We start from the raw sequence: 230,686 nt of genomic DNA, 5'->3' as shown, positions 1-230,686 counted from the left end.
CGACAATCAACTCACGCGCATAGATAGAGATTGAGGGCATTCCCATCCCAGTTCCCATGACAGAAACACGGTGACCCTTGTAGGTACCAGTGTAACCAAACATGTTCCGAACTTCGTTGAAACAAACAGCATCCTCAAGGAAATTCTCCGCGATAAATTTCGCACGAAGAGGATCTCCAGGAAGAAGAATTTTATCAGCAATTTCACCTTGATTAGCAGCAATATGGATAGACATAATATAAGATACCAAACCCGTCAAAAAGCGAAGGGAAAATAGGAGTTGGGCGCAGTGAGCGATGCTCCCTAGACCAACTATCTTTTTCCCACTGCTTTTAGGGTGGGTTCAATTCCTTTCTTTCTTATTTTTGATGATTTAGAGGAGAGTAACCAGTTTTCAGTTCATCGAATACGGTTAACCCATCCTCTCATTTTTATTTAATTTGTTAATGAGTCCAAAAATGCATAGAGTTTGGCATTCATTTCTCGATAATCGTAATCACGAATGGCTTGAGGGTTTTGAACAAAGGTCAATTTTGAACTTTGTTCATCTAAAACTTCTTCACCGTCAGCAGCAATCAAGAGATCAACTGCTTCTGGATCAAATTCCAAGTGGGCTTGGAAGGCATAGTGTTTAGAACTGAAGCGAATAATCTGACGTGGGCACCCTTGACTGGTCGCAAGAACAACAGCATCCTCTGACAAACCTGGCATATCGCCATGCCAGTGACCAGTAATTAGAGCTGGTCCAAGAACTTTGACATATTCATCTTTTAAACCAGCTTCAGTTAGCGTTATTGGAAACACACCGATCTCACGCTCAGGGCTGTGTTCATACTCCGCGCCATAGGCAACAGATAGGAGCTGCGCACCAAGACAGACCCCAACAATATAACGATCTGCCTTGATGGCTTTTTGAATCAACTGGATCTCTGCCTGAGGATCGTAGTATGGAAAAGCTTCCCTATCTTCATCTGGTGATTGAGGTCCTCCCATGACGATCAAAAAGTCGATCTCATCCACTGTCTCAGGTAGAGCTTCTTGCTCGTAGACCTTTGTCGTTGTCACCTGATGGCCACGCTCCTGCGCCCATTTTAGATAAGCGCCCGGTACTTCAAATGTTTCATGCAGTACAAAATGTACCTTCATTGTTTCTCCTCCCATCTCTTTCGAATCACGTAAGACAGACTAGCTGCAAGTACAAGCGGGATAGTCAATTTCCAATTTTGGCCTGTAAATCCAAGGCTCAGGGCAATGGCTGTCAGAGGAGCTTTTAAGGTCGTCCCTAAAAAGACGGTCGCTCCTAGTAACATCCCTAGAGCAGGATCCAGATGAATCCCAACTACAGTCAAAAGCAAGGTCACTAGATAGCCAGATCCAATCCCTAAGGCAAATGATGGTGTCAAAGTTCCCCCATAAGCACCATTGCGCAAGAGGAGATAAACCAGAACCCCCTTCACTGCAAGAGTCAGTGGAAGATAAGGAATCGACTGGCTAGACAAGAGGGCTTGCGCTAGTACCTGGCCATTTCCCATAAAGATGGGGAAAAAGGCTACTAGGCTCCCCAGCACTAGAAAGGCTAGAGGAAGAGCCCAAAGAATCGATCCATCCTTCCGCCGTTTGTGACTAGCTCGCTTGGCGAGGAAAGCAAAGACCAGAGCCAAGGGAGTGACTAAGAAAACAATCACAATAGCCTGTAAAAAACTGCTAGCCGACCATGAGACTGCGGACAGGTGATAAACAGCCTCCTGACCAACGATGGGCTGAGCGACCCAGGTGGCCAGATAAGTACTGGTCAAAACCAGTAGAAGATTCTGCCAACTGTAGGCGAGTCCTAAGGTCTCAAAGACGAACAAGCTACTGGCAAAGGGGACCTGATAGACCGCAGCCAAACCAGCTCCAGCCCCACAGGCGATCAAGACTTTTCGCTCTTTGAGAGCTAGTGAGAACCACTTCGCCAAACGACCAGCTAGAAGAGCCCCGACCTCACGTGGGGCTCCTTCTTTTCCGACCGATGTACCTGCTCCGACAATCGCAACCTGCATCCCTGCATGAAGGAGGTGGGCTAAGGGCGCTGGTTCCCTGTCTCCAGCTAAGTCAATTTGCTGGCGAATTGACAGGATCTTATAATGTCTTTGCAGAACATACCAGAAGCCAGCTGCCAAGCACCCAGTCACACACAAAACCAGAAATCTACGGAGACCTCCAGCTTCTTGAAATTGCTGGAGCAAATCCGAACTAGCTTGGCCAAAGGCCAGCTCTTGCACCCCTTCTAGTAGATAATGACAGGCAATTCCGACCAGACCCGTCCCTATTCCCAAGGATAAAGTAGCTAGAAGTAACCTCAGTCCGTAGGGTAGCCTTTGGAGTCGTACTTTCATTGGATTAGAGTTCAGCAAGAATCGCTTTTAACAATCCTTTGAAGTCGCCTTTGACACGCTCTGTCACTTCTACTACTTCTTCGTGGTTGAGCTCTTCTTGGAAACCAGCCGCAAAGTTGGTAATACATGAAATACCAAGAACTTTCAAACCAGAGTGAGCTGCAACGATAACCTCAGGAACTGTAGACATCCCAACAGCATCTGCGCCAAGTGTCTTATATGCACGGATTTCAGCTGGAGTTTCATAGGTAGGACCTGTCACACCGATATAAACCCCATCATCCAACTTGATACCCAATTTGTCCGCTACTTGATGAGCAGTCTCACGGTATTCTGGTGTGTATGCTTTCGACATATCAGGAAAACGTGGACCAAAGTCATCCAAGTTTTCACCGATTAGAGGATTTTGTCCTGTCATATTGATGTGGTCACTGATAGCCATCAAGGTACCAGGACCAAAGCCGATACCGCCAGCAGCATTGGTAACAATCACACCTTCACAGCCCAAAACTTTCATGACACGAACTGGGAAAGTCACCACTTCTAATGGATTTCCTTCGTAGAAATGGAAACGACCTTGAAGGGCTAAAACTTTACGTCCTGCAAGCTCACCGTAAACCAATTTACCAGCATGACCTACAACCGTTGAACGTCCCCAGTTAGGAATTTCAGCGTAGTCTACAACGACTGGATTTTGGATTTCTTCAGCTAGTTCTCCAAGACCTGATCCAAGGATTAAGCCAAACTCAGGAGCTTCAATTCCTTTACCTTTCAAAAAAGCAGCTGTTTCATTGATTTTTGCTAATAATGTCATTGCATGTCTCCTTATTTATGTTTGAAAAATTGACCGATTTTGTCAAAGGTATTCGAGTTACGAATAGTAATTTTGCGATAAAAAGGCAACTTCAGTAGTTGTTTATGGTAAGCTGTTTTAGTGTAGGTTTCTTCTGACAATTTGCCCCAGAAGATTCCACGCTTTCCGAAATGAAGAACTTCATCTAGAAGTTGTAGAGTTTTCACTTTCTCTACAACTGTTTCTACATGTAATCCTTCTGTATAAAAGAGCACATCCTTTCGAGCCATTTCTTGGAACCACCAATCAGGGAGAGTTCTAAGCTCCTCTTCATAGTCTTCTTGAGATACCAAGGAAAAACTTTTGATAAATGGATAATGCACTTCAAAGAAGCCCTGCAGACTCTCAACTAAGAGAGTTCTAGCCTTACTGCTATCAAAGAAAATGTTGCCACTATTAATGTAAGTTACAACATTTTCTAATCCCAACTCTGCCAATTCCTGACGTAGTTGAGCCATCACTACCTTATTCTTTCCACCAACATTGATTCCTCTTACGAGAAGAGCGTAGCGAGTCATCTTAAACTAATTGATCTAGGAAGCTCTTACCAATCATGGCAGTTTCAACGCCAAAGTTATCAGCAATAGTTGCTGAGATATCAGCGAAGTTTCCGACTGGAATTAGACCACTTCCTTTAAAGGATGGGCTGTATGCCAAGAGTGGGATATATTCACGAGTATGGTCAGTACCAGCATAGGTTGGATCGTTCCCATGGTCAGCAGTTATCAAAAGTAGATCATCTTCTCTCATGGCTGCCATAATTTCTGGCAATCGTTTATCAAACTCGTGCAAGCAATCACGGTAACCATGAGGATCGCGACGGTGACCATAAAGGGCATCGAAATCTACCAAGTTTGTGAATGAGAAGCCTTCTTTGAAATCTTCAGATTTCATTGCTTTAATTAAATTATCAATACCATGGCTGTTTGATTTATTATGGCCCATGTCATTGTTGATACCAGCACCGTTAAAGATATCGTTAATCTTACCAACCGCATAAGTATCAATACCGGCTTCATTCAATTTATCCAAAACAGTTGGTGCAAATGGTGAAACAGCCAAGTCACGACGATTGGCAGTACGTGTGAAGTTTCCTGGCTCCCCAACATATGGACGAGCAATGATACGACCTAGAAGGGCAGGACGCTCTAAAGTAATCGAACGAGCGTATTCGCAAATACGGTACAATTCATCCAAAGGAATAATGTCTTCGTGGGCTGCAATTTGAAGAACTGGGTCAGCTGACGTATAGATAATCAACTCACCAGTCTCCATTTGGTGTGGTCCGAAATCATCGATAACAGCTGTACCAGAATAAGGTTTGTTAGCTTCACGAATAACCTTACGGCCTGAAAATTCTTCAATCTTTGTGATAATTTCTTCAGGGAATCCATTCCAGAAAGTATCAAAAGGTTCAGTGATATTAAGTCCCATGATTTCCCAGTGACCGGTCATGGTATCTTTCCCGAGAGAAACTTCTTCTAACTTAGTCGCATAACCAGTAGGGTTGCTTTCAGCTGGAACAGTCTTCAATGGTGTTTCGCGAGGAATATTTCCAAGACCAAGTTTTGCCATGTTTGGTACATCTAAACCTACAGCTTTTGAAATGTGCCCAAGTGTGTCTGCAGCTCCGTCTGGCACTCCTGCATTGACAAAGTTATTAGCATCTGGTGCTGCACCGATTCCTACAGAATCCAGTACCACCAAGTGAATACGATTAAATTTTGGCATAGTGTGTCTCCTTATTGTTTTAATTATTTTGCTTTTGTTGAAGTTAAAATCTGAACACCATTTTGTCCAGCAACGATGACCTTATCCACCATTTGGTTAAACAAGCCGTGCTCAACAACACCAACGATATGATCTAACTCTTTCCCCAAAGCGGTTGGATCTTCAATCACTTTCAAGTCTAAATCAATGATAAAGTTCTGCATATCCGTCACAAAACGTTGACCGTTTTTTTCGCGGAAACTCGGTTTATAGCCAGCTCGTTCAAATCGACGAAAGACTTGTTCGGCACCGTACTGAACAACCTCTACTGGCAATTTAAAAGCACCCAGTTTCTCGACCAGTTTGCTCTCATCGACCACCCAAATGTATTCTTTTGATGGAGTTGCGACAACCTTTTCCATGAGAAGGGCACCACCACCACCTTTGATGCCATTAAACTGACTGTCTACTTCATCCGCACCATCCACAGTTAAGTCTACAAAATCCACTTGGTCAATCGACTTAAGAGGAATCTGGAGGCCTTCTGCCTGTTTGCTGGTTACACTAGAAGTCGTTACAGCTGTAATCTGCAAACCTTCTTCTTTGATACGACGACCTATTTCTTCTACGAAATAGTAGGCAGTTGATCCCGTTCCAAGTCCGACAACCATACCATCTTTGACGAACTCGGCAGCCTTGATACCCGCCATTTTTTTCAGATTTTCCACTTATATACCTCCAAATAGAGCTACTTCTATTATATCATGAATACGCTTCAAATTCATCCAAATATCAGAAAAACCCGAACATTTTATTTCGGGTTTTTGATGCTTATTTAACCATATCAGGGTCATAGTCGTAAAATCCAGTATCCAAGAAACGATTTTTAGGGTGAAGTTTGCGGACTTCTTCATCAAGTAAGAAGGCCTGGTCATGTGTAAAGTTACCTTCTTGAATCAAATTGCGCGCTTGGATAAAGAGTTTTGCAATTTCTACAAAATTTTGGCCTGGAGTGTAGAGACCTTCAAGCTTCCAATGAGTGAAACCATGTTCTACCAATTCAGTTAACTTGGTCATCAAATCAAGGTCATTATTGGCAAAGATATGAGTCCCATGATTGTCTTCAAAAATAGAATAATGGCTCTCTGGGTCACTCGGTTCTGCAAGGAACAAATCACGTTGACGAGATTTTTCATCATCAATCTGTGTGAAATTATAGTAGTTTTGCAAGAGTGGACGCTTCGAATGGTGGATGACACTAGCACCGTATACCAAGACCTCAGCAGGAATTTCTAAAATTTCAGGCATTTTAAAAAGTTCTGCAGATGGGATTTCACGCGCCAAAACTGCTTCTGACGCTCCTGCTTTTTGTCCCCAGAAGTTAATCTGACGACTGCTTGTGACCATGGTTGAGGCATCGTAAATCGTTTTGAAAGAATACTTATCACGGTTAACCACATAAAAGACACCTGCGTCCCCAACTGTGATATAGTCCGTCTTGATTTCTTCTAAAAAGTCCAAGAAGGGCTTGATACGGTCCATCATGTCTTGGTGCATGAGAGCATTGACCGCAACGATTAATTCCTTACCGGCATCATGAATAATTTTTGCGATTTCACGCAATTCTTCATGACTAAAGGTAGTTGGCAAACGAAGACCAAAATCTTTCTCACCGACATAAATGCGGTCGACACCAGCTTCAAGTAGCTGTTTTACTTGTTCAATACTTTCAGCAGTTGCTGTAATGATAATCTTTTCCATAGAGAAAATTATACCACATTTCCAAAAAATCAGCTATATAGAAAAGTGGGTCTTGTTAGTCCAAATTTAAAAAAAGTGAACCGTATCAATAACAGTTCACTTTTTAGATTTATGCTTGTGCCTTTTCAACAAGTCGTCCGTCATTCATCACATAAATACGGTCAACCTTATCTAGTAAGCGAGTATCATGTGTAATCATGACAACACCCCTACCTTGCTCATGGGCAATTGAAGCCAGCATATCCGTAACCTGATAAGCACGTTGTGTATCCAAGCTAGCTGTCGGCTCATCTGCAAGCACGATACTAGGATTATTATAAAGGGCTCTAGCAATTGCAGCTCGTTGGCGTTCGCCACCAGAGAGAGCTTTGGGATAGTGATTTTGAACCTTTTCCAAATACAACAAACTGAACAACTCTTGTCGGTTACTTTTTATAGATTTCTTTTTATCTAAACGGTCAATTAAATCTAATTGCTCCTTTACTGTTAAAAATGGAATCAGATTTGAAGCCTGAAGGATAAAACCAAATTCACTAAAGCGCAAATCCGTTTTTTCTTTTTCAGATAAATGCCCAGTTTCTTTTCCCTTTACTAGAATCTTTCCACTTGAAGCTTCCTGAAGTTGGCCTAAAGTCGTTAAAAAGGTTGTTTTACCTGATCCAGAAGGCCCCACAATCGCTACAAACTCCCCAGCGTTTAGCTGAAAATTGGTCTCATGGAGAGCTGTAACTTTCATATTGCCTTCGCCATAAGTTTTTGTCACTTGAATCATCTCAATTAATGTCGTCATATCATTCTCCTAATCATTTTGCAATCGCTGTAATTGGATCTACTTTAAGTAGACGCGGAAGCGAAATGACGCCACCTAGTAGTGCCATCAAGCAAATGACCAGGCTTAACACAAAGTATGCCAACCAATTAAGGTAGAAAAAGAAAGTCGCAGGTAAGACTAAAATGACAGCCCAAATGGCTAACAAAGCCAATCCTATACCCAAACCAGATAAAAGAAAGATTTGACAGAAAAGGGACCATACGATGGATTTTATCTGAATCCCTTGTGCTCGCATAATTCCATAAAGGCCTAATTTTTGAATGGTAATGATGTAAATAAAAATTCCTACAATCAGACCTGTAATGACAATCATAGCTAGAATCATTCCTGAGAATACATTGACCTGAGGGGTATAGCCAGGAATTTTAGAAATCATTTTTTGAATAGAAATCTGCTTCAAGCCATCGCCAGTCACTTCTACATCATTTTGCAATACTAATGCAGAAATAGATTGATTAGCTTTTGTTGTTCCTTGTAAATTCCAATACGTTGTTAAGCTCGTAAAGACAACAGGTTCTGTGAAAAATTTATTTCCTTTGGTCAAACCGACAATCTTAAAACTTGTTTCACTCCCGTTGAGTTGAATTGCGTCTCCAAGTTTGATGCCATAATTTTCAAAAGACTGATCCACTACCACTTCTTGGTCATTTTCTGGGTAACGCCCTTCAATCAAGGTTGGAGAGATAAAACTGTCCCACTCTTGACCGAAAATAGAGACATTCATCTTGTCACTACTATTGACAAGGTTTGTTACAGCAAACATATAGCTTAGGGGAACAGCATCCTCAGAAATCTTATCCTTGTAGTCTTTTTCTGGTATAAAGGATGCAGTCAAATTGTCATTTGCATAATCGGATAGAACAACTCCTGTTGCATGCCAATTATCGATAGCAGCCCTATTATTTCGAACAAGTCCTAAAGCCAAACTAGTCGTAAAAAAGACCATAAAAGCAATGAGAAAAATGGTAGTTAGAATTAAACTGTATCGCAGTTTATTCTGTAAAATTTCTTTGATAGCAAGATACATGCCAATCTCCTTTAAGTATTCTGTTGTCGAGAAAATACATCTTCCCTCTACACATAGCACTAAAGATAGAAAACTATCTCGTCATGAACAACTAGAATCAATTTAAAAGAATCCTGTCCTTACTTCGAAATTGAATTTATTTGCATCTGTGTATGATTTTTATTCGTTTTAAACATCAAATTTCCCCTCATTAAAATAAGAGGAAAATAATAAAGTTTAAACGGTTTACTCATCCTATCATTTTCCCATCAGCATGTCAAGAAAACTGAAATTGCCCCTGATAACAAATTTTATGCAATTTGTAACAATCCTGTAATAATTCTCTCTTTAAAAAATGATAAAATAGTAATGTACTGTTAAGGAGAGAAATATGCCCGCAAGAAAACTACACCCGTATGAGTTAGAACAAGAAAGTATAAAAACTGCTCAGTTTCAAGATTATGTTCCAGAAAGTACTTCTGTTGCTAGTGTAAAGGAAGTCCTATTTTTTGTAAACATTGCTTGCTTCTGTGTCTTTTTAGCTATCTTTAGTTTTATGTTCTTATCGCTTAAATTGAACACTGTTTTATCATTTGCTTTGGCTATCGGCCTCAGTCTTGTAGCTTTACAATTTCAGCGTACTTTTATCAAGAAAAAATTCAAATAAAAACCTTCGATGAATCGAAGGTTTTTTTATTTATTCTTTCGTTTTGATGGTGTTGAGATAGCAATCTTGACTTCAAAAATTGTTCCGTTAGGTTTGTTATCTTTCACACTGATGCTTCCCTTAAGAGCATCTACGATTTGCTTAGCTAAAGACAAACCTAATCCGAAACCACCCTTTTGACGTGTACGTGCCTTATCAACGCGATAAAAACGATCAAAGATTTTCTTTTTATCAGCTGCAGAGATACCAATTCCATTATCTGCTACCGTTAAATATAGACTGCGTTCTGTCGTTGAAATCTCAAAATAAATATCTCCTTCTTCTTCCGTGTACTTGACAGCATTGTCAAACAGAATGGTCATCAATTGCTTGAGGAGGAGTTTATCTGTGATGATAGTGCGATGAACACGGTTTTCAAAACGAAAGACGCGATTATTTTCAGATGCAATCATTTCATAGTTGGTAAAGATCGTATTAAAGAAGTCAGGTTCCACTTCTCCAAGTTCTGGCTTAATTCCGTCATCTCTACGCGCTAAATTGAGCAAATTCGTCGTTAGGAATCTCATGTTTCTAACTTCTTCCAAACTCGAAGCAATGCTCTCACTTGACTCCATAATAGTCGCTTCTGGTTTTCTAAAAAGTGTTTCCAAACGATTTTGGAGAACAGCTAAAGGAGTCCGTAGTTCATGACTGGCATTCTCCACAAAACTCTGCTGTTTTTGCATACTTTCAAGCAAGGGTTTAACACTGACACGAGCAAGATAGAGACTGGCTAAGATAGATAGAATCCAGAAGCTTGCCATGACCACCACAATTAACTGCTCGTGATTTTGACTAATCTGCTCTAGTTGGCTAGTGTTTACCAAGATTGCAGCATACTTGATATTAGTCGAAACCGAATCAATATTCATTTCCGTCAGGACAACACGGTAAACCTCGTCCTGACCATAGCTATTGACAATATGAAGTTGGCGAATATGGTTTAAATCTTTTTTATTGAAGGTTATCCTATCTAATCCTAAAAAGCGATTTCCAGTCACTAATTGATTCAGATTTGAATCCAGCAAAATAACTTCTGTATTGGAGCTGATTGTAACTCTTTTGTCCGGATTTGAGGTAACATTTCCACCGTTTATATCCTTAACATCTTCTGTTGCACGATTGACCGCCAATTGAATAATATCCTGAGGATTATTGCTCAGTGCTAGAAGTTTCTCATCTACAGACGTGTAAAGACTGGAGTGCATAACCTGCAGGATAATCAAGGTCATAGCAGAGAAAATCAGCGTAAAAACTCCAAAGTTACGGATAAAGTAGCTGAAATCTTCTGCGTACCAATTCTTTTTAAATTTATTAAACATGTTTTAAAATATACCCAACACTGCGTAAGGTTTGGAGATTCTCAGCAAAGGCTGTTCCCTTTAATTTCTTACGAACTTTTGATACATAAACTTCTACAACGGAAATAGTTGTATCACTATCAAATCCCCATAAACGGTCAAAAATCTGTGTCTTTGGTAAGATAACATTTTGGTTTTGAAGGAAATAGACCAAGAGTTCAAATTCTTTACCGAGCAACTCAACAGAAGTATCGTGAACCTTAACCTCATTTGTAGAGAGGTTAACCGTCAAATCTCCATAAGAAAGAGTATTTTCGTTGAATTTCCCAGAACGTTTGAGAAGGGCTTGGATACGCATTTTGAGCTCTTCCAAATAGAAAGGTTTTGTTAGATAATCGTCTGCCCCAAGTTCAAATCCATGTCCTTTGTCATCGAGACTTTCCTTGGCTGTCATGATCAGAACAGGAGTCGAAATACCTTTTTCACGCAATTCTTTTAAAACTTGGAATCCATTTTTCTCAGGCAACATCAAGTCCAATAGTATCAAGTCATAAACGCCACTTTCAGCCTCATAAAGACCTTCTTCTCCATCAAAAACTTGCATGACATCAGCAAAATCATCCAAAAAATCAAAGACTGAATTTGACAGGCCTAGGTCATCTTCCACTAATAGAATTTTGATCATCAAAAATTCCTCCTTATTAGTTTATTATAACAAAAATATCTTAAAAAAAACTCAACTTTCCCTGTTTTTCTAGGAAAAATTGAGTTTTTATCAGCTATTTAGACTTGAATGGATTAAGCCTTGCTGTATGCTGCAACGGCTGCTTCAACTGCTGCTTTTTCACGCTTAATCAATTCAACGCGAGCTGCGATATCCTTGATACCCATGCGGATATTACGGCTAAGGGCTAAGTCAGATACTTGAGGCTCGAAGAAAGCTTTGTATTCTGCTAAGCGTTCTTCAGTTTTAAAGATATTAGAAGGGTAGATGACAAATCGATCAAAGCTCATATCTCCACCAAGAGCTCCCTTAACCCAATCCCAGTTTTCACGCGCCCATGTCCAAGCAGTTTCTTGAGTAGCCTTGTGTCCAAGGAAGTGGAGGTACCACAATGCCAGGTCTTGTGGTTTGACGATAAATTTATCCTTCCAAGTTGCAAGAAGCGTTTGGATATTTTCAGCGTCTGTGCTGTATGATAGGGCTGCAGCTAACTGACGTTTAAAGACTGCATCTGTAGCATGAGTATATAAGTCGAGGTAAAGAGCTACCAAGTCTTTAGTCTCATGGTGTTTCATTTCATTGATGAGAACTTGTGAACGAATAGCTGCTGGAAGACCTGCAAGATTGTCCTTATGAGCTGCAAAGATTTGACTAGCAACTTGGCTCGCTTCCTCATCGTTTGAGCGAATCATCATTGAGATTGTCAATTGACGAACCAATTCGTCCTCATCTGCTTCTCCATCTTTTGCTTCAAATCCAAGACGTTCATAGTTGTAACGAGCAAGTTTCGCTACAAGTGCTTTAAAGGCTTTCTCAGTTTCAGTTCCTTCATTGATAAAGCGTTCGAGAGCTGAAATAACTTGAGAAACTGCAGCAACAACTAGGTAAGATTCTTCTTGTGCCAATTGATCCACAACTGGAAGCAAGTCCGCAAATGAAATGTGACCAGCTTCAGCAAGCAAACGACGTTCTTGAACGATTTGAAGTTTACTTGTATTATCAAGTTCTACTAATTCTGAAAGGATAGCATCCAGCAACTCACCTTGATAGTCTGTAATGTAGTGGGCTGTATTTTCTGTGTTTAGTCGAAGGGCTGTTTTGTTCTCAGCAAGCAAAGCAGCATATCCAGGAATCTCAATGCTTTCAGTTTCAAGAGTATCAGGTAAACCTTTCCAGTTACTGTTAAGCGGTACTACCCATAGACGATTCTTGTCTTCGTGCTCACCGATGAAGAATTGTTTTTGTGAAATCTTCAATACATCATTTTCAACTTTAACAGTTAAGACTGGATAACCAGGCTGCTCCAACCAAGAATCCATAAAGGCTGCCACATCACGACCTGATGCTTGACCAAGAGCGTTCCATAAGTCACGACCAATAGTATTTCCATATTGGTGTTTTTCAAAGTAGGCACCTAAACCTTTAGCAAAATCAGCATCTCCTAGCCAACGACGAAGCATGTGCATGAGACGGCTACCCTTAGCATAAACGATTGCAGGGTCAAAAAGAGTATTGATTTCATCTGGATGGCTTACTTCTACGTGAACTGACTGAACACCATCTGTCGCATCACGTTTTAGAGCTGAAGGAACACCACTTGTTTGGAAGTCCTCAAAGATATTCCAACTTGGCTCGATGGCATCTACACAGACATATTCCATCATGTTAGCGAAACTTTCATTGAGCCAAAGGTCATCCCACCACTTCATAGTTACGAGATTACCGAACCATTGGTGAGCAAGTTCATGGGCAATGACAAGGGCAACTTGTTGACGGCTAGCAAAAGTAGAGTTCTCATCCACTACCAAGTAAACTTCACGATAAGTGACAAGACCCCAGTTTTCCATGGCGCCTGCTGAGAAGTCAGGAAGAGCGATATGAAGAGATTGAGGAATTGGATATTTGACACCATAGTAGTCTTCGTAAAACTCGATAGAGCGAACAGCGATGTCTAGGGAGAAATCAAGGTTTGAAAGTGGATGTGCCTTGGTTGAGTATACACCTACCAAAGTACCATTTTTAGTTGTAGCAGTAACTCCTTGCAAATCACCAGCCACAAAAGCGAGCAAGTAAGAAGACATACGTGGAGTTGTCTCAAATTTCCAGATACCAGTTTCCTTACGGTTTTCAACGTCAATCTCAGGCATGTTTGACAAGGCTAATTCGCCTTCTGATTGGTCAAAACGAAGAGAGAGGTCAAAGGTTGCTTTAGCTTCTGGCTCATCCACACATGGAAAGGCTTCGCGGGCAAAGTGGCTCTCAAACTGAGTTGACAAGACTTCCTTCTTAACCCCATCAACTGTGTAGTAAGATGGGTAAATTCCTGTCATGTTGTCTGTGATTTTACCTGAAAACGAAAGAACCAATTCAACCTGACCCGCTTGCGCAAGTTCGATATGAAGAGCTTCGTTTTCATTGTCAACTGTAAATGGACGAGCCTGACCTGCTACTTCTAAAGAAGCAATCTCCAAGTCTTTTTGGTGAAGGGAAATACGGTCGCTTTTAGCTTGACCTGTGATAGTTACTTTCCCTGAAAAAGTCTTGGTCTCGCGACTCAAGTCCAAAAATAAATCATAATGTTCAGGAACAAATTTTTCAATGTAATGTTCTACTGCTTGCATCATATTCTCCTATTCTAAATTTCTGAGCGAATGCTCTAGTTCAAACAAACCTATTTTATCATAATTTAGGACAGAAAAAAGGTTTTAAACTACTTTTGGAAAAATTTTGTCTTTTTGAACTTGATATATAAGAAAAAAGTTTCCGAAACACTTTCATCTTCTAGATTTTAAACCGTTTTTTAGAAACTGTCAAAAATAGTAAAAAAATACCTAAATTTATATGAAATTTACATCAAATTTATTGACTATTTCACATGTTAATGCTAGAATTTGATTGGTATCATTAATACCATGTTATAACATTCATTTTGTCTTACTTTTTCATTACTATTTTACAGTTAATTTATTAGTTTTTTTCTGTAATGAATCATATTTATTCAGAAATTCAGAGTTCTCTTCTAAATAATGTTAACATGTATTCTCCTTCATGAAGAAAACTAATAGAAAATCCATTCTACGTTTTACTATCAAACAAATTGTAGACTAGTTGATAATATACGGAGATTGAAAAACTAGTGTAATTTTATCTACCTTGGAGCAGTAGCAAAATTACACTAGTTGTCGTAGTTAAACTGTAAATCTTGTTAATGATAAAAGTAAACATTTGGAGCGTTAAAACTAAATAAAAAGATTTTATAGAAGAAAGGATTTGGGGAAATTGAAATCTCTATATAAAAAACTATTTGCGTTTGTAGCAATGTTCAGTGTAGTTGCTCTTGGTTTGTCAATCATTAACCCAGTTTCTGCAGCGACTGTTACACCAACCATTACAAACCTCAAAGCAGATACAACTGGTCAAAAAGTTACATTTTCTTTTGATTGGGACTTGACAGGTATATCTGTTAAAGAAGGAGATACTTTTACCATCGACGCTCCCGAAGGTTTGAATATCACAGAACTCGCAACGCAATCTCTTCAAGCCAACGGTGCTGAAGTAGCTACCTTGTCAATGACAAACAAGAAGATTACTTTTACTTTTAAAAAAGCAATCGAATCCATGAACCAAAACGTTAAGGGTGGATTCCAATACCGAGCAGTGTGGGATAGCACTCCAGGAAATCCTGGAAACAAGACTGCAACTTCTAAAGTCGGTTCAGAATCTGTCATCATTACACGTCCTGATGGTCCTGGTGTATTTGAATCTGTATTGAATAAGTACAACCTAGATGGTTCCTATGTAACTAAGCAATTCAAATTAGATGCATCTGAAAACTATGCATGGATGAATGTTGGAGATGACTACTATCTAACAAAATGGTTCATCCGTATCAACGGAGATGGCAAAAAACAAGCCATCACAAACCCAGTTGTTTCAGATAAAATCCAAGCTCCAGCGGTAGACTACTCAAAAATCACTTTTGCTCCTGCTGCAAACCATGCTGCAAGTGAATTCTTCGTGGGTACTTACTTGAAACCATCATTCACTTTGAGAAAAGGTGGACAAGTGGTTGCTTCAGGTTGGGACTTCTGGAAACATGTGAAATTCGATGCAGACGGTAATGGATTTACTGTGAATTTATCAGATGTCAGTGATGTATTCAAAACAGCTACAGACGATGAGTTAATCGTTGAATACTGGACATTAATTCCTAAGACAACCATCCGTATCGATAACAACGCTACCTTGACTTCAGATGAAATCACAACACCTCAAACAGATCCAGCTTTCTGGAACAACAATGAGTTGAAATTCTGGGTTTCTGGTGACACAACTGTGACCGTTCAGAAAGAATGGGTTGGTGACGAAGAGGCTGACCGTAAAGATATTACTGTTCAATTGTATGCTGACGGCCAAGCCTTAGAAGGGTTGACACAAACTCTTACAAAAGCTTCTGGTTGGAAAGCAGAATTTACTAAATTACCAGGTATCAAAGACGGTAAGAAGATTGAGTACTCAGTAGTGGAAACAAACACACCTGAAGGTTACACTTCAAAAGTTGAAAAAATTGATGATAACAACGTGATTAAAGTAGTCAATACATCAAACAAACCAACTACAACAACCACTACAACTACTACTACAGAGTCTACGTCTACATCTACTACAACTACAGAGTCTACGTCTACGACTACATCTACTACAACTACAACTGAAGAGCCTAAGACTTCATCTTCAACTACTACAACTACGACTGAAGAGCCTAAGGCTTCAACTTCAACTACTACAACTACGACTGAAGAGCCTAAGACTTCATCTTCAACTACTACAACTACGACTGAAGAGCCTAAGGCTTCAACTTCAACTACTACAACTACGACTGAAGAGCCTAAGACTTCATCTTCAACTACTACAACTACGACTGAAGAGCCTAAGGCTTCAACTTCAACTACTACAACTACGACTGAAGAGCCTAAGACTTCATCTTCAACTACTACAACTACGACTGAAGAGCCTAAGGCTTCAACTTCAACTACTACAACTACGACTGAAGAGCCTAAGACTTCATCTTCAACTACTACAACTACGACTGAAGAGCCTAAGGCTTCAACTTCAACTACTACAACTACGACTGAAGAGCCTAAGGCTTCAACTTCAACTACTACAACTACGACTGAAGAGCCTAAGGCTTCAACTTCAACTACTACAACTACGACTGAAGAGCCTAAGGCTTCAACTTCAACTACTACAACTACGACTGAAGAGCCTAAGGCTTCAACTTCAACTACTACAACTACGACTGAAGAGCCTAAGGCTTCAACTTCAACTACTACAACTACGACTGAAGAGCCTAAGGCTTCAACTTCAACTACTACAACTACGACTGAAGAGCCTAAGGCTTCAACTTCAACTACTACAACTACGACTGAAGAGCCTAAGGCTTCAACTTCAACTACTACAACTACGACTGAAGAGCCTAAGGCTTCAACTTCAACTACAACTACGACTCCAGAAGAGCCAACTAGTCAAAACAGTAGTGAAGAAGAATCAAGCTCTACAACAACCACAACTCCTGAGTCTACAACGTCATCTACAACGACTACGACTCCAGAAGAGCCAACTAATCAAAACAGTAGTGAAGAAAAGTCAAGTTCTACAACAACAACTCCAGAATCTAATGATTCAACAACTCCAGGTTCAAATGGTTCAACATCATCAACTACTCCTGGAGAAGCTACAACCGATTCAACAACTGGAGACGAACCAGGGCTTCCAAATACTGGTGAGCGTAATAGCCTAATCGTTTCTATTGCTGGTGTTGCAATGCTTATCGTTGCTGTAGGAACAGTTTTACATTATCGTAAAAAATAATCAACCAATGTAGAAGTGATATGAATAGGGATTCCAAAGACAAACATCTTTGAAAACTTTATCCAATAACTTTACTTGTTAGATTCAAAAAGCGGACATGATTGTCCGCTTTTTGTTTACTCGTTTTATCATTTAAAGTCAGAAAAAAGCTTTGGACAACTACTTCCAAAACTTTCTTTTTCAATCTACAGTGGGTAGACCTTGCGAAATTCTTCCAAAACCACCTTGCTGTCAGGTGTAAAAGTCAGTCCTGCTTCTCCTAACCAGTCTTTGAAAAAGTCTTCATGAACCTGACGCCAATAGGCTAAAGATTTGTCACCTTCGCCTTCCTTGTGTGCATGGTCAGCAGACACTTGATGGAAGGGCTGAACGGAAACCTTGGTAATTTCGACAATGCAGACAGCCTGGTTTTGACTGTCTAAAATAACATCTAAGGTCCCTTCTTGTGGAAGGGGTTCATCCTCTACTGCGTAGAGATCGTAAGCTGAGGCAGTTGCTGTTTTTTCGCCTTTAAAGACCAGATCCGCTAAAAGGTCCGGGTCCACTCCAAATGCCCAAGCGTCTATCTCATCTCCGATAGAAGGGTTGATTTGCTTGTAGGCATTCCACATTTCTTGAGGTGTCATAGGTTGCTCCTTTGTATTTTTTTACTTTCTTCTTTTACACGTTTGAGATGATATGGATGGTCAATCTCTAAATTAAAAATCTCTGGAATAGAACTATAATGGATAATGCACTTGATATCCATCTGATTCATTTTTTGTATGAAAGAAGCATTCAGATAGCCTGCTACAGCAAAGTCAATCTTTTTCATACTTGCTTTATCCTGCATATCTCTCAGCATATCTAACATTATTGGACTTTCCATATCATGCCATTGACTGTTTCTCGCAGTCGCAAAAACAAAAGAAGTCAAATCATTCATTCCAACTATAATTTTTGAAATACCCGTTTCCAGTATCCTGTCCAAGTCAAAATAAGCTGACGGTAATTCAATCATTGTGCCGACTTTTCCAGTAAAACCATGCTGGTGCAATACTATAGTAGCTTGTTTTAATTGGTCGGCATCATTGACAAAAGGAAAAATAACAGACAGATTGGGATTTGTTTGATAAACTTCTGTAACGACATTTGCCTCAGCCTGAAATTCATTCGGACACGCCAATAAACGCCTAGTTCCTCTATATCCAAATAGGGGATGATTTTCATCAAAATGCTCTTTAGTCCCCTCTAAACAATTAGCTTCTGTATTTGTTAACTCTGAAAAACGATACCAAACCTCTTCATCTGAGTACAAGGAGCAAATGGTATCTAGATAATCTTTTACAAATTGCTGACAACTTGGTAACAGGATGTTTTGATTGATCTCTCTAAGTAAGTATTCTCCACGAATCATACCGACGTGGTGCAATAACTGAGGATAAACTTTTTCAACAATTTGTTCTCCACTAAGGACAAGTTGGTTTCTCATCATTCACCTTCCAATTCATGTAGGAAGTCTTATCCAGCTCTGGAAATCCTAATAATTCAGACTTAACCTTCAAGACTAATGGCGATGCATTTTCTTGGGTCATCTGCTCAATAGGGACCCAAATTGCATTTGCTGAATCATTGCTTCCGTCAAGAACCTCCAGAGAAAGGGGTTTTTGAGGGCCTCCGAAATCGAGTACGATATCATAAAAGGCCATGATATGATGTACTGCGAAGTCTTGCCCTTTTTCATGAACCAGTACATCATAAATCCTAGGATTTGAATACTGGCTAAGCATATAACCCGTCTCTTCCAGAACTTCTCTCTTGAGGGTTTCAGTCAGCCCCTCACCTAGTTCTTGACTACCACCAGGTAGATCAAAACGATGTTGATAGGGGCCTCTTGTTTTTTCAATACAGAGCAATTTCCCATTCTCAAAGCAAATGCCATAGACACCAAAGTGTTTTTTGATTTCCATCAGATTCTCCTACTTCAAGCTCCATCCACCGTCAATCGTCAGGATTTGTCCTTGCATGGCTCTTGCTTTTCCACTAGCCAAAAAGATGCTGACTTCTGCTACTTCCTCTGGCTCAATCCAGCGTTTGATAGGTGTTTCACTGGTTACCCAGTCTGCTAGTCCGCCTGGTTCAAAGTCTGCTGCGGTCATAGCTGTCTTGACCGCTCCTGGAGCGATACCGAATACCTGGATACCAGCTTCAGCATAGTCTAGTGCCAACTGTTTGGTAAATCCCGCCAAGGCGTGTTTAGATGAAGTATAGGCGTGTCCACCTCCGCCAGCTAGGTTTGAAGCAATTGAACACATATTGATGATGGTTCCTCGCTTGTATTCCAACATTTGAGTCAAATAATAGCGAGTCAACTCTACTGGAGTCAAATAGTTGATTTCAAAAATCTCTTGAATTTCTTGGGCAGATTGTTCCAGTAAAGGTTTGTAGTCATCCAAAATTCCGGCAGTATTACACAGAATATCAACTTGAGGACACCAGTCAAAAATAGGTTCCAAGTCAAGTGTTAAATCACGTTGTAAAAAGTGAAAGTTACCTTGCAAGTCAGGTTTTTCACCCTGATCAACCCCATAAACCTGATAACCATTTTCTAAAAAGAGACGTGCTTGTGCAAGACCAATCCCTGAGCTAACACCTGTAACTAAGACGCGTTTAGTCATGAACTTCCACCCAGTCTGTGGCTAGGACGTCACAAGGAGTCGGACTCCACATAGAAAAACCTTCCCCTTCACCAGACACGTTGATGAGGAAATAAGGTGTCACTTCAAGAGCGACCCCATTTTGTTCAATGGTATCAAAGAGCTGGACATAGTTTTCAGCTCCTCCCCAACCAGTACGCACATATTTCTTTTTTGCCTTTAAGCCTGGTAAAATTTCTTCAAATGTCATATTTTTCTCCTTAATAGTTCTCTTGTTTTATTATAACAAAAAACCGTTTTTCAACGGTTTTTTGACAATTATTTTTCATGATTTCTTAAGTCTTAGTAAATTACCACTGCAAACCAGCTTCTCTGATTTCCTTTTTAGAGGCATATTTCCCATTTGGTCGGTGCCATCTTCCTTTTCTATCTCTAAAGTAACCACCTGTATTACTATTTTGTGATTCTTCTTCTGGTGCTTCAGTTTCCTGCTGTTTCTGTTCTTCTTTAGCCTTCTCTTCTGCTTCTTTTTTAGCTTTTTCTTGTGCTTCTTTTTCTTCAGCCTCTTTCTTAGCCTTTTCCTCGGCTGCTTTAAGTTCAGCAGCGCGTTCTTCAGCTGACTTAACTGTATTTTTTGCAGTACCATCCTCATAATTTATTTCAGCATTTTCTGAAACATTATCCAAGGCAACATGGGTTACGGAATACTTATCAATTTTTTCCTTACTACTACCTAATTTAATCTCAAGTAACTTACCATCCTGATCAATTCCTACGTACTGTAAGATAATTTGTCTCGGAATCAATTCATTATCCTTATAGACAGCTGTTACCTTATAGTCAAGGTAATAGTTTGGATGATTTGCAAGCCATGAATCAAGTCCATTTTCATAATAGAGCATGCTACTTTGATTTTTGTCATCCGTTCCAGTAAAGGCACCTGTATTTAACCAGGCTGTCATAGGGACTAAATTGCGACCTTCATCATTAAGTCCACTAAATTGATAACCAACTAAATGACCACGATTCATCAGCCAAGCTTCTTTTGTACCATCACCATAGTAAAATTTATAGTTATGCCATCCAACTGGATCAAAGGTTAATTTAGCTTCTCTCTTTTCTTTAGGCTCATCACTATCTTTCAGCTGAATATGAGCATAAGTTGCACGAGATTTAGAATCAAGTTCCCCGAGTTCTAGCTGCTTTTCGTTTCTAAAAGTCAGTAGACCAGCTTCTTTATATAGCTTTTTATTATCCTGCGTAGTCTGTTCAATCGTAACAGGCTCAGTCGCTTTCACCTCTTCTTTATGCTTCGAGCAACCAACAGATGTCAGCAACGAGAGAAAAACAACAGAAGTCAAAACTATTCTTTTCATTCTATATTCTCCTAAATTATTAAAATATTTATTATATTGTTATTTTATGCCATTTTATCATTTATAGTTTGTATTTTCAAACAATTATATAAATTTTTTTAAACAAAAAGAGCGAAATAGAATCTCGCTCTTGAATGGATTACGTTTTAATTTCTATGGCAAATCATTTCCTGCTGCTAGGTAAATCTCATACCATTCTTTTCGTGTTAGAGTCAAGTTGCTTGCTTGGCTGGCTTCTATCAAATGTTTAGGATTGGTTGTACCTACTACTGCTTGCATCTTGGCTGGGTAGCGTAACACCCAGGCAATAGCAATGGCTGATGGGCTCACACCGTATTTTAAAGCTAGTCGATTTAGAACCTCATTTAGATCTTGAAATTGCTCTTTGCCAACAAAATTACCCTTAAAATAGCCAAACTGCAAGACTGACCAAGCCTGAATGACCATGTCATTTAGTTTGCAGTATTCAAAGACGCTACCATCACGCACAGCTGCCTCGTCACCTTCCATATTGACATGGAAACCAGCGCCAAAACCAGGCGTGAAAGTTGCACTTAGTTGTAACTGATTGATCGCTAATGGCTGTTTGACTTCTCTCTTCAGCAACTCTATCATCATGGGATTTTGATTGGACACACCAAAGTCTCGAACCTTACCTGATTTGTGCAGGATTTCAAAGGCCTCTGCCACTTGATCAGCTTCCATCAAAGCATCTGGACGATGGAGAAGCAAGCTATCTAGGTAATCAACCTGCAATCTCTGTAGAATCCCATCTACTGACTCTAAAATATAGTCTTTTGAAAAATCAAAATAGGTAAATTCTTCTATGCGAATGCCACACTTGGATTGTATCCACATCTTTTCTCGCAGTTCAGGACGATTGTTTAACACGTGACCTAGTAATTCTTCGCAACGACCTCCACCGTAGATATCTGCCAGGTCAAAGGCATTGATTCCGACAGATAGGGCTGTTTCAACCAGTTCCTCCACTTCTTTAACCGATTTGTCACTGATTCGCATCATGCCGAGGACAATTTCTGATAGTTCTCTTTTCTCTTGTCCAAATGAAATGTATTTCATGGCTTCTTCCTCCGTTTTCTTCATTATAATGCAGAATGCCTCTTTTATCAACTATCGTCATACAAAAGAAAAGAACCAGCACAAGCTGGTCCTTTTAAATCTTATCCAATCACACTTCCATTTGGTACAGCTGGATCAACTGTGAGAAGGGTTAATTTCCCTTCATGTTCAGCTGAGAGGATCATCCCTTGGCTGACATATTTTTTCATCATCTTACGTGGTTTGAGGTTGGCAACGATTTGTACTTTCTTACCGACCAATTCTTGTTCGTTTGGATAGAATTTCGCAATACCAGAAAGGATTTGACGGTCTTCACCATCACCAGCATCTAGGCGGAATTGAAGCAATTTGTCAGAACCTTCCACTTTAGAAACTTCTTTGACTTCAGCAACACGAATTTCAACCTTGTCAAAGTCTTCAAACTTGATTTCATCCTTGTTGAGTTTGAGTTCAACTTCATCTGGATTCCATTCTTTTTCGACTGCTGGCTTGTTCCCTTCCATTTGTTCCTTGATATAGGCGATTTCTTCTTCCATATCGAGTCGTGGGAAGATTGGTGTTCCTTTGGCAACTACAGTCACACCTGCAGGGAAATCAGCCAAGCTCAAGTTTTCAAGGCTAGAAACTTCTGCTAGACCAAGTTGAGTCAATACTGCACGACTAGTCTCCATCATAAACGGCTCAATCAAGTGAGCAACGACACGAAGGCTAGCTGCCAAGTGGCTCATAACACTTGCCAGTTGGTCACGATGAGCTTCATCCTTAGCCAAGACCCATGGTGCTGTCTCATCGATGTATTTATTGGTACGTGAAATCAGAGTCCAAACCGCTTCAAGCGCACGTGGGTAGTCAACCGCATCCATGTAGGTGTGGTAATCAGCGATTGATTGCTCTGCTACGTCAGCAAGAGCATTATCAAACTCTGTTACACCCTCTACATAAGTAGGGATTTGTCCATCAAAGTACTTGTTAATCATAGAAACCGTACGGTTGAGGAGGTTTCCAAGGTCATTGGCAAGTTCATAGTTGATACGGCCTACATAGTCTTCTGGAGTGAAGGTTCCGTCTGAACCAACTGGAAGGCTACGCATGAGGTAGTAACGAAGTGGATCAAGTCCATAACGCTCTACCAACATTTCAGGATAAACGACATTCCCTTTAGACTTAGACATCTTGCCATCTTTCATGACAAACCAACCGTGAGCAATCAAACGGTCAGGCAATTTGATATCCAACATCATGAGAAGGATTGGCCAGTAGATTGAGTGGAAACGAAGGATGTCTTTTCCAACCATGTGGAAGACTGTTCCGTTCCAGAATTTATCAAAGTTACCATGCTCATCTTGACCATAACCAAGAGCTGTCGCATAATTGAGAAGGGCATCAATCCACACATAGACAACGTGTTTTGGATTTGATGGGACAGGCACCCCCCATGTAAAGGTTGTACGAGAAACAGCCAAGTCTTCCAAACCTGGCTCGATAAAGTTTTTCAACATTTCATTGAGACGGCCATCAGGAGTGATGAAGTCAGGATGTGATTTGAAAAATTCTACCAAACGATCTTGGTATTTACTGAGGCGAAGGAAATAAGACTCTTCAGATACCCATTCCACTTCGTGACCTGATGGAGCGATACCTCCCGTTACATTTCCAGCTTCATCACGAAAAACTTCCGCAAGCTGACTTTCTGTAAAGAATTCCTCATCTGAAACTGAATACCAACCAGAGTATTCACCCAAGTAAATATCATCTTGAGCAAGCAAGCGTTCAAAGACTTGAGCTACTACTTTTTCATGGTAGTCATCTGTGGTACGGATGAATTTATCGTATGAGATATCCAATAATTTCCAGAGTTCTTTGACGCCAACTGCCATACCGTCAACATAGGCTTGTGGTGTGATACCAGCTTCTTCCGCTTTTTGCTGAATCTTTTGGCCATGCTCATCAAGACCTGTCAGATAAAAGACATCGTAGCCCATAAGGCGTTTGTAACGAGCTAGGACATCACATGCGATAGTTGTGTAGGCAGAACCGATATGAAGTTTACCAGATGGATAGTAAATCGGTGTTGTAATATAAAAATTCTTTTCAGACATAATATTTCCTTTCCAGGCTAATGAAACCTGTTTTTCTAACACTTCATTATATCACATTTTTAGTGATTTTCGATAGAGAAATCCTTACAAAAACAAGACAGACAAATGTCTATCTCGTTTTTTATCTTTTAAATTATTCATAGCGAAGAGCTTCGATTGGATCCAGCTTAGAGGCTTTATTGGCTGGTAGAACACCGAATATCATACCGATACTAGCTGAGACCGCTAGACTAAAGAGAGCGATTGGGATGGATACACCAACTTCGATTCCTGCAATCATGTTTTGAAGAAGAACACCTGCAAGCATAGTCACCCCTGCAGCAAGCAGTAGACCAATGAATCCACCTAATAAGGTTAAAATCATGGATTCAATCAAAAATTGAACCAGAATATTAGCCCGTGTTGCTCCTAGTGCTTTCCGTAAACCAATCTCACGGGTACGCTCTGTCACCGAAACAAGCATAATGTTCATAACACCAGTACCACCAACAAAGAGGGAAATCCCTGCAATAGCACTAATAATCGTTGTTATGAAGCCAAAGAGTTGTTGAACTTCTTGGAAGGCAGCAGATGCATCTGCAACTTGATATTCCCCTTGTTGAAGACCTGCAATCTCTGTCATTCTTCTTGCTAACTCTGGTCCTAAAGTCTGGGTTAAGCTAGTATCATTGACACGGAAGACAATATTTGAAATCTCATCTGTGTTAAAATTAGCTGCTAAGGAAATATTGGTCGTAATTGGTAGTCCTCCGACTCCAAATGTTTTCGCAGCCTTAGCTTCTTTACTTGCATAAACACCAATAACACGGTAACTGATTTCATTTACTTCAACAATTTGGTTGAGGGCTTCTTTTGCAGAACCAAAAAGGCTATTGGCAAGCTCTTCATCTAAAATGATCACACTTGCAAAATCTTTATAATCTTGTTGTCTAAGTCCACGACCTGCAATAATTTCATTTTCGACCGCATCCATATAAGTGACATTCCCACCCGTCATGTTAGCGTGTTCGACTTTTTTATCCTTATAGGTCAAGGTAACATTCATTGAGTTGGTCACATAATAGCTATCCACTCCCTTGAGCTTAGCAGCTTCCTTGACCCAAGCTTCTTGAGGTTTTGGTGGTTCAACAAAATCTTCTTCTTGACCACCAGACAAGGTCAATGCAGATTGTCTTTGTGTAAAGGAACCGTCCTTACTCTTTGTAGGTGAGAAAAAGACATGGATATCTTTCTGGGACTTGGTCATATTTTTATTGACCTGACGAGACATGGAATCACCTAAGGCCATAATCACGACAACCGAGGATACACCGATAATAATCCCAATCATGGTCAAGAAGGACCGCATCTTGTGGGCCATAATGGATGAAAAGGCAAATTTCAGATTCTGCATCTTAGTTTTCCTCCTTTTCTACGAGACCACTATCAGACGAAATGACACCATCTCGGATGACGATTTGACGTTTCGCATAGGCAGCAATTTCAGGCTCATGTGTAACCATGATAATGGTTTTTCCTTCTTTGTTTAATTCAACCAAGAGTTGCATGATTTGATTTCCTGTTTTGGTATCAAGAGCTCCAGTCGGTTCGTCTGCTAGAATGATAGAAGGATTATTGACCAGAGCACGCGCAATGGCAACCCTTTGCTTCTGACCACCTGACAACTCTGAAGGTAAGTGATGGCTACGCTCGGTCAGTTCAACCTTTTCCAGATACTCTTCTGCTAGTTTACGGCGTTTAGAAGCCGCAACTCCTGCATAAATCAATGGAAGTTCTACATTCTGGAGAGCATTCATCTTGGACAAGAGAAAGAATTGTTGAAAGACGAATCCGATTTCTTGATTTCGAACTTTGGCTAATTGTTTTTCACCTAAACCAGCTACTTCTTTTCCATCTAGAAAATACTGACCACTTGTAGGGGTATCTAACATACCGATGGTATTCATGAGGGTGGACTTACCAGAACCTGATGGTCCCATGATAGCTACGAATTCTCCCTCATGAACTTCTAGATTAATGTTTTTAAGGACTTGAAGTTCTTGGTCACCATTACGATAGCTACGGCAAATATTTTTGAGGCTAATTAGTTGCTTCATCAGTCTTCACCTCTTTTCCTTCTTGCAAGGAAGCTGTCGGATTACTGATGACTTTTGCTCCATCTGTCAGACCAGATGTGATTTCTTGGTTTTCTGCATCTGCATTGCCCAATCCAACTTCAACTTTTTTGGCCTTTTGATTTTCATCAAGGATCCAAACATAGTTTTTATCTTCTTCCATGACGATACTGGTAATCGGAACAAGTAATGCCTTACTAGTACTTTTCACTTCGACACTAACTGTAAAGCCTTGTTTCAAGTCACCGAGTTCACTTGTTACATCGACGGTATATGGATATTTAGAACCTGAGTTTGATCCCGCAACACTTGCGCTTGCTTCACTGTTATTTTTTGGATAATTTGAAATATAGCTAATCTTACCATTCCAAGTTTTATCTGGATAGACCTTAGAAGTAAAGGTGACTTCTTGGCCAACAGAAAGGTTTGCAAGATTGTACTCAGAAAGCTCTCCCTTGACCTGCAAGTTATCGTTACTTACGATATGAACCAAAACTTGACTATTTCCTGTTGGAGATTTTGAAACATTACGATTCACTTCAACAACTGTTCCCTCTACAGTACTCAATACAGTAGCAGAATTCAATTGGGCTTGAGCTTTTTCGAGTTGCGCTTCTGCATCTGCACGCACATCACGTGCATCGCTGATTTGAGAATCAATAGCAGCTGTGGCAGAACCGGATGACTGAGCTGGTGCTTGTCCAGTTGCTCCTTCTAGACCTGCTTGAGGAAGACTTGGTGTTGCTGCGGCGGTATTACGTGCATCGTTTAATTCATTGATATGACGGTCAGCTTTAGCTACAGCACGACTGGCAGCATCATAGGCAGCCTGGGCTTCTGTACTACTATACTTGACTAGTGCTTGCCCCTCACTAACCTTATCTCCTACAGAAACCAAAACCTCATCCAAGTCACCTTTACTAGCATCATAATAAACATATTGTTCGTTTTGAGCTGTTACGGTACCAGATAAGAGAACCGATGAAGCCACTGACCCCTCTTTGGCAAGAACGATTTTTGCAGTTTCGTCTTGTGTTGCAACTTGATTTGGTTGTCTCAATAGAAGGACAGCAGCTGCTCCTACTACAAGAACTGACGTAACTCCTATAGCTGTAAATAGGGGCCATTTTTTAGCTTTTGACTTCTTTTTCATATCATACCTCTTTTATAAACATATATTAAGATTATAGCACAAGTCATAAAAATGGACAATTGCTTTCTGACCATCCAAAAATAATTGCCAAATCTTTTATTGTTGTGTTAGTTATATAATACAACTTCTTTTTTATTTTTGCAAGCATTTTCTTAAGAAATTTAAGCGTAGCAGATTTTTGCATTGACTTCCAAAAAAAGATAGAATATGACTAGAAAACAAATAAAGGAGCTTTCTTATGAGAGAATATGATATTATCGCCATCGGAGGAGGTAGCGGAGGAATTGCTACCATGAATCGTGCTGGCGAACATGGTGCTAAAGCGGCAGTTATTGAGGAAAAGAAATTAGGTGGAACTTGTGTCAACCAGGGCTGTGTCCCTAAAAAAATCATGTGGTACGGTGCTCAAATCGCAGAGAGTATCCACAAATATGGACCTGACTATGGTTTTACAAGTACTGGGAATCAATTTGATTACGCAACGCTTCGTAAGAATCGTGAAGCCTATATTGACCGTGCTCGTTCATCTTATGATGGAAGCTTCAAGCGCAACGGAGTTGATTTGATTGAAGGACGTGCCGAGTTCGTTGATGCTCATACTGTCAGCGTTAATGGCGAATTGATCCATGCTAAGCATATTGTGATTGCGACTGGGGCACATCCTCATATTCCTGCCATTCCTGGTGCTGAACTAGGCGGTAGCTCTGATGATGTCTTTGCCTGGGAAGAGTTACCTGAATCAGTAGCTATTCTGGGTGCTGGTTACATTGCAGTCGAATTGGCTGGCTTACTCCATACCCTTGGCGTACAGACTGATTTATTTGTCCGTCGTGAACGTCCACTTCGTGGATTTGATAGCTATATTATTGAGAGTCTAGTTCAAGAAATGGCTAATACTGGACTAAACCTACACACCCATAAGGTTCCTGCTAAACTTGAAAAAACTGAAGAAGGCATTACCATTCATTTTGAAGATGGTAGCACGCATACTGCTAGTCAAGTTATTTGGGCTACAGGTCGTCGTCCAAACGTTGAAGGACTCAATCTAGAAAAAGCAGGCGTTACCCTCAATGAACGTGATTTTATCAAAGTTGATGAATACCAAAACACCGTCGTTGACGGTATCTATGCTCTTGGAGATGTTACAGGCGAAAAAGAACTAACACCTGTCGCTATCAAAGCTGGTCGTACTCTCTCAGAAAGACTATTCAATGGCAAAACCAATGCCAAAATGGACTATGCAACTATTCCAACCGTTGTCTTTTCACACCCAGCTATCGGAACTGTCGGTATGACTGAGGAAGAAGCTATCAAAGAGTATGGACAAGAAAACATCAAAGTCTATACTTCAAAATTTGCTTCTATGTATTCAGCAGTGACTAGCCACCGTCAAGAAGCTCGCTTCAAGCTAGTTACAGCTGGTGCAGACGAAAAGGTCGTTGGTCTTCACGGTATCGGCTATGGCGTCGATGAGATGATTCAAGGTTTTGCAGTTGCTATCAAAATGGGAGCTACAAAAGCTGACTTTGATGCAACCGTCGCTATCCATCCAACTGGTTCAGAAGAGTTTGTGACTATGCGTTAATCCCCGAAAGAGACCTCTTGGTCTCTTTTTTGTTTAAATCGGCCGTTACAAGTTTGTAACCTTTGTTTTTAAAATAGGTTGACATTTATATCTCTTCCAGTATAATAGTTACTATAAATTAAAAAAGAGGTTAACTATTATGAAAAAAGCACACATTTATGCTATTCCTGCTATTGGAGCAGCTCTGATTGCAGTATTAGCCCAAATTAGCATTCCAATTGGACCTGTTCCATTTACTCTGCAAAACTTTGCTATTGGTCTCATTGCTACTGTTTTTAGACCAAGGGAAGCTGTTCTCTCTGTAGGACTTTATCTTTTGCTTGGTGCTATTGGACTTCCCGTTTTTGCTAGCGGTGGAGCTGGTTTCCATGTTTTAGTTGGACCAAGCGCTGGTTATCTTTGGTTTGACCTAGTCTATGCAGGACTTGCATCTTATCTAACACACACAAATAGTGGTGTTGTACGTATCTTCCTAGCCAATCTCTTGGGTGATTCACTTGTTTTTGTCGGTGGTATCCTCAGCCTCCACTTCCTTGCTGGTATGCCTATTGACAAGGCTCTCGCTGTCGGCGTCATTCCCTTCATCATTCCTGATCTTGCAAAAATTATTGCCATCAGTTTTATCGGACGACCACTCCTTCAACGACTTAGCAGTCAACCCTATTTTTCAAACAAATAAAAAGAGGTCGGGATTTTTTCCCTTCCTCTTTTCATTTATGTTTGCATAAACGCTTATTGATTCTTGAAGGCATCTACCATCACTTGGAACTCCTCGTTTGAGAGCGTGATTCCTTTCCCCATCTTTGTGTGATCAGGACTCCAGCTACGAATGTCAAACTTTGCTGGAGCTCCATTAAAGCTGACACGATTGATTTCCTTGGTCCATCCTTTATCGTTTTCAGATAAAGTGAGTAAGTGTTCTTCAATTTTAAAAGTAAATTCTGCCATGTCCTTCTCCTTTTTGTTCTCAATTGATAATTCGAAAAATCTTGTAGATTTCATAAAATTTTTATATAATGAATAAAAGAAGGGAGGCCGGAATGAAAGATTTCTTGAAACAAGCTTTACAAAAAGTCCATGATTTTGTGAATGGTCATGAAGATTCCATTCCTGAGAAAAGCGATCCCCTCATTGCTAGACTTGAAGAAGCACTAGCCAAAAAAACGGCTGTCCATATCATCTTTGCTGAAACGAGTTTTACAGGCGATATTATCAAGTATGATACTGACCGCCAACAAATTATCGTTAAAAATTTCGCCAAAAATGTAAGCCGTATTATTCGAGTGTCGGATATTCGAAGAGTGACTTTCGTTCCCTCTACTATCCAAACTGCTCAAAAAAGAAGATTTAAGAAAGAGTGAGATGATGAACTCATCTCACTCTTTTTCTATTAACGAATTTGTTCAAAATGTAGGTGAACCGCGATGTGGTCGCCATACCCACTTCTTTCCAAATCACGTTGCAAACGATAAGAGATATAGTGTTCTGCGATGGTAATGTATCCTGCTCCAAGCAAGCGGTGTTCAACCATTGATTGGATCATGCTGATGGTTGCACGCTCTACTTTTGCTTCTTCCAAATCCAAAACAACTTTTTTAGTCACTTGAGCTAGGTTTTGGCGCAAATCGTCCGTCAATACATAGACTGTTTGAGCTGCTTTAAGAATAGCTTGGTAGATTTTATCTGGATCAAAATCAGCGACTTGTCCATCACGTTTAATTACTTGCATAGGTTTCTCCTTTTAATTGTTATTTTCTTTTATTTCTGCTAACATTTTCTCTTCTTCTGCTGTCAACTGATAATGTTCCAGCAAATCAGGTCTGCGTTGGTAGGTTTTCTTCAGACTCTCATAGAGACGCCATTGACGGATATTTTCATGGTGGCCACTCATAAGCACATCCGGAACTAACATACCACGAAAATCGTAAGGTCTTGTGTACTGAGGATATTCCAAGAGACCTGATGAAAAGCTATCATCCTGGTGACTTGCTTCCTTCCCGATAACTTCTGGAATCAAGCGAACCGTCGCATCAATCATGGTCATTGCAGCTAGTTCTCCACCAGTCAAGACATAATCTCCAAGAGATATCTCATCGGTTACCAAGGTCTTAATCCTCTCGTCATAACCCTCGTAGTGACCACAGATGAAAATCAGCTCTTCTTCTTGCGATAAATCTTCCGCATAAGTCTGGTCAAACTGCTTACCAGCTGGATCCAATAGAATCACGCGCGGATTCTTTTTTTCAATGGCATCAAAGGCATCAAAGATGGGTTGCGCTCTTAGCAACATCCCTTGACCACCACCGTAGGGTTCATCGTCAACATGACGGGCCTTTTCAGCGTAGTCACGAAAATTATGATAGTGGATATCTAAGAGTCCTTTTTCACGAGCCTTTCCAACGATGGAATGTTCTAAGGGTGTGAACATTTCTGGAAAGAGAGTTAAAATATCAATCTTCATCGTCTAACCCTTCTAAGAGTTCAACATCCACACGGTTATTAGGAATATCTACATTAAGGACAACAGGCGGAATATAGGGCAAGAGCAGGTCACGTTTGCCTTTACGTTTGACCACCCAGACATCATTGGCACCTGGTTGAAGGATTTCCTTGATGGTCCCAATCAAGTTATCTCCCTCATAGACTTCTAGACCGATAATTTCGTGGTAGTAAAACTCACCGTCATCTAGGTCATTGAGATTCTCCTCTGCAACCTTTAGACTATAACCCTTGTATTTTTCGATATCATTGATATGGTACATATCTTTAAACTTGATAATATCGAAATTCTTATGCTTCCGGTGGCTCGCGATGACCACTGTCTGAACAAATTGATCTTTATCATCAAATAAGGCAAGTTCTGCCCCTTTTTTAAAGCGTTCTTCAGTAAAATCTGTCACTGACAAGACTCGCATCTCACCTTGCAAACCCTGAGTGTTGACAATTTTCCCAACGTTAAAGTAGTTCATCTGACCTCCTGTATCTATTTCTCCCTTTATTTTATCATGTTACAGGGATTTTCACAAGTTGGAGAAAGGGATAACGATTCTTCAATTGTACAGATCATTCTTGATTTTGCTTACAAAAAAAGCGAGATATCATCCCGCTTTTCTTATTTTTCGTCAATAACGATTCTTACTTTTTTGTCTTCAGTTGGGACAGAGTAGACAATCGTTCTTATCGCAGAAATAGTGCGACCCTTACGACCGATTACACGACCCACATCGATTTGGTCAAGATCCAAATGATATTCCAAAAATTCTGGTGTATCTTCAATCTTGATAGTTAGGGCATCTGGTTGTGAAATCAAAGGTTTCACAATTGCAATAATGAGATTTTCAATCGTATCCATCTGTCAACCTACTTTAAACTTATTTTGAGAATTTAGAATCGTGGAATTTCTTCAATACGCCTTCTTTTGAAAGGATGTTACGAACTGTATCTGAAGGTTGAGCTCCATCAGCCAACCATGCAAGAATACGGTCTTCTTTCAAAGTCACTTGGTTTTCTTCAACAAGTGGGTTGTAAGTTCCAACTGTTTCGATGAAACGTCCGTCACGTGGTGAACGTGAATCTGCTACGTTAATACGGTAGAAAGGTTTTTTCTTAGAACCCATACGAGTCAAACGGATTTTTACTGCCATTTTTAATATCTCTTTTCTTTTATTTTTTAGTTCGGTGAAATAGCTAAGCTATTTAGCACATGTTCTATTATATCAGATTTCTGAGAGGTGTCAAGAAAAAAACTTGACAGAGTTTAAATATTTTTATTTTTTTTTTGAAATTTGTTAGACTTGTAAGGAAAAAAGAAAGAATAATTTTATGAACACTATTTTGAGTACCATCTATAAAGACTATCCAGTCAAACCCTACATATCTCCAAATCGTGATATGGAAGCTTGGCTCCTAAATCCTAAACCTGTACCAAAACGCAATATGGAACTCCTTGAGAATAATTTATTAACAGGTGATATCATCCTTCTCTGGATAATCAACTTTGGAACTTTCACCACTGAAACTTGGTTTCCAAAATATTTTGAGTATACTTATGGAATTGATGCACCAAAACATTTAGAAATGCTCGTTGAAAAAGGCTATGCTATTATTGAAACAGCCTTTGACTCGCTTGATCATCTAAATGCTACCATGAAAAAGAATATCCTTAAAAAGAAGGGTGTCACCGGAGTCTCTAAGATGAAGGCATCTGACTTGAATCAAGCACTTCATGATCATTTTTCAGAAGAAGAATTGACCAACTGCTTCTCTATCCGTGGCTATAAACTAACTCCCAAAGGAAAACAGGCACTCAAGGATCATCAAGCAATCATTGAACGCCATCCGAAAAAGAATCTTTAATCAACCAAGACTGGTTGATTTTTTTATAAACCATTTAAAACACTTATAAATCATTACATTTATTGACAACGACTTACAAAAGAGGTATATTAGTATTAAAAGGAGGAATTCCTATGTACCAAGAACAACGATTAGAAGAAATCATAAAACTTTTAGAGGATAGAGGAAGTCTGTCAGCAAAAGAAATGGTTGAACATTTCCATGTTTCCAAAGATACCATCCGTAGAGATTTTGCAATTCTCGCAAAGGAGAAACGAGCAAAAAGAACTCATGGAGGTTTATTGCCAATTCAAAAGCAAAGGATTCTTGGTTTCCAAGGTCGAGCAGAACAATCTTCTAAAGAAAAAGCGAAAATTGCTCATTTAGCTACCCAACTCATTTCTGATTCACAATTAATTTTCTATGATGTTTCAACAACTGTACTTGAGTTAGCAAAAATAACAGATAAAAAAGTTACTATTTTCAGCCATTCATTGGATAATGCACTGGTCTTAGGAGAAAATGAAAATGTTGATTTTCACATTATCGGTGGACGATTTCATAAAAAGAATCGTTTCTATTACTCATTAGAAGAATCCGAATCTTTGAATAGAATTAAATTTGACATAGCATTTTTTGGTGCAGCTAGTCTTTCAGACGGACAAGTTAGCTTTGAGGATCAAGAAGATGTTCTCATGAAAAAAAGAGCATTTAAAACTAGTAAAATTCGCGTCTTGTTAGCTGAAACTAGCAAAATAAACAAACACTCTCATTATATTCTTTCCGAACTTACTGATTTTGATTATTGGATTACAGACAAAGAACCCGACTTAGACATTCAACAATCTTTAGATGGCAAAACAACTATTCTATTTTAATAAAAAGGAGAAAAATATGTCAGTAATAAAGTTAATCATGAGTGATATTGACGGTACTATTTTGGATAAAAATCACCAATTAGATTCTCATTTGATAGAACTGATGCCACTTTTAAAACAATGTGATATTCCTTTTGTTTTAGCTTCTGCTAGATCTCCTCTCGGTATAGCGCCAATTTCCAAAGAGCTTGGCATCACCGAATGTCCCATTGCCTGCTATAATGGAGCACTCATCAGTTTAGGAGATAAAATCCTAAGACAGCATACTATTAATAAAAAGGAATTACTCTTACTACATGATTTTTTAAAAAAAGAATTCCCGACAGTTTCTATCAATGTTTACTCCGGAAAAGATTGGCTTGTGAATACAATTGATGAGTGGGTAGAAATCGAAGCAACTATTACTGGAGAAAGTCCAAAAGTTACATCTTTAGCAGATTTTATAAAAGACGAGAAAACTCTTGTTCATAAACTTTTGCTGATAGATAATACGGATACCATACAGAAACTTCAAAAAAACTTATCCTCAATAGATTTCCCTCAAACCAACTTCTATCTCTCTAAAGATAACTATCTAGAAGTTACACATAATCAAGTATCCAAAAAACAAGCTTTATTAGAATTAGCCAAGTATTATCAACTTTCACTTTCTGAAATTATGACTATTGGAGATAATTATAATGATATTCCAATGATTGAGACTTCTGGACTTGGTGTTGCAATGGGAAACGCACCTACAGATGTCAAAACTTGCGCAAATACAGTAACAGATTCTAATGATCAAAATGGTGTAAGTAAGGCCATAAAATTGTATGTACTATCGGAATCATCACAATTGAATATTTGAAATCCACTTCTTTTTAGGGTACAATGGAAAAAATGATTTTTGAGAGGATTAACATGAAAAAATTAGCTACACTACTACTCATTTCAACTTTTGCTCTTGGTGGATGTACAAGCATCCAACGTGCACTTCGTGGTGATGATTACGTAGATTCTAAGATTGCTACTGAAGAAAGTTCTAAAGCCGCTACTCAAGCAGAAAAAGATTTGAAAGACGCCTTAACAAATGAAAATGCTAACTTCCCCCAACTTTCTAAGGAAGTAGCTGAAGACGAAGCTGAAGCTATCATTCACACAAGTCTGGGTGATATTCGTATCAAACTTTTTCCAAAGCTAGCCCCTCTTGCAGTTGAAAACTTCCTTACTCATGCTAAAGAAGGTTACTACAATGGTGTGACTTTCCACCGCGTAATCGATGGATTTATGGTACAAACTGGGGATCCTAAGGGAGATGGAACAGGTGGTGAATCTATCTGGCATGATAAGGATAAAACCAAGGACAAGGGAACAGGTTTCAAAAACGAAATTTCTCCATATCTCTATAATATTCGTGGTTCTCTATCTATGGCCAATACTGGTCAACCAAACTCAAATGGTAGCCAGTTCTTCATCAACCAAAGTACAACAGACTATTCTGCTAAACTTCCTACAAGTAGCTATCCTAAGAAAATTATCCAAGCTTACAAAGAAGGTGGAAATCCTACTCTCGATGGGAAACACCCAGTCTTTGGTCAAGTGATTGATGGGATGGATGTAGTAGATAAAATTGCCAAGGCTGAAAAAGACGAAAAAGATAAACCAACTACTGCTATTACCATCGACAGTATCGAAATTGTTAAAGACTACGATTTCAGTAAACAATAAACTCATTAACTTTAAGGAGATGTTAAAATGCTTTTACTTTGGGGTTCAAAAGGCTATCAAAAAGTGCTCGGACATACTCAAACTACTATTGAGTGTGGGCACTGTAACAATGTAGGCACTTGGGAAATTACAGAATACGGACGCAAGTTTACTCTTTACTGGATTCCACTCTTTCCTTACGGTAAAACATATTTTGTTTCTTGCCCTATTTGTCATTACGGTAAAGAAATTCAAAAGTCTGAGATCGAACAATATCTCAACTATTAAAAAGATAGGTCATTCGGCCTATCTTTTTTATTTTCACTTTTATGTAAGCGTTCTCTTTTACTTCAAATATGATATAATTTAGTTAATAGTAACGAGGAGGTTTTCCTATGAAACCATATAAAATAAGCTTAATACGACTTTGCTTGGTCTTATTAGGATATTTAATCTATAATCTAGTTTATTTTGCCCTCTTCTATTCAGCAGGTTATGCTTTTTTCATTCTATGGCCTATATTCTTTTTAGCAATAGGTTTGATTCTTTTAGGTAATTTTTTTGCCTTTAGAGATCCTCTGAAATTAAAATCAAGCTTTAAAGATAATCAGTTAGTCCAAAAGACTAGTACCATACAAGTAATTTTAGCGACTATAGGAGTCTGCTTACAACTATCAAATATGGTGTATCTACGTTGGGGGCCAATCAATTATATTAATAATTTTCCAACATTGTTTAGCGTTAGTCTCCTATACTCTATTATCTTCCTTATTGGAAACTTTCAAAAAGTGAAGCTTAATCTAGACAAAAAACTTTCTAGCATTTCAAGTTTTGTATTTGGTACTATAGTCGTTTTGTTGTGTAATTCATTGTTAATCATGAATAGCAACGTTTCAGTATGGGGTTCGACGGATCAATATGTACAAGACTTTAAAGACTTTGGCCTAAAAGGAAAAGTCGAAGTATATGAGAAAAAACATTTAATTGAACCCTATAACGGAACACTTACTACTTTATTCTATAATGAGACTTTATCGAATGGAAAAAGTTTTATCGATTTTATTAATGTTTCTGATGTGCAAAATGGAACACACGTGACAACATTGGATGAAAAGGACAAGGAAGAAATTCGTTCCTATCTTGAAAACGATACGGAAAAAGAGTTATTTGATAAAGTTACACTTGAACAATTTGAATTCGTCTTAAAAGTCTATGAAGAAAGAATATATAATCTAAAATTAGAAGATGATATAGCGACTAAAATAAATGAGGCAGTTGGTGGCAAATTACTAGAGAATTATAATGTCGAGATTAAACCAGCTGACAAAATAAAATTTTATAGTGATCTTATTAAAGAGGCTGTAAAAAACAGAGAAAATGGAGATACAGATGTTGCAGGATTTTACAATATCGATATTAACAAACATATCAACGATAAAACTTTAATAGTTTCTATCGAGCACTTCAATTTTATTGAAATCGAGGATAAACAAAATCATAAAATTGATAATCGTGTAGACTACTTAAAAGATAAATTAACATCACTTCCAGTTGGAACTCTATCAGATGGTATCTATAAATTCACTGTTAGCACATTATCTGACGGCAACGTCAAAATCACTATGGTGGTTGAAAATGGTAAGAGTTACTTTGAAAAAGATACTGATTAGCAACTAAATTAGTCAAATAGACTCGGCTTTATCATTTTACGCTTCCGTGTAAACGCTCTATTTTCTTATTCAATTATGAAATAATGCAGTTAACAGTAACAAAGGAGGTTCCCCTATGAAACCCTATAAAATAAACCTATTCCGGCTTGGTTTACTCTTGCCAACATATTTAGTCTTTAATGTTGTTTATTCGATTACTTATGATTCTGGAGGTTTTGCTTTTATAATCTTGTGGCCGGCATTTTTCGCATCATATGCTGGAATAGCGCTAGGAAATATTTTTATTTTTAGAGATATTTCAAAATTAAAAGCCTCCTTTGAAGATAATGAGTTGATTCAAAAGACATGTACTATACAGTTGGTTCTAGCTACAATTGGATTTTTCATGCAAATAATAGGTTTTCCACTTAATTACATTGATAATTATCCAGTATTAATTTGTGCCAGTATTGTGTACTCTATCATCCTCCTTGTCGGAATTTATCAGACGATCAAGTTAGGGCAAGAGAAAGATATTTTGGCTATACTTGGCTTTGTCTTTGCATTTATGGTAATTTTATACACTTGCCTAGGACTAATCACAGCCACTTCCTCCTCAATTAAAAATACTACTCCTTCTTTCGCTAAAGAATTTCAATCACTGGGACTTAAGGGAAAGGTTGAGTTAGTTGATAAACACCGAGAGATTGAAGCATTTTACGGAACAGCCTACAAGCTAACATATACAGAAAAATTATCAGATGGAACTATTTTAAAAGAAACTACTACTGCAAAAATTCAAGGAACGAGTGGAGAACATTTATCAAATTTCTTTCTTCTTTCAGGAACAGATCTTGAAACACTTCTTAACGACAAAGAAAAGGCACTATTTCACACTGTCAAACAAGATGAATTCAGTTTCTTACTAGATGTATACAAAGAAAGGCCTAATTTCCAACAAGAAGAAGACAGTATCAAAAATGCTACTGCTGAAAAAATAGATAAACTCTTTGCGACACCAATAACTTCTAGTTTTAAATTTGGAAAATATCCAATAGAAAACTACTATGTGGCAATTATGGCGCAGGCTGTCAGCAATCGAGAAAAAGGAGATTCTGACGCAGCTGGCTTTTATAATATTACAACAAAAGATCTCATGAAAAACAAGGGACTTACTCTCGATTTTGATTGTGACCTTACGAAAATCAAGGCAGAAAATGGTAGTCCTTTAGATGCCTTTAAGGAAAAAATCTTATCTTTACCAAAAAATTCATTTTCCGATGGAATCTATAACATCACTTGTTCTTATGATGAAAATGGGATAAAAAAGAAAGTCACTTGCCCATTTGTTGTTGAAGATGGCGTGGGACACTTTGAAGAGGATGAAATCGTGGGAAATCAAACCAATTAGTTATTTTTGATACAGAAACAGGGCGGAAGCAATAGGACTTCTACTTGTTACGTACCTCGTAAAAAAGCCAAGTCACATAGACTTGGCTTTTTTATGGCTATTTATGTTAGTTCATTGAAATCCCAGATTTGATCCATCCAGCCTTCATAGAAGTCAGGTTCGTGGCAAACCATAAGGATAGAACCCTTATATTCTTTCAAAGCACGTTTGAGTTCGTCCTTGGCATCCACATCCAAGTGGTTGGTAGGCTCGTCAAGAACAAGAACATTGTTCTCACGGTTCATCAAGAGACAGAAACGCACCTTGGCTTGCTCCCCACCTGACAAGACCTGAATCTGACTTTCAATGTGTTTAGTCGTCAAACCACAGCGGGCAAGGGCAGCACGGACTTCTGCTTGATTGAGCGCCGGAAAGGCATTCCAAACTGCTTCCAGTGGTGTCTGACGATTGCCTCCTTCCACTTCTTGCTCAAAGTAGCCGAGTTCTAGATAGTCACCACGTTCAACCTCCCCAGCAATTGGAGGAATGATGCCCAAGAGACTCTTCAAGAGGGTTGTTTTCCCGATACCGTTAGCACCAATGATGGCAACCTTTTGATTGCGTTCAAAGGTCAGATTTAATGGTTTGGTAAGGGGACGGTCATACCCAATCTGCAAATCCTTGGCTTGGAAGATAAAGCGTCCAGGTGTACGAGCCGTTTTGAATTCAAAGGACGGCTTTGGTTTCTCACTTTGAAGCTCGATGATATCCATCTTGTCCAATTTTTTCTGACGAGACATAGCCATGTTACGCGTTGCGACACGTGCTTTGTTTCGAGCCACAAAGTCCTTGAGATCCGCAATTTCTTTCTGTTGACGTTCATAGGCTGCTTCCAGTTGTGATTTCTTCATAGCATAGACTTCCTGGAACTGGTAGTAATCGCCTGAATAGCGTGTCAACTGTTGATTTTCAACGTGATAGACAATATTAATCACATCGTTGAGGAAAGGAATATCGTGCGAAATGAGTACAAAAGCATTTTCATAGTTCTGAAGATAGCGTTTAAGCCAGTCGATATGCTCAGCATCCAGATAGTTGGTTGGCTCGTCCAAAAGCAAGATATCTGGCTTTTCAAGAAGGAGTTTGGCTAAAAGCACCTTGGTTCTTTGCCCACCAGACAAAGCTGTCACATCCGTGTCCATCCCAAAGTTCATGACACCAAGGGCACGCGCTACTTCATCGATTTTAGCATCCAAGGTATAGAAATCACGGCTTTCCAAACGGTCTTGGAGTTCTCCAACTTCCTCCATCAGGGCCTCAATATCAGCACCCTCTTCTGCCATTTCCATGTAAAGATCATTGATACGTGCTTCTGCTTTGAATAATTCATCAAAGGCTGTACGAAGAACATCACGCACAGTTTGACCCTCTTTGAGCACGGCGTGCTGGTCCAGGTAGCCGGCAGTCACATATTTAGACCACTCCACCTTACCTTCATCAGGTAGCATTTTACCAGTCACGATGCTCATAAAGGTTGATTTTCCTTCACCATTGGCACCGACCAGACCGATATGTTCACCTTTGAGGAGGCGAAAAGATACGTCTTCAAAAATTGCACGGTCACCAAAACCGTGACTTAAATTTTTTACTTCTAAGATACTCATTCTAATTCCTTATCTTGTTTTTATCTAATAGTTTATAGAGAAGCCAAGCCAGGTAACCACCCAAGGTATTGGTCCATAAATCATCAATCTCAAAGACCCGGTTAAAGTCGAAGAAAAAGTCTAAAACTAGTTGCGTGCATTCGATTCCTAGACTTAGTAAAAAACTGAACAAAATCACTTTCTTCGTTTTTCTTAGACCAGGCATGAGATAGAGAAGTTGGAAAATCAGTGGGAAGAGCAAGAGAATATTTAAGGCATTTTGCAAAAAAATCCAAAACAGTTGTAAAAAGCTGGTTACTTCTCCCAGATTCCAAAGGGAGTTAAAAGGGGTCAAAAGAAAAACCAGGCGTCCAAAAGTTTGAATACCTGGAGTTTCCACTCCTGTAGGAAGTTGAGGCTGGGGAGTAAAGCAAAAACAGACGATACAAAGACTGTATAGCACGACTCCCAAGCTTAGTAATTTTTTTCGTTTCATCTTATGGATTTACTTCAGCTACTGCTTTTTGGCGATCACGTTTCATGGTATTTGAACGCAATTGTCCACATGCTGCATCGATATCAGTACCATGTTCCTGACGAACAACACAGTTGATGCCTTTCTTCTTGAGCGTATCATAGAAGGCCATCACGCGCTCTTTAGGACTACGGCTGTACTGGTCATGTTCACTAACTGGGTTGTAAGGAATCAAGTTGACATATGACAATTTCTTGATATTTTTCAGCAATTCTGCCAACTCAAGCGCTTGTTCGACTCCATCATTAACTTCATTGAGCATGATGTACTCAAAAGTCACACGGCGGTTGGTTGTTTCGATGTAATACTCAATCGCTGCAAAGAGTTTTTCAATTGGAAAGGCACGGTTAATCTTCATAATACTTGAACGGAGTTCATTGTTTGGTGCATGAAGAGAAACAGCAAGGTTAACCTGTACACCTTCATTAGCAAATTCACGAATCTTGTGGGCCAAGCCAGAAGTTGAAACAGTGATATGGCGAGCTCCGATTGCCATTCCCTTATCGTCGTTGATGGTACGGATAAAGTTCAAGACGTTATTGTAGTTATCAAAAGGTTCTCCAATACCCATAACAACGATATGACTAACACGTTCATCTTGTCCACGTTCGTCAAAATATTTTTGAACTAACATAATCTGCGCAACGATTTCCCCGTTATTGAGGTCACGTTGCTTCTTGATCAAACCTGATGCACAGAAGGTACAACCGATATTGCATCCTACTTGAGTTGTTACACAGACTGACAAACCATAGTGTTGACGCATCAGAACTGTCTCAATCAGCATCCCATCTGGCAATTCAAAGAGATATTTAACTGTCCCGTCAGCTGACTCTTGAACGATGCGTTGTTTCAAGGGATTGACTACAAATTGGTCATTGAGTTTGGCAATCAAATCCTTAGACAAGTTGGTCATTTCTTCAAATGTCTGAACACGTTTACGGTAAAGCCACTCCCAGATTTGGTCGGCACGGAATTTCTTTTCGCCCTGTTCCAAGACCCATTCTTGCATGCCTTGGCGTGTTAAACTATAAATCGACGGTTTCATGTTTTCTCCTTATTCTCTAATCTTTCTGACGGATGACGAAATGACGTTGCCCTTTTTCTTCGTTCTGAGTTTTCTGTTCCTTACGACGTCGTCTATTTCTCTTGTCCGTGTTATTTCTTTTTTTATTTTGAGATGTTTTCTTCCCTTTTCGGGTATCCTTTTCTTCCTCTTTTTTGCGCATTTTTTGGTCAAATGGTGCTCGTTTAGGAGTTTCATTTTCTAGGACAAAATAGGCACAACCATAACTGCAATACTCAAGTAGGTAATCTTGTAAACGGCTGATTTTCTCGAGAGACTCTTCAGCTCGCTCATTCTTGTAGAAACCACGTAAGCGTAGCTGCTCATTGCTCCAGTCTCCTACAATATAATCATACTTGTTTAAAACTTCTGAAAAGCGTTGAGTAAATGCTGTTGTATCAAAAGCGTCCTTGCTATTTTCAACCAAGGTAAAGGTAAACCCTTCAGCTTCGACTTTATCTCCAGATAGATGAAATTCAGGACCAGGGAATTTATTGTAATTATATAATTCGGGTGCAATCTCTTTACGCATAATATTCCTTTTTAACGTTTACTTAATACTCTATTTTACCATATTTTTGCCATATTTTCACCTATAGTTTTAAAATGAAAAAAGTCTGACGATTTAAGCATTTAGGAGTTGAAGAACATTTCTAGTTTTGAAAAAGAAAAAAACTGGGAATTCCCAGTTTTTTAAAGATTACATGTAAAGTAATTTGAAGAGTGCTACTGCTGCAATACCAGCTGCAATCGGTGCAACTACTGGTACCCAAGCATACCACCATTTTGAATCACCCTTGTGTTCACCAAGGATTGATTTTGGAAGTACTGCGTGAAGAAGACGTGGTCCAAAGTCACGAGCTGGGTTCAAACCTGGTCCTGTAGGTCCACCTAGTGAAGTAACCAAGGCCATTACGAGGAAACCAAGAGCCAAGTGTCCAACAGCAAGTCCTGGTGACAAGAATGGAGCTACTTGAGTTTTTGCTTGTTCAAGAGCTGCAGTAACTTGTTCTTGAGGAATTGTTTGACCTTGGGCAGTCGCTTGTGCAACTTGATCGTTAATCAATCCTTGAGCTTTAGAAAGCAATTCGGCACCAAAGAAGTTCTTTGTCATACCGAGTGCTGCAAAGAAAAGTACAAATGAACCAACGAACTCGTTGATAAAACCGTTAACTGAAGCTGCAAAGCGTGATTCTTTTGTTCCATGGTCAATACTTGAAATTGTTGAGAAAGTACCCAAGATGTTGTTTGGGTTTTCTGTCTTCAAGTAGTATGGACGGTGAGTTGCAACAACCAAGGCTTGTCCAAAGATTGCTCCCAAAACTTGTGCGATGATGTATTGCGCTACTTGTGACCAAGGGAAAAGTCCGCTAACTGCAAGTCCAAGTGTGAAAGCTGGGTTGATGTGGTTACCAGAAACATTACCAAACATCAAGGCAGGGATCATAACCCCCATACCGTAACCAACAGCGATAACGAGCCAGCCACTTTGGTGACCTTTCGTACCTTTAAGTTCAACGTTGGCAACTGCACCATTACCCAAGATAATCAAGATGGCTGTTCCCAAAAATTCAGTGGCATATTTGACTGCCCATGTGAAATCCATTGATAGATTCTCCTTAATATTTTTTAGACAGTCCCTATTCTATCAATTTTTAGGGCTTTTAGCAACAGATTTTCTAAAAGAATCCTGTGAGAAAACGCTTTTATTTCAATTCTACAAAAAAGACCTAACAAACATCGTTTGTTAAGTCCAAATTTTAATTATTCTTGACGCTGACCAAAGTCCTTAATCATTTGTTCCATTTCTTCACGACTTGGTGTCGTTAGCATATAGAGATAGTCTCCTTGCAATTCAGCAAAGGCTGCTGGCATAATTTTCTTGACCTTGAACTGGTTTCCATATTTAGCCAGCAAATCTTCTTCTGAATAAACATAGTTGGCATTAGCACGGCGTGATGTCGCCAAACAGTATAGGGGCTCGAATTGAGAAGCTGGGAATGGTTCACCTGCAACGATCGCTGCATATCCCTTATACAAGTCAAAAGAATGGGCATAGTTATAGACATCAATGGTAAAGCCACCCGCTGGACGATTATTGTACTCAATGGCAATATAATCATCACCCTCACGGAAGAACTCAATATGGAAGAAACGTTCCTTCATGCCAAATTCTTTGACAATTGCCTCACCATATTTACGCAATTTTGGATCCATCTCCTTGAGAACATAATAAGAATTGTCCATCTTGTAGATCATGAGATCTAGGGGGGTGTGTGCGTAGTCAAAGGTCGTAGAAAAGACGATATTTCCATCTCTATCTACCAAACCATCGAAGGTACAGATTTCACTTGAGGTTACAAATTTTTCAAAGAAATAGACGGTTGAGTGGTCCCATTCATCCTTAAAGTGATTGACATCATCTACTGTTTCAAGTTTGAAGGTTGCGGCAGCTCCCACTCCATTGTCAGGTTTGGCAATCATTGGAAGTCCGATTTCTTTCACAGCTTTATCAACATCTGCTTCTGTTTCAATAACAGCACCAGGCACAACTGGAACTCCTGCTTTCTTGAAGAGTTTCTTCATTTCGGACTTGAACTTAGTCTTCTTAAGGTCTTCTGGTTTGGCACCAAAGACATTAAATTGTTCACGAAGGGCAGCGTCCAACTCTAGCCAGTATTCATTGTGTGATTCAATGCGGTCAATTGGTCCATGTTTATAAAAAAGAAAGGCAACTGCACGTTTAACCTCATCGATATTTTCAAGATTATCAACTCGGAAATACTCAGTCAAGCTATTGCGCAATGGTTCATCTAGTTGTTCATAGGGTTCTTGCCCAATCCCTAGAACTGTGATTCCTTTATTGGCTAGTTCAATACTAAATTGTTGGAAATTTTGTGGGTAATAGGGTGAAATTACAAGATAATTCATAAGCGACTCCTTTTATAGACTCATGTGACCAAGGAAATAAGGCATTTGTTTGCGCCACCATTCCCAGTCATGGGCGACATCATGTCCCCATTCTGCAAACCAGGCAGGAATTTGTTTTTGATCAAAGGCTTCTTTGAGTTTGTAGTAAGAAGGTAGGCCATCATGTTCCCAGGCTCCTAGTCCAGTACAGATCACAATTTCAGCTTGACGGTAACGATCGATGAACCAGCCATCATTTTGATTCCAGATATAGTCTATTGGTGAATTTTGATAGATGGCATCATCATTGTAGTAATCACCCACAAAGAAACGTGCATCATAAACACCACTAAGAGCAATCACTTTCGTGAAGACATCCGGATGTTGTAGGAAAAAGTTGAGAGCATGGTAAGCTCCCATGGAGCATCCTGTCGCCATCATACCATCGAACCAACCTGTTTTATGCTTGATAAAAGGAATGGCTTCTTCAATGACATATCGTTCATAGGCACGGTGCATTTCAGCTTGGTCATGCCCGTTTTTCCAAGTAGCAAGCCAGCTCTCACTATCAACACTTGAAAGTGTAAAGAACTGAACACGGCCTTCCTCGATAAAGGATGCACAAGCATCAATCATGCCAAAATCATAGTATTCATTGTGGCTACCACCTGAAGAAGGAAAAACTACAATAGGGATACCCGCATGTCCATATCGGTTTACGTACATTTCACGATTTAGATGTCCACTCCAGTGGCTAAGATGTTCAATATTCATATCCTGTCTCCTTTTTACTATTTACCAATTTTCTGCAAAAAAACGTAGGCAAGCTGGTAGATTTTCTGACCAGGGAACTTCATGGTGAATGGCTCCAGCCTGAACCTTGAGAGAGAGATTTTCTAACCGTACCCCTCCTGCTATCAAATCATGATAATAACGAAGAGAAGAATCAATATAGGCCTGCTTGATATTGCCAGCCATTAGGGTCTTATCTGTGTCATCTGCTTCTTCCGTTCCAACATAGATAAAGATTCGTTGGTCAGGCAAAAGCTTTTTACGTTCAATATAGCGATCAAAGGCTTCTTGGTGCAGCCAGTTAGCTGATGAGAAAACTCCCAAGCAACCAATCTGATCTTGATACTCCAAACCGATAAACTGGGTAATATTCCCACCCAGAGAAGATCCTATCATAGCAGTGTGTTTTCTGTCTGATTTTGTCCGATAGTTTTCATCGATAAAAGGCTTAACCACTTCCATAACAAACTCTGCATACTCAACACCTTTACCACCAAATTGTTGACCAGGAATGTTAGACTCTTGGAATTTCCATGCCGCATACTCATTCATCCGTCCAAGTCCATCGTTGTCAATGGCCACGATAATCATGCGACTGATATCCGGATTTCGCTTGATAGCTGGGATAATCTTCCAGGAATGGCCGACGTAGGATTCCTTACTATAAAAGACGTTTTGTCCATCATGGAAATACACAACTGGATAACTTCTATCCGTATCTTTCTCATAGTTTTTAGGGAGGAGAACACGTACGCGACGCTCCTTACCTGTGTAGGGAACCACCAATTTATGCTCTCGCATTTTTAAATAAAAATAAGATTGATTCATTGTCAGAAAACTCTCTATATTCAAAATTTTACCTAATTATATCATAAAAATAGAAAAAAAGTCAGTTCCCGTCCAAATTTTGGACAATAAACTAACTTTTTTTACTTATTTTATCTTTTCCTCTGGTTTTTCTGATTAAAGGAGATCATCGATCAACTCATCGACTGCATCCTTCTCAGCCTGAGGCGTAATTTCAGTAATCATGATTCCCGCTACTGCTCTCTCAACCAAGCCTTCGACATCCATACGTGCTTCATACTGCTCCGCATTCTTAATCTTTGGATTTGTTTTGGGACGATCAGGTGCAAAAATCGTGCAACAATCTTCAAATGGTTGGATAGAAATTTCAAAGGTATCAATTTCTTGTGCAATATCAATGATTTCCAACTTATCCATGGTCACGACTGGACGGATAATTGGTGTATTGGTCACGGCATTGATGGCCTGCATGCTTTCAAGGGTTTGGCTAGCCACCTGACCAAGACTTTCACCATTGATGATAACCAAACCATTTCGGACCTCACGGATACGATCTGTTATACGCATCATAAAGCGACGAGTCAGTGTCATCAGATAGGCTTCTGGAGCTTTAGCTTTGATTTCTTCTTGAATCTCCGTGAAGGGAACCTCGATAAATTGGATATTTCCTCCGAACTTAGTCAATTTACGGGTTAAATCCTGGGCTTTCTTGAGGGCACCTGGACTGGTGTAGGGAGGGCTCGCAAAGTGAACAGCCTCGATATCTACCCCACGTTTCAGAGCTAGATAACCAGCAACAGGTGAGTCAATCCCTCCTGACAACATGAGCATCCCTTTTCCAGAAGTTCCAACTGGCAAACCACCTGCTCCTCGAATGGTCTCATAAGAAAGATAAGCTGCTTCCTCACGAATTTCCACTTGAAGGTTAATGTCAGGATTTTTCATTTGAGCTTGCACATTTGGAATAGCATCAAATACTGCTCCACCAAGAGTTTGGTTGAGTTCTCGACTGTCTAACTCGAAGTTATGGTCACTTCGCTTACTTGAAATTTTAAAGGTCATCCCTTCCTTATAGATGTCTTTCATAATCTCTTGAACAGCAGACTTAAGAACTTCTACGGATTTTTCAACCTTATACACTGGAGAAAAGTTTTGAATCCCAAAAACTTGCTTGAGAGATTCTGCCACTGGTTCATAATCTGCTCCATTCAGATAAGCATGGGCACGATCGCGATCAGCAGTGACTTTGACTTGAGGATAGATGGATAAAACGTCTGAGATATTATTACGTAGTTTATTGATGAAACGCATACGGTTTTTGCCTTTGGTTGAAAGCTCACCATAGCGAATCATAATTTCTGAATACTGCATGAATACTCCTATCTTACTTTTTTAGTTTGATTGTAGATTAACTTCAACTTGGTCAAGAACTGCTCCACTTGACTCATGTCATTTTCTAAATCCAGACTGAGACGAACTGCTGACTGGGCTTTATCCTTTTCGATGCCCATAGCAATCAAGGTTCCAGCAGGTTTTCCAGCCTTAGACGAACAAGCTGATGTTGTAGAAATGAAAATATCATAGTCTTCAAAGGCGTGAACAATGACTTCCCCACGAACTCCCTTAATCCCAAAGGTCAGAATATGAGGGGCAAAGCCTTCCTCACCTGAAAAGACAAAAATATCTGGATATTCAAGAAGGGCCTGACAGATGACTTCCTTCATCTGACTCGTTTTGCTGGCAAACAATTCCAGTCTTTCCATAGCTAGACGTAAAGCCTTAGCTGTCGCTGCAATTCCTGCTACATTTTCGGTTGTTGAACGATAATCACGCTCCTGACCACCACCGGTTAATAGGGGAGTGATTTTCTTTCCAGACTTGATGTAGACAAAGCCAACACCACGAACTCCATGAAACTTATGACTGGAGAAGGTTGCAAAATCAACTCGGTCTGTCAAATACTTTTCTGTTGGTATTTTTGCCAAGGCCTGAACAGCATCTACATGGAAAGAAATGGTTGGTTTATCTGTTAAAAGCTCTGAAATAGCTTGGATGGGCTGGATAGAGCCAATTTCATTGTTAACTGCCATGACGGAGACCAAGGTCGTATCAGGACGAAGTAGTTTTTCTAAAGCAGCTACATCTACAAATCCCTTTTTATCTACAGGTGCAAAATCCACTTCAAAACCTTGAGTCTTAAGCCAGAGAGCTGACTCTTTGACTGCTGGGTGCTCAATGTCTGACACGATGATGTGTTTACCAAATTGCGCTTTTTCAAATGCAACTCCTTTGATAACCCAGTTATCCCCTTCAGTACCACCAGATGTAAAGTAGATTTCGTCGCTTTTCTTACCAATTAAATCCGCAATCTGCTGTCGAGAAGCTTCTAAAATTCTGGTAGACTGGTCCCCCAATCGATGGAGACTAGAAGGATTTCCAATAATTTTTGCAGCAACTTGCATATAGGTCTCTAATGCTTCTGGGTACGGCTGGGTCGTTGCCGAATTATCAAAGTAAATCATGGTTTCTCACGCTTTCTATAATCACTTCTTCTATTGTAACATGAAAGGAAGGCTGGAACAAGAAAGAAAAAGCCCTAAATTCTAGTAGAACTTAGGGCAAGTTTCAACAGTCATAAAACTCATGTAGCAAATCAAAAAGTTCTTGTTGTTGAGCCAGCAGCATTTGTCCAATGCTAGTTGATTTAATCAAAGTGCGTTGCTCAACATTTTCAATAACTCTCTTCAAAGATGTTTGAGCAAAAGGATCTTCAACAACCTTTTGCGAGCCTTCAAAAGGCTGATGGGTTACCAATTGAAAACCGTAAGAATTATTCAGTAAGGAATATCCTGCTGTTCCTGTCTTCTTTTGATAAGCTTTACATAGACCTCCGTCAATGACAAAGAGCAAACCACCCCCACGAATAGGAGATTCTCCCTTCACAGTCTTAACTGGAGTATGTCCGTTGACCATTCTAGACTCTTTAGAGGAAAGTCCAAATTCTTCCAAAATCAGCTGGCAGACTTTCTCTGAAGTCCGATAAGAAAAATATGAATTTTCCACTTCTTTGTGAGTATCCTTATCTTCAATAAAATAGCGCTCTAGAGTTGTCATCTTATCTTTACCAAATAGAGGTGAGACTGCCCCTCGCCAACAATACCAGATTAAATCTGTTGAAAAATCATCTCCGATTTCCTTATTCTTAGCAGCTTGTCGAATATGATATTCAAAAAAATCCAATAATTCTCTTCCAGCATAACAAGACTGGTTAATAATTAGAGGTTTCAATTCTCCAGAAGCTTCAAGTGGTATACAACCATGAAAGAGTAGATGCTGATTGTAAATTTTATACATGGAGCCTTTTTTCATTAACAATTCTATATGCTCTGCGAGTTTAGGAGATCCTTGGAAAGAGGCTAGGAGACTATCAACTGCTTGAGACTCTTCTAAACTTAATTCTGCTGGATTAGCCGGATCAATCGTTTGAAAGCAGGTATTCGTAAGATTATATTTTTTTCCATCAATTGTCACACACTCTTTCAAATAATCAATATTATCCAGTTTAACCTGATCCTCCATTTGAAATTCTGGCCTTCTTTTTATCAGTTGAGTTTCCAGTTTAAACTGGATAATGGAAAGAGCCTGGTGAACTTTTTCCAACTGTAAAATTTCTTCGCTAGTGAAATCATCTTCTCTATTTCCAAGGATAGGCCTAAACTGAGGGTTGGCCTTATAGGTCCTATCAGAAAATAACGTTAAGGGCCGAAGATTTAAGCCGTAAGCTTTCTCAATATCCCATAGATATCCATAGCGGGCAGCAATACGTAGTGCATTTAACATACAGGCTTTTGAACCGAAAAAGCCCCCCATCCAGATAATGTCGTGATTCCCCCACTGAATATCCAAAGAATGAAATTGCAAAAGTTCATCCATAACTTGCGGACTACCAGCTCCTCTGTCATAAATATCACCAACCACATGCAAATGGTCAATCAATAAGCGACGGATACTGCTAGAAACACCAAGAATAAAGGGAATAGCTTCTCCTAACTCGATAACATAGGAGAGGATGTTATCAAAATATGACTTTTTATCTGCTAAAGCTATATCACTGTATACTAATTCTTCGATGATATAAGCATACTGGGGTGGCAATGCCTTCCTAAGCTTTGACCGGGTGTACTTGGCAGCCGCAAAAGTCAGTAGAGATAAAAGTTGAGGAATAGTTTCCTTGTACCAGTCTCTGCTTTTACCGCCTTGCTCCAAGACAAGTTCAGGATATGAAACCAATGCTGACAATCTGTTTTTATCATCTTGCGACAAGGAATCTCCAAAGCAATCCTTAATCTTCTCATTAAGGATACCTGCACAACTTCTTAAAATATAGTCAAAGGCCGCAAATTCACCATGAATATCACTGATATATAGCTCTGTTCCTTTTGGAAGGTTTAAAATTGCTTCAAGGTTGGTCAGTTCTGTGATCACCTTTTGTCGAGAATCAAATTCTTTCAGTAAAATACGCTTGTATTGCTCCATTTTTGACCTCCAGCACACTATCCTTTTACGACAAATAATGCACTATTTATTTTCTTAGTTCATTTTCTTTAAATACTCTTCGATTAAGAAGGCTGTTTCTTCAATTGATTTATCTGACATATTAATGACTCGAGCTCCATATTTTCTGAAGACCTTCTTAGAATAGTCCAATTCCTGATAAATCTTTTCCAGATCTGTGTAGCTGGTTTCCTGGGTCAAACCCAAAGAATCCAAACGATTACTGCGAATCTTAACCAATTTTTCTGGCTCACATACTAAACCAATTAGGCGGCGAGAATCAATTTTTTCCAAGACTTGAGGCAAGGGAACTTCTGGAATTAGAGGAAGGTTCGAAACCTTATATCCTTTATTTGCTAGATAAATACTGAGCGGTGTTTTAGACGTACGGGAAACCCCTAGCAGGACTATGTCAGATTCTAAAAATCCCTGCGGTGCTTTACCATCATCATATTTGACTGCAAACTCAATCGCTGAAATTTTATTAAAGTATTCGTTATCTAAACGGTGAAGGGTGCCAGGTACTTCTATCGGATCCCTTCCTGTCTTTTCTTTGATAATTTCAAAAAACGGATGCATCAAATCCAAATAGGATAGCCCATGCATCAAGCTAAACTCCCTTGCTACCGAAGCTAGCTTGCCATCGACCAAGGTACTGATAACTAGGGCATCATCCTTGATAGCATCACGTAAAATGTCCAACAATTCATCTTCCTTGTTGATAAAAGGGAAACGATAGCTTTTATTAAAAATGATGTCTGGATATTGAGCTGTAACAGCGGATAGCAATTTTTGGGAAGTCCCACCCAAAGAATCTGAAATACTATAAACAATCATTTCTTTTTTCATATTTATTCCTCTTCTCTATTTACCTCGGTGCTTCGAGCTTGCTGAATAATATAGTCCAACAAGGCTGACTTGGTCACACTACCTAAAATCTGACGTTCATTCTTTTCGTCGACAATCGGTAAGGAATCAATGGCGTAATCTTGAAGGAGTACAGCGGCTTCCAAAATATTCATATTTTGGTGACATGTTTTAATATGTGGCATCCTAGTCATGCAAACCGCAACAGGAGTACTTGCAATATTCGAATTGAGAGAAGCCCTTAGCAAATCTTTACGTGACATGATTCCAAGAAGAAGTTTTTCTTCATCAATGACATAAATAACGTCTGCATCATACATAAATAGAGTAATAATAGCATCCTGAATATAGGAATCACTGGTGACCAGGACTGGCGAAGTCATAATATCAGCCACTTTTTTCCTAAAAGTATCAAAAAAGAAGACCGATTCTAGATCAGAGCCTGAATAGGTATACCCGACTTTAGGAGTGGCCTTTAGGATTCCAACCAAGGTCAAAAAGGAAAGATCTGGCCGTAGCGTTGCCCTGGAAATATCAAGTAATTCAGATATTTTTTCACCACTCAGAGGCTGCTTAGCTTTAACGATTTCTACAATCTTTTTTTGTCGTTCACTTAATTTCAATTCACAGAAAACCTTTCTAGATTCTATATAGGGTCCAAATAACTATTGCAAGAAGCTAGCTAGTTATTTATACCTATACCAAAACAATTATCGAATAAGCATCATGTATATTAAATATTATAGCAATTATTTGTAATATGTCAATTAATACCCGAAGATTTTTCATTTGACAAATATATATGATGTATATTACAATGGTTTTGTCTTTTATTATGACGCATATTTAATATTTTGGAGGCGACTATGACAAAATGGACTTATTTCTTCGAGGAAGGAAGCGCAAACGACAAGGCTCTCCTAGGTGGAAAAGGAGCCAATTTAGCAGAGATGAGCAATTTGGGATTGCCTGTTCCTCCAGGTTTTACCATTACAACCGAGAGCTGTATTAAGTTTCTAGAAAATCCGGATTTCTTTGACTCTTATTTAAAAGATGATATTTTGAAAGCGGTTACCGACTTAGAAAGAAAAACCGATAAATCGTTCAGCGGAGAAAGCCCTAATCTTCTCTTAGTTTCGGTCCGTAGCGGAGCAAAATTTTCTATGCCAGGAATGATGGATACTATTTTAAATCTTGGTCTAAATGACCATCGGACAAGAATACTCGCCGAGCAGACGAATCCTGATTTTGCCTATAATTGCTATCGACGTTTACTTCAGATGTTTGCAGATGTTGTATATGGAATTTCTAAAGAACTTTTTGATGAACTATTAGAAGACTTTGAAAAATGTCATGGTAAAACTACAAAAGACATGACTCTAGCTGAGCATCAAGACTTGATTGATCAATATAAAGAAATCTATCTTAAAGAGGACCAATGTTTCCCTGAAAATCCTACAGACCAACTTTTTTCTGCTATCAAAGCTGTCTTTAATTCTTGGAATAATAATCGAGCCAGAGTTTACCGAGATTTAAATAAGATTTCTCACGATTTAGGAACTGCCGTTAACGTCCAGGCAATGGTCTTTGGAAATAGTGACCAAAACAGCGGAACAGGAGTCTGTTTCACTAGAAATCCTGCTAGCGGGGAAAATCAATTATTTGGTGAATTCTTACTTAATGCCCAAGGAGAAGACGTTGTAGCTGGCATTCGAACTCCAGAACCGATTGCCGCTTTAGAGAAAGCTCAGCCTTTAGTTTTTAAAGATTTTAAAGAGTATGCTCGAATTCTTGAAAATCACTACAAAGACATGCAAGATATCGAATTTACTATTGAGAAAGGAAAACTGTATATCTTACAGACTAGGGATGGCAAACGGACAGCAAAGGCTTCCTTAAAAATTGCTTTGGATCTAGTCGACCAGGGCATTATTAGTAAGAAAGAGGCCCTGATGAGAATATCCCCTTCTTCCATTAGTCAGCTTATACACCCAGTTTTTGAAGAGGATGGATTGGAAAAAGCTACTCTCATTGCACAAGGTTTACCGGCCAGTCCTGGAGCTGCCACTGGGAAAATAGTTTTTACAGCAGAGCAAGCTAAAGAATTCCACAATTTAGGAAGAAAGGTTATTTTAGTAAGACAAGAAACATCACCCGAAGATATTGAAGGCATGGTCGTTAGCCAAGCTATTGTTACCAGCCAAGGTGGTATGACTTCTCATGCAGCAGTTGTTGCTAGAGGAATGGGTACCTGTTGTGTAGCTGGATGTGGGGAACTAAAGATCAGCGAGGAAGAGAAGACACTTTCTTGTGGTAATCTTGTTTTAACAGAGGGAGATATCATTTCTGTTGATGGTAGTTCCGGTTGTGTTTATATCGGAGAAATTCCTACAGTCTTGATTGAGAATAATGAAAACCTTCAGCGCCTTCTTTCTTGGGCAGATAAAGTCGCCCGACTTAAAGTTCGTGCTAATGCTGAGACTGTCAAAGATTTACAGACAGCTATAAATTTTGGTGCCCAAGGGGTAGGACTAGCCCGTACTGAACATATGTTCTTTGGTCAGGATCGAATTTTGGAAATGCGTCGCCTCATTCTAGCCGATAAGGAAACAGAAATGAAAGCCGCACTCAAGAATCTTTTAGAATTCCAAGAAGAAGACTTCTATCAAATGTACAAAACGGTTGAGGATAAACCTCTGATTGTCCGACTTTTAGATCCGCCTATGCATGAATTTTTACCTAAAGATTCACAGGAAATCAAGCTTCTTGCTGAAAAACTAAATAAGTCACCTGAAAAACTGGCCCATCAAATTGAGAGCTTACAAGAAAGCAACCCTATGTTGGGCCATAGAGGTTGTCGCTTGGGTATTACACAGCCAGACATTTACAAGATGCAGACGGAAGCTATTTTTAGAAGTGCCATCAAATTGCATCAAGAGGGTATAAAAATCAAACCTGAAATCATGATTCCTTTGATTGCAGATAAAAAGGAATTGGAATTTGTTAAATCCTATCTGACTCAACACATCCAGTTTCTTTTTAGAGAGCATGAACAGGAGCCCTTCCCATATGAAATTGGTACCATGATTGAATTACCACGCGCCTGTCTGACTGCAGATAAACTAGCACGGGAAGCTGATTTCTTCAGCTTTGGTACTAATGACTTAACTCAAATGACCTATGGTTTTTCTCGAGATGATATTGGAAAATTTATAGGTCATTACAAAAAGACGAGCATTCTTTCATTTGATCCATTCCAACATATTGATCAGGAGGGAGTCGGTGAGTTAATGCGCATTGCAATCAGCAAAGCTCGCCGGGTAAAACCAAGCCTATCCATTGGTATTTGTGGGGAGGTCGGCGGTGATCCTGCTTCTATCTCCTTCTTCCAGGAAATAGGTGTCACCTATGTTTCCTGTTCACCTTACAGGGTCCCTGCAGCTAGACTCGCCGTTGCTCAAGCCGTTCTCCAAGAGAAAAAAGACTAGTTGCCTTTATGATATCATCATTTTTGAAACCTAAAGTCACTAATCATGATTCATCACCACACTTCTTGCTTTACACTTTAAAGAGAAAAACCTACTGGTTGCGTTTTCAAAACTAAAAGTTTTATTTTTTTAAGACAATTTAAAGTAAAAAACGTATAATGAAAATATGAAATGAATTCAAATTCATATTTAGTTTTGCAAAGGAGTCTGAAAAACCATTATGTCTAACTATTCTCGCCAAAATAAAGAAACAAACAAAGACAGTCAAGAAACTGGCAAGGCTAGCCATCACATCAAGAAAGGTTTATCTGCTTTTCAGAAAACCTTAACCTTAATCGGTAGTATGTTGGGAATTATCACTGCGACAATTACCATTAGCAATGCAATGAAGTCCAATGAACAAAAGAAAGCAGATACTAGTCCTGTTACGCAAACAACCATAATCAAAGAGATCCAAAAGGAAACTCCTGCTGAATCTAATAGTCCTTCTCAACATCAAGAAAATAACCAAGATACTAATGCTGCAACTAGTGGAGTTGATCATAAAAATGACAACAAGGTTCAACCTGAAGAAAATACTCAAGCTCCTAACAATGTTCAACAAAATCAGACTGAAGGAGCTGCTCAATCTGATACAGCTGCCACAGATAATAAAGCAAATCCATAACAAAATAGCTTCTCTCCGATTTCGGAAAGAAGCTATTTTTTATTGTTGTAAGACTTTTCGAGGTTTTGTTCCTTCAGCAGGTCCAATAACACCTGCCATCTCTAATTCTTCCATCAATCGAGTTGCTCGGTTAAAACCGACTGAAAGACGGCGTTGAATCATGGATGCACTTGCTTTTTGTGTTTCGATGACAAGAGCTTTCGCTTCTTCAAAGAGCGGATCTCCGACATCATCGCTAGAGCTAAAATCCCCTTCTGTCTCAGACACTTCTCCTGGGTCAAAGCTTTCATCGTAATCAGCATCTGCTTGCGCCTTGATGAAGTTCACAATACGCTCAACATCGTCATCTGATATAAAGGAACCTTGGAGACGAACAGGATGATTTTCATCGATTGGCTTAAAGAGCATATCTCCTCGTCCAAGCAATTTCTCAGCACCGTTTTCATCCAAGATCGTACGTGAGTCCGTACCCGAAGAAACTGCAAAAGCCACACGAGACGGCACATTTGCCTTAATCAAACCAGAGATAACATCAACCGATGGACGTTGGGTTGCAAGTATCATGTGAATACCAGCTGCACGCGCCTTTTGTCCGAGACGGATAATGGCATCTTCCACTTCCTTGCTGGCAACCATCATGAGGTCAGCAAGCTCATCCACAATCACGACGATGAAAGGTAGAGGTACTTGTTTATACTCAGATTGTGCATTAAACTCCTCAACCTTAGCATTGAACCCAGCGATATTTCGAACTCCGACTTTGGCAAAGAGTTCATAGCGGTTTTCCATCTCATCAACAACTTTTTGCAAAGCCTTACTGGCCTTACGAGGGTTGGTCACAACTGGAATCAAGAGATGAGGAATATCATTATAGACTGAAAGCTCAACCATCTTTGGATCGACCATCATAAACTTAACCTGATCTGGACGAGCCTTCATGAGGATACTTGCGATGATTCCGTTAACTGCAACAGATTTACCAGAACCTGTAGAACCAGCCACTAACAAGTGAGGCATTTTAGCCAAATCAAAACTACGAGCTGTACCATTGACGGCTTTTCCAAGAGGAATTTCTAATAGATTTTCAGGTTTTGTTTGTGATTGTTCCCAAAGTTCACGGAAGGATACCGTTGCAATTTCAGAGTTTGGCACTTCGATACCAACCAAGGATTTTCCAGGAATCGGAGCCTCAATACGGACATCCTTGGCAGCCAAAGCCAGAGCTAAGTCATCTGCTAGGTTGGAAATACGGTTGACACGGACACCAACTGCAGGTTTAACTTCATACTTGGTAACAGATGGACCAATCTCTGCTCTTTCAACCGTTACCTTAATACCAAAACTTGCGAAAGTTTCTTCCAAAATCTTGATATTCTCCCGAACGATTTTCTTTTCTTTAGACTGATCTTTAGGTTTATCGGGTGCAAAAAGTTGCAAGCTTGGGAGTTTATACTCTAAGGCTTTTTTAGTAGAAAAATCGACTTCTACTTCTTCATCATCCTCTTCAGGTAAAACTTCTTCCTCAGGAAGGTAGGCTTCTTCAGGATATTCATACTCGGCTTGAGGGAGAATAATCTCAGGCTCTACGCATTCTTCCTCTGGAAGTGGAGGAAAATCGTGCAGTGGCCCTTCTGATAATATTTCTCCAGTTTCCAAATCTACAGGAGGCATATCAATCAAAGCCTGCTCTTCTTTTTCTTTCTCAAGTCTTGCTTGTTCTTCTGCTTCTCTTCGTGCCTTTTCTTCTTCACGCTTGATAAAGCGTTCTTGTTTTTTCTGCTCATGGCGCTCCATCCAGATAGCAAATCGAGCTGAGAGAAAATCAGCGATATCGTAGATAGACCATGGACTGATCAAAAGTGCACCGATTAAGACTAAGATTGCTCCGATGAAATAGGTCCCAATATTGGAGAACAAAAAAGCTACTGGAATATAGAGTACAACCCCTAGCAAACCTCCACCAGCAAAACTAGTCACTTGAAAGCTAGTTAAATCTTTAAAAATTTGTCCGGCTGTCCCTTGGAAAACAGCATTTGCCATGCTAAATTTCCAGACTAGATAAGCTTGAAAGATGAGCAACAAGCCTGCAAAAATAAAGAAGAAACCTGCTAACAAGCCTTCTTGTTTATGAATCCACTTAAATATAAATAGATAGATTAACAGAGAAAAAATAGCTAGATAAGCCAAACTCCCCACGAGTAAGCGGATCAGGTTATAAACAGTGATTCCGACTGCTCCCCATTTGAGAGCTGCAAAAATTAAACAGATAGCCAAAGCTAAGGAAATCAACATTCGTTGAATCGCTTGTTTTCTTTCTAATTCTGCTTTAGATGGTCTGCGTCTTGTTTTACTTGTATTCTTGTTTGCCATTCTTCTATTATACCATATTTCATGAACTTTTCGAGGGGTTAAAAAAATGACTGCACACTTTTGTGTACAGTCATTTAAATGTGTTTGTAATTATTTTTCTAATGGTTTACGAAGGTAACCATAAACCACACCACTAACAAGTGCTCCTATCAAGACAAAGACAAGGTAAAGAAGGGCATTTGTTGTAAGGGCGATAACGAAGATTCCTCCGTGTGGTGCCATGAGTTTGATATTTGCAAGACCAACAAGTCCACCTGCTACTGCTGAACCAAGGATAAAGCTTGGAATCGCACGAGCTGGGTCAGCTGCACCAAATGGAATCGCACCTTCAGTAATGAATGACAATCCCATGACGATGTTCGTCAAACCTGAGTTACGTTCTTCTTTTGTGAATTTATTTTTAAAGAGAAGAGTTGCGACAAAGATTGCAAGTGGTGGAACCATTCCTCCAGCCATTACTGCAGCCATAGCTACTGAACCACCTGTTGACACTGTTGCTGCAAGAGTACCAGTACCAAAGACATATGCTGCTTTATTGACAGGTCCACCCATATCGACAGCCATCATTCCTCCAAGAACGATACCAAGGAGGACAGCTGATCCACCTCCAAGACCGCCAAGGAAGTCATTCATAGCAGTATTAATAGCAGCCATTGGAATGTTAACAGCTAACATGACAAATCCTGTCAAGACTGTTCCAAGAAGTGGTAAGAGAAGGATTGATTTTGCACCTTCAAGGGAGCGAGGAACCTTCACATATTGCTTAACCAAGAGTACCAAGGCACCTGCGATAAATCCACCAACAAGAGCTCCTAGGAAACCTGATGATACGCCTGCAAGAGCTGAAGTTGCTTCACCACCTTGAGCGTAAGGGATTTTACCAAAGGCAAAACCTTCTTTGGCGATAGCACCAGCTACGAAACCTGCTACCAAACCTGGTTTTTCAGCGATTGAGTAAGCAACATATCCTGCAAATACTGGAAGCATCAAACCAAAAGCTGCACCACCGATTTTCATGAACATAGAAGCAAGTTCATGGTAAGATCCAAGATTTCCGAGGCTATCATTTGGCACACCCATAGCACCATCAATCAAGAAGGCAAGGGAAATCATGATACCACCACCGATAACGAATGGCAACATTTGAGATACACCACTCATCAAGTGTTTGTAGAAGGCACCACCAATACTTTGTTTTTCATTAGATGCTGTTGTAGCTTTTGCTCCATTAGCAGCACGGTAAACTTCAGCATTTCCAGAAAGAGCCAAGTTGATCAACTCTTCTGTCTTACGAATACCGTCTGCAACTGGACGATTTACCAATGGTTTCCCATCGAAACGATCCATATCAACTGCTTTATCTGCAGCGATAATTACAGCTTTAGCCTTGCGGATATCTTCTGCTGTCAATTTGTTGCCAACACCACTAGCACCGTTGGTTTCAACCTTGATACCAACACCCATTTCCGCAGCTACTTTTTGAAGAGCTTCTTGGGCCATGTATGTGTGGGCAATTCCTGTTGTACAAGCTGTAACTGCTACGATAAAGTCACCAGATTCACTCGCAGGAGCTTGAACTGGTTCCTCAGCTTTTTCTGATGCTTGATCAAAGAGTTCGATAACTTGATCAGCTGATGTTACTTGACGAAGCTGATCAGCAAAGCCGTCTTTCATCAAATATTGTGACAATTCTGCTAAGGCAGCCAAGTGAGTATCATTGGCACCTTCTGGAGCAGCAATCATAAAGAAAAGGTCAGTTGGTTGTCCATCTAAACTTTCGTAGTCAACTCCCTTGTTTGACTTAGCAAAGAGAACTGTTGCTTCTTTAACTGCAGCGTTCTTGCTGTGAGGCATTGCGATACCATCACCCAAACCTGTAGAAGTCAAAGCTTCACGCTCCAAGATTCCTTCTTTGAAGGTTTCGAAATCTGTCACGTAGCCGTGCTCTACCAAGCTATGAATCATTTCTTCGATAGCTGCTGTTTTTTCAGTTGCTTGTAAATCAAGCAACATCACATCTTTTCTCAGTAAATCCTGAATTTTCATCTTTTTTCTACCTCAACTTTTTCATAAGTTTCTTTAATAAATGCTGCAGTCGCCAAGTCATCAGAGAAGGTAGTTGCTGTTCCACAAGCCACACCCCATTTGAAGGCTTCTACTGCGTCTTTTGATTTTACAAACTCACCCGTAAATCCAGCAACCATTGAGTCACCAGCTCCCACTGAGTTTTTCACTGTTCCCTTGATTGGTTTAGCAAAGTAGGCTCCCTCTGATGTTACCAGAAGGGCACCATCACCAGCCATGGAGATGATAACATTTTGAGCACCTTTAGCCAGCAGTTCTCGAGCGTATTTCTCTATTTCATCAAGGCTTTCAAGCTTGACTCCAAAGATAGCTCCCAGTTCATGATTATTTGGTTTGACCAAAAGTGGTTGATAATCCAAACTATCAATCAAGGTCTGACCTTCAAAATCACACACAACTTGTGCGCCTGTCCGACGGGTCAAGGCAATCAAATCCTTATAAATAACATTGCCTAAGTTTTTAGCACTCGATCCCGCAAATACAACTGTATCCTCTGCTGTTAGACTTGAAAGGATAGCTTTCAACTCCTCCAGTTGATCTGCTTCAACAGTAGGACCAGTCCCATTGATTTCGGTTTCTTGGTCTGCTTTGATTTTAACGTTGATACGCGTATCTTCTGCAACTTGCACAAATCGCGTTTCAATTTGCTCCTCAGCTAAAGTATCTGTGATAAATTTACCTGTAAAGCCTCCGATAAATCCAGTCGCTGTATTTGGAATATCTAGACGTTTCAAGACGCGACTGACATTGATTCCCTTACCACCAGCAAACTTATCATCACTATCCATACGATTAACACTACCAACTTCTACTTTATCCAAACGGACAATGTAGTCAATAGATGGATTGAGTGTGACTGTATAAATCATACTTCTATTACCTCCGTTTTTTCTTTGATAGCTGGCAAGAGCTCATGACCCTTGCTAGTAATGACGATAGCTCGTTTTAGAGGGGCAACCTTAGCAAAACTAGACTGGCCAATCTTAGATGAATCCGCCAAGACATAGGTTTGTTTGGCATTTTCTAAGATAGCACGCTTAACCGCTCCTTCCTCCATGTCTGGAGTTGTATAATAACCTTCGTCTACACCGTTTATTCCGATAAAGGCACGATCAAAGTGTAATTGGTTAATTTGGTTAAGAGCCACCCCTCCGATACTGGCATCCGTTGTCATCTTTACGCCACCACCAATAATGACTGTTGGGATTTGCTTATCCACTAATTGTACCGCATGGTGAATGGAGTTGGTTACTACAGTAATGTCTTTTCGCTCCAATTCCATAATGAGAAAGGCTGTCGTACTTCCTGCATCCACAAAGATAACATCTTTTTCTTTGATGAGGGAAGCTGCTTTTTGCGCAATCAACTTTTTCTCTTGAAGGTTTTTGACAGATTTTTCTTGAATAGTTTCTTCTTCTTGCAAGGAGTGAGGCAACTCAGCTCCCCCATGCACTCGGCGAAGTTTATTTTCAGACTCTAACTCATCTAAATCACGTCTAACTGTGGATTCCGAAGTATCTAGCAAGCCTACTAATTTCTCTAGAGAAACGATTTTGTGCTTTCTTAGTTCTTCTAAAATTAACTTTTTCCTCTCGGTTTTTAGCACCTACTCACCTCCTGTTAACGATTACATTAATCATTCTATCACAAAAAAAAACAAAGTCAAGCATTTTTTATCATTTTCTTTCACTTTCTGTCAAAACTCCTTCAATTTTTAAATAAATTTGCAAGAAAGTAGGCTTTATGGTAGACTAGGTTAGTAACTATTGGAAGATTACTCAAGAGGCTTAAGAGGCCGTGTTGGAAACGCGGTAGGCGTGTAACAGCGTGCGTGGGTTCGAATCCCATGTCTTCCGTTTATTTTCTAAAAAAAGATACCCAAGAAATCTTGGGTATCTTTTTTATATGATAGTTCTAAAACTAGGGTGAATTTCTTAGAAGATATCAAACAGCAATTTTACATTGAGGATGGTCAAGATGATGGAAACAATATAACCTAAGATAGTATTCCATTTTGCATTGGTAAATTCTCCCATCAGTGATTTTTTTGAGGTTAGATAAATCAAAGGGAAAATTGAAAATGGAAGAGCGATAGAAAGAAAGACCTGTGAATAAACCAACAACTGATCCAAGGTTTTTTCCTGATGACCAAACAAAACCGCTACTATCATAACAGGTAGCAAGGCAAAGAGGCGTGTCGCCAAACGAATAAACCATTGTGGCAATCTCATATGTAAGAAACCTTCCATAACGATTTGTCCTGTCAAAGTACCTGTGATCGTCGAATTTTGACCACTGGCTAATAGGGCCAAGGCAAATAAAGTTGACAAGGTTGAGCTAGCTATAGCTCCCGCAATGGTTGAATCCTGCAAGGCATTATACATTTGAGAAAAAGCGGAAATTTCAGATGCATGTCCGAAGAAGAGGGCCGCCCCTAAGATCAAAAGAAGGGAGTTAACCACAAAGGCCAATGATAACTGGAGATTTGAATCCCAAGTCATAAAGCGCACGGCTTTTCGAACATCATTTTCGTCCTTGTGATTGATTTTTCGTGTCTGTGACAAGGATGAATGCAAATAAAGATTATGGGGCATAACAGTTGCTCCCACGATTCCTAGTGCCAAGGTTAATTGACTTTCATGTCCTGGCAAAGGACTTTCAAATAAAGTTGCATTCGGTAGATAACCCTCAACGATTCCTTGGAAGCTTGGATGTGACAAAGCTACCAGATAAGTAAAGATTGCTAAGATTGTTAAAATGAGTGTTGTAACAATAGCTTCAATCTTCTTAAAGCCAAATTTCATCAAAAGCAATAAGAGAAAGACATCTAGAACCGTCAAAAGGATGGCTATCATAATCGGAATCTTAAAGAGAAGGTTGAGAGCAATGGCAGAACCGAGAACTTCTGCCAGGTCTGTCGCCATCAAGGCTAATTCTAAAATCACCCATAAGCTATAACGAAGCCATTTAGGTGAATGATGAGCCGTTGCTTGAGCCAGGTCCATCTGGGTTACAATCCCAAGCTTTCCTGCCATCTGCTGAAGTTGCATGGCAATAAGAGATGAAATAAAGATGACAAACAAGAGACTATACTTATAGGAAGCACCACCGACTACGCTGGTAATCCAGTTTCCTGGATCCATATAACCAACTGCTACAAGAGCACCGGGACCTAAAAAAGCCTTTAAATTTTGCCAGAAATGATTATTATTTGGAGTCTCGATAGACTGATTAATCTCAGAAAGTGAAACTTTTTTATGAGATGACATTTCTCTTTACCTCTTTCTAAATCTACCCTTTCACTGCTTATCATTACTGAAAGATAACCTAAACTCATAAGATACTGAAAATGGCTGCGAAAAACTACTGATAATTTTCATAAATTTTCTTAAGGCACCTTAATTATAACACAAAATCTTAGAAAAGATTAATAAATTTAGAACTTGATTAGCCTTTTTAGAGATACAACGTAATGTTGTATCCTTTGTTGAATCCTTTTTTAAAAAAGGATTACCAAGAAATATAAAAGAATAAAATAAAAAACGTTGTATTAACAACGCTTTAAAAATATTTACAAAATAAGTAAATTATTAATGGAGCCGGTGGGAGTCGAACCCACGTCCAAACACCTGCCAACATATTTGTCTACAACCATAGGTTATGTATTGTTTTAACAGTCCCTCGACACATAACTCAAGCCTAGGAACTGCGAGTCTATAAATCTCTTATCAAACTGCTAGACAAAGTTTGATCGTATCTCGCTAATAATAAGACCTGTCATCAGACACGAGCAATCCGAATCGGGTCACGCCTGCTGGTTTTTAGGCAGCTAGAGCGTAAGATGTGTTATTTTTTGCAGTTATATTTAACTGAGCGTTTACGTCGCCACACGAGTTGCAAAATATGCCTCATAATGCCTGTCGAATCCGTAACGACCCCAAAGACAATAAAAATATTATACCTTATCTAAGCTAAAAAAGCAAAAAAGCAAGTAGATGCCTAGAAAATGTAATCTTTCAAGGCTTCCGATAGAATATGATAACCCGAGACACTGAGGTGAAGGCCATCTGTTGTGTACCCCTCCTTGAGCTGTCCTTCCTGATCAAGTAATTTCTCAAAAACAGACACATATTCTACCTGCATATAGGCTGAAGCTAGCTCTTGATAGGCTTGGTTCCACGCCTTGATTTTCTCATTAGTACGAATGTAAACAATCTGTTTGAAGTTCTCACTCTCATTGACCGGTAAGATAGAAACTAGCTTTATTTGTGACAGCGGATAGTCACGAGAAATACTTTGAATCACGCTTTCAAGATTGTTTAGTGTTTCCGTCATTGGAACATCTTTTCCAATGTCATTTGTCCCAATCAAAAGCACAATCTGATCCACCGCATCACCATAGAGATGAGCATCCAGGTTATCTAGCAAAAGTCCAGTCTGATAGCCTCGAATCCCTCGATTCACAATGGTCTTGGTTGTCCCTAGCAATTCCTGCAAGGGATAATACTCAACAATAGAATCACCGATAAAAATGATATTGGGTTCAATTACAGAAATCTGATTGAGTTCACGATACTTGATTTGGATTTTCTCTTGCTCTTTTAAGAGCCAGTTTTCTAATAGTTGTACTGCCAAGTTATTCTCCTCTTTCTAGCCAGTTTTCTAAAACTTGGTAAACACCCGCCTGACTGTTGGCTGGGGCTATTTTTGTAGCTACTTCTTTAACAGCATCTTCTGCATTTTCCATGGCATATGAAATACCTGCCAACTCTAACATTTCAATGTCATTTTCACTATCACCAAAGGCCATGATTTGTTCAGGTTTTAAATTCCAACGTTTGAGCAATTCTTCTAGGCCCCACGCCTTATGAATCCCATCTTGTAAGATATCAATACAACCATAACCGCTGGAAACAGCTCGCACATGCCCATCAAATAAGTCATTAATTTCCTGTAAAACCGAATCGGATCGTTCTTCACCAACTACCATACTCATCTTTAGAACACCACCGAAGAGATTAGAGTCAAATTCATTAACAAAATTCATTCGTTGATAGAGCTTCTCAATCATCTCCGGAGTCATAAATTTATCTAGTTCTGTAAAAACAGTACCTTCCTTTACAAAGCCACCATTCATACCAGTTACGACAAACTGATTCTGACATTCTCTACCTTTAAAATGGTCCAAAGCCCTATCAACCATGGCATCATCCCAAGTTTGTGCTTGTAGCAATTCATCATTTTCGAATATACGAGCACCATTAGCAACTACGAGAACGACTCTTTCTACAAGATACTTCAGTAATTGTCGCATGCGATGAACTTCATTTCCCGTTGCAATAACAAAACGAATACCACATTGATCCAGCTGATCCAAAATTTTCTCTAGACGAGGTAGGTCCAGTTGTCCTTGAGGATCTAACAAGGTTCCATCCATATCTGTTGCTATTATCTTAATATCCATCTTGCTCCTCTTTTTTAGTCACTACCATTTCAAACCTACATGCTCATTCATTTCTTTATAGGCTGTATCAATCCGTTCCTTGGTCGCCTCGTCTAACTGACTACGGTATTTCCCACCCTCTATAAAATCTTCCAAGATATAGGTTTGGTATAGATAGAGTGGGTATCCTTCTGGAGAATAACCTCCCTTAGGAGTCCGACTCACCCAACTTGGATGTGCTTGAGCCGTCTCGATCGTTGTTTTACCAGATTTTTTCTTAATGATCACATCCATGAGGACTCCACGTTCCGTCCACTTAGCATTTTCAACATCCTGCATGGTTTCAATTCGTTGATTTGAGATAAAATTCCCCATAGAGTAGATGATAAGCTTTTTATCACCGTTTTTTTCAACCGTTTCAGCTGGTTCAACAACGTGAGGGTGACCACCAAAGATAATATCTGCTCCCCAATCAATCATTTTATGGTAAAGTTTCTTTTGCTCCTCAGTCGGCTCAATTTGATACTCAACTCCCATCTGAGGCATGATAATTGTAATATCCGCCTCCTTCTCTGCTCGTTCAATTTCAGCCTTCATTTTATCTTCATCTAAGTCTGAAAGATAACGATTATAATCCTCTTGAGAAATGCTTTGTTCAATTCCGTTAAAACCATAGGAATAAGCTAAAAGGGCAACTTTAATACCATTGACTTCCTTGATGACAATAGGTGCTTTATCTCGTGGTTCATGAGTGTAGACTCCGATTGGTGCCATTCCAGCTTTTTCAATCGCATCTGCGGTTGAAACTACTCCCTCAATTTGAGAATCCAAGATATGATTATGAGCCAAGTCTAGCACTTGATAGCCAGCATCCTTTATAGCATCCATGACTTCACCAGGTGCATTAAATAAGGGGTAACCTGCAAGATAGTGATCTTTATTTACAGTTCCTTCAAAATCACCAAGAACTAAGTCAGCTTGCTTAAGCCAAGGCTTTACGTATTCAAAATTTTCATGGAAATCATAGGTACCATCTGATTTTTTGGCTGAAATATAGATAATGTCATGATAGAGCAAATCACCATTGGCCATGATCCGAGCACTTGTTTCTTGCTCTGTTGCCGTAGTTTTCTCCTTAGAATCAGCTGTCTGACTTACGACAGTTATACTACTACTGGTCAATGGAAATCCCTTTAGCCCCTCGGCTAATAAAGTCAAAGCCATTGAGATTGCAACGGCAATCAACAAAACAGCGATAAAGGTTTTATTACTCCATTGGTGATAGTTCCTAAAAAATCGAATCAATTTCCCGACAAGCCGAAAGATAGGACCATTTTGATTTCTACTACTGCGTTTTTCCATCTTTTTTCTCCTTGCTTTTTGATGCAAGTCTCCTTATCTTATTATACCACAGACAAATAGGTATTTCCTTTTATTCTATTATTTTTTAACGGCTTCTGTCACTTTCTTTCTCATCTGTTTTGTGTTATCATGTAATTGTAATGGAAGGAAGGAGAGAACATGTCTGCTATAGAACGTATTACAAAAGCTTCTCATTTAATCGATATGAAAGATATTATTCGCGAGGGCAATCCAACCCTACGTGCTGTTGCTGAGGAGGTCACTTTCCCATTGAGTGATCAAGATATTATCCTCGGTGAGAAAATGATGCAATTTTTGAAACATTCACAAGACCCAGTTATGGCTGAAAAGTTAGGTCTTCGTGGAGGTGTTGGACTTGCAGCACCACAATTGGACATCTCAAAACGCATCATCGCTGTTTTGGTTCCAAATATCACTGAGGATGATGAGACACCTCAGGAAGCCTATGATTTACAAGCTGTTATGTACAATCCTAAGATTGTTTCACACTCAGTTCAAGATGCTGCTCTAGGCGAGGGAGAAGGTTGTCTATCAGTCGATCGAGCTGTACCTGGTTATGTTATCCGTCATGCTCGAGTGACTGTTGACTACTTTGACAAGGATGGCGAAAAACATCGTATCAAGCTAAAAGGCTACAACTCAATCGTTGTCCAACATGAAATTGACCACTTAAATGGTATTATGTTTTACGATCGAATTAACGAAAAAGATCCCTTTGAAATCAAAGAAGGCCTACTCATTCTCGAATAAAGAAAATCCCGTTGCAAGACGGGGTTTTATGTTATAATAGAGCCATGAAAACAAATGATATTGTCTATGGCGTTCACGCCGTTACGGAAGCACTTTTAGCAAACACAGGAAATAAACTCTATCTCCAAGATGATCTACGAGGAAAAAATGTAGAAAAGGTTAAGGAACTAGCTACAGAAAAGAAAGTAACTATCTCTTGGACTTCAAAAAAATCACTTTCTGAAATGACTGAGGGTGCTGTTCACCAAGGTTTTGTTTTGCGTGTTTCTGAATTTGCCTATACAGAACTTGAGCAGATTCTTACAAAAACACACCAAGAAGAAAACCCACTACTGCTAATTCTTGATGGTTTAACAGACCCACATAATCTCGGTTCTATCTTGAGAACAGCGGATGCAACCAATGTTTCAGGTGTTATTATTCCCAAACACCGAGCTGTCGGCGTCACTCCTGTCGTAGCAAAAACAGCAACAGGTGCGATTGAACATGTTCCTATTGCCCGAGTCACTAATCTTAGTCAAACCTTGGACAAACTAAAAGAAGAAGGCTTTTGGACCTTTGGAACTGATATGAATGGAACTCCTTGCCACAAATGGAACACCAGTGGAAAGGTCGCCCTCATTATCGGCAATGAAGGAAAAGGTATCTCAAGTAACATCAAAAAGCAAGTGGACGAGATGATCACTATTCCAATGAATGGACATGTACAGAGTCTCAATGCAAGCGTTGCTGCTGCTATTCTTATGTACGAAGTCTTCCGCAATCGATTATAAAAAAGTTTCCAATCAATTGATTGGAAACTTTTTTTAACTGTGTTCAGTAATATATTTATAGGCTTCTTGACCTGCAATCGCACCATCTCCAACTGCTGTTGTAACTTGGCGAAGGTCTTTCTGACGAACATCTCCAACTGCAAAGACACCTGCAACACTTGTCCTCATGTGGTCATCTGTCACAATCCAACCTGACTCATCTTGGATTTGTAAATCTTTTGTAAAATCGCTAACTGGATCTAAACCAACATAGATGAAGACACCTCCAAAGGCATGTTCAGTCACTTGATTTGTTTTAACATTTTCAATGACAATTGACTCCACACGGTTTTCACCCTTGATTTCTTTGACAACAGAATCCCAAATGAAGTTGATTTTATCATTGGCAAAGGCGCGGTCTTGCAAGACTTTTTGGGCACGAAGTTCATCACGACGGTGAACGATGGTTACAGATTTGGCGAACTGTGTTAAGAAGATTGCTTCCTCAACCGCTGAGTCACCACCACCTACAACCAACAAATCTTGGTCACGGAAAAAGGCTCCATCACAAACCGCACAGTAGGAAACTCCACGACTATTCAATTCTTCTTCTCCTTGAACTCCTAAGAGGCGATGTTTTGAACCAGTCGCTACGATAACTGTGCGCGTTTCAAATTCTTGATCGTCTGTGATTACTTTCTTAACATCACCATGGTTCTCAATATTTTTTACAAAGCCATAGAGATGTTCAACACCTAGATTTTCAAGAGGTTCAAACATCTTTTCTGCTAACTCAGGTCCACTAATGTTAGCATAACCTGGATAGTTTTCAATGTCAGAAGTATTGTTCATCTGACCGCCAGGAAGACCACCTTCAATCAAAGCTACTTTGAGATTGCTGCGAGCTGCATACAAGGCTGCAGTCATCCCAGCAGGACCTGCACCGATAATAATCGTATCGTACATTCTATTTCCTTCTTTCTTGTTGTAACTATTCTTATTCTAACGGATAAAATCCTATTTGACAACTATTAAGCCTTGAGAACTAACAAGATGCTCATGGTTGCAAAAGACAATACTGGAATTGTTAGAACTCCAATCATAATCATATCATAGAGGTGAGCCTGACGCTCCTTAGCAGTTTTATCCACACCTGATAGAGCTCTTAAACCAATCCAAATCCCTAAGACAACCAAGACTAGTAAAATCGTCAAAACCAAACTCTCTAAATATAAAGCAAATAGCTGAACTAGCATGCTCTCTCTCATTTCTATTATTTTTAAAGAGTAAACCCAGTTAGCTTAGCCAACTGAGTCTTTCTTATCTTCTATTATATCAAATATAGGTTCGTTTGTAACTAGCAAAGAATTCTTTTGTTCGTTCTTCTTTAGGATGGTTGATAATCTCATCCGGTGTTCCAGATTCAATAATCTTTCCTTTATCCAAGAATAAAACCTTATCAGCTACTTGAGCAACAAATGACATATCATGACTAACCAAAACCATGGTTTGACCTGATTTTGCAGCATTGGCAATCGATCTTTCTACCTCACCAACCAATTCTGGATCAAGTGCTGAAGTCGGTTCATCCAAGAGTAAGACGTCTGGTTTCATGGCTAGAGCACGCGCTATAGCTACCCGTTGTTTTTGCCCCCCTGACAAGTGACGCGGATAATGCTGTTCACGATCAGAAAGTCCAACCTTAGCTAGCTCTTCCTTAGCAATTTCAGTCGCTTCTTCGTCTGATAATTTTTTAACTACCACCAAGCCTTCTTTAACATTGTCTAACGCTGTTCTACGCTCAAACAGATTGAACTGTTGGAACACCATAGATAGTTTGCGACGAAGAGTCAAGATTTCTTCTTGCGTAATTTGAGAAAAATCCACTTTGAAATCATCAATCTGAATACTTCCACTATCAGGAGTTTCCAGGTAATTTAGGCTACGAAGAAAGGTTGATTTTCCTGCTCCTGATGAACCAATAAGAGCAACGACCTCTCCTTTTTGAATATCTAAGTTCAGATGGTCCAAAACGGTCTGACCTGAAAAGGATTTGCTTAAATTTGAAATTTTAATCATTAGCGAAGCTCTCCTTTCACATCTGTCTCAACATTATCTGGTGCTGAAATCGCCATTTTTCTTTCAATGAAACGACCAAGATTTTCAATAGCAATATTTACAACCCAATAAACTAGAGCTACTGAGATAAAACGTTCGAAATAACGATAATCTGCACCACCTAAGATTTGAGCTTGGGCAAAGACTTCTACGACACCCGCGCTGAAGGCTAGGGAAGTTCCCTTGGTCAATCCAATGAGGGAGTTAATCAAGGTTGGTGTCGCAACTACTGCTGCATTTGGAATAATCACACGGCGATAAACTTGTGCACGTGTCATACCAAGACTGCGAGCAGCTTCAATCTCACCAGGATTTACAGAAAGAATGGCTGCACGGATGGTTTCACTAGCATAGGCTGCCTCGTTAAAGGCAAAGGCTACAATTGCAAACGCTGCAGCTGGAATCGCATTGATATTAAATGCAGTTCCCCATTGTTGATTCAAGGCTTTAAGTGCCAAAGGAATTCCGTAATAGGTCAACATGAGTTGTACTAAAATAGGAGTTCCTTTTAAGAAACTAACAAAAAAGGCTTGTAATGGATAAAGAATTCTAACGCGATTGATTTTTACAATGGCAAAAAGAAGGGCTAGCATAATTCCAAAAAAAGCACCAAATACTGTCAACATCAAAGTTGTCGGTAATTGCTGTAGAATTCTTGGAATCCCATCAAAAACAGAACGCCAACTAAACAGTTTGCCATCCGGTATATATTGCATCAAATTTTGATACCAATCAGATGCTAAAATCGTTGTAACATTCATAGAAACATCCTCTCAAGATAATGATTCATTCTATCATACTTATGCTCTAATTAAAAATATTTGCTACGAGCATATCAGACATCATCTATCTTCTAGTTTATCATACTTTAAAAGTAGGAGGTTATATATTTTAACTATCAAGGAGATAGAAAAAAACTAATTCAAATCCAAGTCCTTGTATGTCTTACGATAGCCAATTTGTTTTACAGCACCATTTTCAACTAGTATTGGACGTTTCAACAGCATACCATCACTAGCCAAGAGTTTGGCTGCTTCTTTCTTGGATAAAGTTCCAACCTTATCTTTCAATCCTAGTTCACGGTATTTGATTCCACTAGTGTTGAAAAATTGCTTCAATTCAAATCCCGAAGTTTCGAGCCAGTTTAAAATAACCTTTTCACTCGGAGTTTCTTCTACGATATGAACATCCTTATATTCTAGTCCGAGTTGATCTAACTCTTTCTTTGCTTTTTTACAAGTTGTACATTTTGGGTATTCGATAAATTCTAACATCTTCTTCTCTTTCTATTTTTTATTCTCTTTAAATGTCGCACCTTCATGTCTCAAGAGCCAAGCCTTCTTTTCGAGTCCCCAAGCATATCCTGTTAGACGATTTCCCACACCAAGCACACGATGACAGGGTACAAGGATAGACCAGGGATTGCGACCTACTGCTCCTCCGATTGCTTGAGCAGAAGCTACCTGCAAGTCCTTGGCTATTTGTCCATAAGTAACAGTCATACCAAAAGGAATTCTACGCAAATAGTTCCAAACTCTTTTTTCAAAGTCACTTCCGACAGGTGCTAAAGGCAATTCAGACAAGTCCGGATCTTGCCCCTTAAAATAGGTATCTAAATAGGAAATGATTGGATTTAAAACGGGATGACTTTCAACGACTCTTACATCATTTTCAGATAATTCTCTCTCAAAATCGCTCTCTTCTTCGACCCATATCCCAAACAGATAATGGTTATCAGCTAACAGAGATAAGGTACCAATCGGAGAACTGTATAGCATCTTGACATACTTTTTAGACATTTGATTTTACTTTCTGATAGGCCAAGCGTTCCCCGTCTACTGGAACTTTCCCAACTTGTTTAAAACCAAGCTTCTCAAAAATATGTTGCATGACTTTATTTTGATCGTGTGTATCAGAACGAAAATCTAGGTAATCAAAGCCTTCAATCAAGCCTTCCAAGAAGGTCTGAGCAACTCCTTGCCCTTGCACATCACTGGCAACTGCGATACGATGAAATACTAAGTATTCTGTTTCTTTTCCTTCCCAGTTGCCATCATAAATGGCTTTATAAGCTTTTTCTGGACTCTTGGTTACTGCTGCATAAGCTAAGAGCTCTCCTTCTTCCAAAGCGACATAGGCTTGACCAGAGATAATATCTTCAATAATCGTGTCCGTATTTGGATAGCCATTTTGCCACTGGGTGCTCCCAGTATCTGCCAAGCATTTCTTTGCTTCCTCAATCACTTGCATAATGGCATCAACTTCGTTTGGAAAGGCTAAGCGAATCTCCATCATCGATCCTCGTTTCATACTATTTTCTCTCATCATAGCATAATTTATTTCTTTCTACAAGCACTTGAAACTTGACTTATAATTTCTATTATTTTATAATCTAGTTATGAAAACTAGATAAAAGGAGTTGGAAATGAAAACTACTTTTTCCTATCCAAAATGGGAAGAAATTCCAAATATCAATCTCTACCTGGACCAGGTTCTGCTCTATGTCAATCAGATCTGTCCTCCAGTTTCTCTCGATAAGGAGAAAGGCTTGACAGCTTCTATGGTCAATAACTATGTCAAACACAGCTATCTGACAAAACCTGAAAAGAAAAAATACCAACGCAAACAAATCGCCCGTTTGATTGCTATTACGACTCTTAAGTCCGTTTTTTCGATCCAAGAAATTGCTCAAACCCTAAATACCCTACACACAGATGCTAATTCAGAAGAACTCTACAATGCTTTTGTGGATTATATGAACGAAGACATTGACCCAGCCAATCCTATTATCCAAGCAAGTTGTCAAACCGTCAAATTCTATCATCAAACACTAGCACTCGTTTACACAGAATCTGAAAAGGAGTAACCAAATGAATACTAGTCTCAAACTTAGTAAACGCCTTAGTTTTGGAGAAGAAATTGCCAACAGTGTCACCCATGCTGTCGGTGCATTGGTGATGCTCATCTTACTTCCCATTTCATCAACCTACAGTTATGAAGCTCACGGATTCTTATCATCCATTGGGGTTTCGATTTTCGTTATCAGCCTCTTTCTCATGTTCTTATCATCAACTATTTATCATTCGATGGCTTATGGTTCTACTCATAAGTATGTCCTACGCATTATTGACCACTCCATGATTTATGTTGCGATTGCAGGTTCTTATACTCCTGTCGTTTTGACTCTGATGAATAACTGGTTTGGATATCTCATTATCGCTATTCAGTGGGGAACAACTATCTTTGGCATCCTCTATAAAATCTTTGCCAAGAAAGTTAATGAAAAATTTAGTCTCATTCTCTACCTCATCATGGGATGGCTAGTCTTGGCTATCTTACCAGCAATCATCAGCCAGACAACTCCTATCTTCTGGAGCCTCATGGTTTCTGGTGGACTCTGTTATACTGTTGGAGCTGGTTTTTATGCCAAGAAAAAACCATACTTCCACATGATTTGGCATCTGTTTATCTTAGCAGCTTCAGCTCTACAATACATTGCCATTGTTTATTATATATAAAAAAGAGGCTGGGACAAAAGTCCTAGCCTCTCAATTGTCTTTTGATTGTTGAGTAAGACGCAGTGGTTGAGTGGGCTCTACTAGGCTGATTTCATCAGCTTTTACAGCCCTACTCAACTGTGCGGAGGTGGGACGACGAAATCGAATTCTAACGAATGACCGATTTCTGTCCTACTCTCTTTTTTATTTGCACATATCGATAAAGTACTGGTGTAAGCAAACATCATTTGTCAACTCAGGATGAAACGAGGTCACTAGCATATTTTTTTCTCGCGCTGCAACGATTTGATCATTCACGATTGCTAAAACATCGACATCTTCACCAACTTCACGAATAATAGGACCTCGGATAAAGGTCATGGGAATTTTGCCAACACCCTTACAGGCTGCCTCAGTATAAAAGCTTCCTAGCTGACGTCCATAGGCATTGCGCTCTACTACTATGTCCATGGTGGCTAGATGACTTTCCTCCTGAGAAGTGATTTGTTTTGCTAGCAAAATTAAACCCGCACAAGTTCCAAAGACTGGTAAACCATTGAGAATAGCCTCTCTTAGAGGAATTAGCATTTGCTGATCACGTAAGAGCTTGCCCATGGCAGTTGACTCACCTCCTGGCAAAATCAAACCTGATAGCTCACTTCGATGTTGCTGAAAATCTTCTAGGTTTCGCAGTTCAATACTTTGTACTCCTAGTTGAGCAAGCATTTTCTCGTGTTCTACAAAGGCACCTTGCAAGGCCAATATTCCGATTTTCATCTATTTTCCTCGCTCAGCCATGAGAATTTGGATCTCGTTCTCGTTGATACCTACCATGGCTTCTCCTAAATCTTCAGAGATTTCAGCTAGAATTTGAGGATTTTGATAATTCGTAACAGCCTTAACAATAGCTGCTGCACGTTTGACAGGATCACCTGACTTGAAAATTCCAGATCCGACAAAGACGCCTTCCGCACCGAGTTGCATCATAAGAGCTGCATCTGCTGGTGTTGCCACGCCTCCAGCTGCAAAGTTGACAACTGGTAATTTCCCATGTTCGTGGACATATTGAACTAATTCTACTGGAACTTGGAGTTCTTTTGCTGCGACATAGAGTTCATCTTCACGGAGATTTTGAATGCGGCGGATTTCTTGATTCATCATACGCATATGGCGAACTGCCTGAACGATGTCTCCTGTTCCTGGCTCTCCTTTTGTACGAATCATCGATGCTCCTTCAGCGATACGACGCAAGGCTTCACCCAAGTCTTTTGCACCACAAACAAAAGGAACTTGAAATTCTTTCTTGTCCACATGGAAACGATCATCAGCTGGAGATAACACTTCACTCTCATCGATATAGTCAATCTCGATGGCTTCTAAAATCTGAGCTTCAACAAAATGCCCAATTCGAACCTTAGCCATAACTGGAATGCTGACTGCTTCTTGAATTTCCTTGATCATCTTAGGATCACTCATACGAGAGACACCACCGGCCGCACGAATATCAGCTGGGATTCGCTCCAAAGCCATAACTGCTGCTGCACCTGCAGCCTCTGCAATTCTTGCCTGTTCAGGGTTTTGAACGTCCATGATGACGCCACCCTTGAGCATCTGTGCCAAATTTTTGTTTAATTCATAACGATTTTCAGTCATTTTTTCTTCCTCAATAGTTGTATTGGTAGCTACAGTTTTATTGTAAGGTAAAAAAGACTACATAACAAGATAAAATAAATCAATTTGTCCGGGTACAATTATTTCTATCACAAAAAAAGCACCCAAATAGGGGTACTTTTATTTCTTAGATTTTTTAATACTTTTCACAAGATAAAAGAGATATCCTGAAACCATATAAGCAACAAAGATAGTGGCTGCCCATTTAAAGACAAAGCCCCAACCATGTTTGGTAGCATTCAAAAAGAAATATGGGAAGGGACTATCCTTAGCATTAGGGACATCCATCTTTAGAACAAAACCGTTTAAGAGGGCAAAAATCATATAAAGCAAAGGAAGGCTGGTCCAAAGCATGGGATCAACCAACTTATATTGGCGACTCTTGTCAAAAATAATTGTATCTGCCAAAAACCAGAGAGGGACAATATAATGGCAAAGGAAATTTTCCAAACGGTAAAAATCTGTCGTCAAAGGAGCAAGCATGAAATGATAGATGACACAAGTAATCATAATACTCATAGTGACGCCACCTTTGAGACGTAGAATACCAGGACTCTGCCAACTATCACCACCACTTCGCATCTTTAACAAAAGATAGCCTGTAAAGATTACAACCAAAAGGTTAGAAAGTACTGTGTAGTAAAGCAACATCCCTAGACCACCGCGTTTAGTAATCTCCAAGTATACACCGGTAAAGGCTGCTATAAATAAAAAGATACGACTATAAAATATTACTTTTTCGTTTTTAATCATGATTAAATCTTCTTCACAAATTCTGATTTAAGTTTCATAGCGCCAAAACCATCAATTTTACAGTCGATGTTGTGGTCACCTTCAACAATACGGATATTTTTCACACGAGTTCCTTGTTTGAGATCTTTTGGAGCCCCTTTGACTTTAAGGTCCTTAATCAAAGTGACTGTATCTCCATCAGCAAGTTTATTTCCATTTGCATCGATGGCAACAAGACCTTCTTCAGCTTCTGCTTGCTCAGCAGGATTCCACTCATAAGCACATTCTGGGCAAACGAGAAGTGTGCCATCTTCATATACGTATTCTGAATTACATTTTGGGCAATTTGGTAATTGACTCATGTTATCTCCTTAAAAATTTATGATTATTTGAATGTCAAATTTTCTTTAACAGCAACTATTATACCTTAAAACAGACTATTTGACAAATCATGATAAAAAACGACAAACCGAAATTCAGTTCATCGTTTTTATAGTTCTTATAAATGTTTTTGTGCTTCTGATTTAATATTTTCAACAACTTCTAAAATAGAGAGTCCAGTCGTATCCAAATAGATTGCATCCTCGGCTTGCTTGAGAGGTGAAGTTTCACGATGACTATCTTTATAATCACGCGCAGCAATCTCTTCCTTCAAAGTTTCCAAATTCGTTTCGATACCCTTTGAAAGGTTTTCCTTGTAACGGCGTTCCGCACGCTCATCTACAGATGCTACTAGAAAAATCTTCAATTCAGCTTGAGGCAAGACTACTGTTCCAATATCGCGGCCATCCATAACGATACCACCTTGTTGGGCAATTTCTTGCTGAAGGGCTACCAATTTTTCACGAACAGCTGGAATTGCCGCAAAAGCAGAAACAGCGTTGGTTACTTCATTTTCTCGGATCGGATTTGTCACATCAACATCTCCAACAAAAACAAGCTGGTCTCCATTTTCAGCGCGACCAAAACTAATTGGATATTGTTCCAATAATTCAAGAAGTTGAGATGGCTCATCTGGACTAATTTGGTTTTTCAATGCAATGTAAGTCGCAGCACGATACATAGCACCCGTATCCAGATAAGTATAGCCAAAGTCCTTAGCAATAATCTTAGCTACTGTACTCTTACCACTAGAAGCTGGTCCATCAATAGCAATCTGAATTGTTTTCATCGTTACTCCTATCTTGTCTTAAGGACATCACCAGGATTTGCAAACCAAGTCCCAGTAGACATATGACCAGGATTCAAAGCTTCAAGTTGAGCAATAGAAATCCCTGCTCGAGCTGCAATCGCTGCTTCCCCTTCTCCTGGCAAAACTGTAATAGTTCCTTCAGAATCAGTATGCGCCTCTGTATGTTCTTGTTGAGTTGTCTCTGCTTCTGTTGACTGAGCAGTAGTAGCCACTGTTGTAACTTCTTCTACTTTTGGAGCTGAAGAATCATAAAAATCTTTCAATGTCGAAGTGCGGTCACTTCCACCAGATGACAAGTAAACTAGTACGACTATCATCCCAACAACAATCACAAAGAAAATAATTGCTAAAACAGTTAAAATATGATTAGCCAAGATACCTGAATCATATTGATTACGATGGCGACGTTCTGTTCTTGTTTCTTCTTCCTGGTTTTCATAAATATCTTCTTGCCACGGTTCCTTTTCCATACCTTACTCCTTGAGTTTTTTTTAATTTCTTATTACAATGTAAATATGAAAATTATGCTTATACCTGAACGCTGCATTGCCTGTGGGCTTTGCCAAACTTATTCGGATTTATTTGATTACCATGATAATGGCATCGTCCGTTTTTTCGATGATTCTGAGCAATTAGAGAGAGAAATCACTTGCAGCGACGATGTTTTAGAAGCCGTTAAAAATTGCCCTACCCGCGCTCTGATCAAAGATGAATCTTAAATTTTGGTGGAGCATAGACCTCTATTTTCCACTCCCTCTAGTTTAGCATATTTTTATAGAAATTTATAGTCTTTTTACAGACTTATTTTATTCTATTTTAATTGTTCGTTAAACATTTTTATAACTGATGGATTTTTAGTTGCTATTTTCTATTGATTGTTAAAAAAGAGGAATTTCTTCCTCTTTTTCTATAATACCTCTTTTTATTTAATCTTCAAATCCATTTGGATGCTGACTTTGCCAACGCCATGCATCCTCACACATCTCTGTAATACCAAGTTCTGCTTCCCAACCGAGCTCTGCCTTAGCTTTTGCTGGATCTGAGTAGCAAGCTGCAATATCACCTGGGCGACGTTCAACAATTCGGTAAGGAATTGGGCGACCAACAGCTTTTTCCATATTTTGGATAATTTCAAGAACAGAGTAACCTTTTCCTGTACCAAGGTTATAAATATTTAGACCTGAACCCTTTTGAAGTTTCTTAAGTGCTGCAACGTGTCCTTTCGCAAGGTCAACAACGTGGATATAGTCACGTACACCTGTTCCGTCTTCAGTATCGTAGTCATCCCCAAATACTTGAACTTGTTCCAACTTACCAACTGCAACTTGTGTCACATATGGCAAAAGGTTGTTTGGAATACCGTTTGGATTTTCACCTAAGTCACCACTCTTATGAGCTCCAATTGGGTTGAAATAACGAAGCAACACAACGTTCCATTCTGAATCGGCTTTATAGATATCTGTCAAGATTTCTTCAAGCATTAGCTTGGTACGACCATAAGGGTTAGTAGCTGAAAGTGGGAAATCTTCTAAGATTGGAACTGTATGAGGATCTCCATATACTGTTGCTGATGAGCTAAAGATGATATTTTTACAATTTGTCTCTTCCATGACTTTCAAGAGACTGAGAGTACCTGCAATATTGTTATCATAGTATGCTAGTGGTATACGTGTAGATTCCCCTACAGCCTTCAAACCAGCAAAATGAATCACTCCTGTTGGTTCTTCATTTCTGAAAATATCACGAAGAGTTTCAGTATCACGAATGTCTGCTTCATAGAAAGGAATTTCTACGCCAGTAATTCTTTCCACCACTTCTAAGCTTTTACGGCTACTGTTTACCAAATTATCCACGACAACTACTTGGTGTCCGGCTTGAACCAATTCAATAACAGTGTGAGTTCCGATGAAACCTGCTCCACCTGTAACCAGAATTTTTTCTTGCATTTTATTTCCTCAATTCTTGGATTATTTTTTTCATTTTACCATTTTTGATAGGGAAAGTCATTTACTTTCCTAAGACTACCGTAAAAACTAGGTAAAAGATTTACGATTGTTTCTCTTTAATATATCTCTCAGTTGGATAATCTGCTGGATCCAATACTCCACTTCTTCCTTGAAGCATTTGAGCTAGGTGATAACCGATAATAGGACCAGTCGTTAACCCTGAAGATCCTAGACCACTTGCTGTATAGACTTCTGATAAATTTGGGACCAGTCCGAAAAATGGAGAAAAGTCACTCGTATAAGCTCGAATTCCTACACGTTCTTCACTAATCATTGCACCTTTTAAGCTAGGATAAAATAGACTCGCTGCCTCAGCCATTTGATCGAGCAAGGTTTCATCCACTGTCAAGTCAAAGCCCATGTCATTTTCATGAGTAGCCCCTAAAGATAATTTACCGCTTGGAAATGGTATCAAATCCCACTCACCTTCTGGCATAACCACAGGGTAGGTTCCCATATCTTGTGGCACTTGATAATCTCTAAGTTGTCCTTTTTGAGGACGAACATCCACCTCGTATCCTAAGGGCTCTAACATGTGTCCAAGCCAAGCTCCCGTAGATAAAATAACTTGATCAAAAACTTGATTGTCTATTTGATAGCCCGATGATAGAGGTTTTAGACTAACCTCTTTCTTTACCACCTTTACTTGACTGGTTTCAAGCAAGCAACTAACTAAAAGTTGTCCATCTACTCGAGCTCCTCCAGAAGCATAGAGCAATCTCTCAAATCCCTCTAATCCAGGGAATAGGTTACTTGTAGTAGCTTGGTCCAAAATGGCTAATTCGCCAATTAAGGGAGATTCATCCCTACGTTGCAAGGCTAAGTCATAGAGTTCTTCGAGCTTGGAATCATCTTTTTTGAGAAGTAAGACTCCTGAGCGCTGGTAGAAATCAACCTTTTGACCAGATTTTTCTAAATCAGCCAATAAATCCACATAGAAATCAGCTCCTAGGCGAGCCATCTTGTACCAAGCTTTATTACGTCGTTTAGAGAACCAAGGACTAATGATTCCTGCAGCTGCCTTGGTCGCTTGGCCGTATCCATGATCAAAGACAGTTACTTCGATATCTGCTTCTTTAGAGAGGTAGTAGGCGGCCGTTGCCCCTACAATCCCTGCTCCTACAATGGCAACTTTTTTCATTGTCTTTACTTTCTAACTAGATATGATGGAATGGATTGGTAGAAGCTTGACTTGCGATAATTTCGAGAGACCAAGCATTCTCTTTCTTCCATTCGTTCAAGAGCTCTGCGATTCTTTCGACAAAAAGCACTTCGATATAGTGTCCCGGATCTAGAGCTAACAAACCATCTGACAGGATATCTTGGGCAGTGTGGTAGTATATGTCTCCAGTAATGTAGACATCCGCTCCTTTTGCTAAAGCATCAGGATAGAATGATTGACCACTTCCACCACAGATAGCCACTCTTGAGATGGTTTTTTGCAAATCGCTCTCTTTATAATATACCATACGGAGACTATCTAGACCAAAGACTTCCTTAACATAGTCAGCAAATTCCTTAAATGTTTGAGGCCTAATAGTTCCAATACGGCCAATCCCACGTTCAGGACCTGTTTCCTGTAGATAAGTTGTCGCCTCAATGCCTAGCATCTGGCAGAACCAGTCATTGAGACCATTTTCAACAATATCAATATTAGTATGACTGACATAGACCGCGATATCATACTTGATAAGATCAATATAAATCTGATTTTGAGGACGGCTAGCTACCAAGTCCTTGATTGGACGAAAGATAGGGGCGTGCTTAACGATAATCAAATCAACACCCATTTCAATAGCTTCAGCGACTGTCTCTTCACGGATATCAAGAGCAACCATGACTTTTTGGATATCCTTATCTAGAGTGCCAATTTGCAGACCACGACTATCACCTTCCATAGAAAATTCTTGCGGGCAATAGGCTTCATAACGCTTAATCACTTCACTTGCTTTCATGGAGCACCTCCTTAATGGCTTGAATTTTATCTGCTAGAACCTGACGTTCTTCTTGATTTTTTTCTGGAATTTGACTAAGGGCAAACTCAAGCTTAGCAGCTTCTTTTTGCCATTTTTGGATGAAGGCTGGACTGCCTTCTTTGGACAAGAAGGGGCCAAACCGAACATCAGTGGCTGATAGCTTCATTTCGCCAGCTTCTGCAACTATGATCTCATAGAATTTCCCAGCTTCTTCTAGGATACTTTCTGCTATGATTTGAAAACCATGCTCTTGTAGCCAAGAACGCAACTCGTCTTCACGGTTATTCGGTTGAAGAATCAAACGCTCAACATTGGCTAGTTTACCTAATCCCTCTTCCAAAATCGTAGCAATCAAACGACCACCCATTCCAGCAATAGTGATGACAGAGACCTGGTCACTTTCTTCGAAAGCTGCTAAACCATTGGCTAAACGAACCTGAATTTTCTCAGTCAAACCATGACTTTCAACATTTGTAACTGCAGATTGATAGGGCCCTTCTACAACTTCTCCTGCAATAGCACGCTTGATGTGACCTTTTTCAACCAATTCAATCGGTAGATAAGCATGGTCGCTCCCAACATCAAGTAAAACGGCTCCTTGCGGAACAAAAGAAGCTACCGTTTCTAATCTCTTTGAAATCATCTTCTCTCACTTTCCAAAAGTCTATTTCCCTTTATTATACCATATTTTATCTAGCAATCCTGTACCTAAAAAAGACCGCAATCAAGGATTGCAGCCTTTTCTTTATATTCTAGCTTGATAACGACTTGTCAGGATGAAAATGACAGCAAATATGACCATCATAATGCCATAGACAGGTAATGTTTGTCCTGTAAGTGTTGAAATTTCAAGCAATTTTTGAATTTTTGGGAATAGAGCTGTTCCAAGGAAGCCACCAACTGACCAAATAATCAAGAGAATACGCCACAGACTAAATGGCAAGCAAGCTCTAACTACTGACATAAAACCAATCGATGCTAGTAGATAATACAGAAGAGTCGAAATTTCAATGGCTGACCAGCCTTGACTTGTTCCAAAAATTTTAATAAATAGAACGCTAAAGACTACCATCAAGGCACTTGGTAAAGCACGAAGCATGGACTTTCTGAGGAAGTTTTGTTCCACAGGTTTGATATTTCGTTCAAAGGTCAATACGAACGGCGGGAAACCTTCCACAAACTGGTCAATCATGGTAATCTGAATCGGGATAAACGGGAAAATCAAAATCCATTCAGTACGACCTAACAATGCACTTGCAATACAGATGATTGCCAATAAGAATGAATAGATGGTCTTAATCAAGAAAATTGGAGCAATGTGAGCAATATTATTAACTACACGACGACCCTCAAAGAGTATCTCAGGAACATCATTAAAGTCTGAGTTCAAGAGAACCAGATTTGCAATCTGACGAGTCGCTGGATCTCCTTCAGCCATCACGATGGAACAATCTGCCTCGCGGAGAGCAAGGATATCATTGACACCATCTCCTGTCATGGCAGTAGTATGACCTGCTTTTTTCAGAGTTTGGATAATCAGTTTCTTTTGATGAGGCGAGACACGTCCAAAAATCGCTGTCTCCTCAGCTATAGCAATCAATTCCTCGTCCGTGATTTTTGAACAATCTACATAGCTATGATAATCTGCAAAACCTGCTTTTTGAGCAATACTTGAAACGGTAACTGGATTATCACCAGATATAATTTTCAACCCTACTTCCTGAGAACGTAGATAGTCTAAAGTTTCAGCAGCCCCTTCTCGGATAGGATCTAGAATCTCAAGCAGAGCCAAGGCTCGCATATCCGATGGTTTCTGCGGTTTGTGGTGGTCAAGTTTTTCTTGACTTAGAGCCAAAACTAAGACACGAGACCCTCGTTCAAGAGCTTCCCTAGCTTCAGGAACTTCAGCATCCAACAACATCTCAGGTGCACCTAGGAAAACAGTTCCGATACCTTCCAATTCCATCGCTCCCCATTTTCGATCACTAGAAAATGGAAGACTAGAAATCATCGGATAGGCTACCTCTCCCGCAAAACGCTTTCGAATAGCTTGAGCAGTTGGATTTTTATCCTCACTGTGTGCCATATAGCTGGTTAGTATTTTTGCAATAGCATCCTTGTCATAAGCCTGGGTCAGAGGAAGAACAGTCTCAACCTGCATCTTCCCTTGAGTGATGGTACCTGTTTTATCCAAACAAAGCATATCCACGCGTGCAAGGGTTTCAACAGAATACATCTCCTGCACCAAGACCTTTTTCAAACCTAGCTTAATGACAGCAGTTAAGAGAGAGGTAATGGTCAAAAGTGCGATTCCCTTAGGCAACATCCCCAAAAGAGCTGTAGAGGAATTCACTACAGAAGATTTAAGGGGTAAACCTTTTAAGACCAAAGCTTCAAGCAAGAGGGCAATTCCAAATGGAATGATGATTTTCCCAGTAAATCCTGCAAGTTGATCAAGTGATTTCATGATACGGGAATTGATTGGTTTAACGGTCTTAGCTTCAAGCATGAGTTTAGCAGCATAGTTGTCTGCTCCAACATGATGAACCTGTGCTAAGACAGACCCACTTGCAAGAAAACTTCCTGACAGCATCAAGTCTTCTACTTCTTTTTGAACCAAGTCACTCTCACCTGTTAACATGGCCTCATTGACTTCAGCAAAGCCTTCTAATACAACTGCATCACTTGGAATCTGATCCCCTGCAGACAAGCGAATCACATCATCCAAAACAAGCTCTTCTGGGTCTAAAGCAATCTCCTGTCCATCACGAATAGTCGTAATCTTTTCTTTATTCAAGAGATTGAGTTTATCAACCATATGCTTGGCACGTAATTCAGTTACAATTCCTGAAAAAGCATTAAAACAGATAACCGCAAAGAAGACCAAGTTACTCCATGCTTGAACAAAAGCGAGTGCTAAGGCGATGGCAAAGTTTAATGCATTGAATAAAGTAAAGACATTTCGCTTTACAATCTGCCAGGTACTCGTACTAGCTGAAGCTTTGAAATCATTGACCTGTCCCTGTTTCTGACGATCTTTAACTTCTGATTGGCTTAAGCCCATAATTTTATTTTTATCCATAAATTCTATCATATCATTTTTTTTTGAATAATTCTAATTTCAAATAAAGAGCTTTTCAGCCTTTACAAAAAACATTTGCCTGTCCTACTATGATAGGGTATAATAAAAGAAAGAAAACTGAAGGAGACACCATGTTTTATACTTATCTACGTGGGCTAGTTATGTTGATTTTATGGTCGATCAATGGAAATGCTCACTTTCACAATACTGAAAAAATTCCAAGTTTAGATGAGAACTATATCCTTGTTGCCCCACACCGTACTTGGTGGGATCCAGTCTACATGGCTTTTGCAACAAAACCGAAACAATTTGTCTTTATGGCCAAAAAAGAACTCTTTTCAAATCGTATCTTTGGTTGGTGGATTCGCATGTGTGGCGCCTTCCCGATTGACCGAGAAAATCCAAATTCTTCTGCCATCAAGTATCCAATCAATGTTCTTAAAAAAAGTAATCGTTCACTGATTATGTTTCCAAGCGGTAGTCGTCATTCCAATGATGTTAAGGGTGGTGTAGCTCTCATTGCAAAGATGGCCAAGGTTCGCATCATGCCTGTTACCTATACTGGTCCTATGACTCTAAAAGGGCTTGTCAGCCGTGAACGTATTGATATGAACTTCGGAAATCCTATTGATATCTCAGATATTAAAAAGATGAATGATGAAGGAATTGAGATGGTTGCAGACCGTATCCAATCTGAATTCCAGCGTCTAGATGAAGAAACAAAACAATGGCACAATAACAAAAAACCAAATCCACTCTGGTGGTTCATCCGTATCCCTGCACTACTTCTCGCAATTATTATCGGAATTCTGACAATTCTCTTTACCTTTGTAGCAAGTTTTGTTTGGAATCCAGACAAAAAACGAGAAAAACTACAATAAACTGATTGAGGCTTAAGGTTTATCAACCTTAAGCTTTTTATCATAGTATCAGTCAATTTCTTGTAAATCTAAGCCAATATTGACAAAAATTTGAATCTGTAGTATACTCTTTTGGTAAGCTGATTTAGCTCAGTAGGCAGAGCGCATCCATGGTAAGGATGAGGTCGCCGGTTCGATCCCGGCAATTAGCATCATTTATCAGTTCCTTTTTTAGGAACTGTTTTTTTCTTGACAAACTATTGCCCTTATAGTAAAATATAATCTGCGATGAGTCGATATGTAGCGAGAGCTACAATTGCGCAAAGGAGGTCATTAACGCAGGAGCGGACCTTGAGAAATTGTGTGAACCGGTTTCTCACATGGAGATGCCTCTCATGCTTTCTGGTTTTCCAGAAAGCTTTTTTTAAAATCTTTTATAGTTCAGATAGAAAAAAAAGCCTATCACCCAAGCGCGAACGCTTGATGTGATAGGTTTTTATTTTTTGATTAACGTACAGTACGGATACGCATAGTGTTTGTACGAACTGCTTCACCAAGTGGCACACCTGCTACGATAACGATATCGTCACCAGATTGTACAAGACCTGCTTCAACTGCTTTACGTTCAGCAATTTCAAACATGTCATCAGTTGATGATGGAGTTTCTGTCAACATTGGGATAACACCCCAGTTCAACATCAATCCACGTTCTGTCAATTCGTCAAATGTCAATGCCAAGATATCAGCATTTGGACGGTATTTAGAAATCAAACGTGCTGTGTGACCAGTCTTAGTAAGAGTTACAACCAATTTGATGTCCATTGAGTTTGTAGCATCTTTAACTGCTGAAGCCATAACTTCTGTCTTAGAGTTACGTTCAAATGTATCTGAGTTCAAACGTCCGTATTCGTTAAGAAGAGTTTGAGCGTTCTTGTCGATTGTAGCCATTGTACGAACAGACTCAAGTGGGTATTTACCATTTGCAGACTCACCTGAAAGCATAGTAGCGTCAGTTCCGTCGATAACAGCATTAAATACGTCTGATACTTCTGAACGAGTTGCACGTGGTTTTTCAGTCATTGTTTCAAGCATGTTTGTTGCAGTGATAACAACTTTACCAGCAGCGTTTACTTTAGTGATGATCATTTTTTGGTAAACTGGAACCATTTCGAATGGTACTTCGATACCCATGTCACCACGAGCGATCATGATACCGTCAGCAGCTTCAATGATTTCGTCCAAGTTATCGATACCTTGTTGGTTTTCGATCTTAGCGAACAATTGAACATGACCGTTACCAGTTTCTTCACAGATAGCACGAACTTCGTTCACGTCTTTTGCAGTACGTACGAATGAAATCGCGATGAAGTTGATACCTTGTTCAAGACCGAAGCGGATATCAGCGTTATCACGTTCAGCAAGAGCTGGGAAAGGAATTTTTGTGTTAGGGATGTTTACACCTTTTTGTTTAGCGATCACACCGTCGTTTTCAACTTCAACTACAAATTCACGAGTTGCATCGTCTTTTTCTACAACACGAAGACCAAGTTTACCATCGTCAACCAATACTTGGCGACCAACTTCAACGTCATCATAGATGTCAAGAGCTCCAGCAACGTTCAAAGCAATCACTTCACGTGTTGATTTGATTCCTTGTTTAGTTGCAACACGGATTTTTTCACCAGTTTTGTATGAATACTCTTTTGCATCGCCTTCGAACAATTCAGTACGGATTTCTGGTCCTTTAGTATCAAGAAGGAAACCAACTTTTTTACCTGCAAGTTTTTCTGCGAGTTTAACAGTTGCCATACGGTCACCTTGTTCTTGGTGGTCACCGTGTGAGAAGTTGAAACGGAAAGTGTTAGCTCCTGCTTCAATCAATTGAGCAATGTTTTTAGCTGAAGCTTCAACGTCAAGTTTTTCACCCCAGTATCCGTCATCACCGAATTTTTTACCACCACGGATTTCTACCGCAGGACCCAAAGTTGCAACTATTTTTACACGTTTGTTCATGATTTTTGTGACTCCTTTATATAATTCGACCTTTTATGGTCATCTTACCAGATTTATGAAAATTGATTATGACAAGCTCTTGTTCAAGTCAGAAAGCTCAATATCAGCTTTGTGAGGGTTATTGACAACAATCTTACCATCAGCTGTTAAGCTAAACAATGCTCCTTCTTCTGCTGTACCAAGAATTGGATTTTCAACCATTTTCTCGTTACGGATACCAACAGCGACACCACCGATTCCTTGTTTAAGGAGTTTAACAGCGTGTGCACCCATGCGTGACGCCAATACACGGTCACGAGCAGTTGGAGATCCACCACGTTGGATGTGACCAAGTTCAGTTACACGAAGGTCGCTTGTATCTCCAGCTTCTTTTAGTTTTTGACCAAATTCAGCCGCTGACATAACACCTTCTGCCAAAACGATAATGTTGTGTTTTTTACCGTGTTCATAACCAGCTTTGATGCTTGCTACGATATCTTCAAATTTGAAACCTTCTTCAGGGATAATGATTTCGTCAGCACCAGTCGCGATACCTGCCCAAAGAGCGATATCTCCAGCGTTACGTCCCATTACCTCAACGACGAAAGTACGACGGTGACTTGATGAGGTATCACGAATCTTATCGATCGCGTCCATTGCAGTCATAACTGCAGTATCAAATCCGATTGTGAAGTCAGTACCTACGATATCGTTATCGATTGTACCTGGAAGTCCAATAGCAGGGAATCCATGCTCAGTCAAGCGCATAGCTCCATGATAAGAACCATCACCACCGATAACTACGACACCTTCGATACCATGTTTTTTCAACTGCTCAATCCCTTTTAGTTGACCTTCAAGTTGTGCAAACTCAGGGTAACGAGCAGAGTGAAGGAAAGTACCACCACGTGAAATGATGTCTCCCACTGAAGCAGCATCAAGTGGATAAATCTCACCAGCAACCATACCAGCGTATCCATCATAGATACCAAATACTTCCATTCCTTCTGAGACTGCTTGACGAACAACTGCACGGATAGCAGCATTCATGCCAGGGGCGTCTCCACCACTAGTCAAAACAGCAATACGTTTCATTTGGTTTTGCTCCTTTTTCTTTTAACATTCTAACTGATTATACCATATTTAAAGTTAAAATTCTTTTATTTTCATTGATTTTTAACGATAAATCGTTTTCATTGTCATTTGACTTAAAGATTCTTGTAAGCTTGCGTCTTTTGCTACAAAATAACCTGGCAAAAGGACATTTTTTTGTTCATCCTCATAGCGAATAACGACAGGAATTTGTCCCTTGTATTGCTCTAAAATATGATAAATTTCAGAATCATGGTTATGATTAGCAACTTGAATCCAAAAACGTTCACTCACTGCTTCTTTTAGATTATTTAACACTAATTGAAGACGACCATCTCTTGCCTGTACTTTTCCATTTAGGTAGTAAAATCTTCCTTCATGTAAGAGATTTTTAAATTGGCGATACTGATCAGAAAAAACAGTAACTTCCAAATTTGTCTTACTATCACTTACTTTCAAAAAGGCCATATTTTCACCTTTTTTAGTTCGAATCACTCGGATAGATTGAACCTCAACAAGCACTGTGGCTGTCTGTCCTTCAGAAAGTTCAGCCAAACTCACAATTGGATACAAGGGATTCTTTGCTAAGACCAACAATGGATGTTGACTAACTCCAACTCCTAACCATTCTTGTTCTTTTTTGAATTTTTCAATATTAGAGAAATCCTCTGTATCTGTCCAGCTATAGCTAGAATCAGCAAAGAGGCTACCTAACTCTTCTACAAAAATAAATAGAGTTGGTAGATTTGCTAAAATCTTTTGCCGATTTTTATCAAATCCATCAAAGAGGCCAACTTCTACTAAAGGAGTTAGGAGGCTTAGTTTCTGATAATTTTTGGGGAGTCGTGTGACAAAATCTTCGACACTGCTAAAAGGACGATTCTCGATTATCCAATAAGCAAAGTCACGAGGCATTCCCTTAATGCTTTTAAGCCCCAAATAAACTGTCTTAGCCGTCAACTTATCTTGATATGGAACTGTATTAATCGAAAGCGGAGTCAGTTCAAAGCCCATTTCAAGCGCATCGAGAATATAATCTCCACTCGCATAATTGAGCATGACCTGATAAAAGATAGCAGGGTAATGTGTTTTAAAGTAGGCAAGCTGAAAAGCTAAAGCTGCATAAGCATAAGCATGCGAACGGTTGAAGCCGTAACCAGCAAATTTTTCCATTACGGCAAAAACTTCTTGCGCCTGTTCTTTGCTATGTCCTTTTTCGAGTGCACCTTGGATGAAACTTTCTTCCATTCGGTGCATCTCAGCTACGTTCTTTTTCCCCATGGCACGACGTAAAATATCGGCCTTCCCAAGACTAAAACCAGCATAACGTTGAGCTACTTGCATCACCTGCTCTTGGTAGAGCATAATACCATAAGTCGGAGCTAAGATATCTTCTAGCACAGGGTCCAGAACTGTTACCTTTTCTTTTCCGTGTTTTCGGGCCACAAAGTTATCAATATAGTCACTTGCTCCCGGTCTGTTGAGGGAAGTCGTCGCCACTACTTCTTCAAAGCTTTCTGGTTTCACGCGCTTTAATAAGCGAATGGCACCAGGTTGTTCAAACTGAAAGATTCCCTTAGTTTTGCCAGCTGCAAAGAGGGCTAAAGTTTCTTTATCCTCAAGGTTTATGTCCTCTATTCTTAGTGGAACTCCTTGAGTTTCATATAAGAGCTCCTGCATTTTTTGAGCGAAGGTTAGGTTTCGAAGACCCAAGAAGTCCATCTTGAGCAAGCCATTTCCTTCAACTCCATGCGCATCATACTGGGTAATCAGCATGTCCTCACCATACTTAAGAGGGATATAATCTGTTAGATTTTTATCACTGATTACAACTCCAGCAGCGTGGATGGAAGTTTGTCGAGGATAGCCTTCTATCTTTTTGGCAATTTTAAAAGCTTTTTGATACTCAATCTTACTTTGAATCAGTTGTCTAAATCCTAGATTACCTTCATAGGCAGATGTTAAGGTATCTTTGGTTCCTATCTTTTTGGTAATGGCCGTCAATTCGTACTCAGGGACACCATACCGTTTAAAAATATCTCGGATGGCCTGCTTAGCACCAAAGGTCGAGTAAGTGACAATCTGCGCAGCGTGGATACTACCATAACGGTCACGAACATAACGAATAAATTCAGGGCGATAGATATCAGGGATATCAATATCGATATCTGGCATGGTGTAACGTTCACGATTCAAGAAACGCTCAAAGATGAGATTCTTAGCTACAGGATCAATCCCTGTAATATCTAAAGCGTAAGCTACTAAACTTCCTACCGCAGAACCACGTCCCATTCCCATGTAATATCCCTGAGACCGACCAAAACGCAATAGGTCCCAGACAACTAAAAAATAGTCATCGAATCCCATATCATGAATCACAGATAGCTCTTCTTCTAAACGATTCTGATAGACAAAATCTAGCAAGCCTTTTTGCTCCAAGCCCTTAACAGCTCTCTCCCTTAATTCCTCAACAGCTGGTCTCTCCGGATTAAAACGAGGAAGCTTGAGACTACTATCAATCTCGTAGGAAGTCCCCTTGGTCAATCTTGCTAGGTTTTCGAGTGCTTGTGGAAACTTCTCTTGAAAAACCTGTTCTAAACGGTCAGCAGGCAAAAACAAGCCCTGTTGAGATTGAACATCAACCTCCCTCAAGGTCACGTTTTCCTTAATCGCTTTAAGCATCTGTAGGGCTTCCAAATCCTCAGGTTCGAAAGAATTAACACGATAAAGCGGGAGGATGGGGTGAGAAAAATTCGATTGAGGTGTATCTGGATAAACCCCGATATAGTAGTCATATCCCAAATCTAAGCCAACAATCTCAGGATAATAGGGAACAATGACACAGATATCCTCCAGGTAAGGAGAAAAGTCAGTCCAATCTTTTTTACCTGTCATCTTTAGAGACGACAGCTTCATCAGGTTTCGATAGCCACGATTTGACAGGGCTAGAAAACGTAGATTGATCCATTCATCTTGATGATGAACAGTCATCTCAAGACCTAATAAAGGCTGAATCTCCTGTTTCTGGCATTCTTTGATAAAATAATAGGCTCCATAGAGATTGTCTTCATCCATGATTCCAAGTGATGAATAACCATATTCCTTCCCTTGACTGACATATCTCTTAATCGAAACCATGCTCTCCATGAAACTATAGACAGTTTTGGTATCCAGTTGGGCAATCATTCTTTCTCACCTCCCTTATTCTTTCTCTATTATACCATTTAAAAAATAGAAAAACAGATACTTTTGTTCTTATCAAACTAAAAAACCACAGCCTTAAAGGCTATGGTTTTATGATATGAAATAAGTTCGAAGAAGAGTTGCGCCTAGCTTTTTTAATTTAATTACTTGTATCTTTCGTTAAAAATATACCGATTAAAACTAGAACTAGGGAGAGAAAAGGAAAAATCCTAAAAATCTGCCAATCCGGGTCGAATGCCAAAAGTCCTGAAAGCAAATAAAATCCTGCACTTGTATACAAGACAGTTTTATTTACTTTCTTGATTCCTATCTGTGTTAAGACAGTTGCTATAGCGTAAGCAATTAAATTAGGACCTAGAAAAATCAAGAATACAATTCCCCATGGACCAGCAACTAAAGCAATAGATATAAATAGAAGAATATAGGTAAGAGCCAAATAAAATGAGAAAGATAGAAGAATCGAGGGTTTCTTGACTGCTTTTGGACCATTCTGCATATCTTCCACCGAATTATTTTCTACAATTAGTTTATCTTCTTCTTTGTTTAGCTCTACATTTGGTTTTTGGTCTGACATCTTTTTCTCCCACTAATTTGTTAAGTTATTTTTATTATATCCCAATTTGTCAAATTAAGCTAGATAGAAAAAGCCATCTATATTAGTCTCAGATAAACGCTCACATTTGTCTGAAAGAAACTAACATAAATGATCTACACTACTCCCTATCAAGTTTTTCTGAGACAGGTGAAATTGTCTCGCTCAATTTGACAAATGAGGAGTTTTTATTATTTTTCACGAATCACTTCTACCTTGTATCCATCTGGATCTTTGATAAAGTAATAGTTTGGTTGAGTACCTGGAAGCCCTTTAGGTTCCGTTACTTCATAACCTTTTTCGCTATGTTCTTTGTGAAGAGCTTCAAGGTCAGGTGTACTTAGAGCGATGTGAGCAAAGCCGTCACCTACAACATAAGGCCCATGATCATAGTTGTAAGTCAACTCCAATTCATAGTCATCACCGTCAAGACCTAGATAAACAATCGTAAAAGCATAGTCTGGAAAATCCTTACGACGCAATTCCTTAAATCCAAAAGCATCTTGGTAAAAAGCAATTGATTTTTCAAGATTTTCTACTCGCAAGCAAGTATGTAACATTTTTGAAGCCATTTTTTCTCCTTTGTTAAAAAAAGACTGGAACAAACTTGCACCAGTCTTATGAATAATTATTTACCAAGTTTTGCTTTAGCTGCATCTGCAAGAGCTGTGAAAGCTGCTGCGTCGTTAACAGCCAAGTCAGCAAGCATTTTACGGTTAACTTCGATCTCAGCCAATTTCAAACCATGCATCAATTGTGAGTATGAAAGTCCGTTCATACGAGCTGCCGCATTGATACGTGTGATCCACAATTTGCGGAAGTCACGTTTCTTTTGACGACGGTCACGGTATGCATAGTAGTAAGAGTTCATTACTTGTTCTTTTGCAGTACGGAACAAGATGTGTTTAGCTCCATAGTAACCTTTAGCTAATTTAAGAATACGTTTACGACGTTTGCGTGATACAACGCCACCTTTAACACGTGCCATTTATATTTCCTCCAATATTTCCTAGAATTCTTTACTTACAAATACGCGATTATTTCAAGCGAGTAAGCATTGCTTTGATACGTTTGAAATCTCCTGAATGCACCATAGATGCTTTACGAAGATGACGACGTTGTTTCTTAGTTTTTCCGTGGAAACGGTGAGAAGTGTAAGCACGGAAACGTTTAAGTCCACCAGAACCTGTACGTTTGAAACGTTTAGCTGATGCGCGGTGTGTTTTTTGTTTTGGCATGATATTTTCTCCTTTTTTTAACTTTCTGACAGATTATTTCTTGTCAGTTGCTGGTGCCAACTGCATGAACATTTGACGACCATCCATTTTAGCACGTTGTTCGATGATAGCAATATCTTGAGTTGCTTCAGCGAAGTCTGCTAAAACTTTTGCACCAATTTCTTTATGGGTAATCATACGTCCCTTAAAGCGAATAGATACCTTTACTTTGTTTCCTTTTTCAAGGAACTTACGAGCATTGCGAAGTTTAGTTTCGAAGTCACCCTTGTCGATAACTGGGCTCAAACGAACTTCTTTCACGGTCACAACGCTTTGTTTTTTGCGTTGTTCTTTTTGTTTCTTCTGGTACTCAAATTTGAACTTACCGTAGTCCATAATTTTCGCAACAGGAGGTTTAGCTTGAGGCTGAATGAGAACCAAGTCCACGTTAGCTTCATCCGCAAGTGCTTGCGCTTCGCTTAGTGGTTTGATACCCAATTGCTCACCTTCAAGACCGATTAAGCGAACTTCGCGTACACGAATTTCATCATTGATGAATAAGTCTTGCTTTGCTATGGTTTTCACCTCTTTTTTTAGTTTAGAGAAAAACAAGAGCGGACTTGCTAACGCAAATCCGCACTACATGATTATATTTCATTCCTGAAACTTGATCTGTAGGGGCCAGACAACGTTAGTCGCAAGGCGAGAAGTTCTCACTTCTGCTTTTCTCATCTTGTATATGATATCAAGTTTTCCCCTACTTGTCAAGATAAAAATTTATCTTTTTTATTTTTTCTCAATGGAATTTTGATTCAAGTCAGATCCTTAGGTATTGACTCTACTGATTCCGTGAATAGTAAATCTCATGTGGTTTCACATGGTTACCTAGCAATTCAGATACTGTAACAAAGCTATATCCTTGTCCTTGCAGATACTCAATAACTTTTGGCAATGAGTTAACGGATGTTTGATGGATATCATGCATGAGGATGATAGATCCATTTGTCGCTTGACGTTGAATCTCAGTTAAAATAGCAGCCTCATTCTTGCTCTTCCAGTCCAAACTATCAACATCCCACATAATAAAGCTCAAATCCAGGCTGTTGCGGATATCATCTGAAACAGCACCATATGGAGGTCGCATCAATTTTGAACTTGTTCCAAGTACACTAGTAATTGCTGATTCTGTATCCGTAATTTGCTTCTTAGCATCTTCCAATGATAGCTTGGTTAGAACTGGGTGGTTCCAACTGTGATTTCCGACCTCGTGCCCCTCAGATTTCATCCTTTTTAGAAGAGCTTCATTCCCACTAATATTTTGGCCTTGTACAAAGAAAGTAGCTTTTATCTTGTACTTGGCTAGAATATCTAAAGCTTGTGGTGTTGTTGTTGCATTTGGACCATCGTCGAAGGTGAGAGCTACAACTTTTTTATGTTTTTCCTCTTGAACTTTTTTATAAAGTTCAGCATCTTTTTCTGTTAGATATGATGTTTGAATAAAATCAAAGAAATTTGAAATAGGCATTGCTATTTCTTCTATATTGTTAGTTGCTTTGACTGGATAAAGAACCAATTGGCTATCTTTATAGGCAAACTTCCAAGTTGATAATTCTGCCGCTGATAAATCAGCTGAAACTTGATCAACCACTGATTGCTCAACTTGTTTATCCTGAAGAGTAGACTTAAGATCTTCGAGTAATTTTTCCTTAGCTTTGCTTGTATCTGTGAAAAGTTGGTCCAGAGTAAAGACAGAACCATCTTCTTTTAGATAAAGCTGACTGAGTGTGGTATTTTCTAATTCGACAACATTCGAATTTACCAAATTAAAAGCTTGCTTTTTAATCAATCGATTTTCAACCCCAGTTAAAGATGAGTCCCCTTTTTCTGGGTAATAAAAAATCAACTGTTCTTTTCCTTCTACTTTGTCAGTGATATCCTTTACAATCTCATTCTTAACAGAGGAGATAACACTATCTCCAACCATTGGATAATAGGTGATAATCTCTGATTTTTCCTTGCGAAAATGTTCCTTTTGAGTGCCTTGTGAGTAGACTTCATCTTTTTCCTTCTTGAGACTTTCAATCTTTTGTTCGAAAGCATGTTTACTCATCACTTTATAGGTAATTACACTGCCAAGTGCTAACATTGTTATAAATAAAAGCAAGACAAGAGTGCCAAGCTTTTTATTATTTTTCTTCTTTACTTTATTCTGGGGTAATCTCTTTTTTGTCATAGTTTTATCATATCAAATCAGAGCTATAATTTCAATGAAAACACAGAAGAAAGTCATTTTTAATAGGAAAGGAAAAGTAAAAGAACCCTGGCACATTCTAGGGTTCTTTTTAAAATTAGAAGCGAATACTTTCTCTTGTTTTCTCATAAGAAGTAACAAAACGGTTGGTTACTCCTGGCTCAGCAACTTCTAATGCTTGAGAGATTTTTTCGAAAGATGCTTGGTAATCAAAGGTCGTTTCAAAGATATTCAAAGCTTCTTGGAAAGCTTGTTGAATACGATCATCAAATGATCTGTAACGGTTAGAATATTGAAGCAATTGTTCTGTCAATGTTGCATTTTGAACAATACTGTATGTTTCTTCTTCCAACATATTCATATCATTTGTCGCAATCTCAAGAATACGATTGACAGATTCGATATTCACTTGTGCTTGTTCCAACTCAGCCATTAAGTCTTCTGTACTGTGACTTGCATCAAAGAAGAGCTTCAAGAATTTTTGTGGAATCCCTGGAAGATTTCTCTTCTCCATATAGCGTTTAATGGTATGTAGACGGTTGACGTATACATTTGCTTTTTGACGAGCATTGATGTCATCCTTTTCAATCTGAACAAGGCGTTCGCTGACACCGATTTGGTCATCTTCAATATCTTTTAATGTAGATTGGAGACTTTCTAAACGTTCTTGCAAGACAGAGTATGCTTCTGAAACTTCTGATTGGTCGTTTGTCAATTCTTCAATTGTAGTATTCAAGGCAGAAATATCTGCTTGAAGGCGACGAACTCGATTCACATCGCTTTCTGAAATCAAGTAAGTTTTACCAAGACGTTCGATATCTTTAACCAAGACTTGATTGTTTTCTTTCAAGTGTTGAAGATATGTAGGTAGGGTTGTTACCAATTTCTCGAAAGCTTTATGAGCGTTAATTTCACGAGTGAAAATATCATAAAGCGCATTGATTTCTTCTTGGATTTGAGTATTTTCATACTCTGCGTTATCCAATTCTAATTTGCGAATATTTTCGTGATTGTTTTTCAAGGCTTCATATAGAAGTTGAAGTCGTGATTCGATATCAGTTTCTACAAAATGGTAGTTCTCATCTAAGAGTTTACGATATCCTGCTTCTAAATCTTCAAGTTGATCTGGCAACTCAGTAGTAAGTTTAGCCACAATCGCTGGAATTCTTTCAACGATATGTGTCAACGCAAGAATATGATTTTCTGCGTTATCCAAAATACCTGCTGCTTCAACTGGGTCACCTGAAGAGTTCAAGGTTACAAATTGAGAAAACTCAGATTGGATATTCTCCAATTGTTTTTCAATTTCTGGAAGAGCTTGACCATATTTTTCAGAATCTTCGGCTACAGTATTTTGTAGTTTTTCAAACAAGTCTAAGGCATGCAATACGCGTCCGCTATTTTTTGATTCTTGTTTTTCCAAATCTGACAAGGCGTTGCGAATTGCTGCAATATCCTCTTCAACAAGTTCGATTTGACTCTCAATTTGATCAATTTGGTGTTTAGCTTTCAAGAAACGGAATGAGCTATTGTAACCTTCAGCTTCAAAGAGGTTATTCTCAATATCCGCAAATGAGTTAAGAGATAAATCAACCCATTTTTGGTTCCATTCTCTAAAAGCAACCTGACTTTGACCAATCAGATGCATGTTTTTAACAACCTCTACCTCATCATTAACGGGGAGATTATATAGTTCTTCTTTTCTTTCTTCTAAAGCTGCAAGTCTACTCTCATTACGTTTACGAAGCAAAATTGCTACTGCAAAGGCAATAAGAAGCAGAACCGCGATTCCAATCAAGGTAATAATCAACTGATTATCTGTCATATCTAACTCCTTTTATACTTGACACAATTGTAATGATTATATCATATTTTTAAAGCCTTGGGAACTATTTCCTAATTTTTTTAAACGTCAAGAGTACTGTACACAGCGTTTTCTTCGATAAATTCACGACGTGGTTCTACTCGATCACCCATAAGCATATCAAAAATTTTATCTGCTTCAGCAGCGTCATCCACTGATACACGGGCCATAAGGCGATGTTCAGGATTCATAGTAGTTTCCCAAAGTTGGTGGTCATCCATTTCTCCAAGACCTTTATAACGTTGAATGGTTGGTTTTGAACGACCTTCACTGTAGCGAGCCAAAGCTTCTTGCAAGCGAGTTTCTTGGTCTACACCTGGCTGAATATATTCTTTAATCTCACTACCAACTTTAACACCGTAAATAGGTGGTTGAGCGATATAAACATAGCCTGCCTCTAAAACAGGTTTCATATAGCGATAAATCAGAGTTAACAAGAGGGTACGAATGTGAGCTCCATCGACATCGGCATCCGTCATAATAACCAGTTTTTGGTATCGAGCCTTGCTGACATCAAATTCTGCACCAAATCCTGTTCCCATTGCTGTGAAGAGACTACGAATTTCTTCATTAGCAAGGATTTTATCCATACTTGCCTTTTCAACGTTAAGGATTTTCCCACGAATAGGCAAGATAGCTTGAAATTCACGGTCACGTCCTGATTTTGCAGAACCTCCCGCTGAGTCTCCTTCGACGATAAAGAGTTCCGTTTCAGCTGGATTATTTGATGAACAGTCAGCTAGTTTCCCTGGTAGATTTGAAATTTCTAAACCTGATTTCTTACGAGTCACTTCTCGTGCACGTTTTGCTGCCACACGAGCCTTAGCTGCTAGGATACCTTTTTCTACGATGCGCTTAGCAATCTGTGGATTTTCCAAAAGGAAGTCAGAAAATGCATCACTGAACAAGCGGTTGGTAATCTTGACAACTTCACTATTCCCAAGTTTAGTTTTCGTTTGCCCTTCAAACTGAGGGTTTGGATGCTTCACAGAGATAACGGCTGTCAATCCTTCACGGACATCCTCACCTGTTAGGTTATCTTCGTTATCTTTTAGAAGTTTGTTTTTACGAGCATAGTCATTGATAACACGAGTTAAGGCTGTACGGAAACCTTGTTCATGTGTTCCACCTTCATGGGTATGAATATTGTTGGCGAAACTCATGACATTCTCGTGGTAACCCGTTGTGTACTGCATGGCTACTTCCACTGTAATATCATCCATTTCACCATCTGTGTAGATTGGTGTATCAAAGATAACATCCTTATTTTCGTTGAGGTACTCAACGTAGCTCGCAATCCCACCTTCATAGTGATAATGCTTAGTCTGCTCTAGTCCTTCACGTTTGTCAGTGATAGAGATTTGAAGACCACGATTCAAGAAGGCTAACTCTTGAATCCGTTTATTTAATTTGTCAAAGTCAAATGTTGTTGTCTCTGTGAAAATTTCTGGGTCTGGAGTAAAGTGAACGATTGTTCCTGTTTTATCTGTATCCCCAATTACCTCTAGGTCAGCCACAACATGTCCACGACGGTATTCTTGGTAATAAATTTTTCCGTTTTTGTGAACGCGAACATCCAACTGAGTTGAAAGAGCATTTACAACGGATGAACCTACACCGTGGAGACCACCAGATACCTTGTATCCGCCACCGCCGAATTTACCTCCGGCGTGAAGAACAGTAAAGACTGTTTCAACGGCAGGACGACCTGTTTTTTCCTGGATATCAACTGGAATCCCACGACCATCGTCAATAACTGTAATTGAATCATCTGGCTCAATAAAAACTTCGATATGACTAGCGAATCCAGCCAAGGCTTCGTCGATAGAGTTATCTACGATTTCCCAGACTAGGTGGTGAAGACCTTCCTTCGAAGTTGAACCGATGTACATACCTGGACGCATACGAACAGCTTCCAGACCTTCCAAAACTTGAATTTGACTGGCATCATAATCTTGTGCCTGTTGGTTTTTAATATCTTCTGTCATGTTTCCCCTTTTTCTTACATGTCTATTGCTTGTTTTAACGCTACAACGTTCTCAAAGAGATAGGCATCTAAGCCTGCAGCAAGTCCTGCCTCTACATCAATAGCACGGTCACCAATGACCAGACCAGATGTAATTTGATACTTATCACGTAAATAAATCATCGATTCAGGATTTGGTTTACGTTTAAATCCTGAACTAGCTGTCACTACTTCTGTAAAGTATGGTGCTATCTTTGTTTTTGAAAGAATCTCCAATACCTGATCATTTCGATGAGAAACCAAGAAATTACGGCCACCTTGGTCTGATATTTCTTCCAAGAGCGCAGGAATCCCATCAAACAATACTGGGTGTTCAAGATCACGGGCTTCATTTTCTTTATATTTCTCAAGAAAGTTTTCAATACCTGGAGCATACTTTTCGATGGCAAAGGCAGTCGAAACCTTCAAAGCTTCGTAGACACTGTCGTGCTCCTGCTCAATCCCGAACTCTGCTAATGTTTCTACAAAAGCTGCTGTAGAAGTTTCATAATTATCAAGCAGGGTTCCACCTAAATCCCAGATGTAATCGTGATATTTCATACCCTTCATTATACCATTTTTTTATAAAAAAAGCGATGTTTACCTTGGTTTTTGCCATTAAAAAAGAGAAGAATCTTCTCCATCAAGAAAGATTCTCCTCAGTTTGTTCATTATTTTTCAAATAGATCTGTATAGAGCATGCCATTTCTTAGAGATTCAGCATCTCCGCCCAGTGTTTCAACCAAGTGGTAAGCAAAGGCTAAAGCTGTTGCTGGCCCACGGCTAGTGATAACATTCCCATCCACTACTACTGTTTCTTTGCTATAGTGGCCGTCAGCAATTTGTTCCTGGACTCCATCATAGCAGGTGAAGTTTCTACCTTCTAGTAGACCTGCCTGATTCAATGCAATTGGAGCCGCACAGATGGCTGCTACCTTTTTACCGATTTTCTCAAATTTTTGAAGTTCAGTGATCAATTGTTCATTGTCCCTCAAGTGGGCAGAACCAGGCATACCTCCTGGAAGGACAATCATATCATACTCTGATAAATTTCCATCAAACACTCGATCGGCTTGAACTTGAATGGCATGTGAACCTGTCACTTTTTCACCAAATCCGACCATATGGCAGGTGATATTTGCGCGACGCAAGACGTCTACGACAGTCAAGGCTTCAATTTCTTCAAAGCCATTTGCTAGGATAACTGCAACTTTAGGCATAGCGACCTCCTTATTTCACTTTCTTCAGTACAACTTTTTTACGTTTAAATCTTGTTCGACCACTCTTTTCATCGGCGAGATGTGTTTGGTAGCTCATCGATAAAAGAAGACCGACACCGATGAGATTACTGATAATGGCTGATCCCCCTTGGGAAATAAAGGGCAAAGGAATCCCTGTTAGAGGAAGGAGTCCTGTTACCGCACCGATATTCTCAAAAATGTGGAACAAGAGCATCATGATAAATCCAGTTGAGATATAGGTGTAAAATTGATTGTTAGATTTGAGAGTAATCTTTAACATACGATAGATGAGGAGCAGATAGAGTGCAATCACTACTACTGAACCAATAAAACCAAAATCTTCAGCGATAACTGTGAAGATCATGTCACTCTCACGGACTGGAATGAGGAGATTGGACACATTGAATCCTTGGCCAAATACTCCACCACTACCGATGGCAATTTGACCCTGCGCCTGTTGATAAGTAGTTGTTTGAGCATAATCAAAGGGATTGAGCCAAGCCAAGATACGGTTAATCTGATAAGTCGGCATGCCAAGTTGGTGCATAAAGGCACGCCCATCCTTTGTAATGAAGATGGCTAAAAATCCTGTAATGGCTGATACAACTGTTACAAAGACTGGAATGATAATCTTCCAAGAAACACCTGACAACAAGACAAGACCTGCAAAGATCGCAACAAAAACCATTGCCGTTCCAAGGTCACTTTGTAAGGCTAGCAACACTAGAACTGGAATCGTGAAAACGATCATCCAAAGAATCAAAAGAAAATCTAAACCGATGGTCCGTGCTTGGTCCTTGTATTTTTTAGTGAAAGTTACAATCACATAGGCCAACATCAAGATATAAGATATCTTCATGAATTCGGAAGGTTGAAAAAGTGTATAACCACCGATTGATACCCAGTTTTTTGCACCTGTTGCAGCAACTAAACTTGGATTATAGAAGACCAAGGGTAAGACCATCAAGGCTAGACCAAGACCATATAGATAGGGGGTGGACTGCCATAAAAACTTGGTGTTAAAAAACATAACTACAAAACTAAAGATAATCCCAAGGGCTATCCATGCCAGTTGCTGTCCAAGTATGGGCCAAACATTGTTTGGGTAGTCATGACTAACTGCTATATAAATCGCTACAACTCCTATTACCAATAGACAAAACACTGGTAATATTAAACTATAATCGACCCTAGAGTCGAATGAACGTTTCATAACGGCCTCCTTCATTCTTTCTGATATTCAATTCATTGTTTATTTAAAAATTCTTGAACGTTGACAAACACTTGCTCTCGGCTAATATTCCTTACTCGACTAGTGCGAGACAAGGCCTTGCTGATTTGCTTGCCATATCGTTTGCTTGACATGCGGCTGTCTAAAATCAAAACTGCGGAGCGTTGACCAACTCGGCGCATGGTCCTACCTATCGCTTGCTTGAGACGAATAATCGCCATAGGAAGTTGGTAATCATAAAAAGGGTTCTTCCCTTCAAGACGGAGTTCTTGATTCATCTTTTTGGTAAATGGATCCTCTGGATTTTGGAAAGGCAAACGTGTCACCACTTCAATCACCCGAGGATGTCTGGAAAAATCGACTCCTTCCCAGAAACTCCCCGCACCAAGTAAGAGCTCACGCTCTCCTTTTTCAAAGCGTTTTTTCAATTGAGCTGGTTCCCCATGCTTATATTGAGCTAAATGGGGAATTCTTAAAGTATCAGATACCTGCAGCAATAAATCTTTTGCAGTAAATAAGACTAAAATCGGTTCTTCAAGGTAGGACAAATCTTCTAGAACTTCCACAACTGCTTGTGCATATTCCTCAAGCGAAACTTCAGTCACCAATGGAAAATCATTCACCAAGAAAATTTCCTGATTTTCCTGAAATTGTTCATCTAGGTAATAAATATTTGCTTGCGGGAATCCTAACAATTCTGGCAAAGAAACCCTGCTACTAATTTCTAGGGTTGCAGAGATTCCGAGAAGCTGGCAGGATTCTGGAAATATCTGAGAAAATAACAAACGCTGATCGCGACTAGAAGTAATCTCGATTTTTTTACTAGAGAGTTCTGAAACTGATAACCAAAATTCTCCTTCAGACGAGAAAAATCTCTGATAGTCTTTAAATTCTGGAAGATTCAACTCTGAAAAATCCTGTTGGAGCTTATCAATGCTACTAGCTGGGCACATCTTACGTTTACCAGATAGAAACTGCTCCAGCAGATAAGAAAGCTCAAAACGAATACTCTCTAGCAAGCGTCTTTCAAGCATGCCTTCTTCTGTAGATAGAGCTTGGTCTAATTGTTCTAGCAAATCTGTAAGCAAATACGTTTTTCGAGAAAGATTTTCCAAGGTCAACAAGATTTTCTGGGCTTCATCCAAAATCAAGAGACGACCCTCTAAAAGACTCGGATCATCTTCAAGTCGAGTAACGAGGTAAGCGTGATTGGTCACTAGCAACTTACAAGAACGCGCTTTTTCCTGACCACGTCTCCAAAAATCCTCAAACCAAAAGAGAGAATCTTTGTGAAGATTTCCATCATGAACCAAGTCTGGCAAAAATTGCTGGTAGCGATAAAGTTGACCAATTTCATCTAAGTCTCCAGTTTCCGTTTCAGTCAGCCAAACTAGGAGTTGCATTTTGAAACGTGTATACAAACGATTGGACTCTTCTTCCTCTAGCGACGCATGAAAGGCATCTAACTTCAAGTAATTCTGTGGTCCTTTGAGACTGTGAATAGAGATATGAAAAATCTCCTCTAGTCTTTTTGCTTCCTCTTGCATCACTTGATTTTGAAGGATTTTAGTTGGAACACTAAGTAGGATCCCCCCTTCATTCTCAAGAGACAAGGCTGGCAGGAGATAGCCATAAGTTTTTCCGATTCCTGTTTGAGCCTGAATAAAAGAAATGTTTTTCTCTTGCAAGCACTTTTGAACCTTTTGGGCGAAGCGTTCTTGCAAGTTTCTCTCCTCCAACCCCAACAAGGCAATATTGGTTTGGAAATCTTTAGATAGTTTTCGTGGAGAAAGAGCTGATTTTTCTTTTCTTAAAAATAGACCTTGCACCTCTACCAAATCATGTTCAACTAAGAGAGACTGCTTCTGATAAACTTCCTCGATAACCATGTAAGATTCGTACAACAGGCTATCTGACAAACTCAATAAGCGCTCCAACAAACCTTTTGGAAGTTGAAACATCTTTTGTCTCATACAAAGAAAGAGTTCTGCAGTTGCTTGGGCATCTGATAAGGCTGTGTGAGCTTGCTCCAAGGGAATTCCCAACTCTTGGCAGAGAATTCCAAGATTATACTTTTCAAGCTGAGGATAAAAGACTTGAGCCAACTCAACCGTATCGATACGAGGGGTGCGTAATTCATAACCTTCAAAAAATAGGAATTCTGCCAACAAATTGGCATCGAACTGAACATTGTGCGCAACAAAAATACCGTCTTTGACCAGTTCAAAAATCTTTCCAGCTACCTGGGAAAACTCTGGAGCCTTTGCTAAACGCTTATCAGTCAAACCCGTTAATTCTTTGATATGAGAATCCAAGTGTTCATGCGGATTGACATCAGTGGCATATTGCTCAACAATCTCACCATCTTCAATGACTACAATTCCCACTTGGATGATTTTTGCCTTGCTTCCGGTACTTGTTGCTTCTAAATCTACAACCACATACCGATCATTTCTAAAATTCATCACTAAAAATTATATCAAAATTTACATCATTTGACATCCATGAACTTCATTTGAAGAATTAAGTTTCTTGCAGGATTTGAACAAAAATGATTGAATAGAATTTTAGAAAAGGAGGAAATTCATGAACCCATTGGATTTGTTTAATCAAGTAAAAGAACTCGTTGAGAAAAAAGATTTTTCTGCAGCAAAAACATTTGTCGAAGAAAACAAGGATCAACTAGGGGACTACCTTAGCCAAGCGCAAGCTTTGGTTTCAGGATCAGAAGGGCTTGACGGTCTTGTTGATAAAGTCAAAGGCCTCTTCTAATAGTCAAAAGACACCTGAGTTTTTCAGGTGTCTTTTTGTATTTTCTTCATGAATGCAGGAATATGTTGACTAATCATGGTCGGCAGAACTACATAGTTGACATCAGCTAGTTCTTGAGCAATTGCTGAGTGCAGATAGGTCGCTACTGTCACTCTTTCATAGAAACTAACTTGTGGGAATTGGCCTGCAAAGCCAGCAATCATCCCAGCCAGAGTATCCCCCATACCCCCAGTCGCCTGATAGGGACCCCCAACCTCTAACTGATAAAAATCAGCTTGACCAGATTGCCAGATTCGAGTCGCAGGACCTTTTTGAACTAGAATCGTCCCTGAAGGAAAACTCTTCAAAGCCTCTCCTGTTTCCTCAGCTCCTTGAGAAGTCAAATCTAAGCCTGATAAGACTTGCCATTCCCTTTGATGTGGAGTTAAAACAAGGTGGGCTTTAGGAAATTTCAACCCCGTCTTAGCAAAAATAGATAGGGCACCACCATCCAGTATGAGAGTCTGGTCTTGGTCTAAATGATCAAAAACTGTTTGCAGAAGCTCTTCTCCACGCTCATCATCCACTAGTCCAGAGCCAACTAAGACAATGTTAGCCTTCTGCAACTGTTGCTCAAGTAATCGCTCATCATCAAGGCCAAAAGCCATAGCCTCCGGCAGATGGCTATGTAGAGCTGGAATATTCTCTATATCCGTTGCTACGGTCACTAAGCCTGCACCACTTCTAACAGCCCCTAAGGCAGCCATAATAATGGCTCCCCCATAAGGATACGTTCCCCCAATCAAGAGAAGACGACCGTAGTTACCCTTATGACTAGAACGAGGACGCTCGATGATCACTTTTTTTAGTAAAGCTTTCTTAATATCCTTCATTATTACTTCCTTACTACTTCTTGTCTCTCATTATACTACAAAATAATAGATAGAAGTATCATTACAGCAAACAAAAAGTCGAGATATTACTATCTCAACTATTTTTCATAGTAAACTTAGTTTTTATCCAGCGTTCTTAAAGCAGCCTGATAAGTTTGCTCCATCAGCATGGTAATCGTCATAGGCCCAACTCCACCAGGTACAGGTGTGATATGGCTAGCGACTGGTGCAACAGCATCGTAGTCAACATCTCCACAGAGCTTGCCATTTTCATCTCGGTTCATTCCCACATCAATGACAACTGCACCAGGTTTGACAAAATCAGCAGTCACAAACTTGGCGCGACCGATAGCTACTACAAGAATGTCGGCTTTAGAAGCTACTTGGGCTAGATTGTGGGTGCGAGAGTGGGTCAAGGTTACAGTTGCATTTTTAGCCAACAGCAACTGGGCCATTGGTTTACCGACGATATTTGAACGACCAATAACGACTGCATTTTTACCTTCTAAGTCAATCCCATACTCATGAAACATCTCCATAATCCCTGCTGGAGTTGAAGGAATCATCACTGGGTGACCAGACCAAAGACGACCCATGTTGAGCGGATGAAAACCGTCCACATCCTTTTCTGGGTCAATGGCTAGTAGAACAGCTTCCTCATCGATATGTTTTGGCAATGGCAACTGTACCAGAATCCCATGCCATGCTGGATCTTGATTGTATTTGGCAATCAACTCCAACAACTCCTCTTGAGTAATGGTCTCCGGAACACGTACAACTTCACTCTGGAAGCCCGCTGCGATAGCTGAACGTTCCTTGTTACGAACGTAAACCTGGCTAGCAGGATTGTCCCCAACCAAAATAACCACCAAACCAGGAACCAAGCCTGTATCTTCCTTTAGTTTGGCTGTTTTTTCAGCCAGTTGTCCTTGTAGCTTGGCTGCTAAAGCCTTGCCATCAATAATCTGTGTCATATGTTTTCTCTTTTCTAACAAATATCTTCTATTATATCAAAAAAACACTTGTCCCTCTAACACTTCTTACCTAAGAGACCTTATAGTCTGAAACTATAAGAAAAAGCCCACTTGGAGCTTTTCTAATAAACGATATTTTACAAAACCTTACTCAAGAAATCCTTGGTTCTTTGTTCTTGGGTTTGTTCAAAGACTTGCTCTGGAGTTCCATCTTCGACAACAACACCGTCAGCCATAAAGATGACGCGGTCTGCCACTTCACGCGCAAAGCCCATCTCATGCGTCACGATGACCATGGTCATTCCTGACTGAGCAAGTTCTTGCATAACCGCTAGTACTTCCCCTACCATTTCTGGGTCTAGGGCAGAAGTCGGTTCATCAAAGAGTAGGACATCTGGTTCCATGGCAAGACCACGAGCAATAGCGATACGTTGTTGCTGACCCCCAGACAAACTTTGTGGATAGGCATCGGCCTTATCTGGCAAACCAACCTTCTCCAAGAGCTCATGCGCTCTCTTTTCAGCCACTTCCTTACTTTCTCCCTTAGTCTTAATCGGAGAAAGTGTAATGTTTTCCAATACCGTCATATTTGGGAAGAGATTGAATTGTTGGAAAACCATTCCCATCTTTTCACGCATAGCAAAGAGGTCGTTTTTCTTATCCGTAATGTCTACACCTTCAAAGATAACCTTTCCTTTTGTCGCTTCTTCGAGGAGATTCATAGAACGAAGAAGGGTTGACTTACCGCTACCAGATGGTCCGATAATAACCACTACTTCACCTTTTTTAATTTCAAGATCAATCCCTTTTAAAACTTCATTCTTTCCAAAGCTTTTATGAAGGTTTTCAATTTTAATTAGCGTTTCAGTCATTATTTCTTATCTCCTTGTCCCATACGATTTTCAAAAGCTTTCAAGGCTACTGTCAAGATAGATGTCATAATTAAGTAGTAAAAAGCTGCAAATAGAAGTGGAGTCAATGGTAGATATGTGGTTGTTGACACTGTAGTAGCTCCATTCCACAATTCCATAACACCGATTGCTGACAAGAGTGAACTATCCTTGATAATGGTAATAAACTCATTCCCCAAGGCTGGCAAGATATTCTTGATAGCCTGTGGCAAGATGACATAGCGCATAGCGTTTTTAGGACGAATACCTAGCGAATAAGCTGCTTCTAACTGACCTTTTGGCACAGCATTAATCCCAGCACGAACAGTTTCTGATACATAGGCACCACTATTCATAGAGATAATGATAATCCCTGGGATCAAACGAGTGAGATCGACATCCAAAATTCCAATTTGAATCGTTGGAGCACTAATATGCATCAATGCATAGGCAATCATAATCTGTACCATCATCGGAGTTCCTCGGAAAATCCAGATATAAAGATTAGCTAACCAAGCAAGTGGCTTAATCTTTGAACGTTGCGCAAAGGCCAACACTACCCCTAAAATGGTTCCCAAAAAGACAACTAAGATCGAGATAATAATCGTAACAACAGCACCATAGTTAAAGTATGGCAGATATTTCGGTAAAAAAGAAAAATTCATGGACACTCTACTTTCTATATTTAAACTTAAAACTTGTATAAGGATAACATATTCTGCATAAAAATGCAACATTTTCATCTAAGATTTTCAATAAATTTTCAAAGGTAAGAGAAATAGCGAGAAATCTTAGTTTTTTCTAGTCAAGTAGAGCCTGTTTATGGTAAAATAGTAAAGATAAGAAATGGAGGAGAATCAAAATGGAATCACATTTGGTTAGAATCATCAATCGCTTAGAAGCAATGACAAAAGATGGTGGTAACTTGAAACGTAACTTTGAACGCGAAGGAGTTGTTGTCGCAGAGGTTGCTTTTAACCACGACGAAGAAAACGGACCACTTTTCACACTTCGTGACGTTGAAGCTCGTGAGACTTATACATTTGATAGCATCGACCTTATTGCGATGGAAATTTACGAACTTTTATACTAATCGTTAAATAAAGGCAGAGAATACTTCTGCTTTGACCAAGAGAATCCTTTTTGTACGTCAAATAGGATTTTTCTTTTTACCCTTAAAAGTTTGACTATAATAGACTCGCAACATCAACTTTAAGACTCAATCTTTTTACTTGCTTTCCCCTTCAATCATGATATAATGAGACTAAAGAACTTTGACTATTTTTGACCTTTTGGTTTTAGTCAAAGCCAAGAAAGAAACGAGGTAGAGGTATGCTCTGTCAAAATTGTAAAATCAATGACTCAACAATCCATCTTTACACTAATCTGAATGGGCAACAAAAGCAAATTGATCTTTGCCAAAATTGCTACAAAATTATCAAAACAGATCCTAACAATAGCTTATTTAAGGGCATTACAGATCTAAACAATCGTGATTTTGATCCATTTGGAGACTTCTTTAACGATCTGAATAACTTTAGACCATCTTCTAATAATAACAACACTCCCCCTACTCAGTCAGGTGGTGGATACGGCGGTAATGGTGGCTATGGTTCCCAAAATCGTGGACCAGCTCAAACACCTCCTCCTAGCCAAGAAAAAGGACTCTTGGATGAATATGGTATCAATGTTACTGAGATTGCCCGTCGTGGGAATATCGACCCTGTAATTGGTCGTGACGAAGAAATCATCCGCGTTATTGAAATTCTCAACCGTAGAACCAAAAATAATCCTGTCCTTATTGGTGAGCCTGGTGTTGGTAAGACAGCCGTTGTCGAAGGATTGGCTCAGAAGATTGTTGACGGTGATGTTCCACAAAAACTTCAAGGGAAAGAAGTCATTCGCCTAGACGTTGTTAGCCTTGTCCAAGGTACAGGAATTCGTGGACAATTCGAAGAGCGCATGCAAAAACTCATGGAGGAAATCCGGAAACGTGAGGATATTATCCTCTTTATCGATGAAATTCATGAGATTGTCGGTGCTGGTTCTGCTGGAGAAGGAAATATGGATGCAGGAAATATCCTGAAACCAGCTCTTGCTCGTGGCGAACTCCAGTTAGTGGGTGCTACTACCCTCAATGAATACCGCATCATCGAAAAGGATGCAGCCCTTGAGCGCCGTATGCAACCTGTCAAGGTTGATGAACCAACTGTTGAAGAAACCATTATTATCCTGAAAGGGATTCAAAAGAAATACGAAGATTACCATCATGTTCACTATACTGAGGGAGCTATCGAAGCAGCTGCTACTCTCTCTAACCGCTACATTCAAGATCGTTTCTTGCCGGATAAGGCCATTGACCTTCTAGATGAAGCTGGTTCTAAAATGAACTTAACCTTAAATTTTGTGGATCCAAAGGTCATAGACCAACGTTTAATCGAAGCAGAAAATCTCAAGGCACAAGCAACCCGCGATGAAGACTTTGAAAAAGCAGCCTACTTCCGTGACCAGATTGCTAAATATAAGGAAATGCAAAAGACTAAGGTAACGGATCAAGATACCCCAATCATCAGTGAAAAGACGATTGAGCACATCATCGAACAAAAGACCAACATTCCAGTTGGCGACCTTAAAGAAAAAGAACAGTCTCAACTTATCAACCTAGCAGATGACCTCAAGGCTCATGTTATTGGTCAAGATGATGCTGTCGATAAGATTGCTAAGGCTATCCGTCGTAACCGTGTTGGGCTTGGAACACCAAACCGTCCAATTGGTAGCTTCCTCTTTGTTGGTCCTACAGGTGTCGGTAAAACAGAACTCTCTAAACAACTGGCCATCGAACTCTTTGGTTCTGCTGATAGCATGATTCGCTTTGATATGAGTGAATACATGGAAAAACACAGCGTTGCTAAACTCGTCGGTGCTCCTCCAGGATACGTCGGCTATGATGAGGCTGGACAATTGACTGAAAAGGTTCGTCGTAACCCCTACTCACTAATCCTCTTGGATGAAGTTGAAAAAGCCCATCCAGATGTTATGCATATGTTCCTTCAAGTCTTGGACGATGGTCGTTTAACGGATGGGCAAGGTCGTACCGTTAGCTTTAAGGATGCCATCATTATCATGACCTCAAATGCAGGTACAGGCAAAGCTGAAGCTAGTGTTGGATTTGGTGCTGCTCGAGAAGGTCGTACCAACTCTGTTCTTGGAGAATTAGGCAACTTCTTTAGTCCAGAATTCATGAACCGCTTTGATGGCATTATCGAATTCAAGGCTCTCAGCAAGGAAAATCTCCTTCAAATCGTTGACCTCATGCTAGATGATGTGAATAAGCGACTTTCCAGCAATAATATCCATCTCGATGTCACAGAAAAGGTTAAAGAAAAACTTGTAGACCTTGGTTACGATCCAAAAATGGGAGCTCGTCCATTACGTCGTACCATCCAAGACTATATCGAAGATGCAATTACGGACTACTACCTTGAAAACCCTAGCGAAAAAGATCTCAAGGCAGTCATGACAAGTAAAGGTAAAATCGTGATTAAGTCCAAAAATAAAACGGAAACGGTCGAGTCAAACGACTAGTTCCTCACATACAAAAGAATGTTCTTGCTTGACAGTGAGAACATTCTTTACTATTATAGAAAGAAAGCGCACTCACGAAGGAGAAATTTATGGCAAATCCAACATTTGGAGAAAAAAAAGAGGGAGTAACCTACAAAAATAGATATGGCGTTTATGCAGTCATACCTGATGCAAACCACGAAAAGATTATCCTCGTCCAAGCTCCAAATGGTGCATGGTTCTTACCTGGTGGGGAGATTGAAGCAGGCGAAAACCATCTCGAAGCTCTCAAACGAGAACTGATTGAAGAGTTGGGTTTTACTGCTGAAATCGGCACCTATTATGGCCAAGCGGATGAGTATTTCTATTCTAGTCATCGTGATACCTACTACTATAACCCAGCCTATCTCTATGAAGCCACTTCTTATCAAGAAATTCAAAAACCTTTAGAAGACTTTAATCATCTAGCTTGGTTCCCAGTCGATGAAGCTATTGCAAACTTGAAACGTGGCAGTCATAAATGGGCAATCGAAGCTTGGAAAAAACAGCATCAAATTTAAGCTAACTTTTCCAATTTCCCTAAAAAGTGCTATAATAGACATAGAAACACAGGAGGAAACCTTATGAAGCTCATCAATACTACAAACTCACACTCGCTTCTTGTTAAAAATCAGTTAGAAAGTACTGACGCAACGCTTGTAGAAGTTTATTCTGCAGGTAATACAGATGTTATTTTTACTCAGTCACCGCTTCATTACGAAATCCTCATTTCCAATAAACACCGTGCAATCCGTGAAAAAGAAATTGAGAAAATCCAAGAATTCTTCTTAAATCGTAAAATTGATAAACAAGTTATTGATGAAGCAAATATCAAAACCCTCTATTCTGATAAATTGATTGAAATTTCAATTCCAACAAAATAGATTCTAACTAGACTTTAAATCTACCCCGCAAGGTTAAACCGTGTGGGGTCTTTTCATACCTACTTTTCTAATAGAAATTCTAGAAAAACTGCATTTTCTTATACTTTTTGTGAATATTTCACATTAAAATCGAAAAAAAGAAGAAATTTAGTTATAATAGTTAGAGAGATTTTATGAAGGAGTGTGAAATGAAAGAAATAGTATATAGAGAAGCCAAGCTAGATGAATACCAAAAAATTGGAAAAGTATTGGCTGGAGCCTTTATGGACTATCCTTTTATGACTCTTATCAAAGATGATTTAAAGAAACCAGAATACTACCCATCCTTTCTAGAATTGTTGGATAGCCTTTTGACCAGACTCTACATCAAGGGAGAGATTTGTCTAGTCGCTGAACGAGACGGAGAAATCCTAGCAGTCGCCCTTTTACAACAGAAGGATTTTTCTATTCTATCTTATTTATTAAATGGGATTATCAAGCTTTTCCGTTTTATTACACCACGGAACCTCTTGAAATATCTAGATTTGGTCGAACGTTCTGAACAGCATTTAAAAAGATCGGGCAATTTTGACTGGTATTTGATGATGCTAGGAGTCAATGCTTCTAGTCAACATCAAGGTATCGGTAGTGCTTTTCTACAAGAAGGTGTCGAGCCCTATCTTAAAGCTAAGGGCTGCAAACGCTTGGGCTTAATCACCAGCACTGAGAAAAATGTGTGCTTCTATGAAAAAAACAAGTATGAATTACTTGATTCGATGATGTTGGAATATGGAGCAAAATCAATTGGAAACTGGGCTTTTGTAAAAATACTGGATCAGTAATTGTAAACTAAAAAAGATTGGTCATTACACCAATCTTTTTTTGATTTTACTTAACTGCTTCTTTTAAGGCTTCGACCTTATCTAAACGTTCCCATGGAAGGTCGATATCTGTACGTCCCATATGTCCATAAGCCGCTGTTTGACGGTAAATTGGACGTTTGAGGTCAAGCATTTGGATGATTCCTGCTGGGCGAAGGTCAAAGATTTGACGCGCTGCTGCTTCTAATTTGCTTTCAGTAACTGTTCCTGTACCGAAAGTATCGATACGAACAGATACAGGGTGAGCCACCCCAATCGCGTAAGCCAATTGCACTTCTGCTTTCTTAGCAAGCCCTGCTGCCACGATGTTTTTTGCAATATAGCGAGCTGCATAAGAAGCGGAACGGTCAACCTTAGTCGCATCCTTACCAGAGAAGGCACCACCACCGTGACGTGAGTAACCACCATAGGTATCTACGATAATCTTGCGACCAGTCAAACCAGAGTCACCTTGAGGTCCACCGATAACGAAACGACCGGTTGGATTGATGAAGAATTTTGTCTCATCATCAAGATAAGATGCTGGAATCACTTCTTTGATGACTTTGTTAATCACATCTTCATGGATTTGTTCATTGCTGACTTCTGGATCGTGTTGAGTTGAAATAACAACTGTATCCACACGCACTGGACGGTCATTTTCATCATACTCAACAGTGACTTGTGATTTGGCATCTGGACGGAGATAGCTAATTTCACCAGACTTACGAAGTTCTGCCAAACGACGAACCAGTTTGTGGCTGAGTGCAATTGGCAATGGCATGAGTTCTTCTGTCTCATCCACCGCAAAACCAAACATGAGACCTTGGTCTCCTGCTCCGATCAAATCAAGTGGATCTTGGTCTGCATTTCCACGAACTTCTAGGGCTTCATTAACCCCTTGAGCGATATCAGGAGATTGTTCCACCAATGATGGGTGTACCCCTACTGTCTCCGCAGAAAATCCATACTCTGTATTGGTATAACCAATTTCTGCAATCGTATCACGAACTACACGGTTAATATCGACATAAGCATTTGTAGAAATCTCACCAAAGACATGGACTGAACCAGTATAAACAGCTGTTTCAGCAGCCACGTGTGCTTCTGGGTCTTGCTCTAAAATAGCATCCAAGATAGCATCTGAAATTTGGTCTGCAATCTTATCTGGATGCCCCTCAGATACAGATTCAGACGTGAATAATTTACGTTCTGACATAAAAATGTCCCCCCTTAAAAAATATTCGTTATAGAGTTACAAAGAACTGGTAGGAAGTTAATTTACAATCAAGTCCGACCACCTTATCGGGACCATATAACCTAACTATTATAACACGAATCTTGTAAAAATACTCGTATGATTACTATTTTTCTCAACGGGAAAATGTTTTCTACTTTAAAGCAAATAAAAAACTCTTAAAGTAGATATGATTTCCTACTTTAAGAGAGATGTTAGAATTAATTATTTTCTAGATAAAATTCAAAACGTTCCCCAACATATTGGCTTTTCACATACTCAAAAGCTGTCCCGTCATCAAAGTAGGAAACTTGAGTCAGACCTAAAATGGCATGCCCTTTTTCTACTTCCAGATAATGAGCAATTTTTTCCTTGGCTAAGCGAGCATAAATGGTCTGATGCGATTCCCCAATTCGATAACCATGTTTCTGTAAAGTTTGGAAAAAGTGCTTGGTTACTTCTTCTTTTTTGAAATTTTTGATAAATTTCTCAGGAATCGATGCCACTTCATAGACAACAGGAACTTTATCCGCATAACGAACACGTTCCATACGAATAATATTGTCAGTTGGCAGTATACCTAGTTTAGCCACTTCTTGCTCATTTGGAATCGTACGACGGTAGGAAATCAGATGACTAGATGGCGTTTTCCCTTGAGCTTTAACAATTTCCGTAAAACTAGTTGTTCCACGCATTCTTTCCTGAACTCGTGTACTTGAAACGAAGGTCCCACTACCAACACGCCGTTCCAAAACCCCTTCTTCAACCAAAAGAGAGATTGCTTGACGCAGGGTCATGCGGCTAACGGCAAATTCCTCAGCTAGATCTCGCTCGCTAGGAAGTCTCTCTCCAATTTTCCAATTTCCCTCATCAATGTCTTTTTTGATTTGGTCATGGATTTTCATATAAGCTGGTAACATGCTTGCTCACTTCTTTTCTTTATTTTTTCCATTGTACCGTATCTGATATGTAAAAGTCAAACATCACTTGTTTAGTTGGTAATTACGATTCATTTATGATAGAATATTCAAGAAGATATTTCTTTTAAGAAAGGGAAAAGATGACCAACATTTCAACTGATTTGCAAGATGTCGAAAAGATCATCGTACTGGACTACGGAAGCCAGTATAACCAACTTATCTCCCGTCGAATTCGCGAGATTGGTGTCTTTTCAGAACTAAAAAGTCACAAGATTTCGGCTGACGAAGTCCGTGCTATCAATCCTATCGGGATTGTACTTTCAGGTGGTCCAAACTCTGTTTACGAAGAAGGATCATTTGATATTGATCCAGAGATTTTTGAACTTGGAATTCCGATTTTGGGAATCTGCTATGGTATGCAACTATTGACTCATAAGCTTGGAGGAAAGGTTGTTCCTGCAGGCGATGCTGGTAACCGTGAATACGGTCAATCAACATTGACTCACACAGAATCTGCTCTTTTTGCTGGAACTCCAGAAGAACAACTTGTCTTGATGAGCCACGGAGATGCTGTTACAGAAATTCCTGCGGATTTCATTCGTACTGGTACATCAGCTGACTGTCCTTATGCATCAATAGAAAATCCAGACAAGAAAATCTATGGTATCCAATTCCATCCAGAGGTTCGTCATTCAGTTCACGGCTATGATATCCTTCGTAACTTTGCCTTGAATATCTGTGGTGCCAAAGGTGACTGGACTATGGATAACTTTATCGAGATGCAAATCAAACAAATCCGTGAAAAGGTTGGAGACAAACGTGTTCTCCTTGGTCTTTCAGGTGGTGTTGACTCTTCTGTTGTTGGGGTTCTTCTCCAAAAAGCCATCGGCGATCAATTGATCTGTATCTTTGTAGACCACGGTCTTCTCCGTAAAGGGGAAGCTGACCAAGTTATGGATATGCTTGGTGGTAAGTTTGGTTTGAACATTGTCAAAGCAGACGCTGCCAAACGTTTCCTTGATAAATTGGCTGGTGTGTCTGATCCAGAACAAAAACGTAAGATTATCGGTAACGAGTTTGTTTATGTCTTTGATGACGAAGCAAGTAAACTAAAAGATGTGAAATTCCTTGCCCAAGGAACTCTTTATACAGACGTTATCGAGTCAGGTACTGATACTGCTCAAACCATCAAGTCTCACCACAACGTTGGTGGACTTCCAGAAGACATGCAGTTTGAACTCATCGAGCCACTTAACACTCTTTACAAGGATGAAGTTCGTGCCCTCGGTACTGAACTTGGTATGCCAGATAATATCGTATGGCGCCAACCATTCCCAGGTCCAGGTCTTGCCATCCGTGTCATGGGTGAAATCACTGAAGAAAAACTTGAAACAGTTCGTGAATCAGATGCTATCCTTCGTGAAGAAATCGCTAAAGCAGGTCTTGACCGCGACATCTGGCAATACTTCACTGTTAACACTGGCGTTCGTTCAGTAGGTGTTATGGGAGATGGTCGTACTTATGACTACACTATCGCTATCCGCGCTATCACTTCTATCGATGGAATGACAGCTGACTTTGCGAAGATTCCATGGGAAGTACTCCAAAAAATCTCAGTTCGTATCGTAAATGAAGTTGATCACGTCAACCGCATCGTCTATGATATCACAAGTAAACCACCTGCAACCGTTGAGTGGGAATGATTTATAAACATGATTTGAAGTGAAATGGTTGATTTAACAGCATTTTCAGTTATTATAAAAGGTTAAAAATAAATCAAAATTGATTGGTTCCCCACCAAAAATCCCACCAGAAATATTCTGATGGGATTTTTTTATATTAAATTTTATTCTTCTATTATTTGATGCTTTACTAACTTTCTTAATGCCTGGTTTTGAAAAAACAGTTCACAGTTGTTTTAAAGATAGAGTAAAACCACGTTTTCTTAGAACTAATTTTACTTATTAATTTCATAAAATTTGAATCAGTATTTTTTAAACATTTGAATAGTTTGGGTCTGTAAGAATTAGCTTATACTTCTTATAGAAATCTAACAAATCGTTGTCCCCTATGCTAACTACATTTTCAATCTTATCTAAATTTATCACTCTCGGAGCATATAAATATACTAGATAACCTTCATCTACATATTGTTTAAATTCTAAAGCGTCAAGTTCCTTTGCCTTCTTGCATTTCACTTGAACTACTGCTTTTCTCGAGTTATCAATTTCTCTTAGTCGCTCTCAAACATCTAGTCAATATAATTTTCTTGCATTCTTTTAATAAGAGTTTTTACATCATCGATTAATGATTGAGGAGACAATACCGTTAGGGATTCCGCTTGACTCAACAACCACCTCTTCAGCCCTGGTGTATCTTGACTCACAAATTCAATAATATTGCCAGTTGATGTTTTTTCAATAATTTTTGCTAATGGAAATTGATCAACAACAATCGCTGGATCATTGACGAATAGAACTCTGATATTTAACTCTTTTCCTATGAATGGATCTACTCGTTTATTACGAATTTCTCCATCGCGAAATTTTCTTCCATATGAGAGAGAAGGTTTTTCTTTTTTAGATTCTTTCCAACTAAGTATTCTATCTAATTTTAAAGTCATATAAGAATCAAATAATAAATTATAGGCTACTATGTAAAAATAATGAGTATCGTAGTAAAGAGAAACTGGAAAAATTGTATGTCTCTTTTCAGTATTATAAGGAGATTGATAATCAATATCTAAGACCAACTCATTACGAATCATTTCAGACCATTCCCAAACCTTATCAATACGGTTTTGTGTATCTGACAGCGGTGCATAATTTAGCATCTCACTTGCAATAATACTGGAAACTTCTTTTTGCTCATCTTTTGAAATAAGTGCCAATAAACTATCAAGTAATGACTTGTTTTCTTCCTTATTCAAAGAACGATTTTCTAGTAAAATCTTTGAAATTACAAGAATATCCTTTTTATTAAATAAAGATTTTCCTTTTAGATACCTAGTATGGTGCCTCGTATCGTAGGCAAGTTCTGCTGCAACCATCGGTTGTGTATCTAAGAAACCGGACAGGAGAGAAAAATCTCGTTGTATAGTCTTTTCACTAACACAAAATTCATCTGCAAGCTGAGTCTTAGCTAAATGTGCGCCAGACTGTAATCGTAAAAATATAGTTAATAAGCGTTCTTGGTCGTTCATATAATCCTAAATCCTTTAACAATATTATAACATTTCCAATGACTTAGATTCAATCAATTTCCTAGTTCAAATCTTCTACCGATACAACTATTGGACATGTACCTAATTCTTCTTTTAAAGTCTATTATAGGTTACTTCTACCTTCCGAATCCTATCAACGATATTGATTTTGATGATTTTGCTTCAATAGCTACAATTGCCTTATTGATATCTGTCAATGTAATTTGATTTAAAAAGGTATCATCTTCTAACTGATTCTTATCACCTTCAATCACTCGTTGCGCTTGACTGAAGACAATCTCATCTACTAATTTTCGGACGTATCTAGCATTTCCAAAGTTTCTACAATTGACAACTTCTGAAAAATGCTGACGTAGTACCACCTTACAATCATCGGTTAATTGGTAATATCTCTTATTTACCATCAATTCCAAAATATCAATTAGTTGATCAATTGTATAATCCGAAAATTTTATTTCTCTAGATATTCTAGAGGAAAGTCCCGGGTTAGTTTCAATGAATTGGGCCATCAATTCTTCGTACCCAGCAAAAATAACCAACACCTCATCCCGACGATTTTCCATTTCTTGTATAAGAGCTGAAATAGCTTCATGTCCAAAATCTCTCTCACTACTAGGGATAAGACTATAAGCTTCATCTATAAAAAGCACTCCTCCCCTTGCATCATCAAAAGCTTTTCTTACTTTTGGAGCAGTTTGTCCAACATATTCACCAACAAGATCCGTCCGACCTACTTCCACTAACTTATTCTCTTGAATTATCTTATTATTGTATAAAATTTCTGAAAAAAGCCTAGCAACTACTGTTTTACCAGTCCCTGGATTTCCAGAAAAAATAAGATGACGATTTAATATTTCATTACTATATCCATGAGCCTGACGCAACGCAGAAACTCGATTATAAGCTAACTGCTGGTTTAGGACTATTTTCACTTCTTCTAAACCAATTAATTCACTCAACTTTTTCTCCGCATTTTCTTCATCTTCAACTGAAGATTCATTTTGGAGAATAAATCCATCAAGATTTAATTCGTTTTTATCTGAAGAATCATAATTATTTCGTACTGCAAATTCAACAAGTTCTTGAACAAAAAGTCTAACTTCTTTAGCATCCTTTAGTACTTTATTTTCTCCTATTAATCGCTCAAATTCTTCATTACTCAATTGAACACCTTTTTTGTTTAGCATCTGAAGTCCGATTTTTTTAAGCTCTGCCTCATCATATTGCGGAAAATTCACAATTGATACTTTACTAAAATCTTCAAGCAACTCTTTTTTTATAGATTCTGCCTCTTGGATAGTTCTCGTAATAATGATGTTAATTGAATGCCCCTTCTTTTGTCTAAATGTATCGTAAACTTCTGATTTTGTTCTTGGCCTAGCTGAAAGATAATCAACTAATACTGGGACATCTTTTTCGCCTATCTTAGGAATAAAAAAATTATTGCAATTTACAAGTATTGCATTCATTTCAAAAAGAGACATCAGAAATTTGATAGCAAACTTACGGCCAGATCCCCTCTCACCATTAAAAATATAAAAGTGTTGCTGTTGTTCATTATTATTTATTTTTTCTTGAAATGAAAGATATGTAATTAGTTCTTGAACAGCCTTCTTAAAATCAGTGAGACCATAAATGTTTTTCAATTCATCCAGTTTTTCAAAATTAGGCTTTAGATAATGAGATATGGTCTCTTTATTTGCACTTAATAAGAATTTTACTAGTTCTCTTCTATCACTTGTTTCAAGTTTCTTTATAAAATCACTTTCTGTTAGAGTTTTAACTTTTTTTAATGTAAACTCATGATCAAAAAAATCATTTATTTTCCCCATGATTTCTTGATCATTGTAATTTTCTTGAGAAATAAGGTAATAAGCGTCATCCTCTTTAAAAAGCAATAAACGATTAGTCTTAATAAAATCTTCTGTTTGAGTTTTTAAGAAATCATCATGATTCTTAAATTCAACTTGATAATAATTCATTTAATTTCACCTCTTTTTATTGATAATTTAAGTTTACAAAAAAGAGTGGACAAATCATGTCCACTCTTTTATTGTTATCAAAAATTTTTTTAAGAGTAATCTCATTATTTGTTTAACAAATTACTAATAAAATCCTTGTTAAATGCCAGCTAAAAGCAAATAACAAATGTAAGACTTATTGTTTAGTTTATCAATTTATATAAGAAACAATCATTTAAGAGTGAATATAGTATATATACTTAAAATAAAGATACACAACTTAGTGAATCTTAGATCTTTCCAGAGTAAATAGGTAGTACACTCATACTTATCTCATATAATAAAAAGATATAATCGTAACTACCCATTAGATAGATAGTAAATTTTGAATATTTTTTATCAAAATATGTCACAATACTGTATTGTTCAATTCATTTCTCAAATATTCAGCTAATTTTATAAAAGATGCTGGAGAGTTGTTTAACCTTGAATATTTTTCATCTTCATACTTTTTAAACTTATAGCAATCCTTATAGAATCTAACTTCATAAATTTTTTCAACACGAAGAACCCTATCTAAAGTACCTAAACCAGGCTCACTTTCATAATATGACTTAATTTTAAATTCTTTGAGTTTCTCTTGCAATGCTAATAAATGAATATCAATGTTTTTTGCTCTAGAGTTTTTATTAGGAATTAGAAGCATTTCATCTGGTCTACCTAGCCAGTTAGGGGCTTTTAATCTATACTGTGAACGGTTCATTTTATTGAACATTACCTTGTAGTACGAAATAAAAATATATCGCCAATCTTGCTCATCTATACTATTTATGTTTTCATTTATTATCCTCTTATACTCAAACTCTAATGGTTTATTTACATCAATCGAATCTAGTAGTTTTTTAACATATTTATTTTTAGAAGAAAATAATCGTTTTAAACTTGGTGTACTTGAACTTTCATTAGGATCATCTTGGCAAAGTGTTTTATAGCTATCTACATTTAATGTATAGTCCCCAAAAGAAAGCAAAGCCGTTCTTAACAAAAGTCCTTCTTTAGGTTTCGTATCATCAAACATAGTACTTATCTTATCCCAATAAAAACTTATTTTCGAGTATTTATCAGCTGTAGAATCAGTATCTTCAAAATAAAAGCTACTTCTAATTTGTCCACCAAAATAAACATGATTTTCCGCATTAAATATCACTTCTGATTGAGATGGATCTTCTAAAATTAATTTCGCCTTTTCTATCTCCTCGTTAACCTGTTCTGTACTAAAACCTGTAATTCTATTATTTTGAGATAAATAATCGATAAGGTCTGAAACATGGTTAATTTGCTCATTTATACCTCGAATTGCTCTTTCGTAAGGTTGTTGATAATCTATTTCAGAGTTATCTGTTAAGTTTCTAAAAATACGATACCAACTCTTAAACTTATCATCTAATATTTTCCCAGAATGAAGTAAATACAAAGAAATGAAGTGAAAATAGACTCTATCTTTTAAGCTCTTATTTATGATAGCTTTTTCCAAAACTTGTGATACCTTTGAGTTCACATTTTCCGTTAAAAAGTCAAGTACGCTTGCAATCAATTCTATATTTTCTAACTTAATATCTTCAAATTCAATATTAGTTGTCCAATTTTCACGTTGAGAATAATCTAGTGAATCTAAGTTATTAATCAGTGCAATTTCAAATAAATTTAAAAAGTTTATATCAAATCGATTTTTATCAAATCTCCAAATAGTATCAGTCCATTTTGTATCAAGCTTAAGTGCTATATCGTTTGCTAACTTAGTGTCTAACTCATGTACTCTTGAAATAAATCTTGCTTTAAAATTTTCAAAATCAGTTAGAGGACGTCCTCTAGAGTTCAATTTAATGTATAGTTCATCCTCTGAACCTAAATCTTCAATATCAAGGAAATTGAAAGCAACTCTATAATTTGTTTCTGATGTTAATACCTCTGAATAGTTGTATTGAAAATCAAAAAAATCAGTTATCCCATCTAAGGTTACTAATGCTCCTTGAATAGTAGGATCTAATATCCACGAATCTGCAAACCATGCCGCATCTTTTATTATTTCAGACGGTTTCTCTTCGAGTTGAAAAATTGATTTTCTGTATTCAAATAAACTAGCGAAAAATTGTTTGGACGAATCTCTTGTTTCATAGGAAAAATTTCTAAGAAAATCACAAGCATCACTGTCTCTAAAAGCGAAAAGGTATACTAAAAACAAAGTTGTAAGTCGCTGCTGACCATCTAGTGGTATAAAATTCCCATTGTGTGATTTCCCATAAATAAAATTAAGGTCTAAAGTCGGCTCTTCGCTGTTAATTAAAGCAGAATTTATATCAATTAATAATTGTTTTCTTACCTCGGTAGTTCTTAAATCTTTCCTTCCTTGCGCATAATCGCGTTGAATTAGTGGAATTACAATGCGATAACTTTCTAAAAGAGTTTTTAAGTCATATTTATCATCCATTATACTCATATTTCCTCTCCTTCAGTACCAAAGAATTTATTAAATTCAAGCTTCATTGCTTTAATATAGTCAATTTTATCATTGTCTGACCAAACCTCAAAATTTTCAATTTCTTCACTATACACTTTTAAAAATATATTTCTAGTACAAACCGGAACAAAACGACCTTTAGCGTCTACATCAATAATAATTTTCCTTTTTTGTGCGAACGGACTATCTTGATATGAACGATTTGTTTTATAGTCAAGTAAAGTGAGGTTCCCTAACCCATCATCAGGTTCTGCAGATTCATCAGCAGTAGCATGAATATGCTCAATATCCCACTTTTGAGTTTTATAAATATCAAACGGAAAACGATACTGTTTCTCGCTTTTATTAATCAAAGTAACTAAGTTAAATAATAGTAATACATTTTTAACTCTCTTATCTCCGTATACTAATTCGCCTAGCGAATCAAGGTCAGGAATAGTATCAAATGCTAATTTTTTCAACTCATCGAAAGCTTCTGATTTTTTCTTGTCTCTTGTCGCCTTAAATACTTTGTCTAGATTTTTACTATCTAAAGAAAGCAGATAACCAATTAAATGATATTTATCTAAATCTAAGTACCAATTATTTAGTTCTTCAAATAGTATTTGGGCTTTTGACCAAAAGTCTGATATAAACTCTGATTTATTTTCGGCCCCCTTATATTCTTCATATAATGAATAAAAGGTGGAGTATTTGTCAACTTTGTACTCTTCAGAATTCCCATGTATAAGTAAATTGAAAAGAAAATCTATTTTAGTATCATAAACTTCATTATTAGTCAAAAACTGCCAAAAAGAATCCTGTTGAAGTCTATGTTCTATCTGATTCCATGCAATAGAACGATGTATTCTATCACTCTCATCTCCTGTTTTATAATTATTTTTGTCGAGTATCAAAGCTTTAATAAGTTCAGCATTTGTTAACGGTATTTTCCCTATATTAACTTTGGTAAAAATCTTTATAGGGTCTTCAGTTTCATCAATCTCATACCAAATAAAAAACACATTTTCTGTAAGAACCTTGTAGATATCATTCAAAGCATTATTTGAGTTTATTTCTTCACGATCAAGCCATTTATCTATTGCTTCAAAGGCTTTACTGATGTGACTAGCATCAATGTCAATATTTTCAATTTCTTTATAAGTATCAAAATTTAAATTCTTTAAGTAGTTTCCACTCTCTTTTCGGGTTTCATACTCTAAATCAAAAAAATCATATTGATTAGTTCTTCTACGGCCATTATTAAATTCTGCAGACATAAATTTAAGAAATATATAAATACTAGTTAGTCTTTGCTGTCCATCAACAACATCGTAAGTGCCATCAGCAACTTTTTTTACGATTAATGGTTGTAGACAATATTTATACTCAGTGTTATGATTATAAAAATCATCTAATAAAGTTGTAATTTCATGCTCAGTCCACCTATAGCCTCTTTGATATGATGGAACGTTGAACTTAAGACCTCTTAAATCTTCAATTTTCTTCTCTGAAATACCCATTTTTAATCACCTATTTCATTTGTTTTGATACTGTCAATTTTAGTCAATATAATTTCATGAATTTTTTTAATAAGATTTTTACATCATCAATTAACGATTGAGGAGACAATGCCGTTAGAGTTGCTACTTGACTCAACAGCCACCTCCTCACCCTAATGTACCTTGACTTATAATTTCAATAATATTACCATAAGTATTCTATCTAATTTTAAAGTCATACAACAAAAAGAGAGCTAATATATCCCATCTTTATAAATAAAATGTCCCACTATCCTAGCCAAAATATTTATCTACCAATTCCTGAATCCTACCTTCTTTGGCAGCTGGAATCGTATCTGCTAGAACAAAGTTCCTTCTACTGATATCTTGGGAGAGATTTCCAAAGATAAAATTAGTGGAAATGTTATAAATAATTTCTGAAGGCGCAAATCCATAAACTTGATTTTCTAGGATATGTTTTAAGCGTTCTTCAGGACTTAGAAATGCTTCTCGTAAACCATTGCTATTATAAAGTCGTTTAACAAGTTCAGCAATATAGAGTCCTGATTTCATGTACAAGTCAATAAATGTCTTAGATGGATCATCAAAGATTCCTGGGTTTTCTTTCTCAAGATCATCTACCATTCTTTTCACGACTCGTTTAGGAGTGAAAATTTGATTGGTTTTCTGTGGTGGAATATAGTCAAAGATGTCTTCTTTTTGATCTTTAAAATAATCCGCCAATTCCTCTTTCTTGCGAAGAAATTCTTGAATGGCCTCATCGAATGTTGCTCGATCAAAGAGATGCCCTGCAAAATCTTGCCCACCATCTCTCAAATAACGAAATTGGTCAATCGTAATACCAGTCACTTCAAAGAAGACATGCCCAGGAACAAAGGTGTCAAAATTATCAAGAGTTAGAGATTGATCACCATAGGCCATGATAAAACTAGGGATTGTTCGTGCAAAGCCTCGAAGGTGATCACGAATCTCATCCTGAGCTGATTGTTTCAACTGTTCAACACGTTTTATCTCAACCTGTTCGATAAACTTCTCAGGCATTTTTTCCACTTCATTTTTGAGTGTTTGTTCCAGTTTTTCTTTATGGATGAGATTATTTTCTTCTATTTGTTTTTCAAGATCTTCTTGAATCTTATCTTTTTGCTCCTTATCATTTGCATCTTTGAGCTGTAGTTGCAGTTTTTCCTTGATACGAGCTTCAGAAATTTTACGTTCTATCTCATTTTTTCGAACTTCGTTCTCAAATGTTGCTGCAATTTGTTTCTTAATGTTGTCTGTTTCCCGAGTTTTAAGGTCATATCCAGCTTTCAATTCTTCTACAATTACCGAAGAAACTGTCTTACTCAAGTCATTGACCAGCTGTTTTTGAGTTCTTTCCTCATCTTTTGTGACTAGTTCAACAACAGACTGTCCAAGTCCATAAATTTTTTCGCCGAACATTCGAGCTTGTTGATTGACCACGATTTCATGGTCAACTACTGCATTGCCCTCATCATCCACTGTAACATTTGAAAAATCTAGTAAATCAGAAGGTGTTTGTAACTTCCCTTCCTTTTCAACTGGTAGTTCATTTAAGATGTCAAGAACTGTTTGACTGGCTTGGAAAATGCCACTGATATTATCAAAAAGGAGATTGGACATAAAGCCTCGTTTGAGGACTTCCCTAGCTTTTATTTGACGAGGTATGGTTAGTACTGCCTTAGCATCAATTTCAACCATCTTACCTGCACGGTCTTCTGCTATGACAGGGAAGAAATTCAAGAGTTCTCTGATGTTCTCTTCACGAGTTGCAGAAGTTCCACCACCTCCTGCAGTTGCAAGTGATAAGTTATTTGCAAACTCATCAAAGATAATCAAGGTTCTTTCTGGTGCAAAGTCAAATACATAGGCTCTCTCTTTGCGGAAGTGATTTCCTTTGTTATCGCTCCATGAGTATGGATTTTGAGCACGGAAGGCAGCTTGCATATAAAGGGCAGGTGATTTCAAGTTTGATAACATCAATACCCCTGTCCATTCAGGAATAGTCACACCTGTCGTCAACTGACCAACGGAAAGGGTAATGGTCTTGTCATTTTCTGCTATAGCTTTTCTTACCAAGTCTAAGGATTTCAGTGTGACCTTATCATCTTCCTCGGACATACGCCCGTCACCAGCAGCTAGGACAATCTCATAGTTTTCATAGATGGGGTGTTCTTCTAGAAGTGTTTTTAAGGCTTTAGCTGAGGCTACACGTTCCAACAACCAAAAAGTATGCTTGAGTTCGTTCCGAAGTTCTTTGGTCGAAAATGGATACTTTTCATTGCTTGATAGAGTATCTAACCAATTTCTGACATCTTGCTCATGAATAAATTTCCCTTTATCATCTGTAGCGAAAAATTCACTCAAGTCAAAAGCATAGTCGATGTTTTCACCATCGAGTTGAGCGCCTTTTTCTAACTCGTCACCAATCATCTGAGACATTTGATAGGTAAAGAGATTTAACTGAGGCAAACTTTCATAAGGATTTTCCTCTTCTTGTTCAGGAGACCAAGTAGATTTGGCAGACTGTTCATCAGCATAGGACCAGTTGTAGATCTGCTCCTCTGTAAACTCTCCCTTGGCCAGTGCCTTAAATGGAGTTCCAGAAAGATGCAAGGTAAAGTTTCGACGGATCTTATTAAAGGCTTGGTCAGTCTTAAAGGTATCAACTCCTTCATGAGCCTCATCTATGACCAATATATCCCAGTGTAGGTCAGTCACCCATTTGAGTTTATCGTGCTCTCCTCCTAAATAAACAGAACCTTTTAAATCTTGAAGGCTGATAAAAGCAAGTTGTCGTACATCATCATCTAAGATATTAAGAAATTCTTTTCGAGATAACGTTGGTCGATTTTTAAGGCTATCTGATTCAGAAACAAACTTGTAAGTCGTTTGACCTGCAATGAATTTTTCAAAATCATCATACCATGAATTAGCAATGGCAGGTCTGTTGGTTACAATCAAGACATTGACAGCTTCCATCCGACGAGCTAGATCATAGGTAGATAAAGTCTTACCAAAGCGTGGCTTAGCATTCCAGAGGAACTTACCTCCAGGGTGATTCTTGAAATAAGCTAAGGTCTTAGCAACTGCTTCTTCTTGCTCTTGTCGCAGAGTATAGTCCTGTCCTTTTCCAGGCTGGTAGCCAGACAAATCATGCTGAACAAACTTATCGAAAAGATTTTTAGATTTTTCAGGAGTCCCATTAAAATAGAACCATTCCGTCTTAGGACGACGTTCCACATCATGGAAAGAAAGGAAATGGTGGAAATCATGGTCCTTAAAAGTCTTTCCTTTATCAGGTTCTTCCGTATAAGCTGCATCACCAGTCCATAAGACATCTGTATCTATATGGGCAGTATGCGTTTGTTCTTTAATCCGTTGAGTGACATCACGCTCCGTATAACCAATCTTAATCCAGCCCTCATTACTTGTTACTGTAGGGGTGGTGTAGGCATAGATTTTAGGATGAATCTCTTTAGAAGTTTTAATTTCTACCATCAATCCATCTCCCTTACATGCGTCTCAATAAAGGAAATCTCTTCAGGAGAAAGATCATATTTTTGATAGAGCTGACGGTCAATATCAGCCACTGATTGTGTCCAATCAATGTCCGAATTGACCGTAAAGTCTTGGAGAGGAACGTACTGCCATTTATCTTTTGTATTATCTTGAGTAATTTTTAAAATCCCAAGCATTGCTCGAGCAAATTTAGACTTTATGTATTTCAACATAGCTTTTGCTTCACATTCGGTATCAAATGCACCAAAAGAGATAAAAGTATCTGTGAAACCCACGAGTGGGGTACCCACGAGTGGGGTACCCACGAGTGGGGTCGATAGGACTTCGCCAATCGCCCCACTGCCGTTAGCAGCAGGTACTAGAACTTTATATTTCAAAAGATTTTCATGTGAAGCTAAATATTTTTTAGGAATATAACGATAAACTCTTTCATTGTTTAATCTACCTAAAATTTTAACACTATCCTCTGTTTCTTGTTCAGAAAAAATATCAAGCCTTCCCAAAATTGGTTTTCTTAGTCGCTTATCTTTACCATTACTGCCAATTAAATTTTTATAATTAGGATAATCTTCGTAGAGCTTATCTAAATCAAATTTTGATTGTGTATAAATAATTTCCATTATTGAACTAAAGTCAAAATGATTCTCAACTTTTTTTAATATACTATTAAGTTCTTTAAAATGAGTAAATGTACCTATAGGTCCTTGCATTTTTTGAGCATCATAATAGGTAATTGCTACACCACCCTTTATATCAGTTCCAACGAAAACTTCTGAACTATTTTGTTTATAATAACACACCTTATAATGTTTACTACTAAGAATTTTTTTATTCCATGATTTCGGTGTTTTTCCAGCATTGAATAAAAATCTTGCTGGTGTAATTAAGATTGATTTATCTGAAATTTTACTCGCTTCATCAATAAACAAATGATATACCGGGTCATCACTCGTACTTGTTCCCTGTGCCTCCTCTTGGTAAGGTGGATTTCCTATCACGACATCAAATTTCATTTCACTTTCCTCACTAGATAGGCGCTCAAAACCTATCATCTTATTCTTTTTCCAGTCTTTGATTTGGGTTTTAGATTCTTCTACTTCTTGGACTTCTGGCTCATCTGAAAACAAGCTTAGCTGTTGAGATGGCTCATGTTTAGCTGAGTAAGGACTGATTTTTTTCAATCCATCCATTTGAAAGACATTATAGGATATAATGGTCGCAATTTCTTTCTTCTGCTCTAATCTTGGGTGATTTCCAGTCTTAGCAAGATAGTAGTCCTCAAAGGTCGCTAAAAGATTTTCACGCGCCAAGAGGAGAGAATCTCCTTGGTACTCATAGCCAAAGGAAGCACGATAGGCTTCTATTACAAGTTCATAGAAGGTAGCCTCATCCGAAACCTCACGACTAATGCGTTGCAATTTTCTATCAACAAAACCAACTCGCTCAGATAATGGAATCTCCTCACCAGTCACTGTATCATAGCGAGTAACCATATAAGGAGCTTCACCACAGGTAATTTCTAGCCAGCGCACTTGGATATAATCTTCAAGATCTAGCGCTTCAAGTTCAGCTTCCACGTAGCTATTTTGCTTTTCAACTAACCAAGTTGGCGTAAAAACTTCGGCTCTAATCTTGGTGCGGTCTTTTTGCTCATACTTGGACTTTTCTGACCGGGGTTGAATCAAGTTTGCATAGGCTCCCGTCACCCTACTTGGAGTGATGCGGTCACTTGGAGCAAATCCCTTTCCTAACAATTCATAAGAATGTGTCGCCCAAACAATATTTTTCTTGGTCGTTCGATCTTTTAAAAGAATTTTTAATAAGTCAGCCGACTCCATAGCCAACTGTTCTTCACTAATATCTATTGCCATAAAGCAACCTTTCTTCTTATTAATTAGAATTTATAAAAATATGTACTTTCCATTTATTAATCTACTATATTTTACCATAAAAACACACTGAGATACTGCTCCCAGTGTGTTTATTTCATTCTATTGTTTTCTTCTCAGTGAGCCATTTTTCTGTAATAAGTTTAAATCTAATATCTTGTAGTTGATGAAATTGTAGATGATATAGGAAAGCCAAGAACAATTGTATACCTAATTAGGCAAAAGGCTATAGAACACTTAGCAGATGTATTTACTACAGATTGATTTATACCTATGTAAAAACTATAATGTTACATATTTAAAAATAGTAAGGTTTTGGTAAAGTACAGGAGTTTTTATAGAATAAAAAATGTAGAAAAAATCTCAAAAATGGAGAATTAAGAGGTTATTATGGTATAATTTAGGCAGTAATAAATAAGGAAAAAAAGATGAAAAAAATTTCAATCTTTATTGATGACTCAGGGGTTTTCCACTCCAATCATAACTACTTTGTGTATGCAGGTTTTTGCTTTATTTCTGATGAGGACAAAATATCTGCTAAAAAACGCTATCGCTCTCTTAATACAAAAATAAAAAAAGAAAAAGGCGTAGAGGGAGAACTTAAGGCGTCAAACATTGAGAAAAAACATAAAAACGCCCTATATAAAGTTCTTAGAAATGAGATTAGTTTTTCTGTATCAGTAAATTTAAAGCGTGTCCATTCAGGCGTTATGAAAGATAAAAAGTCACGTCAACGATTTAAAGACTATGCTCTAAGGAGAGTAGTGAAAGAATTGTTTAAAAAGTTACTTGAGCAGGGCGCAATAAGTAAAGGCGACGACATTAAACTTTATTTAAATATTGACCAGCAAGGTATAGCTACTAATGGTTTGTATGGTTTAGGCGAGGGTATCCATGAGGAGTTTAAGTATGGTATCAATAACTTTAACTACGGGAATTTTTACCCTCCGATTTTAGAGGGGGAATTCATAGTTTATACAAAATCATGTATCTCAGCGAATGACTACCTTATACAAGCTGCTGACATCTTAGCTAATAGAGTTTGGAATTCTTATGAGAAACAAATAAAAGAGCTGCTAAATATCCCTAATCATATAAATTTAAATTTACCGTAGTTTTTACTTGCCAAAAATCTGCACGTGGTATAAAATGGAATTACAGGTATAAGTACACTGTTTAAACATCTGAAATGTGATTAAAGCAATTAAGTGTATGTTAAGTACTCCACACTCAGATGGAAAAGCACCATTGGTGCTTTTTTTGTAATCTTTTGATACAATATTACTGAGGAAATGAAGTAGAAAAATATCGGACGCACACGCACCTGAAAGGGTATCTGAGAGGCGGGGAATGTCCGTCCCGCCATTTCCTATTGAGGCTGTAAGCCTCTTTTTTAGAATTTTAGCAACTGAGAGAGGGCTAAAAATGAGTGAACAACTTTGGAACTACCTACGCTCAAGAGTTCAGGTAGTAACTAGTGACGGCGAGGTCATAAATGGTTTTGTCACAGATTTTATTGACGAAATGGACAATGATGAACAGGATGAAATCACTATCCTCATTGACAATCCTAGACCTGATGAACCAACTGAGATTTCTCTCTTTGAGAGCGAAATTATCTCAATTAAAGCAATCTCTTAGCGCATAGAACAATCTAGGCACTTTTGCCTGCCTTACTTGAAAGAAAACACTACGGAAAAGGATTTAGATTTATATGGCAATATTAGATGATTTACAAGCGTTATACGATAATGGTTGGGACGCCTCTTTTGATTATAATGGTCAAGCTTGTGGGATTTTCATTAATTCTATTCATGATATTGTAGTGGTTATGGGAGATAAAGAATACCAGGTATCATCATTAAATGAACTGATTTCTTTAAAAATTGACGATAATACTTTAATAAATATTATGGATGGAGTTGAAGTGCAGTATTATTAAAATAAAAAGCACCCATGAAAGGTGCAATTTACTTACGTACTGAACTCATTAATTTAATTCCCCTTTGTGTTTCCTATACTTATTTAAAAATCATAAAATATGGTAGAAACAGGGCAAAAAACAGAGCAGGCTTAGGCCTGTTTTTCTGTACCTTTTAATAGGGAGATGACAAAATCTTATTTTTTCCTATTCATAATCTCTTAATTTACCCGTTTTGTACTGTTCAACCAATTTCCAGAGATTATGAGTAGTTAAATCTGGTACAAATGAATACCATTTATTAGACACGAATAACTCAACTAACATATCAATTGCATATTTGAAATTTAAAATCTCATCCATTTCTGTAATACTATAATACAGTTTATCATGGCAAGAGTGATAAATAATCAAATTCAGCATATCATCAATGAAATCAAACTCTAGTTCTTCTCCTTCGCGAAATAATGTTAGATAAAAATTATATTCATCACGACAAAAATTAACAGTAACATCAAAATCCGCACCTGTTTCAATTTCGATATTTACAGTCTCTAAAATTTTTTTACATAAATACTCTTTATAAACTTTCATATAATAACTCCTTCTATTGTTTATTTAGTTTTAAAAATATAATGAAAGGTGCTACTGTCTGGAGGGCCAAGTTCATATACTAGGCCTGTAATAAAAAAAGCATATGTTTTATACATATGTAACCTCCTTTGTTTTTCTCTCTATATATAGTCTGCCACAAATTTCAAATTATAAAAATAAAAAATTAAAAAAACTGATAACGGTATTGTTTACTTCTCAATTTTTTTGTACTTATACCTCTTTCTCTCATCCCTCTGTTTTTTTGCGATTCTGATTTTTCTGTGTGTTTAGCGTTGACAGAAACGTATGTGTAAGTCACGCTAAACACACAGTACTAAGAAAAAGTGAATATCGTAAAAAAATCTTATCCTGATTTTTTTGTTTTGTTTTTTGTGGCATACTAATATTATAGAAATAATTGATTGAGTAGAGACGTAACTAATATAGCTACGTTTTTTATTTTTGAAAGGAGGTAGCTATAGTGGAAACAGCAGGTTTAAGCTGGGTTAGGAAAGAACCAGTTTTGTATTTTATTTACTAATAAAAAATAAATGTATAGATAATGAAAGTAATGTCAATAGCAGTTTTAAAAAAAGTTTTTTGAACATAACAAAGTAAATAATAAAAGTATAGAAACGAAAGTAAATAACAAAAGTCTAAAAATAGAATACAAAAACTAGCTTAACTCGGTCGCTAAATTCAAAGCATTTAAACCTGAAAAAGACTAAAAAGAAAAAACAACAGATCTTATCTGTAAGATGGAACTCTACATCTTATATAAATTGAGTCAACTTGTCATGTTGTAAAATGACTTGGTTATCTTCTTAGCCATTAATTAAGAAGCGCCCTCAGCAAAGGGAAGATACTACATCAGTGAATACAAGCTTTATGTCACTGCACTACTTCAACTTGAATTAAAAAGACCTTAAGAATTTTCTTAAGAACTTCTATAAAAGTAGAAAATCTACAATAGAAAGGAAAGAATTATGGCAAAGAAGAAACGTAGTCGTGCTGAACGAAGAAAAGCTAAAGAGAAAGCTAAGAAACAACAGATGGATTTTCTAACAACTTTTGAGGGCAGGAAACAATTCGTCCAATCAAAAGGATTGACTAATCTAGTCACGCGCTTTAAAAAAGGAAAAGGTATCAAGCGAAATGAATCCAAAAAAACGGGAGAGGATATTCATTTAATTCATACCGATCGAACTCTCCATAACTACGCTGGTTCCTGGAGCAGATTCGCTTCCTTTGTTGCTACAACTGCTACTGCCGAAGATTTAGAAGCTCTTGATAAATCTAATGATATAGAAGGATGGATTGACTTAGTAAATCAATACTTAGAACATTGTAAGAAATCAGGTCTTTCTGCTCCAACCCAGTCAACCTATAAAGCAGCATTAGCCAAAGTTTTAGGAGTACCTTCTACCGCTTTTATTGCAACGGATATTCGATATCGAGCCGACAAAAAGAATAATCGTTTGAAGTCTAATGACGACAGGATGTCTGGAGAAACAAATATTCGCTGGTTTTCAATCGTATCTGCCACTGGGCTACGAAAAAATGAATTAATGGCTATTACAGGTGATTCTCTATACCAACGTGAAGATGGTCGATATTATCTTAAAATCATTGGTAAAAAGCATAAAACAAAAGGAGCACGAGATCGTTGGGTTCCGATTATTACACGAGACAAAGAAGAATTAGAGAGGCTTGTTGAAGAATTTAAACTAGCTGGAAAAAAGCGTGTGTTTCAAGTTCCATCTGCTTTAAAACCTCATAAATATCGTGCTGAATACGCAAAGCGTCTTTATCTTCTTGTCGCGCGAGATCCTAAAGACATCAAGGATAAAAGGGAAAAAGTTTATCTAAGAGGGGAATTAAAAGGTGTTGTCCTTGATCAAAAGGCTTGTTTAATTGTATCACGTGCTCTCGGACACAATCGACCAGAAGAGTTTCAAAAATCCTACGCATATAAATTAATCGCACAAGCAAACTAATCAGCACTTCTAAAAATAATGGTATATCTCTTATTGAAATAAAAAAATTTTTTAGTAGGTAAGTACCTACTTTTTCCCTTCAAAACCTTGTCACTACGCGCTTTTTAAAGCAGTCAAAATTTTGAGTGTATTTTATTTTTAAAAATTTTTTTCATTTTTTAATTTATTTTTCCTAAAAATGGGCGTTTTTTTCAACATTTGTGACATACTAATAATAGGAGGTGAGATAAATAAATAGAAGCTAAAAAAATAACTAACTTTTAGAAAAAAATGTTGATCTTAGCTAAAACAACATACTTTATCAAAATAGCATGTGAAAGGAACTTAATAGTATGGCTGGAAGAAAATTAACACCGGAAGAAAAGCAAAGACGTTTAGAAGAAAAAATCAATAATGAAAATATTATATTAGAGGCTTTTTCATCAATGTCTTGTTTTGTTGGAATAGATAAATGTAAAGTATCCCTACAGGATTTTTCTTTAGAGCGTGTAGAAATAAAAAATTTAAAGCAGGATAGTTCTTGTAATCTAAAAACCTCTATAGACGGAAAGATACGTAGTTTAGATATAAAATCAGAATTATTCGGTAAAATTACTATTTCTCTTGATACATCAGATTTTAAAGTACCCTACTGTTACATTGAATTAATCCATGGAGGTTTAAATTTCGAAACAGTTGGTATTGACGACATTAAAAATAGATTAACAAACGCAATCGATTTTATTAAAAATAATTACGGTATTATCATTACATACTCGACTGCCCTCTTTCTCGAAATTGAACTTGCTTATACTATTGCCTTTGATAAAACTCCAAACCTACAGCTCAGAAGTTTTCTACACAAATGTCTTTCATCAGGAAACCCTCCTAATTTTGGAAATGAGAAAAGTAAAAAGAACAACTATGACTATCCAATTTTGAGTTGTAAGATTAGTAATGGAGAATTAACTGTTACTTACGATAAAATTGAAAAAGCAAAAAGAAAAGGACAAATCAGAAGAAATGGTTCAAAACTAGATAATATTAATGTCCAAAGATTTGAACTAGTATTAAAGAAAAATATAATTAAAAAATTTTTGGGAACCAATTCCTTAGATTTACTGAATGATGCACTATTGATAGAATATTTGGAAACAAAACTTCATTCAACAATAAATGTGTACATAAAGTTAATTGAAGAATCAAGTATAAAAACTGGAAAAGCGATTCAAGATGTTTATAACAAATACGGTCCTAAAAATTATATTAAAGAACTTTTTAATCAAGCAAATAATCATTCTCTTAGATTTTTGTCTCCTTTGGTGTTAGACGAAGAAATTATAGCATTGACGAATATTGCTCCTTTCAAAAATAAAGGTAGAACCAAAAGAAAAATAATAGAATCCTTCCAAAATAGTGAAAAAAAATATTCTGAAAAAAACGAGACTGGATTAATGATTACTTGGCACGTTCGAGATATATTTAAGCTTTTTTATAAATCACTAGACGTTGCTAGAGAAAAAGGTTTAGGATGTCATAAAGATACTACATCGACTCATACATATAAACACGTTTTAAAAGATTATTCATTAGATTATAGAAATAACATTTTCGATGAAATTATAAAAACTAATACTAGAAATCAAAAAAATAAAATTAGAAATCATGTTTTAAAAGAATTCCCTGATAAATATTTAGATGTCAATAAAAATAATAAAAATAATAAAAAAAAATAAAGCAAATTAAATAATAACTTTTTTATATTTATGGCTGTAAACCTTGATATAACAACAAACATACATTTATATGTAAACAGTTTGAGTTTAATATTTGAGAAAGGAAATAGAGATGTGTGAATTTTTTAGAACAAAAAAAGAGCTTGTTTCCAAACTTTGGTCGGTGTCAGAAACAAACTCAAAATATACTAGTAATAATATCTATTACCTATTTCTATTATCTCAATAAAATATAGAAATTTCAAGAGGATTATTAATTATGAAACAAACAATGAACAAAGAGGATTTAATTAAAATGGGTTACAATCCCTATACTGCCATTTCAATTATTAGACAAGCTAAGCTAATTATGGTACAAAAGGGGTATGCCTTTTATAATAATCGACGTTTAGGGCACGTCCCAATCAGTGCTGTTGAAGAAATTTTGGGTGTTTCACTTCACAAGGAGGAATAAATGCCACAATATCAACAGAAAACAAAATTTCCTGGAGTATATTCTGATAAAGACGGAAAATATTTTCTTCAAACCGAATTTAGTCGAGATAGAGTTACTGGGAAACGGGTACGAAAGAAATCTAGGAAAGATCAGCATGGGAACCCATTTAAATCGGCCTCAGATGCTTATAAAGAATTAACTCGGCTGAAACATGAATATCATCAATCTCAAGGTTATTCTAACTACCGTATGAAATATCGGCAATTTATGGAAGACCATTATATTCCATATTATAGAACAACAGTTGAGAACAGCACATTTTCAGTTCGAGAGAAAAATCTTTTGCAGCTTTGTGATCGTTTTGGTGACACTACACTTCGTTCGATTACCCTCGAACAAGTCCAGAAGTTTCGAACATGGTTACTGACTAGTCAAGATGAGGATGGTGCCGGATATTCACAAGGATATGCTAGCCTCATCTTTGGCATGTTTAGGAAATCATTGGACTATGCTTTGCAAATGGGATATGTGGAAAAAAACATTTCTAAGCAATCTAATGCAATTCCTAAAGGGAAAAGTAATGTCCCATATTGGACAAAGAGCGAATTTGAAGCTGTTATTTCCCAAATTTACATTGAAGATGTATATGAACATTTAAACTTCGTGATGATTTGGGTATATTTCATGACTGGCGTACGTGTAAATGAAGGTTGTGCCCTTCAATGGAATGATGTTGACTTTGATAAGCAACGCCTACGAGTTCATCATATGCTTATTGTTAAAAACAAAAAAGAATGGACTCGTAATTCGTTTACGAAAACTAAAGACGGCAAAAGGATGATTAGTTTAGATAAAGATACTATTGATGTGTTAAAAAAATGGCGTGAAGCTCAAAAAAAGATTGGACTAGGACACGAGAACGATTTTATCTTTTCATATGATGGCTTACCTATGCTAAAATCTACAATCTCAAGGATTATTAAAAGGTACGCCAAGATTGCTCACGTAAAGCCTATCCAAGCGAAAGGTCTTAGGCATAGCCACGCCTCACTACTAATTAATGAATTAAATGCTGATGTACTTATTCTATCAAAACGTTTAGGACACTCTTCTCCTGAAATCACCTTGAAACACTACTCGCATCTATGGGATGGCGCTGATGAAGCTATCACTAATGAAATGGTCGGAATTATTAATGTTTCTTTCCCATCTTCTAGCTTAGTACATTTCAACGGGAACCAATCAATTTCAAAATAACATTCCCACCAAAAACCCCACCAAAGAATTACTAACTCCTTAAAAAGCCTATTATATAGCGATTTTCAAGGAGTCTGCAACCGTTGAGTGGGAATAGCATTAATGAACTTAAAAAAGCCTAGAAATCAATATTTCTAGGGCTTTTTATTTTATTTAGACAACAATTTAACTACAAAAGTCTTAAATACTTTATCAAAAAAACAGTAAAACCAACTGGTTCTACTGTTCTAATTTTAAAAGGTTTGACGCTTGGCCTTACGTTCTGCACGCCCGCGAGCACGACTTTCTGCTCGCTTAGCTTTGCGACGTTTTTCATCTACTGCCCATTTAATTTTTTTCTTATAGCCTGGTTTAACTTTTTTCTTTTTCTTTTTAACCAAGCCAATCATTTCGATGTCCAGTTTTTCCTGTTTTTTCTCACGATTAGCACGGCGATCTCGATCATAGGTATCTTGGAATTCTCCATCTTTGACGACTTTCGGAGTAAACTTGATCCCCAATTTCTCCAATTCGCGAATATCTGAGTCATCACTAGGCTGGTAGAGGGTAATGGCTGTACCTGGCAAACCATTACGTCCAGTTCGTCCAACACGATGAACAAAGAATGACAAGTCCTGTGGGATAGCATCATTGATAACATGGCTGACACCTTCGATGTCAATCCCACGCGCAGCTAGGTCAGTCGCAACGATGTACTCAAAATCAAGATTTTTCACCTGATTCATGATCCGTTTGCGTTCACGAGGAGCAATATCTCCATGAATCTTAGCTACTTTTAGACCTTGTGCAGTCAGGTAAGCATGCAATTCATCTGCACGTGTTTTTGTATTCACAAAAATCATGGCAAGATACGGTTGCATGACTTGAGTCAATTCATAAATCTGAGCATTCTTGTCACGCCCCTTGGTCGAAATCAACCAGTTATCAATGGTATCAGAGATAACGGTTTTGGTCTTGATTTTCTCCATGACAGGATTTGACAAATATTTCTTCAAGAATGGTTGCAGTTTTTGTGGGATAGTCGCTGAAAAGACCATAAACTGCAAGTCTTTTGGAAGGCTTCCTGCAATCTTATCAACTGTCTCCAAAAATCCCATATCCAAGGTCATATCTGCTTCATCGACAACAAAAATCTTAGCCTTGTGGATAGCCAAATCACCTGATTTTACCAAATCATAGATACGACCTGGAGTTCCGATAACGATATGGGGCTGATTGCTGGCAAGTTTTTCAATCTGACGCGCCTTGTCTGTTCCACCAACATAGTTGGCAACACGAATTTCTACTTCAGAATGTTCCGCAATCTGGCGAGCTGCCTGGTAAATCTGAGTCGCCAACTCACGACTAGGAGCTGTGATAACGGCTTGTACACTATCACTTTCTTCATCTAGCTGTTGGAAAATCGGCAACAAGAAGGTATGGGTCTTTCCTGAACCTGTTTTTGATTCACCGACCAAGTCACGACCTGCCAAGACAATAGGAATCAACTTTTCTTGCACTTCGGTAGGCGCCGTAAACTTCAACTCTTCCAAAGCTTTTTCTATATATTTCTTAAATTTAAATTGTGTAAATGACATAATTTCCTCGATTCTATCTATCTTCTCATTATACCATAATTTAGTTTATTACAGGGAGGGATTTCCGTCAAGGGTAATCGCTTGAAAATTCCAAGGACAAGCATACAAGAGAAACACTCCTAGTTACGATGAACAAGGAGTGTTATAGGATTACTTGAGCTTCCACTCGTCTCTCAGCCAATCACAAAAATAGTGATAACGTTCCTTAAGAGCTTCATGATGCCCATAAGCATCAAATGTGCAATAAGTCGAAGGGACTTTCTCTGAAATCAGATCATGTAGATTTCTGGCATAAATAGGAGCCTTAGACAGACGATTGGAATGATTGGCACCTTCTGTCTGACCATTTTGCAGATAAATCAGGCTTTGGCTCTGTATCAGGTCATGTTCCCCACAATATTCTGTAAAGTCTGGATACCAGAAGGAACCACAGATAGAAAAGATACAGGTCGCAGGAAGATAACTACTATAGAGACTATAGACGGCAGCAAGACCACCCAGTGAATAGCCACCATAAGCAATTCTACTTTCATCAATCAAGTAGTCTTTCTTTAGACTTGCTATAATACCTTGAAAGAGCTTTTGATGGTATTGGTCTACCTTACCACCAAAGTTTGGTGCCCCTTCTTTCAAAGCATCAGCCTTCCAAGGTGTAAAGTCATCCAGACGATTTTCTGGAATCAAACCCACCAAAATCACAGATTGGGATAGGTCTGACAAATAATCCAGTTCCCCATCATTTAAAAGCACAACTGGATAGGCTTGTTTAGAGTCATAGTTTGAAGGAAGGCTGACCCTAACCTGAATTCCTTCCCAGTTAAACTCCTTATTTCTTGATAAAGTCATTGATTTTTTCAAGTGAATCAATCACTGCAGGACCGTAGTCCATCAATTCATCGTAAGAGATGGTCATGATTTTTTGATTCTTGATTGCTGGTACATTTTCCAAAACAGTGTTTGCCTTCATCAAATCCACTGCTTTTTCATCCAACTTTTGATTACGATCGCTAGTTACATAGATAATCAACTCTGGATCCATTGATACTAGATTTTCCAAGGTCAAACCAGATGTTCCTGTTGCAACATTGGTATAACCAAGTTGGTTAAGCAAGCTTTCTTGAAGGGCTGACTTGTAGGCACCAAAGGTTTCGTCATTGTAGGCAACCATAATTAAAGCTTTTTTCTTTTCACCTTGTATTTCTGGGTTGGCTTTTTTAACCGCATCGATTTTAGCTTGCAATTGCTCTGCGTATTGGTTGGCCTTGTCTTGAACATTGAAAATAGTACCAAGATTTTTCACGTCTTCTACGATATTTCCCAAATCCTGTTGAACATTTGAAAGTGAAGCTTTTTGCGTATAAACAGGGATTTTATTTCCATTCCAAGCACTAATCGTTCCCATTGACTTTTCAGAGAACATCATGTTGCGCCCCATCAAGGCATCAGGTTCATAAGAAAGAACCGTTTCTTGTGAGACTGATTTCTTATCCCCAATATGAGGGATGGCTTCAATGGCATCCTTGTATTTACCAGTTACAGCATTATCAGGATTGAGCATGCCGGCAATTTTATCTTTCAAACCAAGTTCAAGTAGAATTTCAGTTGTTGAAAGGTTGTTGGTGATGACCTTCTCAGGGGCCTTTTCAAAGACTTGCTCGACTTCGTTTCCTTTGGCATCGTATGTTTTTATAGTTACAGGATAGCTTGTTTCTGTAGCAGATTTTTGACTAGCTTCTGTTGTAGCTGGTGCAGTTGCTGTTTCTTTAGATGTGTTGCTACAAGCCGCCAAAGATAGGGTAGCTACTGTTACGAGCAAAATACTGAGTGATTTTTTCATGTCAATTTCCTTTAAATCTTATAAATAGTGAATCATGGCTTGCTGGTCTTCCGTCCAAGTAACCTTACTTTGGACACCATAGACAACCTGCAAAGACCCAGGAGTGATGGTCTCTTTTGGAGTACCTTGGTAAACTATCTCTCCCTCTTTCATCAGATAGAGATAGTCTGAATAGCGACAAGCCAGCTGAATATCATGCAAGACGGCTAACACATTGATCTGGAGATTTTTGACAATGGTCAACAAGTCCAGCTGGTATTTGATATCTAGATGATTGGTCGGTTCGTCTAAGAGCAAGAGTGAAGGTTCTTGAGCTAAGGCGCGTGCTAACAAAACTCGCTGTCTCTCTCCTCCTGATAGAGAAGAGTAAAGGCGATTTCTCTTTTCGAACATATCTACCTTGGCTAGAGCATCCTCAACCAAGGCAAAGTCTTTTTCTTTTTCCTTTTGTAAGAAAAAGAGATGGGGTGTTCTGCCCAGCATAACGATTTCTTCAACCGTACAATCAAATTGGAGTTGATTGAACTGGGTGATGACTGCCATCTGTTTTGCCGTTTCCTTAACGCTCATTTGTTCCAAGGGTTTCCCATCAAGGGAAATCAGGCCCTGATCAGGCTTTTCCTGTTGATAGAGGAGTTTCAACAAACTAGTCTTCCCACTTCCATTGGGTCCCAAAATCGTATGAAATTGGTTGCCCTCCAGTTTGAGCGACACTCCTTTGAGAATCTTTTTTTCTCCGATTCCAAAGTAGATATCTTGGCACATTAAATCCATATCAGACCTTCACCTCCCTTCGTCTACTTCCAACCATATAAATAAAGAAAGGTGCACCTACTAAGGCTGTGAAGATTCCAATCGGCAGCTCAGCATTTTGGATTAAAACACGGGCAAGAACATCTGCCCAGACAACAAAGAGAGCACCAAGCAAAGTAGCAATCGGAAAAAGTCTTCTGTAGTTTGTACCAACCAAGCTTCTTGACAAATGAGGTGTAATCAGGCCGACAAAACCAATAATCCCACAGGTCGATACTAATACTGCCGTCATCACAGCTACAATAGCCACATAGAGATACCAGTAAAAACGTAGGGGAATTCCCAAGGTCAAGGCTGCCTCATCACCCATCATCATGGCATTAAAAACACGATATTGGGTCGAGAAAAACAAAAAGGCTACTCCCACAACTACTGTTGGCAGGGTTAAGTGAGCCCAGGAGCTTCCTGCTAGAGAACCCATGGTCCAGAACTTGATAGTCATGACACTATCAGCATTGGCACCGATTGAGATAATAAAGTTTGAAAAAGCCAAAAAGAGTGCATTGACCACCGTTCCTGATAAGATCAGGCTTGAAGTTGTCATCCTGCCTTGCATGGAAGCAATCAGAAGGACTGCAACTGTTGCCAAAAGTGCTCCAAGGAATGAACCAAGACCAATCATGACTTTAAAACCAAGAATGATACTCAAAGTCGCGCCAAAAGTTGCTCCGGCAGAAATTCCTAACACATAAGGTTCAGCAATGGGGTTATTGACTGTTGACTGCATCACGCTTCCACACATAGAAAGACCCGCGCCAACTATCAAACCTAGAAAGACCCGTGGCAATCTCATATTCCAGACAATCGCAAGTGTCGACTTCGAAAGGTCTCCTATATCAAACGGAGCTCCCATCTTACTTAATATAATCCGATAGGTATCGCTCAAACTAATTTGAACAGACCCCATCGAAACAGCTAGAAATAGAGAGACTCCCAATGCTACAAGCAAAAAAGCTAGCAGAAAAAAATATCGCAGGTTTTGATGGCTTCCAGAAAATTTGGAAAGCATGAAACCCTCCCTTTATCAAAGATTAAAAATTTAGACAATTTTCATAATTAGTATACCACATTTCTAAAGCAGGGACAAGACTAGAAAAATACACAAAAAAGCCCTCTGAAATCAGAGAGCTAATTTGAGATTGGGCTAAAATCCTAGTGAAAAAGATGAAACTCCTTGTGTTCATCGAACACTGTGTCCTTTCCCTATTTTCATACGGATTTTTAACGCCCTTAGCATCATGATTCTTGCTGGATAAAACGTTTATAGACTGACTAGGTGGCAAGCCGAAGATCGAACAAGAATTTTAGTGAAACAAAAAATCTCCCCAAAGGGAGATCTTTCTGGTTTATTTTACCTTACAGTGCTAGGAACCGTAACCGAAGATAATACTTGAGTATATCGAGGTAAGGTGACAACGCAATGTAAGTGGAAAATAAAGCAGATTAGCGACGAAGTCCAAGAGAGTTGATCAACTCACGGTAACGGTTAACGTCGTTTTTACGCAAGTATGCAAGCAAATTACGACGGCGACCGATTTTCTTCATCAAACCACGGTAAGTAGCGTGGTCTTTTTTGTGTTGTTTGATGTGTTCGTTAAGGTGGTTGATTTCCCATGTAAGGACAGCAACTTGAACCTCTACTGAACCTGTATCACCTTCGTGACGTGCATATTGTGCGATGATTTCATTTTTTTTCTCTTTTGAGATTGCCATGATGTTTCTCCTTTTTATTTGGCTTCATCCGAGTGACAGGTTGGCATGCCTGTAACCAAGAAGAAGTTATTTGTCTTTACGACATTTCCTATTCTACCAATAACTAAGTTCTTTGTCAACTGATTTACTGTTATTACCGCAAATGTGCTATAATAGTTATAGGAAGGATATCTAAGTTAATGATTTTAAAAAACGAGGTGATTGACCATGCGTAAATTTTTCAAATATCTCCCCTACTATCTGGTCGTATTTTTCTTTTTTTGGCCATTTTACGAGTTGGTCTTGCGAGTCGTTTCTGACTCCCTTACACTCAAGGCACTCTATATAAACAATCTTCTTTTATATACACCTTTAGTAATCTTGATCGTATCGCTACTCTATAGCTACCGTTTCCGTTTCTCACTTTGGTGGTTACTTGGACTTGGGCTACTCTTTTGCTTTACCATCATACCACTTGGTGAATTTATCTGGTTTTACTTTTTTGCCTATGAAATCTTTGCCATAGTTGGTATGGCTGTCGGTGCGGCTATTAGGAATCTAGTGCAAAAACTGAAAAACAAAAAACTTTCACAAAATCCTTGAAAAATCTCGCAATCATGCTATAATAATGCATAGAGACAAGTCACTTAGAATCTTTCTTTTAGAGAGTGCGTGGTTGCTGAGAACGCATAGGAAGACTATACTGATACTACTCTACTGACTTTTATGAAAACATAAAACGGTGGCTACGTTAGAGCCAATCAGAGGTGTCCCTCTTTTTTGAGGAACATAAATGAAGGTGGAACCACGTTGCGACGTCCTTTCGAGGAGGTCGCTTTTTGTTTTTCTTGATTTAAGACTGCAAAATAGGGAAACACTTCTGCTATAGAAATAATTGATAACTAATATAAGGAGAAAATCATGATTCAAATTACTTTCCCAGATGGCGCTGTTCGTGAATTCGAATCTGGCGTTACTACTTTTGAAATTGCCCAATCTATCAGCAATTCCCTAGCTAAAAAGGCTCTTGCTGGTAAATTCAACGGCAAATTGATCGACACTACTCGTGCTATCACTGAAGATGGAAGCATTGAAATCGTGACACCTGATCACGAGGATGCTCTTCCAATCTTGCGTCACTCAGCAGCTCACTTGTTTGCTCAAGCAGCTCGTCGCCTTTTCCCAGATATCCACTTGGGTGTCGGTCCAGCCATCGAAGATGGTTTCTACTACGATACAGACAACCAAGCTGGTCAAATCTCTAACGAAGATCTTCCTCGTATCGAAGAAGAAATGAAGAAAATCGTGAAAGAAAACTTCCCATCTATTCGTGAAGAAGTGACCAAAGATGAAGCGCGTGAAATTTTCAAAAATGATCCATACAAGTTGGAATTGATTGAAGAACACTCAGAAGACGAAGGTGGTTTGACCATCTACCGTCAAGGTGAATATGTAGACCTTTGCCGTGGCCCACACGTCCCATCAACAGGTCGCATCCAAATCTTCCACCTTCTCAATGTAGCTGGTGCTTACTGGCGTGGAAATAGCGACAATGCTATGATGCAACGTATCTACGGTACAGCTTGGTTTGACAAGAAAGACTTGAAAAACTACCTTCAAATGCGTGAAGAAGCCAAAGAGCGTGACCACCGTAAACTTGGTAAAGAATTGGATCTCTTTATGATTTCTCAAGAAGTTGGACAAGGTCTTCCATTCTGGTTGCCAAATGGTGCGACTATCCGTCGTGAATTGGAACGCTACATCGTCGACAAGGAAATCGCCGCTGGTTACCAACACGTCTACACTCCACCAATTGCCTCAGTAGAACTTTACAAGACTTCTGGTCACTGGGATCACTACCGTGAAGATATGTTCCCAACTATGGATATGGGGGATGGTGAAGAATTCGTTCTTCGTCCAATGAACTGTCCTCACCATATCGAAGTCTTTAAACACCACGTGCACTCTTACCGTGAATTGCCAATCCGTATTGCTGAAATCGGTATGATGCACCGTTATGAAAAATCTGGTGCTCTCACAGGGCTTCAACGTGTACGAGAAATGTCCCTTAACGATGGTCACACTTTCGTAACACCTGAACAAATCAAAGATGAGTTCCAACGTACCCTTCAATTAATCATCGACGTTTACGAAGATTTCAACTTGACTGACTATCGTTTCCGTTTATCCTATCGTGACCCTCAAGATACTCACAAGTACTTTGATAATGATGAAATGTGGGAAAATGCTCAACGTATGTTGAAATCAGCTATGGATGACATGGGACTTGACTACTTTGAAGCTGAAGGGGAAGCAGCCTTCTACGGACCAAAATTGGATATCCAGGTTAAGACTGCCCTTGGAAAAGAAGAAACCCTCTCTACGATTCAGCTTGACTTCTTGCTTCCAGAACGCTTCGACCTCAAATACATCGGAGCTGATGGTGAAGAACACCGTCCAGTGATGATCCACCGTGGGGTTATCTCAACCATGGAACGCTTCACAGCGATCTTGATTGAAAACTACAAAGGTGCTTTCCCAACTTGGCTTGCACCTCACCAAGTGACTCTTATCCCAGTTTCTAACGAGAAACATGTGGATTACGCTTGGGAAGTAGCTAAGAAACTCCGTGACCGTGGTGTCCGTGCTGATGTAGATGAACGTAATGAAAAAATGCAGTTCAAGATCCGTGCTTCTCAAACTCAAAAAATTCCTTACCAATTGATCGTTGGTGACAAGGAAATGGAAGAGAAGGCTGTAAACGTTCGCCGTTATGGTCAAAAAGAAACTGAAACTATGCCGGTAGATGCATTTGTAGAATTGATTCTTGCAGATATTGCCAACAAATCACGTGTTGAAAAATAAACGATAAAACCTGGGATAAAAATTCCAGCTACCTAAAAAAGCAACAACTATTTCAGTTGTTGCTTTTTTATATTTTGATTAAGCTGATCTAGTAGTGATTGGTCAAACCACCACAAATGGTATCCTCGTCAACGATCCTTTCTATCCACTAACTTTTAGTTATAAGATTTGCTTCCATGAGTTAGAAAAGTTCAATATCCTCAATCCTTGTCTGCTTCATTTTCTTTTACGAGATCTTTTTGTGAATCTTTTTCAGAGAGTTTTTGATCGATATACTTGTTAATGGTTTCATAAAATTCCTTGGTCATCTCACTATCTAATTTTGTCGAATTATGGACTTGATTGACTTTCAATTGAACAGATTGAATACCGTAAGAGGCTTGTTTTTGGCGAATGGTTTCTAATTCTTCTTCTGAAATCGGATCTCCAACAACAGTCAAGACCAATTCATTATTACTTGACTTGTAAACTTGATTAATGACCGTATAATTGGCGAACTCTTTTCCTACGAACTGTTTGATCTCTTGTTTTCGTTTTTCATTCATCGTCAGAGTGACTGCTGAATAGCTGGCTGGGAGAACCAATAATACAATCAAGGATATCAAGCCAATTTTCATTTTAATGTTTAGCTCTTTAAATGAACTTAAGGCAGATTTTTTCATCATAATTCTTGTTCCAACAATGTTGATTAGCATGATAAAGACACAGTTGATCAAGAAAAGATAAAGGGCCCCAAATAAAAATCGTACATTTCCATTAGCTAAACCATATCCTGCAGTGCAGATAGGTGGCATCAGAGCTGTTGCAATGGCTACTCCTGGCACGATATTGTTTGCTTCTTTTTTCCTTGAACCAATTACACCTGCTATCCCACCAGCAATAGCAATGAGAACATCCCAAATGGTTGGAGAGGTCCGTGCAATCAACTCGCTACTTGCATAAGATAAGGGAGACATCCAGAAATACAAAGTCGAGACAAGTAAACTGACCAATACTTGAGTAAATAAAACCTCTAGAGATTGCTTGATTAAACGCGTATCAAAAATAGCTAAACCAAACCCCAGTCCAACAATCGGTGTCATAAGTGGGGAAATCAGCATGGCTCCAATAACGACAGCTGTTGAATTCATATTTAGACCTATAGAGGCAATAAAAATCGAACACATCAAAATCAGTGTATCTCTTAATCGAACATGAAGGTCATCATATAGTTTCTCGCGGAATTCACGTGTTGAATAGTTTCCGGACATTGGTTACTCCTTTTATTTCATATAATCTTGTTTCTGCATGGATGATGGTAGAGAGACTTCTGTCCAAACTGACATGTTTTTAATTCTTAGCTGTGATTCTTTTGAACATTATCTTTTAAAAATCCATCAGTCCATCCTACATATTATATCAAAAATTTTACAGTCTTTCTCTGAAGAAGTCAATTAATTTAAAAGATAGAGAACGGAAAAAATTCCAGTTACCTTTTCTTTGTTCTATCCTATTTTCTCACTACATAGAAATCTAAAGAAGAGCTTGAAAGATTTCTTCCAAGCTCTTAGCAATTCTTTTTACTCAATAAGTAGGTTCACTTCCGCAAACTTAATTCGCACGGTTGTTCCTTGACCAAGTTCAGATTCGATACGGATTTGATGACCTAATTCTTGGCTAATTTTCTGGGTTAAATAGAGACCAAGTCCAGATGACTGCTGGGTCATACGACCATTGTAACCTGAAAATCCGCGTTCAAAGACTCGAAGGACATCACTATTTTTAATGCCGATTCCTGTATCCTTGATACAAAGGTCCTGACCGTCCATATAGATTTCAATTCCACCTTCATTCGTATACTTGAGGCTATTTGAAAGGATTTGTTCAATGACCACCAACAACCATTTTTTATCCGTCACAATGCTTCTATCCAAGTCATGCAGATTAACACTTAAACCTTTCTGGATAAAGAAAATCGCATATTTGCGAATGACTTCCTTGACCAGATCTTCTATATTTTCTTTTTTCAAAACCAAATCATCATGGAAGCTTTCTAAGCGTAGATATTGGAGCACGAGATTGGTATAGGAATCAATCTTAAAAATTTCCTGCTCCAACTGCTGTTTCAGTTGGCGATCCGTCACCTCACTCACGAGAAGTTTACTAGCTGCAATTGGGGTTTTTATCTGATGAACCCAGAGAGTATAGTAGTCCACCAAATCATTATAGCGATTTTCCGCATCTGATTTCTTTTGATAAAGCTCAGCTTCGCGTTCGTCCAATTTTTCTGCTAGAGCACATTCCAAAGGAGATGTTGGTTCTCTCTCAGAATAAAGCAATTCCTTACGATAAACTTCTGCTTCTACTAGGATATCCCAGATGAAAAATAAAAGGGTTAGAAAACTACAAAGCAGAAAGAAGTAAAGAAAGTAAGAACCTAGATTTGTAAATAAAATGTGAAAGGCGAGGGCAAGGCAGCTAATCAAAAAAATGAAGACTAGAAGGCGAATCCGTGAGCGAAGATAGGCTAGAAAAAATTGTCTCCAATTAAGCATGTTTTAACCCGTATCCTATTCCTTTCTTAGTTTCAATAAATCCTACCAAACCTTGCTCTTCCAGTTTCTTACGCAAACGCGCAACATTAACAGAAAGAGTGTTATCATCGATGAAAAAGTCACTATTCCAGAGTTCTCGCATCAGGTCATCACGCGCCACGATATTACCTGCATGTTCAAATAAGACACGCAGGATTTGAAATTCATTCTTTGTCAGCGTGATTGCCTGCCCCTCAACATGCAAATCCATAGACTTGGTATTGAGGATTACTCCTGCATATTCTAATAGACTCTCATCCCGCCCAAACTCATAAGAGCGTCGCAATAATCCCTGTACCTTGGCTAAGAGGACCTGCTGATCAAATGGCTTGGTCACAAAATCATCTGCTCCCATATTAATAGCCATCACAATGTCCATAGCCTGGTCTCTGGAGGACAGAAACATAATAGGAGCTTTGGAAATCTTGCGGATTTCCTGGCACCAATGATAGCCATTAAACAAGGGAAGACCAATATCCATCAGAACCAGATGAGGTTGAGATTGAACAAATAGCGTTAGAACTTCCATAAAGTCTTCTACCATGACTACTTCAAAACCCCATTCGGAGAGCATTTTCCCAACTTGTTGACGGATTACTGGATCATCTTCTACTAGTAAAATCTTATGCATCTGCTCCTCCTTTTTCTATATTATAGCAAAATTCTCCTGACTACTAGCGAAATTGATGCAAATCTGATATGATAAAAGTTAAGAAAGGAATTCCCATGGCCAATATTTTTGACTACCTAACTGATGTTCAATACGATTCTTTTTATGATCTCCCCTTAAATGAACTAGATGTACTAGCTTTAACAGAGCTGACTTATCTTCCTTTTGATAACCTTTTGGACCAACCTGTCAATCGTTTAAGCGATGTCGCAACACGTGTCCCGCGAGAAAGTACCATGCTGACCAATAAAGAACGTCTGCAACTTTTAGACCAACTTGCCCAACACAAACGTTTTAGAAATTGCAAGCTATCAAACTTTGTCAACGAGATTGATACCGAGCAACAGAAACAGTTTGCTGCTATGACCTATCGTCTTAACTTAGATACTTATCTGATTGTCTTTCGTGGTACAGACGATAGTATTATTGGTTGGAAAGAAGATTTCCATATGACCTACATGAATGAAATCCCTGCCCAAAAGCATGCTCTTGAATACTTGGAAGATTTCTTTAAACAACATCCAAAACAGAAAGTAATTCTTGCTGGGCATTCTAAAGGTGGGAATCTAGCCGTCTTTGCTGCTAGTCAAATCCAGCCTGAATTGCAGGAAAAGATATCAGCAGTTTATACCTACGATGCTCCTGGTTTGCAGGCTCATCTGACAGAAACGACTGGTTACCAAGATGTTATCCCTAAATTTCACCGTTATGTCCCACAAGGTTCTGTCATCGGCATGATGTTAGAAGTTCCTGATACTCCTACCGTTGTCAAATCCACGGCTCTCGGAGGTATCGCTCAACACAGTACCTTTAGCTGGTTAACTGAAGGACACCACTTTGTCCAACTAGAGGCAATCAGTAGCGAAAGTCTACAAATCAAAGACACTCTTAAAGAATGGGTGGATAGTGTTCCCGATGAGGAATTAGAACTTTATTTTGATCTCTTCTTTGGAACTATCCTAGAGTCTGGAATTAGCTCCATTAATGAATTATCTTCTAAAAATGCCATCGAGCACATTCGTCAACTAGTTTCCCAGGCGCAAACTCTAGAGCCCGAGCAAGTTGAAGTCTTAAGAAACCTGACACAACTCCTACTAGATGCACGCTTCCAAGCCTGGAAAAATCATTTTTAAAAAGTTAAAAGTCCTTTCCTTTGTGGAGGGACTTTCTTGTTGATTTCTTATTTTGTCCTTCTGTGTTATACTAGAAACTGTAAATTCTTTGAAAGAGGAAATCCTATGAAAATCCATAAAACCGTAAATCCTGTTGCCTATGAAAATACTTATTATCTCGAAGGAGACCAACACCTGATTGTAGTCGATCCAGGTAGCCATTGGGAGGCCATTCGAAAGACTATCGAGAAAATCAACAAACCAGTCTGTGCGATTCTATTGACCCATACTCACTACGATCATATCTTGAGTCTGGACTTGGTCAGAGATACTTTTGGAAATCCTCCAGTATATGTGGCAGAGAGCGAAGAATCTTGGCTCTATACTCCTGTCGACAACCTCTCAGGTCTCCCTCGTCATGACGATATGGCAGATGTCGTATGTAGACCAGCTGAACACACCTTTGTTTTTCATGAAGAATACCAGATTGAAGAATTCCGCTTCACAGTCTTACCAACGCCAGGTCACTCTATCGGTGGAGTTTCATTGGTTTTCCCAGATGGACACTTGGTCTTAACGGGAGATGCCCTTTTCCGAGAAACTATTGGCCGAACAGACTTACCTACTGGTAGTATGGAACAACTTCTTCATAGTATCCAGACCCAGCTCTTCACCCTTCCTAACTACGATGTCTATCCAGGTCACGGACCTGCTACGACCATCGCCCACGAAAAAACCTTTAACCCATTTTTCTAAAACATAAAAACCAAGGACAGTTATCCTTGGTTTTTTTGTAGTTCATATTTCTATATCAATCTTTGTTCAGTGTATTCAAAGTTGAACTAGAAAAATAATTTAAAACTAATTAGCTGAATTCAATTCTTTCCAGTCAATGTTAGACAAATCAAGCTTTTCAGAAGAAATATCTAAAACTTGCTCTGCTTTTTCATTACCACCGATTTGAATAGTTTCTTCTTTAATCTTCTGCACTCCGTTTTTATCAAACGAATATAGAGCCAGGTTCATTTCTGGACGAGTTGACTGCCAGTCTGCATAAGAGACTAGACCATTTTCGTAAATAACAAAGCCTGAGCGAAAACCACCTGCAGAAGCTACATAAGCTGTGTGAAGTAAGTTAGGCTTTTGATTTTCCAAATAATAAATGGCTGAAACAAATTTTTCATCACCAATAAGCAACTCGTCTTGACCATCCTTATTTAAATCAACAATGGCATATTTCCAATCTGGTGCATTTTGATAATCCATTCGAGAAAAAATCAGGCTATATTCTTCTGAAGCAATCTTGTGTTGTTTATTTTCCTGGTATAAATCTTCTCTATTACCTTGCTTTAAAAGGTCTGTAAAGTGATTATAACGCTCAATCACTTCTTTATATACATCTTGTCCAGTTTCCTTCTTATTTTCAACAGTCGATTGTGACACCTTGGTCGAAGAGTCACTAGTATTCTCAGTCTTTGCTTCTGTTGATGCACTAGTCTTATCGTCTTCGGATACAGATGATAGTGCAGCCGAAGGTTCTGTATTGCTATTATTTTTATTGAGACCACAGGATGCCAAAACTGAAATCGAAAGAATAGCTGAAAGCATCATTAAAAATTTCTTCATGTTAACCTCGGTAGTATTGTATTGTCAGATGGATAAACTTTAAAAATGAATCATTAATCCCAAGATGATACTTGGTTAAGGACTTACTTTACCAAATAATCACACGGTCTTCTGGTGAGCGCCACATACCGTCGCCTTCTTTGACATCATAGGTTGTAAAGAAGTCGTCAAAGTTTGGCACTTGGACATTGACGCGGAGTTTTGCTGGCGCGTGCACATCAACACTAGCCATAAGTTTCATCAACTCTGGACGTCCTTTCATTCGCCAGATACGAGCAAAGTTGTTGAAGAACTCTTCAGCTGAGAAATCTGGCTCTCTCTTTGCAGCTTCTAGGGCAGCAGCAATTCCACCAAGATCCGCAACGTTTTCGGATACGGTTAATTTCCCATTGATTTTTGCACCGTAAGATTCTTGACCATCAAACTGGTCGATAACCTTCTGAGTTTTCTCTTTGAAGGCTGCATAGTCGCTTTCTGTCCACCAATCCTTGAGACTTCCATTTTCATCAAAGGAAGCTCCATTAGTATCAAAGGCGTGAGAGATTTCATGGGCAATAACCGCACCGATACCACCATAGTTGGCAGAAGATGACTGATGCAAGTCATAGAAAGGTGCCTGTAAGATAGCTGCAGGGAAGACAATCAAGTTCTTTTGTGGATTGTAGTAGGCATTGACCATATGAGCAGGCATTCCCCACTCCTTGTAGTCAACCGGCTGATTCCACTTGCTCCAGCTGTGCTTGATTTCTACACGCGCAAAGGCTAGGGCATTCTCAAAGAGGCTAGCAGATTCATCCACTACCTTGTTCTTGTAACGAGCTGGTAGTTCTTCTGGGTAACCAATATAAGGCTTGATCACATTGAGTTTGACGATGGCTTTTTCTCGCGTTTCAGGAGTCAACCAGTCATTCTTAGCCAAGCGTTCCTTATAAACATCAATCATGGTTGCCACTTTTTTCTCTACATCCGCCTTGGCTTCTGGAGAGAATTTTTCATGGGCATACCAAAGTCCAAGGGCTTGTTTGAATGGTCCTTGGGCCAAGTGGTAAGCAGCCTTGCGCTTATCTTGGGCTTCTGGAACACCTGAAAGAGCACGGCCATAGGCACCTGACAAAATGCGAATCTCATCTGTCAGATAGCTAGTTGAAAGATTGACCACACTCAAGATCAAGCTTGCCTTGAGCAAAGGCCAAGCTTCTTCACTATAGAATTGCTCTGCTGCTTGCCAGAAACGTTCCTCATCTACGATAACCTTATCTGGAGTTTGACCAATCACAGTTTGGAAGAAGTCATCGAGAGGTAGAGCAGGTGCAAACTTCTTGAAATCTTCATAAGAGTATGGATGGTAGAGTTTGGCATATTCTGAACTCTCTTCGTTTGAAAGTACGACTGCTGCGATACGGCGATCCAACTCCAATCGTTTCTGTAAAAGATCTTCGATCTCTTCATCTGAGAAGTCATAGGCTTTGAGGAGATTAGCAGTACTTTCTTTCCAAAGGTTCAATAATTCCTCGCGCTGTGGATGGTCTTCCGCATAGTAGGTTGTGTCAGGCAAGATTGTTCCTGGAGCACTAGCCCAGAGAACATTGGTTCTAGCATCCATAAAGTCTGGTGATACTCCAAATGGAAGGAAGTTTGGTTTCCCAGCTAGCTCAAACTCTGCTAGCTTGCTTGTAAAGTCTGCGAAGCTCTCTAAATCTTGGTATTCCTTAAGCATAGGAAGGACTGGCTTGATGCCATCAGCTTCTCGCTTATCGAAATCTCTGACCATACGATGGTATTTGACAAAGTTTGCTAGGATAGAATCTTCTGGAACATCTTCTCCAACCAACCATTTGTCAGTTGTCGTTAGCATGAGGTCTTCGATTTCTTCGTCAAGGTCGATAAAACCACCTGTTCGAGATTTATCAGCTGGAATGACTGCAGTCTTTTCCCATCCACCATTTATAGCATCATAAAAATCATCTTGATAACGTGTCATCTTGTTCTCACTTTCCTAATTTCACTTATTCCTAGCTTAGCAAAATTCCCTGGGGAATGCAATTAAAAATGCCTTCTCCTCCTATTTGATTTCATTATTAATATTTTAATTTTTACCAAAATTAACTTGACTTAAAAATAAAATTAAGGTATATTAAAATAAGGAGGAATACAACTGTATGATACGTATCGAAAACCTCAGTGTCTCCTACAAAGAAACTTTGGCACTAAAGGATATTTCACTAGTGCTCCAAGGACCAACGATTACCGGGATTATTGGTCCAAACGGCGCTGGAAAATCAACCTTATTAAAAAGTATGCTGGGCATTATCCCACATGAAGGACATGCTTTTATCGACGATAAAGAAATGAACAAATCTCTTAAGAAAGTTGCCTATGTCGAGCAAAAAATTCATATCGACTACAACTTTCCTATCAAGGTAAAAGAATGTGTCTCTCTGGGACTCTACCCATCCATCCCACTCTTTCACACTTTAAAAGCAAACCACTGGAAAAAGGTAGCTGAAGCGCTCGAAATCGTAGGTCTTTCTGACTATGCAGATCGTCAGATTAGTCAACTATCTGGAGGACAATTCCAGCGTGTTTTAATTGCCCGCTGTCTAGTTCAAGAGGCTGACTATATTCTCTTAGACGAGCCCTTTGTTGGGATTGACTCAGTCAGTGAAGAAATTATCATGAACACGCTGAGAGATCTTAAAAAGGCTGGCAAGACGGTCCTTATCGTCCACCACGATCTCGGTAAGGTTCCCCATTATTTTGACCAAGTGCTTCTTCTCAATAAGGAAGTCATTGCCTTTGGTCCAACCAAAGAAAGCTTCACCCAAGCCAATCTCAAACAAGCTTATGGTGATCGACTCTTTTTCAATGGAGGTGACCTATGATTTCAGAATTTATCGATGGATTGCAGAATTTTCACTTCCTACAAAATGCCTTGATTACAGCAGTTGTTATCGGGATTGTGGCTGGGGCTGTCGGATGTTTTATCATCTTACGTGGCATGTCTCTTATGGGAGATGCCATCTCTCATGCCGTCTTACCAGGGGTCGCTCTTTCTTTTATTTTAGGAATTGACTTCTTTATCGGGGCTATTATCTTTGGACTACTTGCCTCTGTTATCATCACCTACATCAAGGGGAACTCTATCATCAAGAGTGACACTGCCATTGGGATTACATTTTCATCTTTCTTGGCTCTGGGTATCATCCTGATTAGCGTGGCTAAAAGCTCGACTGACCTCTTTCATATCCTCTTTGGGAATATCCTAGCTGTGCAAGACTTGGACATGTATATTACCATCGGTGTGGGAGCTCTCATTCTCTTGATTATCGGGATTTTCTTCAAACAACTCTTGATTACATCCTTTGATGAACTACTAGCCAAGGCTATGGGTATGCCAGTTAATTTCTACCACTATCTACTCATGGTACTCTTGACCCTGGTGTCAGTGACTGCCATGCAAAGTGTTGGAACCATCCTTATCGTAGCCATGCTCATTACTCCAGCTGCGACAGCTTATCTCTACGCCAATAGTCTTAAGAGCATGATTTTTCTTTCATCAGGCTTGGGAGCTTTAGCTTCTGTCTTGGGACTTTTTATCGGTTATAGCTTTAACTTGGCTGCAGGTTCAAGTATCGTGCTGACATCTGCCAGTTTCTTTCTCATCAGTTTCTTTATCGCACCAAAACAACGCTATCTGAAGCTGAAAAATAAAAAAATCAAACAATAACGAGGGAATCCCCTCTGGAGGAATCTAATGAAAAAATTAGGTGCATTGCTGGTTCTTTGCCTTTCTGTCATTGCTCTTGTAGCATGTTCTACTGGAAAGAAAGATGCAGCTTCTGGACAAAAATTAAAAGTCGTTGCTACAAACTCAATTATCGCTGATATCACTAAAAATATCGCTGGAGATAAGATTGATCTTCATAGTATCGTGCCTGTTGGACAAGATCCACACGAGTACGAACCTCTTCCTGAAGACGTTAAGAAAACTTCGCAAGCTGACTTAATCTTCTACAACGGCATCAACCTTGAAACAGGTGGAAATGCCTGGTTTACAAAATTGGTTGAGAATGCTAAGAAAACTGAAAACAAGGACTACTTTGCTGTCAGTGAAGGCGTTGATGTCATCTACCTAGAAGGCCAAAATGAAAAAGGGAAAGAAGACCCACATGCTTGGCTCAACCTTGAAAACGGGATTATTTATGCGCAAAACATTGCTAAGCAACTCATCGCTAAAGACCCTAACAACAAGGAATTCTACGAAAAGAATCTCAAAGAATACACTGAAAAACTAGACAAGCTTGACAAGGAAGCCAAAGAAAAATTTAACGCTATTGATGCTGACAAGAAACTCATCGTAACCAGCGAAGGATGCTTCAAATACTTCTCTAAAGCTTACGGTGTCCCAAGTGCTTACATCTGGGAAATCAATACTGAAGAAGAAGGAACACCTGACCAAATCAAGACCTTGGTTGAAAAACTTCGCCAAATGAAGGTTCCATCACTATTTGTTGAATCCAGTGTCGATGATCGTCCAATGAAGACTGTTTCTAAAGACACAAACATCCCAATCTATGCTCAAATCTTTACGGACTCAATCGCTGAAGAAGGTAAAGAAGGCGACAGCTACTACAACATGATGAAATACAACCTTGAAAAGATTGCTGAAGGATTGGCAAAATAAAAATTTAAAAAACGTCATTCTCCTTGAATTGGCGTTTTTTGATTCAAATTCCGGTCAAATTATTGGGAAAATCTGACGTTTCAATGTAAAATGAAAGAAAAAAGATTGGAGTAGCTTATGACTACATTCCTTGGAAATCCTGTAACTTTTACAGGAAAACAACTACAAGTAGGAGACAAGGCTCTTGACTTCTCTCTAACAACAACTGACCTTTCTAAAAAATCACTGGCTGACTTTGATGGTAAGAAAAAGATTTTGAGTGTCATTCCTTCTATTGACACCGGCATCTGCTCACTTCAGACTCGTCGCTTTAACCAAGAATTGGCCAGCTTAGAAAACACTGTTGTCCTCACTGTTTCTATGGATCTTCCATTCGCTCAAAAACGTTGGTGTGGGGCAGAAGGAATTGAAAATGCTATTATGCTTTCAGACTACTTCGACCACTCCTTTGGACGCGATTATGCCCTCTTAATAAATGAATGGCATCTGCTTGCACGCGCAGTCTTTGTCCTCGATACTGACAATATCATACGCTATGTAGAGTACGTGGATAATATCAACAGCGAACCAAACTTTGAAGCAGCCATCGAAGCAGCTAAGTCTCTTAACTAAAGTAACAAGGCAGTAAGCTAGAGAAATCTAGCTTTTTTTGGTATACTAGATGGAGATAATAGACAAGGAAATGCGAATGACACCAAATAAAGAAGACTACTTAAAATGTATTTATGAGATTGGCATGGATGTTCCTAAGATTACCAATAAGGAAATTGCTGCTCGAATGCAGGTATCTCCTCCAGCGGTAACCGAAATGATCAAGCGCATGCAGTCTGAAAATCTCATCTTAAAAGACAAGAAAAAAGGATACTTGCTAACCGATATTGGTCTAACACTTGTATCAGAGCTTTATCGTAAACATCGTCTGATTGAGGTTTTCCTGGTCCACCATCTAGACTATACCAGTGACCAAATTCACGAAGAAGCTGAAGTTCTAGAACATACTGTATCAGACCTTTTTGTGGAGAGATTGGAAAGTATGTTAGGTTTTCCAAAGACCTGTCCTCATGGTGGTACTATTCCAGCCAAGGGTGAACTTCTGGTTGAGATCAATAACCTACCACTTTCTAATATCAAAGAAGCAGGAACCTACCTTCTGACAAGAGTTCATGACAGCTTTGAACTTCTTCAATATTTGGAAAAACATGGCATCCATATTGGTGACCAACTCCAAGTCAAGCAGTTCGATGGCTTCAGTAATACTTTTACTCTGATTCATAACCACGAAGAACTTCAAGTCAGCCTCGAAATCGCTAAGCAACTCTATGTTGAAAAAATGAACTGACCCCCTTATCTCTAGAAGCTTTGTCTTTTAGGGATTTTATAGATGAACAAAAAAACCAAGCTTGTGCGCTTGGTTTTTCTTATCTATTTTTAGTATCTAGGATAATGGTGACTGGGCCATCATTGACCAGTCCCACCTGCATATCTGCTCCAAAAACTCCCGTCTCAACAGGAACTTCCTTGGCTAGCTTTTGGTTAAATTCTTGATAGAAGGCCTCAGCCATATCCGGTTTGGCTGCACCTGTAAAGGCTGGACGATTGCCTTTTTTGGTATCGGCAAACAGAGTGAATTGTGAGATGGAGAGAATTTCTCCTTGGATATCCTTGACAGATAGGTTCATCTTGCCTTCGGCATCTGAGAAAATCCGCATATTGACAAGTTTTCTAACTGCATAATCCAAATCTTCTTGCTGGTCTTCAGGTCCAACACCCACTAAGAGCAGGAGCCCCTGTTTGATCTGACCATGAATTCGCCCATCAATAGAAACCTGAGCTTCCTTGACGCGTTGAACGATAATTCTCATAGAAATCCTTTCTGACTATCTCAACCAATTTAGCCGTTGGTACGTTTGACTGAATAGACTTCTGGTACACTCTTAATCTTATCAACCACAGTTGTCAACATTGAAAGGTTAGAAATCCCAAAGGATACATGGATATTAGCAAATTTCATATCCTTGGTTGGTTGGGCATTAACTGACGAGATATTCTTAGTTGTATTGGATAGGACTTGCAAGATATCATTCAAAAGGCCAGAACGGTTGAGTCCATAGATGTCGATATGAGCCATATATTCCTTGCTTGAGAATTGGTCTTCCCATTCGACATCTAGTAGACGCTGCTCATAGTTTTCCTGTGAACGAAGGTTCATACAGTCCACACGATGGATGGCAACACCACGACCTTTGGTAATATAACCAACGATATCATCACCTGGAACAGGGTTACAACATTTAGCAATCCGGACCAAGAGCCCAGAAGCACCTTGGATGACAACTCCACCCTCATGCTTCACCTTAAGCGTATCCTTGTTCTCTACTTTTACTTCGCCACCCTTGACCAGTTCTTCTGCTTCTGCCTTAGCCTTGGCACGCTCTTCTTCACGACGTTCTTTTTCCGTCAAACGGTTAAAGACGGTAATGGCTCCGATTTCTCCAAAACCAATGGCTGCAAAAAGGGCTTCTTCTGTCTTGTAGCTGGTTTTTTGAAGGACTTCATCCATGTGGCGCTTGTCCATGAATTTATTAGCCACATAGCCATTTTCTTGGAGCTGACTAATCAGCATTTCACGACCTTTATTGATAGACAATTCTTTATCTTGGTTTTTAAAGAACTGACGAATTTTATTACGGGCCTTGCTGGTTTTAACCAAGTTGAGCCAGTCACGGCTTGGTCCAAATGAATTTGGATTGGTGATGATTTCAACCTGGTCACCCGTTTTTAACTTAGTCGTCAACGGAACCATACGGCCATTAACCTTGGCACCAGTTGCTTTTTCCCCGATCTTGGTATGAATCTCATAGGCAAAGTCAATCGGACCTGAATCTTTTGGAAGTGAGCGAACTGCTCCATCTGGAGTAAAGACATAAATCTCCTCAGCCAAATAGTTTTCTTTGACAGTATCTACAAATTCCTTGGCATCATCTGCCTGGTCTTGGAGCTCCATCATCTCCTTGATCCAGTTCATCCCGATAGCAGATTCCTTACTATTAACCTGACCTTTGATTCCTTTTTTGTAAGCCCAGTGAGCCGCAACCCCGTACTCGGCAACCTCGTGCATCTCCTTAGTACGAATCTGGAACTCAATCGGCCCTTTTGGTCCATAAACAGTCGTATGGATAGACTGGTAACCATTGGCCTTACGATTGGCAATATAATCCTTGAAACGGCCTGGCATTGGTTTCCATAGTTCATGAACGTAACCCAACATGGCGTAAACATCACTCTGAGTGTCTAAGATACAGCGAATGGCAATCAGGTCATAGATTTCCTCAAAGCGTTTTTTCTTGTCCTGCATCTTGCGATAGATAGAGTAGATATGCTTTGGACGGCCATAGATTTTTCCTGTAAGGTGGCGCTCAGATGAATATTCCTCAAGCTTTGTCACAACTTCATCGACCAAGGCTTCACGTTCTTGACGTTTTTCCTTCATCATGTGACTAATCTTGTAAAATTCAGTTGGATTGAGATAGCGGAAAGAGAGATCTTCCAGTTCCCACTTCACGCTTGAAATCCCCAAACGGTGAGCAAGTGGTGCATAGATTTCCATGGTTTCTCTGGAAATACGCTCCTGCTTGTCTTTACGAAGATGCTTGAGGGTGCGCATATTGTGCAGGCGGTCAGAGAGTTTTACCAAGATAACGCGGATATCCTCTGACATGGCCATGAGCATCTTGCGGTGGTTCTCGGCCAATTGCTCTTCAAAAGATTTATACTCGACCTTACCAAGTTTGGTAACACCGTCTACAATCACTCGAACATCATGTCCAAACTCACGCTCTAAGTCATCCAAAGTAGCATCTGTGTCTTCTACCACGTCATGCAAAAAACCACAAGCAACAGTGACAGCATCTAGCTTGAGCTTGGCTAAAATACCTGCTACCTGAATAGGGTGGATAATGTAAGGCTCGCCTGATTTACGATACTGCCCACTATGGCATTCTACAGCGTAAACCAAGGCCTTATGTACAAAAGCCACATCTTCTTTCGATAAATATTTTTGCGTTAAAGCGACGACTTCATCGCCAGAATAAATTACTTCTTTTGGCATGCATACTCTCCAGTTCTTCCTACCATTTTAACACTTTTTGATCAATAAGAAAACTAGAAAAGCCTATTCCATAAGACTTTGCTGAAGTCTAAAAAACACTACTAGAAAAACTCTAGTAGTGTTGATTGATTCAAATCTATCTTAGTAAACTGTCTTTTCAGTTTCTACGTCAAAGAAGTGAGCTTTGTTCAAGTCAAATCCAAGTTCCACAGTTGCACCAGCTTGCAAGTAGTCACGTGCGTCAACCTTAGCAACGAATTCATCTTTACCAACTTGGCAGTATAGGTGAGATTCTGAACCAAGCAATTCTGATACAGAGATAGTTGCTTTCACAACTGATTCTGGGAATGTTTCAAGGAAAGCAGGTTCTGCGTTCACGTCTTCTGGACGGATACCGAAGATCAATTCTTTACCTTCGTAACCTTTATCGCGAAGAACTTTCAAAGCACCTTCTGGAACTTTCAAGTTAAAGGCGTCACCAACGATGTGGTCACCGATCAATTTTACGTTGATGAAGTTCATAGCTGGGCTTCCGATGAATCCTGCTACGAATTTGTTAACTGGGTTTTTGTAAACTTCTTGAGGAGTACCGATTTGTTCAACACGTCCGATAGTACCAGTACCAGCAGGGTTTTTAGTTGCTGACATGATAACGATACGGTCTGCAAGTGTCATCGCTTCTGTTTGGTCGTGAGTTACGTAGATAGTTGTAGCTCCGATACGACGGTGGATTTTAGCGATTTCAGCACGCATAGATACACGAAGTTTTGCATCCAAGTTTGACAAAGGTTCGTCCATCAAGAATACTTTTGCATCACGGACGATCGCACGACCCATGGCAACACGTTGACGTTGACCACCTGAAAGGTCAGCTGGTTTACGATCCAAGAATTCTTTCAATCCAAGGATTTCTGCTGCTTCTTGTACACGTTTGTCGATGTCTTCTTTGCTGTATTTACGCAATTTCAAACCGAAAGCCATGTTATCGTACACAGTCATGTGTGGGTAAAGAGCGTAGTTTTGGAATACCATGGCGATGTCACGGTCTTTTGGAGCTACGTCATTGACAACAACGCCATCGATAGATGCAGTACCTTCTGTGATATCTTCAAGACCTGCAATCATACGGAGAGTAGTTGATTTACCACATCCTGAAGGTCCTACGAAAACGATAAATTCTTTGTCTTTGATGTCCAAGTTGAAGTCTTCAACTGAATAGTGCTCGCTGTTAGGATATTTTTTGTAAATATTTTTAAGATTTAATTCTACCATTTCGGTGAACTCCTTTAATTTTTGATAGTTTTATTATAGATGAAAACGCTTTACATTTCTATGGCAAGGTGACCAAAAAAATAAAAAAGTTCTGTGCAACTTGCACAAAACTTTAAATAATATCTGGTAAAATCAATTGATAACACAAGGTCAAATCTGTCAATTCTTTCAACTGTAGCCCTGTCAATTCTTCCCATTTATCAATCTTGTATTGGAGGGAATTGCGGTGCAAATAGAGTTGCTGGGCTGTTTTAGTCAGGACTGCACTGTTTTCCCATAGTGAGAGAATGATTTCCTGAATCTGATCCTGATCCAAAATCATTTGGTGTAGATAGTCTTTTATGATTCCGAGATCCACCATTTGTTCACCTAGACTCCAAAGGTAGAGCTGAGAAAAAGTATGGAATCCTTGATGTCCTTGTCGCCACCAGTTTTTAAACAAGTCACGTTCTGCTTTGATTAAGTCTATCAAACTTTGATTTCCTGTTTGCGACCAAACCTGTCCCAACATGATAGACAGACGAACCCCAAAGTCATACTCTACTGCTTCCAAGGTATCTGTTAAGATTGAGCGAACAGAAGTATATTTGTCTTGTTGGAGAACAAAAAGATAATCTTGGGCTCCAACCTGAAGCACTGTTTCACAATTCGGAAAGAGGGTTTTCATCATATCCAACCAAGAAGTTAAGTTTTCCTGTTGGTAATAAGAAAGGTGACAATAGACAACTTGTAGCTTCTTAAAGCTTTGCGGGGCTTGTCCCTTGCCCTCTATCAAATAACTATACCAGGGATTTTGAGAGATGGTTTGTTCCTGCTGCGTTAAAAGAGCCACCAACTGTTTCTCGCGTTCACTTAGTCCAGCTTCCTCAAGTAAAATCCACTGTTGAGAAGACAAAGGAAGCGTCAGACAGCCTTTCTTATCGACTGGTTGGTCTACAATCTGAGCTTGTGGAAACCAATCTAGTAATTCTTTTGAAATCATACCTAGCCCTCCACTTTTTGGATGCACCAAGAAATCAAGGTTTCGAGGCGCTCCACATTTTCGGTCATATGAAGATAACCCATGACCGCTTCAAAGCCAGTCGACATGCGGTAGGTCACTACATCTGCGTTCTTGGCCTTGGTATGACTATTGGTATTGCGACCCCGTTTATAGATTTCTTCTTCCTTTTCCGTTAGAACTTCTTCTTCTAACATAAGGGAAATCAAGCGGGCCTGAGCCTTGGCCGATACATACTTGGTTGCCTCTTGGTGGAGTTTATTGGGTTTGGTCATCCCTTTAAGAATGAGATGGCGACGAATATACATCGAATAAACCGCATCTCCTTCAAAGGCTAGCGCAATCCCGTTAATGAGATTGACATCAATCACGAGTCCACCTCACTCCATCCTTGGTATCCAGTAGTTTAATCCCTTGTGCAGCTAGCTGATCACGGATTTGGTCCGCTGTCGCAAAGTCACGATTGGCACGCGCTTCTTGACGTTTTTGAATCAAGGCTTCAATCTCCTCATCCAAAACTTCTTCGACAAAGACTACTCCAAAGACTTCTAACATAGCTGCAAAAGCTTCCTTCACAGTTGCATCATAGTTACCTGAGTTGATCCATTTAGCCATCTCAAAGACAACTGTGATTCCATTAGCTGTATTGAAATCCTCATCCATAGCAGCAACAAACTTATCTTTAAAAGCTTGTAACTCTTGAGCATCTACAGTTCCAGTAAATGGTTGTTCATAGGTGTTCTTTAGATACTTGAGATTAGTCTCGGCATCACGCACTGCTTTTTCCGTAAAGTTGATAGGCTTACGGTAGTGCTGAGTCGCAAAGAAGAAACGAAGCACTTGACCATCGATCGTTTTGAGGGCATCGTGTACCGTAATGAAGTTCCCCAAAGACTTAGACATCTTGACATTATCGATATTGACAAAGCCATTGTGCATCCAGTAGTTGGCGAAGGTCTTACCTGTTTTAGCTTCTGACTGAGCAATTTCGTTGGTGTGGTGTGGAAACTCAAGGTCAGCACCACCACCGTGAATATCGATGGTATCTCCTAAAATCTCAGTTGACATGACTGAACACTCGATGTGCCAGCCTGGGCGACCTGGTCCCCATGGGCTATCCCAAGAAATCTCACCTGGTTTGGCAGCTTTCCAGAGGGCAAAGTCGACCGGATTTTCCTTGCGAGCCGTTTCCTCATCTGTACGACCTGAAGCTCCTAGCTCCAAGTCTTCCAAGGTTTTATTGGCCAACTTAGCATAGTTGTGGGATTTTTCTACACGGAAATAGACATCCCCTTGACTCTCATAGGCATAGCCCTTTTCAATCAAGTCTTCTACAAAGCGGATGATGTCAGCCATAAACTCTACAACACGTGGATGACGAGTCGCAGGCTTCACACCCAAAGCCGTCACATCTTCACGAAAGGCAGCGATATACTTATCCGCTACTTCCTGAGGTGTGATACCTTCTTCCTTGGCACGATTGATAATCTTGTCATCCACATCCGTGAAATTGGAAATGTAGGCCACTTCGTAACCACGATATTCAAAATAGCGACGAATAGTATCGAAAGCTACTGTTGAACGGGCATTCCCAACGTGGATGTAGTTGTATACAGTTGGCCCACAGACATACATCTTGACCTTACCGTCCTCAATTGGGACAAATTCTCGCAAATCACGAGACATGGTGTCATAGATTTTAATCACTCACTGACTCCTTTCTGTGTCTTTCAATAAGCTTATAAACCAGACGACCTGTGGCTGGCTTCTCTCGCTTGCTCGAGTTTATTGACGTAGTATTCACGTTTTCCTTCAACTTCATGAATCGTTGGTTCATCCTTTTGCCCATGCACTCGGACAATCTTGGCTGGAATTCCGACAACCGTCACGTCACTTGGTACGTCTGCCACGACAACTGCTGCAGCACCGACCTTGGCATTTTCACCAATCTCTACAGGTCCGATAACTTGGGCATGAGCCGATATGAGAGCTCCCTTTCGAACGGTCGGATGGCGTTTGCCACTATCCTTACCTGTCCCACCAAGGGTTACCCCATGATAAAGGAGAACACCTTTTTCAACGATAGCTGTCTCCCCAATCACAAGTCCTGCTCCATGGTCAATGAAGACACCTGATTCGATTTGAGCTCCAGGGTGAATCTCAATCTGAGTCCAAAAACGCCAAAACTGGCTGTGCATACGAGCTAAAAGCTTAAAGCCATGTTTCCAGAGAAAATGAGAGAGACGGTGGGCAGCCAAGGCTTTCACACCAGGATAGGTCAAAAGAACCTCCAAAGTGGTGCGAGCCGCTGGATCATTTTCTTTTACGATATCAATGGTTTCACGCCACCATCCCATACATTTCTCCTTTCTTATTCTGAGTCTTTTGGTGTTTCTGTAGTTTCTTCTTTCTTAGGTTTGTGGTCCTTGTGGTGGTGACGAGGACGATCGCCATGGCGATGACCTTTATCCCCTTTTTCTTCTGAACGTTCAGGTTTTGGCGGACGTGGCAAGAGTGCCTTCATAGAAGCATCTACACGACCTTTTTCATCGATCTTAATAACCTTCACATCTACAAAATCACCAATTTGAACTAAATCTTCTACATTATTAGTACGAGTCCAAGCCATTTCAGAGATGTGAACGAGGGCATCAGTCTTGTCAAAGAGGTTGACAAAGGCACCGAATTTCTCAATACGAACAACTTTGGCATGGTAGACTTCATCCACTTTAGCTTCACGAACCAAATCAGCAATGATTTCTTTAGCGCGGTTAATGGCTGCTTGGTCACTAGAGTAGATAGACACGTTTCCTTCTTCGTCGATATCAATCTTAACGCCTGTTTCAGCGATGATCTTATCGATGGTTTCTCCACCCTTACCGATAACAATCTTGATCTTGTCCACATCAATCTTGATAGTATCAATTTTCGGTGCAGTTGGAGCCAATTCTGGACGAACTTCTGGAATGGTTGCTTCAATCACGTCAAGGATTTCAAAACGAGCTTTCTTGGCTTGGGCAAGAGCCTCCGTCAAGATTTCTGCAGTGATCCCTTGGATCTTGATATCCATTTGAAGGGCTGTAATCCCGTCGCGAGTACCTGCAACCTTGAAGTCCATGTCTCCAAAGTGGTCTTCCAAACCTTGGATATCTGTCAATACTGTGTAGTTGTTTCCATCTGAGATAAGACCCATGGCAATCCCTGCTACTGGAGCCTTGATTGGCACACCACCAGCCATAAGGGCAAGTGTTCCCGCACAGATAGATGCTTGAGATGAAGAACCGTTTGATTCCAATACTTCTGCTACCAAACGGATCGCATATGGGAATTCTTCCAAGCTTGGCAATACTTGAGCAAGGGCACGCTCACCAAGAGCACCGTGACCAATTTCACGACGACCAGGCGCACCGTAACGTCCAGTTTCCCCTACAGAGTATTGTGGGAAGTTATAGTGGTGCATAAAGCGTTTCTTGTACTCTGGATCCAAACCATCGATGATTTGAGTTTCACCCATTGGTGCCAAAGTCAAGATAGAAAGAGCCTGAGTTTGTCCACGAGTGAAGAGACCTGAACCGTGTACGCGAGGAAGGAAGTCAACAACCGCATCCAAAGGACGGATTTCATCGACCTTACGGCCGTCAGGACGAACCTTGTCTTCTGTGATCAAACGGCGCACTTCTGCGTGTTCCATTTGTTCCAAGATTTCAGCCACATCACGCATGATACGGTCAAATTCTTCGTGGTCTGCATATTTTTCTTCGTAAACTGCTGTAACTTGGTCTTTCACTGCTTGAGTTGCAGCTTCACGCGCTAATTTTTCTTCTACTTGGACCGCTTTTTGAAGGTCGCTGTTGTAGGCTGCGATGATTTCAGCTTGCAAGTCAGCATCTACATGAAGCAATTCTACTTCTGCTTTTTCTTTTCCGACTGCCGCAACGATTTCTTCTTGGAAGGCAATCAATTCTTTAACAGCTTCGTGTCCTTTGAGAAGAGCTTCCAACATGATTTCTTCTGACAATTCTTTGGCACCAGACTCTACCATGTTGATAGCGTGCTTGGTACCAGCTACTGTCAATTCAAGAAGAGATTGCTCTGCTTGTTCTTGAGTTGGGTTGATGACGATTTCTCCATCAACATAGCCCACTTGTACCCCAGCGATTGGGCCGTCAAACGGAATGTCTGAGATAGACAAGGCCAATGATGAACCAAACATTGCTGCCATTGGTGCAGATGCATTTTCATCATAAGAAAGCACAGTGTTGATGACTTGCACTTCATTACGGAAACCTTCCGCAAACATTGGACGGATTGGACGGTCAATCAAACGCGCTGTCAAGGTCGCATCTGTCGAAGGACGTCCTTCACGTTTCATAAAGCCACCAGGAAATTTCCCAGCCGCATACATTTTTTCTTCGTAGTTGACTTGAAGTGGGAAGAAATCCCCAGTTGCCATCTTCTTAGACATAACGGCAGCAGTCAAGACAGTTGACTCACCATAACGCACGACAACAGAGCCATTTGCTTGCTTAGCAACCTGACCAGTCTCTACGATCAACTCACGACCCGCAAAAGTCGTTTGAAACACTTGTTTTGTCATTGTAATCCCCTTTGGATTGATAATATTATACGCCTTGCCTACAAAAATCAGGATACAAAGGGCGTCAAGAATCCCGTATGAAAATAGGAGATTAACGCAGTGTGCGATGCACACCAGGAAATCTATCTTTTTCACTAGGGATTTAGCCCGTGTTCAACTCTGAAATTATTTTAGATCTGATTCTTTAACTTACATCTCTTTGACATAAGATTAAGACTGCTTAAATATCGTTTATACCCTCATCTTTGTATCAAGTACGTACAGAGTCTATTTTATCATATTTTTCTTAAAAAGTACGGTCTTTTCTATCAAAAAGGAACCATTCCTCTATGAAAAGAAGAATGGTTTGCTTTTTAATATTTTAAGATTGGTGATTGAACAAGGCATGGGTTGCTTGGTGGATGTACTGAGCAGTGTCTGCATTGTTCATAGTGTAGAGATGTACCCCTGCTACGTCTTGCGTTACCAAGTCCACGATTTGGTCCACGGCATAGGCAAGTCCTGCTGCTCTAAGTGACTCAGGGTCATTCTCATACTTGTCCAAGATTGCCTTAAACTTACGTGGAAGATGGATGTTCTCACAAGTCTCCAAGAGACGAAGAGCTTGGTTACGATTCAGGATTGGCATAATTCCAGCATGAATAGGAACATCAATCCCAGCCAAGGTACATTTGTCTTGGAAATCGTAGAAACGCTCATTGTCAAAGAAAAGCTGAGTGACAAGACTTGAACAGCCTGCATCTACTTTTTTCTTGAGATTTTGAATATCTGAGATTTGGTTTGGCGAATCAGGGTGTCCTTCTGGATAACAAGCACCAATAATTTCAAAGTGCGGTGCCTGTTCATTGATAAACTCAATCAAGTCTGTGGCGTAACGAAAATCCTTTTGTGGTTCAACATCTGGAATAATATCTCCACGCAAAGCCAAGATTTTCTGAACCCCAACCTTATCCAAATCTGCAATGGTCTCAGCCACCTTATCCTTAGTTAGATAGATAGCTGGCAAGTGAGCAATGGTCGGAATCTCCAAGTCATTTTGGATATAGTCTGCCAAACGAACCGTCGTCTCTTTGATATTAAATTTATTATTGCTGGCAGTTACACTGATGAAGTGTGGTGCCAAGCCCTGCATGTCTTTCAGGGCTGCAATAATTTTGTCATTGCCTACTGCTGGGTTTGGAGGGAAAACTTCAAATGAGAGGGACGGTGTTTGACGTGACATATTTATGAACCTTTTCTAGTTGATTTTTTTACTGATCAACCGTGTAGGGAGAACTGTCTTTTCTTACAATTTCTCGCGCGCAGCTTTGGCAGCTTCTACAAGGCGGATCAAGCTTTCTTTCGTTTCTGGAATACCACGTGTTTTCAAACCACAGTCAGGGTTGATCCAAACTTTCTTGCTTGGTACTTTAGCAAGGATGGCTTCGATGGTGTGGTCGATTTCGCCTTCATTAGGCACACGAGGTGAGTGGATATCGTATACTCCAGGACCCACTTCTGTCTGGAAGTTTTTCGCTTTGAGTTCGTCCAAGATTTCAAGGTTTGAACGGCTAGCTTCAAATGAGATAACGTCTGCATCCATGTTGTCGATAGCTGGGATGATATCTGTAAATTCTGAGTAACACATGTGAGTGTGGATTTGTGTGTCTGGCGCTACTGTTGAGTGTACCAAACGGAAGGCTGGAATAGCCCAGTCAAGGTAATCTTCGTACCAGTCGCTACGACGAAGTGGCAATTTCTCACGAAGAGCAGCCTCGTCGATTTGGATGATTTTCACGCCTGCAGCTTCAAGGTCAAGAACTTCATCCTTGATTGCAAGAGCGATTTGAAGAGTAGAATCCTTGATAGAGATGTCTTCACGTGGGAATGACCAGTTAAGGATTGTAACAGGTCCAGTCAACATACCTTTAACAGGTTTGTCCGTACAGCTTTGTGCGTAGCTAGACCATTTCACAGTGATAGGGTTGAGACGAGTCACATCACCCCAGATGATTGGTGGTTTAACCCCACGCATACCGTATGATTGTACCCAACCGTTCTTAGAGAAGAGGTAACCTGACAAGTTTTGACCGAAGTACTCAACCATGTCGTTACGCTCGAATTCACCGTGTACAAGCACATCAAATCCAACTTCTTCTTGCCATTTGATCCATTCGTCGATAGTCTCAGCAAGGAAGGCATCGTATTCTTCTTGTGACAATTCACCCTTACGGAAGGCCAAACGTTTCGCACGAACTTCCTTAGTTTGAGGGAATGAACCGATTGTTGTTGTTGGAAGAGCTGGAAGTTTGAAAGCTTTTTCTTGGATAGCTTCACGTTCTGCAAAGGCTGGCAAACGAGTGTAGTCTGCGTCGGTCAATCCAGCGATACGTGCACGAAGTTCCGCATTTTCACCAACACGTTCAGTTGCAAAGAGTTCTTTGTTTGCTGCAAGAGCTTCTGCACCTTGACCGTTGCGGATAGCATCCAAGTCACGGATTTCATCCAATTTTTCAACTGCAAATGCAAAGTGGTTCAAGATAGCTGGTTCAAAGTCTTCGTTAGCTGTTGTAAATGGTACATGAAGAAGTGAGCATGAGCTAGTCAATACGATGTTTTCAGCTGGGATTTGCTCAAGAACAGCCAAGCTCTTTTCGTAGTTGTTGCGCCAGATGTTCTTACCATTGACAATACCTGCATAAAGAGTCTTGTCAGCTGGGAAGCCACCTTTAACAAGTTCAAGAGTTTTCTTACCTTCAACGAAGTCAAGACCGATCGCATCTACTGGCAATTTCACAAGGTCAGCGTAGACGTCACGAACGTCACCGAAGTAAGTTTGAAGCAAGACTTCAAGGCCTTTTTTATCAGCCAAGAGTTTGTTGTAGATGTTCAAGAATAGGGCTTTTTCTTCTTCTGTCAAGTCTTTGACAAGAGCAGCTTCATCGAGTTGGATACGAGTTGCACCAAGCTCAGCCAATTTCGCAAAAACATCTTGGTAAGCAGCTACTAAGCTATCTACGAAGTCTTCTGCTTTCACGCCTTCTTCAAAGTCTGACAATTGAAGGAACGTGAATGGACCGACAAGGACAGGACGAGTGTTAAGTCCAAGTTCTTTAGCTTCTTGGAACTCATCAAAGATTTTGTGACCAGCCAATTTTACTTGAGTGTCTTTTTCAAATTTAGGAACGATGTAGTGGTAGTTGGTGTTGAACCATTTCTTCATTGGAAGGGCACGAACATCCCCTTTTTCTCCTTGGTAACCACGTCCCAAAGCAAAGTAGCGTTCAAGGTCTGACAAGTCCAAGTTTTGAACAGATGCAGGAACTACGTTGAAAAGGAAAGCAGCATCAAGGAAGTTGTCATAGTGTGAAAAGTCATTTGATGGGATTTCAGTGATCCCTTTTTCTTTGACGATGTTCCAGTGTTTTGCACGCAATTCTTTAGCCGCAGCCAAGAGTTCTTCTTCTGAGATTTCTTTTCTAAAGTATTTTTCAGTTGTAAATTTTAATTCGCGGAATTCACCCAAACGAGGGAAACCGATAATTGTAGTTGACATGTTTTGTCCTCCAAAAATTGTTGTTGAAACTATCTTAACAGAAAAGAAAGCGTCTGTATAATTGTAAAAAATTAGGCTTTGATATAGTTTGAAACTATATCTCTTTTTAAAGCATAAAAAAAGATTTGGAGAAAATTCCCCAAATCCTTTGATAGGTATGGATTGATAGCCTTTTAAGGATGCTACATTTATTGTAAAATTCCAGTAATCTGAAAGCTGACTATGGCTTGCTATTAGAAAAGACTATAGGTCTATCCCCTTCTCTCGGAGATTAGCCAGGCACTCCTCATAGTAGGCAGAGTCGTGTTCGCTATAGATCGGACTTTTCAGCTTCTCCTCTGTTAAATTTTCATAAGGAGGGCAGGTTTTCCCACGGTAGTTCTTGTCCAGCCACTCTGGACTGACATTGTAGCCACGGTCAGCCATCTCCTCCATGATCAAACGATGATAGGCATAGAGATGATAAGGCGAGTGGGCAAATACATAGTCAACCGTCGCATGCTTTTTGCCCCAGCCATTGCCACGAAGGGCGCAGCACTCTCGATGTTGTCCCAAGAGCTGAGGACGGGGAAGTTGTGAAATCAAAGCCTCATGCCAAAGTCTCATGGGAGTCTCCTTTCAGCAAGGTAGAATTTTGAAGATAGCTATTTGGGTAACGTTCAAGTAAAGCTCTCGTCTTAGCAATTAAGTCTTCTTTGGTGGCATGACCAGAGTGATAACGCTCCAGTAAAAACATATAATCCTTGCGTTCAGTCTCCGTTGCTTTCTTCTTGAAATAGCCCCAAATATGCTGAAAGGCATTGCAAACCTGACCCCTGTGTTCTGGAATCTGGCAGGCACAGTCAATCATCTCTTGAACATGACTCAACTCCACCACTTCTTGCTTGAGATACTGGCGAATATCCTTGTAAATATTGCTAGAATGACTCAAAACAAGGTATTTATTTTCCGCCCAGAGTTGCTGACAAAGGGCACGTTGGTTGTTAGTTTCCATATATCTCCTAACTTTCTACTAGTTCCCAGGAAATACGGAAACAAAGTTATATTTTAAAAATGAGCGAATTATGAGCGAATAAAGATGTTCTAAGTACCGGCCGTATGAAGCTTTTTCATTTTTTAAAAACTTCCTGCGACTCATGAAACAAAGTAATAATTTTCTTTTAGTTCTCGGAAACGGTCAAAACTGAGAATGCCCTCATTTTGTAATCTGCCTAAAACTACGCTCGGATGAATGTCGATTTCCTCTGCAAAATCTAGAATATCCGACTTATCAAAATTTCCTTTTTTGACAAAAGCTTGATAATCTTCTGGTCTAATCAAGAAATCTTTTGCAAACTGATCTGCTCGTTCCTCAGAACGTCGGTAGGATTCACTATTTCCGTCATCAGATGAAAAATCGTTCTCCAAAATGTGCCCAATCTCATGAAAAAGTGAGAACCAGAAAATGTCTGACACTTTGTTTCTATCCGTAAGTAAAAGCAAGGCACTACCATTACTGAATTTTTTAGTCGCCCCATTCAGATTAGCATTTGGCAAAGCAGGTAGACCGACTAGGACAACACCGCAATCTAGCAAGATATCATATAAGCGTTGAGGAAAGACTTCTAGGTCTTGTCTGGTCAACTTTCTCAAAGCAGGTAGGCTTCTCTCTAGCTTTTTGCGGTTGAGCTTAGTAGTTGTTGTATCACGTGCTTTTTTTGATGCCAATTCCAGCATGATATTGGAGTTGACTATGCTTTTAGTTGTAAACTCACGCGTATTCCGATAGCTGACTAGATGATTAAAGGATGTAAGATTTTCTAAACTTGCCACACCTAGAATCTTGCGAAGCTCGACAATCTTTTCTTGCAAGCTATAGCGTTTGTCTGACACGTAGCCTTCTTCCTTAAAATACTTGAAATCAATCATCTCACAGATTTCTTTCTCGCTACCTTCTTCTAACTCTCTTTGTTCTACAATTTCTGCAACTTTTACATCATAAGCATTCTGAAGATTGAGCCAAGTTTGCATGGAAACCCCGCTTAGCTTGGCAAGCTTATGTGCCGTTTCTTTACTGATGGACTCCTCAGCATTGACGAGCTTGCTGACAGTCTTTGCCGAAACTCCTAAGCGATCCGCAAATTCTTTCTGAGTTACGTTATAATCTTCAATCAACTCTTCAACATACTGACCTGGATGAAAAGCAATCAGGTCTTTGTATTCAACAATTTTTTTACTCATAGTGATTGCTGACCTCCTCTATTTTTAAGATTTCGATTTCAACAGGACTAGGAAATACCTTTTCTAGATCCTCCTCACGAAATTCTACAATCAACCGATAGGAACTCCTTCGACCATCTATATCCAAAGCAAACTGTCCCTGTCTCTTTCCCTTGAGTTGGTGAAAGTGATACTTAGGAAAAGCCGTCACACTGGCTAAAGAATCCGCTGCTTCTAAAAAGTTAATCAACTGATGTAACTTTACAGCAATCTTGTCCGAAAAATCCTTTTTCGCTCGCCTCAGCTCTGTGCACTGCTTTTCAACAGTTTTATTTGTATAGATAAGCTTCATATGTCCCTTTCCGTTGAATTAAATTACCTTTTAGGTAATTTAATTATACCATCTTTAAACAATAAAAACCAGCCAAAAGTTGATTTGGCTGGAATATTTAATTTAATTATCGTGTTTAACTCCCCCATCACCCTTTAAAGTTTTTCAAAAACTCTTTTAGTTCGGCATCGGCTTCTGGTGTGGTGCCGTGGAGTTGATTCATCATTTCAAGTAGAGAAGTTGTTTGGCTTTGGATTTCTTCATTTGTCTTGTTAATCTTGCTGACGATGTCTGTCAGCGGCTCTACTTCTTCTTCCTCAAAGGTATCCACGTAGCGAGGGATATTAAGGTTATAGTCATTTTCGACAATTTCTTCATAGCTTGCTAGATGGGCAAACTTATCCATCTCCTCACGAGACTTGTAGGCTTCCAGAATCTTCTCGATATGGGCATCCGTCATGATATTCTGGTTTTTGCCTTTATCAAACTCCTTAGAAGCATCGATAAAGTAGACATCACGATTGGTTCGATTCTTTTTGAGAATGATGACCGTGGTCGGAATGCTGGTATTAAAGAAGATATTAGCTGGTAGACCGATAACCGTATCAATAGCTCCTTCTTCTAACAAGGCCTTGCGAATGGTCCCTTCCGCATTTCCACGGAAAAGAACACCGTGAGGAAGGACGATAGCCATAACCCCATTATCCTGCTTGAGGTGGTAATATCCATGCAAGAGGAAGGCAAAGTCAGCCTTGGACTGGGGCGCCAGTTTCCCAAAAGGAGAGAAACGAGGGTCAGCCATAAAGCCAGAGCTTGCAGACCACTTGGCAGAGTATGGCGGGTTCATGAGAACACCGTCAAAGTTGGTCGGTTCTTGAGTTGGCCAATCTTCATCCAGTGTATCAGCATTGTGGAGGAATTGATTCTCAACAGGAACGCCGTGTAGGATCATGTTCATCCGAGCTAGGTTATAGGTCGAAGTATTGAGCTCCTGACCAAAGTAGACGACTGTCTGCGGTTTATGAGAATATTTCTTGGCATTGAGCAAGAGAGAGCCTGACCCCATAGTTGCATCATAGATGGTAAAACCTTCCTGGTCTTCACGACCCAAAAAGGCAATCTGAGTCATGAGTTTGGCAACAGGCTGAGGCGTATAGAACTCACCAGCTTTCTTACCCGAGTCAGTCGCAAACTGACCGATCAGATACTCATAGGCATCCCCCAGCATATCACCCGCATGACCAGCCACATCTAGCACAGCCAACTCTTTCATGACTGCTGCTACCGTTTGGTTTTGCTTTTGAGGAGTTGCCCCTAGCTTTTTAGAGTAGAGGTCGATATCTTCAAAGAGATTTTCATAGAGGTCATCACTCTGCTCGATATCACGAAAACCTTGAGCTAGATCTTCCAGCTGGAAAGTTCCCTCATTGACACGTGCTACCAGAGCCGTAAAGGTCAGGTCTGGCTTGATGATATAATTGAGCTCGTCGTTCATGACAGAGACCAGATCCTCATGGGTATTTGCATCCTCGTAGTAATTGCGATAAACCTCAAGGGCATCCTCAAGACTATCCGTCCCCTCCTCCATGGTCTCCGCCACGAAAAAGAGCATCTTATCAGATAGATACTTGTAAAAGACCATGCCCAAAAGATAGGACTTGTAGTCGTTGGCATCCATCTTAGAGCGGAGAACATCCGCTGAGTTCCACAGGGCCTGATAGAGCGACTGGGAAGTTTGTGTTGTTTCCATAATGTTTCTTTCTTTTTATTAATTCAAAAATCTAACTATCTATTCAATAGTTTCATTTCTAATTCTTCAAAATATTTATGACGTAATGTAATCTGTAAATCATTATTCATTGCAATACTACTTAAAGCTTTTTCTTTTAAGTTAGAAACTATTTCTTTAATTTCTTTGGATGCAATTATTTCATTTTTCAAATTACAAATCTTTAAAATCGTCGAAAAATCCGAAGAAGCTATGCTATCTTCAACAATTTTGGTTATATTTCCTAGTTTTAAAGTTAAATCGAATTCTTTTGATAAACTATCTAAAAATGTTTGAGCTTCATCCTCGGTTGGTTCATTATTCTTTATCAAATTACCTTCCATAAATTCATCAAGTTTCTTTTTCAAAGCGATACGTATTATTTTATCTTTATTTGTTATACACATACCAATAACAGTGTCTCGAAGTTTTTTAATTTTTTGTTTTTTATCCTCCTCATCATCAGATAGAACATAATTCACTATTTCTTCATCTATCAAAAACATCTCTATCTCATTAAAAGGGAGCACAAAAATATTTTTCTTTTTATAATTTTGAATTCTTGCCTCATCCATCCAGTCATAATCAATAATGCCGTAAGCTTCATTACCATATGATTCCTTTAATTTATTGTAAGCTTTTGTGTATTGAATAACTTGTTTATGCCCTTGAACTGGTTTGACAAAACAAAATTCACTGAATAATTTGGAATATATTTGATAGTCCAGACTATTTTTAGTTCCTTCGCAAAATAAAATTGGCTTTTTTGCACCAGATACTTCATTTAATAATGGTAATGGTATTTCTTGTGATTCTTCCAACACCTGATAATCCAAATCATAAGGTGCTTCAAAATTCTTACACCATATATAGGTTGCATTTGTTCTAGATTGAACAAAGTCCATGTTATGTGAAGCAAAAATAAATTGACAATCAGGTCGCTCTGATATGAGCAAATCCCATAATTCATTATAGACAGCAGCATTAAGGAATGTTTCTGGTTCGTCAACGATAATATAACTATTTTCTGGAGCTAGAAGGACATTACCAATATAAAATAATACACAGCGTTCCCCATCGCTAAGGCCATTTATACTATATTTATCTCCATTTCTTACAACTTCTAAAACTCTATCATCAGGTTCAGGATAAAATGTTATTTCTGGGAAAATTTGATTCCATATTTGCTCCACTCTGTCCCATAAAGTTAGAGGTAAATTTTTTTCTTTTCTTGACCTACGAGTAACTATGTCTGAGTAGTCTTTTACCAACAATGTTATTAATTTAGTAAACGTATTTGAAAAATCCTTTTCAATTTGGAATGGTTGTAAAGCAATTGTGTTATATTTAAGATCGACTTCTTTTAAATCTTGAATATATCTATCTATAGTAATTTCATTTCGATCATGGATATTTGAAACAAAATATAATAATTTCTGTGCTGGTAAAACATACATTTCATTACTATTAATCTTACTATTATTCTTTCTTAATTCATTAATAAGACTTGTTTTCCCTGCTCCATTAGCCCCTATAATAACAGTAGTAGAATCTATTTTAGCAATGAAAGAGAAAAGTTTAATTACTTCAAAATTATATATAATTTGAGGAAATAAAGAATCATACGAACGAATATCACCACCATAACAATTGTAGATACTTTCTAACAAATTATCACGTAATGTTTTATACCTTACCGTTACATCATTAGACAAAACTTCTTCATCTAGCTCTTTATTTATAAAAGAAATAAGTTCAAATAGATAATCATCTACTCGATTATATAAATCTTTTTCATAATCAGCTACCTGACTTAAGTTATCTTGAAACCTTTCCTTTTCAGATTCTAATTTTGCAATTAAATCTATTTTAGAACTATACATAATTCCTCCTCAAATAAACATATCCTGCAAGAGTTTCTTTTTCAAAGTTTCTAGCTGAGAAATTTTTTCTTGGTAAGCATTGATAAAGTTATCGATGTTAGAGAAATAGGAACCCATGGCTTGTTGTTCTTCAAGGGATGGAATTCTAACTGGCATAACTAAAAAATCCTCTGGATGAATACGCTTTGCTTTTCGGGAACCATTTGCAATTAAGCCTTGATATTCGTAAAATTCTCTTCTCATTACATATTCAAGTAAAAATTTAGGATCAATGTTTTGAATATCAAAAGTTGGTAAATCCAATGTTGACTGATACCCATCAAGTTCATTCGGAATAATTCCAAATGCTTGATTTTGAAAATCTAGTTTGCTGTATATAAACTGTCCAGCTTTTCGAATAAAGTATTGTGTATTCGAGCTACCAGCATATTTCTCTTCCTTTTCTATAACTCCCTTTCCCCAAAGTTTAACAGTTATTTTTTTTGCAGTTAGGCCTGTTTCTCCTGAAATTCTACTTTCAGTAAGATAAGGTTCTAAAGTTTCTTTTTTCCACTCACCTTCAAATCCATCCAAACGAATCTCAGGAACGGTCTGTCCAGCTTTAGGAAACATCTTAGAGAGCATGGTCGCCTTGAGAGATTGGTAGTTGGTGAGATTGTCCTTGTAGCTAGCCAGAAGGTCGTCGAGGGTGCGGAAGAGGGAACCGATGGCGGATTGTTCGTCTAGAGATGGAAAAGATATTTTAAATTTTTCTACATCATTTTTTGTAATGTTGGGATCTTTTCTACTACTCGCAGCGACATTTCTCCAGCTTTCCTTTTTAAAATTTAAAAAATTTAGTAGAAAATTTGGATTAATCTCATTGACCGGCATCAAAGCTGCTAGGGCTTGATTAATCGTAGCAGGATAAGCTAGTAACCCTGTTCTTCCAATTTGATTAAATCCACCGTACATTGCTATCAATACAGACTTTTCAGGTAAAACTTTTAATTTTGTTGCTCCATATACTGAGATCTTTTCTTCATTAGAACATATTATAGAATTATTTAAATCTGTTGTTTTTATCCATGGAATTTCTCCATTTTGATAATTCCTACTATCAGATCGTGACGGAGTGTTCCCGGAATAAATTTCGTATAATTCTCCTAATTTAGATTTAGTCCAAATATTTTCAAATTCATTGAATCTTATTTTAGGTTTATTTACTTTTATCATAAATTATTCTCATTTATCTTGAATTTTCTTTAATTAATTTAATTCTATTCTCAATCATCTGGATGGATAACATTGTAACTTTAAATGCTAGAATCAATCTTTCACCACTTAAAAAATCTCTACCATGTATACACTCATTTCGAATATTGAGTGAATTACTATTATACATAAAATGATAGACAAATAACAAATCAGGAATATTCTCAAAGCTATCTGTAAGATTAAAAACTTCAGTAATTATTTCTCTGAGAATTGAACTTGGATCTCTGTAATTCATAAACTCCTTCTTTTGCATCTTAAAAGGATTATAACCAGACAGTCTCGCAAGTTCTCTAATTTTTTCTTCCAGTAACGGAAATAATTGAGTAATATGTGCAATTTTAATCTCTTTATCAAATTCAATAAAATTAAATCTGCTACAACTATTTAAATAAAGATATAGTTCCTCTGTTCTATTAAAAATAGTAGTTAAAAAAGTCACGTTTCGGATATAATTTTCATGTAAAGCAAGCATATATTTATTTGGTTTTAAAATATTACGAAACTTATAACTCTTATTATCAATAATTGATTTTACGTGTTTCTCTAGTAATTGGTCAACATCATGTCTATCCAATACTATATCGGGACTATTTTTAGGAAATATTGGGTCAATTATTATTCTATTCATAAAATATATCAATGCATTTTCAGAAGCTAATTCCATAATTTGGATAGTCTTTTCTTCTGTAACTAATATACATTGATTCGCTATAGAAAATGGATGTTTTATTAAGAAATAATTAAATTTATCAATCTCCGTATTCGAAATTTCCTGTTTATAAGTAAATTCTTGCATATTGTTAAGTTCTTGTTCATAATAAGTATTTTCCCACAAATTTTGAATAGAAATAATTTCATTTATTAACAAATTTTTATTTAAATGTTCACCACGATTATCACTTAGAAAGTATAAAAATTTCATATACATTAGAAACATATTGGCCGTTTCTAGTGATTGCGTTTCTTCTTTCTCAATTACGACTTCCCGAAACTTTTGGCATATTTGAAAGAAATACTCATTATCTAAATACACAACAAGTGATACACTATCAAAATATCGAATTAAATCAGCATTATTTTGGACATTAGAAATTGATTTATAAAGATCACGTGAATAACTTTTTAATATTTCATTTTGTTTCTTGCTAGTTGGAAAACCTAGAGCTTTTAATTTCTCTATTTTTTTTGGTTCTTCAACATTTTGAATAGCTTGCATGAATTTATAACGCAAATAATTACTGATACTTATTTTTTTTAAATCTTTTTCTTTAAAAAGTTTTGATAAAAATAATACTGAACTTGAATTTAAAAGTTCAAAATCAGACTTCATAGAACTATTGAAGAGCAGTAATTGTATATGGTTTTCAACTACCATAGATGAAGGCAAGATATTGAATTTTTCATAAATTATAGTCTCAATTATATATCGTACTACTCCATCACCATGGAAATAATCGATTAATGTTTGTAATTCTTCAACTGAAAAACGTGAATTAAAATCCTCATCTTTTAATAAGACATCAAGTGGACGAGTTACAAATCCTAATACAACTCTCTCTTGCCATGTTATCACATTGTATTCATATTTTTTATAATTGTAAGAAAATGTAGTTGTATTAAAAGCTAATGATTTTAGTACAGCAAGAAATTGCATTGAGCAAGTTGTATCCTCATGATTCAAATTAGAAGAAATAATTTCTTTTTCTCTATCAAAGTTTTTTATTGAAATACTTTCTAAATAATCGTAAATCAATTCTTTACGCTCAATAACTTCATCTAAATTATATGCTTGCCAAAAATTCTTAATAGAAAAAATCCCAAAATTAATTTCATCATTTAATTGATTTTTTAAACTCATTAATTTAGTGATATATAGTGCTACTGCTAATATTTTCCCAAAATTTGACTGGACTTTAATAGATAATTGTGACCATGTAATTAAATCTAATTTGAATCTAGAAATCAAAATAATATCTTTTAACAGAACAATATCCGTTTTCATTTCTTCATTTTCAATCTTTTGGATTTTAGAGAAATAATCAATTATTTTTGAAAAAGACACATACCTGTTCTCAAAGTCTTCCCATGAATCAATATCATCGTTATCAAAATTATTTTCAAGATAATCTAGAAACCATTGGTAATCTCTGTCATTATTAAGTATTGAATCCATGAGTTTTACTTTTACTTCATGTTCAATATAATTTTTTTTCATGGATAATCCTTCATTTCAAATATTGTATTCATGTTTATAAAATTCGAATGACTACCTCCCAACCCTCAACGGCTCAATCACCTCTTCAATCAGTTGGGTATAGGCTTCTTTGATTTGTTTTTTATAGAGGAGTGGGTTGAGGGCATCTGTCACCTCAACTTTATAGTCCTTGTAGCGCTGACTCTTGGTCAGTTGACTTTCTCCTAGTTGTTTTTTTGCTCCCTTGCGGTAGTGATTGATATAGTAGCGGAGTTCATCTTCACCTACATACCAGTTCTTACTAAAGTCTTGGATATGCTGCTGGATGACTGCTTCAATCATTTGGTCAAGAATATTGGCGATGGATTGCCCTCTGTAGCGGTCAGGATTTGCCTGTACTTCTTGCCAAAGCTCTGAGATGATCTGTGCAAGGTTTGGATTGGTCTTCTCCAGACTTTGGATATAGGTATCCACTGCTTCTCTGTCCTGTGCACTGAGACTCTTTTCCTGACTTTGCTCTTGCTCGATCAGGCTTTGGATCAAGGTCAGTATATAGGCATAGTTAATCTCATCGACTTGGATAGACTCCAGTTCGTAGTGGATATCCAGTGGCTCCCCATCCTCATCACCATCTTCTGAACGACTTTTAAGTTCGGCAAGGATATTTTGATAGAAGCCTAGATAGGTTTCCAATTCTTCTGCGCTTAGTCCAGTCTCTGCATAGATTTCTTCCTCGTCATACTCTTTATAAACTCGGATAGAAGCCAAGTATTTATCAAAGGATTGATAAGCCTTGGCTAGTTTTCTCAATTCAGGTGTAGAGATTTGTTCGATTTGGAGTCCTTCTTCGGGGTCATCCGTCACAAGATTTTGGAAGTCGCTACAACTTCTCAAAAAGTTTCTCTTTTCTTCTTCCCAGCTAGGTGCTAGGACATCATTTTCACCACCATTTGAGTAGAGTTTGAGGGCATTATCCACTGCTTCCTTAAAGGCTATAGGCTTTTGGAAAGTGATGATATGACCAAAAGTCTTACTAGAATCAAAGATACGATTGGTTCGACTAAAGGCCTGAATCAAGTCCTGCGGTTGCATGGGCTTGCGGTCGATAAAGAGGGTCGATAGACAAGGTGCATCAAATCCTGTTAAGAGACGATTGACCACGATAACCAAGTCCAATTGCTCATTGCGATAGAGATACTTGTCTTGCTTACGGGCAAGGCGGTTATTGACATCTGTATTAAAGCCACGGAGGTCTGCCATGGTAAAGTGAGTATCAAACTCTTGGTTATAGTCCTCTAAGACCTGTTTCATGTGGTCTTGGTTGGCTCTTGAGTCTTCTTCATTTTCAGTGACAGAGTAGGTGATGGTCGCCTTTGGAAAGTCTGGAAGAACCATCTTGACTCTCTCAGATACCTTGACCCGTGTCTGACCAGACTTGACTCTTTTGAGAAGGTCATAGTAGGCTTGGGCTTGAGGGATAGACTTGACCGTCAGGATGGCATTGTAGGTATTGCCCACTCCTTTTTGGAAGCCTAGTTGTTGGCGTGATTTATTGATAATAGCATCTAAGACTTCCAGCATGTGCTCTTCATTTTCGTAGATGGTATCTGGTATGTCGTTTTCAGTCTTGTCTGTGATGAGGGTATTGCGATAATCCACCTTAAAGCCTAAGACAGCTCCGTCATGGATGGCTTCCTTGACCGTATACTCATGGAGACGGTCTCCATACTGTTGCTGGGTGGTTTGAGCTAAGTCACCGACTTGTTGGCGTTTATTTTCCTTAAAGATTGGCGTTCCTGTAAAACCATACCAGAGGGACTGAGGGAAAAAGGCTTTAATGTCTTTTTGTGTTTGTGGAGTAACGGCACGGTGGCATTCATCTACGACAAAGGCCACTCGGAGTCCCTTGATTTTGTCCGCATCTCGTTGGTAAAGACCTTGGTCAAACTTGCGCATCATGGTAGTGATTTTCTGGATGGTTGTCACCACGACACGCTTATCATTACTTCCTAAACGCTTGACCAAATCATGTGTATTGTCCGTCTCATCGATATCAATGACATCATTGGTCGCATAGGAGAGGAAGGATGATGTGGTCTGTTGGTCCAAATCCCTACGGTCAACGACAAAAATCGTCTTTTGGATAGATGGAATCTGAAGGAGATTCCTCGCTACCTTATAAGAAGTCAAGGTTTTCCCTGAACCTGTTGTATGCCAGACATAGCCTGATGCTTGTTGGCGAGAGGCTTCCTGCACCGCTTCGATAGCATGGATCTGGTAGGGGCGCAAGAGGATGAGAGATTTCTTGCTATCATCAATGACCGAATACTGCATGACCATCTGGTGCGCACGAGGGATAGAAAGGACTTCGTGGGCAAAGCTAGTCAGGTTTGTCACAGGATGATTGTCCTTATCCACCCACTTGGTTAGAAATTGTTTGTTGAGTTTATTTTCACGAGCTGCAGCGATATAGCGAGTATCGACCTTGTTGGTCACAACAAACATCTGCAAGCTAGAGTAAATACCACGGAATTTCCCTTCACGGTCATATTTTTTAATTTGGTGAAAAGCATCGATAAATGCTGCTTGAGAGCTCTTGAGCTCGATTTGAATCATAGGTAAGCCATTGATGAGGAGGGTAACATCCAGTCTACGGTCTTGGTCCAGAGGATTTACTTTTTCTCGTTGGACTTGATTGACAACTTCATAGCTAGACTTTCCTGCTGCGATATTATCACGCCAGATGACTGACAAACGGATGGTACCTAGACTTGCATCTTCTCTTTGAACCTCGACTTTTGCAATGCCATTTTCGCCGACCAACCACTTGGCAGCATCATAGTAGCTGACAAAGTTGAGTTGATTCTGAATCTGGCGTTTTTCCTGCTCAGTCAATGGATGGTCTGCCAGCAGAGCAACGTTGTTTTGGGCTAGTTTCTCAAAGAAATTGTCCCATAGTTGTTCTTCTGTTTTTAGGTCTTCTCTATAAGTCCATTGGCTTTCACCAGTTACCAGCTGATTTATCAGTTGTTTTTCTATTTCCAGTTCTGGTTTTACCTGCATCTATATTTCTCCTTCAGGGACAAAATTCTTGCTATTATTATATCATATTCCAGACAGAAAACGCTCACTTCCTTCTATTTCAAAGCACTTTTGACCTTTTTCTTGGTGATGATGCGGTCGTTTTTGTTGGCTAGGGATTTGAGTCTGGCTTCGAGTAGGATTTTTCGGCCTGCTTCGTTGCGGGTGTAGACGAGTTGGTAGTTGCCAATGTGTGGTGCGATGGCATTTTGGAAGAGCTGGGCATCTTCCTTGCGTTTTTCAAAGAGGCTAGGCACAACGAAATACTTGGACTGACCTGCTGGAGCTTTTTGAGCGACTAAGAGGTAGCGTTGATTGTCCACTGGCGCAAAGAATTCTCCTAAGACCTTGGAAAAGAGTTCCTTGTCTCGCATACTTCCACCTTTTAAATAGGCAAAGACGTTAAAGCTGTCCTTGTCCTCATCGACCTGCACGCGCGACTGGTCATCAGACAAATGCCCTGCAGTCACCATGACCTTACGAATGGCTTCACCGATCTGACGCAGCCGTTTATAAGGACTCTTGTAGTTGTAGTATCGAAAGGCTGTAATGGCTAGGAAGAGGACACAAAGAGCTGTCAACCATGGCAAGGCAAAGAAGGTTAGTCTTACGACATAGGCTAGGAGACTAATGGCAAATACCATCAGGGCATAGCGAAGCCACCTTTCAGCATCCGCTAGGGCAAGCAGAGGGATTCGTTTGCTGTCGGTCGCCACTTCATTGACAATCTCAATCTTGTCAGCAACAATGAGAGATTCCTGCCATTTTTTACGTAGGGAGGCACGATCCTTGGATAGTTCCATGATCTTCTCGTTATAGTCTTCGAGCTTCTTTTTCTTAAATGGGAACTCAGGAAAGTTTAAGCGATCCAGACCTGTTTCAATGGTATCTTCCTTATAGGACAAGCCAAGGAAATGGTCCATACGACGAGCAAGAGTCTGCAGGTCTTGATAAGGATTGAGGTCTTGTTCTTCTTGATTTTCATTTGAAAAAGCTGGATTTTTGTATGGTTTGATGGCTACTAGGTGCCAGATGTTGCTGGTCTTATCTGGATGTCCTGGCCAGATACGGATGGCACGGCCCCGCATCTGATTACTAAGCATAAAGCTTCCGACAAAACTTCCGAGGATGAGAGAGTTTACACAAGGTGCATCCCATCCTTCTCCCAAGAGAGACTTGGTTCCGACCAAGACCTGGATAGAACCACGTTGGAAGAGCTCGGTCACTGTTGCGACCATCCCCTTAAAGCTGGATGGAAAGCCTACCTGAAGATAAGCTCCTTGATCGAGTTTACCGATGGCAGAGAAGCTTAAGCTAGTGTTTGGAATGAGTGCTTGAAGTTCTGCCTTGACACTGGCAGGTATGATCACGATACTACCAGAAAGGACTGCTATAGGGACAGACAGGCCTTCCTTTTGTGCACTTCTGCGAATGGTTTCAAAGTAAGGGAGGACGCCTAATTGCGTGATTGGTGCTTGGTCATCTCCCAGATAACTGGCAAAATCCTGACGGATATAGTCCGCCAAGACCAACTGTCTCAAGTCCTTGCCTAGACTAGCATATTCAGTTTCAAAAATAGATGCGATGCCAGCCAGTTTTCCTAGAGATTGGTTGAGGATTTGGTCATTGGCCTTGGATTTGACCAAGTAAACCTGACGTTTTTCAATCAGCCCTCTTGATTTCAGTTCTGCTTCTATTTTTTTCTTTGTCTCCTGCGGATCCTCATACCAGTCAGGAGTCTGATAGAGAAGGCCTTGCAAGAGAACTTCTAGCCAGTAGTAATTAAGAGCAGGCAAGCCTTCAGCACCTAGTAAGTCTCGTAGATGCTTGGGAATTTCCTGTTTTTGAGCCTGTAGATAAATGAGGAGCGCTGAGAGATACTTGGGATCCTCAAGGAGCATATCCGCAGAAATTTCCCCTTTGAGGACCTTGGAACTTCGAATCAAGTCTTGGAAGTCAGGATCAACGACTAGTTGGCTGACATACTGCCACTTGGTGTCTTCAAACTCTTCCAAGCGTTTGTTTTCTTCCTTAGTCGGAAAACAGATATAGACAAAGTCCTGATGAGGGCATAGAGTATCTTCCTTGACCAGTTCTGGCACTGTAATTTCTTGGTCAATCTCACCACACATCTGGAGATAGCGATCCCAGAGTTCTGGTTCACTGTCATAAGGCGGTGTCGCTGTGAGAGAGATGACTTGCAATTGCTGGTAGTTTTTACGGAAGTCTTCTAGGCTTTTCCACCATTCATTTCGCAAGTGATGGCATTCGTCCAGACAGAGGGTTTCAACGCCTTTTTCCTTGAGTCTAGCAAGCAGGTCAAAGCCGACAAAATCCTCAACTTCGCCATTATCTTCTTGAGATTGCACCTGTTGCATAGCGCTATGAAAGGCTTGATAGGTGGCGATGGTGATTTGCTTCATGTCCTTGAGATTTTGAGAAACGAGACTTGTGACCCGGTCCTCATCCTCTAAAAAGGCATGACGAATCCTATCCACCCATTGTTCCCGGATAGTCACCGTCGGCACCAAAACCAGAGCTGGCTTATCAAAGCGGGCAATCAACTCAATCCCAATGGTTGTTTTACCAGACCCTGGCGCTGCCACCAAGTGGACATGGCCATCTGCTTGGTATTCTTTAAAGTTATCCAAGACTTGTTTTTGATAGTTGCGCCAAGTGCCATTAAACTTCAATCCTAACATGATTTTCCTCATTCTAAGCTATCATTTTCTTATTCCCATTTTACCATACTTGAAGCAAAGTCACACAAAGTATCCCATCTAGTCTTTCTCCCTAAAATATGATATAGTAGAATCATACTAAACAAGAGGAGTTTCCATGTCACACGATAAAGAACTGAAAGCTGTTTCTCCCCTTCTACAGCAAGCCATTCATATTTCCTCCATCGTCGGTGGAGTTGGTACTTTAATATTCTGTATCTGGGCCTATCAGGCTGGAATTTTGCACTCCAAGGAAACCCTATCTGCCTTTATCCAACAGGCCGGTATCTGGGGACCACCACTCTTTATCTTTTTGCAGATTTTGCAGACGGTTGTTCCTATCATCCCAGGTGCTCTGACCTCTGTTGCAGGTGTCTTTATCTACGGGCATATCGTGGGGACTATTTATAACTACATTGGTATTGTCATTGGTTGTGCGATTATCTTTTACCTGGTGCGTCTCTACGGAGCGCCCTTTGTCCAGTCAGTCGTCAGCAAACGAACCTATGATAAGTATATCGGTTGGTTAGACAAGGGCAATCGCTTTGATCGTTTCTTTATCTTTATGATGATTTGGCCTGTTAGTCCGGCTGACTTTCTCTGTATGTTGGCAGCTCTGACCAAGATGAGCTTCAAGCGTTATATGACCATTATCATTCTGACCAAGCCCTTTACTCTGGTTGTTTATACTTATGGTTTGACTTATATCATTGATTACTTTTGGCAAATGGTTGGCTAATAGACAAAAAACTCAAGGATGAATCCTTGAGTTTTTCTTTGTTAGGTTTCTTTTTTCAATAAAAGGGAAATAATGACCGATGTGGCAATCATCCATGCTCCTAGAATGATAAAGGTCATTCGACCATTCGTAGTCACCAAGCCAATCCCTGAAAGAACGAAAGGTGTTAATGACGCTCCAGAAGAACATCCCAATACAGCAAATGAAGTTGCTTTATTGAGGAGTTTTGCTGGGATTCGCTCGGATATCAACTGAAAGACTGTCGTCAGAGCAATACTGTAGGCAAATCCTCCTAAAACAGAACCTGCAACGACAACCCAGAGTGAAGGGGAGAGAGCAATGATGATTTGCCCAATACCGAAGGTGACACCAGCGACCAATAAAAGTTTTTCCTTGAAGGCAGAAATCAGGAAAGAAAAGCTGATTCCAGCTAGAATCCCAATCAACTGCATGGCACTAAGTACCAAACTCGACAACTGAGCATCTCCAAACCCTGCCTCAATCATAAGACTAGGGATACGGAAGGTGATGGCCGTATTGGTACATACAATCACTGCGGCTGCAATGGCGAGAAAGAAAATCAACTGTTTCATAGAGCGAGTCAATCTTACTGCTTCTTCTGTCTGATGCTTGGACTCATGAACTTCTGCTTTGCCATAAGGCACAAAGAGAAGGAAGAGTACCAGAACCACTAGACCAGCTGCATAAGCTAAGAAGGTTGCGGTCCAGCCAAAGGCCAAGAGCTGACCGACTGCCAAAGTCAAGATAGAGGCTCCTACTACCTCAGCTGACCCACGAAAACCAAGCATCTGGATACGAGTTTTGCCGTGGTAACGTTCACTAATGATCGAGATAGCCTTGGCATTGAGCATCCCAACTCCAAGTCCAAATAGCAAGCGTGTAGCAAAGACAAAGTAATAACCCTGATACCAGAAAGGTGCCGTTCCACTGATGGTTAAAATCAAGAGCCCCAGAGTTAACTGAAGACGTTCCGGAAACATACGCTCCAGAACTCCATTTAATAAAAGCATAGCCATAATCCCAAAGGATGGGAGACTAACCAAGAGCTCAACCTGACCGGTCGAATAGCCCTGATAATAGTCAAACATAGCTGGCAGGGCGCTCGAGATTGAAAACGATGTGATTAATACTAACGATAAGGAGAGTATACTCACTTTTTCCAAAAATTGTTTCATTTTTTCCTCATTCATGATTCATTTTAGTAAAAAAGGTCCTTTCCTATCATACACTCTTTAGCCAAAATTGGCAAGCGACTGAGCACCAAGACCAAAAGAAAAAGCGGGGCATCAAGATCTGTGAAGTCTTGATGACATCCCACTTTTTTATGTGTTTTATCCAGTTATGTGACTTAGATTTTCAAGAATCGACGCATTGAGATTCCTGAACCAAGTGAACCGATACAGATTCCGATGAGGAACAAGAGACCGATCATCAATGGAATAAAGGTATTCGGTGTAATCAAAGATAGGTTTTGACCAACCAAGGATGGGTTGACAGATTGGAACACTCGGTTATAGATAAAGTAAACCAATGCTGATGGAAGAGCTGCTCCCAACAATCCGATAAAGGCACCTTCTAGCAAGAATGGGCCACGGATGTAACCGTTCTTGGCACCGACCAAACGCATGATTTGGATTTCACGGCTACGTGAAATAATAGTAATACGGATGGTATTTGAAATCAAGAAGACTGCGATGAAGATCAAGAGTCCTGCGATCACCAATCCCCATACACGGATGAAGGAAGCCAACTTGAAGAGACGTTCGGTATTGGCACCACCGTCTTGGACTTCAGAGACACCTTCAATTTTCTTAGCTTCTTCAGCTACAGGTTTTACATCACTTGGTGAATTGGTATCTACGATGTAGGCATCATGAAGAGGGTTTGCATCTCCTTCAAATACCTTCCACTCGTCACCCATAGTTTCAGTCAGCTTTTGGTACTGCTCTTCTTTACTTGAGAAGGTTACATTTTTTACAGCTGGCAAAGCTTTAAGGGCGTTATAGACCTTGTGGTAGTCATTGTTCGTGACTGTTTGGCCTTCTTTTACAATGGTTTCACTGTTGTCTTCAACGTCTTTACGAACATAAACCATGACGCGGACGTTGTTTTCAATATCAGTTGCTAATTTCGCAGTATTGAAGATCACTGAAGCAAAGATAGCAACCAAGGTCAAGGTAATCATTACTGAACTGATAGCAGCAATGGTCATCCATCCATTACGCTTTAAACTCTTTAAAGCTTCGAACAGATGGCGGAAAAATCTACTAATCATCGTATCCGTACTCTCCTTTCGCTTCATCACGTACCACGCGACCATTCTCGATGGCAATAACGCGGTGGCGCAAGGTATTTACGATTTGGCTGTTGTGGGTCGCCATCAAAACAGTTGTCCCTTGAAGATTGATACGTTCCAAGAGGTTCATGATTTCCCATGAGTTATCTGGGTCCAAGTTTCCTGTTGGTTCGTCGGCAATCAAAACCTTAGGATTGTTTACGATAGCACGCGCAATGGCGATACGTTGTTGCTCACCACCTGAAAGTTCATTCGGGAATGAACGAACCTTGTGCTTCAAACCAACAAGGTCCAAGACTTCCATAACACGTTTTTTGATGTTGCGACGACTTTCACCGACAACCTCCATTGCGTATGCAATGTTCTCATAAACGGTTTTCTTTGGCAAAAGTTTGTAATCCTGAAAGACTACTCCAACGTTTCTACGCAAGAACGGAATATCTTTCTTTTTAATCTTAACGAGGTTATAACCTGCAACTTGCAAGCTTCCTTTGTCGATTTTGACCTCACGATACAAGGCACGGATAAAAGTTGATTTACCAGCACCTGAAGGTCCTACGATGTAGGCAAATTCTCCTGCATCGATATTTACAGTGATGCCACGTAGGGCTGTTGTCCCGTTGTCGTATTTTTTGACAACATCTCTCATTTCAATGATTGACATGTGACTTCCTTTCTATTAACTAATACGCCATTTTAGATAGGCATCGATGAAACCGTCTAGGTCTCCATCCATTACCTTATCTACTTGCGCAACTTCAAAGCTAGTACGATGGTCTTTGACCATAGTATAAGGGGTAAATACATAGGAGCGGATTTGGCTTCCCCATGTAATTTCTTTTTTCTCTCCCTTAAGTGAGTCTACCTCAGCAGCTTTCTTTTCTTGCTCCATTTGGTAGAGTTTAGCTTGAAGCATCTTCATAGCACGATCTCGGTTTCCGTACTGAGTACGGTCAACAGTCGATGCTACGACAATTCCTGTCGGAATATGAGTCAAACGTACACCGGTCGAAACCTTGTTGACGTTCTGTCCACCAGCTCCACCTGAACGGAAAGTATCCATCTTGATATCATCTTCTCGGATATCTACTTCGATGGTATCATCCAATTCTGGCATGACTTCTACAGAAGTAAAAGAGGTGTGGCGACGTTTGGCTGAGTCAAATGGTGAGATACGCACCAAACGGTGAACTCCCATCTCTGACTTGAGGAGACCATAAGCATTTGGCCCTTCGAATGATAGGGTCACTGACTTGATTCCCGCTTCATCACCTGCTTGGTAATCCAAAATCTCAACCTTGAATCCCTTGGCATTTCCATAGCGAGTATACATCCGAAGGAGCATATCGCCCCAATCCTGAGCCTCTGTTCCTCCAGATCCTGGGTGAATCTCAAGGATAGCATTATTATGGTCATAAGGCTCAGACAAAAGAAGGGTCATCTCGTAGCTGGTCATCATTTGGTCCAAAGTCCCCAGCTGCTCGATTAACTCTTCACGGACAGATTCATCCTCTGCCAAAAAGTCTAGTAAGATTTCAACTTCATCCTGTAATTCTTCCATCTTGTGGAATGTATTATAGGTGTTTTTTAGTTCGTTTAATTCTTGCGACGTTTTTTGGGCCGCGATATTATCGTTCCAAAAATCAGGTTCAGTCATTTTGTTTTCCAAAATGGCAATATCTTCTTCTAACCTTTCGAGGTCAAAGAGACCCCCGAAAAGAAGCTAATTTTTCACGATTGGCGTCAATTTTTTGACGAATTTCTGAAATGTCCATAAATACTCCTTTTTGTATCTTTTTATTATATCATAAGTTCTCTTATTTATCTAATCTACTTTTTGAAAATTTCTAAATACAAGTTTTGAATGCCTAGTAAAAGCCTTGTTATTACTAGTAAAATAAGAAAATCTCATAAGGTTTTTCTCATGAGATTTAGAGATTTTATGCTTATTTTTACAGTGAGACTGTTAACACATGTCCGTCTTTCACGACTTGTTCTCCACCAATATAGACGTCATCAACATCACTGGATTTGACGGCGTAAACTAGGTGAGATAGCATGTTTTCTTGAGGTTGGAGATGGATTTTTCCTTGGGGTTGGATGACGAGGAAATCAGCTTGCTTGCCGACTTCTAGACTACCAATCTCATCTGCCATTCCTAATACCTTGGCTCCTTCAATGGTCAGGGCCTTGAGGGCAGTTTCGATTGGAAATTGGCTGGCATCGCCACTCTTCATCTTCTGCAAAAGTGCTGCTGTGCGTCCTTCCTCAAACATATCGAGATTGTTATTAGAAGCTACCGAGTCCGTCGCAATACCAACTGGTACTCCTGCTTTCTGAAGTTGAACAACTGGTGCAATACCTGAGGCTAGTTTGAGGTTGCTGATAGGATTGTGAGCGATTGCGACTTGTGAATCTGCCAAACGGGTAATTTCTGCTTCATTTAACTCTACACCGTGAGCAAAGACAGCTTGATGATCTAAATAGCCAAGTTCATCTAAAAAGGCTATTGGGCGTTCGCCATAGCGTTTCAGGATAATGCCTGACTCTTCCTGTGTTTCTGCAACATGGATATGAAGAGGAATGTTTTCTTCTTTTGCTAGCTTAAGACTTGCCTCCAGCAAATCTCGACTACAACTGTAGGGCGAATGAGGGGCCACCATAACCTTAAAATTTGGGTCTTGGTAGCCTTTGATTGTCTCGATAACAGTTCGAGTTCTGGCTATAGTTTCAGCCGTCGTCTCCACATCTGAAGAAAAGAGGGTTGGAGAAAAATAGCAACGCATCTTGGATGTCTTGACTGCCTCATAAATCTTCTCTATCTCCACTCCATTAGGATTGTACATATCATTGAAAGTTGTCGTTCCTGACTGGAGCATCTCTGTTAGCGCCTCTTTAACGGCCTTTGTAGTCATCTCTGGTGTGAATTCTGCTTCTGCTGGCCAGATATAGTCCTCCAGCCATTCGTGGAGATTGCTATCATCACGAATCCCTCTCAAGCCTGTCATGGCAGAGTGGGTATGGCAGTTAACCAAGCCAGGCATGATCCAGGCTCCCTGATAGTCTATGATTTGATCTGCTTGTTTAAGAATCTCTTGATTTTCCTGACCGACATAGACGATTTGGGATTCTTTGACAGCCAAAATCCCATCTAGATAGACGTGGAAATCTTGGTCACAAGTCACAATATTTACATGCTGAAAGACTTTCATCCCTAGGCTCCTTTTCTATATAAGTATTCATACTGGATAATTTTTCTAGCTATTGTAACAAAAAAGTCACCCCAAGGCAACTTTTCTTGTTTGTTTATGGTCTTTAAAAACCTTTTACCATTTACTCTAGGCTAAAGGCCGCTGCTTGCTGCATTTGATAGTATTTGCCTTTTCTCGCCATGAGCTCCTCATGATTGCCATACTCGACAATATCACCATCTACCAAGACAAGAATCAAATCAGCATCCTGAATGGTTGACAAACGGTGGGCGATGATAAAGCTTGTTCGCCCCTTCATGAGTTTGGCGAAGGCATCCTGAACCAGCACCTCTGTCCGAGTATCGATGGATGACGTTGCTTCGTCCAAGATCAAAATCTTAGGGATGGCTAGAAAGACACGGGCAATAGTTAAAAGCTGGGCTTGACCGACTGACAGTGATTCCCCTGCATTTTCAAGCTTGGTATCATAGCCCTGTGGCAATTGTTGGATAAAAAAATCCGCATTTGCTGCCTTGGCTGCTGCAATGACCTGCTCTCGGCTAGCATCAGGATTGCCAAAAGCAATATTGTCATGAATGGTTCCCTGCTTGAGCCAAGTTTCTTGGAGCACCATCCCAAACTGTTGTCGAAGAGATGCTCTAGTATAGTCGTAAATAGAATGACCGTCTAGCAAAATATCTCCTGAGTTAATCGGGTAAAAACGCATGAGGAGATTGATGAGGGTAGATTTCCCAGCACCCGTTGGCCCAACGATAGCAACCTTACTACCAGCTGGAATATCAATAGACAAATCCTTAATCAAGATCTTTTCAGGATTGTAACCAAAAGAAACATGTTTAAAGGAGATAGCTCCCTTGACTTGGTCGCTGTTCAATTCTTTAAGACCAGTTTCTGTAACCTCTGGACTTTTTAGAATAGCATAAACACGTTCTGCACAAGCTAAGGCACTCTGCAATTCGGCTAAGACTGATGAAATATCGTTAAAAGGCTTGGTGTACTGCTGCACATAGTTCAAAAAGGTCACTAAACGCCCAACCGTCAAAGTAGAACCCGCCATGATTCGCAAGGCTCCAACACCAGCAAGTAGAGCATAAATGAGAGCATTGACAAAACGGGTGGAAGGATTGACTGTCGATGAATAAAAGATAGCCGATTGAGAATAACCTGAGTAGTTGTCATTAGCCTCATGAAGTCTATCGATAAATTCTTCCTGAGCATTAAAAGACTGGATAATGTTTTGCTGACTAAGTGACTCCTCAATCAGCTGGGTTTGAATCCCCCTAGTCTCCGTCTGCTTTTGAAAGAGATGGTAGGATTTCTTAGCGATAAAGCGTGAAATGACCATGGACAGAGGTGTTAAGAGCAACACTAATAACGTCATCAAGAGATGAATTTGGAGCATGGCAAGGATGCTGACCAAAATCATCAATACTCCGATGAAAAATTGGTTGAAAATCATATTCAGACCTGCGGCCAACTGTTCAATATCTGTCGTCACACGGCTGACCATTTCCCCACTACCTTGTCTATCTACAAGGGCGATTGGGAGACGATGGAGTTTCTCAATGATTTTTTCTCGCAAATCCCTGGTATAGGAAAAGATGAGACGATTATAGAGGAGGGGATTGGCCCATTGCACCAGCGTATTTCCGATGACTACCAAAATCATCTGGAGAAAAATTTGCCAGAATACCTGAGATGAGCCTGTCACTAAGACTTGGTCAATCACCTGTCCAATCAAGATTGGCAGATAGATGGATAGGGCCACTTGAGCAATGGTTCCCAAGAAAGCCAGGAAAAGAAGGATGGGATGGCTTGCTAAATCTTTTGCTAATCGTTTAAGGGTTTGACTTGCATGTTTGCCTTTCATTCTAATCCTCCCTTCCATGTTGGGAAGCATTGATTTCACGATAGACTTGACTAGTTTCCATCAATTCTTCATGATTTCCAAGTGCTAATTGTTGCCCCTTCTCTAAAAGAAGAATCTGGTCTGCAATCTTCAAGGTAGAAGTCCGTTGGGAAATCAAGATTAAACTAGTATCAGGCAAGTTTTCCTGAACAGCCTTTAGAAGATTGGACTCGGTGATGGTATCAAGGGCTGAAGTCGCATCATCCAAGATGAGAAAAGGTGCTTGATGCAGGACTGCTCGGGCTATAGACAAACGTTGCTTTTGTCCACCTGAGAAATTACGACCGCCTGCTTGGACTTCTGCATCCAGCTGATCTTCCTTTTCACTGATAAAGTCCTTGGCCTGAGCAATTTCCAAAGCCTTCCAGAGTTCTTGGTCAGAGACAGACTCTTCCATACCCAAGGTCAAATTGGAACGAATTGTTCCTTTAAAAAGTTCAACCTTTTGAGGAACGTAGGCTATCCAGGACCGCCACTGGACCAGATCCCGAGGGCTATGTCCAGCCTGATAGAGGCCCACTGTTCCTTTATCTAGTTTGTACAAACCAAGTAAAACCTTTACCAAGGTTGACTTACCAGAACCAGTTCCTCCGATGATCCCAAGAATTTCTCCTTGCTGCATATCAAAAGAAATATCCCTTAGCGAAGGCTGAGCTGCATCTGGGTAGGTAAAGCTCAAGTGAATGACTTGTAATACTTGACGCCCATGTACTTTTCCTGCCTGAATCTCAGAATGAATATCTTCAGGTTTTTCAGCGAAGACTTCTTCAATCCGCTTGGCAGATATATAAGACTGGTTGAGTGAATTGATCAGCATGGCTAGCTTGATTAACTCAACCAAGATTTGCAGGAGATAGTTGATCAGGGCAATCAAGGCTCCCTGACTGAGCCAGCCTCTCTGAATAGAAATATAACCATTCCAGATAATCACCAGCAAAGTTCCGTTGACGATCAAATAGGTCAATGGGGTTAAGAGACTAGACCAGTATCCTGTTTTCATTTGGATAGCCGTATAGATTTGGTTGAGTCGTTGGAAATTCTCAATTTCTCGTTTTTCTTGACCAAAGGCACGAATCACTCGCATCCCTTGTAGTTGTTGGCGCGTTTCCTGAACCAGCTGATCTGTTTTCTTTCTCAAACTACTGTAGAGAGGATTGACCAACCGTGATAAAACGACAATGACAAGGGTCAAAATGGCAACCATGACCAAAAACCAGAAGGTCAACTCAGGCGAGAGACGATAAGCCATGAAAATGGCACCAAAAACAATAATAGGCGCTCTTAAAAACAAGCGTAAAAATTGATTGATTCCTGTCTGAATCTGGTAGGTATCTGAAGTCAAACGCGTCACCAAACTCGAAGTCGTCAAACGGTCTCTACTATCCTTGGGCAAGGAGAGAATATGACGATAGAGGTCATTGGTCAACTCCTTGGTGAAGCCGACTGCTGCCTTGGCTGAGTAAAACTGGGCAACTAGGGCAACTAGGACGCCAATAACTGCAAACACAAAGAGGAGTCCCATTTGCATCCACAGATGGCCCTGATCTTTTTGAGGGATAGATTGGTCAACAATCCCAGCTATCACCATGGGAACCAAGAGTTCAAAAACAGCTTCTAGCAGCTTAAACAAGGGTGCTAGGAAAGACTCCTTGAGGTAGGGTTTAAAGTAAGAAAGTAATTGTTTCATATGTCCCTTCTATTTCCAAAATGAAGAAGGTGGAAAAACCACCATCTTTTTTACTTGTTCAAATATGGAAGTAGATAGCCATAACCAGCCTCTTCCATCTCATCCTTCGCAATGAATCGTAAAGAGGCAGAATTGATACAATAGCGTAAACCACCTAGTTCCTGAGGTCCATCGGTAAAGACATGTCCCAAGTGAGCATTTCCTGAACGTGAACGAACTTCGATACGCTCCATACCGTGACTCAAATCCTGGTAGTAATGGATGAGTTCCTTGGAAATAGGACGGCTAAAACTTGGCCAACCACAGCCTGAGGCAAACTTATCCTTGGCAAAGAAGAGAGGCTCGCCAGTAGTGATATCGACATAAATTCCTTCCTCAAAAGTTTGGTCGTAGGCATTGCTAAATGGAGCTTCCGTTGCTGCTTCTTGGGTAACTCTATAAGATTCTTCTGACAAATTTTCTCTTAAAGCTGCCTGACTAGGTTTTTCATAGTTGGCCGCATCAATCAGTGGTTTTTCTGCATCTCTCACATCGATATGGCAATAGCCTCCAGGATTTTTCTTGAGGTAGTCTTGGTGATAGTCCTCAGCCAGGATATAGTGACGAAGCTTCTCCACTTCTACCGCTATTTTACGACCGATGAGAAGCTCTTGTTCTCGAACGACCGTATGAATGGTTGGCAAATCCTCTTCATCTTGATAATAAATCCCTGTGCGGTACTGACGACCACGGTCATTCCCTTGTTGGTTGACAGAAAGGGGATCGATAACTCGGAAATAATAGAGTAAAATCTCACGAAGCGAAACTACCTTTTCATCATAAATAACTTGAACAGTCTCTGCATGATCTGTTTCTTTGATCAGTTGATAATTGGTGGTTTCTACCTGACCATTGGCATAACCAACACTGGTTTGCAACACTCCAGAAATACGGGAAAAGTATTCCTCTAAGCCCCAAAAACAACCGCCTGCTAGATATATTTCTGCCATTTCAAATCCTCCTTGACCGTCTGTCGGTCGCTAAACACGGGAAACATTTCATATCCCATCTTTCATTTTCAAAAAAAGGACAGGAAGCCCTCTAATAGAGAGTTTCCCCATCCTATTGCTATATTTATTTTGCTTCGACGCGAACGCCTTGTGTATCTACTTGCAAATCATGAAGCTTGCCTTTGAACGGTTGCTTTTCAAGCTCTGCCTTAATCTTAGGCATCTTGTCAGGGTCAGCCAAGACCATGACAGTCGGACCAGCTCCAGAGAGGTAGGCCGCATAAGCACCATTTTTCTTGGCAACTTTCTTGATGGTCGCAAATTCTCGCACCAAGTCTTGACGGTAACGCTCGTGGAAGAGGTCACTTTCAATAGCTTGACCTGCTTTGACCATGTCACCAGTCAACAAAGCTGCGATTGCTACGTTAGCGATAGAACTTGCTGCAACAGCTTCTTTATAAGAAAGTTTTTTGGGCAAGACACCACGACTATCTCGAGTTCGCAATTCGTAGTTTGGAATGTAGGCTAGGAAAGCACACTCTGGGAAAGGCGCTACCACTGCTGAAACCTGACCTTCTACTGAGCTGGCGATGACGAGATTTCCATAGATAGCAGGTGCAACATTATCAGGGTGTCCCTCAATCTTAGTCGCCAACTGTAATTTTTCATGTTTGCTTAGCTTCAAGTTTCCGAGTTGATTTGCTAGTTCGATTCCTGCAACGATGACAGAGCTCGATGAACCTAGTCCACGCGCAAGTGGAATATCACTGATCATCTTCAGACGTCTTGGTTGTAGGTCTGGAACAATTTGTAGAGCAATCTTCAGCAAAAGATTACGTTCATCACGTGGAATCCATTTGCCCAATTGGTGCTCAATCATCCATTCTTCACGTTCCTCACAAACCTGAATTTCTAGATACTTGGTTACAGCTACTCCAACCGAGTCAAAACCAGGACCCACATTGGCACTTGTAGCAGGTACAATAATCTTCATCTTAGTCTCCTAAAACCTTGAAGGTGTTGAGAAGTTCAAACTCGGCTACACCCTTCAAAGATGCTGTAATATTTTCAAGCTGTGCCTTGTTGATTTTATGAGTGATGATAACGACACGAGCCTTGCCTTCTTGCTTGCCATCTTGAAGGATTTGCTTGAAGGAAATATCTTCTGCGTTAAAGAGTTCAGCCAATTTCAAGACTTGACCTTTTGAATCTGGTGCCAAGATTGAGAAATAGTAGTTGGCTTTGACATCTTCTGGCTGAGCCAAAACAAGGTCACGATGGTATTCGTTAAAGGCTTTTCCAATGGTACCGTCATTCAAACGACGAACGATACGAACAATATCAGCTACGACACTCGTTGCTGTTGGTTTTTGTCCAGCCCCTGGTCCGTAGTACATAGATTCGCCGATCCCGATAGACTCTACAAAGACTGCATTCATAACACCATTGACACTTGCAAGTGGATGAGCTTTAGGAAGGAAGGTTGGAGTAACCTCAGCAGCGATTCCAGAAGCTGTTTCTTCGATAGAACCTACTAATTTAACCACATACCCAAGATCTTGGGCAACTGCCACATCCTCTGGAGTGATATTGCGGATTCCTTGATGGGCAACATCTTCAAACTTAACATTCATCCCAAAAGCAAACTGGCTAAGGATGACCATTTTGTAGGCTGCATCAATCCCGTCAACGTCATTAGTTGGATCACTTTCAGCAAAGCCAAGTCGTTGGGCTTCAGCAAGGGCATCTGCATAGGACCAGCCTTCTTCTACCATTTTGGTCATCATGAAGTTAGATGTTCCATTGACAACACCAAGAACACGTGTGATTTTGTCTGATGCTAGTGAGTTAACCAAGGTACGAAGGATTGGAATTCCTCCCGCAACAGCTGCTTCATAGTAAAGAGCAACATTATGAGCTTTAGCAATCTCAAGCAATTCTGCACCATGAACAGCCAAAAGGTCCTTGTTGGCTGTCACGACATGCTTCCCTGCTTCTAAGGCACGAGTAATAAATGTTTTAGCAGGTTCGATACGCCCCATCAACTCAACAACGATGGTGATGTCTTTGTCTGACAAGATTTCATCGATATTTGTTACAAAATTAAAATCATTTCCTGCTTCAAGCAAGCGTGCTTTTTCTTCATCGTCTTTAACCAAAACCTTGGCTACTTCAATTTCTGAATGTGCTGCTTGAACGATTTTTTCTCCATTTTCCTTTAGCAAGAATGGTACACCACTGGCTACTGTACCAAATCCAAGTAAAGCAATCTTAACTGACATGTTTGTCTCCTCGAAATTTTCTAATAGTCCTATTATACCAAAATTGTACGAAAATTCCTACCATTCTAAACTAAAAATAGGAGCACCAAATCACAAAAAGCCTGCCCTGATACAATTTAGGACAGACTCTATTTTCTATCTATTTCACAAAAGCCAATTCCTTGTCACTAGACAAGTCTTCTCGATAATTGAAATCCGCAAAGCTGAGTTTTTTAATCTCTTCAACCGAAGTGACTTGACCTTCCATCAAGGCTGTTAAGAAGGCTCCTCTGGCTTTTTTAGAAATAGTTGAGTGGATTTTTAGTTTTTCATCTCTATCTTCCATGAACTTGAAGGTCACCATCTTTTCACGGATTTCTTTAGGAAAGACAGTTTCAAATTCCGAAGACAAGAGTGAAAAGATTAGTTCTTCACCATTCAGCGACTCTTCATAGGCTGACTGCCAGTGACTTTTCAGGCTTTTTCCAGCGATTTTAAGTTTCATCAAAAAGTCCAGTCTGTGGGGAGCAATGGGTGCAAAGGCCGGGATCACACCATAGAGAGCTGACGTTATCATGAGGTGTTTCTCCAGATAGGCTTGCTCCGCTTGGGTTAGATTGTCCCGTTTGATGTTGCGATACATAAGTCCATCAAAGAGATGCAAGGCTGGATAGTTTGTCGCAGTTCCTTTTTTTAAAGCTTGGATGCGTTCATACTCCTCTTGCGCTTTTTCGGCAGAAATTTTGTAAAAACTCTCTAGTTCTTGGACCGAGTATGTTGCTAACTCCTCTAGTATAGCCTGACTTTCAGGACACAAGGAATTTGCTTCTAAACTAGGGACATTTGTGTTCATTTCTTTTGCAGTTGGGATTAAAATTTTCATAGTGTTAGTGTAGCATATTTTTCTAGGAGCACCAAGGATTTGAGCCTAAATGATACGTCCTTCCAAATGATCCAATTCATGCTGACAAATCTGAGCAGGAAAGCCTGTCAGGGTAATGGTCTGCTCTTGCCATTGGATGTCTCTGTAGCTTACTGTAATCTTTTCATATCTGGTTGTTGGTCTTACTCCTGTCAGAGACAAGCAACCTTCCTCGGTCTCGTAAGACCCTTCAAAAGACTTGAGAACGGGATTAAACATAACCATAGGAATCATGCCGATATTAAAAATAATGACACGTTTTTGCACCCCAATCATATTAGCTGCTAGTCCAACACAGGTTTCACGATTAGCCAGCAAAGTTTCTTGCAAATCCTTTGCTAGAGGCAAATCCTCTTGACTCGCAGGCTGGGATACCTGCGACAAAAACATCATATCTTTTACAATTTTCTTTTCCAACTACTATTCCTCCACCTTTATCATTCTACTTGATTATAGCATAAAATCTTTGTCAATTTATCATATATAAAAGCAAAAAAGCCATCCGAAGATGACTTTTCAATGTTTAAATGGCGTTTTTATCTTTTCCGAGTGCTCGTTGGATTGCCTTAACAATCTCAACAAGGACAACAATCATAAGTGCTCCTACAGCAACCACTATCCATTGAGTCAAGCTCAAATGTGAAACGTGGAAGAGGCTGTTAAATCCTGGAACCACAATTGTAGCCATCAAGAGGATGAAGGCAACTGGGATTGACCAGTTAAAGGTCTTGTTCTTGAAGAGTCCAACCGTAAAGATTGATTGGTAAACAGACTTAACGTTAAAGGCATGGAGCAATTGGATCAAACCAAGAGTTGCAAAGGCCATGGTAAGGGCATCTGCGTGGATCTCAGTTTGAACTTGATGCTCTGGGAAGAGAATTGCCCAGCCATAGACACCAAGAACGAGCATGGTTTGGAAGATACCTTGATAAAGGATAGCTCCGAAGACACCACCGTCAAAAAAGTTTGACTGACGACCACGAGGTTTGTGGGTCATAACGCCTGGCTCAGCTGGTTCAACACCAAGAGCGATGGCTGGTAGCGTATCTGTTACCAAGTTAATCCAAAGAAGATGCACTGGTTGTAACACATCCCAACCGAAGAGGGTTGCAAAGAAAATAGTGAAGACTTCAGCCATATTGGCAGACAGGAGGTATTGGATTGATTTTTGGATATTTGAGAAGACCTTACGTCCTTCTTCAACTGCTACGATAATGGTTGCGAAGTTGTCATCAGCAAGGACCATATCAGAAGCTCCCTTAGAAACCTCCGTACCAGTAATCCCCATACCGATACCGATATCAGCTGTCTTAAGTGATGGTGCATCATTGACTCCATCACCTGTCATGGCAACAACTTTACCTTCTTTTTGCCATGCTTTCACGATACGAACCTTGTGTTCAGGTGATACACGAGCGTAAACAGAGTATTGCTTGAAGACTTTTTGGAATTCTTCATCAGAGAGTTCGTTCAACTCAGCCCCTGTAAAGACGTGGTCTTCTGTATCATTTGGATCGATGATTCCAAGACGTTTGGCAATGGCTTCAGCTGTATCTTGGTGGTCACCCGTAATCATGATTGGGCGGATACCTGCTTCCTTAGCGACACGGACAGCTTCTGCAGCTTCTGGACGCTCAGGGTCAATCATGCCGACCAAACCAGAGAAGATAAGGTCAGACTCAACGATTTCAGATTCCAAGGTTGGAATTTCGTTACTTGTCTTATAAGCCATCATCAAGACACGAAGGGCTTGTTTGGCCAAATCTTTGTTGGTAGCAAGAATAGCTTGCTTGTCTTCCTCAGTGATTGGACGAACTTCCCCATTGACTTCAATACGCGTCACACGCTTGAGCAATTGGTCAGGAGCACCCTTAACAGCGATAAAGTAAGTACCGTCTGCTTCCTTATGGATGGTAGACATAAGTTTACGTTCTGAGTCAAATGGCAATTCTGCCACACGTGGCTCATCCTTCAAAACTTCACGAACGTCAAAGTTGTGATCCAAACCAAACTGTACAAGGGCTGTCTCCGTTGGATCTCCAATCAATTTACCAGATGGGTCCACCTTTGTATCATTGGCAAAGTTCATGATGCGAAGCGTATTGTTGTTTGCAGTAATTTCAGCTGCAGAGCTTTGCAATTGACCGTTGGTATAGACTTTTTCAACCGTCATTTGGTTCATGGTCAAGGTACCTGTTTTATCAGATGCGATGATTTCTGTTGAACCAAGTGTTTCAACGGCTGGCAATTTACGAACGATTGAATTACGTTTAGCCAGAGTTGTAGTTCCCAAAGAGAGAACGATGGTTACAATGGCAGGAAGACCTTCTGGAATCGCCGCAACCGCAAGGGCTACTGCAACCATCAAACCTTCTAATGGATGTTCCCCACGGACGAAGACACCAACCAAGAAAGTGATAATCGCAATCACAACGATTAAGTAAGTCAAGGCTTTAGATAATTGTTCCAAGCTTTGCTTCAATGGCGTTTCTGTCTCATCGGCATTGGCCAACATATCTGCAATCTTACCAACTTCAGTATACATACCAGTGTTAGTCACGACACCAATACCACGACCGTAAGTTACGTTTGAGTTTTGGTAACCCATATTAACGCGATCCCCAATACCAGCATCTGCTTCTACTACTTGAGTAATATCTTTTTCAACTGGTACAGATTCACCAGTAAGAGCAGCTTCTTCGATTTTAAGAGACGCCGCTTCCAGCAAGCGCATATCGGCAGGCACCACATCTCCAGCTTCTAGCAAGACGATGTCCCCAGGTACCAATTCTTTTGAGTCAAGCTCAATGACATGACCGTCACGACGAACACGGGCCATTGGGCTAGACATATTTTTCAGTGCTTCAATCGCTGCTTCTGCTTGCCCTTCTTGGTAAACACCAAAGGCAGCATTCAAGACAACAACGGCCAAGATGATAATGGCATCCGTTAGACCGTCCATTCCTTCTGTAATCACAGAAAGTGCCGCTGCTGCAAGCAAGATGATAATCATCAAATCCTTAAATTGATCAAGAAATTTAGCTAGTAGGCTACGTTTTTCGCCCTCTTCTAACTCATTACGACCATAAGTCGCTAAGCGTTCTTGAGCTTGAGCAGTTGACAAACCTTCGACAGATGAATCCAGATTCCTTAGGACTTCCTCAGAAGATTGCGTGTAAAACAAATCTTTATTTTGTTCTTTTGACAAAACAGTCTCCTCCTTTTTGGCCTCTTTTTACAAAAAAAGAGACCTGTTTTTTTAAAAAAACAAGTCTCGCTGTTTAATATAGTGCCGGAAATAAATCGTAATGACGACACTATCGCGGTTTCCCGCCAGCTACTCCCTTGAGTAGTTCTATTATATCAGAATTTCAAAAGTTTTCAAGCCTTGAGGTGGGGTTCATCAGTACTATCGTCATATGTGCTATCACTTGTAATATTTTTTGAACCACGCTTATTTTCTAGATAAATTCTTCCGATATATTCACCAATACCTCCAAGACTAATGAGTTGAACACCTCCAAATAAACTTACTATTGCATAAGTACTTACCCATCCAGCAATATCTGTACCAACTAGATTACTCCACAAAATCCATATTATCATTAAAAAACTAATCAGTGAAGTTATGATTCCCAAGCTAGTAATCAAGCGAATCAGTTTAGTAGACTGTCTAGTCATTACATCCGTTATTAAACTATGCACTTTAGAGATTTGGTTGTGGCTCTCATTTGCTAACCTTTTAAGAATTGGTATTGATTCCAGTTTCTCTAATCCTTTAGCAGCAGACGGAATCAAAAGGAGGACATATATGTAGACATATTGACTCTTTGTTTCCCAGAAGATATGGAAAAAGAACCCTCCTAAAAAGAAAATAATAGCAAACAGTTCAAAAGCAGAAAAATTTTTACTTTTAATATTATAGACTACAGAAATCAACGTTAGTAAATAGATTGAAACAGTAAGAACTTTACCAAAAGAATTCAAAAAATAATATCCATTTTTTCTTCATAAATACTCTTCAAAATTCTAGAATTCTGGACATTCCCTAAATCAGGAAGTGGGCCAGTCCATATTGATTGGAAAGTTGGTTCTAACCATGTTGATAGAATTTTTTTATAGAAAAATTCTACTGCATACATCGGTTGATTATAAAAAGTTAGCATATTTTTTTTAAGATCATTTTTTGCTTGTTCAACAGCTTTAGGTCGATCAAAATCATTATTTTTTAGTAACCATGAATTATAACCATCCCACCAGCCTCCGATACTAGGTGCAACAGGACTATCTTGCGTCCCCATGGTAACATAAGCAAGCATAGGTGTCCCTTGAGAAATAGGAACATGAGTAACACTCTGATAATAGCTCTTCAAAAGGAACGATGACATAGGAATACTTATTACTATTAAGAATGTTACAATTAATTTCCGCCAATTAACATTTTCTAAGAAATTGGAAACTTGTATCAATGTAATGGCGATAACGAAAATAAAATAATTATTTCTAATCACGCACGCTAGAGCAAAACTTAGTATACTAATCATTACATTAGAATAGTGTGAAGTTTCATTATACTTTAAAAGATGATAGTATCCCAATAAAACAAAAAATAACCCTGGGATAGTTCCATACGCAAATAGTTGAAAGAAAAAATTCGGGAAAAATAAGAATGATAAAAGGATGGTGTAATTTGTTATTAACTTATTCTTAAAAAGTTTGAAACTAATTTTATAAATAAGGAAATTTGTTCCTAGAATAAAGAGGAGGTTAAAAAAGTAAATAAATTTTTCATTCTTAAAGAACTTAAATAAGACTGCGTAAATTCTTTCAAATGTGGTTAATCCTAATTGATGTGGGTTTACATACAGATAACCACCTTTCTCAGTTAACCTATTAAAAACACCGTTATTAAAATCTGCCGCAGCATTAAAAACAATGGCAGCATCTGCCCTTAATCCACCAACTATACGAATAATAAGAAAGAGTCCTAAAACAAAATAGACAATGGACAGGACTAAAAATAATTTTTTTGATGAGATTTTTACTTTTGAAGAATAACAATATAAATAGAAGAATTAGTATTGGAAAATACCAAGTTGAATAAGAAAATTCAATTTTTTCCTTTGCAGATAAAGGCATATATACTGTAAATACTATAGAAGATAAAATTAACCCTGAAAGAATAGCGGATGTTAAATAGAATATAAATTTGTAAAATAATGATGTTATTTTTTTAAAATTGTTAAAATTTTTCATTGTATCGACCTTTTTTTATTTGTTTCACTTATTCCTGAATAATAGACACTTTTAAAGACGAAAATAAGCGAGATGTACTTTTAAATCTTCACTCTCCCTGTAATACTAGGAACAATTATAGAACTATAATTGTTTTAAACATTTCTCTAGTAGGTATGCTTTCTTTTCTAGCTCATTAACTATTGACTGATGACTAACATTTTTTTATAACAGAGCTTTATCTTTAAGAATCCCTAAGTAGTTTCTAGTAGATTATTATCAAAAAATATTTTCCTCTAACTAAATGAAAGAAATAAACCTTTATTTGGTATTTAAAAATACTCTAGAACACTTCTTTTAAAGTGATTGCTATATTCTCTTAATTCATACCAACTCTAGGATAATAAAATTAAGATTACTACCCATTTAACTATATAATTGTCTTTTATATAGATTTATTATTTCTCTCCTTTATCAAATATATAGGTCTTTTTTTGGTTTCTAGAAAAATTTTTCCAATATATTTACCCACAATACCTATGGAGAGCAATTGTAAGCCGCCTAAGAAAAGAAGAATTGTCACAATTGAGGTCCAGCCTGAAGTAGGATTACCCATTATCAAAGTTCTAACTACAATTAAAAACATTAAGATAAAGGATACTAGACACACGAATCCTCCTACAAAAAAAGATATGTTAAGCGGAGCATCTGAAAAGTTAATTATTCCTTCAAGTGAGTATTTAAATAGAGACCAGAAACTCCACGAAGTACTTCCTGCTACTCGTTCAATATTAGTATATTCTAAATATTTAGTTTTAAAACCAACCCAAGCAAAAATACCTTTTGAGAAGCGATTATATTCAGATAGCTCCAAAATAGACTCTACCATTTGACGACGCATCAGACGAAAATCACGCGCACCATCAACAATATTCAACTGACTGATTTTATTAATGATATGGTAAAATAATTTCGCAAAAATTGAACGGATAAAAGGTTCTCCTTTACGATTTACACGATAGCTACCTACACAGTCAATATCTTCATCCTCATCTAATATAGATTTCATTTGGACTAATAACTCTGGTGGATCCTGAAGATCCGCATCCATTACAGCAACATATTCTCCCTTTGCTTGCTTCAATCCAGCATAGAGAGCAGCCTCTTTACCAAAATTGCGTGAGAAAGAAACATAATTGACTCGGTCACATACACCACTTAGTTCTTTTAAAACTGATAGCGTCCCATCTTTTGAACCATCATCAACAAAAATATATTCTATATCTTCATGGATTTGCAAAGCAATTTTTTCAACTTCTTTGAAAAAAATCGGGACAGATTCTTCTTCATTGAAGCAAGGAATTACTATAGAAATTGTCATTATTCTAAAACCTTTCTAGTATTCAATCTTTCTTTTCTTTGATGTAAATTAAGGGCAGTAACTAAGTAATAATCATCATATACGCATAATAATATCTAAAATAATTACAACCTGTGAGCAGATTCTGTTAAAATAAAAAAATTATAGAGATTTATCGTTTATCTCATTTTAATATATCAAACTTCTTTATTAATAGCAATAAGAGTGTGAAAAATTCTACCTATTACAACTACACTGTATAGTTACCTATCTCAGCAACAAGATTAAGTGCTAGAATGATAATTAATATTTCACCTAATCTCCAATGTTATCTGCTAATATTTTATATAAAAAATACAAATATTCGAATATCATTTTAGCATGTTTTCTTTTTTTAAAAAAGTATTTCATGTTCTATTCTATCAATTTCCTTACTTCCCACATTTGAATTTTCCTTGGAAAACCAGTATAATGAAAGAATACTAAAATGCTAGAAAGGGAGTTAGATGAATCAATCGGTTTCAAACTTAAAATTAGCTGAGCGTGGTGCCATTATCAGCATTTTGACTTATCTTTTCTTGTCTGCAGCTAAGCTAGCGACCGGACACCTCCTCCATTCATCCAGTTTGGTGGCTGATGGTTTTAACAACGTTTCAGATATTGTTGGAAATGTTGCCCTTCTAATCGGAATTCGTTTGGCCCGCCAACCGGCAGACAGAGACCATCGCTTCGGTCACTGGAAAATCGAGGACTTGGCAAGTCTCATCACTTCCATCATCATGTTTTACGTTGGCTTTGATGTTCTACGTGACACCATCCAAAAAATACTCAGCCGAGAGCAAACCGTCATTGACCCACTTGGTGCGACGCTGGGAGTCATCTCTGCAGTGATTATGTTTGGAGTCTATCTCTACAACACTCACCTCAGCAAGCAGTCTAAGTCCAAGGCCCTCAAGGCTGCAGCTAAGGACAATCTGTCAGATGCCGTGACATCTCTTGGAACTTCTATTGCTATCCTGGCTAGTAGCTTCAACTATCCAATCGTGGATAAGTTGGTCGCTATTATCATTACTTTCTTTATTCTTAAAACTGCTTATGACATCTTTATCGAGTCATCCTTCAGCCTTTCTGATGGTTTTGATGAACACTTGCTTGAAGATTATCAAAAGGCTATCATGGAAATCCCTAAGATTAGTAAAGTCAAATCACAACGCGGTCGTACCTACGGAAGCAATATTTATCTGGACATTACTCTGGAAATGAACCCAGACCTCTCTGTTTTTGAAAGTCACGAAATTGCGGACCAGGTTGAATCCATGTTATCAGAACGCTTTGGTGTCTTTGATACAGATATTCATATCGAACCAGCACCAATCCCTGAGGATGAAATCCTAGATAATGTCTATAAAAAATTGCTCATGAGAGAGCAACTAATCGACCAAGGAAATCAACTGGAAGAGTTACTTGCAGAAGACTTCATTTATATTCGCCAGGACGGACAAGAACTGGACAAGAATGCCTATAAGTCTGAAAAAGAACTGACCTCTGCCATTAAAGAGCTTCATTTAACCTCTATCAGTCAGAAAACAAAACTCATCCGCTACCAAGTCGGTGATACCATTCATACCAGCATCTGGCGCCGCCACGAAACTTGGCAAAATATTTTCCATCAAGAAACCAAAATAGAAAAAGACTAAAGCAAAACTCCCAACTTTCTCAGTTGGGAGTTTTTTTATTCTTATTTTGCAATGCTCTTAGCAAGAACGAAGTTTCCTAGTGTAGCTGAACCATTACCAGCAACAGCTGGAGTCACGATATAGTCACGTACATCTGGGACTGGTAGGTATCCGTTGAGCAAGGCTGTGAATTTCTCACGTACGCGGTCAAGCATATGTTGTTGAGCCATAACCCCACCACCAAAGACGATGACATCTGGACGGAAAGTTACAGTCGCATTCACTGCAGCTTGAGCGATATAGTAGGCTTGAACATCCCATACAGAGTTGTTGAGTTCAATGTTTTCCCCACGAACACCTGTACGAGCTTCCAAACTTGGACCAGCTGCATAACCTTCCAAACATCCATTATGGAAAGGACAAACACCCTTAAATTCTTTTTCAATATCCATTGGGTGTCTAGCCACATAATAATGACCCATTTCAGGGTGACCAACACCGCCGATAAACTCACCACGTTGGATAACACCTGCTCCGATACCTGTACCGATTGTGTAATAAACCAAGTTTTCGATTCGTCCACCTGCGTTATTACGCGCTACCACTTCACCGTAGGCAGAACTATTAACGTCTGTTGTGAAGTACATTGGTACGTTCAAAGCGCGACGGAGAGCACCAAGCAAGTCAACATTTGCCCAGTTAGGTTTTGGAGTTGTTGTGATAAATCCGTAAGTTTTTGAGTTTTTATCGATATCAATAGGACCAAATGAACCAATGGCAAGGCCTGCAAGGTTCTCAAATTTTGAAAAGAACTCGATCGTTTTATCGATTGTCTCGATAGGAGTTGTTGTTGGAAATTGTACTTTTTCTACAACGTTAAAGTTTTCATCACCGACAGCACAGACAAATTTTGTACCGCCCGCTTCCAAGCTTCCGTATAGTTTTGTCATGATAAACCTCTTGTAATTGTTTTTTCTATTATAGCATATTTCCAGAAAGAAAGTTGCTCTATATTTTAGATTTTCCTCTGTAAATTTTACGATTCAAGCAAAAACGAACAAACATAACATTTGTTCGTTTTTTTGATTTATTAAATCGACAGTAGTATACTCAATGAAAATCAAAGAACAAACTAGGAATCGAGCTGCAGACAGTACTTAAGTACGGCAAAGCAAGTATGACGCAGTTTGAATTTGATTTTTGAAGAGTATTAAGCTTTAACTTCGATGATCGCATCTCCCTTAGCAACTGATCCAGAAGCAACTGGATTTACTGAAGCAAAGTCTGCAGTGTTTGTTACGATAACCATTGTTGTGTTATCAAGACCTGCAGCAGCAATCTTAGCTGAGTCAAACGTTCCAAGAACATCTCCAGCTTTAACCTTGTCACCTTGAGCAACTTTATGGTTGAATCCTTCACCGTTCATTGAAACAGTGTCGATACCAACATGGATCAAGATTTCGGCTCCGTTAGCTGTTCTTAGGCCATAAGCATGTCCTGTTGGGAAGACAATTGTCACTTCAGCATCAGCTGGTGCGTAAACGACATCTTCACTAGGTTTTACAGCGATACCTTGTCCCATAGCTCCACTTGAGAAGACTGGATCATTCACATTTGAAAGAGCAACGACATCACCAACGATTGGTGTTTGAATAACACCTTCGCTCGGTGCAACAACAGCACCAGTTACTGCTTCTTCAGCCAAACGATCTGTTTCAGCTTCAGTAATAGCACCTGCAACTTCTTCTACTTCATCTTCATAACCAAACATGTAAGTAAGAGCGAAACCAAGTGCAAATGATACAGCTACCATAAGAAGGTATTGTAGAAGTTGTCCGTTACCAATGTAAAGCATTGTACCAGGGATGATTGTGATACCATTACCAGTACCAGCAAGTCCAAGGATAGATGCCAATCCACCACCGATTGCACCAGCAATCAATGAAAGGAAGAATGGCTTACGGAAACGCAAGTTAACCCCGAAGATAGCAGGCTCAGTAATACCTAGGAAGGCAGAAAGAGCAGCTGGGAAAGCAAGTGTTTTAAGTTTAGGATTTTTAGTTTTCACACCAACGGCTACTGTCGCAGCACCTTGAGCAGTCATAGCTGCAGTAATGATAGCGTTGAATGGGTTAACATGGTCAGCAGCAAGCAATTGAACTTCAAGCAAGTTGAAGATGTGGTGAACACCTGATACGACGATTAATTGGTGAACTCCACCAATCAAGAAACCACCAAGTCCGAATGGCAAGTTAAGAATAGCTTTTGTTCCAATGAGAATGTAGTTTTCAACAACGTGGAAGACTGGTCCGATAACAAACAATCCAAGGATTGACATTACAAGGAGTGTTACAAACGGTGTTACCAAGAGGTCAAGTACATCTGGAACAACCTTACGAACTGCTTTTTCAAACTTAGCTCCGACAACCCCGATGATGAAGGCTGGAAGAACTGAACCTTGCAAACCTACAACTGGGATAAATCCGAAGAACTGCATTGCAGTTACTTCACCACCCGACGCAACAGCCCAGGCATTTGGAAGTGAACCAGAAACGAGCATCATACCAAGAACGATACCAACAGCTGGGTTACCACCGAATACACGGAAAGTTGACCAAACAACCAAACCTGGCAAGATAATAAAGGCAGTATCTGTCAAGATCTGAGTATAAGTTGTCACATCTTCTGGAAGTGTCATTCCAAGAGCAGTCAAGAGACCACGAACACCCATGAAGAGACCAGTTGCTACGATAACTGGAATGATTGGAACGAAGACGTCACCGAAAGTACGGATGGCACGTTGGAACCAATTTCCTTGTTTAGCAGCTTCTGCTTTCATTTCAGCTTTTGTTGAAGTTGGCAAACCAAGGGCAACGACTTCATCGTACATCTTGTTTACTGTACCAGTACCAAAGATGATTTGGTATTGACCTGAGTTAAAGAAAGCACCTTGAACTTTTTCCAAGCTCTCGATAGCATCTTTGTTAATTTTCGCTTCATCTTTAACCATAACGCGAAGGCGAGTCGCACAGTGCGCAACACTGTTAACGTTCTCACGTCCACCTAAGGCTTCGATGACTTTTTTTGCAATTTCTGTATTCGTCATTTGCAAAAATCTCCTTATAAAAAATTTGTAAAATGTTTGAAAGCGATTTTATCCGCCCTACGCATATAATTCTATCATGTTTTTAAAATATGTCAAGCGTTTTGCAGAAAAATTTTTAGCATTTTGAATTTTTTGATTGTTTTTGATGTCTTTTAAATAAAAAAGCAATATTTTACCTATTATTGTGAGGTTTTTAAGGTTTTTTTGCAAATTCTTTCATTTTTTCATTAATTTTCATAAAATTCTTCAAACTGTTTCTGTCAATCGTTTGACATTTTTTTCTTAATTTTATGATAAAAGACTTGCTTTTTTAAAAGGAAACGTTTACTATAAAGATAGTAGAATTTATGGAGGGAATAGAAATGGAATGGACTACTGAACGTCGTTACAGACGTTATGAAGATTGGACACAAGAAGAAAGAAAAGAAATCCAAGAAAAGATGGCACAATCCCCATGGCATGTCAGCTATCACATTGAACCAAAGGAAGGGCTCCTTAACGATCCGAACGGTTTTTCTTACTTTGATGGCAAGTGGGTTGTCTTTTACCAAAACTTCCCCTTTGGTGCAGCTCATGGATTGAAATCTTGGGTTCAGCTTGAAAGCGACGACTTGGTTCACTTTACTGAAACAGGTGTAAAAATCTTACCTGACACTCCACTTGATAGCCACGGCGCTTACTCTGGATCTGCTATGCAGTTTGGCGATCAGTTATTCCTATTTTATACGGGAAATGTCCGTGATGAAAACTGGGTGCGTCACCCTTATCAAATCGGTGCCTTAATGGATAAGGACGGTAAGATTGAAAAAATTGATAAGGTCTTGATTGATCAACCGGCTGATGCAACTGACCATTTCCGCGATCCACAGATTTTTAACTTTAAAGGACAATACTACGCAATCGTTGGTGGACAAGACTTGGAGAAAAAAGGATTTGTCCGTCTCTACAAAGCAGTCGATAACGATTATACAAACTGGCAAGAAGTTGGTGATTTGGACTTCAACAACGACCGTACCGCTTATATGATGGAGTGCCCAAATCTTGTCTTTGTCGGAGAACAACCTGTCCTTCTCTACTGTCCACAAGGTTTAGATAAAAAGGTTTTAGAATATGACAATATCTATCCAAATATGTATAAAATCGGTGCTTCCTTCGACCCTGAAAATGCTCGTTTGGTAGATGTGTCTGAACTACACAATCTAGACTATGGTTTCGAAGCATATGCTACTCAGGCCTTCAATGCTCCTGATGGACGTGCCTTAGCAGTAAGTTGGCTTGGTTTACCAGATGTTTCTTATCCATCTGATCGCTTTGATCACCAAGGAACTTTCTCATTGGTCAAAGAATTAACCATTAAAGATGGCAAACTCTATCAGTATCCTGTAGCAGCTATCCAGGACCTCCAAGCTTCAAAAGAGGAATTTTCAAATCGTTCTGAAACCAAAAATACCTACGAACTTGAGCTTAACTTAGAAGCCGATAGTCAAAGCGAAATCGTCCTTCTTGCTGATAAAGACGGCAAGGGGCTATCTATCAATTTTGACCTTGTCAATGGTCAAGTAACCGTTGATCGTAGTCAAGCAGGTGAGCAATATGCTCAAGAATTTGGAACTACTCGCTCTTGCTCAGTTACTAATCAAGCAACTACTGTCAATATCTTCATCGACAACTCAGTCTTTGAAATTTTCATCAATAAAGGAGAAAAAGTATTTTCTGGTCGTGTCTTCCCTCACAAAGATCAAAATGGAATCCTCATTAAATCTGGAAACCCAACTGGAACATACTACGAATTAGAATATGGTCGCAAAACTAACTGATGTCGCAAAATTAGCTGGCGTCAGCCCTACTACTGTTTCACGTGTCATCAACAAAAAGGGTTATCTGTCAGAAAAAACCATTCAAAAGGTTAATGATGCTATGCGTGAGCTGGGCTATAAACCCAATAACTTAGCTCGAAGTCTTCAAGGAAAATCAGCCAAGTTAATCGGTTTGATTTTCCCAAAAATCAGCCATGTTTTCTATGCAGAGTTAATTGACAAATTAGAACACGAACTCTTCAAAAAAGGCTACAAGACGATCATCTGCAATAGTGAGCACGATTCGGAAAAAGAACGTGAGTATCTTGAAATGCTAGAAGCCAACCAAGTGGATGGAATCATCTCTGGTAGTCATAACTTGGGAATTGAAGACTACAATCGCGTCACAGCACCAATCATCTCTTTTGACCGTAACCTATCACCGGACATTCCTGTCGTTTCCTCTGATAACTATGCTGGTGGGGTTCTAGCTGCTGAAACCTTGGCTAAAACTGGAGCTAAGTCTGTTATTATGATTACAGGTAATGACAACTCCAACTCACCAACTGGACTTCGTCATGCAGGCTTTGCTTCTATCTTCCCAAAAGCCCCCATCATCAATATTTCCAGTGACTTTTCACCCCTCCGCAAGGAAATGGAAATCAAAACTATCCTAACCAAACAAAAACCAGATGCTATTTTCGCCTCGGATGATTTGACAGCCATCTTGGTGATGAAGATCGCTCAGGAACTTGGTATTTCTGTTCCAGAACAACTTAAGGTTATTGGATACGACGGAACTTATTTTATCGAGAATTTCTATCCTCACCTTACTACCATTAAACAACCCTTGGAAGAAATTGCTCGCCTGACAGTTGATTTACTACTCCAAAAAATCGAGGGGAAAGAAGTTGCCACGACTGGTTATTTCTTACCAGTTAGTCTCTTACCAGGTAAAAGTATTTAATACTCTTCGAAAATCTCTTCAAACCACGTCAGCTTCCATCTACAACCTCAAAACAGTGTTTTGAGCAACCTGCGGCTAGCTTCCTAGTTTGTTCATTGATTTTCATTGAGTATAAACAAAAAACTCAGACTAGTTTCGTCTGAGTTTTTCTTATGATCTTAATTTTTTCAAAAGAGTCTGTGCTTTTTCTAGATTAAAAGTTTTTTCTGCAATCAAGCTTTCTACCAACTTAGGCACTTCTGCCTCAGTCGCACCTGCTAAAAGCGCTAACGATTTTGCCTGAAGTTTCATGTGTCCATGCTGAATACCTGTACTGACCAAAGCCTTAAGGGCTGCAAAATTCTGTGCAAGACCAATCGAAACGATAATTTGAGCCAATTCTTTGGCAGATGGATGACCTAGCAACTCATGGCTGAGCACGACTCGAGGATTGAGACCAATTGATCCACCCTTGGTAGCAACCGGCATCGGCATGGTCATCTCTCCAATTAGCTCTTCTGTTTTCAAATCCATAGTCCAACGACTGAGACCTCGATAGGCGCCATCATGGCTCGCATAGGCATGCGCTCCCGCTTCAATAGCACGCCAATCATTTCCAGTAGCAATCAAGAGAGCATCAATGCCATTAAAGATACCCTTGTTATGAGTGGCTGCTCGATAAGGATCTGCTTGGGCAAACTGACTGGCTAATACCATTTTTTCTGCCAGTTCACGCGCTTCATCCTTCTGGTGACTCAAATAACGAAAGGCAATCCGACAAGTTGCTGTTACTAACGAATCTGTGGCATAGTTGGATAGGATCCCCATTAAGCTTTGTCCTTGACTGATAGCCTCTAGACTAGGTTTTAAAGCTTCAAGCATGGTATTGAGCATATTGGCGCCCATGGCTTCCTGAGTATCTACATGGAGATAAACCACTAAAAAGTCCGTCTCACTAGAAATTTTCTCAACCTTTAAATCACGAGCACCACCACCCCGTTTGACAATGGAGGGATAGGCTTGGTTTGCTTGTTCGAGTAGCTCTGCTTTTTGACTCAGAATAGCCCGACAAGCTTTATCCCTATCTGGAACCTGATAAAGAGCTACCTGACCAATCATTTGGCGTTGATGAACCTGAGCAGTAAAACCACCCGTACGTTTGATAATCTTACTAGCAAAACTAGCTGCAGCAACAACAGATGGCTCTTCGGTCACATAGGGAACTGTGTATTCTTGACCATTTACCAGAACTTCTGGAACGATTGAGTATGGAAGTGAGAAGGTTCCTACCACATTTTCACTCAATTGGTCCGCTACTGCTAGACTGAGATTTTCATTCTGCTCAAGACTTTCTTGGGCTTCGATAGAAGTAAGCACCTGAGACTTAACGAACTCTAGGCGCTCTTGAATTGATTTTTTAGAAAATCCATTCCAAATTTTTTTCATTATTTTTCAACCTTGCTGTAGCGACGTTGGTGGTCTACAATCTCAACAAGGGCATAGTCTTGCCCTTCATAACCTGACATCGTTGCAGATCCAGACTCATCCAATTTCGCTTCTTCAAAGAACATTCGTTCATAATCAGCTACGCTCAATGCTTGACGTTGGTCTAGCAACTCTAAGCGATTATTCTGCAATTGTTTTTCATAGCCTTCAACTAATTCCACACTAAAGAACTCAGATACAGCACCACTACCATAGCTGTAGAGGGCAATCTTATCTCCAGCTTTCAGGCTATCAGAATTTTCAAGAAGAGACAAGAGACCTAAGAAGAGTGAACCTGTATAAATGTTCCCAACTTTTTGGCTATAAATAATAGATTCATCAAAGTGCTTTTGAAGCAAGTCCTTCTTCTCTTGAGGCAAGGATTTGTCGAGAATTTTCTTCAAACCCTTGAGAGCTAGCTTCGGATAAGGTAAGTGGAAACATACAGCCTCAAAATCGTCCAAGTTACAGTTATAACGCTTTTTATACTCTTCCCAAGTCGTTTTTAAACTATCAAGATATTGTTGCGTTGAGTAAACCCCATTTACAAATGGTGTTGTCGAATAGTTTGGACGCCAAAAGTCCATGATGTCACGAGTTTGTGCAACGTTATCATTGTTGAAAATCATCACACGTGGATTTTGGCTAATCAACATAGCAACACATCCTGCACCTTGAGTTGGTTCTCCAGGAGTTTCGACACCATATCTTGCAATATCGCTAGCCAGCACTAAAACTTTTGATTTAGGAGAATTTTCTACATGTAACTTAGCATAGTGAAGGGCCGCTGTTGCACCATAGCAAGCTTCCTTGATTTCAAAACTACGAGCAAAAGGTTGGATTCCTAACAAACCGTGTACAAAGACTGCTGCAGCTTTACTCTGGTCAATCCCAGACTCTGTCGCTACGATAACCATATCAATCTCTTGCTTATCTTCTTCAGTCAGGATAGAATTTCCTGCACTAGCAGCCAAGGTAACAATATCCTCTGTTAAAGGAGCGATACTCAATTCTTTTAAAAGGAGTCCTTTACTCAATTTTTCAGAATCAATTCCTCGGGTTTCTGCTAAATCTTGTAATTTCAAAACGTATTGACTGGTCGCAAAACCAATCTTATCAATACCGATTGTCATATTTACCTCTATTTTTATCATTCATTATAAAAATTCGTTCATCTCTATTTTATCATAATTGAGATCAAATGAGCGAAAAAAGACTTGATTCCCCAAATCAAGTTCTTTTTTAAAAGTTTATCTCATTTTAGGATACTCTAACAAACTGAACTGAAGAGCCATAAAAAATCGAGTCTTAGCTAGCTCGATTCTTTTTGAGATAATGATACAATTTCAACAAAACTGTTCCACTGGCCATTCCAATGGAGATAACAAGGGCCAACATCATGACTAGCATGGCACTAGAAATGGCATGACCGTAGTCACCTGTAACGAAGAAGGAAGTCGTTCGATAAGAGAGATAACCTGGTACCAGCGGAGCCAAGATGGCCAAAGCAAACACAACGGCTGGTGTTTTGTAGATAATACTCATAATCTGGCTGATACAAGAACCAATTACAGCGGCAATAAAGGTCGCCAAAATAACATTAGTTGGTTCCTTGAGTAGCAGATAGAGCAGCCAGATTGACATACCCAAAACTCCACCAGGAATGAGCATGGAACGTTGTACATTTAAAACGATTAAAAAAGTGATAATAGCTAGCAGACTAGCTAGAGCCTGCAAAAAAAATGTTGTTACAGTCATATTAGTTCATGAGTACGAGGGCGACAGAGGTGCCTGCCCCTAGGGCAAGGGTAACAAGCAAGGATTCAAACATCTTGCTCATACCAGAGTTAATGTGATTGGTCATAATATCTCTAACAGCATTAGTCAGGGCAATTCCTGGTACAAATGGCATGACCGCACCTGCAATGACCAAATCAGCTGTAGAGGGCAATCCAGAATAGCGCGCCCAAAATTGTGCAATCAAGCCAAAAACAAGAGCACCTGCAAAAGCTGTCATAAAGGGAATTCGAATAAATTTTTCTACGTAAAGGGAAAAGGTGAAAGCGAATATGGTCGCTACTCCTGCACCAATGGCATCGTAGACATTCCCCCCGAACATGATAGAGAAGAAGGGAGCACTGAGGGTAGCTGCAGCGGTTAGCTGAACATTGGTGTAGGGAGATGCCTTGACATTTAATTGCTTGAGTTGAATAAAGGCTGTCTCCAAATCAAGCTGTCCTGATACAAGCTGCCGTGAAATCTGGTTGACATCACACACCTTCTCAATATTATAAGCAGAGGAGGTTACTCGTTTCATTCGAGAGATATTTGTATTTTCAATGGAGAAAAAAATGGCTGCAGGCATGGCTAAAACATTACAGTCCATAATGCCCTGCGAATGAGCAATCCGAATCATGGTATCTTCAACACGATAGATTTCAGAACCATTACGAAGCAGAATTGTTCCTGCTAGCATAATGACATCGATCACTGCATTCAGTTGTTTGACTTCGTCCATGTTTTCCTCCTTTTAAAACTCCTTTTTATTTTATCATAAATTTGAAGGAAAAAAAATCTTTGTCACAAAAACTGTGACAAAGATTGACTAGTTATCCCCTCGATGCAAATCTGACGTTGTAGTGTTTTGATTAGCCTGTGGTTCTCTAATCTGTGGAGATGTTTCTGCACGACTAGGATTGCTTGTTGTAGGATTTGTTGTTGTAGTTATTTTCGGTTTATAGATAGAAATCTTGATACGAGTTGTATTCAAATCTACACTTTCACCTGGTTTTGGACTTTGGTTAACAACTGTACCCTCGGCAGTTCCTTCTAGAGCTGTAGAAACCTCTACCACTTCAATATTGGCTTCTTTAACACCGACTATCTGAATCAAGTTATTCTTGGTGAATTCAAGACTAGAGCCAATATAACTTGGCATTGAAACACTAGTTACCTTTTTAGCTACAGTCAAGACTATTTCTGTTGCCTTACTAAGATCATATGTAGTTCCTTCTGGCAAGCTTTGTTTCATAACGAGACCTGCCTCTGTTTCACTTGATTCTTCTTCAACAACCTTGATGAGATTTTCAGGAACCTTTTTCCCTTTCAATTCTGCTATAACATCTGTTGATTTACGACCAACATAATTTCCAATCTTGAAGGATTGTTGACCTGAAGAGATAATAAGATTAACTTTTGTTCCTTCTTTTCGTGCTGAGCCAGCATCTGGATCTGTTCGGATAACTCGACCTTCTTCTACAGTATCACTAGCTTCGGTCTTCTCCTCACCAATCTCAAAATTCGCTTTTTTCAGGTTTTCCTTAGCTTCAGCTACAGTTTGACCTGCAACTTTTGGAATTTCAACAGTAGCTGGTGTTTTCGATACAATCCAGAAAAGGGAAGCCAAAACAAGTATAAAGCTAGCTAAAAGTACCAAATATCTTGCTTTGAAACGGCGTTTCTTGACTGGTTTTGGAGCAGTTTCTTTACTGGCTACCTTTTTATTTGGCTTTTTAGTCTGAGGATTTTCTTCCTTCGGTTGAACTTTAGGAATCGCAGTCAGAGTAGATTGGGACATCTTTGGTAAGGTTTTAGTATCAACCTTACTTGTATCGTCAAATACTAGCTTTGGTTCATTGCGACGATTGTATGAAAGACTACTCAACAAGTCAACATACATCTCAGAAACTGTTTGATAACGGTCTGTTAATTTTTTAGCTGTCGCTTTAATGACCACATTTTCCAATGATTGTGGCACCGATGGATTTTCTGCGATGACTGAAGGAAGTGGTTTTTGGAAATGCTGAAGTGCAATCGTAACAGCACTATCTCCATCATATGGAATATGACCGGTCAACATTTCAAAGAAAATAATTCCCATCGCATAAATATCACTCTGAATAGTTGCCTTAGAACCACGCGCCTGCTCAGGTGATAGATAGTGGACAGAACCCAACATAGAGTTGGTCTGTGTCAAACTGGTTTCAGCGAAGGCTACTGCAATCCCAAAGTCTGTAACTTTCGCAGTACCATCAGGAGTCAAGAGAATATTTTGAGGTTTCAAATCACGGTGAACAATCCCCTTTGCATGTGCCAAACGCATAGCCAAGAGAATTTGTCCCATGATACGAACAGCTTCCTCGTTAGAGAGAGGATAGTGTTCTTTGATATAGCGTTTGAGGTCAAGACCAGCTACATATTCCATAGCTAAGTACTGTTGACCATCTTCTTCACCGATATCTGTAATTCGAACGATATGAGGATGATCTAGGTCTGCCATCGCACGCGCTTCACGCTGAAAACGTGCAACAGCGATTGGGTCAGTCTGGTAGTTGGTTCTAAGAACCTTCACTGCAACTTCTTCCCCATCCAGAATCAAATCTTTGGCCAGGTAGACATCTGCCATCCCTCCGCGGCCAATTTGTTTGATAATCCGATATCGTCCGGCAAATATCTTGCCGATCTGGATCATTCTGATTCCTCCTCAATCGCAATCAAAGCAACAGTAATGTTATCAAGCCCTCCGGCATTGTTTGCAAAACGCACTAGAGTTGCCGCCTTGTCGTCAAGTGAGATATCACTTGTCACGATGTCATAGATTTCGCTACCTGAAATCATGTTAGTTAGACCATCACTATTCATAACAAGATAATCACCCGGCTCCAAGCTTACGATTCCTAAATCTGGTTGAATCTCATCTTTTTGCCCGATAGACTGGGTAATGATATTCTTTTGTGGATGAGCTTCAGCTTCTTCAGGTGTTAATTGACCTGCCTTAAGCAATTCATTCACCAAAGAATGATCACTCGTTAATTGATGGTATTCTTCACCACGAATCAAGCCGATACGAGAATCTCCAATGTGGGCATAAATAGCTTGATTATCAATAATTGCAAGGGCTTCTAAAGTTGTTCCCATTCCCTTGTAAGCATCATCACGCCCCATTTGATAAATTTTTTGATTCTCGATTTCTAGATGTTCTGCAAACCATTCACGAACTTCATTTACGGTATCGATATGAGTATCAACCCAGGCTACACCTAAATCTGTTACTGCCATCTCACTGGCAATATTACCTGCTCGGTGTCCTCCCATTCCGTCTGCTAAGATAATCAATGTACGACCGGCACGGTTGACAAAAAGATTAACATAGTCTTGATTATTTGTACGTTTCTGACCAACATCTGTTAATAATGAAATCTCCATTGTGTCAGTTCCTCCCTAATTGGATATCTTGCGAAATTGGCTAATAAAGAATCCATCACTTCCATACAATTCTGGAGTAATGAGGATGCAGCCATCTTTCAGGATATCCTTACATTCGTGTTCTAGATTAACCTGCTCGAACTCTGGATGACTTTCTAAAAATGCTTGAACAACTTGAAAGTTCTCTTCAGAGACAATAGTACAGGTACTATAAGTTATTATACCACCTTTACGTAGTGTTTGACAAACACTACCTAATATTTCCAACTGAATTTCCTGTAATGACGCGAAATCAGCAGTGTCTTTGTTGTATTTGATATCTGGTTTCCGACGCAATAGACCAATCCCTGAGCAAGGGGCATCAACAAGAATCTTATCAAATTGATCCTTACCAAAAAACTCGTGAACCTTTCGGGCATCCAATTTTTGTGTTTGAACACGGTCTGCTACGCCTAAACGCTGGGCATTCTCTTGAATCAACGTCAGTTTATGGTCGTAGAGATCCAATGCCGTTACCTGACCTGTCGTCAGATAAGACGCCATATGGGCTGTCTTGCCACCAGGAGCTGCACAAGCGTCTAAAACCTGCTCATCTCCTCGCAAATCCAATGTTGGCGCAACCAACTGACTTGACTCATCCTGGATGGTAATAGCACCTTCAGCAAATAAGTCATGACTAGCAAAATGCCCCTGCTCCTTGACCAGACCAGCATCTGACAGAATCGAATCACTTGCATCAAGTAAAGTTTTAATTTCCTCTTTTCGACTCAAATCAGTCACACGAATACTGGCTTTGTTGCGTTGCAAAAGACTTTCAAAAATCGCTTGCGCTCGCTCTTCGCCATACTCTTCCTTGAGCTTAGAAACCAACCAAACTGGCAAAGAGTAGGCGATAGAATCACGCTTGTTTTTACGCTTGATATTGGCAATATCTGGCAAACCTTCTCGCAAAATACGGCGCAGAACAGCATTGACTAGTTTTTCACTGCCTTTCTTACGAGATTTTGCAATTTCTACCGCTTCATGGACCACTGCATGATCAGGAAGCTTATCCAAGTATTGAAGTTGATAGACGCTCATGAGAAGCAAAACATAGAGCCAGCTGTCTAGCTTGTCTCTATCCTCGATAAAGTGAGAAACGTACCACTCTAGTGTAAGTTTTCGCGTTACAGTCCCATAAACAATCTCTGTCACCAAGCCCTTATCTGCTGCTGACAGTTGACTTCCCTTGAGGTGTTTATTTAAGGCGATATTGGAGTATGCTTGATTGACAAAGACGTCTTCTAGCACCTCTAAGGCTAAACTTCTAGCCGTTTCTACTTTATTCACCAAATCGTTCTCCTACTGTCAAAGTTCGTCCTACACCGTTGAGGAAGGAAGCAATGTCCATCTTAGGTTTCCCTGCTGGTTGAACTTGTTTGAGTGATAGAGCTCCTTCTGCTGTTGCGACAATCAATTCTTTCTTACTGATGGAGATAATCTCACCCGGATTCCCCTTCCCTTCTACAGGCAGAGCTTCATAGATTTTGAAGCGTTCTCCCTTGAGAAATGTATGAGCAACAGGCCATGGATTCATCCCACGGATTTGGTTAAAGAGTTGACGGTTGGTCTTGTTCCAATCCAACTTTTCTTCCTCAGGTTTGATATTTGGAGAAAATGTAACCTGGTTTGGATCTTGTGGTTCTGGCTGAATTTCACCAGCTATATAAGCAGGAAGAGTATCTAAAAGCAGATCACGACCAACAATCGCCAATTTTTCAAACAAGGTTCCGACATTGTCCTCATCTGTAATCGGAATGCTACGACGAGAAATCATATCTCCTGCATCCATTTCCTTGACCATTTCCATAATGGTCACTCCTGCTTCCTTATCACCTTGAATCAAGGCATAATGAATGGGAGCACCACCACGGTGTTTAGGAAGGAGTGAAGCATGGACATTGACTGCAAAATCCATACTATCAAGGAGTTTACCTGGGAGAAATTGTCCAAAAGCTGCAGTCACAATCCCATCAGCCCCCAAATTCATGATAGCTTCCATCTCTGGACTACCCGATAATTTTTCTGGTTGATAGATAGGAAGCCCTGCTTCTTTAGCTGCTTGTTTTACTGGGGTTTCTTGGATGACTTTTTTACGTCCGACAGCACGATCTGGCTGAGTTACAACTGCTAGAATCTCATAGCGATCATCTGACAAAAGTCCCTTCAAAACGGTCGCTGAAAAATCGGGCGTTCCCATAAAGATTAGTTTTGTCATCTTTTCTCCTTTTTACAAAAATTGCTGCGGTTCGTGATCAATACTGAGACGAAGCTCACTATTTTCACGTTCTTGAGTTAGGGCCAAGACCTGATTAAGAGTCGAAGCCAACTCATCTTCTAAACGGTATTTAATCAGTATTTGGTAGTGATAGAGGTTATGCGTACGAGCGATAGGTTTAGGCGTTGGACCAAGGATGATACTAGCATCCGACAAACCTGACCGCAAAATTTCCATTACCTCATAAGCTCTTCTAAGAACCTCTTCTTCTTTCTTATGAGACAAGGTAATCCCAATAGTGAAATAATAAGGTGGATAGCCAAGTTGACGTCTGATGCCCATTTCATAGGCATAAAAACCTTCGTAGTCCTGTTCCTTGGCAAAACGAATGGCATAATGATTAGGATTATAGGACTGAATCAAGACCTGCCCTGCCTTTTCAGCTCGACCGGCACGACCTGCCACCTGGGTCAAGAGTTGGAAAGTCCTCTCAGAAGAACGGAAATCAGGCAGGTTCAAGGCTGTGTCCGCATTAAGAACACCAACCAAGGTCACATTTGGAAAATCCAAGCCCTTGGCAATCATCTGGGTTCCTAGCAATATGTCCGCTTCGCCATTGCCAAACTGTTCAAGTAAAGCTTGGTGACTGCCCTTTTTACGAGTTGTATCCACATCCATGCGCAGAATCCGTGCTTGAGGAAAGAGTTCAGCCAGCTCGTCATAGGCCTTCTGAGTCCCTGTTCCATAGTAACGAATGCTACGACTCTGACAGTTTGGACAGACATGGGGAATTTCCTTCGTAAAACCACAATAATGACAATTCATAGTCTTAGTATCCATGTGCAGTGTCAAGGAAATATCGCAGTTAGGACAGGTATCAACTGTCCCACATTCCCGGCACATAACAAAGCTAGAATAACCACGACGATTGAGCATGAGAACAACCTGCTCTTTTTTGTCCAGTCGATCTTGAATGGCCTCAATCAGAGGTGGTGTAAAGTTTGATGTCTCATTTTGCCCGATATAATCTCGGAAGTCAATCAGTTGAACCTCAGGAATACTTGCTAAAGGATTGGCCCTTTGCGTCAGGCGCAGATGTTGATAAACACCCTTGCCAGCACGCGCACGACTTTCTAGACTCGGTGTTGCAGAACCCAGAACTAGGGCAGCTTGATTGTACTGAGCTCTTAAAATGGCTACATCTCTAGCATGATAACGAGGATTGCTGTCTTGCTTGTAGCTGGCCTCGTGCTCCTCATCGATAATGATTACCCCTAGATTTTTCAAAGGTGCAAAAATGGCAGACCTAGCACCAACAACTACCTGTGCTTCTCCTCGCTCCACCTTGCGCCATTCATCATACTTTTCACCATTAGACAAACCTGAATGGAGAATGGCTACTTTATCACCAAAACGAGCAATGAAACGCTCTGTCATTTGAGGTGTCAGAGAGATTTCTGGAACTAAAATGATAGCTGTTTTCCCCATATCCAAGGCTCCTTGGATAATCTGCAAGTAAACCTCCGTTTTCCCACTTCCTGTGATTCCTTGTAGAAGAAATGGAGGATGTTCTTTCCCAATCGCTCTAACAACTGCCTCACAGGCTTCTTTTTGTTCTGGATTTAACTCTAGGGCTTGATTTGACTCAATGCCTTCAAAGTAGGCAGCTGAGCGTTGGACTTCCTTTTGAACGATGGTAACAGCACCATGTTCCACAAAGAAGTTAACTTGTTCGCGTGAGTAATGTTCTAACAAATCAGCCAAAGGAACTGTTTCAGGATGTACTAATAAATATTCTCGCAGTTCCAATTTCTTCTTGGCACGATTTGAGATTTCTAGCTTTTCTAATGTGTCAAGATTCACTTCAACCCAAGACTGCGTCTTAACTTTCTTCTGATCCACAGCCTGGTACTCTAGTTTTAAAAGACCTTTTCGAGTCAACCGCATCATCTCAGCCTGCTTTTCTAAGTCTAGAGATGAAAATGCTAGAGACTCCTGCGAACCAAACAAACGATGTCTGTCTTCTTGATTCAAGCCTTCCAGAGGATAGAGGATCTTATCATAGCTAGAGTTCAAAAACCCAGGAAGCATAGCTTTAAGAATGGAAATTTTATAAGAGAATACTGACTTACGTAGTTCTTCAGCTAACCAGAGCTGTTCCTCCGTTAAGACAGGAGAAAAGTCCAGCACTTCGGCAATCTCTTTCAAGTCATCGTCTGCCACTTCCGCATCATTTTCTTGTTCAATTTCAAGTACTATCCCTTGAATCAAGCGATTGGCCTTCCCAAATGGAACGTGGACTCGCATGCCGACTTCCAACATATCTTTAAATTCTTCAGGAATCTTGTAACTATAGGGTTGGTCCGTCTGCATCAAGGGAACATCCACAATGATTTTTGCAATAACCATGTCCTCACCTCCTTCTCTACTTAAATCGTTTCAATTGATTGAGTATTCTTACAATAGAAAAAATAAGATTGAGTCCCCCCAACCTTAAATTTTTTCACCTTCTTCTTTTTCTTTCGCAATTTGCGCTTTAATTTTCTTTTCTTCTTCTTCTCTCAATCGTCTTTCTTCTTCGATTCGACGACGAACTGCTTCGCGTTTGCCTTCTGGATCTTGATGGATGGTTACATTTCCAGATTCAATTTCTTCTAAAGCACGAAGAGTCGATTTTTCAGACTTGAATTCTTGTGTTGGAGTTGCTCCAGCTTCTAACTCATGGGCACGCTTTGCTGCCAAAATAATGAGTGAATATTTTGATGGCACCTTGTCAAGCAAAGTATCAATAGAGGGTTTAAGCATCATTTGTTTGTACCTGTTTTCTATAGTTTATCGAATAGTCGGAGACTTTGGTAGCATATCCTGATAGTGACCGATGACACGATCGACACGGAAATGTTCAGCTTCAATCACACGTTTAACACGTTCTGCAGCAAGAGGAACATGATCATTGACAATGGCGTAGTCGTACTCACGCATCAAAGCAATTTCTTCTTTAGCTTTTTCGATACGTTGGGCAATCACTTCCGCGCTATCAGTACCACGGCCAACGAGACGGTCTTGCAATTCTTCCAAATCTGGCGGTGTCAAAAAGATAAAGACTGCATCTGGAACTTTTTTCTTGACCTGAAGAGCTCCCTGCACTTCAATTTCAAGGAAGACATCAATCCCCTTATCAAGGGTTTCATTAACATAAGTCAGAGGAGTTCCATAGTAGTTTCCTACATACTCTGCATACTCTAACATTTGTCCTTGACGAATCAACTCTTCAAATTCTTCACGTGTTCGGAAGAAATAGTCAACTCCGTCTACTTCACCTGGACGTTGCGCCCGCGTTGTCATAGATACAGAATATTGGAATTGATTTTCAGAACTATCAAAAATTTCTCGTCTAACCGTTCCTTTTCCAACTCCAGAAGGACCTGAAAAAACGATTAGTAAGCCACGGTCTGCCATGATGTCTCCTTTGGATAGTTTGTGAAATGACTTGAAAATTCATCTGAATTCACTATGTAAAGCCATTTCTGCTTACTACAATCTTTCTATCTAGTGTAACAAAAAAGCAGTAATTTTTCAACTGCTCTTTCTTATTTATTTTGCATAATCAACTGCACGAAGTTCACGAATCACGGTTACCTTGATATTTCCTGGGTAATCGAGATTACTTTCAATTTTCTCACGAACTTTGTGAGCTAAAATTGTGACTTTGTCGTCCTTGATTTGACCTGGGTTCACCATGATACGGATTTCACGACCAGCTTGAAGGGCAAAGCTATTTTGAACACCTTCAAAGCTATTAGCGATTTCTTCTAAATCATGGAGACGTTTGATGTAGCTTTCAAGCGATTCGCTACGAGCTCCTGGACGGGCTGCACTTAAGGCATCCGCTGCAGCAACGAGAACTGCAATCACACTTTCAGGCTCTACATCACCGTGGTGACTAGCAATTGTGTTAATCACGACTGGATGTTCTTTGTACTTGCGAGCCAATTCAGTACCAATCTCAACGTGGCTACCTTCCACTTCACGGTCAATGGCTTTACCGATATCGTGAAGGAATCCTGCGCGACGGGCAAGGGCTGCATTTTCACCAAGTTCGCTAGCCATGATACCAGCCAACTTAGCCACTTCGATTGAGTGTCGCAAGACATTTTGTCCGTATGAAGTACGGAACTGTAAGCGACCCATGATTTTCATCAAGTCTGGGTGAAGGTTAGGTGCGCCGATTTCATAGGCTGCGGCTTCCCCATATTCACGAATACGATTATCAATTTCTTGACGGTTTTTCTCAACCAACTCTTCGATGCGAGCTGGGTGAATACGTCCATCCTTGAGCAAGGTTTCCATCGTCATACGGGCAATCTCACGGCGGATAGGATCAAAACCTGACAAGGTTACCACTTCTGGCGTATCATCAATGATGACATCAACCCCTGTCAAACTTTCAAAGGTACGAATGTTACGCCCTTCACGACCAATGATACGACCTTTCATGGTATCATCAGGCAGATGAACGGTTGAGTTGGTAGACTCAGCTACATACTCACCAGCAATTCTCTGCATGGCTTGGGACAAAATATCCTTAGCAAGTTTATCAGAACGTTCCTTAACTTCTTGCTCCGCCTCACGAATGCGGCTAGCAATTTCCTTGGTCAAGTCTTCTTCTGTTTGAGCTAAGATAATATCTTTTGCCTCTGACTGAGTCAGACTTCCGACACGCTCTAGTTCAGCTTGCTTTTGCTTTTCAATTTCCTCTAGTTGCTCTTCACGTGCATCAAGGTTTTTTGCTCTATCAGAAATACTTTGTTCTTTTTGTTCAAGTGTTTTTTCTTTGTTCGTCAAATTATCGTCTTTACGGTCAAGGCTCGTAGCTCTCTCCGTCAAACGACTTTCGATTTGCTTGAGTTCTTGACGCTCTGACTTAAATTCAGCGTCCACTTCTTCGCGGTATTTTCTGGCTTCCTCTTTAGCCTCCAATAGTGCTTCTTTTTTAAGGGATTTGCTTTCGCTTTTAGCTTCATTGAGTAATAAATCCGCTTCGCGTTCAGCTTGTCCTCGTAAATTAGTTGCTTCTTGTTCAGCATTTAAAAGCATCAACTCTGCAGCCTCTTGTGATGATTTCATCTTGACTGAGATGCTGACATATCCAATGACTAAACCAATGATGACGGCAAAAACAACTATAACAATTGTCATAATTTCCATGTTTTTACCTCAATTTATTTGTTTATCCGAATGACATGCATTCCTATACATTTTACCACAAAAAACTATTTTTAACAAACCTTAAATGGAAGATATTTTGGTCATTTTTTGGGTTGAAATTGTTATTTTCCCTAGTAAAATAGGCTTCTTTAACGAACCCAATTTTTTATAGAATTTTTTACAAAAAAATCAGTAAAAAAGCCTACTTGACAGTAGACTTAGTAATGATCTTTAAAGGATAAGAAAGCGATGCTATCACCATCCATCATGTAAATCAAGCGATTTTCTGCATCAATGCGCCGTGACCAAGCTCCTTGGTAATCATACTTGAGCGGTTCTGGTTTTCCTACGCCTGTGAAAGGATCGCGTTGAATATCCTT

At 39.3% G+C, this 230,686-nt stretch carries 206 protein-coding genes, 2 tRNA genes, 1 other RNA gene, 2 pseudogenes and 1 other annotated feature (2 of these 212 running past the window's edge); of the genes and pseudogenes, 50 read left to right on the top strand and 161 right to left on the bottom strand.

Annotated features, from left to right (window positions below):
- The 10 genes from deoD to ACXYSN_RS01400 all read right to left on the bottom strand — a co-directional run.
- A protein-coding gene (gene deoD / locus ACXYSN_RS01445) for a purine-nucleoside phosphorylase (protein ID WP_458635900.1) crosses the window boundary here: on the bottom strand, positions 1 to 235 show its 5' portion. It extends 476 nt beyond the left edge of the window; 235 of the gene's 711 nt are visible here — the first part of the coding sequence; its start codon is at positions 233 to 235; its stop codon lies off the left edge, out of view.
- Between the two features lie 200 nt (positions 236 to 435).
- On the bottom strand, positions 436 to 1,146 hold the full coding sequence (locus tag ACXYSN_RS01440; RefSeq protein ID WP_458635899.1) for a type 1 glutamine amidotransferase: 711 nt from the start codon (positions 1,144 to 1,146) through the stop codon (positions 436 to 438).
- Entirely contained in the window at positions 1,143 to 2,378 is a 1,236-nt protein-coding gene (locus ACXYSN_RS01435) for a chloride channel protein (protein ID WP_458635898.1), read from the bottom strand. Before ACXYSN_RS01435 ends, ACXYSN_RS01440 begins: the two co-directional genes overlap by 4 nt.
- 4 nt (positions 2,379 to 2,382) lie before the next feature.
- On the bottom strand, positions 2,383 to 3,192 hold the full coding sequence (locus ACXYSN_RS01430) for a purine-nucleoside phosphorylase (protein WP_303943926.1): 810 nt from the start codon (positions 3,190 to 3,192) through the stop codon (positions 2,383 to 2,385).
- An 11-nt stretch (positions 3,193 to 3,203) separates the two neighbouring features.
- Positions 3,204 to 3,749, bottom strand: a complete 546-nt coding sequence (locus ACXYSN_RS01425) for a DUF1697 domain-containing protein (protein WP_458635897.1) — start codon at positions 3,747 to 3,749, stop codon at positions 3,204 to 3,206.
- A gap of 1 nt (position 3,750) precedes the next feature.
- Positions 3,751 to 4,962 (bottom strand): phosphopentomutase, encoded by a 1,212-nt coding sequence (locus ACXYSN_RS01420; protein WP_458635896.1) that lies wholly within the window; start codon positions 4,960 to 4,962, stop codon positions 3,751 to 3,753.
- Between the two features lie 23 nt (positions 4,963 to 4,985).
- Positions 4,986 to 5,669 (bottom strand): ribose-5-phosphate isomerase RpiA, encoded by a 684-nt coding sequence (rpiA, locus tag ACXYSN_RS01415; protein WP_458635895.1) that lies wholly within the window; start codon positions 5,667 to 5,669, stop codon positions 4,986 to 4,988.
- A 103-nt stretch (positions 5,670 to 5,772) separates the two neighbouring features.
- Complete coding sequence (locus ACXYSN_RS01410; protein ID WP_458635894.1) at positions 5,773 to 6,702, bottom strand: peptidase U32 family protein; 930 nt, start codon at positions 6,700 to 6,702, stop codon at positions 5,773 to 5,775.
- Positions 6,703 to 6,811: 109 nt separating this feature from the next.
- Positions 6,812 to 7,492, bottom strand: a complete 681-nt coding sequence (locus tag ACXYSN_RS01405) for an ABC transporter ATP-binding protein (protein ID WP_458635893.1) — start codon at positions 7,490 to 7,492, stop codon at positions 6,812 to 6,814.
- 13 nt (positions 7,493 to 7,505) lie between these two features.
- Positions 7,506 to 8,561 (bottom strand): ABC transporter permease, encoded by a 1,056-nt coding sequence (locus tag ACXYSN_RS01400; protein WP_458635892.1) that lies wholly within the window; start codon positions 8,559 to 8,561, stop codon positions 7,506 to 7,508.
- A gap of 370 nt (positions 8,562 to 8,931) precedes the next feature.
- On the opposite strand from ACXYSN_RS01400, the gene ACXYSN_RS01395 reads away from it, so the two are divergent.
- On the top strand, positions 8,932 to 9,207 hold the full coding sequence (locus tag ACXYSN_RS01395) for a DUF3270 family protein (RefSeq protein ID WP_458635891.1): 276 nt from the start codon (positions 8,932 to 8,934) through the stop codon (positions 9,205 to 9,207).
- A gap of 26 nt (positions 9,208 to 9,233) precedes the next feature.
- Here the strand turns inward: ACXYSN_RS01395 and ACXYSN_RS01390 are convergent, their stop codons facing one another.
- The 3 genes from ACXYSN_RS01390 to ACXYSN_RS01380 all read right to left on the bottom strand — a co-directional run bounded on the left by ACXYSN_RS01390 (position 9,234) and on the right by ACXYSN_RS01380 (position 13,892).
- A complete protein-coding gene (locus tag ACXYSN_RS01390) occupies positions 9,234 to 10,568 on the bottom strand; it encodes a sensor histidine kinase (protein ID WP_458635890.1) in 1,335 nt (444 codons plus the stop codon).
- Positions 10,561 to 11,232, bottom strand: a complete 672-nt coding sequence (ciaR, locus tag ACXYSN_RS01385) for a two-component system response regulator CiaR (protein WP_016465655.1) — start codon at positions 11,230 to 11,232, stop codon at positions 10,561 to 10,563. Before ciaR ends, ACXYSN_RS01390 begins: the two co-directional genes overlap by 8 nt.
- 113 nt (positions 11,233 to 11,345) lie before the next feature.
- Entirely contained in the window at positions 11,346 to 13,892 is a 2,547-nt protein-coding gene (locus ACXYSN_RS01380; protein WP_458636404.1) for a M1 family metallopeptidase, read from the bottom strand.
- A 658-nt stretch (positions 13,893 to 14,550) separates the two neighbouring features.
- Here ACXYSN_RS01380 and ACXYSN_RS01375 point away from each other — a divergent pair.
- On the top strand, positions 14,551 to 17,142 hold the full coding sequence (locus ACXYSN_RS01375) for an LPXTG cell wall anchor domain-containing protein (protein WP_458636403.1): 2,592 nt from the start codon (positions 14,551 to 14,553) through the stop codon (positions 17,140 to 17,142).
- A gap of 185 nt (positions 17,143 to 17,327) precedes the next feature.
- On the opposite strand, the gene ACXYSN_RS01370 is transcribed toward ACXYSN_RS01375, so the two are convergent.
- The 11 genes from ACXYSN_RS01370 to ACXYSN_RS01320 all read right to left on the bottom strand — a co-directional run bounded on the left by ACXYSN_RS01370 (position 17,328) and on the right by ACXYSN_RS01320 (position 27,600).
- Entirely contained in the window at positions 17,328 to 17,768 is a 441-nt protein-coding gene (locus ACXYSN_RS01370) for an ASCH domain-containing protein (RefSeq protein WP_458635889.1), read from the bottom strand.
- Positions 17,765 to 18,613, bottom strand: coding sequence for a putative PEP-binding protein (locus ACXYSN_RS01365; RefSeq protein ID WP_458635888.1), 849 nt, complete (start codon positions 18,611 to 18,613; stop codon positions 17,765 to 17,767). The genes ACXYSN_RS01370 and ACXYSN_RS01365 overlap by 4 nt, the downstream gene beginning before the upstream one ends.
- The gene (locus ACXYSN_RS01360) at positions 18,591 to 19,091 is read right to left on the bottom strand and encodes an NUDIX hydrolase (protein ID WP_458635887.1); all 501 of its coding nucleotides are present in this window, start codon (positions 19,089 to 19,091) and stop codon (positions 18,591 to 18,593) included. Before ACXYSN_RS01360 ends, ACXYSN_RS01365 begins: the two co-directional genes overlap by 23 nt.
- A gap of 9 nt (positions 19,092 to 19,100) precedes the next feature.
- Positions 19,101 to 19,799, bottom strand: a complete 699-nt coding sequence (locus tag ACXYSN_RS01355; protein ID WP_458635886.1) for a 3-oxoacyl-ACP reductase — start codon at positions 19,797 to 19,799, stop codon at positions 19,101 to 19,103.
- A complete protein-coding gene (locus tag ACXYSN_RS01350) occupies positions 19,792 to 20,028 on the bottom strand; it encodes a DUF2829 domain-containing protein (RefSeq protein WP_000141913.1) in 237 nt (78 codons plus the stop codon). The genes ACXYSN_RS01355 and ACXYSN_RS01350 overlap by 8 nt, the downstream gene beginning before the upstream one ends.
- A gap of 100 nt (positions 20,029 to 20,128) precedes the next feature.
- The gene (locus tag ACXYSN_RS01345) at positions 20,129 to 21,154 is read right to left on the bottom strand and encodes a DNA/RNA non-specific endonuclease (protein WP_458635885.1); all 1,026 of its coding nucleotides are present in this window, start codon (positions 21,152 to 21,154) and stop codon (positions 20,129 to 20,131) included.
- Between the two features lie 153 nt (positions 21,155 to 21,307).
- Positions 21,308 to 22,234: an aldo/keto reductase gene (locus tag ACXYSN_RS01340; RefSeq protein WP_458635884.1), complete on the bottom strand. Its 927-nt coding sequence runs from the start codon at positions 22,232 to 22,234 to the stop codon at positions 21,308 to 21,310.
- Positions 22,235 to 22,335: 101 nt separating this feature from the next.
- Positions 22,336 to 24,333: a methionine--tRNA ligase gene (gene metG / locus ACXYSN_RS01335; protein WP_458635883.1), complete on the bottom strand. Its 1,998-nt coding sequence runs from the start codon at positions 24,331 to 24,333 to the stop codon at positions 22,336 to 22,338.
- Positions 24,334 to 24,466: 133 nt separating this feature from the next.
- Complete coding sequence (locus ACXYSN_RS01330) at positions 24,467 to 25,726, bottom strand: ABC transporter permease (protein WP_254727126.1); 1,260 nt, start codon at positions 25,724 to 25,726, stop codon at positions 24,467 to 24,469.
- A 1-nt stretch (position 25,727) separates the two neighbouring features.
- Positions 25,728 to 26,429, bottom strand: a complete 702-nt coding sequence (locus ACXYSN_RS01325) for an ABC transporter ATP-binding protein (RefSeq protein WP_254727123.1) — start codon at positions 26,427 to 26,429, stop codon at positions 25,728 to 25,730.
- On the bottom strand, positions 26,413 to 27,600 hold the full coding sequence (locus ACXYSN_RS01320) for an efflux RND transporter periplasmic adaptor subunit (RefSeq protein ID WP_441348046.1): 1,188 nt from the start codon (positions 27,598 to 27,600) through the stop codon (positions 26,413 to 26,415). Before ACXYSN_RS01320 ends, ACXYSN_RS01325 begins: the two co-directional genes overlap by 17 nt.
- 238 nt (positions 27,601 to 27,838) lie before the next feature.
- Between ACXYSN_RS01320 and gor the strand changes: the two genes are divergently transcribed.
- Both gor and ACXYSN_RS01310 read left to right on the top strand, forming a co-directional pair.
- Positions 27,839 to 29,185: a glutathione-disulfide reductase gene (gor, locus tag ACXYSN_RS01315; protein ID WP_458635882.1), complete on the top strand. Its 1,347-nt coding sequence runs from the start codon at positions 27,839 to 27,841 to the stop codon at positions 29,183 to 29,185.
- 139 nt (positions 29,186 to 29,324) lie between these two features.
- Positions 29,325 to 29,864, top strand: coding sequence for a biotin transporter BioY (locus ACXYSN_RS01310; protein WP_254727115.1), 540 nt, complete (start codon positions 29,325 to 29,327; stop codon positions 29,862 to 29,864).
- A 53-nt stretch (positions 29,865 to 29,917) separates the two neighbouring features.
- Here the strand turns inward: ACXYSN_RS01310 and ACXYSN_RS01305 are convergent, their stop codons facing one another.
- On the bottom strand, positions 29,918 to 30,133 hold the full coding sequence (locus ACXYSN_RS01305; protein ID WP_458635881.1) for a YdbC family protein: 216 nt from the start codon (positions 30,131 to 30,133) through the stop codon (positions 29,918 to 29,920).
- A gap of 92 nt (positions 30,134 to 30,225) precedes the next feature.
- Here ACXYSN_RS01305 and ACXYSN_RS01300 point away from each other — a divergent pair, with 92 nt between their 5' ends.
- Positions 30,226 to 30,546: a hypothetical protein gene (locus ACXYSN_RS01300; protein ID WP_254727112.1), complete on the top strand. Its 321-nt coding sequence runs from the start codon at positions 30,226 to 30,228 to the stop codon at positions 30,544 to 30,546.
- Positions 30,547 to 30,575: 29 nt separating this feature from the next.
- Here the strand turns inward: ACXYSN_RS01300 and ACXYSN_RS01295 are convergent, their stop codons facing one another.
- The 5 genes from ACXYSN_RS01295 to rpsP form a co-directional block, all read right to left on the bottom strand.
- Positions 30,576 to 30,914, bottom strand: a complete 339-nt coding sequence (locus ACXYSN_RS01295) for an ATP cone domain-containing protein (RefSeq protein WP_004253071.1) — start codon at positions 30,912 to 30,914, stop codon at positions 30,576 to 30,578.
- A gap of 12 nt (positions 30,915 to 30,926) precedes the next feature.
- On the bottom strand, positions 30,927 to 31,646 hold the full coding sequence (gene trmD / locus ACXYSN_RS01290) for a tRNA (guanosine(37)-N1)-methyltransferase TrmD (protein ID WP_458635880.1): 720 nt from the start codon (positions 31,644 to 31,646) through the stop codon (positions 30,927 to 30,929).
- Positions 31,636 to 32,154 (bottom strand): ribosome maturation factor RimM, encoded by a 519-nt coding sequence (gene rimM / locus ACXYSN_RS01285; RefSeq protein ID WP_373113129.1) that lies wholly within the window; start codon positions 32,152 to 32,154, stop codon positions 31,636 to 31,638. Before rimM ends, trmD begins: the two co-directional genes overlap by 11 nt.
- 143 nt (positions 32,155 to 32,297) lie before the next feature.
- The gene (gene kphA, locus ACXYSN_RS01280; protein WP_458635879.1) at positions 32,298 to 32,537 is read right to left on the bottom strand and encodes an RNA-binding protein KphA; all 240 of its coding nucleotides are present in this window, start codon (positions 32,535 to 32,537) and stop codon (positions 32,298 to 32,300) included.
- Between the two features lie 19 nt (positions 32,538 to 32,556).
- Entirely contained in the window at positions 32,557 to 32,829 is a 273-nt protein-coding gene (gene rpsP, locus ACXYSN_RS01275; protein WP_004253064.1) for a 30S ribosomal protein S16, read from the bottom strand.
- A gap of 178 nt (positions 32,830 to 33,007) precedes the next feature.
- Between rpsP and ACXYSN_RS01270 the strand changes: the two genes are divergently transcribed.
- From ACXYSN_RS01270 to ACXYSN_RS01240, 7 genes are all read left to right on the top strand, one after another.
- Positions 33,008 to 33,541: a hypothetical protein gene (locus ACXYSN_RS01270; protein ID WP_458635878.1), complete on the top strand. Its 534-nt coding sequence runs from the start codon at positions 33,008 to 33,010 to the stop codon at positions 33,539 to 33,541.
- Positions 33,542 to 33,654: 113 nt separating this feature from the next.
- Complete coding sequence (locus tag ACXYSN_RS01265) at positions 33,655 to 34,398, top strand: DeoR/GlpR family DNA-binding transcription regulator (protein WP_441348040.1); 744 nt, start codon at positions 33,655 to 33,657, stop codon at positions 34,396 to 34,398.
- 16 nt (positions 34,399 to 34,414) lie between these two features.
- Positions 34,415 to 35,245, top strand: coding sequence for a Cof-type HAD-IIB family hydrolase (locus tag ACXYSN_RS01260; RefSeq protein WP_025168709.1), 831 nt, complete (start codon positions 34,415 to 34,417; stop codon positions 35,243 to 35,245).
- 53 nt (positions 35,246 to 35,298) lie between these two features.
- Positions 35,299 to 36,105 carry a peptidylprolyl isomerase gene (locus ACXYSN_RS01255; RefSeq protein WP_254804248.1) on the top strand — a complete coding sequence of 269 codons (807 nt, stop codon included), beginning with the start codon at positions 35,299 to 35,301 and terminating at the stop codon, positions 36,103 to 36,105.
- A gap of 27 nt (positions 36,106 to 36,132) precedes the next feature.
- On the top strand, positions 36,133 to 36,372 hold the full coding sequence (locus ACXYSN_RS01250; RefSeq protein ID WP_458635877.1) for a zinc-ribbon domain-containing protein: 240 nt from the start codon (positions 36,133 to 36,135) through the stop codon (positions 36,370 to 36,372).
- Positions 36,373 to 36,479: 107 nt separating this feature from the next.
- Positions 36,480 to 37,754: a hypothetical protein gene (locus ACXYSN_RS01245; protein ID WP_458635876.1), complete on the top strand. Its 1,275-nt coding sequence runs from the start codon at positions 36,480 to 36,482 to the stop codon at positions 37,752 to 37,754.
- A gap of 115 nt (positions 37,755 to 37,869) precedes the next feature.
- On the top strand, positions 37,870 to 39,144 hold the full coding sequence (locus tag ACXYSN_RS01240) for a hypothetical protein (RefSeq protein ID WP_458635875.1): 1,275 nt from the start codon (positions 37,870 to 37,872) through the stop codon (positions 39,142 to 39,144).
- Between the two features lie 101 nt (positions 39,145 to 39,245).
- On the opposite strand, the gene ACXYSN_RS01235 is transcribed toward ACXYSN_RS01240, so the two are convergent.
- The 13 genes from ACXYSN_RS01235 to ACXYSN_RS01175 form a co-directional block, all read right to left on the bottom strand.
- Positions 39,246 to 40,787, bottom strand: a complete 1,542-nt coding sequence (locus tag ACXYSN_RS01235) for an ABC-F family ATP-binding cassette domain-containing protein (protein WP_458635874.1) — start codon at positions 40,785 to 40,787, stop codon at positions 39,246 to 39,248.
- Position 40,788: 1 nt separating this feature from the next.
- The gene (locus tag ACXYSN_RS01230; RefSeq protein ID WP_458635873.1) at positions 40,789 to 41,262 is read right to left on the bottom strand and encodes a VanZ family protein; all 474 of its coding nucleotides are present in this window, start codon (positions 41,260 to 41,262) and stop codon (positions 40,789 to 40,791) included.
- 1 nt (position 41,263) lies between these two features.
- A complete protein-coding gene (gene rlmN, locus ACXYSN_RS01225; protein WP_000804756.1) occupies positions 41,264 to 42,349 on the bottom strand; it encodes a 23S rRNA (adenine(2503)-C(2))-methyltransferase RlmN in 1,086 nt (361 codons plus the stop codon).
- A 16-nt stretch (positions 42,350 to 42,365) separates the two neighbouring features.
- On the bottom strand, positions 42,366 to 42,899 hold the full coding sequence (locus ACXYSN_RS01220; protein ID WP_458635872.1) for a YutD family protein: 534 nt from the start codon (positions 42,897 to 42,899) through the stop codon (positions 42,366 to 42,368).
- Positions 42,900 to 43,067: 168 nt separating this feature from the next.
- Entirely contained in the window at positions 43,068 to 43,973 is a 906-nt protein-coding gene (gla, locus tag ACXYSN_RS01215) for an aquaglyceroporin Gla (RefSeq protein ID WP_414277617.1), read from the bottom strand.
- Between the two features lie 158 nt (positions 43,974 to 44,131).
- On the bottom strand, positions 44,132 to 45,298 hold the full coding sequence (locus tag ACXYSN_RS01210; protein WP_458635871.1) for an ATP-grasp domain-containing protein: 1,167 nt from the start codon (positions 45,296 to 45,298) through the stop codon (positions 44,132 to 44,134).
- Positions 45,299 to 45,310: 12 nt separating this feature from the next.
- A complete protein-coding gene (locus ACXYSN_RS01205; protein WP_458635870.1) occupies positions 45,311 to 46,051 on the bottom strand; it encodes an esterase family protein in 741 nt (246 codons plus the stop codon).
- A 21-nt stretch (positions 46,052 to 46,072) separates the two neighbouring features.
- The gene (locus ACXYSN_RS01200) at positions 46,073 to 46,897 is read right to left on the bottom strand and encodes an alpha/beta hydrolase (protein ID WP_006150039.1); all 825 of its coding nucleotides are present in this window, start codon (positions 46,895 to 46,897) and stop codon (positions 46,073 to 46,075) included.
- A 135-nt stretch (positions 46,898 to 47,032) separates the two neighbouring features.
- Positions 47,033 to 48,247: a tRNA uracil 4-sulfurtransferase ThiI gene (gene thiI, locus ACXYSN_RS01195; protein WP_045615534.1), complete on the bottom strand. Its 1,215-nt coding sequence runs from the start codon at positions 48,245 to 48,247 to the stop codon at positions 47,033 to 47,035.
- Positions 48,248 to 48,255: 8 nt separating this feature from the next.
- Positions 48,256 to 49,398 carry a cysteine desulfurase family protein gene (locus tag ACXYSN_RS01190; protein WP_458635869.1) on the bottom strand — a complete coding sequence of 381 codons (1,143 nt, stop codon included), beginning with the start codon at positions 49,396 to 49,398 and terminating at the stop codon, positions 48,256 to 48,258.
- 103 nt (positions 49,399 to 49,501) lie between these two features.
- Complete coding sequence (locus ACXYSN_RS01185) at positions 49,502 to 51,412, bottom strand: fructose-1,6-bisphosphatase (RefSeq protein WP_254727071.1); 1,911 nt, start codon at positions 51,410 to 51,412, stop codon at positions 49,502 to 49,504.
- Between the two features lie 54 nt (positions 51,413 to 51,466).
- On the bottom strand, positions 51,467 to 52,279 hold the full coding sequence (locus ACXYSN_RS01180) for a pyruvate, water dikinase regulatory protein (protein WP_458635868.1): 813 nt from the start codon (positions 52,277 to 52,279) through the stop codon (positions 51,467 to 51,469).
- A 2-nt stretch (positions 52,280 to 52,281) separates the two neighbouring features.
- Positions 52,282 to 52,920, bottom strand: coding sequence for a CBS domain-containing protein (locus ACXYSN_RS01175; protein ID WP_373113113.1), 639 nt, complete (start codon positions 52,918 to 52,920; stop codon positions 52,282 to 52,284).
- A 243-nt stretch (positions 52,921 to 53,163) separates the two neighbouring features.
- Here ACXYSN_RS01175 and ppdK point away from each other — a divergent pair, with 243 nt between their 5' ends.
- Both ppdK and ACXYSN_RS01165 read left to right on the top strand, forming a co-directional pair.
- Positions 53,164 to 55,785 (top strand): pyruvate, phosphate dikinase, encoded by a 2,622-nt coding sequence (gene ppdK / locus ACXYSN_RS01170; protein ID WP_458635867.1) that lies wholly within the window; start codon positions 53,164 to 53,166, stop codon positions 55,783 to 55,785.
- Positions 55,786 to 56,005: 220 nt separating this feature from the next.
- A complete protein-coding gene (locus ACXYSN_RS01165) occupies positions 56,006 to 56,452 on the top strand; it encodes a DUF6556 family protein (protein ID WP_458635866.1) in 447 nt (148 codons plus the stop codon).
- A gap of 39 nt (positions 56,453 to 56,491) precedes the next feature.
- Here the strand turns inward: ACXYSN_RS01165 and ACXYSN_RS01160 are convergent, their stop codons facing one another.
- The 4 genes from ACXYSN_RS01160 to ACXYSN_RS01145 all read right to left on the bottom strand — a co-directional run bounded on the left by ACXYSN_RS01160 (position 56,492) and on the right by ACXYSN_RS01145 (position 62,513).
- Complete coding sequence (locus ACXYSN_RS01160) at positions 56,492 to 58,822, bottom strand: DNA translocase FtsK (protein ID WP_458635865.1); 2,331 nt, start codon at positions 58,820 to 58,822, stop codon at positions 56,492 to 56,494.
- A 90-nt stretch (positions 58,823 to 58,912) separates the two neighbouring features.
- Positions 58,913 to 60,868, bottom strand: coding sequence for a PTS fructose transporter subunit IIABC (locus ACXYSN_RS01155; RefSeq protein ID WP_458635864.1), 1,956 nt, complete (start codon positions 60,866 to 60,868; stop codon positions 58,913 to 58,915).
- Positions 60,865 to 61,776, bottom strand: a complete 912-nt coding sequence (gene pfkB / locus ACXYSN_RS01150; RefSeq protein ID WP_045615525.1) for a 1-phosphofructokinase — start codon at positions 61,774 to 61,776, stop codon at positions 60,865 to 60,867. The genes ACXYSN_RS01155 and pfkB overlap by 4 nt, the downstream gene beginning before the upstream one ends.
- Positions 61,773 to 62,513, bottom strand: a complete 741-nt coding sequence (locus ACXYSN_RS01145) for a DeoR/GlpR family DNA-binding transcription regulator (RefSeq protein ID WP_458635863.1) — start codon at positions 62,511 to 62,513, stop codon at positions 61,773 to 61,775. The genes pfkB and ACXYSN_RS01145 overlap by 4 nt, the downstream gene beginning before the upstream one ends.
- A gap of 162 nt (positions 62,514 to 62,675) precedes the next feature.
- On the opposite strand from ACXYSN_RS01145, the gene ACXYSN_RS01140 reads away from it, so the two are divergent.
- Positions 62,676 to 62,763: transfer RNA gene (locus ACXYSN_RS01140), tRNA-Ser, on the top strand.
- A gap of 78 nt (positions 62,764 to 62,841) precedes the next feature.
- Here ACXYSN_RS01140 and ACXYSN_RS01135 read toward each other — a convergent pair.
- The 5 genes from ACXYSN_RS01135 to ACXYSN_RS01115 all read right to left on the bottom strand — a co-directional run bounded on the left by ACXYSN_RS01135 (position 62,842) and on the right by ACXYSN_RS01115 (position 67,712).
- A complete protein-coding gene (locus tag ACXYSN_RS01135) occupies positions 62,842 to 64,176 on the bottom strand; it encodes an Nramp family divalent metal transporter (protein ID WP_458635862.1) in 1,335 nt (444 codons plus the stop codon).
- 322 nt (positions 64,177 to 64,498) lie between these two features.
- Positions 64,499 to 64,846, bottom strand: a transfer-messenger RNA (tmRNA) gene (gene ssrA, locus ACXYSN_RS01130).
- A gap of 60 nt (positions 64,847 to 64,906) precedes the next feature.
- Positions 64,907 to 65,542: an SGNH/GDSL hydrolase family protein gene (locus ACXYSN_RS01125; protein WP_458635861.1), complete on the bottom strand. Its 636-nt coding sequence runs from the start codon at positions 65,540 to 65,542 to the stop codon at positions 64,907 to 64,909.
- Position 65,543: 1 nt separating this feature from the next.
- Positions 65,544 to 66,371: an HAD family hydrolase gene (locus ACXYSN_RS01120; RefSeq protein ID WP_458635860.1), complete on the bottom strand. Its 828-nt coding sequence runs from the start codon at positions 66,369 to 66,371 to the stop codon at positions 65,544 to 65,546.
- 21 nt (positions 66,372 to 66,392) lie between these two features.
- Positions 66,393 to 67,712, bottom strand: a complete 1,320-nt coding sequence (locus ACXYSN_RS01115; protein WP_458635859.1) for a CapA family protein — start codon at positions 67,710 to 67,712, stop codon at positions 66,393 to 66,395.
- Positions 67,713 to 67,871: 159 nt separating this feature from the next.
- Between ACXYSN_RS01115 and def the strand changes: the two genes are divergently transcribed.
- Together def and rlmB are read left to right on the top strand one after the other, a co-directional pair.
- Entirely contained in the window at positions 67,872 to 68,483 is a 612-nt protein-coding gene (def, locus tag ACXYSN_RS01110) for a peptide deformylase (RefSeq protein WP_458635858.1), read from the top strand.
- A 44-nt stretch (positions 68,484 to 68,527) separates the two neighbouring features.
- Positions 68,528 to 69,256 (top strand): 23S rRNA (guanosine(2251)-2'-O)-methyltransferase RlmB, encoded by a 729-nt coding sequence (gene rlmB / locus ACXYSN_RS01105; protein ID WP_458635857.1) that lies wholly within the window; start codon positions 68,528 to 68,530, stop codon positions 69,254 to 69,256.
- A gap of 33 nt (positions 69,257 to 69,289) precedes the next feature.
- On the opposite strand, the gene trxB is transcribed toward rlmB, so the two are convergent.
- The 7 genes from trxB to ACXYSN_RS01070 all read right to left on the bottom strand — a co-directional run bounded on the left by trxB (position 69,290) and on the right by ACXYSN_RS01070 (position 73,645).
- Positions 69,290 to 70,201 carry a thioredoxin-disulfide reductase gene (gene trxB / locus ACXYSN_RS01100; protein ID WP_458635856.1) on the bottom strand — a complete coding sequence of 304 codons (912 nt, stop codon included), beginning with the start codon at positions 70,199 to 70,201 and terminating at the stop codon, positions 69,290 to 69,292.
- A 65-nt stretch (positions 70,202 to 70,266) separates the two neighbouring features.
- Positions 70,267 to 70,491 (bottom strand): DUF4059 family protein, encoded by a 225-nt coding sequence (locus tag ACXYSN_RS01095; protein WP_006152536.1) that lies wholly within the window; start codon positions 70,489 to 70,491, stop codon positions 70,267 to 70,269.
- 79 nt (positions 70,492 to 70,570) lie between these two features.
- Positions 70,571 to 71,314, bottom strand: a complete 744-nt coding sequence (locus ACXYSN_RS01090; protein WP_004253930.1) for an amino acid ABC transporter ATP-binding protein — start codon at positions 71,312 to 71,314, stop codon at positions 70,571 to 70,573.
- The gene (locus tag ACXYSN_RS01085; protein ID WP_458635855.1) at positions 71,314 to 72,114 is read right to left on the bottom strand and encodes an amino acid ABC transporter permease; all 801 of its coding nucleotides are present in this window, start codon (positions 72,112 to 72,114) and stop codon (positions 71,314 to 71,316) included. Before ACXYSN_RS01085 ends, ACXYSN_RS01090 begins: the two co-directional genes overlap by 1 nt.
- A gap of 156 nt (positions 72,115 to 72,270) precedes the next feature.
- Complete coding sequence (locus ACXYSN_RS01080) at positions 72,271 to 72,627, bottom strand: Spx/MgsR family RNA polymerase-binding regulatory protein (protein WP_458635854.1); 357 nt, start codon at positions 72,625 to 72,627, stop codon at positions 72,271 to 72,273.
- Positions 72,628 to 72,639: 12 nt separating this feature from the next.
- Positions 72,640 to 73,152, bottom strand: coding sequence for a methylated-DNA--[protein]-cysteine S-methyltransferase (locus ACXYSN_RS01075; RefSeq protein WP_458635853.1), 513 nt, complete (start codon positions 73,150 to 73,152; stop codon positions 72,640 to 72,642).
- Positions 73,145 to 73,645, bottom strand: coding sequence for an N-acetyltransferase family protein (locus ACXYSN_RS01070; RefSeq protein ID WP_458636402.1), 501 nt, complete (start codon positions 73,643 to 73,645; stop codon positions 73,145 to 73,147). Before ACXYSN_RS01070 ends, ACXYSN_RS01075 begins: the two co-directional genes overlap by 8 nt.
- Before the next feature lie 133 nt (positions 73,646 to 73,778).
- On the opposite strand from ACXYSN_RS01070, the gene ACXYSN_RS01065 reads away from it, so the two are divergent.
- Positions 73,779 to 74,219, top strand: a complete 441-nt coding sequence (locus ACXYSN_RS01065) for a DUF1836 domain-containing protein (protein WP_458635852.1) — start codon at positions 73,779 to 73,781, stop codon at positions 74,217 to 74,219.
- 4 nt (positions 74,220 to 74,223) lie between these two features.
- Positions 74,224 to 74,871: a PAQR family membrane homeostasis protein TrhA gene (gene trhA / locus ACXYSN_RS01060; RefSeq protein ID WP_458635851.1), complete on the top strand. Its 648-nt coding sequence runs from the start codon at positions 74,224 to 74,226 to the stop codon at positions 74,869 to 74,871.
- Between the two features lie 183 nt (positions 74,872 to 75,054).
- Here trhA and pdxT read toward each other — a convergent pair whose 3' ends face one another.
- The 6 genes from pdxT to ACXYSN_RS01030 form a co-directional block, all read right to left on the bottom strand.
- The gene (gene pdxT / locus ACXYSN_RS01055) at positions 75,055 to 75,627 is read right to left on the bottom strand and encodes a pyridoxal 5'-phosphate synthase glutaminase subunit PdxT (RefSeq protein WP_458635850.1); all 573 of its coding nucleotides are present in this window, start codon (positions 75,625 to 75,627) and stop codon (positions 75,055 to 75,057) included.
- Positions 75,628 to 76,503, bottom strand: coding sequence for a pyridoxal 5'-phosphate synthase lyase subunit PdxS (gene pdxS, locus ACXYSN_RS01050; RefSeq protein ID WP_045615501.1), 876 nt, complete (start codon positions 76,501 to 76,503; stop codon positions 75,628 to 75,630). It lies immediately after the preceding gene.
- A gap of 138 nt (positions 76,504 to 76,641) precedes the next feature.
- Positions 76,642 to 77,274 (bottom strand): Pr6Pr family membrane protein, encoded by a 633-nt coding sequence (locus ACXYSN_RS01045; RefSeq protein ID WP_458635849.1) that lies wholly within the window; start codon positions 77,272 to 77,274, stop codon positions 76,642 to 76,644.
- A 2-nt stretch (positions 77,275 to 77,276) separates the two neighbouring features.
- Complete coding sequence (locus tag ACXYSN_RS01040; protein WP_441348019.1) at positions 77,277 to 77,615, bottom strand: zinc ribbon domain-containing protein YjdM; 339 nt, start codon at positions 77,613 to 77,615, stop codon at positions 77,277 to 77,279.
- A gap of 137 nt (positions 77,616 to 77,752) precedes the next feature.
- Positions 77,753 to 78,424, bottom strand: coding sequence for a (d)CMP kinase (gene cmk / locus ACXYSN_RS01035; protein WP_458635848.1), 672 nt, complete (start codon positions 78,422 to 78,424; stop codon positions 77,753 to 77,755).
- A gap of 8 nt (positions 78,425 to 78,432) precedes the next feature.
- Positions 78,433 to 78,915, bottom strand: a complete 483-nt coding sequence (locus tag ACXYSN_RS01030) for an SAG1386/EF1546 family surface-associated protein (RefSeq protein WP_006149846.1) — start codon at positions 78,913 to 78,915, stop codon at positions 78,433 to 78,435.
- Between the two features lie 45 nt (positions 78,916 to 78,960).
- Here ACXYSN_RS01030 and ACXYSN_RS01025 point away from each other — a divergent pair, with 45 nt between their 5' ends.
- Positions 78,961 to 79,164, top strand: coding sequence for a ferredoxin (locus ACXYSN_RS01025; RefSeq protein WP_441348017.1), 204 nt, complete (start codon positions 78,961 to 78,963; stop codon positions 79,162 to 79,164).
- A gap of 207 nt (positions 79,165 to 79,371) precedes the next feature.
- Here the strand turns inward: ACXYSN_RS01025 and galE are convergent, their stop codons facing one another.
- From galE to ACXYSN_RS01000, 5 genes are all read right to left on the bottom strand, one after another.
- Entirely contained in the window at positions 79,372 to 80,391 is a 1,020-nt protein-coding gene (gene galE / locus ACXYSN_RS01020; protein WP_458624737.1) for a UDP-glucose 4-epimerase GalE, read from the bottom strand.
- A 100-nt stretch (positions 80,392 to 80,491) separates the two neighbouring features.
- Positions 80,492 to 81,592 (bottom strand): NAD(P)/FAD-dependent oxidoreductase, encoded by a 1,101-nt coding sequence (locus tag ACXYSN_RS01015; RefSeq protein ID WP_458635847.1) that lies wholly within the window; start codon positions 81,590 to 81,592, stop codon positions 80,492 to 80,494.
- A gap of 16 nt (positions 81,593 to 81,608) precedes the next feature.
- Positions 81,609 to 82,406, bottom strand: a complete 798-nt coding sequence (locus ACXYSN_RS01010; RefSeq protein ID WP_458635846.1) for a Nif3-like dinuclear metal center hexameric protein — start codon at positions 82,404 to 82,406, stop codon at positions 81,609 to 81,611.
- On the bottom strand, positions 82,393 to 83,070 hold the full coding sequence (locus tag ACXYSN_RS01005; RefSeq protein WP_458635845.1) for a tRNA (adenine(22)-N(1))-methyltransferase: 678 nt from the start codon (positions 83,068 to 83,070) through the stop codon (positions 82,393 to 82,395). Before ACXYSN_RS01005 ends, ACXYSN_RS01010 begins: the two co-directional genes overlap by 14 nt.
- A gap of 102 nt (positions 83,071 to 83,172) precedes the next feature.
- Positions 83,173 to 85,509, bottom strand: a complete 2,337-nt coding sequence (locus ACXYSN_RS01000) for a cation-translocating P-type ATPase (RefSeq protein WP_458635844.1) — start codon at positions 85,507 to 85,509, stop codon at positions 83,173 to 83,175.
- 131 nt (positions 85,510 to 85,640) lie between these two features.
- Between ACXYSN_RS01000 and ACXYSN_RS00995 the strand changes: the two genes are divergently transcribed.
- Positions 85,641 to 86,390: a lysophospholipid acyltransferase family protein gene (locus tag ACXYSN_RS00995; RefSeq protein WP_458635843.1), complete on the top strand. Its 750-nt coding sequence runs from the start codon at positions 85,641 to 85,643 to the stop codon at positions 86,388 to 86,390.
- Positions 86,391 to 86,508: 118 nt separating this feature from the next.
- Positions 86,509 to 86,581, top strand: a tRNA-Thr gene (locus ACXYSN_RS00990).
- Between the two features lie 295 nt (positions 86,582 to 86,876).
- Here the strand turns inward: ACXYSN_RS00990 and pyk are convergent.
- From pyk to ACXYSN_RS00915, 15 genes are all read right to left on the bottom strand, one after another.
- Positions 86,877 to 88,382: a pyruvate kinase gene (gene pyk, locus ACXYSN_RS00985; RefSeq protein ID WP_458635842.1), complete on the bottom strand. Its 1,506-nt coding sequence runs from the start codon at positions 88,380 to 88,382 to the stop codon at positions 86,877 to 86,879.
- A gap of 66 nt (positions 88,383 to 88,448) precedes the next feature.
- Positions 88,449 to 89,456 carry a 6-phosphofructokinase gene (gene pfkA, locus ACXYSN_RS00980; RefSeq protein ID WP_458635841.1) on the bottom strand — a complete coding sequence of 336 codons (1,008 nt, stop codon included), beginning with the start codon at positions 89,454 to 89,456 and terminating at the stop codon, positions 88,449 to 88,451.
- An 81-nt stretch (positions 89,457 to 89,537) separates the two neighbouring features.
- Positions 89,538 to 92,639 carry a DNA polymerase III subunit alpha gene (locus tag ACXYSN_RS00975; RefSeq protein WP_458635840.1) on the bottom strand — a complete coding sequence of 1,034 codons (3,102 nt, stop codon included), beginning with the start codon at positions 92,637 to 92,639 and terminating at the stop codon, positions 89,538 to 89,540.
- Between the two features lie 157 nt (positions 92,640 to 92,796).
- A complete protein-coding gene (locus ACXYSN_RS00970; RefSeq protein ID WP_458624731.1) occupies positions 92,797 to 93,231 on the bottom strand; it encodes a hypothetical protein in 435 nt (144 codons plus the stop codon).
- Positions 93,232 to 93,440: 209 nt separating this feature from the next.
- Complete coding sequence (gloA, locus tag ACXYSN_RS00965; RefSeq protein ID WP_045615477.1) at positions 93,441 to 93,821, bottom strand: lactoylglutathione lyase; 381 nt, start codon at positions 93,819 to 93,821, stop codon at positions 93,441 to 93,443.
- A 56-nt stretch (positions 93,822 to 93,877) separates the two neighbouring features.
- A complete protein-coding gene (rplT, locus tag ACXYSN_RS00960; RefSeq protein ID WP_000124834.1) occupies positions 93,878 to 94,237 on the bottom strand; it encodes a 50S ribosomal protein L20 in 360 nt (119 codons plus the stop codon).
- A gap of 49 nt (positions 94,238 to 94,286) precedes the next feature.
- Entirely contained in the window at positions 94,287 to 94,487 is a 201-nt protein-coding gene (gene rpmI, locus ACXYSN_RS00955) for a 50S ribosomal protein L35 (protein ID WP_001125942.1), read from the bottom strand.
- Between the two features lie 33 nt (positions 94,488 to 94,520).
- Positions 94,521 to 95,051 carry a translation initiation factor IF-3 gene (gene infC / locus ACXYSN_RS00950; protein ID WP_006149857.1) on the bottom strand — a complete coding sequence of 177 codons (531 nt, stop codon included), beginning with the start codon at positions 95,049 to 95,051 and terminating at the stop codon, positions 94,521 to 94,523.
- Positions 95,052 to 95,066: 15 nt separating this feature from the next.
- Positions 95,067 to 95,197: a sequence feature (ribosomal protein L20 leader region), on the bottom strand.
- A 107-nt stretch (positions 95,198 to 95,304) separates the two neighbouring features.
- Positions 95,305 to 96,699: a peptidoglycan-N-acetylglucosamine deacetylase PgdA gene (gene pgdA, locus ACXYSN_RS00945; protein WP_006149840.1), complete on the bottom strand. Its 1,395-nt coding sequence runs from the start codon at positions 96,697 to 96,699 to the stop codon at positions 95,305 to 95,307.
- 115 nt (positions 96,700 to 96,814) lie between these two features.
- The gene (ezrA, locus tag ACXYSN_RS00940) at positions 96,815 to 98,542 is read right to left on the bottom strand and encodes a septation ring formation regulator EzrA (protein WP_441348005.1); all 1,728 of its coding nucleotides are present in this window, start codon (positions 98,540 to 98,542) and stop codon (positions 96,815 to 96,817) included.
- A gap of 80 nt (positions 98,543 to 98,622) precedes the next feature.
- Entirely contained in the window at positions 98,623 to 100,569 is a 1,947-nt protein-coding gene (gene gyrB / locus ACXYSN_RS00935) for a DNA topoisomerase (ATP-hydrolyzing) subunit B (RefSeq protein WP_458635839.1), read from the bottom strand.
- Positions 100,570 to 100,583: 14 nt separating this feature from the next.
- The gene (locus ACXYSN_RS00930; RefSeq protein ID WP_254726973.1) at positions 100,584 to 101,147 is read right to left on the bottom strand and encodes an HAD family hydrolase; all 564 of its coding nucleotides are present in this window, start codon (positions 101,145 to 101,147) and stop codon (positions 100,584 to 100,586) included.
- 110 nt (positions 101,148 to 101,257) lie between these two features.
- Positions 101,258 to 101,806, bottom strand: a complete 549-nt coding sequence (locus ACXYSN_RS00925) for a DJ-1 family glyoxalase III (RefSeq protein ID WP_458635838.1) — start codon at positions 101,804 to 101,806, stop codon at positions 101,258 to 101,260.
- A gap of 10 nt (positions 101,807 to 101,816) precedes the next feature.
- A complete protein-coding gene (locus tag ACXYSN_RS00920; protein WP_006149934.1) occupies positions 101,817 to 103,040 on the bottom strand; it encodes an FtsW/RodA/SpoVE family cell cycle protein in 1,224 nt (407 codons plus the stop codon).
- Between the two features lie 32 nt (positions 103,041 to 103,072).
- Complete coding sequence (locus ACXYSN_RS00915) at positions 103,073 to 105,523, bottom strand: bifunctional DnaQ family exonuclease/ATP-dependent helicase (protein ID WP_458635837.1); 2,451 nt, start codon at positions 105,521 to 105,523, stop codon at positions 103,073 to 103,075.
- A 121-nt stretch (positions 105,524 to 105,644) separates the two neighbouring features.
- Here ACXYSN_RS00915 and ACXYSN_RS00910 point away from each other — a divergent pair, with 121 nt between their 5' ends.
- On the top strand, positions 105,645 to 105,830 hold the full coding sequence (locus ACXYSN_RS00910) for a hypothetical protein (RefSeq protein ID WP_006149832.1): 186 nt from the start codon (positions 105,645 to 105,647) through the stop codon (positions 105,828 to 105,830).
- A gap of 23 nt (positions 105,831 to 105,853) precedes the next feature.
- On the opposite strand, the gene ACXYSN_RS00905 is transcribed toward ACXYSN_RS00910, so the two are convergent.
- From ACXYSN_RS00905 to ACXYSN_RS00890, 4 genes are all read right to left on the bottom strand, one after another.
- Positions 105,854 to 106,702, bottom strand: coding sequence for an NAD(P)H-hydrate dehydratase (locus ACXYSN_RS00905; protein ID WP_458635836.1), 849 nt, complete (start codon positions 106,700 to 106,702; stop codon positions 105,854 to 105,856).
- Between the two features lie 116 nt (positions 106,703 to 106,818).
- On the bottom strand, positions 106,819 to 107,676 hold the full coding sequence (locus ACXYSN_RS00900; RefSeq protein ID WP_458635835.1) for a bifunctional methylenetetrahydrofolate dehydrogenase/methenyltetrahydrofolate cyclohydrolase: 858 nt from the start codon (positions 107,674 to 107,676) through the stop codon (positions 106,819 to 106,821).
- Positions 107,677 to 107,813: 137 nt separating this feature from the next.
- Positions 107,814 to 108,548, bottom strand: a complete 735-nt coding sequence (locus ACXYSN_RS00895) for an amino acid ABC transporter ATP-binding protein (RefSeq protein ID WP_458635834.1) — start codon at positions 108,546 to 108,548, stop codon at positions 107,814 to 107,816.
- Positions 108,548 to 109,231, bottom strand: coding sequence for an amino acid ABC transporter permease (locus tag ACXYSN_RS00890; protein ID WP_458635833.1), 684 nt, complete (start codon positions 109,229 to 109,231; stop codon positions 108,548 to 108,550). The genes ACXYSN_RS00895 and ACXYSN_RS00890 overlap by 1 nt, the downstream gene beginning before the upstream one ends.
- A 197-nt stretch (positions 109,232 to 109,428) precedes the next feature.
- Between ACXYSN_RS00890 and ACXYSN_RS00885 the strand changes: the two genes are divergently transcribed.
- The 5 genes from ACXYSN_RS00885 to ACXYSN_RS00865 all read left to right on the top strand — a co-directional run bounded on the left by ACXYSN_RS00885 (position 109,429) and on the right by ACXYSN_RS00865 (position 113,874).
- Entirely contained in the window at positions 109,429 to 109,659 is a 231-nt protein-coding gene (locus tag ACXYSN_RS00885; RefSeq protein ID WP_004253825.1) for a DUF1797 family protein, read from the top strand.
- A gap of 239 nt (positions 109,660 to 109,898) precedes the next feature.
- Entirely contained in the window at positions 109,899 to 112,151 is a 2,253-nt protein-coding gene (locus tag ACXYSN_RS00880) for an ATP-dependent Clp protease ATP-binding subunit (protein WP_441347999.1), read from the top strand.
- 89 nt (positions 112,152 to 112,240) lie between these two features.
- The gene (locus ACXYSN_RS00875) at positions 112,241 to 112,690 is read left to right on the top strand and encodes an NUDIX hydrolase (RefSeq protein WP_458635832.1); all 450 of its coding nucleotides are present in this window, start codon (positions 112,241 to 112,243) and stop codon (positions 112,688 to 112,690) included.
- A gap of 63 nt (positions 112,691 to 112,753) precedes the next feature.
- On the top strand, positions 112,754 to 113,053 hold the full coding sequence (locus ACXYSN_RS00870; protein WP_006149955.1) for a DUF1827 family protein: 300 nt from the start codon (positions 112,754 to 112,756) through the stop codon (positions 113,051 to 113,053).
- Between the two features lie 188 nt (positions 113,054 to 113,241).
- On the top strand, positions 113,242 to 113,874 hold the full coding sequence (locus tag ACXYSN_RS00865; protein WP_458635831.1) for a GNAT family N-acetyltransferase: 633 nt from the start codon (positions 113,242 to 113,244) through the stop codon (positions 113,872 to 113,874).
- Between the two features lie 46 nt (positions 113,875 to 113,920).
- On the opposite strand, the gene metK is transcribed toward ACXYSN_RS00865, so the two are convergent.
- On the bottom strand, positions 113,921 to 115,111 hold the full coding sequence (gene metK, locus ACXYSN_RS00860; RefSeq protein ID WP_458635830.1) for a methionine adenosyltransferase: 1,191 nt from the start codon (positions 115,109 to 115,111) through the stop codon (positions 113,921 to 113,923).
- Between the two features lie 239 nt (positions 115,112 to 115,350).
- Entirely contained in the window at positions 115,351 to 116,049 is a 699-nt protein-coding gene (locus tag ACXYSN_RS00855; protein ID WP_458635829.1) for a GntR family transcriptional regulator, read from the bottom strand.
- 140 nt (positions 116,050 to 116,189) lie between these two features.
- Here ACXYSN_RS00855 and guaA point away from each other — a divergent pair, with 140 nt between their 5' ends.
- On the top strand, positions 116,190 to 117,752 hold the full coding sequence (gene guaA, locus ACXYSN_RS00850; protein WP_254726948.1) for a glutamine-hydrolyzing GMP synthase: 1,563 nt from the start codon (positions 116,190 to 116,192) through the stop codon (positions 117,750 to 117,752).
- Positions 117,753 to 118,300: 548 nt separating this feature from the next.
- Here the strand turns inward: guaA and ACXYSN_RS00845 are convergent.
- The 7 genes and pseudogenes from ACXYSN_RS00845 to ACXYSN_RS00815 form a co-directional block, all read right to left on the bottom strand.
- Positions 118,301 to 119,251, bottom strand: coding sequence for a helix-turn-helix transcriptional regulator (locus ACXYSN_RS00845; protein WP_023023246.1), 951 nt, complete (start codon positions 119,249 to 119,251; stop codon positions 118,301 to 118,303).
- 137 nt (positions 119,252 to 119,388) lie between these two features.
- A complete protein-coding gene (locus ACXYSN_RS00840; protein WP_458636401.1) occupies positions 119,389 to 120,459 on the bottom strand; it encodes an AAA family ATPase in 1,071 nt (356 codons plus the stop codon).
- 699 nt (positions 120,460 to 121,158) lie between these two features.
- Positions 121,159 to 121,254, bottom strand: a pseudogene (locus ACXYSN_RS00835) (DNA recombinase); the annotation flags it as partial.
- 388 nt (positions 121,255 to 121,642) lie between these two features.
- Positions 121,643 to 123,730 carry a DUF262 domain-containing protein gene (locus tag ACXYSN_RS00830; RefSeq protein WP_023023248.1) on the bottom strand — a complete coding sequence of 696 codons (2,088 nt, stop codon included), beginning with the start codon at positions 123,728 to 123,730 and terminating at the stop codon, positions 121,643 to 121,645.
- Positions 123,727 to 125,253, bottom strand: coding sequence for a DUF262 domain-containing protein (locus ACXYSN_RS00825; protein ID WP_414279354.1), 1,527 nt, complete (start codon positions 125,251 to 125,253; stop codon positions 123,727 to 123,729). The genes ACXYSN_RS00830 and ACXYSN_RS00825 overlap by 4 nt, the downstream gene beginning before the upstream one ends.
- A gap of 273 nt (positions 125,254 to 125,526) precedes the next feature.
- Complete coding sequence (locus ACXYSN_RS00820) at positions 125,527 to 128,775, bottom strand: DEAD/DEAH box helicase family protein (protein ID WP_458635828.1); 3,249 nt, start codon at positions 128,773 to 128,775, stop codon at positions 125,527 to 125,529.
- Entirely contained in the window at positions 128,772 to 130,664 is a 1,893-nt protein-coding gene (locus ACXYSN_RS00815; protein WP_458635827.1) for an Eco57I restriction-modification methylase domain-containing protein, read from the bottom strand. The genes ACXYSN_RS00820 and ACXYSN_RS00815 overlap by 4 nt, the downstream gene beginning before the upstream one ends.
- A gap of 446 nt (positions 130,665 to 131,110) precedes the next feature.
- Here ACXYSN_RS00815 and ACXYSN_RS00810 point away from each other — a divergent pair, with 446 nt between their 5' ends.
- From ACXYSN_RS00810 to ACXYSN_RS00800, 3 genes are all read left to right on the top strand, one after another.
- Positions 131,111 to 131,797 (top strand): DUF3800 domain-containing protein, encoded by a 687-nt coding sequence (locus ACXYSN_RS00810; protein WP_023023252.1) that lies wholly within the window; start codon positions 131,111 to 131,113, stop codon positions 131,795 to 131,797.
- 310 nt (positions 131,798 to 132,107) lie between these two features.
- Positions 132,108 to 132,323: a hypothetical protein gene (locus ACXYSN_RS00805; RefSeq protein WP_042507510.1), complete on the top strand. Its 216-nt coding sequence runs from the start codon at positions 132,108 to 132,110 to the stop codon at positions 132,321 to 132,323.
- A gap of 73 nt (positions 132,324 to 132,396) precedes the next feature.
- Entirely contained in the window at positions 132,397 to 132,624 is a 228-nt protein-coding gene (locus tag ACXYSN_RS00800) for a hypothetical protein (protein ID WP_023023254.1), read from the top strand.
- Positions 132,625 to 132,810: 186 nt separating this feature from the next.
- Here ACXYSN_RS00800 and ACXYSN_RS00795 read toward each other — a convergent pair whose 3' ends face one another.
- A complete protein-coding gene (locus tag ACXYSN_RS00795; RefSeq protein WP_458635826.1) occupies positions 132,811 to 133,197 on the bottom strand; it encodes a hypothetical protein in 387 nt (128 codons plus the stop codon).
- 986 nt (positions 133,198 to 134,183) lie between these two features.
- On the opposite strand from ACXYSN_RS00795, the gene ACXYSN_RS00790 reads away from it, so the two are divergent.
- The 4 genes from ACXYSN_RS00790 (at position 134,184) to ACXYSN_RS00775 (ending at position 138,602) form a co-directional block, all read left to right on the top strand.
- A complete protein-coding gene (locus ACXYSN_RS00790) occupies positions 134,184 to 135,194 on the top strand; it encodes a site-specific integrase (protein WP_458635825.1) in 1,011 nt (336 codons plus the stop codon).
- Positions 135,195 to 135,526: 332 nt separating this feature from the next.
- Positions 135,527 to 136,909 (top strand): hypothetical protein, encoded by a 1,383-nt coding sequence (locus ACXYSN_RS00785; protein WP_458635824.1) that lies wholly within the window; start codon positions 135,527 to 135,529, stop codon positions 136,907 to 136,909.
- 259 nt (positions 136,910 to 137,168) lie between these two features.
- Positions 137,169 to 137,363, top strand: a complete 195-nt coding sequence (locus ACXYSN_RS00780) for a DUF3173 domain-containing protein (protein ID WP_023023259.1) — start codon at positions 137,169 to 137,171, stop codon at positions 137,361 to 137,363.
- Positions 137,364 to 138,602 carry a tyrosine-type recombinase/integrase gene (locus ACXYSN_RS00775; RefSeq protein WP_023023260.1) on the top strand — a complete coding sequence of 413 codons (1,239 nt, stop codon included), beginning with the start codon at positions 137,364 to 137,366 and terminating at the stop codon, positions 138,600 to 138,602. It abuts the gene before it with no gap.
- A 233-nt stretch (positions 138,603 to 138,835) separates the two neighbouring features.
- Here ACXYSN_RS00775 and ACXYSN_RS00770 read toward each other — a convergent pair whose 3' ends face one another.
- From ACXYSN_RS00770 to rpsO, 6 genes are all read right to left on the bottom strand, one after another.
- Positions 138,836 to 140,179, bottom strand: a complete 1,344-nt coding sequence (locus ACXYSN_RS00770) for a DEAD/DEAH box helicase (protein ID WP_373113059.1) — start codon at positions 140,177 to 140,179, stop codon at positions 138,836 to 138,838.
- A gap of 150 nt (positions 140,180 to 140,329) precedes the next feature.
- Positions 140,330 to 141,025, bottom strand: a complete 696-nt coding sequence (locus ACXYSN_RS00765) for an alpha/beta hydrolase-fold protein (protein ID WP_458635823.1) — start codon at positions 141,023 to 141,025, stop codon at positions 140,330 to 140,332.
- Positions 141,006 to 142,016, bottom strand: coding sequence for an ABC transporter substrate-binding protein (locus ACXYSN_RS00760; RefSeq protein ID WP_458635822.1), 1,011 nt, complete (start codon positions 142,014 to 142,016; stop codon positions 141,006 to 141,008). The genes ACXYSN_RS00765 and ACXYSN_RS00760 overlap by 20 nt, the downstream gene beginning before the upstream one ends.
- Positions 142,017 to 142,034: 18 nt before the next feature.
- Positions 142,035 to 142,790, bottom strand: coding sequence for an ABC transporter ATP-binding protein (locus ACXYSN_RS00755; RefSeq protein ID WP_458635821.1), 756 nt, complete (start codon positions 142,788 to 142,790; stop codon positions 142,035 to 142,037).
- A gap of 1 nt (position 142,791) precedes the next feature.
- A complete protein-coding gene (locus ACXYSN_RS00750; protein ID WP_458635820.1) occupies positions 142,792 to 143,838 on the bottom strand; it encodes a FecCD family ABC transporter permease in 1,047 nt (348 codons plus the stop codon).
- Positions 143,839 to 144,272: 434 nt separating this feature from the next.
- Positions 144,273 to 144,542: a 30S ribosomal protein S15 gene (rpsO, locus tag ACXYSN_RS00745; protein ID WP_001018251.1), complete on the bottom strand. Its 270-nt coding sequence runs from the start codon at positions 144,540 to 144,542 to the stop codon at positions 144,273 to 144,275.
- A gap of 207 nt (positions 144,543 to 144,749) precedes the next feature.
- Here rpsO and ACXYSN_RS00740 point away from each other — a divergent pair, with 207 nt between their 5' ends.
- The 3 genes and pseudogenes from ACXYSN_RS00740 to thrS all read left to right on the top strand — a co-directional run bounded on the left by ACXYSN_RS00740 (position 144,750) and on the right by thrS (position 147,386).
- Positions 144,750 to 145,124 (top strand): hypothetical protein, encoded by a 375-nt coding sequence (locus ACXYSN_RS00740; RefSeq protein WP_125456120.1) that lies wholly within the window; start codon positions 144,750 to 144,752, stop codon positions 145,122 to 145,124.
- Between the two features lie 127 nt (positions 145,125 to 145,251).
- Positions 145,252 to 145,373: pseudogene (locus ACXYSN_RS00735) on the top strand (AAA family ATPase); the annotation flags it as partial.
- 69 nt (positions 145,374 to 145,442) lie between these two features.
- Positions 145,443 to 147,386, top strand: coding sequence for a threonine--tRNA ligase (gene thrS / locus ACXYSN_RS00730; protein ID WP_458635819.1), 1,944 nt, complete (start codon positions 145,443 to 145,445; stop codon positions 147,384 to 147,386).
- Between the two features lie 200 nt (positions 147,387 to 147,586).
- On the opposite strand, the gene ACXYSN_RS00725 is transcribed toward thrS, so the two are convergent.
- The 3 genes from ACXYSN_RS00725 to ACXYSN_RS00715 form a co-directional block, all read right to left on the bottom strand.
- Entirely contained in the window at positions 147,587 to 148,636 is a 1,050-nt protein-coding gene (locus ACXYSN_RS00725) for a DUF389 domain-containing protein (RefSeq protein WP_458635818.1), read from the bottom strand.
- 309 nt (positions 148,637 to 148,945) lie between these two features.
- Positions 148,946 to 149,920 (bottom strand): sensor histidine kinase, encoded by a 975-nt coding sequence (locus tag ACXYSN_RS00720; RefSeq protein ID WP_458635817.1) that lies wholly within the window; start codon positions 149,918 to 149,920, stop codon positions 148,946 to 148,948.
- A complete protein-coding gene (locus ACXYSN_RS00715) occupies positions 149,913 to 150,590 on the bottom strand; it encodes a response regulator transcription factor (protein ID WP_441347987.1) in 678 nt (225 codons plus the stop codon). The genes ACXYSN_RS00720 and ACXYSN_RS00715 overlap by 8 nt, the downstream gene beginning before the upstream one ends.
- 95 nt (positions 150,591 to 150,685) lie before the next feature.
- Here ACXYSN_RS00715 and ACXYSN_RS00710 point away from each other — a divergent pair, with 95 nt between their 5' ends.
- Positions 150,686 to 151,762: a DUF2974 domain-containing protein gene (locus tag ACXYSN_RS00710; RefSeq protein ID WP_458635816.1), complete on the top strand. Its 1,077-nt coding sequence runs from the start codon at positions 150,686 to 150,688 to the stop codon at positions 151,760 to 151,762.
- Positions 151,763 to 151,867: 105 nt separating this feature from the next.
- Complete coding sequence (locus tag ACXYSN_RS00705; protein WP_373113037.1) at positions 151,868 to 152,497, top strand: MBL fold metallo-hydrolase; 630 nt, start codon at positions 151,868 to 151,870, stop codon at positions 152,495 to 152,497.
- Between the two features lie 105 nt (positions 152,498 to 152,602).
- On the opposite strand, the gene ACXYSN_RS00700 is transcribed toward ACXYSN_RS00705, so the two are convergent.
- Both ACXYSN_RS00700 and ACXYSN_RS00695 read right to left on the bottom strand, forming a co-directional pair.
- A complete protein-coding gene (locus tag ACXYSN_RS00700) occupies positions 152,603 to 153,367 on the bottom strand; it encodes a hypothetical protein (protein WP_458635815.1) in 765 nt (254 codons plus the stop codon).
- A gap of 88 nt (positions 153,368 to 153,455) precedes the next feature.
- Entirely contained in the window at positions 153,456 to 155,348 is a 1,893-nt protein-coding gene (locus ACXYSN_RS00695; RefSeq protein WP_458635814.1) for a M13 family metallopeptidase, read from the bottom strand.
- Between the two features lie 178 nt (positions 155,349 to 155,526).
- On the opposite strand from ACXYSN_RS00695, the gene ACXYSN_RS00690 reads away from it, so the two are divergent.
- The 5 genes from ACXYSN_RS00690 (at position 155,527) to ACXYSN_RS00670 (ending at position 159,390) form a co-directional block, all read left to right on the top strand.
- Positions 155,527 to 156,249 (top strand): metal ABC transporter ATP-binding protein, encoded by a 723-nt coding sequence (locus ACXYSN_RS00690; protein ID WP_458635813.1) that lies wholly within the window; start codon positions 155,527 to 155,529, stop codon positions 156,247 to 156,249.
- Positions 156,246 to 157,094, top strand: coding sequence for a metal ABC transporter permease subunit (locus ACXYSN_RS00685; protein WP_458635812.1), 849 nt, complete (start codon positions 156,246 to 156,248; stop codon positions 157,092 to 157,094). Before ACXYSN_RS00690 ends, ACXYSN_RS00685 begins: the two co-directional genes overlap by 4 nt.
- 27 nt (positions 157,095 to 157,121) lie before the next feature.
- The gene (locus tag ACXYSN_RS00680) at positions 157,122 to 158,051 is read left to right on the top strand and encodes a metal ABC transporter substrate-binding lipoprotein (RefSeq protein WP_458635811.1); all 930 of its coding nucleotides are present in this window, start codon (positions 157,122 to 157,124) and stop codon (positions 158,049 to 158,051) included.
- Between the two features lie 117 nt (positions 158,052 to 158,168).
- A complete protein-coding gene (tpx, locus tag ACXYSN_RS00675; protein WP_006149874.1) occupies positions 158,169 to 158,663 on the top strand; it encodes a thiol peroxidase in 495 nt (164 codons plus the stop codon).
- A 76-nt stretch (positions 158,664 to 158,739) separates the two neighbouring features.
- Positions 158,740 to 159,390: a metal-dependent transcriptional regulator gene (locus ACXYSN_RS00670; protein ID WP_458635810.1), complete on the top strand. Its 651-nt coding sequence runs from the start codon at positions 158,740 to 158,742 to the stop codon at positions 159,388 to 159,390.
- A 79-nt stretch (positions 159,391 to 159,469) separates the two neighbouring features.
- On the opposite strand, the gene dtd is transcribed toward ACXYSN_RS00670, so the two are convergent.
- The 20 genes from dtd to ACXYSN_RS00570 form a co-directional block, all read right to left on the bottom strand.
- Complete coding sequence (dtd, locus tag ACXYSN_RS00665; protein ID WP_254726913.1) at positions 159,470 to 159,913, bottom strand: D-aminoacyl-tRNA deacylase; 444 nt, start codon at positions 159,911 to 159,913, stop codon at positions 159,470 to 159,472.
- A 29-nt stretch (positions 159,914 to 159,942) separates the two neighbouring features.
- Entirely contained in the window at positions 159,943 to 162,159 is a 2,217-nt protein-coding gene (locus ACXYSN_RS00660; RefSeq protein WP_458635809.1) for a RelA/SpoT family protein, read from the bottom strand.
- A 141-nt stretch (positions 162,160 to 162,300) separates the two neighbouring features.
- Entirely contained in the window at positions 162,301 to 163,431 is a 1,131-nt protein-coding gene (locus tag ACXYSN_RS00655) for an ABC transporter ATP-binding protein (RefSeq protein ID WP_004251267.1), read from the bottom strand.
- 112 nt (positions 163,432 to 163,543) lie between these two features.
- A complete protein-coding gene (locus ACXYSN_RS00650) occupies positions 163,544 to 164,413 on the bottom strand; it encodes a helix-turn-helix domain-containing protein (protein ID WP_458635808.1) in 870 nt (289 codons plus the stop codon).
- Positions 164,414 to 164,415: 2 nt separating this feature from the next.
- Positions 164,416 to 164,802, bottom strand: coding sequence for a Mini-ribonuclease 3 (locus tag ACXYSN_RS00645; RefSeq protein WP_004251273.1), 387 nt, complete (start codon positions 164,800 to 164,802; stop codon positions 164,416 to 164,418).
- Positions 164,795 to 166,138, bottom strand: a complete 1,344-nt coding sequence (gene cysS, locus ACXYSN_RS00640) for a cysteine--tRNA ligase (protein ID WP_458635807.1) — start codon at positions 166,136 to 166,138, stop codon at positions 164,795 to 164,797. Before cysS ends, ACXYSN_RS00645 begins: the two co-directional genes overlap by 8 nt.
- Before the next feature lie 32 nt (positions 166,139 to 166,170).
- Positions 166,171 to 166,788, bottom strand: coding sequence for a serine O-acetyltransferase (cysE, locus tag ACXYSN_RS00635; RefSeq protein WP_314943898.1), 618 nt, complete (start codon positions 166,786 to 166,788; stop codon positions 166,171 to 166,173).
- A gap of 14 nt (positions 166,789 to 166,802) precedes the next feature.
- Entirely contained in the window at positions 166,803 to 169,028 is a 2,226-nt protein-coding gene (gene pnp, locus ACXYSN_RS00630; RefSeq protein WP_458635806.1) for a polyribonucleotide nucleotidyltransferase, read from the bottom strand.
- Positions 169,029 to 169,389: 361 nt separating this feature from the next.
- Positions 169,390 to 170,250: a methylenetetrahydrofolate reductase [NAD(P)H] gene (metF, locus tag ACXYSN_RS00625; protein ID WP_458635805.1), complete on the bottom strand. Its 861-nt coding sequence runs from the start codon at positions 170,248 to 170,250 to the stop codon at positions 169,390 to 169,392.
- A 63-nt stretch (positions 170,251 to 170,313) separates the two neighbouring features.
- Positions 170,314 to 172,563, bottom strand: coding sequence for a 5-methyltetrahydropteroyltriglutamate--homocysteine S-methyltransferase (metE, locus tag ACXYSN_RS00620; protein WP_458635804.1), 2,250 nt, complete (start codon positions 172,561 to 172,563; stop codon positions 170,314 to 170,316).
- A gap of 243 nt (positions 172,564 to 172,806) precedes the next feature.
- Complete coding sequence (locus ACXYSN_RS00615; protein ID WP_458635803.1) at positions 172,807 to 173,169, bottom strand: TIGR02328 family protein; 363 nt, start codon at positions 173,167 to 173,169, stop codon at positions 172,807 to 172,809.
- Positions 173,153 to 173,557: a YbgA family protein gene (locus ACXYSN_RS00610; protein ID WP_458635802.1), complete on the bottom strand. Its 405-nt coding sequence runs from the start codon at positions 173,555 to 173,557 to the stop codon at positions 173,153 to 173,155. The genes ACXYSN_RS00615 and ACXYSN_RS00610 overlap by 17 nt, the downstream gene beginning before the upstream one ends.
- A 140-nt stretch (positions 173,558 to 173,697) precedes the next feature.
- Entirely contained in the window at positions 173,698 to 174,783 is a 1,086-nt protein-coding gene (locus tag ACXYSN_RS00605) for a HigA family addiction module antitoxin (RefSeq protein WP_458635801.1), read from the bottom strand.
- Entirely contained in the window at positions 174,776 to 175,114 is a 339-nt protein-coding gene (locus ACXYSN_RS00600) for a type II toxin-antitoxin system RelE/ParE family toxin (protein WP_014713022.1), read from the bottom strand. Before ACXYSN_RS00600 ends, ACXYSN_RS00605 begins: the two co-directional genes overlap by 8 nt.
- Before the next feature lie 127 nt (positions 175,115 to 175,241).
- Positions 175,242 to 176,843 (bottom strand): type I restriction-modification system subunit M, encoded by a 1,602-nt coding sequence (locus ACXYSN_RS00595; protein WP_458635800.1) that lies wholly within the window; start codon positions 176,841 to 176,843, stop codon positions 175,242 to 175,244.
- A gap of 35 nt (positions 176,844 to 176,878) precedes the next feature.
- On the bottom strand, positions 176,879 to 178,744 hold the full coding sequence (locus ACXYSN_RS00590; RefSeq protein ID WP_458635799.1) for an AAA family ATPase: 1,866 nt from the start codon (positions 178,742 to 178,744) through the stop codon (positions 176,879 to 176,881).
- A gap of 9 nt (positions 178,745 to 178,753) precedes the next feature.
- Positions 178,754 to 179,959, bottom strand: a complete 1,206-nt coding sequence (locus ACXYSN_RS00585; RefSeq protein ID WP_458635798.1) for a restriction endonuclease subunit S — start codon at positions 179,957 to 179,959, stop codon at positions 178,754 to 178,756.
- 13 nt (positions 179,960 to 179,972) lie between these two features.
- Complete coding sequence (locus ACXYSN_RS00580) at positions 179,973 to 182,216, bottom strand: exodeoxyribonuclease V subunit gamma (RefSeq protein ID WP_458635797.1); 2,244 nt, start codon at positions 182,214 to 182,216, stop codon at positions 179,973 to 179,975.
- Positions 182,217 to 182,267: 51 nt separating this feature from the next.
- Positions 182,268 to 185,258 (bottom strand): type I restriction endonuclease subunit R, encoded by a 2,991-nt coding sequence (locus tag ACXYSN_RS00575; protein WP_458635796.1) that lies wholly within the window; start codon positions 185,256 to 185,258, stop codon positions 182,268 to 182,270.
- A 74-nt stretch (positions 185,259 to 185,332) separates the two neighbouring features.
- Positions 185,333 to 187,978 (bottom strand): DEAD/DEAH box helicase family protein, encoded by a 2,646-nt coding sequence (locus ACXYSN_RS00570; RefSeq protein ID WP_458635795.1) that lies wholly within the window; start codon positions 187,976 to 187,978, stop codon positions 185,333 to 185,335.
- A 136-nt stretch (positions 187,979 to 188,114) separates the two neighbouring features.
- On the opposite strand from ACXYSN_RS00570, the gene ACXYSN_RS00565 reads away from it, so the two are divergent.
- Entirely contained in the window at positions 188,115 to 188,735 is a 621-nt protein-coding gene (locus tag ACXYSN_RS00565; RefSeq protein ID WP_458635794.1) for a TVP38/TMEM64 family protein, read from the top strand.
- A 41-nt stretch (positions 188,736 to 188,776) separates the two neighbouring features.
- Here the strand turns inward: ACXYSN_RS00565 and ACXYSN_RS00560 are convergent, their stop codons facing one another.
- The 16 genes from ACXYSN_RS00560 to ACXYSN_RS00485 all read right to left on the bottom strand — a co-directional run bounded on the left by ACXYSN_RS00560 (position 188,777) and on the right by ACXYSN_RS00485 (position 208,648).
- Entirely contained in the window at positions 188,777 to 189,931 is a 1,155-nt protein-coding gene (locus ACXYSN_RS00560; RefSeq protein ID WP_458635793.1) for an MFS transporter, read from the bottom strand.
- A gap of 173 nt (positions 189,932 to 190,104) precedes the next feature.
- Positions 190,105 to 191,031, bottom strand: a complete 927-nt coding sequence (ftsX, locus tag ACXYSN_RS00555; protein WP_223332616.1) for a permease-like cell division protein FtsX — start codon at positions 191,029 to 191,031, stop codon at positions 190,105 to 190,107.
- Positions 191,024 to 191,716, bottom strand: a complete 693-nt coding sequence (ftsE, locus tag ACXYSN_RS00550) for a cell division ATP-binding protein FtsE (protein ID WP_004251332.1) — start codon at positions 191,714 to 191,716, stop codon at positions 191,024 to 191,026. Before ftsE ends, ftsX begins: the two co-directional genes overlap by 8 nt.
- A gap of 15 nt (positions 191,717 to 191,731) precedes the next feature.
- Positions 191,732 to 192,827, bottom strand: a protein-coding gene (prfB, locus tag ACXYSN_RS00545; RefSeq protein ID WP_142324070.1) for a peptide chain release factor 2 whose coding sequence is annotated in 2 segments (ribosomal slippage) — positions 191,732 to 192,754 and positions 192,756 to 192,827 — 1,095 coding nt in all. Because the reading frame shifts where the segments join, the coding sequence is not laid out codon by codon here.
- Between the two features lie 177 nt (positions 192,828 to 193,004).
- Positions 193,005 to 194,264 carry a TRZ/ATZ family protein gene (locus ACXYSN_RS00540; protein ID WP_458635792.1) on the bottom strand — a complete coding sequence of 420 codons (1,260 nt, stop codon included), beginning with the start codon at positions 194,262 to 194,264 and terminating at the stop codon, positions 193,005 to 193,007.
- A 121-nt stretch (positions 194,265 to 194,385) separates the two neighbouring features.
- Positions 194,386 to 196,134 (bottom strand): ABC transporter ATP-binding protein, encoded by a 1,749-nt coding sequence (locus ACXYSN_RS00535; protein WP_458635791.1) that lies wholly within the window; start codon positions 196,132 to 196,134, stop codon positions 194,386 to 194,388.
- 1 nt (position 196,135) lies between these two features.
- Entirely contained in the window at positions 196,136 to 197,860 is a 1,725-nt protein-coding gene (locus tag ACXYSN_RS00530) for an ABC transporter ATP-binding protein (protein WP_458635790.1), read from the bottom strand.
- Between the two features lie 50 nt (positions 197,861 to 197,910).
- A complete protein-coding gene (gene msrB / locus ACXYSN_RS00525; protein ID WP_458635789.1) occupies positions 197,911 to 198,849 on the bottom strand; it encodes a peptide-methionine (R)-S-oxide reductase MsrB in 939 nt (312 codons plus the stop codon).
- A gap of 124 nt (positions 198,850 to 198,973) precedes the next feature.
- Positions 198,974 to 199,843 (bottom strand): homoserine kinase, encoded by an 870-nt coding sequence (thrB, locus tag ACXYSN_RS00520; RefSeq protein ID WP_458635788.1) that lies wholly within the window; start codon positions 199,841 to 199,843, stop codon positions 198,974 to 198,976.
- 1 nt (position 199,844) lies between these two features.
- A complete protein-coding gene (locus ACXYSN_RS00515) occupies positions 199,845 to 201,131 on the bottom strand; it encodes a homoserine dehydrogenase (RefSeq protein WP_373112990.1) in 1,287 nt (428 codons plus the stop codon).
- A gap of 139 nt (positions 201,132 to 201,270) precedes the next feature.
- The gene (gene yaaA, locus ACXYSN_RS00510; protein WP_458635787.1) at positions 201,271 to 201,993 is read right to left on the bottom strand and encodes a peroxide stress protein YaaA; all 723 of its coding nucleotides are present in this window, start codon (positions 201,991 to 201,993) and stop codon (positions 201,271 to 201,273) included.
- A 45-nt stretch (positions 201,994 to 202,038) separates the two neighbouring features.
- Positions 202,039 to 202,449, bottom strand: coding sequence for a peptide deformylase (locus tag ACXYSN_RS00505; protein ID WP_303942497.1), 411 nt, complete (start codon positions 202,447 to 202,449; stop codon positions 202,039 to 202,041).
- Positions 202,450 to 202,555: 106 nt separating this feature from the next.
- Positions 202,556 to 205,240, bottom strand: a complete 2,685-nt coding sequence (locus ACXYSN_RS00500; RefSeq protein ID WP_458635786.1) for a cation-translocating P-type ATPase — start codon at positions 205,238 to 205,240, stop codon at positions 202,556 to 202,558.
- 173 nt (positions 205,241 to 205,413) lie between these two features.
- Positions 205,414 to 206,019, bottom strand: coding sequence for a hypothetical protein (locus ACXYSN_RS00495; RefSeq protein ID WP_458635785.1), 606 nt, complete (start codon positions 206,017 to 206,019; stop codon positions 205,414 to 205,416).
- Positions 206,016 to 206,576 (bottom strand): hypothetical protein, encoded by a 561-nt coding sequence (locus ACXYSN_RS00490; RefSeq protein ID WP_458635784.1) that lies wholly within the window; start codon positions 206,574 to 206,576, stop codon positions 206,016 to 206,018. The genes ACXYSN_RS00495 and ACXYSN_RS00490 overlap by 4 nt, the downstream gene beginning before the upstream one ends.
- Positions 206,577 to 207,712: 1,136 nt before the next feature.
- A complete protein-coding gene (locus tag ACXYSN_RS00485) occupies positions 207,713 to 208,648 on the bottom strand; it encodes a glycosyltransferase family 2 protein (RefSeq protein WP_458635783.1) in 936 nt (311 codons plus the stop codon).
- 485 nt (positions 208,649 to 209,133) lie between these two features.
- Here ACXYSN_RS00485 and ACXYSN_RS00480 point away from each other — a divergent pair, with 485 nt between their 5' ends.
- Positions 209,134 to 210,324 carry a cation diffusion facilitator family transporter gene (locus ACXYSN_RS00480; RefSeq protein WP_458635782.1) on the top strand — a complete coding sequence of 397 codons (1,191 nt, stop codon included), beginning with the start codon at positions 209,134 to 209,136 and terminating at the stop codon, positions 210,322 to 210,324.
- Positions 210,325 to 210,365: 41 nt separating this feature from the next.
- Here ACXYSN_RS00480 and scrK read toward each other — a convergent pair whose 3' ends face one another.
- Entirely contained in the window at positions 210,366 to 211,253 is an 888-nt protein-coding gene (gene scrK / locus ACXYSN_RS00475; RefSeq protein ID WP_458635781.1) for a fructokinase ScrK, read from the bottom strand.
- A gap of 260 nt (positions 211,254 to 211,513) precedes the next feature.
- Positions 211,514 to 213,409, bottom strand: a complete 1,896-nt coding sequence (locus ACXYSN_RS00470) for a sucrose-specific PTS transporter subunit IIBC (RefSeq protein WP_458635780.1) — start codon at positions 213,407 to 213,409, stop codon at positions 211,514 to 211,516.
- A gap of 362 nt (positions 213,410 to 213,771) precedes the next feature.
- Between ACXYSN_RS00470 and ACXYSN_RS00465 the strand changes: the two genes are divergently transcribed.
- Positions 213,772 to 215,226 (top strand): sucrose-6-phosphate hydrolase, encoded by a 1,455-nt coding sequence (locus ACXYSN_RS00465; protein WP_458635779.1) that lies wholly within the window; start codon positions 213,772 to 213,774, stop codon positions 215,224 to 215,226.
- Entirely contained in the window at positions 215,207 to 216,172 is a 966-nt protein-coding gene (locus tag ACXYSN_RS00460) for a LacI family DNA-binding transcriptional regulator (RefSeq protein ID WP_414277523.1), read from the top strand. Before ACXYSN_RS00465 ends, ACXYSN_RS00460 begins: the two co-directional genes overlap by 20 nt.
- 150 nt (positions 216,173 to 216,322) lie before the next feature.
- Here ACXYSN_RS00460 and ACXYSN_RS00455 read toward each other — a convergent pair whose 3' ends face one another.
- The 13 genes from ACXYSN_RS00455 to ACXYSN_RS00395 all read right to left on the bottom strand — a co-directional run.
- Complete coding sequence (locus ACXYSN_RS00455) at positions 216,323 to 217,597, bottom strand: hydroxymethylglutaryl-CoA reductase, degradative (protein ID WP_458635778.1); 1,275 nt, start codon at positions 217,595 to 217,597, stop codon at positions 216,323 to 216,325.
- Positions 217,597 to 218,769: a hydroxymethylglutaryl-CoA synthase gene (locus ACXYSN_RS00450; protein WP_458635777.1), complete on the bottom strand. Its 1,173-nt coding sequence runs from the start codon at positions 218,767 to 218,769 to the stop codon at positions 217,597 to 217,599. The genes ACXYSN_RS00455 and ACXYSN_RS00450 overlap by 1 nt, the downstream gene beginning before the upstream one ends.
- A 175-nt stretch (positions 218,770 to 218,944) precedes the next feature.
- Entirely contained in the window at positions 218,945 to 219,394 is a 450-nt protein-coding gene (locus ACXYSN_RS00445; protein WP_458635776.1) for a threonine/serine exporter family protein, read from the bottom strand.
- A 1-nt stretch (position 219,395) separates the two neighbouring features.
- Positions 219,396 to 220,154, bottom strand: coding sequence for a threonine/serine exporter family protein (locus tag ACXYSN_RS00440; RefSeq protein ID WP_458635775.1), 759 nt, complete (start codon positions 220,152 to 220,154; stop codon positions 219,396 to 219,398).
- 87 nt (positions 220,155 to 220,241) lie between these two features.
- Positions 220,242 to 222,107 (bottom strand): Stk1 family PASTA domain-containing Ser/Thr kinase, encoded by a 1,866-nt coding sequence (pknB, locus tag ACXYSN_RS00435; protein WP_458635774.1) that lies wholly within the window; start codon positions 222,105 to 222,107, stop codon positions 220,242 to 220,244.
- The gene (locus ACXYSN_RS00430; RefSeq protein ID WP_254726849.1) at positions 222,104 to 222,841 is read right to left on the bottom strand and encodes a Stp1/IreP family PP2C-type Ser/Thr phosphatase; all 738 of its coding nucleotides are present in this window, start codon (positions 222,839 to 222,841) and stop codon (positions 222,104 to 222,106) included. The genes pknB and ACXYSN_RS00430 overlap by 4 nt, the downstream gene beginning before the upstream one ends.
- A gap of 15 nt (positions 222,842 to 222,856) precedes the next feature.
- The gene (gene rsmB / locus ACXYSN_RS00425) at positions 222,857 to 224,170 is read right to left on the bottom strand and encodes a 16S rRNA (cytosine(967)-C(5))-methyltransferase RsmB (RefSeq protein ID WP_458635773.1); all 1,314 of its coding nucleotides are present in this window, start codon (positions 224,168 to 224,170) and stop codon (positions 222,857 to 222,859) included.
- Positions 224,163 to 225,098, bottom strand: coding sequence for a methionyl-tRNA formyltransferase (gene fmt, locus ACXYSN_RS00420; RefSeq protein ID WP_458635772.1), 936 nt, complete (start codon positions 225,096 to 225,098; stop codon positions 224,163 to 224,165). Before fmt ends, rsmB begins: the two co-directional genes overlap by 8 nt.
- A gap of 12 nt (positions 225,099 to 225,110) precedes the next feature.
- Positions 225,111 to 227,507 carry a primosomal protein N' gene (locus ACXYSN_RS00415; RefSeq protein WP_458635771.1) on the bottom strand — a complete coding sequence of 799 codons (2,397 nt, stop codon included), beginning with the start codon at positions 227,505 to 227,507 and terminating at the stop codon, positions 225,111 to 225,113.
- Positions 227,508 to 227,591: 84 nt separating this feature from the next.
- Entirely contained in the window at positions 227,592 to 227,906 is a 315-nt protein-coding gene (rpoZ, locus tag ACXYSN_RS00410) for a DNA-directed RNA polymerase subunit omega (RefSeq protein ID WP_458635770.1), read from the bottom strand.
- Positions 227,907 to 227,930: 24 nt separating this feature from the next.
- Positions 227,931 to 228,557 (bottom strand): guanylate kinase, encoded by a 627-nt coding sequence (gene gmk, locus ACXYSN_RS00405; RefSeq protein WP_458635769.1) that lies wholly within the window; start codon positions 228,555 to 228,557, stop codon positions 227,931 to 227,933.
- Between the two features lie 135 nt (positions 228,558 to 228,692).
- Positions 228,693 to 230,306, bottom strand: coding sequence for a ribonuclease Y (locus ACXYSN_RS00400; protein ID WP_004251393.1), 1,614 nt, complete (start codon positions 230,304 to 230,306; stop codon positions 228,693 to 228,695).
- A 218-nt stretch (positions 230,307 to 230,524) separates the two neighbouring features.
- Positions 230,525 to 230,686 carry the 3' portion of a Txe/YoeB family addiction module toxin gene (locus ACXYSN_RS00395; protein WP_458635768.1) on the bottom strand. 93 nt of this gene lie beyond the right edge of the window, so the window shows 162 of its 255 coding nt (coding positions 94–255); its start codon lies beyond the right edge, outside the window; its stop codon occupies positions 230,525 to 230,527.

This window comes from Streptococcus sp. V869, from assembly GCF_054353515.1.
This window is presented reverse-complemented; position numbering and strand designations above follow the sequence as displayed.

Bases quoted from the DNA above. Each gene is read 5' to 3' on its own strand.
- ACXYSN_RS01210 (WP_458635871.1), bottom strand. From the start codon at position 45,298: ATGAATTATCTTGTAATTTCACCCTATTACCCACAAAATTTCCAACAA.
- ACXYSN_RS01115 (WP_458635859.1), bottom strand. From the start codon at position 67,712: ATGGAAAAACGCAGTAGTAGAAATCAAAATGGTCCTATCTTTCGGCTT.
- ACXYSN_RS00995 (WP_458635843.1), top strand. From the start codon at position 85,641: ATGTTTTATACTTATCTACGTGGGCTAGTTATGTTGATTTTATGGTCG.
- ACXYSN_RS01360 (WP_458635887.1), bottom strand. From the start codon at position 19,091: ATGGAAATCAAAAAACACTTTGGTGTCTATGGCATTTGCTTTGAGAAT.
- ACXYSN_RS00685 (WP_458635812.1), top strand. From the start codon at position 156,246: ATGATTTCAGAATTTATCGATGGATTGCAGAATTTTCACTTCCTACAA.
- ACXYSN_RS01325 (WP_254727123.1), bottom strand. From the start codon at position 26,429: ATGAAGCAACTAATTAGCCTCAAAAATATTTGCCGTAGCTATCGTAAT.
- pdxT (WP_458635850.1), bottom strand. From the start codon at position 75,627: ATGAAAATCGGAATATTGGCCTTGCAAGGTGCCTTTGTAGAACACGAG.
- ACXYSN_RS01250 (WP_458635877.1), top strand. From the start codon at position 36,133: ATGCTTTTACTTTGGGGTTCAAAAGGCTATCAAAAAGTGCTCGGACAT.
- ACXYSN_RS00720 (WP_458635817.1), bottom strand. From the start codon at position 149,920: ATGCTTAATTGGAGACAATTTTTTCTAGCCTATCTTCGCTCACGGATT.
- ACXYSN_RS01330 (WP_254727126.1), bottom strand. From the start codon at position 25,726: ATGCAGAATCTGAAATTTGCCTTTTCATCCATTATGGCCCACAAGATG.
- ACXYSN_RS00900 (WP_458635835.1), bottom strand. From the start codon at position 107,676: ATGACACAGATTATTGATGGCAAGGCTTTAGCAGCCAAGCTACAAGGA.
- ACXYSN_RS00595 (WP_458635800.1), bottom strand. From the start codon at position 176,843: ATGGAAACAACACAAACTTCCCAGTCGCTCTATCAGGCCCTGTGGAAC.
- ACXYSN_RS01075 (WP_458635853.1), bottom strand. From the start codon at position 73,152: ATGTCTAAAAAGTATGTCAAGATGCTATACAGTTCTCCGATTGGTACC.
- ACXYSN_RS01155 (WP_458635864.1), bottom strand. From the start codon at position 60,868: ATGAAAATTCAGGATTTACTGAGAAAAGATGTGATGTTGCTTGATTTA.
- ACXYSN_RS00455 (WP_458635778.1), bottom strand. From the start codon at position 217,597: ATGAAAAAAATTTGGAATGGATTTTCTAAAAAATCAATTCAAGAGCGC.
- msrB (WP_458635789.1), bottom strand. From the start codon at position 198,849: ATGGCAGAAATATATCTAGCAGGCGGTTGTTTTTGGGGCTTAGAGGAA.
- pgdA (WP_006149840.1), bottom strand. From the start codon at position 96,699: ATGACAAAAAAGAGATTACCCCAGAATAAAGTAAAGAAGAAAAATAAT.
- ACXYSN_RS01300 (WP_254727112.1), top strand. From the start codon at position 30,226: ATGAAAGATTTCTTGAAACAAGCTTTACAAAAAGTCCATGATTTTGTG.
- ACXYSN_RS01010 (WP_458635846.1), bottom strand. From the start codon at position 82,406: ATGAAAGCAAGTGAAGTGATTAAGCGTTATGAAGCCTATTGCCCGCAA.
- ACXYSN_RS00915 (WP_458635837.1), bottom strand. From the start codon at position 105,523: ATGAATTTTAGAAATGATCGGTATGTGGTTGTAGATTTAGAAGCAACA.
- galE (WP_458624737.1), bottom strand. From the start codon at position 80,391: ATGCAAGAAAAAATTCTGGTTACAGGTGGAGCAGGTTTCATCGGAACT.
- ACXYSN_RS01025 (WP_441348017.1), top strand. From the start codon at position 78,961: ATGAAAATTATGCTTATACCTGAACGCTGCATTGCCTGTGGGCTTTGC.
- yaaA (WP_458635787.1), bottom strand. From the start codon at position 201,993: ATGAAAATTTTAATCCCAACTGCAAAAGAAATGAACACAAATGTCCCT.
- ACXYSN_RS00880 (WP_441347999.1), top strand. From the start codon at position 109,899: ATGCTCTGTCAAAATTGTAAAATCAATGACTCAACAATCCATCTTTAC.
- rpmI (WP_001125942.1), bottom strand. From the start codon at position 94,487: ATGCCAAAACAAAAAACACACCGCGCATCAGCTAAACGTTTCAAACGT.
- ACXYSN_RS00975 (WP_458635840.1), bottom strand. From the start codon at position 92,639: ATGATTGCCCAACTGGATACCAAAACTGTCTATAGTTTCATGGAGAGC.
- guaA (WP_254726948.1), top strand. From the start codon at position 116,190: ATGACCAACATTTCAACTGATTTGCAAGATGTCGAAAAGATCATCGTA.
- ACXYSN_RS01135 (WP_458635862.1), bottom strand. From the start codon at position 64,176: ATGTCATCTCATAAAAAAGTTTCACTTTCTGAGATTAATCAGTCTATC.
- thiI (WP_045615534.1), bottom strand. From the start codon at position 48,247: ATGCAGTATTCAGAAATTATGATTCGCTATGGTGAGCTTTCAACCAAA.
- ACXYSN_RS00930 (WP_254726973.1), bottom strand. From the start codon at position 101,147: ATGAAATATCACGATTACATCTGGGATTTAGGTGGAACCCTGCTTGAT.
- ACXYSN_RS01165 (WP_458635866.1), top strand. From the start codon at position 56,006: ATGTCTAACTATTCTCGCCAAAATAAAGAAACAAACAAAGACAGTCAA.
- ACXYSN_RS00605 (WP_458635801.1), bottom strand. From the start codon at position 174,783: ATGAGTAAAAAAATTGTTGAATACAAAGACCTGATTGCTTTTCATCCA.
- ACXYSN_RS01085 (WP_458635855.1), bottom strand. From the start codon at position 72,114: ATGAATGTTACAACGATTTTAGCATCTGATTGGTATCAAAATTTGATG.
- ACXYSN_RS00855 (WP_458635829.1), bottom strand. From the start codon at position 116,049: ATGTTACCAGCTTATATGAAAATCCATGACCAAATCAAAAAAGACATT.
- ACXYSN_RS01205 (WP_458635870.1), bottom strand. From the start codon at position 46,051: ATGAATATTGAACATCTTAGCCACTGGAGTGGACATCTAAATCGTGAA.
- ACXYSN_RS00795 (WP_458635826.1), bottom strand. From the start codon at position 133,197: ATGAAAGTTTATAAAGAGTATTTATGTAAAAAAATTTTAGAGACTGTA.
- thrB (WP_458635788.1), bottom strand. From the start codon at position 199,843: ATGAAGATTATTGTACCTGCTACAAGTGCCAATGTGGGTCCTGGTTTT.
- trxB (WP_458635856.1), bottom strand. From the start codon at position 70,201: ATGTACGATACGATTATTATCGGTGCAGGTCCTGCTGGGATGACTGCA.
- ezrA (WP_441348005.1), bottom strand. From the start codon at position 98,542: ATGACAGATAATCAGTTGATTATTACCTTGATTGGAATCGCGGTTCTG.
- thrS (WP_458635819.1), top strand. From the start codon at position 145,443: ATGATTCAAATTACTTTCCCAGATGGCGCTGTTCGTGAATTCGAATCT.
- ciaR (WP_016465655.1), bottom strand. From the start codon at position 11,232: ATGATCAAAATTCTATTAGTGGAAGATGACCTAGGCCTGTCAAATTCA.
- rpsO (WP_001018251.1), bottom strand. From the start codon at position 144,542: ATGGCAATCTCAAAAGAGAAAAAAAATGAAATCATCGCACAATATGCA.
- cmk (WP_458635848.1), bottom strand. From the start codon at position 78,424: ATGAAAACAATTCAGATTGCTATTGATGGACCAGCTTCTAGTGGTAAG.
- ACXYSN_RS00535 (WP_458635791.1), bottom strand. From the start codon at position 196,134: ATGAAAGGCAAACATGCAAGTCAAACCCTTAAACGATTAGCAAAAGAT.
- ACXYSN_RS00585 (WP_458635798.1), bottom strand. From the start codon at position 179,959: ATGATAAAAGTAAATAAACCTAAAATAAGATTCAATGAATTTGAAAAT.
- ppdK (WP_458635867.1), top strand. From the start codon at position 53,164: ATGACAAAATGGACTTATTTCTTCGAGGAAGGAAGCGCAAACGACAAG.
- ACXYSN_RS00890 (WP_458635833.1), bottom strand. From the start codon at position 109,231: ATGAATTTTTCTTTTTTACCGAAATATCTGCCATACTTTAACTATGGT.
- ACXYSN_RS00400 (WP_004251393.1), bottom strand. From the start codon at position 230,306: ATGGAAATTATGACAATTGTTATAGTTGTTTTTGCCGTCATCATTGGT.
- ACXYSN_RS01365 (WP_458635888.1), bottom strand. From the start codon at position 18,613: ATGAGAAACCAACTTGTCCTTAGTGGAGAACAAATTGTTGAAAAAGTT.
- ACXYSN_RS00970 (WP_458624731.1), bottom strand. From the start codon at position 93,231: ATGTCAGACCAAAAACCAAATGTAGAGCTAAACAAAGAAGAAGATAAA.
- ACXYSN_RS01045 (WP_458635849.1), bottom strand. From the start codon at position 77,274: ATGATTAAAAACGAAAAAGTAATATTTTATAGTCGTATCTTTTTATTT.
- ACXYSN_RS01340 (WP_458635884.1), bottom strand. From the start codon at position 22,234: ATGAAATACATTTCATTTGGACAAGAGAAAAGAGAACTATCAGAAATT.
- ACXYSN_RS00680 (WP_458635811.1), top strand. From the start codon at position 157,122: ATGAAAAAATTAGGTGCATTGCTGGTTCTTTGCCTTTCTGTCATTGCT.
- ftsX (WP_223332616.1), bottom strand. From the start codon at position 191,031: ATGATTAGTAGATTTTTCCGCCATCTGTTCGAAGCTTTAAAGAGTTTA.
- ACXYSN_RS01240 (WP_458635875.1), top strand. From the start codon at position 37,870: ATGAAACCCTATAAAATAAACCTATTCCGGCTTGGTTTACTCTTGCCA.
- ACXYSN_RS00885 (WP_004253825.1), top strand. From the start codon at position 109,429: ATGGAATCACATTTGGTTAGAATCATCAATCGCTTAGAAGCAATGACA.
- ACXYSN_RS00565 (WP_458635794.1), top strand. From the start codon at position 188,115: ATGTCACACGATAAAGAACTGAAAGCTGTTTCTCCCCTTCTACAGCAA.
- ACXYSN_RS01160 (WP_458635865.1), bottom strand. From the start codon at position 58,822: ATGGCAAACAAGAATACAAGTAAAACAAGACGCAGACCATCTAAAGCA.
- ACXYSN_RS01090 (WP_004253930.1), bottom strand. From the start codon at position 71,314: ATGATTAAAATTTCAAATTTAAGCAAATCCTTTTCAGGTCAGACCGTT.
- ACXYSN_RS00415 (WP_458635771.1), bottom strand. From the start codon at position 227,507: ATGGTTATTGCAAAAATCATTGTGGATGTTCCCTTGATGCAGACGGAC.
- ACXYSN_RS01190 (WP_458635869.1), bottom strand. From the start codon at position 49,398: ATGATTTACTTTGATAATTCGGCAACGACCCAGCCGTACCCAGAAGCA.
- ACXYSN_RS01435 (WP_458635898.1), bottom strand. From the start codon at position 2,378: ATGAAAGTACGACTCCAAAGGCTACCCTACGGACTGAGGTTACTTCTA.
- ftsE (WP_004251332.1), bottom strand. From the start codon at position 191,716: ATGTCAATCATTGAAATGAGAGATGTTGTCAAAAAATACGACAACGGG.
- ACXYSN_RS01350 (WP_000141913.1), bottom strand. From the start codon at position 20,028: ATGACATTTGAAGAAATTTTACCAGGCTTAAAGGCAAAAAAGAAATAT.
- ACXYSN_RS01265 (WP_441348040.1), top strand. From the start codon at position 33,655: ATGTACCAAGAACAACGATTAGAAGAAATCATAAAACTTTTAGAGGAT.
- metE (WP_458635804.1), bottom strand. From the start codon at position 172,563: ATGTCAACTACAATTATCGGTTTCCCTCGTTTGGGTGAATTCCGCGAA.
- ACXYSN_RS00560 (WP_458635793.1), bottom strand. From the start codon at position 189,931: ATGAAACAATTTTTGGAAAAAGTGAGTATACTCTCCTTATCGTTAGTA.
- metK (WP_458635830.1), bottom strand. From the start codon at position 115,111: ATGTCAGAACGTAAATTATTCACGTCTGAATCTGTATCTGAGGGGCAT.
- ACXYSN_RS01230 (WP_458635873.1), bottom strand. From the start codon at position 41,262: ATGAAACGAAAAAAATTACTAAGCTTGGGAGTCGTGCTATACAGTCTT.
- ACXYSN_RS00920 (WP_006149934.1), bottom strand. From the start codon at position 103,040: ATGAAACGTTCATTCGACTCTAGGGTCGATTATAGTTTAATATTACCA.
- ACXYSN_RS00480 (WP_458635782.1), top strand. From the start codon at position 209,134: ATGAATCAATCGGTTTCAAACTTAAAATTAGCTGAGCGTGGTGCCATT.
- ACXYSN_RS00750 (WP_458635820.1), bottom strand. From the start codon at position 143,838: ATGCTTTCCAAATTTTCTGGAAGCCATCAAAACCTGCGATATTTTTTT.
- ACXYSN_RS01380 (WP_458636404.1), bottom strand. From the start codon at position 13,892: ATGCAAGCAGTAGAACATTACATTGAAAAATTTGTTCCTGAACATTAT.
- scrK (WP_458635781.1), bottom strand. From the start codon at position 211,253: ATGACAAAACTATACGGAAGCTTGGAAGCGGGCGGTACAAAATTTGTC.
- ACXYSN_RS01440 (WP_458635899.1), bottom strand. From the start codon at position 1,146: ATGAAGGTACATTTTGTACTGCATGAAACATTTGAAGTACCGGGCGCT.
- ACXYSN_RS01400 (WP_458635892.1), bottom strand. From the start codon at position 8,561: ATGTATCTTGCTATCAAAGAAATTTTACAGAATAAACTGCGATACAGT.
- ACXYSN_RS00660 (WP_458635809.1), bottom strand. From the start codon at position 162,159: ATGCCAAAAGAAGTAATTTATTCTGGCGATGAAGTCGTCGCTTTAACG.
- ACXYSN_RS00740 (WP_125456120.1), top strand. From the start codon at position 144,750: ATGCGTAAATTTTTCAAATATCTCCCCTACTATCTGGTCGTATTTTTC.
- ACXYSN_RS01395 (WP_458635891.1), top strand. From the start codon at position 8,932: ATGCCCGCAAGAAAACTACACCCGTATGAGTTAGAACAAGAAAGTATA.
- gor (WP_458635882.1), top strand. From the start codon at position 27,839: ATGAGAGAATATGATATTATCGCCATCGGAGGAGGTAGCGGAGGAATT.
- ACXYSN_RS00715 (WP_441347987.1), bottom strand. From the start codon at position 150,590: ATGCATAAGATTTTACTAGTAGAAGATGATCCAGTAATCCGTCAACAA.
- pdxS (WP_045615501.1), bottom strand. From the start codon at position 76,503: ATGACTGAAAATCGTTATGAATTAAACAAAAATTTGGCACAGATGCTC.
- ACXYSN_RS00695 (WP_458635814.1), bottom strand. From the start codon at position 155,348: ATGACACGTTATCAAGATGATTTTTATGATGCTATAAATGGTGGATGG.
- ACXYSN_RS00580 (WP_458635797.1), bottom strand. From the start codon at position 182,216: ATGAAAAAAAATTATATTGAACATGAAGTAAAAGTAAAACTCATGGAT.
- ACXYSN_RS00895 (WP_458635834.1), bottom strand. From the start codon at position 108,548: ATGACTGAAACGCTAATTAAAATTGAAAACCTTCATAAAAGCTTTGGA.
- ACXYSN_RS01030 (WP_006149846.1), bottom strand. From the start codon at position 78,915: ATGGAAAAGGAACCGTGGCAAGAAGATATTTATGAAAACCAGGAAGAA.
- ACXYSN_RS00700 (WP_458635815.1), bottom strand. From the start codon at position 153,367: ATGAAGAAATTTTTAATGATGCTTTCAGCTATTCTTTCGATTTCAGTT.
- dtd (WP_254726913.1), bottom strand. From the start codon at position 159,913: ATGAGAATTATCGTTCAACGCGTCAAGGAAGCTCAGGTTTCTATTGAT.
- ACXYSN_RS01120 (WP_458635860.1), bottom strand. From the start codon at position 66,371: ATGGATATTAAGATAATAGCAACAGATATGGATGGAACCTTGTTAGAT.
- pyk (WP_458635842.1), bottom strand. From the start codon at position 88,382: ATGAACAAACGTGTAAAAATAGTTGCAACTTTGGGTCCTGCGGTAGAA.
- rlmB (WP_458635857.1), top strand. From the start codon at position 68,528: ATGAAAACAAATGATATTGTCTATGGCGTTCACGCCGTTACGGAAGCA.
- trhA (WP_458635851.1), top strand. From the start codon at position 74,224: ATGAATACTAGTCTCAAACTTAGTAAACGCCTTAGTTTTGGAGAAGAA.
- ACXYSN_RS00825 (WP_414279354.1), bottom strand. From the start codon at position 125,253: ATGGGTATTTCAGAGAAGAAAATTGAAGATTTAAGAGGTCTTAAGTTC.
- ACXYSN_RS01180 (WP_458635868.1), bottom strand. From the start codon at position 52,279: ATGAAAAAAGAAATGATTGTTTATAGTATTTCAGATTCTTTGGGTGGG.
- ACXYSN_RS00810 (WP_023023252.1), top strand. From the start codon at position 131,111: ATGAAAAAAATTTCAATCTTTATTGATGACTCAGGGGTTTTCCACTCC.
- ACXYSN_RS01355 (WP_458635886.1), bottom strand. From the start codon at position 19,799: ATGACTAAACGCGTCTTAGTTACAGGTGTTAGCTCAGGGATTGGTCTT.
- ACXYSN_RS00710 (WP_458635816.1), top strand. From the start codon at position 150,686: ATGGCCAATATTTTTGACTACCTAACTGATGTTCAATACGATTCTTTT.
- pfkA (WP_458635841.1), bottom strand. From the start codon at position 89,456: ATGAAACGTATTGCTGTTTTGACTAGTGGTGGAGACGCCCCTGGCATG.
- fmt (WP_458635772.1), bottom strand. From the start codon at position 225,098: ATGACAAAACTAATCTTTATGGGAACGCCCGATTTTTCAGCGACCGTT.
- cysE (WP_314943898.1), bottom strand. From the start codon at position 166,788: ATGGGATGGTGGCGTGAAACCATTGATATCGTAAAAGAAAATGATCCA.
- ACXYSN_RS01220 (WP_458635872.1), bottom strand. From the start codon at position 42,899: ATGCGTAAAGAGATTGCACCCGAATTATATAATTACAATAAATTCCCT.
- ACXYSN_RS01405 (WP_458635893.1), bottom strand. From the start codon at position 7,492: ATGACGACATTAATTGAGATGATTCAAGTGACAAAAACTTATGGCGAA.
- ACXYSN_RS00670 (WP_458635810.1), top strand. From the start codon at position 158,740: ATGACACCAAATAAAGAAGACTACTTAAAATGTATTTATGAGATTGGC.
- ACXYSN_RS00690 (WP_458635813.1), top strand. From the start codon at position 155,527: ATGATACGTATCGAAAACCTCAGTGTCTCCTACAAAGAAACTTTGGCA.
- ACXYSN_RS01200 (WP_006150039.1), bottom strand. From the start codon at position 46,897: ATGAATCAATCTTATTTTTATTTAAAAATGCGAGAGCATAAATTGGTG.
- metF (WP_458635805.1), bottom strand. From the start codon at position 170,250: ATGTCACGTCAAACACCGTCCCTCTCATTTGAAGTTTTCCCTCCAAAC.
- ACXYSN_RS00815 (WP_458635827.1), bottom strand. From the start codon at position 130,664: ATGGCAATAGATATTAGTGAAGAACAGTTGGCTATGGAGTCGGCTGAC.
- ACXYSN_RS00705 (WP_373113037.1), top strand. From the start codon at position 151,868: ATGAAAATCCATAAAACCGTAAATCCTGTTGCCTATGAAAATACTTAT.
- ACXYSN_RS01245 (WP_458635876.1), top strand. From the start codon at position 36,480: ATGAAACCATATAAAATAAGCTTAATACGACTTTGCTTGGTCTTATTA.
- ACXYSN_RS01270 (WP_458635878.1), top strand. From the start codon at position 33,008: ATGAACACTATTTTGAGTACCATCTATAAAGACTATCCAGTCAAACCC.
- ACXYSN_RS00755 (WP_458635821.1), bottom strand. From the start codon at position 142,790: ATGGATTTAATGTGCCAAGATATCTACTTTGGAATCGGAGAAAAAAAG.
- ACXYSN_RS00780 (WP_023023259.1), top strand. From the start codon at position 137,169: ATGAAACAAACAATGAACAAAGAGGATTTAATTAAAATGGGTTACAAT.
- ACXYSN_RS01255 (WP_254804248.1), top strand. From the start codon at position 35,299: ATGAAAAAATTAGCTACACTACTACTCATTTCAACTTTTGCTCTTGGT.
- ACXYSN_RS00575 (WP_458635796.1), bottom strand. From the start codon at position 185,258: ATGCAGGTAAAACCAGAACTGGAAATAGAAAAACAACTGATAAATCAG.
- pfkB (WP_045615525.1), bottom strand. From the start codon at position 61,776: ATGATTTATACAGTCACACTCAATCCATCTATTGACTACATTGTCCGT.
- ACXYSN_RS00870 (WP_006149955.1), top strand. From the start codon at position 112,754: ATGAAGCTCATCAATACTACAAACTCACACTCGCTTCTTGTTAAAAAT.
- ACXYSN_RS00905 (WP_458635836.1), bottom strand. From the start codon at position 106,702: ATGAAGGATATTAAGAAAGCTTTACTAAAAAAAGTGATCATCGAGCGT.
- ACXYSN_RS00430 (WP_254726849.1), bottom strand. From the start codon at position 222,841: ATGGAGATTTCATTATTAACAGATGTTGGTCAGAAACGTACAAATAAT.
- ACXYSN_RS00830 (WP_023023248.1), bottom strand. From the start codon at position 123,730: ATGAGTATAATGGATGATAAATATGACTTAAAAACTCTTTTAGAAAGT.
- ACXYSN_RS00770 (WP_373113059.1), bottom strand. From the start codon at position 140,179: ATGTCATTTACACAATTTAAATTTAAGAAATATATAGAAAAAGCTTTG.
- ACXYSN_RS01070 (WP_458636402.1), bottom strand. From the start codon at position 73,645: ATGGAGATTCGCTTAGCCTTTCCAAACGAAGTTGATGCCATTATGCAA.
- ACXYSN_RS01065 (WP_458635852.1), top strand. From the start codon at position 73,779: ATGAAAACTACTTTTTCCTATCCAAAATGGGAAGAAATTCCAAATATC.
- tpx (WP_006149874.1), top strand. From the start codon at position 158,169: ATGACTACATTCCTTGGAAATCCTGTAACTTTTACAGGAAAACAACTA.
- ACXYSN_RS01370 (WP_458635889.1), bottom strand. From the start codon at position 17,768: ATGACACCTCAAGAAATGTGGAATGCCTACAAGCAAATCAACCCTTCT.
- ACXYSN_RS00460 (WP_414277523.1), top strand. From the start codon at position 215,207: ATGGTCGCAAAACTAACTGATGTCGCAAAATTAGCTGGCGTCAGCCCT.
- ACXYSN_RS00515 (WP_373112990.1), bottom strand. From the start codon at position 201,131: ATGTCAGTTAAGATTGCTTTACTTGGATTTGGTACAGTAGCCAGTGGT.
- rimM (WP_373113129.1), bottom strand. From the start codon at position 32,154: ATGAACTACTTTAACGTTGGGAAAATTGTCAACACTCAGGGTTTGCAA.
- ACXYSN_RS01425 (WP_458635897.1), bottom strand. From the start codon at position 3,749: ATGACTCGCTACGCTCTTCTCGTAAGAGGAATCAATGTTGGTGGAAAG.
- ACXYSN_RS01430 (WP_303943926.1), bottom strand. From the start codon at position 3,192: ATGACATTATTAGCAAAAATCAATGAAACAGCTGCTTTTTTGAAAGGT.
- ACXYSN_RS00440 (WP_458635775.1), bottom strand. From the start codon at position 220,154: ATGGACGAAGTCAAACAACTGAATGCAGTGATCGATGTCATTATGCTA.
- ACXYSN_RS00785 (WP_458635824.1), top strand. From the start codon at position 135,527: ATGGCTGGAAGAAAATTAACACCGGAAGAAAAGCAAAGACGTTTAGAA.
- metG (WP_458635883.1), bottom strand. From the start codon at position 24,333: ATGTCTGAAAAGAATTTTTATATTACAACACCGATTTACTATCCATCT.
- ACXYSN_RS00840 (WP_458636401.1), bottom strand. From the start codon at position 120,459: ATGCTAAACAAAAAAGGTGTTCAATTGAGTAATGAAGAATTTGAGCGA.
- ACXYSN_RS01095 (WP_006152536.1), bottom strand. From the start codon at position 70,491: ATGCTAGTTCAGCTATTTGCTTTATATTTAGAGAGTTTGGTTTTGACG.
- ACXYSN_RS00615 (WP_458635803.1), bottom strand. From the start codon at position 173,169: ATGAGACTTTGGCATGAGGCTTTGATTTCACAACTTCCCCGTCCTCAG.
- ACXYSN_RS01295 (WP_004253071.1), bottom strand. From the start codon at position 30,914: ATGCAAGTAATTAAACGTGATGGACAAGTCGCTGATTTTGATCCAGAT.
- ACXYSN_RS00465 (WP_458635779.1), top strand. From the start codon at position 213,772: ATGGAATGGACTACTGAACGTCGTTACAGACGTTATGAAGATTGGACA.
- trmD (WP_458635880.1), bottom strand. From the start codon at position 31,646: ATGAAGATTGATATTTTAACTCTCTTTCCAGAAATGTTCACACCCTTA.
- ACXYSN_RS00925 (WP_458635838.1), bottom strand. From the start codon at position 101,806: ATGCCTAAAGTTGCAGTTATCCTAGCAAATGGCTTTGAAGAAATTGAA.
- ACXYSN_RS00790 (WP_458635825.1), top strand. From the start codon at position 134,184: ATGGCAAAGAAGAAACGTAGTCGTGCTGAACGAAGAAAAGCTAAAGAG.
- ACXYSN_RS00765 (WP_458635823.1), bottom strand. From the start codon at position 141,025: ATGACTTTATCAAGAAATAAGGAGTTTAACTGGGAAGGAATTCAGGTT.
- ACXYSN_RS00570 (WP_458635795.1), bottom strand. From the start codon at position 187,978: ATGTTAGGATTGAAGTTTAATGGCACTTGGCGCAACTATCAAAAACAA.
- ACXYSN_RS01040 (WP_441348019.1), bottom strand. From the start codon at position 77,615: ATGAGTCAATTACCAAATTGCCCAAAATGTAATTCAGAATACGTATAT.
- ACXYSN_RS00540 (WP_458635792.1), bottom strand. From the start codon at position 194,264: ATGAAAGTCTTTCAGCATGTAAATATTGTGACTTGTGACCAAGATTTC.
- ACXYSN_RS00805 (WP_042507510.1), top strand. From the start codon at position 132,108: ATGAGTGAACAACTTTGGAACTACCTACGCTCAAGAGTTCAGGTAGTA.
- ACXYSN_RS01235 (WP_458635874.1), bottom strand. From the start codon at position 40,787: ATGAGTATCTTAGAAGTAAAAAATTTAAGTCACGGTTTTGGTGACCGT.
- ACXYSN_RS00490 (WP_458635784.1), bottom strand. From the start codon at position 206,576: ATGATTAGTATACTAAGTTTTGCTCTAGCGTGCGTGATTAGAAATAAT.
- ACXYSN_RS00610 (WP_458635802.1), bottom strand. From the start codon at position 173,557: ATGGAAACTAACAACCAACGTGCCCTTTGTCAGCAACTCTGGGCGGAA.
- ACXYSN_RS00910 (WP_006149832.1), top strand. From the start codon at position 105,645: ATGAACCCATTGGATTTGTTTAATCAAGTAAAAGAACTCGTTGAGAAA.
- ACXYSN_RS01005 (WP_458635845.1), bottom strand. From the start codon at position 83,070: ATGATTTCAAAGAGATTAGAAACGGTAGCTTCTTTTGTTCCGCAAGGA.
- ACXYSN_RS00650 (WP_458635808.1), bottom strand. From the start codon at position 164,413: ATGATTTCAAAAGAATTACTAGATTGGTTTCCACAAGCTCAGATTGTA.
- ACXYSN_RS01185 (WP_254727071.1), bottom strand. From the start codon at position 51,412: ATGGAGCAATACAAGCGTATTTTACTGAAAGAATTTGATTCTCGACAA.
- ACXYSN_RS00470 (WP_458635780.1), bottom strand. From the start codon at position 213,409: ATGACGAATACAGAAATTGCAAAAAAAGTCATCGAAGCCTTAGGTGGA.
- ACXYSN_RS01080 (WP_458635854.1), bottom strand. From the start codon at position 72,627: ATGTTAGAATTTATCGAATACCCAAAATGTACAACTTGTAAAAAAGCA.
- kphA (WP_458635879.1), bottom strand. From the start codon at position 32,537: ATGGATACGATTGAAAATCTCATTATTGCAATTGTGAAACCTTTGATT.
- ACXYSN_RS00445 (WP_458635776.1), bottom strand. From the start codon at position 219,394: ATGACTGTAACAACATTTTTTTTGCAGGCTCTAGCTAGTCTGCTAGCT.
- ACXYSN_RS00725 (WP_458635818.1), bottom strand. From the start codon at position 148,636: ATGTCCGGAAACTATTCAACACGTGAATTCCGCGAGAAACTATATGAT.
- ACXYSN_RS01320 (WP_441348046.1), bottom strand. From the start codon at position 27,600: ATGAAAAAGAAGTCAAAAGCTAAAAAATGGCCCCTATTTACAGCTATA.
- ACXYSN_RS00845 (WP_023023246.1), bottom strand. From the start codon at position 119,251: ATGAACGACCAAGAACGCTTATTAACTATATTTTTACGATTACAGTCT.
- ACXYSN_RS00590 (WP_458635799.1), bottom strand. From the start codon at position 178,744: ATGTATAGTTCTAAAATAGATTTAATTGCAAAATTAGAATCTGAAAAG.
- gmk (WP_458635769.1), bottom strand. From the start codon at position 228,557: ATGGCAGACCGTGGCTTACTAATCGTTTTTTCAGGTCCTTCTGGAGTT.
- ACXYSN_RS01015 (WP_458635847.1), bottom strand. From the start codon at position 81,592: ATGAAAAAAGTTGCCATTGTAGGAGCAGGGATTGTAGGGGCAACGGCC.
- ACXYSN_RS00865 (WP_458635831.1), top strand. From the start codon at position 113,242: ATGAAAGAAATAGTATATAGAGAAGCCAAGCTAGATGAATACCAAAAA.
- ACXYSN_RS00760 (WP_458635822.1), bottom strand. From the start codon at position 142,016: ATGAAAAAATCACTCAGTATTTTGCTCGTAACAGTAGCTACCCTATCT.
- ACXYSN_RS00875 (WP_458635832.1), top strand. From the start codon at position 112,241: ATGGCAAATCCAACATTTGGAGAAAAAAAAGAGGGAGTAACCTACAAA.
- pnp (WP_458635806.1), bottom strand. From the start codon at position 169,028: ATGACAAAACAAGTGTTTCAAACGACTTTTGCGGGTCGTGAGTTGATC.
- ACXYSN_RS00655 (WP_004251267.1), bottom strand. From the start codon at position 163,431: ATGGTAGAATTAAATCTTAAAAATATTTACAAAAAATATCCTAACAGC.
- pknB (WP_458635774.1), bottom strand. From the start codon at position 222,107: ATGATCCAGATCGGCAAGATATTTGCCGGACGATATCGGATTATCAAA.
- ACXYSN_RS01000 (WP_458635844.1), bottom strand. From the start codon at position 85,509: ATGGATAAAAATAAAATTATGGGCTTAAGCCAATCAGAAGTTAAAGAT.
- rpsP (WP_004253064.1), bottom strand. From the start codon at position 32,829: ATGGCAGTAAAAATCCGTTTGACTCGTATGGGTTCTAAGAAAAAACCT.
- rlmN (WP_000804756.1), bottom strand. From the start codon at position 42,349: ATGAAACCGTCGATTTATAGTTTAACACGCCAAGGCATGCAAGAATGG.
- ACXYSN_RS01390 (WP_458635890.1), bottom strand. From the start codon at position 10,568: ATGTTTAATAAATTTAAAAAGAATTGGTACGCAGAAGATTTCAGCTAC.
- ACXYSN_RS01345 (WP_458635885.1), bottom strand. From the start codon at position 21,154: ATGAAAAGAATAGTTTTGACTTCTGTTGTTTTTCTCTCGTTGCTGACA.
- ACXYSN_RS00600 (WP_014713022.1), bottom strand. From the start codon at position 175,114: ATGAAGCTTATCTATACAAATAAAACTGTTGAAAAGCAGTGCACAGAG.
- rplT (WP_000124834.1), bottom strand. From the start codon at position 94,237: ATGGCACGTGTTAAAGGTGGCGTTGTATCACGCAAACGTCGTAAACGT.
- ACXYSN_RS01260 (WP_025168709.1), top strand. From the start codon at position 34,415: ATGTCAGTAATAAAGTTAATCATGAGTGATATTGACGGTACTATTTTG.
- rpoZ (WP_458635770.1), bottom strand. From the start codon at position 227,906: ATGATGCTTAAACCCTCTATTGATACTTTGCTTGACAAGGTGCCATCA.
- gla (WP_414277617.1), bottom strand. From the start codon at position 43,973: ATGGATTTCACATGGGCAGTCAAATATGCCACTGAATTTTTGGGAACA.
- ACXYSN_RS01305 (WP_458635881.1), bottom strand. From the start codon at position 30,133: ATGGCAGAATTTACTTTTAAAATTGAAGAACACTTACTCACTTTATCT.
- gyrB (WP_458635839.1), bottom strand. From the start codon at position 100,569: ATGACAGAAGATATTAAAAACCAACAGGCACAAGATTATGATGCCAGT.
- def (WP_458635858.1), top strand. From the start codon at position 67,872: ATGTCTGCTATAGAACGTATTACAAAAGCTTCTCATTTAATCGATATG.
- gloA (WP_045615477.1), bottom strand. From the start codon at position 93,821: ATGGCTTCAAAAATGTTACATACTTGCTTGCGAGTAGAAAATCTTGAA.
- ACXYSN_RS00450 (WP_458635777.1), bottom strand. From the start codon at position 218,769: ATGACAATCGGTATTGATAAGATTGGTTTTGCGACCAGTCAATACGTT.
- ACXYSN_RS00485 (WP_458635783.1), bottom strand. From the start codon at position 208,648: ATGACAATTTCTATAGTAATTCCTTGCTTCAATGAAGAAGAATCTGTC.
- ACXYSN_RS01310 (WP_254727115.1), top strand. From the start codon at position 29,325: ATGAAAAAAGCACACATTTATGCTATTCCTGCTATTGGAGCAGCTCTG.
- ACXYSN_RS01410 (WP_458635894.1), bottom strand. From the start codon at position 6,702: ATGGAAAAGATTATCATTACAGCAACTGCTGAAAGTATTGAACAAGTA.
- ACXYSN_RS00775 (WP_023023260.1), top strand. From the start codon at position 137,364: ATGCCACAATATCAACAGAAAACAAAATTTCCTGGAGTATATTCTGAT.
- ACXYSN_RS01420 (WP_458635896.1), bottom strand. From the start codon at position 4,962: ATGCCAAAATTTAATCGTATTCACTTGGTGGTACTGGATTCTGTAGGA.
- ACXYSN_RS00800 (WP_023023254.1), top strand. From the start codon at position 132,397: ATGGCAATATTAGATGATTTACAAGCGTTATACGATAATGGTTGGGAC.
- ACXYSN_RS00530 (WP_458635790.1), bottom strand. From the start codon at position 197,860: ATGAAACAATTACTTTCTTACTTTAAACCCTACCTCAAGGAGTCTTTC.